The sequence below is a fragment of the Photorhabdus stackebrandtii genome, assembly GCF_011189495.1.
GTDB classification, from domain to species: domain Bacteria; phylum Pseudomonadota; class Gammaproteobacteria; order Enterobacterales; family Enterobacteriaceae; genus Photorhabdus; species Photorhabdus khanii.
The window spans coordinates 173,014-365,721 of record NZ_PUJV01000001.1; the positions used below are offsets into that span (position 1 = coordinate 173,014).

General features: G+C 43.2%; 147 protein-coding genes, 2 tRNA genes, 8 pseudogenes, 1 riboswitch and 1 other annotated feature (1 of these 159 only partly in view). Of the genes and pseudogenes, 100 read left to right on the top strand and 57 right to left on the bottom strand.

Features of this window, described 5'->3' with window-relative positions; all coding sequences use genetic code 11:
• Nucleotides 1-4, bottom strand: a pseudogene (locus C5470_RS00800) (hypothetical protein) (it extends 439 nt beyond the left edge of the window).
• 53 nt (nt 5-57) lie between these two features.
• Here C5470_RS00800 and C5470_RS22595 point away from each other — a divergent pair.
• Nucleotides 58-192: pseudogene (locus tag C5470_RS22595) on the top strand (integrase); the annotation flags it as partial.
• 2 nt (nt 193-194) lie between these two features.
• On the top strand, nt 195-344 hold the full coding sequence (locus tag C5470_RS00805; protein ID WP_036843963.1) for a transposase: 150 nt from the start codon (nt 195-197) through the stop codon (nt 342-344).
• A 30-nt stretch (nt 345-374) separates the two neighbouring features.
• On the opposite strand, the pseudogene C5470_RS00810 reads toward C5470_RS00805, so the two are convergent.
• Nucleotides 375-671: pseudogene (locus C5470_RS00810) on the bottom strand (phosphorothioated DNA-binding restriction endonuclease family protein); the annotation flags it as partial.
• 884 nt (nt 672-1,555) lie between these two features.
• On the opposite strand from C5470_RS00810, the gene C5470_RS00815 reads away from it, so the two are divergent.
• Together C5470_RS00815 and C5470_RS00820 are read left to right on the top strand one after the other, a co-directional pair.
• Nucleotides 1,556-1,978 carry a cupin domain-containing protein gene (locus tag C5470_RS00815; RefSeq protein ID WP_021324965.1) on the top strand — a complete coding sequence of 141 codons (423 nt, stop codon included), beginning with the start codon at nt 1,556-1,558 and terminating at the stop codon, nt 1,976-1,978.
• 966 nt (nt 1,979-2,944) lie between these two features.
• Nucleotides 2,945-3,244 carry a helix-turn-helix domain-containing protein gene (locus C5470_RS00820; RefSeq protein WP_166285172.1) on the top strand — a complete coding sequence of 100 codons (300 nt, stop codon included), beginning with the start codon at nt 2,945-2,947 and terminating at the stop codon, nt 3,242-3,244.
• 250 nt (nt 3,245-3,494) lie between these two features.
• Here C5470_RS00820 and C5470_RS00830 read toward each other — a convergent pair whose 3' ends face one another.
• The 11 genes from C5470_RS00830 to C5470_RS00875 form a co-directional block, all read right to left on the bottom strand.
• A complete protein-coding gene (locus tag C5470_RS00830) occupies nt 3,495-4,307 on the bottom strand; it encodes a nucleotidyltransferase domain-containing protein (protein ID WP_166285174.1) in 813 nt (270 codons plus the stop codon).
• A 5-nt stretch (nt 4,308-4,312) separates the two neighbouring features.
• On the bottom strand, nt 4,313-5,539 hold the full coding sequence (locus C5470_RS00835; RefSeq protein WP_339915801.1) for an RtcB family protein: 1,227 nt from the start codon (nt 5,537-5,539) through the stop codon (nt 4,313-4,315).
• Nucleotides 5,540-6,456: 917 nt separating this feature from the next.
• The gene (locus C5470_RS23515; RefSeq protein ID WP_422631040.1) at nt 6,457-6,801 is read right to left on the bottom strand and encodes a GNAT family N-acetyltransferase; all 345 of its coding nucleotides are present in this window, start codon (nt 6,799-6,801) and stop codon (nt 6,457-6,459) included.
• On the bottom strand, nt 6,780-6,983 hold the full coding sequence (locus C5470_RS22415) for a hypothetical protein (protein WP_207626841.1): 204 nt from the start codon (nt 6,981-6,983) through the stop codon (nt 6,780-6,782). The genes C5470_RS23515 and C5470_RS22415 overlap by 22 nt, the downstream gene beginning before the upstream one ends.
• Nucleotides 6,980-7,300 carry a type II toxin-antitoxin system TacA family antitoxin gene (locus C5470_RS00845; protein WP_339915804.1) on the bottom strand — a complete coding sequence of 107 codons (321 nt, stop codon included), beginning with the start codon at nt 7,298-7,300 and terminating at the stop codon, nt 6,980-6,982. Before C5470_RS00845 ends, C5470_RS22415 begins: the two co-directional genes overlap by 4 nt.
• Before the next feature lie 60 nt (nt 7,301-7,360).
• On the bottom strand, nt 7,361-9,115 hold the full coding sequence (locus tag C5470_RS00850) for an acetyl/propionyl/methylcrotonyl-CoA carboxylase subunit alpha (protein WP_166285176.1): 1,755 nt from the start codon (nt 9,113-9,115) through the stop codon (nt 7,361-7,363).
• A 35-nt stretch (nt 9,116-9,150) separates the two neighbouring features.
• Nucleotides 9,151-10,764, bottom strand: a complete 1,614-nt coding sequence (locus tag C5470_RS00855; protein WP_166285178.1) for a 5-oxoprolinase/urea amidolyase family protein — start codon at nt 10,762-10,764, stop codon at nt 9,151-9,153.
• Between the two features lie 55 nt (nt 10,765-10,819).
• The gene (locus C5470_RS00860; RefSeq protein WP_166285180.1) at nt 10,820-11,587 is read right to left on the bottom strand and encodes a LamB/YcsF family protein; all 768 of its coding nucleotides are present in this window, start codon (nt 11,585-11,587) and stop codon (nt 10,820-10,822) included.
• 104 nt (nt 11,588-11,691) lie between these two features.
• Nucleotides 11,692-12,339 (bottom strand): pyroglutamyl-peptidase I, encoded by a 648-nt coding sequence (gene pcp / locus C5470_RS00865; RefSeq protein WP_166285182.1) that lies wholly within the window; start codon nt 12,337-12,339, stop codon nt 11,692-11,694.
• Between the two features lie 9 nt (nt 12,340-12,348).
• Nucleotides 12,349-13,368, bottom strand: a complete 1,020-nt coding sequence (locus C5470_RS00870; protein WP_339915805.1) for a DUF979 domain-containing protein — start codon at nt 13,366-13,368, stop codon at nt 12,349-12,351.
• Nucleotides 13,365-14,093 (bottom strand): DUF969 domain-containing protein, encoded by a 729-nt coding sequence (locus tag C5470_RS00875; protein WP_166285186.1) that lies wholly within the window; start codon nt 14,091-14,093, stop codon nt 13,365-13,367. Before C5470_RS00875 ends, C5470_RS00870 begins: the two co-directional genes overlap by 4 nt.
• A 415-nt stretch (nt 14,094-14,508) precedes the next feature.
• On the opposite strand from C5470_RS00875, the gene def reads away from it, so the two are divergent.
• Together def and xreR1 are read left to right on the top strand one after the other, a co-directional pair.
• Nucleotides 14,509-15,015: a peptide deformylase gene (gene def, locus C5470_RS00880; RefSeq protein WP_036843948.1), complete on the top strand. Its 507-nt coding sequence runs from the start codon at nt 14,509-14,511 to the stop codon at nt 15,013-15,015.
• A gap of 253 nt (nt 15,016-15,268) precedes the next feature.
• Nucleotides 15,269-15,505: a cell morphology transcriptional regulator XreR1 gene (gene xreR1, locus C5470_RS00885; RefSeq protein ID WP_071992945.1), complete on the top strand. Its 237-nt coding sequence runs from the start codon at nt 15,269-15,271 to the stop codon at nt 15,503-15,505.
• Nucleotides 15,506-15,651: 146 nt separating this feature from the next.
• Here the strand turns inward: xreR1 and xreR2 are convergent, their stop codons facing one another.
• On the bottom strand, nt 15,652-15,861 hold the full coding sequence (gene xreR2, locus C5470_RS00890; protein WP_166285370.1) for a cell morphology transcriptional regulator XreR2: 210 nt from the start codon (nt 15,859-15,861) through the stop codon (nt 15,652-15,654).
• A 217-nt stretch (nt 15,862-16,078) separates the two neighbouring features.
• Here xreR2 and C5470_RS00895 point away from each other — a divergent pair, with 217 nt between their 5' ends.
• The 3 genes from C5470_RS00895 to C5470_RS22600 all read left to right on the top strand — a co-directional run bounded on the left by C5470_RS00895 (nt 16,079) and on the right by C5470_RS22600 (nt 16,897).
• Nucleotides 16,079-16,246, top strand: coding sequence for a helix-turn-helix domain-containing protein (locus tag C5470_RS00895; RefSeq protein WP_036843944.1), 168 nt, complete (start codon nt 16,079-16,081; stop codon nt 16,244-16,246).
• Between the two features lie 53 nt (nt 16,247-16,299).
• Complete coding sequence (locus C5470_RS23220) at nt 16,300-16,422, top strand: hypothetical protein (protein ID WP_278249173.1); 123 nt, start codon at nt 16,300-16,302, stop codon at nt 16,420-16,422.
• Nucleotides 16,423-16,546: 124 nt separating this feature from the next.
• A complete protein-coding gene (locus C5470_RS22600) occupies nt 16,547-16,897 on the top strand; it encodes a hypothetical protein (RefSeq protein ID WP_242687777.1) in 351 nt (116 codons plus the stop codon).
• Nucleotides 16,898-16,955: 58 nt separating this feature from the next.
• Here C5470_RS22600 and C5470_RS00905 read toward each other — a convergent pair whose 3' ends face one another.
• Both C5470_RS00905 and uriH read right to left on the bottom strand, forming a co-directional pair.
• Nucleotides 16,956-18,152, bottom strand: coding sequence for an aspartyl protease family protein (locus C5470_RS00905; protein WP_166285188.1), 1,197 nt, complete (start codon nt 18,150-18,152; stop codon nt 16,956-16,958).
• Nucleotides 18,153-18,454: 302 nt separating this feature from the next.
• Nucleotides 18,455-19,405 carry a uridine-preferring nucleoside hydrolase UriH gene (gene uriH / locus C5470_RS00910; RefSeq protein WP_036843940.1) on the bottom strand — a complete coding sequence of 317 codons (951 nt, stop codon included), beginning with the start codon at nt 19,403-19,405 and terminating at the stop codon, nt 18,455-18,457.
• A gap of 265 nt (nt 19,406-19,670) precedes the next feature.
• On the opposite strand from uriH, the gene C5470_RS00915 reads away from it, so the two are divergent.
• From C5470_RS00915 to C5470_RS00940, 6 genes are all read left to right on the top strand, one after another.
• On the top strand, nt 19,671-20,426 hold the full coding sequence (locus C5470_RS00915) for a response regulator transcription factor (protein ID WP_166285190.1): 756 nt from the start codon (nt 19,671-19,673) through the stop codon (nt 20,424-20,426).
• A 108-nt stretch (nt 20,427-20,534) separates the two neighbouring features.
• Entirely contained in the window at nt 20,535-21,836 is a 1,302-nt protein-coding gene (locus tag C5470_RS00920) for an NAD(P)/FAD-dependent oxidoreductase (protein WP_152963492.1), read from the top strand.
• Nucleotides 21,837-21,909: 73 nt separating this feature from the next.
• Nucleotides 21,910-22,278 (top strand): cupin domain-containing protein, encoded by a 369-nt coding sequence (locus tag C5470_RS00925; protein ID WP_036843937.1) that lies wholly within the window; start codon nt 21,910-21,912, stop codon nt 22,276-22,278.
• 33 nt (nt 22,279-22,311) lie between these two features.
• On the top strand, nt 22,312-23,805 hold the full coding sequence (locus C5470_RS00930) for an aldehyde dehydrogenase family protein (RefSeq protein WP_166285192.1): 1,494 nt from the start codon (nt 22,312-22,314) through the stop codon (nt 23,803-23,805).
• A 275-nt stretch (nt 23,806-24,080) separates the two neighbouring features.
• Nucleotides 24,081-24,854: a type IV toxin-antitoxin system AbiEi family antitoxin gene (locus C5470_RS00935; protein WP_036843934.1), complete on the top strand. Its 774-nt coding sequence runs from the start codon at nt 24,081-24,083 to the stop codon at nt 24,852-24,854.
• Nucleotides 24,855-24,863: 9 nt separating this feature from the next.
• Nucleotides 24,864-25,781: a nucleotidyl transferase AbiEii/AbiGii toxin family protein gene (locus tag C5470_RS00940; RefSeq protein WP_036843932.1), complete on the top strand. Its 918-nt coding sequence runs from the start codon at nt 24,864-24,866 to the stop codon at nt 25,779-25,781.
• Here C5470_RS00940 and C5470_RS22605 read toward each other — a convergent pair.
• The 4 genes and pseudogenes from C5470_RS22605 to C5470_RS00960 form a co-directional block, all read right to left on the bottom strand.
• Nucleotides 25,692-25,946, bottom strand: a pseudogene (locus tag C5470_RS22605) (DUF4172 domain-containing protein); the annotation flags it as partial. The gene C5470_RS00940 and the pseudogene C5470_RS22605 sit on opposite strands and share 90 nt — an antisense overlap.
• A 618-nt stretch (nt 25,947-26,564) precedes the next feature.
• Nucleotides 26,565-27,539 (bottom strand): hypothetical protein, encoded by a 975-nt coding sequence (locus C5470_RS00950; RefSeq protein ID WP_242687778.1) that lies wholly within the window; start codon nt 27,537-27,539, stop codon nt 26,565-26,567.
• A gap of 63 nt (nt 27,540-27,602) precedes the next feature.
• Nucleotides 27,603-29,204, bottom strand: coding sequence for a hypothetical protein (locus tag C5470_RS00955; RefSeq protein ID WP_166285196.1), 1,602 nt, complete (start codon nt 29,202-29,204; stop codon nt 27,603-27,605).
• 550 nt (nt 29,205-29,754) lie between these two features.
• The gene (locus tag C5470_RS00960) at nt 29,755-30,426 is read right to left on the bottom strand and encodes a response regulator transcription factor (protein WP_036843929.1); all 672 of its coding nucleotides are present in this window, start codon (nt 30,424-30,426) and stop codon (nt 29,755-29,757) included.
• A 446-nt stretch (nt 30,427-30,872) separates the two neighbouring features.
• Between C5470_RS00960 and C5470_RS00965 the strand changes: the two genes are divergently transcribed.
• The 13 genes from C5470_RS00965 (at nt 30,873) to C5470_RS01025 (ending at nt 46,697) form a co-directional block, all read left to right on the top strand.
• Nucleotides 30,873-32,366, top strand: coding sequence for an APC family permease (locus C5470_RS00965; RefSeq protein ID WP_036843926.1), 1,494 nt, complete (start codon nt 30,873-30,875; stop codon nt 32,364-32,366).
• Complete coding sequence (locus C5470_RS00970) at nt 32,341-32,937, top strand: DUF3156 family protein (protein ID WP_166285198.1); 597 nt, start codon at nt 32,341-32,343, stop codon at nt 32,935-32,937. Before C5470_RS00965 ends, C5470_RS00970 begins: the two co-directional genes overlap by 26 nt.
• A 506-nt stretch (nt 32,938-33,443) precedes the next feature.
• Nucleotides 33,444-35,012: an alpha/beta hydrolase-fold protein gene (locus tag C5470_RS00975; protein ID WP_242687779.1), complete on the top strand. Its 1,569-nt coding sequence runs from the start codon at nt 33,444-33,446 to the stop codon at nt 35,010-35,012.
• Nucleotides 35,013-35,115: 103 nt separating this feature from the next.
• Nucleotides 35,116-36,558: an alkaline phosphatase gene (phoA, locus tag C5470_RS00980; RefSeq protein ID WP_166285200.1), complete on the top strand. Its 1,443-nt coding sequence runs from the start codon at nt 35,116-35,118 to the stop codon at nt 36,556-36,558.
• An 856-nt stretch (nt 36,559-37,414) separates the two neighbouring features.
• Nucleotides 37,415-38,341, top strand: coding sequence for a tryptophan 7-halogenase (locus C5470_RS00985; RefSeq protein ID WP_166285202.1), 927 nt, complete (start codon nt 37,415-37,417; stop codon nt 38,339-38,341).
• A gap of 537 nt (nt 38,342-38,878) precedes the next feature.
• Nucleotides 38,879-39,634: a pentapeptide repeat-containing protein gene (locus C5470_RS00990; RefSeq protein WP_166285204.1), complete on the top strand. Its 756-nt coding sequence runs from the start codon at nt 38,879-38,881 to the stop codon at nt 39,632-39,634.
• 184 nt (nt 39,635-39,818) lie between these two features.
• On the top strand, nt 39,819-39,959 hold the full coding sequence (locus C5470_RS00995) for a hypothetical protein (RefSeq protein WP_166285206.1): 141 nt from the start codon (nt 39,819-39,821) through the stop codon (nt 39,957-39,959).
• A 26-nt stretch (nt 39,960-39,985) separates the two neighbouring features.
• Nucleotides 39,986-40,249 carry a hypothetical protein gene (locus tag C5470_RS01000; protein WP_166285208.1) on the top strand — a complete coding sequence of 88 codons (264 nt, stop codon included), beginning with the start codon at nt 39,986-39,988 and terminating at the stop codon, nt 40,247-40,249.
• A gap of 89 nt (nt 40,250-40,338) precedes the next feature.
• Nucleotides 40,339-41,766: a thioesterase domain-containing protein gene (locus C5470_RS01005; protein WP_166285210.1), complete on the top strand. Its 1,428-nt coding sequence runs from the start codon at nt 40,339-40,341 to the stop codon at nt 41,764-41,766.
• A gap of 191 nt (nt 41,767-41,957) precedes the next feature.
• A complete protein-coding gene (locus C5470_RS01010; protein ID WP_166285212.1) occupies nt 41,958-43,730 on the top strand; it encodes a carbamoyltransferase family protein in 1,773 nt (590 codons plus the stop codon).
• Between the two features lie 28 nt (nt 43,731-43,758).
• Nucleotides 43,759-45,888, top strand: a complete 2,130-nt coding sequence (locus C5470_RS01015; protein ID WP_166285214.1) for a hypothetical protein — start codon at nt 43,759-43,761, stop codon at nt 45,886-45,888.
• A gap of 274 nt (nt 45,889-46,162) precedes the next feature.
• Nucleotides 46,163-46,417, top strand: coding sequence for a hypothetical protein (locus C5470_RS01020; RefSeq protein ID WP_166285216.1), 255 nt, complete (start codon nt 46,163-46,165; stop codon nt 46,415-46,417).
• 13 nt (nt 46,418-46,430) lie between these two features.
• Nucleotides 46,431-46,697, top strand: a complete 267-nt coding sequence (locus C5470_RS01025) for a DUF1435 family protein (RefSeq protein WP_051477200.1) — start codon at nt 46,431-46,433, stop codon at nt 46,695-46,697.
• A gap of 57 nt (nt 46,698-46,754) precedes the next feature.
• Here C5470_RS01025 and C5470_RS01030 read toward each other — a convergent pair.
• The 3 genes from C5470_RS01030 to rsmC all read right to left on the bottom strand — a co-directional run bounded on the left by C5470_RS01030 (nt 46,755) and on the right by rsmC (nt 48,166).
• Nucleotides 46,755-46,841: transfer RNA gene (locus C5470_RS01030), tRNA-Leu, on the bottom strand.
• A gap of 48 nt (nt 46,842-46,889) precedes the next feature.
• Nucleotides 46,890-46,976, bottom strand: a tRNA-Leu gene (locus C5470_RS01035).
• A gap of 173 nt (nt 46,977-47,149) precedes the next feature.
• Complete coding sequence (gene rsmC / locus C5470_RS01040) at nt 47,150-48,166, bottom strand: 16S rRNA (guanine(1207)-N(2))-methyltransferase RsmC (protein WP_036843917.1); 1,017 nt, start codon at nt 48,164-48,166, stop codon at nt 47,150-47,152.
• 135 nt (nt 48,167-48,301) lie between these two features.
• Here rsmC and C5470_RS01045 point away from each other — a divergent pair, with 135 nt between their 5' ends.
• The 11 genes from C5470_RS01045 (at nt 48,302) to deoD (ending at nt 59,910) form a co-directional block, all read left to right on the top strand.
• Entirely contained in the window at nt 48,302-48,715 is a 414-nt protein-coding gene (locus C5470_RS01045) for a DNA polymerase III subunit psi (RefSeq protein WP_166285218.1), read from the top strand.
• Nucleotides 48,684-49,130 (top strand): ribosomal protein S18-alanine N-acetyltransferase, encoded by a 447-nt coding sequence (gene rimI / locus C5470_RS01050; protein WP_166285220.1) that lies wholly within the window; start codon nt 48,684-48,686, stop codon nt 49,128-49,130. The genes C5470_RS01045 and rimI overlap by 32 nt, the downstream gene beginning before the upstream one ends.
• 156 nt (nt 49,131-49,286) lie before the next feature.
• Nucleotides 49,287-50,876, top strand: coding sequence for a peptide chain release factor 3 (prfC, locus tag C5470_RS01055; RefSeq protein ID WP_166285222.1), 1,590 nt, complete (start codon nt 49,287-49,289; stop codon nt 50,874-50,876).
• A 307-nt stretch (nt 50,877-51,183) separates the two neighbouring features.
• Nucleotides 51,184-51,561, top strand: a complete 378-nt coding sequence (locus C5470_RS01060; protein WP_166285224.1) for a BON domain-containing protein — start codon at nt 51,184-51,186, stop codon at nt 51,559-51,561.
• A 143-nt stretch (nt 51,562-51,704) separates the two neighbouring features.
• The gene (locus C5470_RS01065) at nt 51,705-52,808 is read left to right on the top strand and encodes a patatin-like phospholipase family protein (protein ID WP_207626842.1); all 1,104 of its coding nucleotides are present in this window, start codon (nt 51,705-51,707) and stop codon (nt 52,806-52,808) included.
• Nucleotides 52,809-52,812: 4 nt separating this feature from the next.
• Nucleotides 52,813-53,586: a TatD family hydrolase gene (locus tag C5470_RS01070; RefSeq protein WP_166285228.1), complete on the top strand. Its 774-nt coding sequence runs from the start codon at nt 52,813-52,815 to the stop codon at nt 53,584-53,586.
• Nucleotides 53,587-53,887: 301 nt separating this feature from the next.
• On the top strand, nt 53,888-55,153 hold the full coding sequence (locus C5470_RS01075) for a NupC/NupG family nucleoside CNT transporter (RefSeq protein ID WP_207626852.1): 1,266 nt from the start codon (nt 53,888-53,890) through the stop codon (nt 55,151-55,153).
• 494 nt (nt 55,154-55,647) lie between these two features.
• Nucleotides 55,648-56,427: a deoxyribose-phosphate aldolase gene (gene deoC, locus C5470_RS01080; RefSeq protein WP_166285232.1), complete on the top strand. Its 780-nt coding sequence runs from the start codon at nt 55,648-55,650 to the stop codon at nt 56,425-56,427.
• Nucleotides 56,428-56,500: 73 nt separating this feature from the next.
• Complete coding sequence (gene deoA, locus C5470_RS01085) at nt 56,501-57,823, top strand: thymidine phosphorylase (protein WP_166285234.1); 1,323 nt, start codon at nt 56,501-56,503, stop codon at nt 57,821-57,823.
• Between the two features lie 70 nt (nt 57,824-57,893).
• Nucleotides 57,894-59,117 (top strand): phosphopentomutase, encoded by a 1,224-nt coding sequence (deoB, locus tag C5470_RS01090; RefSeq protein WP_166285236.1) that lies wholly within the window; start codon nt 57,894-57,896, stop codon nt 59,115-59,117.
• A 76-nt stretch (nt 59,118-59,193) separates the two neighbouring features.
• A complete protein-coding gene (gene deoD, locus C5470_RS01095; RefSeq protein ID WP_166285238.1) occupies nt 59,194-59,910 on the top strand; it encodes a purine-nucleoside phosphorylase in 717 nt (238 codons plus the stop codon).
• Between the two features lie 84 nt (nt 59,911-59,994).
• Here the strand turns inward: deoD and C5470_RS01100 are convergent, their stop codons facing one another.
• The 4 genes from C5470_RS01100 to C5470_RS01115 form a co-directional block, all read right to left on the bottom strand.
• Nucleotides 59,995-61,149, bottom strand: a complete 1,155-nt coding sequence (locus C5470_RS01100; protein WP_166285240.1) for a trans-sulfuration enzyme family protein — start codon at nt 61,147-61,149, stop codon at nt 59,995-59,997.
• 21 nt (nt 61,150-61,170) lie between these two features.
• On the bottom strand, nt 61,171-62,538 hold the full coding sequence (locus C5470_RS01105; protein ID WP_166285242.1) for a pyridoxal-phosphate dependent enzyme: 1,368 nt from the start codon (nt 62,536-62,538) through the stop codon (nt 61,171-61,173).
• A gap of 741 nt (nt 62,539-63,279) precedes the next feature.
• Nucleotides 63,280-63,573, bottom strand: coding sequence for a type II toxin-antitoxin system RelE/ParE family toxin (locus C5470_RS01110; RefSeq protein ID WP_166285244.1), 294 nt, complete (start codon nt 63,571-63,573; stop codon nt 63,280-63,282).
• The gene (locus tag C5470_RS01115; RefSeq protein WP_166285246.1) at nt 63,566-63,808 is read right to left on the bottom strand and encodes a type II toxin-antitoxin system ParD family antitoxin; all 243 of its coding nucleotides are present in this window, start codon (nt 63,806-63,808) and stop codon (nt 63,566-63,568) included. The genes C5470_RS01110 and C5470_RS01115 overlap by 8 nt, the downstream gene beginning before the upstream one ends.
• A gap of 345 nt (nt 63,809-64,153) precedes the next feature.
• On the opposite strand from C5470_RS01115, the pseudogene C5470_RS01120 reads away from it, so the two are divergent.
• Nucleotides 64,154-64,365 (top strand): annotated as a pseudogene (locus tag C5470_RS01120) (ISNCY family transposase); the annotation flags it as partial.
• 147 nt (nt 64,366-64,512) lie between these two features.
• On the opposite strand, the pseudogene C5470_RS01125 reads toward C5470_RS01120, so the two are convergent.
• Together C5470_RS01125 and C5470_RS01130 are read right to left on the bottom strand one after the other, a co-directional pair.
• A pseudogene (locus tag C5470_RS01125) lies at nt 64,513-64,707 on the bottom strand (transposase); the annotation flags it as partial.
• Between the two features lie 537 nt (nt 64,708-65,244).
• Nucleotides 65,245-65,883 carry a YtjB family periplasmic protein gene (locus tag C5470_RS01130; protein ID WP_166285248.1) on the bottom strand — a complete coding sequence of 213 codons (639 nt, stop codon included), beginning with the start codon at nt 65,881-65,883 and terminating at the stop codon, nt 65,245-65,247.
• 116 nt (nt 65,884-65,999) lie between these two features.
• Here C5470_RS01130 and serB point away from each other — a divergent pair, with 116 nt between their 5' ends.
• From serB to C5470_RS01150, 4 genes are all read left to right on the top strand, one after another.
• The gene (serB, locus tag C5470_RS01135) at nt 66,000-66,977 is read left to right on the top strand and encodes a phosphoserine phosphatase (protein WP_036843877.1); all 978 of its coding nucleotides are present in this window, start codon (nt 66,000-66,002) and stop codon (nt 66,975-66,977) included.
• A 24-nt stretch (nt 66,978-67,001) separates the two neighbouring features.
• Nucleotides 67,002-68,384, top strand: a complete 1,383-nt coding sequence (radA, locus tag C5470_RS01140) for a DNA repair protein RadA (RefSeq protein WP_166285250.1) — start codon at nt 67,002-67,004, stop codon at nt 68,382-68,384.
• Nucleotides 68,385-68,396: 12 nt separating this feature from the next.
• Nucleotides 68,397-69,644, top strand: a complete 1,248-nt coding sequence (gene nadR / locus C5470_RS01145) for a multifunctional transcriptional regulator/nicotinamide-nucleotide adenylyltransferase/ribosylnicotinamide kinase NadR (protein WP_166285252.1) — start codon at nt 68,397-68,399, stop codon at nt 69,642-69,644.
• A gap of 635 nt (nt 69,645-70,279) precedes the next feature.
• Nucleotides 70,280-71,059 carry an ABC transporter ATP-binding protein gene (locus tag C5470_RS01150; protein ID WP_241826102.1) on the top strand — a complete coding sequence of 260 codons (780 nt, stop codon included), beginning with the start codon at nt 70,280-70,282 and terminating at the stop codon, nt 71,057-71,059.
• A 38-nt stretch (nt 71,060-71,097) separates the two neighbouring features.
• On the opposite strand, the gene ettA is transcribed toward C5470_RS01150, so the two are convergent.
• The gene (gene ettA / locus C5470_RS01155; protein ID WP_166285254.1) at nt 71,098-72,765 is read right to left on the bottom strand and encodes an energy-dependent translational throttle protein EttA; all 1,668 of its coding nucleotides are present in this window, start codon (nt 72,763-72,765) and stop codon (nt 71,098-71,100) included.
• A 379-nt stretch (nt 72,766-73,144) separates the two neighbouring features.
• Here ettA and sltY point away from each other — a divergent pair, with 379 nt between their 5' ends.
• Together sltY and trpR are read left to right on the top strand one after the other, a co-directional pair.
• On the top strand, nt 73,145-75,061 hold the full coding sequence (sltY, locus tag C5470_RS01160; RefSeq protein WP_166285256.1) for a murein transglycosylase: 1,917 nt from the start codon (nt 73,145-73,147) through the stop codon (nt 75,059-75,061).
• A 59-nt stretch (nt 75,062-75,120) separates the two neighbouring features.
• Entirely contained in the window at nt 75,121-75,441 is a 321-nt protein-coding gene (gene trpR, locus C5470_RS01165; protein ID WP_166285258.1) for a trp operon repressor, read from the top strand.
• A gap of 34 nt (nt 75,442-75,475) precedes the next feature.
• On the opposite strand, the gene yjjX is transcribed toward trpR, so the two are convergent.
• Nucleotides 75,476-76,006: an inosine/xanthosine triphosphatase gene (yjjX, locus tag C5470_RS01170; protein ID WP_021326493.1), complete on the bottom strand. Its 531-nt coding sequence runs from the start codon at nt 76,004-76,006 to the stop codon at nt 75,476-75,478.
• Between the two features lie 54 nt (nt 76,007-76,060).
• On the opposite strand from yjjX, the gene gpmB reads away from it, so the two are divergent.
• Complete coding sequence (gpmB, locus tag C5470_RS01175; RefSeq protein ID WP_166285260.1) at nt 76,061-76,708, top strand: 2,3-diphosphoglycerate-dependent phosphoglycerate mutase GpmB; 648 nt, start codon at nt 76,061-76,063, stop codon at nt 76,706-76,708.
• Here the strand turns inward: gpmB and robA are convergent.
• Complete coding sequence (gene robA, locus C5470_RS01180; protein ID WP_133816354.1) at nt 76,705-77,580, bottom strand: MDR efflux pump AcrAB transcriptional activator RobA; 876 nt, start codon at nt 77,578-77,580, stop codon at nt 76,705-76,707. The two genes, gpmB and robA, sit on opposite strands and share 4 nt — an antisense overlap.
• A gap of 380 nt (nt 77,581-77,960) precedes the next feature.
• On the opposite strand from robA, the gene creA reads away from it, so the two are divergent.
• On the top strand, nt 77,961-78,446 hold the full coding sequence (gene creA, locus C5470_RS01185) for a protein CreA (protein WP_166285262.1): 486 nt from the start codon (nt 77,961-77,963) through the stop codon (nt 78,444-78,446).
• 68 nt (nt 78,447-78,514) lie between these two features.
• On the opposite strand, the gene arcA is transcribed toward creA, so the two are convergent.
• Nucleotides 78,515-79,231 carry a two-component system response regulator ArcA gene (gene arcA / locus C5470_RS01190; protein ID WP_166285264.1) on the bottom strand — a complete coding sequence of 239 codons (717 nt, stop codon included), beginning with the start codon at nt 79,229-79,231 and terminating at the stop codon, nt 78,515-78,517.
• A gap of 657 nt (nt 79,232-79,888) precedes the next feature.
• Here arcA and thrL point away from each other — a divergent pair.
• From thrL to thrC, 4 genes are all read left to right on the top strand, one after another.
• Nucleotides 79,889-79,957: a thr operon leader peptide gene (gene thrL, locus C5470_RS23520; RefSeq protein ID WP_146110721.1), complete on the top strand. Its 69-nt coding sequence runs from the start codon at nt 79,889-79,891 to the stop codon at nt 79,955-79,957.
• Nucleotides 79,896-80,017 (top strand) — a sequence feature (Thr leader region). Its footprint overlaps the gene before it by 62 nt.
• 25 nt (nt 80,018-80,042) lie before the next feature.
• Complete coding sequence (gene thrA, locus C5470_RS01200; RefSeq protein ID WP_166285266.1) at nt 80,043-82,502, top strand: bifunctional aspartate kinase/homoserine dehydrogenase I; 2,460 nt, start codon at nt 80,043-80,045, stop codon at nt 82,500-82,502.
• Nucleotides 82,484-83,434: a homoserine kinase gene (gene thrB / locus C5470_RS01205; protein ID WP_152963519.1), complete on the top strand. Its 951-nt coding sequence runs from the start codon at nt 82,484-82,486 to the stop codon at nt 83,432-83,434. Before thrA ends, thrB begins: the two co-directional genes overlap by 19 nt.
• Before the next feature lie 8 nt (nt 83,435-83,442).
• Nucleotides 83,443-84,735, top strand: a complete 1,293-nt coding sequence (gene thrC, locus C5470_RS01210; RefSeq protein WP_166285268.1) for a threonine synthase — start codon at nt 83,443-83,445, stop codon at nt 84,733-84,735.
• Between the two features lie 61 nt (nt 84,736-84,796).
• Here the strand turns inward: thrC and yaaA are convergent, their stop codons facing one another.
• Entirely contained in the window at nt 84,797-85,573 is a 777-nt protein-coding gene (gene yaaA / locus C5470_RS01215; protein ID WP_166285270.1) for a peroxide stress protein YaaA, read from the bottom strand.
• Nucleotides 85,574-85,811: 238 nt separating this feature from the next.
• Here yaaA and tal point away from each other — a divergent pair, with 238 nt between their 5' ends.
• Together tal and mog are read left to right on the top strand one after the other, a co-directional pair.
• Entirely contained in the window at nt 85,812-86,765 is a 954-nt protein-coding gene (tal, locus tag C5470_RS01220) for a transaldolase (RefSeq protein WP_166285272.1), read from the top strand.
• Nucleotides 86,766-86,855: 90 nt separating this feature from the next.
• Nucleotides 86,856-87,431 (top strand): molybdopterin adenylyltransferase, encoded by a 576-nt coding sequence (mog, locus tag C5470_RS01225; protein WP_132354594.1) that lies wholly within the window; start codon nt 86,856-86,858, stop codon nt 87,429-87,431.
• Nucleotides 87,432-87,520: 89 nt separating this feature from the next.
• Here mog and C5470_RS01230 read toward each other — a convergent pair whose 3' ends face one another.
• The gene (locus C5470_RS01230) at nt 87,521-88,546 is read right to left on the bottom strand and encodes a TauD/TfdA family dioxygenase (protein WP_166285274.1); all 1,026 of its coding nucleotides are present in this window, start codon (nt 88,544-88,546) and stop codon (nt 87,521-87,523) included.
• A gap of 385 nt (nt 88,547-88,931) precedes the next feature.
• Here C5470_RS01230 and C5470_RS01235 point away from each other — a divergent pair, with 385 nt between their 5' ends.
• From C5470_RS01235 to C5470_RS01250, 4 genes and pseudogenes are all read left to right on the top strand, one after another.
• Nucleotides 88,932-89,348 (top strand): hypothetical protein, encoded by a 417-nt coding sequence (locus tag C5470_RS01235; protein WP_166285276.1) that lies wholly within the window; start codon nt 88,932-88,934, stop codon nt 89,346-89,348.
• A 34-nt stretch (nt 89,349-89,382) separates the two neighbouring features.
• Entirely contained in the window at nt 89,383-90,468 is a 1,086-nt protein-coding gene (locus C5470_RS01240) for a PrpF domain-containing protein (protein WP_166285278.1), read from the top strand.
• A 316-nt stretch (nt 90,469-90,784) separates the two neighbouring features.
• Nucleotides 90,785-90,892 (top strand): annotated as a pseudogene (gene mogA, locus C5470_RS01245) (molybdopterin adenylyltransferase); the annotation flags it as partial.
• Nucleotides 90,893-91,029: 137 nt separating this feature from the next.
• Nucleotides 91,030-91,593, top strand: coding sequence for a chorismate mutase (locus tag C5470_RS01250; RefSeq protein WP_166285280.1), 564 nt, complete (start codon nt 91,030-91,032; stop codon nt 91,591-91,593).
• 154 nt (nt 91,594-91,747) lie between these two features.
• Here C5470_RS01250 and C5470_RS01255 read toward each other — a convergent pair whose 3' ends face one another.
• On the bottom strand, nt 91,748-91,981 hold the full coding sequence (locus C5470_RS01255) for a hypothetical protein (RefSeq protein ID WP_166285282.1): 234 nt from the start codon (nt 91,979-91,981) through the stop codon (nt 91,748-91,750).
• A gap of 407 nt (nt 91,982-92,388) precedes the next feature.
• On the opposite strand from C5470_RS01255, the gene C5470_RS01260 reads away from it, so the two are divergent.
• Nucleotides 92,389-93,444 (top strand): UDP-glucose--hexose-1-phosphate uridylyltransferase, encoded by a 1,056-nt coding sequence (locus C5470_RS01260; protein ID WP_166285284.1) that lies wholly within the window; start codon nt 92,389-92,391, stop codon nt 93,442-93,444.
• Nucleotides 93,445-93,510: 66 nt separating this feature from the next.
• Nucleotides 93,511-94,674: a galactokinase gene (gene galK / locus C5470_RS01265; protein ID WP_166285286.1), complete on the top strand. Its 1,164-nt coding sequence runs from the start codon at nt 93,511-93,513 to the stop codon at nt 94,672-94,674.
• Between the two features lie 75 nt (nt 94,675-94,749).
• Here the strand turns inward: galK and satP are convergent, their stop codons facing one another.
• Nucleotides 94,750-95,316: an acetate uptake transporter gene (gene satP, locus C5470_RS01270; RefSeq protein WP_166285288.1), complete on the bottom strand. Its 567-nt coding sequence runs from the start codon at nt 95,314-95,316 to the stop codon at nt 94,750-94,752.
• A 315-nt stretch (nt 95,317-95,631) separates the two neighbouring features.
• Here satP and dnaK point away from each other — a divergent pair, with 315 nt between their 5' ends.
• Complete coding sequence (gene dnaK / locus C5470_RS01275; protein ID WP_166285290.1) at nt 95,632-97,539, top strand: molecular chaperone DnaK; 1,908 nt, start codon at nt 95,632-95,634, stop codon at nt 97,537-97,539.
• Between the two features lie 109 nt (nt 97,540-97,648).
• A complete protein-coding gene (dnaJ, locus tag C5470_RS01280; RefSeq protein ID WP_166285292.1) occupies nt 97,649-98,773 on the top strand; it encodes a molecular chaperone DnaJ in 1,125 nt (374 codons plus the stop codon).
• Nucleotides 98,774-98,872: 99 nt separating this feature from the next.
• Here dnaJ and C5470_RS01285 read toward each other — a convergent pair whose 3' ends face one another.
• From C5470_RS01285 to C5470_RS01295, 3 genes are all read right to left on the bottom strand, one after another.
• Nucleotides 98,873-99,991 carry a carbohydrate porin gene (locus tag C5470_RS01285; protein ID WP_242687780.1) on the bottom strand — a complete coding sequence of 373 codons (1,119 nt, stop codon included), beginning with the start codon at nt 99,989-99,991 and terminating at the stop codon, nt 98,873-98,875.
• Nucleotides 99,992-100,160: 169 nt separating this feature from the next.
• Entirely contained in the window at nt 100,161-101,582 is a 1,422-nt protein-coding gene (locus tag C5470_RS01290) for a glycoside hydrolase family 1 protein (RefSeq protein WP_166285296.1), read from the bottom strand.
• A gap of 44 nt (nt 101,583-101,626) precedes the next feature.
• Complete coding sequence (locus C5470_RS01295; protein WP_166285298.1) at nt 101,627-103,102, bottom strand: PTS transporter subunit EIIC; 1,476 nt, start codon at nt 103,100-103,102, stop codon at nt 101,627-101,629.
• A 451-nt stretch (nt 103,103-103,553) separates the two neighbouring features.
• Between C5470_RS01295 and C5470_RS01300 the strand changes: the two genes are divergently transcribed.
• From C5470_RS01300 to nhaR, 5 genes are all read left to right on the top strand, one after another.
• Entirely contained in the window at nt 103,554-104,405 is an 852-nt protein-coding gene (locus tag C5470_RS01300) for a PRD domain-containing protein (RefSeq protein ID WP_166285300.1), read from the top strand.
• 115 nt (nt 104,406-104,520) lie between these two features.
• Nucleotides 104,521-106,368, top strand: coding sequence for a beta-glucoside-specific PTS transporter subunit IIABC (locus tag C5470_RS01305; RefSeq protein ID WP_166285302.1), 1,848 nt, complete (start codon nt 104,521-104,523; stop codon nt 106,366-106,368).
• Nucleotides 106,369-106,844: 476 nt separating this feature from the next.
• On the top strand, nt 106,845-107,051 hold the full coding sequence (locus tag C5470_RS01310) for an XRE family transcriptional regulator (protein ID WP_242687781.1): 207 nt from the start codon (nt 106,845-106,847) through the stop codon (nt 107,049-107,051).
• 220 nt (nt 107,052-107,271) lie between these two features.
• Nucleotides 107,272-108,438 (top strand): Na+/H+ antiporter NhaA, encoded by a 1,167-nt coding sequence (gene nhaA / locus C5470_RS01315; protein WP_166285304.1) that lies wholly within the window; start codon nt 107,272-107,274, stop codon nt 108,436-108,438.
• 214 nt (nt 108,439-108,652) lie between these two features.
• The gene (nhaR, locus tag C5470_RS01320) at nt 108,653-109,567 is read left to right on the top strand and encodes a transcriptional activator NhaR (RefSeq protein ID WP_166285374.1); all 915 of its coding nucleotides are present in this window, start codon (nt 108,653-108,655) and stop codon (nt 109,565-109,567) included.
• Between the two features lie 74 nt (nt 109,568-109,641).
• On the opposite strand, the gene rpsT is transcribed toward nhaR, so the two are convergent.
• Entirely contained in the window at nt 109,642-109,902 is a 261-nt protein-coding gene (gene rpsT / locus C5470_RS01325; RefSeq protein ID WP_036843848.1) for a 30S ribosomal protein S20, read from the bottom strand.
• A 350-nt stretch (nt 109,903-110,252) separates the two neighbouring features.
• On the opposite strand from rpsT, the gene ribF reads away from it, so the two are divergent.
• The 8 genes from ribF to carB all read left to right on the top strand — a co-directional run bounded on the left by ribF (nt 110,253) and on the right by carB (nt 121,850).
• Complete coding sequence (gene ribF, locus C5470_RS01330; RefSeq protein ID WP_166285306.1) at nt 110,253-111,197, top strand: bifunctional riboflavin kinase/FAD synthetase; 945 nt, start codon at nt 110,253-110,255, stop codon at nt 111,195-111,197.
• A 24-nt stretch (nt 111,198-111,221) separates the two neighbouring features.
• Nucleotides 111,222-114,035: an isoleucine--tRNA ligase gene (gene ileS / locus C5470_RS01335; protein ID WP_166285308.1), complete on the top strand. Its 2,814-nt coding sequence runs from the start codon at nt 111,222-111,224 to the stop codon at nt 114,033-114,035.
• Nucleotides 114,035-114,538 carry a signal peptidase II gene (lspA, locus tag C5470_RS01340; RefSeq protein WP_036843845.1) on the top strand — a complete coding sequence of 168 codons (504 nt, stop codon included), beginning with the start codon at nt 114,035-114,037 and terminating at the stop codon, nt 114,536-114,538. The genes ileS and lspA overlap by 1 nt, the downstream gene beginning before the upstream one ends.
• A gap of 132 nt (nt 114,539-114,670) precedes the next feature.
• On the top strand, nt 114,671-115,141 hold the full coding sequence (gene fkpB, locus C5470_RS01345; RefSeq protein WP_166285310.1) for an FKBP-type peptidyl-prolyl cis-trans isomerase: 471 nt from the start codon (nt 114,671-114,673) through the stop codon (nt 115,139-115,141).
• Nucleotides 115,122-116,075 (top strand): 4-hydroxy-3-methylbut-2-enyl diphosphate reductase, encoded by a 954-nt coding sequence (ispH, locus tag C5470_RS01350; protein WP_166285312.1) that lies wholly within the window; start codon nt 115,122-115,124, stop codon nt 116,073-116,075. The genes fkpB and ispH overlap by 20 nt, the downstream gene beginning before the upstream one ends.
• A 121-nt stretch (nt 116,076-116,196) precedes the next feature.
• A complete protein-coding gene (gene dapB, locus C5470_RS01355) occupies nt 116,197-117,018 on the top strand; it encodes a 4-hydroxy-tetrahydrodipicolinate reductase (protein ID WP_166285314.1) in 822 nt (273 codons plus the stop codon).
• A gap of 434 nt (nt 117,019-117,452) precedes the next feature.
• On the top strand, nt 117,453-118,610 hold the full coding sequence (gene carA / locus C5470_RS01360) for a glutamine-hydrolyzing carbamoyl-phosphate synthase small subunit (protein WP_166285316.1): 1,158 nt from the start codon (nt 117,453-117,455) through the stop codon (nt 118,608-118,610).
• Nucleotides 118,611-118,625: 15 nt separating this feature from the next.
• Nucleotides 118,626-121,850 carry a carbamoyl-phosphate synthase large subunit gene (carB, locus tag C5470_RS01365; protein WP_166285318.1) on the top strand — a complete coding sequence of 1,075 codons (3,225 nt, stop codon included), beginning with the start codon at nt 118,626-118,628 and terminating at the stop codon, nt 121,848-121,850.
• A gap of 99 nt (nt 121,851-121,949) precedes the next feature.
• Here the strand turns inward: carB and C5470_RS01370 are convergent, their stop codons facing one another.
• Nucleotides 121,950-122,564 carry a LysE family transporter gene (locus tag C5470_RS01370; protein ID WP_166285320.1) on the bottom strand — a complete coding sequence of 205 codons (615 nt, stop codon included), beginning with the start codon at nt 122,562-122,564 and terminating at the stop codon, nt 121,950-121,952.
• Between the two features lie 178 nt (nt 122,565-122,742).
• Between C5470_RS01370 and folA the strand changes: the two genes are divergently transcribed.
• The gene (gene folA, locus C5470_RS01375; RefSeq protein ID WP_036843837.1) at nt 122,743-123,228 is read left to right on the top strand and encodes a type 3 dihydrofolate reductase; all 486 of its coding nucleotides are present in this window, start codon (nt 122,743-122,745) and stop codon (nt 123,226-123,228) included.
• Nucleotides 123,229-123,272: 44 nt separating this feature from the next.
• Here the strand turns inward: folA and apaH are convergent, their stop codons facing one another.
• The 6 genes from apaH to lptD form a co-directional block, all read right to left on the bottom strand.
• Entirely contained in the window at nt 123,273-124,100 is an 828-nt protein-coding gene (gene apaH / locus C5470_RS01380; RefSeq protein ID WP_166285322.1) for a bis(5'-nucleosyl)-tetraphosphatase (symmetrical) ApaH, read from the bottom strand.
• A 2-nt stretch (nt 124,101-124,102) separates the two neighbouring features.
• Nucleotides 124,103-124,480 carry a Co2+/Mg2+ efflux protein ApaG gene (apaG, locus tag C5470_RS01385; protein WP_036843834.1) on the bottom strand — a complete coding sequence of 126 codons (378 nt, stop codon included), beginning with the start codon at nt 124,478-124,480 and terminating at the stop codon, nt 124,103-124,105.
• A 12-nt stretch (nt 124,481-124,492) separates the two neighbouring features.
• The gene (gene rsmA, locus C5470_RS01390) at nt 124,493-125,311 is read right to left on the bottom strand and encodes a 16S rRNA (adenine(1518)-N(6)/adenine(1519)-N(6))-dimethyltransferase RsmA (RefSeq protein ID WP_166285324.1); all 819 of its coding nucleotides are present in this window, start codon (nt 125,309-125,311) and stop codon (nt 124,493-124,495) included.
• A complete protein-coding gene (pdxA, locus tag C5470_RS01395; RefSeq protein WP_207626855.1) occupies nt 125,304-126,296 on the bottom strand; it encodes a 4-hydroxythreonine-4-phosphate dehydrogenase PdxA in 993 nt (330 codons plus the stop codon). The genes rsmA and pdxA overlap by 8 nt, the downstream gene beginning before the upstream one ends.
• Complete coding sequence (surA, locus tag C5470_RS01400; protein ID WP_166285328.1) at nt 126,283-127,584, bottom strand: peptidylprolyl isomerase SurA; 1,302 nt, start codon at nt 127,582-127,584, stop codon at nt 126,283-126,285. Before surA ends, pdxA begins: the two co-directional genes overlap by 14 nt.
• Before the next feature lie 69 nt (nt 127,585-127,653).
• Nucleotides 127,654-129,978 carry an LPS assembly protein LptD gene (gene lptD / locus C5470_RS01405; RefSeq protein ID WP_166285330.1) on the bottom strand — a complete coding sequence of 775 codons (2,325 nt, stop codon included), beginning with the start codon at nt 129,976-129,978 and terminating at the stop codon, nt 127,654-127,656.
• Between the two features lie 183 nt (nt 129,979-130,161).
• On the opposite strand from lptD, the gene djlA reads away from it, so the two are divergent.
• On the top strand, nt 130,162-130,983 hold the full coding sequence (gene djlA / locus C5470_RS01410) for a co-chaperone DjlA (RefSeq protein ID WP_166285332.1): 822 nt from the start codon (nt 130,162-130,164) through the stop codon (nt 130,981-130,983).
• A 232-nt stretch (nt 130,984-131,215) separates the two neighbouring features.
• Here djlA and rluA read toward each other — a convergent pair whose 3' ends face one another.
• The 7 genes and pseudogenes from rluA to thiB all read right to left on the bottom strand — a co-directional run bounded on the left by rluA (nt 131,216) and on the right by thiB (nt 141,741).
• Nucleotides 131,216-131,866, bottom strand: coding sequence for a bifunctional tRNA pseudouridine(32) synthase/23S rRNA pseudouridine(746) synthase RluA (gene rluA / locus C5470_RS01415; RefSeq protein WP_036843826.1), 651 nt, complete (start codon nt 131,864-131,866; stop codon nt 131,216-131,218).
• A gap of 97 nt (nt 131,867-131,963) precedes the next feature.
• Nucleotides 131,964-134,870: an RNA polymerase-associated protein RapA gene (rapA, locus tag C5470_RS01420; RefSeq protein ID WP_166285334.1), complete on the bottom strand. Its 2,907-nt coding sequence runs from the start codon at nt 134,868-134,870 to the stop codon at nt 131,964-131,966.
• A gap of 180 nt (nt 134,871-135,050) precedes the next feature.
• Nucleotides 135,051-137,399, bottom strand: a complete 2,349-nt coding sequence (locus tag C5470_RS01425) for a DNA polymerase II (RefSeq protein ID WP_166285336.1) — start codon at nt 137,397-137,399, stop codon at nt 135,051-135,053.
• A 426-nt stretch (nt 137,400-137,825) separates the two neighbouring features.
• Nucleotides 137,826-138,277: pseudogene (locus C5470_RS01430) on the bottom strand (Hcp family type VI secretion system effector).
• A 170-nt stretch (nt 138,278-138,447) separates the two neighbouring features.
• Nucleotides 138,448-139,155 carry a thiamine ABC transporter ATP-binding protein ThiQ gene (thiQ, locus tag C5470_RS01435; RefSeq protein ID WP_166285338.1) on the bottom strand — a complete coding sequence of 236 codons (708 nt, stop codon included), beginning with the start codon at nt 139,153-139,155 and terminating at the stop codon, nt 138,448-138,450.
• Entirely contained in the window at nt 139,148-140,752 is a 1,605-nt protein-coding gene (gene thiP / locus C5470_RS01440) for a thiamine/thiamine pyrophosphate ABC transporter permease ThiP (RefSeq protein WP_036843819.1), read from the bottom strand. Before thiP ends, thiQ begins: the two co-directional genes overlap by 8 nt.
• Entirely contained in the window at nt 140,728-141,741 is a 1,014-nt protein-coding gene (thiB, locus tag C5470_RS01445) for a thiamine ABC transporter substrate binding subunit (protein ID WP_166285340.1), read from the bottom strand. Before thiB ends, thiP begins: the two co-directional genes overlap by 25 nt.
• Nucleotides 141,742-141,812: 71 nt before the next feature.
• Nucleotides 141,813-141,917, bottom strand: a riboswitch (TPP riboswitch).
• Between the two features lie 113 nt (nt 141,918-142,030).
• Between thiB and rppH the strand changes: the two genes are divergently transcribed.
• The 23 genes from rppH (at nt 142,031) to C5470_RS01560 (ending at nt 188,822) form a co-directional block, all read left to right on the top strand.
• Nucleotides 142,031-142,561 carry an RNA pyrophosphohydrolase gene (gene rppH, locus C5470_RS01450; protein WP_036843817.1) on the top strand — a complete coding sequence of 177 codons (531 nt, stop codon included), beginning with the start codon at nt 142,031-142,033 and terminating at the stop codon, nt 142,559-142,561.
• 9 nt (nt 142,562-142,570) lie between these two features.
• Nucleotides 142,571-144,817 carry a phosphoenolpyruvate--protein phosphotransferase gene (gene ptsP, locus C5470_RS01455; protein WP_036843816.1) on the top strand — a complete coding sequence of 749 codons (2,247 nt, stop codon included), beginning with the start codon at nt 142,571-142,573 and terminating at the stop codon, nt 144,815-144,817.
• 73 nt (nt 144,818-144,890) lie between these two features.
• Nucleotides 144,891-145,766, top strand: coding sequence for a prolipoprotein diacylglyceryl transferase (gene lgt, locus C5470_RS01460; RefSeq protein WP_036844272.1), 876 nt, complete (start codon nt 144,891-144,893; stop codon nt 145,764-145,766).
• Nucleotides 145,763-146,557, top strand: coding sequence for a thymidylate synthase (gene thyA / locus C5470_RS01465; RefSeq protein WP_152963545.1), 795 nt, complete (start codon nt 145,763-145,765; stop codon nt 146,555-146,557). The genes lgt and thyA overlap by 4 nt, the downstream gene beginning before the upstream one ends.
• 126 nt (nt 146,558-146,683) lie before the next feature.
• Entirely contained in the window at nt 146,684-146,950 is a 267-nt protein-coding gene (locus C5470_RS01470) for a hypothetical protein (RefSeq protein ID WP_036843812.1), read from the top strand.
• Nucleotides 146,938-147,279, top strand: a complete 342-nt coding sequence (locus tag C5470_RS01475) for a hypothetical protein (RefSeq protein ID WP_152963546.1) — start codon at nt 146,938-146,940, stop codon at nt 147,277-147,279. The genes C5470_RS01470 and C5470_RS01475 overlap by 13 nt, the downstream gene beginning before the upstream one ends.
• A gap of 448 nt (nt 147,280-147,727) precedes the next feature.
• Nucleotides 147,728-148,243 carry a prepilin peptidase-dependent protein gene (locus C5470_RS01480; protein ID WP_051477181.1) on the top strand — a complete coding sequence of 172 codons (516 nt, stop codon included), beginning with the start codon at nt 147,728-147,730 and terminating at the stop codon, nt 148,241-148,243.
• A gap of 39 nt (nt 148,244-148,282) precedes the next feature.
• The gene (locus C5470_RS01485; RefSeq protein WP_036843809.1) at nt 148,283-148,873 is read left to right on the top strand and encodes a prepilin peptidase-dependent protein; all 591 of its coding nucleotides are present in this window, start codon (nt 148,283-148,285) and stop codon (nt 148,871-148,873) included.
• A gap of 5 nt (nt 148,874-148,878) precedes the next feature.
• On the top strand, nt 148,879-149,346 hold the full coding sequence (locus C5470_RS01490; RefSeq protein WP_051477179.1) for a YgdB family protein: 468 nt from the start codon (nt 148,879-148,881) through the stop codon (nt 149,344-149,346).
• Entirely contained in the window at nt 149,343-149,729 is a 387-nt protein-coding gene (locus tag C5470_RS01495; protein WP_036843807.1) for a prepilin-type N-terminal cleavage/methylation domain-containing protein, read from the top strand. The genes C5470_RS01490 and C5470_RS01495 overlap by 4 nt, the downstream gene beginning before the upstream one ends.
• Nucleotides 149,707-153,078, top strand: a complete 3,372-nt coding sequence (gene recC, locus C5470_RS01500) for an exodeoxyribonuclease V subunit gamma (protein ID WP_166285342.1) — start codon at nt 149,707-149,709, stop codon at nt 153,076-153,078. Before C5470_RS01495 ends, recC begins: the two co-directional genes overlap by 23 nt.
• A 15-nt stretch (nt 153,079-153,093) precedes the next feature.
• On the top strand, nt 153,094-155,982 hold the full coding sequence (ptrA, locus tag C5470_RS01505) for a pitrilysin (RefSeq protein ID WP_152963548.1): 2,889 nt from the start codon (nt 153,094-153,096) through the stop codon (nt 155,980-155,982).
• On the top strand, nt 155,979-159,587 hold the full coding sequence (recB, locus tag C5470_RS01510) for an exodeoxyribonuclease V subunit beta (protein WP_166285344.1): 3,609 nt from the start codon (nt 155,979-155,981) through the stop codon (nt 159,585-159,587). Before ptrA ends, recB begins: the two co-directional genes overlap by 4 nt.
• On the top strand, nt 159,587-161,431 hold the full coding sequence (gene recD / locus C5470_RS01515; protein ID WP_166285346.1) for an exodeoxyribonuclease V subunit alpha: 1,845 nt from the start codon (nt 159,587-159,589) through the stop codon (nt 161,429-161,431). The genes recB and recD overlap by 1 nt, the downstream gene beginning before the upstream one ends.
• Before the next feature lie 643 nt (nt 161,432-162,074).
• The gene (locus C5470_RS01520; RefSeq protein ID WP_152963550.1) at nt 162,075-164,156 is read left to right on the top strand and encodes a TonB-dependent receptor; all 2,082 of its coding nucleotides are present in this window, start codon (nt 162,075-162,077) and stop codon (nt 164,154-164,156) included.
• A gap of 174 nt (nt 164,157-164,330) precedes the next feature.
• A complete protein-coding gene (locus tag C5470_RS01525) occupies nt 164,331-175,619 on the top strand; it encodes a non-ribosomal peptide synthetase (protein WP_166285348.1) in 11,289 nt (3,762 codons plus the stop codon).
• On the top strand, nt 175,616-181,075 hold the full coding sequence (locus C5470_RS01530; protein ID WP_166285350.1) for a non-ribosomal peptide synthetase: 5,460 nt from the start codon (nt 175,616-175,618) through the stop codon (nt 181,073-181,075). Before C5470_RS01525 ends, C5470_RS01530 begins: the two co-directional genes overlap by 4 nt.
• Nucleotides 181,076-182,149 (top strand): NAD-dependent epimerase/dehydratase family protein, encoded by a 1,074-nt coding sequence (locus tag C5470_RS01535; protein WP_152963553.1) that lies wholly within the window; start codon nt 181,076-181,078, stop codon nt 182,147-182,149. It abuts the gene before it with no gap.
• On the top strand, nt 182,146-183,273 hold the full coding sequence (locus C5470_RS01540) for a Gfo/Idh/MocA family oxidoreductase (protein ID WP_036843797.1): 1,128 nt from the start codon (nt 182,146-182,148) through the stop codon (nt 183,271-183,273). The genes C5470_RS01535 and C5470_RS01540 overlap by 4 nt, the downstream gene beginning before the upstream one ends.
• The gene (locus C5470_RS01545) at nt 183,266-184,009 is read left to right on the top strand and encodes a thioesterase II family protein (RefSeq protein WP_166285352.1); all 744 of its coding nucleotides are present in this window, start codon (nt 183,266-183,268) and stop codon (nt 184,007-184,009) included. Before C5470_RS01540 ends, C5470_RS01545 begins: the two co-directional genes overlap by 8 nt.
• A 34-nt stretch (nt 184,010-184,043) precedes the next feature.
• On the top strand, nt 184,044-185,315 hold the full coding sequence (locus tag C5470_RS01550) for an MFS transporter (protein ID WP_070974998.1): 1,272 nt from the start codon (nt 184,044-184,046) through the stop codon (nt 185,313-185,315).
• Nucleotides 185,312-187,084 (top strand): ABC transporter ATP-binding protein, encoded by a 1,773-nt coding sequence (locus C5470_RS01555; RefSeq protein WP_166285354.1) that lies wholly within the window; start codon nt 185,312-185,314, stop codon nt 187,082-187,084. Before C5470_RS01550 ends, C5470_RS01555 begins: the two co-directional genes overlap by 4 nt.
• Nucleotides 187,077-188,822 carry an ABC transporter ATP-binding protein gene (locus tag C5470_RS01560; protein ID WP_242687782.1) on the top strand — a complete coding sequence of 582 codons (1,746 nt, stop codon included), beginning with the start codon at nt 187,077-187,079 and terminating at the stop codon, nt 188,820-188,822. The genes C5470_RS01555 and C5470_RS01560 overlap by 8 nt, the downstream gene beginning before the upstream one ends.
• Nucleotides 188,823-189,985: 1,163 nt before the next feature.
• Here C5470_RS01560 and C5470_RS01570 read toward each other — a convergent pair.
• Entirely contained in the window at nt 189,986-191,005 is a 1,020-nt protein-coding gene (locus tag C5470_RS01570; RefSeq protein WP_166285356.1) for a hypothetical protein, read from the bottom strand.
• A gap of 21 nt (nt 191,006-191,026) precedes the next feature.
• Nucleotides 191,027-192,637, bottom strand: coding sequence for a hypothetical protein (locus C5470_RS01575; RefSeq protein WP_166285358.1), 1,611 nt, complete (start codon nt 192,635-192,637; stop codon nt 191,027-191,029).
• Nucleotides 192,638-192,708 lie beyond the last annotated feature (71 nt).

Below are 192,708 nucleotides of genomic sequence, written 5' to 3' on the forward strand. Positions count from 1 at the left end.
ACAGGAACCAGTCTGGCGTCTAGGTTTGTTTTCCATATGATTAATTCTCAAAGGTTGGATGAGGCCAGCAGGAGAGATAAAGCTCGTAAACTTTTGGCAAACAGCGTCGATCTGGGGGATAAAAAGAAAAACGATAAGATTGAGCAGAGTGAAGCCCATACTTTCGAAGAGATTGCTATCGAGAGGCATGCAAGGTGTTCCCGACAGACGAAGCAGTGTGTAAGGTGATTTATCTGGCGATACAGGATGCCACGAAAAAATGGAGCATGCTGATCCACAACTGGCGGCTGGTAATGAGCCGTTTTATGATTGAGTTCGGTGATCGTCTGGATGGTCACCTTTAATAGGGGGCAATTACACAGAATGATTTACAAGGTCCCTTTTTGTGGCGTGCAATATTCTGTGTTTTGTAATTCCCAGAATCCATCACCCTGTAAACGCCAGAATGGCATAGTGGGGTAATGCTCTCGTCGCTTTGGTCCAAAGCAAGTCAGCAGATCAAGCAGCGGTTGATGAATTTCATTACCGTAATCGAAGAATCGGCCATGACCTTTTTTGTATTCAGACAATACATACAGTAACAACAATGGCTTATGCGGTGCGCGCTGATCACCTTTACGCCAGATGGTAAGGTTAGATATGGCAACTTGCAGTGTTTTACTGGTTGTCATGGGTTGTTTTGCTAATAGATTGAAGTTATTGCGATCATGCTCGCAAAGATGATGGTTTTCAAGGTACTTGTTACAACGCTGCGTCTGGATAGTACAAATTCATTAGTGGCTACGCATCTGCTGTCAGTTCCATCAATTATGAGTGGCATTCAGTCGAGAACTCAAACTTTTATATCGTTTACCCTGCGGGAAAATATATGTCAGGGAAAGTACGGAGTTTGATCGATTATCTGCAAGATAGTGTAAAATCTATCGTATAAATGTTTTCTGAAAAAGAGAGTTGAATTCAAATCGTTAGTGGGATTTAGCACAATTCGCCTTATGTCCCTGTTAGCATTGAACGAGGGGCTAAAGTTGGTTTTGCTAAGAAAATAGTATCTAAATGAAACGATGTTCGGGCAGTTAAAGAATATTTCTTAAATAGAGTATTTGAGGCACTGTTTTTCAATAAATTTTTTCCTGAGAGTGGCAGCAGGATTAATTGTATATATTTTTTAACTAAAAAAATAATAGCTGTTTTTAGGTGGAATTAAGGTTGATTTAATCAATGTTATGGTTGTCCTAACTTAATAATGTAATTAATCTAACTTTTGATTGAGATTATTTTATGGGGGAATTATCTGCTGCGATGATCTCTAAGATAAAAATTTTATAGTGACTTTTATCACAGTGTGAGTTTTTGTAAAATACTTCTATGGAATTACATATTTCTATTTGATATATTGTTAATAACCAGTTAATTTCTCTGTCGATATTTTTGTGGTGATTGAAATGTCACTATGAAATATTATTTTATTTGATAGATAGTGTTATTTCAATTAATAAATAGAGATGATAGTTACTTTAAAATAAAATTTTATTTGTAGAGATAAAAGGAAGGTAATATGGAATTTATTAAAAATAGATTTTGTCACTGGAACGGTGAGCATCTCGTTGTAGATACAATGGCGAGAAATCACAAAATGGTTAATAGTATGGGTACGGGCGAGGGATTAGTTTCGTTTGATGGTTTTGGTGCTGATCTAATTCGTTTCAGTAAAAATGAAGGGATGCAAAATCATACTCACTTAGGGCATCATATCTTATTTGTACTTGCAGGAACGGGTTATGTTATTTATGCCGGTGAAAAGCATGAAATAGAGCCTGGAGTTTGTTATTTTGTGAATGGGGAAATAGATCACGCGATTAAGGCAACCAGCGATTTGGTCATGGTTGTTGTTGGTAATAATCATTGCGCGGTTGATTCGCAAGATAGGACGACGCTGGTACCGTATAGAGATGGAACCCCAGAGGAATTAAAGGTTTAACTTGGGGTAAATTGAATGAAACATGCGCTAGTGCTTGGTGTGTTGCGAGAATGCCATGATATTCTGCCAGAAGTGGTTATAAATTACTTTAGGTAATAAAGAGAAATTAATTAGTTGAAGGTAACTGGCAGAGAAGAATATCTGATATTATATTTATGAAGATAACTATAACTCAGGAAAAGTAATTGGAATGATAAAAGGATAATGTGAAATTTTTTCAATTAATATAATATGGCATCTCATGAAGGGGAGCCGGTACTAGCCTATGAAATATTAGATTTACTAGTGAAAAATAGAAAGATATATTAGAAGTGATGTTTTTTTATAATAATAAAGGTGTAAGGTAACTATTTAGATTGCCTCTGTATAATGTTTAGTTTGGATAATGATTTCAATGGGTATTGGTTATTAACTCATGAATGAAAGTTAATTTAAAGAAGTAATAATTAAGTCAATATAATATTAGGGGCAGTGTTCCCTGTGAATATAATATGACTGTTGTTTGATTATGATTGCAGGGGCTGAATATATTATCGAGGTAACTTTTTGTTATTTGGAGTTAATAATGTAAATATATATAAGTAATGGGAATGATAGAATGTAAAATATAGTGCCGGGATAAATATATATAAGAAATATATTGATGTTGTTATAAACAGTTTAGCTAACTAACTTAATCCTAATACCTCTATACTTCTGTTATTCCATGTTGGCTTTCTGGGAAAGGGCTGACAGCTTCGACTACATAGCGATAGCTGACTTTTCTTGCGCGTTTGTGCAATGTGTCGTCTAGGTAATATTCTTCCATTGGGTAGGTTTACTGGTAGTAAAAACATCTCATTCTTTCCAGAAAAAGTGAATTTTTATCCTCTAAAGCTGATAGATTCTATAATATCCCCTTAAGGAGATAAAATTGACTTATCCTTTATTGGGGATAAAATATAAAAATCCGTTATGCAGGATAATATGAGTATCACATCTACAAAAATGTTAGCGCATGCTTTGCATAATGAGCGTAAGAAGCGCAAGTTAAGTCAGGATAAAGTTGCTGATAGCATCGGTATAAAACAGTCAACGGTTTCAGAGTTCGAGAATTATCCTGATGGAACCAGGCTTGAAACATTATTTAAGTTGCTTGCGGCTCTGGATTTGGAACTTCAAGTTACCAAACGAGGTGAGTTATCACGTATCTGGTCGTCTTCCTCTAATATTACTCAAGACCAAGAGGGTTTGCATGATCAGCAGGGTTGGGATCAGGAGTGGTAAGTAATGGATAAACTCATCGTTACTTTGAATGGGGTTATTGTCGGATTATTAGAAAAATCCACCAGTGGGGCTATGTCGTTTACTTCTTATGAATAGCAATGATATAAGCTATATGCTGACAGCCAGTAACTTATTCAAATTACTGGCTGTAGGTCAACAAGGGTGTAAAAATCTGTTTTACTGGTCCTTTGTAAACGTTCAACTTTGTCGTTGAGATCTTATGTCATTAGACAGCTTTTTCAGCCATTCTTCAACATACATGCTCTTTGTTATTACCAAGTACTGTACGCATCAGAAGCAAATCCAGTTTAGTATCCGGGAGAAGTTTTTCATCTTTTTTCAACTCGCGGCGGGTAAATGAGTCATCCAGCTCGCGGCGGATAAAGTCATGGATGTGCTTAAAACGTGGGCTATAATCCGTTTCGTCGGCGTTACGTTTGATAGTAAGCAGAGTCTGTATTTCTTGCATCAGAGTTGCATCCTTAACAGTTTCCGCCAGCAGAACGTCGAAACGCATTGGTGGTACGCCTTTACCTGCTTCTATCCAACGTACAGCCAGCAACGGGCGCAGTACATAAAGATATTTTTTCAGCCGTATTTTTTCGCCTTGCAGATAATCACGGAAGTTTTTCTTCGCCATTGACAGATAGTGATACCGCGCTTTGTTGTTGGAAAAGTAGTCTGGCAATAGGGCGCGCAATGCTGTCATAAACTCTGTATCCTCATGGTAGACCACCGGTGAATCAGTCCATTCCATCAGTGTCGGGTTGGCTCGTTTCAGCAGCCCCAGGGTTTTGCGCAGTTCCCAGCCACAAATATCCAGTTCGTCGCTGATCGGTAATTCGATCACATCTCTTGGTGGGTCAACGCGTAAGTACCATGATGGGGTATGAACATAGATAAAGCGCACATCGTAATCGCTGTTTGTCGAGGCAAATCCCCAACCGCGGCTACCGGATTCGCAGGCATAGAGTATTCGTATTTGCTGTTCCGTTTCAAGTTGCGCCAGTTTTTGGCATATGTGTTGTTTCATGGTGTCACTGACACTCAATTTTTCTTTCATAGTGATTATCCTTTTACGCAAACCACCTGACGCAGGGTGTGAACGATTTCTACCAGTGAAGACTGAGCTGCCATTACCGCTTCAATGTCTTTGTAGGCCATCGGAATTTCGTCAATGACGTCGCTATCCTTGCGGCATTCCACATGTGCTGTCGCGCGCTTCTGATCCTCTATCGTGAAGCGTTTTTTTGCTGCCGTACGGCTTAATACCCGTCCTGCACCGTGACTGCATGAGCAAAAACTCTCTTTATTCCCCAGGCCACGTACAATAAAGCTTTTCGCGCCCATAGAACCCGGAATGATGCCCATCACTCCTTTGTGTGCGGCCACAGCGCCTTTGCGTGTCACTAGCACGTTTTGGCCGAAGTGCTGCTCCTGTTGCACATAATTGTGGTGACAATTTACCGCTTCCATCATGGCACTGAATGGCTTTGTAATCACTGTCGCCAGTGCTGCTAGTGTATGTTGCATCATGATTTCACGATTATGGCGGGCGAAGTTTTGTGCCCAACAGACAGCTTCCATATAATCAGCAAAGTGACGGCTGCCCTCCTTGAAATAGGCCAGATTACGATCAGGCAGGTTAGTGATATGTTGTTTCATGTCCTGTTGGGCGAGGGTAATAAATAGGTTGCCAATGGCATTTCCTACGCCACGTGAACCGCTGTGCAGCATCACCCATACCTGGTCGGATTCATCCAGGCATAGTTCGATAAAGTGGTTACCGGTACCTAGCGTGCCTAGATGTTGATGGTTATTGGTTTTCAGTAATTGTGGGTATTTATCGGTCAAGCGCTTAAAGCCTGCCTGCAATATGCTCCAGTGGTGATCGACGGTTTCTGGCGGTTTTTGCCAAGAGCCTTTATCGTGGCCGGTATGGTTTACGGTCCGACCGTGTGGCACGGCGATTTCAATAGCGTGGCGGATAGCATACAGGTTGTCCGGTAAATCTTTGGCATTCAATGAGGTACGTACTGCCATCATTCCGCAGCCGATATCTACGCCTACTGCGGCTGGAATAATTGCCCCATGTGTCGGGATGACGCTGCCGATGGTTGAACCTTTACCAAGATGTACATCAGGCATAACTGCCAAGTGGCTGAATATGAAAGGCATTTTTGCTGTGTTCAATAGTTGCTCACGAGCATCTGCTTCTACTGGGACGCCATGAGTCCACATTTTTACGGGTGCGCTGTTTGGTGCAGTCATTAATTTGTAATCGTTTGTTCTCACATTGTTCTCCTGGTTATTTACCCATTTTATCCGTCACTACTACTATAATTTAAAGTAATAAATATTTTCCCCTTTTTAATCAATGCAGCTAAATTTACTTTCATATTAATTTCCTTATGAATCATTGAAAAATATTGTAAATAAAAACTTTATTCTACTATTAATATATTATTGCGCTTAATGAAAAATGCAATTATTTTATTGAATAATATTGAAATTGTGATGCCAATCGATATAAAAAGGTATTGTGAAAAATTATATGTGAATTTATTAATGATATTTAAATTGTCTATGGTTACGATTAAAGATAAAATATAAAACCATTAAGTGATTATATAATGTTGTTATTGGAATGTTATTTTATTTACTATTAAGTGAGATGTTGGTAAATATATGGCTAATTACTGTGTGGAATGATATGTTTAATTTTTGTCAAAATATGTTTAATATCTCTTTGTAAGTTGATTTTTATTGTGGTTAAATTGAAATTATAAATTTTATTTAATGTTTTCATTGAAAGTGTCAGGATGTACAATATATGGCTCCTAATGTTTTTATTAATTTATTTGTAGTTAATTTTCATTAATATCAGTATCTTATGATTTTTTTGATTGCGAAGTGACTTTTTGTGATTTGTTTTTATTTTTTTGTGAATAATATTACATATTCGGTAATTTATAACGCATTAATAATTTATTATTATTTAAATACACATTGGAATAATAACGAATTATATTCTGTTTTTCGATGATTATTTTATTTTTAATGTTCATAAAAATAAAATATATCCTCTTAATCATCATTTATGTAATTGTACATTATCTTTTTGTTATTTATAGTTCCCGGCATTTTTTAGCCTGTTTACCTATTTATTATTAAGTGTAATAGCCGCTTGATTTATAATTTAAGTATATAGTTTAAAAAATTTGAGAAATCGTTTTCATGGGTAAGAATAAACGAATTTTATTGTTTTGATTGCATAAAAGCTCAAAACCATATTGAGAATAAAATGTCTGAGCAGCATCATTTAGGCAGTCAACAATTACCGCATACGCAGGCATATGATGATTAATTTCCCAAAGGTATTCGAGTGATTTTATAAGAGTAATTTTCCCTAATCCCTGACCATGATAAGTTTTATGTACAGCTAATTGAGCTAATAAAAATACAGGTATGGGGTAGTGTGGTAGTTTCTTTGCTTGTTCCTTCGAAAGCGTATCTCTTTCAATAGAACTTGGCGCTACACAATAAAATGAACAAATGGATAAAGCTGATTTGGTAAAGTCGTCGTGGCAGGTAAAACCATTGTACGGCTGATACCTGCCTGCATGTGCTTTGCTGACTGAGTTTTAATGAAAGTGTTGAGTTCATACTCGCCACACTCAAAGGTTAAATGATCATGCGTTTTTTTATTTAGCTCAATGAATGACTTAGACCAGATCACTTGACTTCCTGCTCTTTAGTAAAGGCAACTGCGTTTAATAATGCTTTATTCGGTTTTTTAGCCTGTTCGCAGGCATTGACGAAATGATCAAAAATATCACCTTTAATAGTCATTCTTTCGTATTCAGACATGACTTGATTAGCATCTCTTTGCATCAGATGTACAACATACTCTGTCAGGCTTTTCATACCTAATAGTGCAGATGATTTCTCTGCTTCTGATTTAATCTCTTCATCCAGACGAAATCTAATCTTGCTGTAACCATAATTTTCTATTTTTTTAGATTGTACGGAGAGTTTCCGTACAATATGGATTATTGGGCAATGTGAGTGTAGTGTTAAGTTAGCTTCTTGGAAATTAACCTGACAGTGTCATGACTAACTTCCACCATTAATACTCGCCAGCACACTTCCCGACTGTTGATAAGAGTTTTCCTCCGCATGGATAACAATTTTCCCAGAACAATGTGCGGTCAGTTGTGTTTCCATCTTCATGGCTTCCATCACAGCGATGACATCACCTTGTTTGACTTCATCGCTTTCCTGCACATACCAGGATTGTAAAACCCCGGAGATGGGGGCTAATACATGATGAGGCGCTGTAATTATGCCCTCAGCTTCACTACCTTTATCCTTGGTAACAGAATTTTGCCCAAGATTAGATAATGAAAGCCCTTCTAATAATCCGGCAGGTAGCCCCAGTTCGTGCCGACGGCCATCAATTTCAATAAAAGTGCGTGTTATCTTTTCTTGAGAGTGATTTTCCTGGCGCGGAACCATTTTTACATCATTGATAAAGTCGGTTTCGATCCAACGTGTATGAACTTTGAATGTGTTATCAGAAATGAAATCGGGATGTTCTATTACTGCCCGATGAAAAGGCAGCACCGATGCAAGACCTTCAATATTGAACTCCTGTAATGCACGCCGCGCTCTGGCAATAGCTTGTTGGCGTGTTGCTCCGGTGACGATCAACTTAGCCATCAGCGAATCGAAGGTTCCGGGAACGATGGAACCGGCCACTACGCCGGAATCTAATCTTATTCCAGGGCCGGAAGGCGGCGAAAATAGTGTCACTGTTCCCGGTGCGGGCAAAAATCCTTTACTCACATCCTCTGCGTTAATACGAAATTCAAAGGCGTGCCCCGATGGAATTGGCGTTGCTGTCAATGATAAAGGTTTACCTTCAGCAATCCGGAACTGCTCTATCACAATGTCGATAGCTGTGGTTTCCTCGGTTACAGGATGTTCGACTTGCAAGCGAGTATTCACTTCCAGAAATGAAATAGTTCCGTCTGCACTGAGCAGAAACTCCACCGTACCTGCCCCGGTATAACGGGCTTCGGTACAAATATCCTGTGCTGCCTGATGAATACGCTGGCGCTGATTATCGGTCAGGAAAGGGGCTGGTGCCTCTTCCACCAGCTTTTGATTGCGCCGTTGCAGTGAACAATCACGTGTGCCAAGTACCACCACATTGCCGTGTTTATCAGCCAGGATTTGAGCTTCAATATGACGAGGTTTATCCAGAAACTGTTCGATGAAGCATTCTCCACGGCCAAAGGCTGCGGTTGCTTCACGAACTGCTGAATTATAGAGTTCGGTTACCTCATCCAAACGCCACGCGACTTTCATGCCACGTCCACCGCCGCCATAGGCCGCTTTGATTGCAATTGGCAGACCATGTTCTTCTGCGAATGTCAGCGCTTCCTCTGCGTTTTTCACCGGTTCTTCTGTCCCTGAGACCAGTGGCGCGCCTACGCGTTGGGCAATTTTACGTGCTTTAACTTTGTCACCCAGAATATCAATTGTCTCTGGTTCAGGACCAATCCAGATTAACCCGGCATCAATGGCCGCACGGGCGAATTCTGCCCGTTCGGACAGGAATCCATAACCTGGATGTATCATGCTGGCACCTGAACGTTTAGCAATATCCAGCAGGTGGGGAATATTAAGGTAAGTGTCAGCGGGGCTGTTTCCTCCTAAACTGTAAGCCTCATCAGCCAGTTGTACATGGTGCGCATTGATATCGGAATCAGCGTAAACGGCAATGGAGTGTAAACCATAATCCCGGCAGGCACGGATGATACGGACGGCAATTTCACCACGGTTAGCGATTAAAACTTTTTTCATATGGTTTTCTTTATTATTCAAAGTCATTGTAGTACTCATAAGTCGTAATCACTCCCTTTTATTTCGTGAAATTCACTGATTGGGTTGAAGCGGATACGGGCATTGACGGGAATTTGCCCGGCAAGATCAAGATGGTAACTGGCAACTGAACCAATGACTGGATAGCCACCGGTCAAAGGGTGATCTGCCAAAAACAGAACCGGTTGCCCACTGGCGGGAACTTGAATGGCGCCAGCGGAAGTTCCCTCACTGGGTAACTCTTCATGGTTAAAACGCGATAAGGGGATGTCTCCATTCAGGCGAATACCTACCCGGTTAGATTGTGGTGTGACCTGCCAGAGTTGGTTTTGTAACAGGGATAGCGCTTCTAAGGTGAACCAGTCGGTACGTGGCCCCAGAATAATATCCAGTGTGACGATATCGTCAGTGGCAGGCATATTGAAAGCCGGGCTTTCGTCCATTGATACAGCGGAACCCCGCGTGACAGTAAGAATATCCAGAATATCGCCTGTAGCGATGGGTTTGGGGCCAATATTTGCCAGCGTATCGTAAGAAAGGCTGGAGAGAATAGGCGTTTTGGCAAAACCGCCACGGACTGCCAAATAACAACGAACACCCGCTTTGGGCGTGCCCAGCATCACTTTATCACCATCATTCAGATCTACAGGTTGGTAGCCATCAATCTGAAACTTCCGGCCAGATGCCGTTTGGACCGTGATTGAGCCGTCAGCGCCTGTGACAGCGATAATAACGTTGCCATGAGTGATGAAGCTTAATCCGCCTTCTGTAATTTCCAGACAGGCGTTATCCGAAGGATTACCGACGATACGATTTGCACTTCGCAACGCTGTTTTATCCAGAGCGCCAGCAGTGGAAATGCCTAAACCCGCTTGCCCTGAACGCCCTAAATCCTGAAAAAGTGTTTGTATTCCGGTTGATAAGATTTCCAGTGATGAATGTTTATCAACCCGTGAAGATATGTCGCCTTCTGGGTGAACAACAGGATTTTCAGGTTGGGTGACGGTGATTGTTGCGCCTTTGCCTTTATCTCTGAAACGTACTCGAAAGCCCGGCTGCAACAGGGAAGGAGGATGACGCGAGAGATCCCACATGCGTTCTGGTGTGGTGCCGATGATTTGCCATCCTCCTGGGCTGGCTTGTGGGTATATTCCACTGAATTCTCCTGCCAGCCCTACCGATCCTGCTGGGATGCGGGTTCTTGGTGTCATCCGGCGGGGAACACGCAAAAGATCAGAATCTGCCACTAAATAAGCAAATCCAGGGGCAAATCCGGTAAAAGCAACGGTGTATTCACTTTCTGTATGTTGTTTGATGACTTCCTGTGTGGTGATACCAAGGGTTTCAGCCACTTCAACCAGATCTTCACCATTGTAATACATTGGGATTTCAACGAGTTTTCTGATTGTTTTATTCCGTATATTCAGATTGCGACCACTGATTTTCCTGGCAAGTTTGACTGCGGAAACGACATTGGGACGAAATCGAATCAGAAGTGTTCTGGCCGCTGGAATAATTTCTTCTATGCCTGGAATTGGGCTGGCGTTAAGTGAGTCAAATAACGCCAGGGTTTCATCCAGATCGCAAAGTTCGACAATAATGGCATTCAAATTAACAGGTAAAAAACGCACTAGGCACTCCTGAGCATGATAAGCGGCATAAGAAGGCACGTGATCTAATGATGACTTACTGGTTTTGAATAAAGGATTGTACGGTGATCCCGGCTTGTTGCAGGGTTATTTTCACCTGATGTGCCATTCCCACAGCTCCGGGGCTGTCACTATGAACACAAATGGAGTCTGCCTGAATGCGTGTAAAGCTGCCATCAATCGCATCAATGCCTCCTTCAGTAACCAGTTGCAACATGCGTCGGGCGATCTCGTTGGTATCATGCAGTACCGCCCCTTTTTCCCGCCGGGAAACCAGAGTGCCTTGTGGCGTGTAAGCTCTGTCGGCAAAGGCTTCAGCAACGGTACGTAAGCCTTTGTTTCTCGCCAAATCCAAAATTCTTGAACCGGCTAATCCAACCAGCGCCAAGTTGTCATCTACTTCACGAATCGCTGTAATAACAGCAAGTGCCTGGTACTCATCGTTGGCAATGGTGTTATACAGTGCGCCGTGCGGTTTAACATAACTCACAGTAGTTCCTGCTGCTGTTGCCAGACCTTGCAACGCACCAATCTGGTAAATAACATCAGCGATCAGCTCATTGCTGGAAATGTCCATATTACGGCGACCAAATCCAACAAGGTCGGGGTAGGAGACATGGGCGCCAATAACTACCTGATTTTCATGGGCAGCTTTCAGGGTTCGAAGAATCCCGGCGGGATCACCGGCATGAAATCCACATGCCACATTGGCACTGGTGACAATGTTCAACATGGCATTATCGTCACCCATTTTCCATTGACCAAAGTTTTCGCCAAGATCACTGTTTAAATCAATAAATTTCATAGTTTTAACTCCAATAAATTGATATTCAAAGAGATAATGAAAAACTCAGGAGGCTTATTTGCTCTGTATGATCACCTGTGATTTAGTGGTGGGAGCAAGTCATATTAGTGAGTTGTTCCGCCACTTATGACAATATCCTCACGGTTTTTTAGTGCCTGATTAATCGCAATTTTCAGTGACGTTGTTATCGTTTCCAGTGCCATGCTTGGTGCTCCAGGATGTTTTACCGCCTGTTCAGGCAGATAGGGAATATGGATAAATCCACCGCGAACTTTAGGATTAGTGAGTGCCAGATGGTGCAGTAAGCCATACATGACATGATTGCAAACATATGTACCGGCGCTTTGTGAAATCGAAGCAGGGATCCCTGCGACTTGCAGGCTATTGGCGATCGCCTTAATCGGTAGTGTAGAGAAATAGGCGGCAGGTCCTTCTGGCACAATGGGAGTATCAATGGGCTGATTGCCTTGATTATCAGGAATACGTGCATCATTGACGTTGATCGCTACACGTTCCACCGTGATATCTGGTCTGCCACCTGCTTGTCCCACAGCAATCACCAATTCAGGTTGTATTTCATCAATGGCAGCATACAGGCAAGTTAGGGAAGTGTTAAATACACACGGGAGCTGGCGAGTTTCAATATGTACTCCGGATAGCTGCTGATCCTGTAACCGTCTGACTGACTCCCACGATGGATTGGTGGTTTCACCGCCAAAAGGCTCAAAAGCGGTAATCAAAACTGTTTTCACGGGATCCTCCTATAAAAACATCAAAAAATAGAGCAGAAAAACGTTGGCAATTAACAGCGTCGTTCCGGTGGGGATTTGTGCCTTAATGACCGCATTGCGGTTTGGCAGTTCCAGCAGTGCGGCGGGAACGATATTGAAATTTGCCGCCATTGGGGTCATCAGTGTACCGCAATAGCCTGAGAACATGCCGATGGCTGCCATCACTGCCGGGTTACCGCCGTGCTGTAGTACCAGAATTGGAATACCGATCCCGGCGGTAACAATCGGGAAGGCGGCGAAGGCGTTGCCCATCACCATTGTCAGTAATGCCATGCCGATAACGTATGTCGTTACAGCGATAAATCTGTTATCGACTGCCAGGTAGTTTTCAGTTAGATGAGAAATGGCGGTACCTACGCCCGCTACGGTAAATAAGAGTCCCAGCGTAGCTAATATCTGTGGCAGGATAAACGCCCAGCCGATTGCATCCAGCAAGCGACGTGCTTCTTGGGCTGATTGAGAGATGTCTTCACGTGTCATTTTCAACGCAATGCCGTATCCGGTTAAACAACCCACAGTCATGGAAAACAGTGTCACCAGTGTGGAATGGTTACCGGTACCGAATAATGCCTGTTGTAGTCCAGGGACATGATTAAATAGTAGCACTCCCACTACAGTGACAATAGGAATCGCCAGTGCGGGAAGGAAGATACGATGGCCCAGGCGAGAGGCACTTTCCTGTCGTTGCTGAGGTGTACGCTGGTGGTAGCTGCCGAGTCGCACACCGCCAAGACCGGCTATCAGCGCCATCAACACGACGATCAGCCCTACACTGATATTCAGCATTTTTTGAGCCTCAGCTTCGCTGCTTGCCCATAACTCCATCAAACGGTAGGTCCAGTCACCAACTAGAAATACGATTCCGTATAGCGTCCAAAATAAGCTGGTGGTCAGGCGGCGGGGGTTGGTGTGATCACACAAGGACATCACGGCTACGGCCAACAGGATCACGCCAGCCAGCCAGTAAAGATACTGTTGCTGAAACATTATCTTGCCTTCCTGTTGTTTTGGTCCATGCCATTCAAGGCTGCCAGCTCGTTAGCGATGTGGTGGTCAAGTCGGGATAAACGGAAAGCGTGGATCAGGAAGGCGCAGATAGCCGTAGGGATCCCCCACATGGCGATATGCAGTGGCTCCGTTTGGATGCCGCCAGACTCCAGCATGAAGTTATGCATAAAGATAATTGCCCCAAAGGCGACGAAGATATCTTCACCGAAGAAAAGGCCAACATTGTCGGTTGCTGCTGACATAGCACGTAGACGATAGCGCACATTGTCAGGCAGATCGCTGTGGCGGTTTTCCGTTGCGCCTTCCACCATAGGAGCCAGCAATGGGCGCACCATTTGCGGATGTCCACCCAGGCTGGTCAGGCCAAGTGCCGCTGTTACCTCACGAATGAACAGATAGACAATCAGCAAACGTCCGGCGGTCGCTGTTTTGATATTCCTAATCCAGGTCTGAGCCTGCTCTTTTAAACCGTGTCGCTCCAAAAGGCCAATAGTTGCCAATGGCAGTAGCAGGATCAATGGCAGATTTCGGGTATTAAGGAAGCCGGAACCTAACTTTTCCAGAATATTTGTGATTGGCATATGTGCCGCCAGCCCGGTGATGATTCCGGCGACAATCACCACCAGTACGGGGTTAAACCTCAGTAAAAAGCCGACTACAATGACCGCGATTCCAATCAGCGGCCATAGATTCACTATTTGTTGCATGTTGTGTTACCTCTGCATATAAAAATATCTGTTGTTATGTAGATAGTTACGCTTTTAGGGAGAGGAGCAGTCAAATTCAAACAATGCCACACTAAAGGGATCACTCAGCCCGAAAGTAGGATCAAATTACATGCCCCATAAAAAAATGTGAGTCAATAGCTTCTTGGTAAATTCAAGTGATATGCCATTAGTGCTATTTAGCCGCTTCAAAGGTGTACTGGATGATATGATATCGATTAATTTCTATCATAGAAAACATATCGCTTAAGGCGTAGTTACTACCTAATTCAGTATGAGAAGCGTACTAACTATATAAATCTAAAAACAAAGCAGCTTGGGTAGAGTAGCTTGACTGTGCGGTTTAACGCCGATTGAAAGCAATGACAGGCTGCTCGAATAGAGAGAATTATTTATCATGGCAACATTAGAAATATTGACTATTCCAGATGAACGACTGAGACAAAAATGTGTTGAAGTTACAAATGTTGAAGATATCCAAGGTCTTATCGATGACATGCTTGACACCATGTATAGCACTGAGAATGGGATCGGTTTGGCTGCACCGCAAGTTGGACGAAAAGAAGCGGTGGTGGTCATTGATATTTCAGCGAATCGAGATCAGCCCTTGATTCTGGTCAATCCAAAGATCGTTGAGAAAGAACGCAGTGTTATGGGGCAAGAAGGGTGTTTATCTGTCCCAGGGTATTACGCTGATGTTGAGCGGTTCGAAAAGGTAAAAGTTGAAGCGTTAAACAGGCATGGTGAATCCATTACGGTAGAAAGTGAAGATTTCCTGGCTATTGTGATGCAACATGAAATTGATCACCTTCATGGCAAGATTTTTATTGATTACTTATCACCATTGAAAAGGCAAATGGCGCTGAAAAAAATTAAAAAATATCAAAATAGCAGAGCATCTTAACCGGGTTTAAACCTAAGTAATCAAGGGGCAAAACTGAAATACCAATGTAATGTAGATTAAGTTTAGACAAGCCCCTTGAAGCATTTGGCTTTGTTGATATAACGCTGGGGGGCACGATTTATCAAAAGGAGAATTAACCCGTCATTTCTTCTTTAAACATAACTGGCTGTAAATCATATTAGTGACACGACTTATAGGAAAGCGTGACTTATAGTCCGTGGTTAGATAAGTAACATCGTTCGATACTTATCGGATGAAAAAGCCTAATACAATAAAATCCCTTTTTGGACAAAGAGTGAGACATATCAGACTGATATCTGGTATGTCTCAGGAAGCGTTTGCTGATAAATGTGGGCTTGATCGTACTTATATCAGCGGTATTGAACGTGGAGTCAGGAATCCCACGCTTGAAGTTATCAATGTTATTGCAAATGGTTTGCAGATTGAGTTGAAAGATCTGTTCGATTTGAGTATGGAAAAAAAGAGTTAACCGGCTTTATTTGCGCATCATGTGATGACTTTATTTGTTCCGCTATTTCCCTTCAGAAGATTTTATCTCAACGAGTGGTATGAAAGTATGTTGGAGTAGCTCATCTTATTGATTGATGAACTACTCCATTTTCGATCTATAGCCACCTACCTCATGTACCTTGAAGGCCATATCTCGGCGGGATCGCAATCTAAAGCATCTGCAATGAGCCGCTGCCCTTTGGGCCAACGGCGTTGCAAGGTATTGGCAAGGGTTGATGAGGCTAACCCTGCCTTTCTTGAAACTGCTGCTAACGATGTTCCCCGTTTTTTCAGTGCTGCGATGATATCTGCTGGGTGCCAGTCCTGATTTTTCATCATTAATTCTCCACGTTACGGATAACTTTGATATGAAAAGATAAATCGTTACATAGTAGACTATAAGTCACATATGATAACATAACTTACCGTGAAAAGTGACTCATAGTCCGTGGTCTGATAAGTAACATAATTCGATACTTATTAGATGAAAAAGCCAAATGCTGTAAAATTCCTTTTTGGACAAAGAGTTAGGCATCTCAGACAGTCGTCTGGAATGTCTCAGGAAGCCTTTGCCGATAAATGTGGAATTGATCGTACCTATATCAGCGGCATTGAACGGGGGATCAGAAATCCTACGCTTGAAATTATCAATATCATTGCAAGTGGTTTGCAGATTGAGTTGACAGATCTGTTTGATTTCAGTACAAAACCAAAAAGCTAGCCGTACCTTTCCCCTTATTTCTTAGAGGTAAGTGTGATTGAGGAAATGTCAAGATGAGTAAATTGCATAAAGGCATGAGTCAAGAAGCGTTTGAGAATGGTTATTTTTACGCAGCTGAACTGCGACAATTTGCTAAATCTTTGGGAATTACCCCCGATAACTTGAAAAAAAAATGAGCTTGAGCTGCATATTCGGTCACGCTTGTTTGGTTATTCTGGTGATTTGCCGATTGCTATACCTAACAAAAGAGATCGGGTTGGTCGAGATTTACTCACCCTGAAAAGTTTGGTCATAAATTATGTGAGTGACAGACAAACGAAAAATTTCTTGCTAGAGCAGGTGAGCGGCCAATATGGGATATTACCGGATAAATCCGGCCAATGGTATTGGCTGAATCACTGGCGTAAGGCACAAATTGCTGATAATAACCAAATTACCTATGGCGATTTGATTGAACATTTGGCTTCTCTGAAAAGGCAAGCAGGGAGACTTCCACAGATCCCTTCCGCCCGTTTGAATAATTTTATTAGCGATTTCATTGCCGATCCGGAAAATGAAGGTAAAGGGAAAAAACAAGCGCTGGAAATATGGCAAGATCTGAAAGAGAAAAATTTACCTAAAACGTACCTTGCTTATAAACAGAATAAATAATCAACTGAGGAATAATTTATAAAGGGAGATTCAGGTTCTCCCTTTATAAATAGCATGATTAAATATTAATGACTTGTTGAGCGCCATTCCGTTCAATTTTTATTGTCAGTTTACCCGATGGTGTCTCTGACAACTGATTGCGAACATAGGTGATATTTTCAGGAAGGATTTTCTGGCCGTTGACTTCCAGCACAATATCACCATTTTCCAAGCCAAATTTCTTAATATCTTTTGGTTCGTTATAAAAGATTTCTACTTTGTTATCAAAATAGCGAACTGCGATAGTACGAAGGAATTTATTATCATAACGGGTAAAGTTTTTGGCGTTAAAACAGAGCAACATTTTATTGGGAATAAACAGATAGTCATCAAAACGTGAGAGGAAACTCATACCAAGATAGTATTGGTCATTTTTGTTTTCACTGATTCTCAGACGACCAACAGGCAGTTGTTGTAAATAAAAGCCGTCAATCAGGTACTCTTTCCCACTAGCAAGCCCACTGGCGGAGGCGTATTTAACATTGATTCCTTCAGAAATTTTATCTTTATGATTTTTTTTCAGATATTCAATAAGCTCTTGAGATGCATAGCTATAATCAGCTCCGGTATCTATGTTGAAAATGACATTAGAAACCTGGATTGCGGGAGATTTCCCATAGCTGTCACTGTAAGGTTCACATTGTTGATAATTGAGGATTGAAGGTGCATGGCGCCATACTGTCAGGGTATGGTTCAAGTTATTCACTTCCCAGTTTAATTGGCGGAAAGTATCAATTCCAAGGATACCATCCAGCTTCTGACCAATGGATTGATTGAAAAGATTTATATCAATGCCAATCCAGGGATCAGAAGCCGGCACGCTATAATTACCGATGGTAACAGCAAGAGGCTGCCATAATGTCAGCTCATCTCTGTGTAATCGCTTTTCACTGGTTGTAATTAATCCATTGGACAACATATGGTGAAATGTCACCGGTATTTTTGATTCTGGCGTGATTTGGGTCAGTGTCTTAGCCAGTTCATTATCAATGAAGGTATAACTGGCTCCGGTATCCAGCAGAAATTGATATTTTTTACCGGAGAGAGTGACAGGAATAATGAGTGCTGTAGGCTGATAGATGTTCAGCTTAGTGGAGAGTACAGGCTTGTTTTCTTCTGAAATAGGTTTTTTTTCCGTATGGCTACAGCCGGTTATCAGTGTCAGCAAACTCGCGATAATAATTGCCTTGGAGGTTATTTTCTCCTGCTTTCTCATAAGATTGGATTCCTTTTCTGTGGTGTGGAAGATAAAAGTCTATATTCCTGTGAAAACTTAACCTGGGCACTGGCAGCAACAAGATTGGGGTAATACACGTTACCAGTACAGGTTAACCTTAATTGTGAATATTATTATCTGCTTCTTTACTACAATCAAAGGTAAACAATCACATTATTATACCTGATTGAGATGAAATTCAGTCAGTTACTGTGTAGTCACGAATAAGGTAGCACTGAAAGCCGTTTAGTCTTAACTAACGGCTTTAATTATGATTTTCATTCCTGTGGTAATTTTCCACCTTAATCGCAGGTATCACCAATGTTGCTCAACGCATCAATGATCAATTGCCAGAATCGCTGTTGATCCAATTTGACTGCAACTTGGGTGTGGCAATCTTCTGGTCGTGGAAAACGGAAATCCACCACGGTCATACCGACGGTTAAGGTGCCGTTCAGTTCAATATTGACCGGCACTTTTTGTGTCGTCATCAACGTAGGGTCAATCACATAGGCGACAGCACAAGGATCATGTATTGGAGGGCAATTGAAGCCGTGTCTCTCCTCGTAACTTTTGCCGTAGAACTCCAGCATGTCCACGACAAACCGGGAAGCTTTGGTATTGATACGTGAAATTGCTTCCGTCACTTCTTGTGTGGCTCGTGCCTGATGTGTGAGATCCAGTCCGACCATCGTCAGCGGCCATTTTTCATTGAAAACAATATGTGCTGCTTCCGGATCAACTTTGATATTGAATTCTGCAACTGCACTTCTGTTAGCCGTGTGATATCCCCCTCCCATTAAAACAACTTCTTTTACCCGTTCAACGATCTGTGGTGCTTTACGGACAGCGAGAGCAATATTGGTCAGACTGCCGACAGGAACTAGTGTTACTGTTTTGGGGGGATGAGACATGATGGTATCAATGATCAGATCCGTCGCGTGACGGGGATCAAGCGTCCGTGAATGTTTCGGGAGTTTCACGCCTCCCAGACCCGATTCGCCGTGAATATCCGGTGCAGTTTCGAGATCACGGACCAATGGACGATGACAGCCTGCGGCAAAGGGCACTCCATTAATACCGCCAATATGCGCTATCGCCAGCGCGTTGCGAGTGACTTTATCCAGTGTCTGATTACCGGCAACCGTGGTGACGGCTAATAGCTCAATATCAGGATTACCCTGTGCCAGTAACATCGCAATGGCATCATCATGTCCCGGATCGCAATCAAGAATAATTTTCTTGGTGGTCATTTTTACTCCTTATCAGAGAAAGTGATATAAAAAATGAGAATAATCCAGTTAAAAAATCTATTCCGTGATGAGGTCTTAGGTCTATGTGAGGGTTCTCATAAATAATTAATAAAATGTTTCATAATTGTGATTTTATTAGCATATAAACAACAATTGAGTTGTATAACCAGTTTGAGTGTGATTTTTATATAGTTTCGCTATGGAATTGGCGGGCAATATCTACTTCGGATTTATTGTTAATTTCTTAATAATTGCGAGGGCTGGAATGGATATTCATGTGGATAGATTGTCAGCAGTGATTGAATCTGTGGCAACCAGTGAATTTTATCCTAATCTACTTAACTGGTTGGAACAATTTATTACCTTTGATAACGCCATTGTCTATGCCTTCGAGCAAGGCGCTCCTCCACGTTGTTTAAGCAAAGCAGAGAAGAAAAACAGCGATGCGGTAAACCAGATTTATCAACAGGGTGCTTATCTGCAAGATCCTTTCTATCAGGCTTTGATAAAGGGGGCTGAGACTGATCTACTTACCTTACGGGAACTCGTTCCTACAGGATTTTATCATACTGACTACTATCTGAATTTTTATCGTAAAACCGGCTGGCGGGATGAAGCGGGCGTTTTGCTGAAACTCTCTCCTCAAAGGCAGCTTGGCCTGTTTTTTGGTAATGAAAATCAGCCATTTTTCATACAAAAACAGCACCAGAAAAGCCTGCGAACAGCGCTGGAAATTATTCGCAGTGTCGCCCGATTACACGGTGAAATGGTGCAGCAAGCCTCTTCTGCTGACATGGTTTATCTGGATACCCAGGCCCGTTATGCTTTAACACCAAGAGAATGTGAGATTGTTGAATTGATATTGCAAGGTAAAGGATCTCCACAGATTGCTGAGAAACTGTTTATCAGTACTGGAACAGTGAAAAACCACCGGAAAAATATTTATCAAAAACTGCAAATCAGATCACAAGCAGAGCTGTTTAGCCTGTTTTTGACGTCTCCTGTGCGTTATTTCGCTTGAGTCACAATTGTTAATACAGTGTTGCAAATATCCCTAAAGGGACATGGTGATGTGACTCCGCACTACAGATAATCCGGTGATTATGTCAGATGCTAATTGGGGTATCACATGAACAATAATGTTGATTCATTAACTTATTATGCAACGACCAAGAAATATGATCTTCGTTTTCCGATATTAAAAGAAGATCTGGATGTGGATGTTGTCATTATCGGCGGTGGATTTTCCGGTATTAATACCGCGCTTGAACTGGCGGAAAAAGGCATCACCAATATTGCGATTCTGGAAGGGCGTCATCTTGGCTATGGTGGTACTGGCCGTAATGGTGGTCAGGTTATGGCGGGTATTGGTCATGATCTGGAAGTGATCAAGCGGCATGTTGGTGAAAAAGGGCTGGAGACGATCTTTAAGATCAGTAACCTCGGTGCCGGCATCATTCGTGATCGTATTGCGAAATATAACATTGACGCCGATCTTTGCCGTGGTTATGGCTATCTTGGCTTTAATCAGCGGCAGGAAAAAACGTTACGTGGCTGGCTGAAAGAGTTTCAGGCGGTTTCTCCTGATGAAGAGATTGAGCTGTATACCGGCTCTGATGTGAAAAAGGTTGTGGGTTCTGATGTCTATACCTGTGCGTTGAAGCATATGGGGGGCGGGCATGTTCACTCCCTGAACCTGTTATTGGGTGAAGCTAAAGCCGCGACAGAACTTGGCGTAAAAATCTTTGAGAACAGTCAGGTGTTGAATGTTGAATATGGTTCCAGGGTGACGGTTCGGACCTCGATGGGATCTGTTCGCGCTAATAAAATGCTGTGGGCTTGTAACGGTTTCCTCAATGGCCTTGAGCCTTACATCTACAAGAAGACAATTAACACTTATGCCTTCCAGCTAATGACGGAAGAATTATCGGATGATTTGATCAAGAAAATCAGTCCGATCCGTGGTGCATACAGTGATATTCGTCCGGTTATTGATTACTACCGGGTGACTAACGAAAATCGTCTGTTGTTCGGCAGTACAACACCTTTAATTGAACACATTCCAGCGGATTTGAAGGCCTGGAACCGCCATTTGATGCTGAAAGTTTTCCCCTATCTGAAAGATGTGAAAATTGAATTGGCATGGGGAGGACCATTGTGTTGCAGCGCCAACCTGTTCCCGCAAATCGGCTCTTTGCCGCAGCATAATAATGTGTTCTACGTGCAGGGATATTCCGGCTTTGGGGTAACGCCAAGCCATATCGTTTGTAAGGTTTTGGCTGAGGGGATAAGTGAAGGATCTGAGCGTTATGACCTGATGAGTTCAATTCCTCATGCGAACATTGTTGGCAAAGATACATTGCGGCATCTGATGGTGTCGGCGGGCAAGATTTGGCATCAAACGTCAGGATACTGGAAAGGCCGCCGTTAATTTATTGAGATTTTAGGTATCAATAGCGTTCACTGAACGATTTATAAATTCTTTTATTTAAAGCGAGAACATCATGATTAAATCACTTTTACTGAACAAATCACTGCCTGAACTGTTGGACATTGGTAGCGTAAGCAATCTGGGTGCTACCGTGGTGGAAGGTGATCCGCAGGCAAGTATTGCAATGATATTTGGTGAACCGGCTGATAATCTGACTTGCGGTATTTTCGCCTGTACCCGTGGCAAATTCAGTATGGTGTATCCGTTTGATGAGCATGCAACCGTCTCGGAAGGCTCGGTAAAACTGACCGATGTGAAAACCGGTGAGACAGTTGAATATCATCCGGGGGATTCCTGGTTTGCCGCGAAAGGAACTGAAGTGTTGTGGGAAGTGACCGCAGACCGTTTTGTGAAGCATTATTTTTCTTGTATTAAAGGTTAAAAAGCACCTGTTTGATCAGAGGTAAGTTAAGTAATGAGTGATATAACCCTGTTACAGCAAGTTACGGCCTTTCTGCAACGCAATCATGGTCATTATATTCATGGTCAGTTAGTTGGTGGTCAGGGGAATGAAACATTTTCCGTGGTGAACCCTGCGACTGATGAAGTGATTGCGACAGTGAATCAAGGCGGTGAAGCGGAAGTCAATGCGGCTATGCAAGCGGCACATGCTGCATTTCACGGTGTGTGGGCGCAAACTTCACCTATGGAGCGTGGTAACTGTCTGAATCGTCTGGCAGATTTATTACTGACACATCGGGAAGAACTGGCGCAATTGGAAAGTATTTGCTCTGGTAAAACTATCCAATTGTCCCGCATGTTGGAAATTGATTCTTCTGTTCAGTTCCTGCGTTATTTTGCCGGATGGTCAAGTAAGATCAGCGGTGAAACGCTGAATGTTTCTTTGCCCTCTTTTAAAGGTGAACAATACACGGCGTTTACCCGTCGTGAGCCGATTGGTGTTGTGGCGGGGATCATTCCGTGGAATTTCTCCATCATCGTTGCCATCTGGAAAATGGCGGCTGCACTGACCTGTGGTTGTACCATTGTGTTGAAACCAAGCGAATACACACCGCTGACAATGCTCAGGGTGGCTGAATTGGCAAAAGAAGCGGGTATTCCTGATGGTGTCATCAATGTGGTTAATGGTTCAGGTTCAGTATTAGGCCCTGCACTGATAGGTCATCCATTATGTGCCAAAGTAACTTTTACTGGCTCTGTGTCAACCGGTATTGCTGTGGGCCAATCAGCGATGGAACAGGGATTGACTCGCGTTACGTTGGAGCTTGGTGGTAAAAACGGTGCGGCATTTTTGTCAGATATGTCTGCTGAAAAGATTGTTGATGGTGTTCTGGAAGCGGGTTATCTCAATCAAGGGCAAATTTGTGCTGCGGCTGAACGTTTCTATATTCCTGCCAGCCGCATGGATGAAGTGTTGAAATTGTTGTCTGAAAGACTTGCTGCAATGAACATTGGTTCCCCGCTGGATGAATCAACGGAAATGGGACCGCTGGCGAACAAAGAGCACTATAACAAGATACTGTCCCTGTTTGACAAAGCCCGTCAGGAAGGCAGTGAAGTTGTTTATGGCGGTTATGCTCTGGAAGGACCTGGTTGCTTTGTGGCGCCAACCGTTATTCGTGCTAACAGCCCAGAAGATTCGTTGATGAAGGAAGAGACATTTGGTCCTGTAGGGACTTTCCTTAGCTATGACGACGAGGAAGAGCTGATTGGGTTGATGAACAGCACGCCATTTGGTTTAGCGGCGAGTTTGTGGACTAATGATCTGAGCAAAGCTATGCGTATGATCCCGCGTATTGAAGCTGGGACTGTTTGGGTCAATATGCATACATTCCTTGATCCGGCATTACCATTCGGCGGTACGAAATCTTCAGGTATTGGCCGTGAATTCGGCAGTGCCTTTATTGAGTACTATACTGAATTGAAATCAGTTATGGTTCGTTATTAGATTTGGTGTTCGAATCAAAATAGAGAAGGCCCCTTGAAAGGGGCCATTGTCAACGCAAAATCGTCTTCGAACCAAATTGAAAACGTTATGATTACTTTGATAAGACGAATGGTCATATTCAACCCTTCAAAGGCAACGCAATAGTTTATAAAAATAGAAATATACGGCAATAACCGCCGCAAAAAATAAATATTCTAAACCATAAAAGAATCTGCTAGTTTATAAATTATGAAATATACGGCAATAACTGCCGCAAATTATGGATTTTATAAACTATGCTAAACATTGAAGCACGTCGACAGCTAAAAGAACTACTTCCTGTTGGTATGCTGGCTACTAAGCAATGGCTCGTTGCTCAAGGGCTTAACCTTCATTTTGTGGATAATGCTGTGCGTAGTAAAACACTTCTCCCTCTTGTTACAGGTGTGTTTAGTCAATTCAGCTGCCAGCTAAATTGGCAAGGTGTTGTTGCTTCATTGCAGCGTATGTCTAAAACACCTGTTCACCTTGGAGGGTTAACTGCGCTGGAAATAGCTGGGTTAGCTCACTACATCACCCGCTCCCATATCCGAACGGTTCACTTATATTCCAGTGGGCCGCTACCCCGCTGGCTGACCAGAGTGCCTTTAGATGTGTATTTTAAGGGACACCGGACTCAGGTGTTATGGCCGGAAAGTCTGATAGTTGATCCAACTTGGTTTAAGCAGGAACAATGGCTGGCGGGAATGCCTGCTCTCCAGTTCTCCTGTCCGGAGAGGGCTATCTTCGAAGTTTTGGTGGATGTGCCCAAAGCTGTCAGCTTTGAGCATGCTGAGCAACTAATGCAGGGATTATACAATTTGTCACCACGCAAACTTGATGCTTTGTTGCTGACTTGCTCCAGTATCAAGGTAAAGCGACTCTTCCTCTGGCTGGCAGAAAAGCATCAGCACACTTGGTTTAAGAAGTTGGAGCCCAAAAAGTACAACTTGGGGTCTGGCAAACGCGTCATTGCTAGCGAAGGGCGGTTGGATAACACTTGGTTTATCACTGTGCCTAAGGGGATGTAGGGAGAAACTATGGATCGCAACAGCATTTATTACCGACAAGTTCAGTTGTTATTGCAACTGTTGCCTTTTGTCGCCGAACAGGATTGCTTTGCCTTGAAAGGAGGTACCGCTATCAATTTGTTCGTTCGCAACTTGCCTCGGTTGTCGGTCGATATCGATCTGGTATTTCTGCCGATATTGCAACGTACAGAAGCCTTAACGGCGATCAAAATTGCTCTGAATAAGATTGCGGTTGCCATCCGGGCTGCTATGACAGACGCGGAAATTATCGAATCTTTCCGGGATAAAGACGATGCCTTGCGGTTGATTATAGGAAGATCAGGTGTTCAAATAAAAATTGAGTTGTCACCGGTTTTGCGTGGTACTGTGTTTGAACCAAAGGTAATGACAGTCTGTGAGGCTATGGAAGATGAGTTTGGTTATGCCGAAATTCAAATCATTTCCCACGCTGATCTCTACGCTGGGAAAATCTGCGCTGCGCTGGACAGGCAACATCCTAGGGATTTGTTCGATGTGAAATGGTTGCTGGATAACGAAGGCTTTACCGATGATCTTCGCAAGGCTCTGATCGTCTATATGGTGAGTCATAACCGTCCTATTGCCGAACTGCTCAGGCCCAGTTTCAAGGATATTACTGGTATCTATCGTGGTGAGTTTCTGAATATGGCGGAGCAGCACGTCGAACTGGCCGAATTGGAAGCTACACGAGAACGCTTGGTTGAGTTGATCAACGACTCTTTAACCGAACAGGAGCGTACTTTTCTGCTATCCTTCAAAAACCGGGTGCCAGACTGGTTATTGCTGGGGCTAGAAAATGTTGAACAACTGCCAGCCATCCTATGGAAACAGAGGAATCTGGCGAGGATGGGTACGGATAAACATGCTAAGGCGTACCAAAATCTGAGTCATGTACTTGGCGTCGATTGAGTTGACACTGTTGTTGGAAGCTACCTCTTTACCTGAATAGATTATGTTAGATAGAAGGTTATTAAGCGTTGCCTGTTTGGTGTCTTCATAATCAGATTTACCTAATAACAATCCTTGATTGAAATGTATGTCTCGCAGTAATGGTGCAATAGTGCTGGCATTCCAATGAAATTTAGGTCAGTTCGGTTGTTCCTATATCCACATTGGTTTCTCTTGTGAGGAAAATAAGCCTTTTATTCTACTCAATATATGGATCGATCCATGGGGATTAACCGGAAAACCACTAAATTCTCCTGATATCGTTAAGTGGAGTAATAAAGGTGGTATAGTTTGGCAAGAAATAGATACCTAAACTTGGGCTTATAAATTTACCGATGCATCCTTAATTTTCTAGGCTTTCACGTCATTCACCGCACAGGCACGTATCCTTATCAGATTAATAATTTCTTGTTCTTTCTCGATCAGAATGGCCAGTGTTTCAGTCAGTAAATCAATTCAATTAATGGCAAGATAGTACAGAGATGGTTAAAGTTTTTTGGGGTAAATGGTGTATTCCGTAATAGAGAAATGCTAGAAATAATCTGGCTATGTTGGCGGATAAATATTTCTACAATGTCCTGTATGTTATTTTTTAGCATAAATTCATGGTGATATTTATTCTTCTTCGTTGGTGTCTGTTGAACCATGTTAATAGCATTTTTCTGATTTTGTACCGATATTACTGATTTTTACTGTCTTTCTCATCAAGAAAGAATATCGGGCTAAATAACCCGATACTATTAATTAAATTACCTGGACAAAACGGCCGTTAATTAATGAAAAAATTGGTGAGATAGTCGCTAGATCAGTATCGCCGTCCTCATCATTAACATAATAGGATATTGGCGAATTCCCTGGATCTGATTTATTCACCAGTCTGACCATTCTGCCTTGGTTCATGATCTTAACCCGGTAGTCATTCCAGTTAATCGGTTTCATTTTGAAGCTTTTTTCTTTGAAATCATGATGAAAAAATTTGTCAGCGAAGATACTCTCTTCATTTTCACCCGTTGCCCAAGCCCAGGCTTTGAGTGCAACTTTTTGTTGATCACGGATAGTATTTACATTTTTTGCATTATAGGCTTGCCAGACCGTCATATAAGCCTGTTGCAGTTGCCGGCGTTGCTCAGACGTATCCGTATAGGGGGTTGCTTTCACCCATTCCCAGTCAGGCAAGCCACTAATTTTTACTATCCGGCTAAACTGGTATAAAGTCATATTGGATGGAAATTCTTTGGGATCAAAATATTTTTTATCTATATGTCCAGCTTCTACATTGTCTGCTTGTATCATTTGTCGTACAACTTGGGTACTAATAACAGCGTATTTAGATTCATCCGCAGATACCGTTGCAATGGGTTGACCGTTTTTATCTGTTGCCACTTCAATCGCCGTCAACACCTCACTGTTTTTACCGCGCATGGCTGTTAACTCCAGCTTACATTTCGCTTCAGGATTGAAGTGGTTACGGGAGTTATCTGACATTTCATCCTTGGAAAACCAGCCTAACGCCCCAAATTCCAGGCTGATTTTGTTTTCACCGTTTGCCATTAACAACATGGAAGCTGTGCTGGCCGAACCAAATCCCCGGCCTTCCCGAGCTGAATTACGGTTACTGAACCCTGTTACATCATTGGTTTTAATATCACAGAAGGCATATTGAATATCAAATAAGCTGCGAATATACAGCCTCGGTTCATTTGCGTTAGCTGCGGACATAATAATCACTCCTAGTAATAACAATAATAGTTTTAATTTCATGTTTTACCCTTTCATTCTTGCTTACATTCTTGGGAATCCAGTGATAAACGGGATATTATCCAACTTAGGCTTAGGATTATAGCCTCTTTCCCATGGTGCTGTTTCAGCGCCAAGGGTAATCTCTGGCCGGGTAATAGGCCGTTCTTGTCCTATTAGATTAACTCTTAATGGAGATTCGTTGGCTCTTAACGGGTCTGCAATAACCCATTTCCACTTCTTTTTGACTTTAGCTACAGATTGTTTTTTCCCATCTGCTCCTATATCAGCAGCTACCTCAATCTCAGCAACAATCCCATCATGGTACCCGGCGAGATCAATCCCCCCATCATGTTGATCGAGTTTAAAACCGGCTGCCGTTTTTATAACCCCGCCAGCACTCATCGCAATTTCCATGATCATAATATGGGTTTTAAAGGCCGCGTTTATTTTCCCTGCCAGACTCAATTTCAGATCATTCTTATCACCGGCATCGAACGTCCATTGTTTTTGTTTATAGGCCGCGCCGAGCTGAAAGGACAGGTTACAGGTCAAAATAATGCAACATTCAAGCTCTAAATAGTTTTCATCCTTCGCATTTCTGCGTGCCAGCGCTTCCCTGAATTTGGCGGCAATACTCTCTATCTTGCAATAAGCCGCACCCAGTTGAATGAGATCCAGTTTTGCGCTCATGCCCATAAAGGGGGCAGCACTGAAACCCAAAAAATGGCTACTGTCATCGACTGAGGTGGTGCGGTCATAAGCATAAGCCAGCCCGATATTGATGGGGGTTATATTCAGGTCAAACAGCGGGTAGTTACGGGTCCCTTTACCGTTTGAGTCAGGATCAGGCACCAGGTATTTCTGGGTATAGCCTAACAGTTTTTCCACCCGCTTGATGGCGTCTAAACTCTGCCGGGTTTTCCTGACTTTGTTAACTTCGGCAAATTTGGCCGAATAATCTATATCCTGAACCGTTAACGCATACTCAACATGAAGTGCCGTCTCTCTGGAAATATAAAATTCATCCGTATTGACGGTCCACCCTGCACGCAGTTTATTGCCATTTTTAGGTTTAACATTTTCCATGGTATTACGCGCTTTTGCCTGTTCATCACGCCGTTCCTTCATTGACCGTTGACCATGAGAAAAATCAAAGCTGAATCCGACGGAAACCATAAAACTGACTGAGGGGTAAACTGCCATCGTCGCGTATTTTTGAGCACTGATACATCCCTGCGCTATTAACTGATAATAACGGGGATCGCTGTACATATCAGTCGGGTTGGCAAGATTAGACAGATACGACCAGACACTTTGCAAACCATTTTCAATCTCCGTGTCTTCTGACTTATCTTGGTAGAATAACGTGACCTCTTGAGGCGTATTAAACTCTATGGTTGCCTCTTTTTGTCCTCCGGTCAGCACAGCATGATGTTTAGGGGCGTTATGACATTTATCTTCAATGTGTATTGTGCCTTTTTGTCCTTTCCCATGATCAATCAGATCCATTTTAATCGCCGGCTTTTCAGGCCAGACCTGAGTATGTTGACCAAAAGTGATGCTTATTTTATAGATGCAGGGATCCGGGTTGTTACAGGTCATGCAGGCAACGCCGGCACGGGGTGAAATAGTTTGTTCAGTCATCTCAGTTACCTTATTGGCCGTTTAGTTGGGAATAAAACCTAATTCATCTTCTAATAATGTCTCCATCCGATAATACTTTTACTGTTATTGGCAATTGCTAGTTCGTCACTTAATCCAGCCGGCCATGTTTTGCGGTGTTATTCCATTAGCTGCCTCAGTGATAATAAAGACAAATAATCAGAGTCTTTATCCGTCTAATATACGACCAAGAAATTATAATAAAAAATTCAATGTGTCTTGTTTGTTTGCTTGATTAATATCCATTTGTGTTAAGAAGTGTGATTTAAATCACAAAGAATCTCAATGAGTTTATCTTTCAACCAAATTCTATGCTTATAACTCGGAGAAATTGCATGATTTGAAATTTTTCTATGAATATATCCTCGTGTGACAACGAATTTAAAGTTCATTATTAGAAAGGAGAAAGAATAGATAGTAAGATGAATCGCTATCACCAGGAGAGATAAAGAAATTTAAAAAAGCAGCGACGCAGTATATGGCATGTGAATTAAATGTCTGGAATAAACTTCTTTTAGGATATCCTCTTAGTTTAATCGATATTCAGGTTCAGCCGGGTAATAAACCCACTGGAAACCAGTTCAGTGCGGTTGGTGACTTTAGTTTTGGCAAAGATATTACGTAGGTGGGTTTTTACCGTAGACAGGGAAATATCAAGTACTTGTGCAATACGTTTGTTACTTGAACCTTCTCTTACCAGATTAATAATTTCCTGCTCTTTAGCCGTCAGAATAGCCGGTGTTTCAGGCAGTAAATCTCTGGCGGCTAATTCAATTAATGGCAAGATAGTACTGAGGCGGTTAAAGTCTTGTGGGGTAAATGGTGTATCCCGTAATAGAGAAATGCCGGCAATAATCCGGTTATGCTGACGGATAAATATTTCCGCAATGTCCTGTATGTTATTCGGCAGCATAAATTCATGGTAATACTTATTATTCTTCGTAAGTGTCTGTTGATCCATGCCAACCATATTTATCTCATTTTGCTGATAATTGGCAGGTCTCAGTGGATCTAATTGCTGGAAATTCGCCAGATAATTTTTATGTATTTCGTCTGAAATACCGTACAGAATGTAATTCTCCGGGTGTAACTCATTGTTCACCAGATAGAATGCTGCTGCTGAGATAGGAACCAGATGGGCAATGGTATTCAGGCAGCTATTGATTAAGGCATTTTCACGGCTGGCAGGGAGTACGGTAGACAAGAAAGTTCTCTCTTTAGAGTAGTACCTAACTGAATAAATCAATCATCGACGATTAATCAAATGCTAATTAAAATGCAGAATTAACACAAAACAAACATATTAATAACGTGATGTAGGTTGCAATAAACGAAATTTCCTAAGGTGATGATAACTCACTCATCACACTCTGTTGGTACATATCTGAAATAATTTCTTTATGTATTAATAAACGGGTTTGTTCCTTATTGATTGATATTTAACTGGTTATTTTTATTTTCCGCTATTTGTTTGTATTTTTCGTCATGCTCATTCAGTGATTCATCCCCCTTTGGATATCGTTCTTTAGGACGATGGTCGGTATTCCTGTTCACTTTCTATAGTGTATTTATCCTCGATAAAGTTTACAAAAAATTCACATATGAATCGTTGTGAGCGTTATTTTTACGACCGGAATAAAAGGGAACATGATGAATATGTCAACGCGGCTTACTTCGCACATTGAAAAGGGAGTGGTGGGGTTTCCTACCACACTGGCAAGTTCTGTCGGCGTTATCATGGCAAGCCCAGTTATTCTGACCGTGACAAGTGGTTTTGGCATTGGTGGTGATACTTTCGCCTTGGCAATGTTGATCAGTTTTATCATGATGCAGGCTCAGGTGACGACGTTTGCTGAGGCGGCAGCTATTTTGCCTACATCCGGCTCTGTCTATGATTATATCTCTTGTGGGATGGGACGGTTCTGGGCGATTACCGGCGCGCTTTCAGCTTACTTAATTGTCCATATTTTTGCGGGTACGGCAGAAACGATTCTGTCCGGCGTTATGGCGTTAGTTAATTTTGAGAACCTGAATACGGTGATAGAAAGCCATAACGCTTCGTGGATGGTGGGTGTTGGGCTGGTTATTACATTTGGATTACTGAATGCGCTGGGTATTGAAGCGTTCAGTAAAGTCGAAATTGTGCTGACATTCTGCATGTGGAGCACGTTGGTTATTTTCAGTATTTGTGGGTTATTGATACCGTTTGCTGTGCCGCTGGAGAGTTGGTTTGGTGAAGGGCTGAATCTGGGCGATCCATTGGCGGTACTGAGTCTGGTGGGTATGGCGATGTTTATGTTTGTCGGCTGTGAGCTGGTGACGCCGATGGCGCCTGAAATTAAAAACTCTGCAAGAGTGATTCCGCGGGCAATGATGACTGGCTTGTGTGGCGTGGCTTTTTGTATGTGTATATATGGGGTGTCAATCAGTCATCAGGTGGAAAATGTGCTGGTGGATGCAGAAAATAATGTTCGTTTACTTGAAACGCCAATGGCGATCCCTGCTTTTGCCGGTCAGGTGATGGGTGATTTTGGTAAGTATTGGATTGGTATCGGATTATTACTGGCGGGAGCGGCAACGATTAATACCCTGATGGCGGCGGTACCTCGTATTCTCTACGGTATGGCATTGGATGGCGCATTGCCGCGTATTTTCGCTTACCTGCATCCACGTTTTAAGACGCCAATATTTGGGATTCTGGTTGCAGTGATGATCCCTTGCTTACATGCCTTTATTATTCAGGGTGATTTGAACCGGATTATGCCGTTGGTACTGGCTGCTGTATGTGCTTGGTGTGTGGCTTATCTGCTGGTGACATGTTCGGTGATATTATTGCGTATCCGCAGGCCTGATTTGCATCGTGCCTATAAATCACCGTTTTTCCCGTTACCTCAGATTATCTCCAGTGTGGGGATTATCCTGGCGATTATTCATATCACTCCGTCGGGAATGAATCCAAGTGAAGTATATATTCCATTCGCCATCATATTGGGTCTGACGGCCAGCTATGCTCTGTTCTGGACGTTATGTGTACAACGGGTGAATCCGTTTAAACCTGTACCCGTTGAGCAGGTGCTTTCGCATACTTTTGCTAAAGGTGAATTGCCGGGGGTGAAACTTGAGCCGCTTCGTTCCCTTGTTTGATCGTGTGTGGCGGCGGCTGAATAAGCCCCGCTATCCTGCCGGCTATCAGGCCGGTGTGACCCTGAGCCGGCTGAAACAGAACCTGTCACCTTATTGTTGTGAGCGTTTATCAGCAAAAAGTATGCAAATCATTTTGCCTGATGGATTGCCGGTTGAAGTTTATGAAAAGCCGAAGGCGTTGTTTCTGGCCTACATTGTAAGTTGTTGTTTTCGTTTGCACGGAATAACTTCACTTAAGGAAAAAATAGTTATTAAAGCCAACGTTAAAGGGATATTTCGGCGGAAGTTGGTGACTTATTATTGTTGTCAGGGGGCAGAATCTGGACAGCAGGTTATTGATTTATTTAATCAGTATCCGTTAATTGGTGAAACGTTGGCGGAATTGGATTTTCGGCATCTCACATTGAATATTCATCAGGGGCAATGGCAGTTTGAGGTGGAGCATTTTGCTGCTTCTGAGATTGTCAGCCGATTGCCAGCCAGTCGCCGTTATTTACGCCTGACGACGGAACAACGTCATCTGTTGCTCAGTACCTTGTTGATGTTTAGTCAGTTAATGGGGAAACTTTAATTTAGGCAATTTCTCTGCGTTTAAACCATCAAGTAGGATTTAGCCCATACTCGTATGGGATAAATCCAGTGAGTTTATATTAATTATCATGGTGAAAAAATATATCCGCAATAAATCGTATTTCTATATATAAACTAAGATAGAGATCATGAGTACCCAGAAAATTTTATTGGAGTTTTTTATCAAATAATTGTTATTCCATCTAAACTTCTATGTATTAAATAAAAATACAGAATTGCAAATGAATTTTTTAATGTACAACGATTCATAAGGTTATATCAACGCGTTGAGTCCTTTCTATTTTCGACCGTAAATTATTTTATCTTGTTAGAGAATGATTTCTCTGAAATGTTTTTGCACATTTATCTCTGTATGGGAAAATTATCACACAATTTATTCTATTGATAATAGTAATTGTTATTATTATTAAATAACAATTTGATGCATGATTTGTCGCGGGAAAAGGGTTGAATATTTTTAACTGAAAATCAATAAAAGAGAAAAGAATGAAAATAAAGATAATGATATGTGCTCTTATGGCTTCTTTCAATGTATTTGCCTCTCAGTGTCACCAAATAAAATTCCAGCAAGATCAACAAGCAATAACGGGGAGTTTTGATTCTCAGGGAATGGCTTGTATTGAATTTAAGATTCGGGCTGGACATTATGTGCGCGGATCGGGACTGGGTATAGAAAAATGGGTGGTTCAGAAGGGTAATCAACAACATATTCGCACGCTTTTTACCGATAATCCGGCGGATGCCTGGCAGTCAATTGGATTTACCGTTCCTCAGGCAGGAAAATACCGATTGGTGGCTAGAGGGAAGGCAGGTGCGCCGTGGCAACTCACATTGTCATTTCCACGCTATATTCCCTGGGATAATGATTACGGACAGCAACCAGAAAGCCCGCGCCTGAAACAACTCCAGGCTGAAATAGTAAAAGGGAAAGGAACCTATGCTTTCTGGCGGGAAATGTCCCGTCATGGTACGCCACTGATTGAGGATTATGACGGTAAAAACAAGCGGGTAACTTTCCTATGGCGTGGGGCGAAAGCGAATGTTTTTATTCTTGGCGCGCCGAGTAACGATCATGATCCTATGTCACATTTGGCAGGAACTGATGTCTGGTTTCGTAGCTATATCGTTCCGTCAGATACCTTGATGCAATATAAATTGGCACCGGATTTGCCTCAGCTAGAAGGCACGGCTGATGAGCAGCGCAGAGCGATTTTGGTGACTGCTCAGGCTGATCCGTTGAATAAAAATGTAGTGCCGGCGGTGTCAGAAGATGTGTTCAATCATGATTCATTGTTGGCGTTAAGGCCAACTCTGTGTGATGTAGAGCGATTCAAGAAATTACCTTTTCATGGTGGTGTCAAGGTTCATCAGTTTCAGAGTAGAATTCTGGGAAATAGTCGGGAAATTGCGATCTATCAACCGGTTATCCCGATGAAACAACCTGCCATGTTGGTGTTGTTTGACGGGAAGATTTACCGTAAGCAGTATCATATCGATAGATTTTTTGATTCCCTGATTGAAGAAGGCAAAATTCCACGAATGTATGTGGTGTTTGTCGATAGCCTGGATAGTGCACGCCGGGGCCAGGAGTTGCCTCCCAATCCTGATTTTGCTGAATTTATGGCTAGTGAACTGGTGCCGTGGCTGGCTGCTCAGGGTATTGAAGCGTCGGCAGAACGTACCATCATTTCAGGCTCCAGCTATGGTGGGCTGGCATCTTCATGGGTTGCATTTAACCACCCTGAATTGTTCGGTAATGTCCTTAGTATGTCGGGTTCATATTGGTGGGCTCCTCAGGGAGAAGAACCTGAATGGCTGATCCGTGAGTTTGCTAAAGCAGAGAAAAAACCGCTTCGTTTCTATCTACAGGCGGGCTTGTTTGAAGTCAACCGGGGTGAACTGGAAGGTATTTTGCATAATAACCGTCGCATGAAAGAAACGTTATTGCAGAAGGGTTATCCGGTTGAATCCAGTGAAATTTCCAGTGGTCACAATTATGTTTCATGGTGTGAGACGTTGTATCACGGAACACAGTCGTTGATAACAAAATGGTAAATTGGATCTATTTTCTTCACATAATTGTCACATAGTTTATTTAGTATCTTTTTATCTGATAATGATGATTTTTACTCCGATTGTTTTCTAATAAGGAAATCCTATGTCTCAAAAATATACGAAAAGTTTGGTTGCAGCGATGATATCGGCCTTAATTTCTGGTGTCAGTTTGCCCGTGTTGGCGGAGGGTGGGCTGGGGGCTAATCAAATTATGGCGGAAGGTCGGGCGGTAAACGGTAATATTACGGAATTTGGTGGTGCTCGCCGTATGACGCAAAATCAAACTGAGGCATTAAGAGTGGCAATTAATAACAATAAAGCCAAGAATGTTATTTTGTTTATTGGTGATGGTATGGGGGATTCTGAAATTACTATCGCCCGTAACTATGCAGAAGGTGCAGGTGGATTTTTCAAAGGAATTGATGCCTTACCATTCACAGGCCAATACACACACTATTCTCTTGATAAAAAGACTCGGAAACCCAACTATGTGACTGACTCAGCCGCTTCTGCCACAGCTTGGGCTTCCGGTATAAAAACCTATAATGGCGCGTTAGGTGTTGATGTATTTGATCAAGATCACCAAACCTTACTTGAGCTGGCGAAAGCGAATGGCAAAGCGACAGGTAACGTCACAACAGCGGCAATTCAGGATGCGACGCCAGCGGCACTTTATGCACATGTGACCAGCCGTAAGTGCTATGGTCCAGAAGAGACAACTAAAGAATGTCCGACTAATGCGCTGGAAAATGGTGGACGTGGTTCGATCACCGAACAATTGTTGGTGGCTCGTGCTGATGTAACATTGGGCGGAGGTGCCAAGATTTTCGCTCAGAAATCGGTTGTCGGCGCTGGAAAGGGTAAAACGTTGGGAGAACAGGCGCAAGAACAAGGTTATCAGTTGGTAAGAGATGTTAACTCCCTGAATTCAATTACTGAAGCAAACCAGAAAAAACCGCTGTTGGGCCTGTTCCATGAAAAAAATATGGATATTGCTTGGGAAGGACCTAAAGCGGTTTATCACGGTAATATTGATAACCCGCCAGTGAGCTGTAAAGTGAACTCCAAACGGAATCCTGATGCGCCAACGTTGGCACAGATGACGCAGAAGGCGATTGATCTGTTGAAAGTGAATGAGAATGGTTTTTTCCTGCAAGTAGAGAGTGCTTCTATCGATAAACAGGATCACAAAGCTAACCCTTGTGGGCAGATTGGTGAAACCGTTGTATTAGATCAGGCGGTTCAAGTTGGCTTGAAATATGCGCGTGAACATGGTGATACGTTGGTTATCGTCACGGCTGATCATGCTCACTCTAGTCAGATTATTGAAGAGGGGGGAAAATCTCCAGGGTTGACTCAGGCATTATTGACCAAAGATGGTTCAGTGATGGTAGTGAGCTACAGTAATTCTGAGGGGAAAGAGCAAGAACATACGGGAACTCAGCTTCGTGTTGCTGCTTATGGACCTCAAGCAGCAAATGTTGTTGGTTTGACTGACCAGACAGACCTGCATTTCACCATACGTGATGCGATGGAGTTGAAGTAATTTTTGCCAGATGATGTTTTGAGTAGTTGAGAAGAATTAAGGCCGGATTTTTCCCGGCCTTAACTTTGTTTACATTGAGAGTACGATTTTTTCCTAATTCAGTGTTTTCCCTTTTTTAATAATTACGGCTAACGACTAAATAACGTTTCATAATTCTGCTACACACATCCATATTCAACCTATTGTTATATATAGAATTATGAGTGGTATAAGATGTATACCCGTTATCTTTCAAGTTGCCTCTTTGTTGGCTGCACTCGCTCACCCCGGTCACATAGTTCGCTATGCTCCCGGGGATTCGCTCCCTTGCCGTCTCGATGCATCTTGAAATCTATAGGGTATAGCACTATTTTGGAATCTTATTTAGAAAATTAAATATAGTTATGGAATAATAAGTTAGCGTAACAACTTATGACAAGTTTTTTTGAAAAATCGGATAATTAGAACCAATAAGGAATAGAAAATATGATATTTGCGACGATTTCATATGGGATATGGGTAAATAATATATTAATTATGTGTTTTCATAATAATTTACGTTTGATTTTAATGTAAAAAAAGAGAAGTAATGATGACTTCTAATATTTTGTTATAATAATGATCACAAAATCAGTTTAACAAGGTTTACAGCTTTGGGATAAGGCTGGTATTGTCCAAGAAAAGGAAATAAACGTGTAAAAAGGATTTGTCATATCTAAATAATAAAAAATTATGTAATGTAATAAATATATATTTATTACATTTATAAATCAATTATGGAAATGAGTTCAGATAACCGAATTTATTATTCATCCGTATACTTTTATTTCAGTGTCTTGAATCTTAATCGTCTTAAGATCTTAATAGTAGAGGTAATATGGTAAAGTCAGTATTAATTATAGGCGGTGGTACTGCTGGTTGGATGACGGCTGCTTACTTCTCGAAAGCATTTTCTCAAAATGTCAATATTACAGTTTTAGAATCGAAGAAAGTAAAAAAAATAGGTGTAGGAGAAGCGACATTCAGTACTGTCCGTCATTATTTTGATTATCTTGGCTTAGATGAAAGTGAATGGTTAGCCAAGTGTATGGGAAGTTATAAATTAGGGATTAGGTTCGAGAATTGGGATGGTCAAGATAGTCATTTCTATCACCCTTTTGAACGTTGGGAAACGGTTAAGGGTTTTCCCATTTCAGAATGGTGGTTAAGGAAAGGGATTACAAACCAAAGTCTTGATTATGCGACTTTCCTGACACCTCATCTTTGTGAGGCTAAGCGGTCTCCCAGAAGGTTAAATGGCTCGCTATTTGCTGAACCTTCTGATAGATCGCTTGGGCAATCAACATTAGCAGATCAGCGGGATCAATTCCCATATGCTTATCATTTTGATGCGGACGCAGTGGCGAATTTCCTTAAAGGTTATGCAATGAAGCGAGGTGTGAGCCATATAGAAGATGATGTGACCCGTGTAGAAATTGATGAGAGTGGAAATATTGGATATCTGGAAACAGTGATACATAGAAAACTTAAATCTGATCTCTATATTGATTGTACCGGATTCAAAGGATTATTAATTAACCAAGCATTGAAAGAGCCATTTGTCAGTTTTTCTGATGTACTGAAAAACAATCGCGCAGTCGCATTAGGTGTACCAAGAGAGGATACTCGTGATATTGAGCCGTATACAACAGCCCGTACTATATCTAGTGGGTGGCGTTGGACAATTCCTCTATATAAAAGAAATGGGTATGTCTATTGCGATGAATATTTGCAATATCTACATAACTTAGAAAGTAAAAACTGATATAGATAAAAAACTGACGCCTAATTGCATTAAGCAAACGTAAGACCTTGCTTAAAAATTTTCTTATTCGGATTAGGAACCATTATCCATATAAGCTATATAATTCTGAAAAGTAATAAGTAAAGTATTTATGCGGCATTTAGAGCGTCGGTAATCTAAGGGCGGTAGCTTGTCAGGAGATAAGTTAAGGAACTAAGTGAATTTTCATTCAGGTTATGCCACTTACTGCTTCATGGATAAGTCTTTAATCGCGAGGACCAATATTAACAGTGACATAAAGTTTTCGTCAGAGCTTACATCTTCCTTTACTGTGTATTTTAACCTCCCATTCGTCTTTTTCAAAGTTTCTGCGATTTATTCAACAAATCCTATCTAAATTGATGTATATATATGCAAACTGAGACGAGGATAAGGTAATGGATACAGAGTCGAAGGCTTCATTGGAAAATCATTTGTCAAAACGTGCTTCTGCTTCACAAATGATGGGCTGGAGTGAGTGTTAACCAATATGAATCATTGCATTTGAGACGTTTTAATATGTTTGAATATAAGTTGGATATTTCAGAAGAAACCGGTGTTATTGAAGGTAGAAAATTTAATAATTTGGATTGGAGTAATATGTATCAACCAGACCTGGTATTTAAAGACTGTGTTATCATTGACTCTAAATTCTTAGGTGCGGATTTAAATGGCTTGCGTTTAGAAAATTGTCAAGTGTTTAATTGTGACTTTAGTGAAGCAAAAATGCCAAATGGTGTATTTGAAAATACATTATTTTATAATAAAGAGAACCAAAAAGGTTGTGATTTCTATAGTGCAGATTTACGTGGTTCAACATTTGTTTGCTGTGATATTTCAACAAGTAACTTTTATCGTGCCGAACTATTCGATATAACAATTGATAGGTGTCAGGCTCAAGGATGTCATTTCGAACTGGCTGATTTTACAAAAGTAGTCAGTCGAAAAGTGATATTTAGTTCAGCAACATTAATAAAATCAAATTTTCAGTATTCAGACTTTGAGGGAGTCTATCTTGAAAAATGCGATTTGTCAGAAAGCAAGTTAGTTTCAGTTGTATTGACAAGAGCAAATCTTGATGGAGCGAACTTAACCAATACTATTTTTTCTCCGTCACAGTATGATGGGCTATCAATATTTAAAGCTGATCTGCGAAATGCGGAGATTGATAATATAGATGTGAGAGCATTAGATTTTTCTGGTGTAGAAATATTTGAATGGCAAATGATTTCTTTGATGGAAGAGATGGGGTTTATCATTCATCCAAATAATTAAAAAAACAATACGATATAAAATAATCAAGATAATACTGGTCGGGATAAAGGAGAGTAGACTCCTTCCCAGCCTATTGTGCTGGAGATTCCTTTGATTATTTAACTGTTAACACCTTTTGATAATTTACCGATTTTGCTGTTATCAACATTTCAGGCACAAAGTATTAATAGGAGTTAGGTAAAAAATGAAAATAAGAGAAGATATTATTGAATTGAGATCTAAAAAAGAAAATTCGGTAGGAAAATATATCAATAAAAAATACCAAGGTAATAATGAAATCTCCAGTACTCATGTAGCCACTCAATATTCAAACATGCCAGCTTAGAGATAAAGCAGGAATATTTGCCGAAAATGTCGACTGGTGAGATGATTGGATGTTTTGCATTGAGTGAACCTGCTGCGGGTTCGAATCCGCGAGGGATGGAATCAACCCTGACAAAGCATGATAATAATTCGGTGCCAATTGGCAGGCCGATTACAAATACGCAGTTTTATGTCTTGAATAGTGAGCAAAAGGTTCTCCAATTGACGCCAAAGGTGAGCTATATATTGGTGGCGTTGGCGTATCAAAAGGCTACAGAAAGAATCCAGAACTCACTGAACGACATTTCCTAAAAAACAGGTTAGGTTCTGATATAAGGTTTGACTCACTTTACCGTACCGGAGACGTCGTTAGATATTTATCTGATGGTAATTTAGAGTTCATGGGTAGAACTGATCATCAAGTTAAGATTCGTGGGTTTAGAATAGAAATTGGAGAGATAGAAAATACATTAAGAAAACATCCATTAATAAAGACCGCCATTATTTTAGTTCAGGAAGAATTACTTGGAAATAAACGCTTAATAGCATTTATTGAATTTCACCAAGAACACTATAGCACACCAATAAGTATCATAAGAAAATATCTGATTGAAAATCTTCCAGCTTATATGGTGCCTTCGGTAATCAAGGCATTAAATTTTTTACCATTGAATAACAATGGTAAAGTAGACATGAATAAGCTTAAGCAGATTGAAATAGAACTGGATAGGGAGGATAGCCGTTTGCGTTATCCGCGAGATCCTGTAGAACTGTCACTTTTCCTTATTTTGGAAAAGATTGTCGGATTTAAGAACCCAATGTTAGATATGAACTTCTTTGAAAGTGGCGGTGATTCTCTTCGCGCGGTTCGTTTGATTTCTGAGATTAATAAAGTTTTCGGCAAGCATTTATCTCTGGATACGCTATATGATGGAAGAAGTATTGAATCTCTGGCATTAAAAATAAAGGGAAATGATACAGACAATACGGGCCGTATTCTAATCCCTTTTGCAAGAGATAAGTCTAATAATAAACCTGTATTTATTGTTCATCCTCTCAGTGGTAGTGCAATGTGCTATATCCCATTAGCCACAACGTTAGCTTTCCCGCTTTATGCTTTTCAATCACCGTTACTTAATAAGCAATCGATGTATAAACCAATAGATACAGTTGAAACACTCGCTGCAATGTATATTAAGGAAATGCTAAAAGTTCAGGAGCAAGGTCCTTTTGTACTTGGAGGGTGGTCTTTCGGGGGAATTGTTGCTTTTGAGATGGCGAGACAGCTTGAATCAAATGGTCATGAAGTGTCTAAGTTATTTTTGTTTGATAGTGCGGCCCCCGGTAAAGCCTATAAAGAGTTGAACATGGTAAAAATTCTTAATCTTTGTCTCGAAGAAATTGTTGAGCAATTTGGTACTCGTATTGATATTGATTTAAAGAGTATGAGTGAGCTGACAAATAACGAGATACTTGATGTTGTATTGAATACAATTAAGGCACCGGGTGGATTTGCCCCAGATGCTGATGTTGCTATGCTTGAACGCATGATTGATACTTGTCTGGTTAATTCCAGAGTGTCATCAGAGTACACCGCTGGTACTGTAAACACTGATGCTATTCTCTTCCGAGCTAAGGATAGTTCACATATGGAAGAGATGCTGGTATCCCCTAATGAGGTTAAAGAAAGAGGTTTGGGTTGGAGTCAATATATTTCTGGTGATCTGATCGTTGAGGATATTGATGGCCATCATATGTCAATAATGTTCCAACCTAATGTTAACGCCATTTCTACGGTAATAAATAAGTGGATGGATAATAATCATTAATTGGATAGCTAGTTTTCATAATGATTGAAATAAGATGTTTCTACATACTTTTATTAATAAGAGTATGTGTCGGGTATTTCATTAATCTTTTAAATTGATAAATGAAAGAAGAGATATAACTTCACTTAAAATGATAAGTGGTGATTCGAGCCGTATTTATTTTTAAACCTGAAAAAGTAGGGTGTGACACTATGAATATAATAGGTATCTCTGCAAATTTCCATGATTCTTCCTGTGCGCTAATCAGTGATGGTCAATTGATAGCTGCTGTTTCAGAAGAGCGATTTTCCAGATTCAAAAATGATTCTAGATTGCCGGTTAGAGCTTTTAGGTATTGTTTAGAAGAGGGCGGGATTGATATTACTGATGTTGACTGTGTTGCTTATTATGAGAATCCTTATAAAAAGTTATCCAGGCAACTCGCCTCCAGCTTTAATTTTTCTGCCGCCAACGGTCTTCATTGGTTGGATTGTCACAAGCCATTTCGTGATATTACTGAAGTATTAGGGTATGAGAAAGAGATTAAATTCTACGATCATCATATGGCTCATGCCGCCGGGAGTTATCTATTTTCTGGTTTTACCGACGCAGCTATATTAACTTCCGACGGTGTAGGTGAATGGGAAACATCTACTTTTGGCTATGCGCAAGGCGATAATATTAATTTGTTCGAAAAAATCGAATATCCAAGTTCAGTCGGCCTCTTTTATAGCACCATGACTAACTACCTGGGATTTAAAGTACTCAGTGGTGAATATAAAGTTATGGGATTAGCGCCTTATGGTAAGCCAATCTATGCCGATAAGTTACGAGAAATGTTCATTATGGAGAAAAAGTTCAGTTTTAAGCTGAATATGAAATTCTTTGATTTTAGCCAGATGAACAGAATGTACACGGATACTTTTATCGAATTAATTGGGTTTCCGCCAAGAGAGCAAGAATCTGTGATGTTGCAACATCACATGGATTTAGCGAAAAGTTTGCAGGTTGTTCTGGAAGAGATTCTCATCAAGCAAGTTCAAGATCTGCGTGAAAAAGTTGATTCAACAAACCTATGCCTATCAGGAGGTGTAGCCCTAAACTGTGTTGCTACTCATGCCATCCGTAAAACTCACCTGTTTCATCATATTTTTATTCCTCCCGCCGCTGGAGATTCCGGCTCTGCCTTAGGAGCAGCAGCATTGGCTCATATTGAGATGACTGGGAAACGACACAGTTATGAGCCATTTACCAATCCTTATCTCGGTCCGAAGTTTGGCAATGAAAAAGTATTGGAGATGCTAACTTCAATGGAGATTGAGGCTTTGGATTTCCGGGAAGATAGAGAAGGTTTTGAGCAGACTATTGTGGAAATGCTGATAAATGGCAAAGTCATTGGCTGGTTTCAAGGCCGGATGGAGTTCGGTCCGCGTGCTTTAGGTGCACGAAGCATCATTGCTGATCCCAGAGATCCTTCTATGAGAGATCGACTAAATGCATTGGTTAAAAAGAGAGAGGGCTTTAGGCCATTTGCGCCAGCCATTCTGGAAGAGGAAGCGGCAAACCATATTGAATTATCAATCCCAACTCCATTCATGCTTGAAACTTGTCAGGTAACGTCAAATCTCAGTTTACCCGCAGTCACGCATGTTGATGGTTCTTGTCGACCACAAACCGTCACTGCTGATACGAATCCAAAGTTTCATTCTCTACTGAAGGCGTTTTATAACGCAACGAATTGCCCAATATTGGTGAATACCTCATTCAATGTTAGGGGGGAGCCAATCGTTTGTATTCCACTTGATGCGATAAGATGTTTCGGTAATTCAGGCATTGATGTTTTGGTATTGGAAGATTTCATTATTGATCGTTCTATGCTTTCTGACGCATTTTCTAAGATGGCAGAAAGAGAGTTTAATCTTATTAAGCCATCACAGGATTTCTTTACTGGACAATCTATAGAAGCTATCTATACCTTTATCTAGAATAAACTTAAGTGCTTAGGGAAATAATATGAATCAATCTAACGTCAATACTGATAAATTAGCAACATTTCTTTCTGATAATAAAGAAAATGCCTTGGAAGTTATGCGATTGGCTCAAATTTATTTGATGAATGAAGATCAAAATAATAATGATGTGGCATTTTTCAATAATATTCCTTCATGTAGTGAAAATGTTGATGGATATACTACTATCGGTACATGGTATCCAGTGAAAGTTGATGATGAAATTACTTTTGTAAGACGCGATCAATCTGATTCTATCTTTTGGGAAAGCTCACAGCAGCAGCTGACGGTGAATAAGGAAAAAGGCGTGAAAAGAATATGTCTTATCGGCGAATCTGCCGCGCTTGGCATGTTTTTCTCTCCTCATAGTACGCCGGCTAAAACATTAACTTATTTACTTAACCAGCATTCCAATATCGAATGGGAAGTCATCGATCTTGCAAGAAGTTGCATGAATGCCGGTGGGTTATTGGAGACTTGTAAGGCGAGCTTACAATTACAACCAGACTATGTGGTTATCCTTGCGGGTAATAACTGGTTTTCAGATGTATTGTTTGAGCATAACGCACCTTTGGAAAGACGAAAAAATTATGCCAATGTGCTTGCAAACTCAGGTCCCAATGGCATTGCGGTTGAATATAGGGAAAAATTAGAAAAGAATGCAGAAATATTAATAAATAGAATAGAGGCGATATCCAGAGAAAGCAGTGCTGAATTTATTTTTGCTTTACCCGCATCCAATTATGCAGACTGGGAGCGCAAAACACCACTTCATTGGTTGGGTAATGGTAAAACCGCTGAGTGGTATGAATTATACCGAAATGCTTCACAAGCAATTATGAGTGGGCAGCATGTTGAGGCTTTAGAATTGGGCCTAAACATGATCGATATTGATGGCGGTACTTCCGCCACGTCTAACCGTATTGTGGCTAATAGCTTGGTTGCGTTAAATCGTGCTGAAGAAGCTAAGCCATACTTGGATGCAGAATGCAGTTATTCGTTGATGTATGATCTTGTGACATCATTTCCAGGTACTCCATCATTTGTTAAGGAGCGTATTATTCAACAAAGCGTAGGTATTAAAATTATCGATCTAGAATATTACTTCTCTCAGTATTTAGGCACGAGTGTGCTGGATGATTCACTTTTTGTTGATTACTGCCATATGACACCAGAAGGTTTCAAAGTTGCGGTGGCTCCTATAGCAGAATGGCTGATGAATTATGGAAAAGATAAGCCAGATGCAAACTGGGAGGTCATGGTAAGAAAAACGATTGAATTGGACGCATCTTCATATGATTTAGCGGTTTCTTATTTTTACACCGCTTTATATAACAGCCATATAAATCGACCACTTAATGAAGTGGCTGAAAGAGAGCGAGTCGTTAAATTATTTGAAAAAGCAGTTCAATACTCAGCGGAAATATTGGATGTTATGGAGCTTTATGTTAAAGCCAGAAGTTGTGAGAAAGGTGCGGGATTTAGCCTGAGTCGGGCAGGACAAAAGCTACTTGAACTTGTCAATTCTCCCCTGGATTTTCCAGTGGCTCAATCGTCACCAGGTGCAGATGCGCAAACTATTGACGCAATTTGTGAAGTATTTAATAAGTATGGCCGTAATGGTAAGGCTTTGAAAGAATTTTATCAAAAGAGCTATATTGACCAACTTAGATACGGCGTAGATCTGACAGAACCTCAATATATTGAGCGAGTGAGTGCAGTTATTAGAGTTTCCGCCGATCCTGAGGTCAATACACGAAGAAGCATTCCATATTTTAAATCATGGTGGCCAACATCATCGTTTACGCTGATCACCTGTGGTAATTATGATCTAAATATGGAGATTACGAGCAGGGTTAAGACATATATAAAGAAAAGTAAAGTCAGGATTTCAATTAACGGTGAGTTGCTTGCTGAAATGGAGCCATCATCGGTATGGTCTCATCACAAGCTAATCATTCCAAGTTCTCTGACTAAGCCGGGATTTAATATCATCACCCTGGAGTGGCCTAAATTGGCACAGGATGAAGAAGAGGAAGTGTTGAACATATCTTCTCGATACAATAAAGGTTTAAAGACTGAGATATTTCCGGTTTTTGGTGAATTATTCTCATTGAAAATGTCTTATTTATAATATCGTCATGATCTGCCATCTATTCAATAAATCTGATTTATAGATGTTGTTTGATGGCAGCTCTTTGTGTTTATATTACATAGGATTGATTAATAATGAATGAGCAGAGGTAAATTGATTCTAAGGCTATTACCGATAATACTTATCGTTGGAATGGTTTCATCATTTATAGAAGTTGATGTCACTTTGCCAGCATTTCCTCAAATGTTGGAGTGCTTTTCCGCCATTGAATTAGAAGTGCAATTTACGTTAATCGTAAATTTCTTAGGATGAGATGTATTCAACTCCTGAGATTGTCAGCAAAATCGTCGAGTCTGAAGAGGAAGGGTATAATGGCGTCTTCGTAAGCTGTGCCAGTGATCCGGCTATTTCTGTTGCGAGAGAACTGGTTGATATTCCTATTGTCGGTGGGTTTGAGCCTGCTGCGTTGAGTGTTGGGATGATCTCGAAGCGTTGGCGGGTATTCACCAGCAACTGGCTTGTACTTCACACTTTTTCGTATATGATATTGGTAATCATTATCATTTAAGTTGGTGCAAGTTATGATCAGGGTTAAAGATAGAGAAAGATCGTTTTTCTGGCAGGGTATCACCAGTTTGTGGGGAATGGGGTTATCCAGTTTGGCCGGAATGCTATTCGTCATCGTCAATCCTGGGGCTGAGCAGCTTAAAATTGGGGTTGTCGTTGCGATGCTGTTGACTTTATTCATGTTGCTGAACCAGAAGTCACGCCATTTTCTGCTAATACCATCGGGGTTTGCTGTGTTGTGTGTCTTATTAGCGGGAGCACACCGGTTTAGCTGTTTTTGATGTTTTGTTGAAGAAAAAACAGGTGCGAAGGAAGATTGATGCGGAAAATGAACAGATTGGTGCGAAAGGAGGGACTTGAACCCTCACGTCCGTAAGGACACTAACACCTGAAGCTAGCGCGTCTACCAATTCCGCCACCCTCGCAAGTACTGCCATTTTTTGTTGCCGAATTTAATCAGCGATTGTCTGATTTGGTGCGAAGGGGGGGACTTGAACCCCCACGTCCGAAAGGACACTAACACCTGAAGCTAGCGCGTCTACCAATTCCGCCACCCTCGCAAATTCAGACACTATCAGCGAGTCAGCTTGATAGCATGGGGGCGAATTCTAGAGGTTTTGCAGCCTGCGTCAATCATTATTTATTACGGCGTTGTATGATTGCCGTAAAAATCATCATTTTTTACGATTTTGTTAAAACAGCCTGTCCGTGGGCTAGGGACAGGCTGAATAAATCAGAACCTTTTCGTTGCCTGATAAACTTTAAATTTACCCGTTTGAGCAATAACTTCATGATTGCCAAAAGTTTTATCCAGTAAATCGGGATAAGGCAGGAAAGCGTTGGCAACAATCCGCAGTTTGCCGCCGGGTTTAAGGTAGTTAGGCGCTTGGCGGATCAGGTCATCCGCTGCTTGTAAATTGGTTTTTAGCCCGTCATGGAAGGGGGGATTAGAGATAATCCAGTTGAATTTATCTTCAATGTTGGAATAGACGTTACTGACGACAACATGACCTTCCAGTTTATTAGCTTTTAACGTCGCTTTACTGGAAGCGATAGCCGCTGCATTGACATCACTGAGAGTAAGCGCTAACTCAGGGTTTTTCTTACCCAGCACGGCGGCCAGAACACCAGCACCACATGCGATATCCAGTAAGCTGCCGGAGAGAGGTTTGTCAAAAGTGGAAAGGAGTAACCGGCTACCAACATCCAATTCATCCTGGCTGAATACACCCGGTAAAGTATTCACGGTCACGTTTTCTACCTGATAACTATTCCACCAGTTTTCCTGATCAAACAGCACTTCATGTTCCAGCTGGCCGTAGAACAGGCTGCAACGGCGGGCACTGTCGATTTTATGGAAAGTTGCCATGCTTTCCATCAGTTTGTCTACACTGCGTACTCCACTACGGTTTTCGCCGACAACGAAAATATCAATACCTTTTGGCAGAACAGAAAACAGGCTGCGTAACTGAAAGCGAGCTTCCTGCTTACTTTTAGGCCAATAGTAGATTAGGGTGTCACAACTCTGGGTAAATCCTTTTTCTGCTGCCAGGCCGAATAAGGCATTATCGCCCAGGGTGCGGATCAGTGATTGCCAGTGATGATACTGGCTAGTGTGTACTTGCACACTGGCAGCATCAATTTGGGTTGCCAGTGTGTCCTGGATATCACCGGCGAAGAGCAGGTGATGAGAGCTAAATTGCTCACGGTGACGCAAAATAACTTCACTGGCGGGGGTTAACGCAGACATTTGTCTATAGCTCCTTTATGTTCTTCATGTTCTGTGCCAAGTATCAGGGACGGGTAAATCTAAAGCCCAATATTGGCGCGGATAGTGGCCTCTGATAACATGTTACTGATTATTTTTTACAGCAGGTGAATAAATATGGTAACCCGGCGCGACAGGTTATTAGCTCTATTGGGGATTACCCAATGGGGCTTGCGTAACCCGGCGGTTTTGCAAGGTGAGTTAGCTGTTCACTTACCCGATACCACCCGTCTGCTGATTATTACTAATGACCAAATTGATTTAACTAATTCATTATTAATAGATATTTTCACAGCTATGGGGCTGGATAAATCTTCTGTTTACTGCATTACATCGGATAATGTTGCGATGTTACCGGAACAGGTTAATTGTCCATGTTGGCTGTTGGGGGTGGATATTACACTATCATGGCAGGGAATTTCTTTGAGAAGCCCTGCATTAAATGATTTATATTGTGACGGGAAGGCAAAACGTTCCCTTTGGCAGCAGATTTCGCAACATGAACAACATTTCTCGATTAACTCCCGCTGATCTCCCGTCTGCTTTTCTGGTTGAAAAGGCCAGTCATGCGTTCCCGTGGAGTGAAAAAACATTTTTCAGTAATCAGGGCGAACGGTATTTAAATTATAAGATAGCCATTAATGAACAGCTTATTGGCTTTGCTGTAACCCAATTGATATTAGATGAAGCAACCCTGTTTAATATTGCTATTCATCCCGACTATCAAGGTCAAGGCTACGGTAAAGCGCTACTGGAGTATTTAATAGCAATTTTGCCTGGGAAGGGGATTAATACTTTATGGCTTGAAGTAAGACAATCGAATTGCTCTGCTATTAGGTTGTATGAACAGTCAGGATTTAATCAAGTGACTGTCCGTAAGCATTACTATCCTGCTGCGACAGGTAAAGAAGATGCCATCATCATGGCGTTGCCGTTATTTGCGTAATAAGTGCGATAAAATTGATTGATTGTTTATAGCACCAATTTCAGCGAAAATGAGCGCCAATTTTTCATTCACCCACGGGTTTGGCAGCTGTTTTCCTTGCGGGGAAGCGTCTAATGTTGAGTACAAGCCCGTTTACAAAGCAGAAGATTGTTATTGATGTCAAATTCCCCTTTTCAGCATGAAGTCGCTAAACGGCGAACTTTTGCTATCATTTCTCACCCTGACGCAGGGAAAACGACTATTACTGAAAAAGTGTTGCTGTTCGGACAGGCGATTCAGAAAGCCGGTACGGTAAAAGGCCGTGGTTCAAATCAGCACGCCAAATCTGACTGGATGGAAATGGAAAAGCAACGTGGTATCTCCATTACCACGTCTGTGATGCAGTTTCCTTACAGCGATTGTCTGGTTAATCTGCTTGATACGCCGGGGCATGAAGACTTCTCCGAAGATACTTACCGTACCTTGACGGCTGTTGACTGTTGTTTGATGGTCATTGATGCGGCTAAAGGGGTTGAAGATCGTACACGTAAACTGATGGAAGTGACCCGTCTGCGCGATACTCCAATTCTGACGTTCATGAACAAGCTTGATCGTGATATCCGTGATCCAATGGAACTGATGGATGAAGTGGAAAATGAGTTGAATATCGCTTGTTCCCCAATCACCTGGCCGATTGGCTGTGGTAAATATTTCAAAGGGGTTTATCACCTCTATCTTGATGAAACTTATCTGTATCAGACCGGAAAGGGTCATACTATTCAGGAAGTTCGCGCTATCAAAGGGCTGAATAACCCTGAACTGGATGCGGCGATTGGTGAAAATCTGGCTGAACAATTGCGTCAGGAACTGGAATTGGTCCAGGGGGCTTCCCATGAATTTGATCATCAGGCATTTTTGCAAGGTGAACTGACACCGGTATTTTTCGGTACCGCGTTGGGTAACTTCGGTGTTAACCATATGCTGGATGGTTTGGTTAAATGGGCGCCAGCGCCGACGCCTCGTCAGACTGATGCGCGCGAAGTCTCCGCTCAGGAAGATAAATTTACCGGATTCATCTTTAAGATCCAGGCCAATATGGACCCTAAACACCGTGACCGCGTGGCTTTCATGCGTGTGGTATCAGGTAAATATGAAAAAGGCATGAAGTTGCGTCAGGTAAGAATTAAGAAAGATGTGGTGATTTCTGATGCACTGACATTTATGGCGGGTGATCGTTCTCATGTGGATCATGCCTACCCGGGAGATATTATCGGTCTGCATAACCATGGCACAATCCAGATTGGTGATACCTTCACTCAAGGGGAAGATCTGAAATTTACCGGTATTCCTAACTTTGCGCCGGAATTATTTCGTCGTATCCGTCTGCGTGATCCTCTGAAACAGAAACAGCTATTGAAAGGATTGGTTCAATTATCTGAGGAAGGTGCTGTCCAGGTATTCCGTCCACTGGCAAATAACGATTTGATTGTGGGGGCGGTAGGTATCCTACAGTTTGATGTGGTTGTTGCCCGTTTGAAAAGTGAATACAACGTTGAAGCCTTATATGAACCGGTAAACGTTTCAACAGCTCGCTGGGTTGAGTGTCATGACGCTAAGAAACTGGAAGAGTTTAAGCGTAAGAATGAGCAAAACCTGGCGCTCGATGGGGGTGATAATCTGACTTATATTGCACCCACGATGGTTAACCTGAATCTTACCCGTGAACGTTATCCTGACGTCAATTTCCGGAAGACACGGGAACATTAATATTTTATAAGGCTAACAATAGGTTAGCCTTTTTCTTTACAAAAATATATGTAACACAAGAATAATTTATAATTTTAGTCGGTAAGATTGGTTTTATTTTATAGCTCTTTGCTTAATTTTCCTGTTATTATTTCGTTGTCTTTCGCCGTATTGGTGTTTTTATTTTCCAATTTAACTTAGCTATTGGAGGTAATAACCCATTTTTAATTCTAATGCGGATTGTGATTCTGTTTAGATTACTTTGTACAAAGACAGTTTGCATGGCTTTATAGATTCAGAAATCTAACCGACAAAAGGAAGGTATAAGATGAAGAATGTTAAATTGACTCGCTCATTGATGGCTGTTGTCTTGAGTACAGCTTTAGTCAGCAGTAGTGTGCTGGCGGAAGAGTCTTTTAAAAATAAAGCGACACAAGCACTCGACAGTGCTGGTCAGAAAATTGATGACTCCATGAAAAGTGTTGATGGTTACATGGATGATAGTGCTATCACAGCGAAAATTAAAAGCGAGTTGTTGGCGGAAAAAGGTATCAACAGCACCGGCATCGCGGTAAAAACAGAAAAAGGAGTTGTTTATATTTCTGGTTTTGTGAAAAGCGAGCAGCAATCCAGAAAAGTGTTGGATGTTATCTCTAAAGTGAAAGGGGTCAAATCTATTCAAAACGGTCTGACCATAAAAAAATAATATGTTTTTCTAATTGTATGGTTGTTTTCCATGCAAATAATTTTGTTTTGTACTAATCGGATATGCGCCCTCACCAGGGGTTTTTATCAAAATATTGACTACGTAGCACCATAATATAATGACGGATAATAACTTCCCAAGTTATGCTCTCTATCCGTCATTTATTTTTTTGGGGGGACTGTGTGGGGAAACGTATACCGATAACTTTGGGAAATATTGATCTATTATCCCACAGATATAAATCGCATATTAAATCTGGGAAAGTTGCACTTGTTTGTGAGGGTGGGGGGCAGCGCGGCATTTTTACCGCCGGTGTGCTGGATGAATTTATGCGTGTTGAGTTTAACCCGTTTGATCTATTGCTTGGTACTTCGGCGGGTGCCCAGAACCTTTCGGCCTATATTTGTGGGCAGCGTGGATATGCCCGTCGGGCCATCACCCGTTATACGACCAGACCTGATTTCTTTAACCCTCTGCGTTTTGTTCGTGGTGGTCATTTAGTTGATTTAGACTGGTTTTTGCAGACCGTTTCTCAGGAACTTCCATTGGACATCCCCGCCGCTTTACGCAAATTTGAGGCTGGATGTGAATTTTATATGTGTGCGTGTCGTTCAGATAATTTTGAACCAACCTATTTTCATCCTGATGGAAAGAATTGGCTGGAAGTGATTAAGGCATCGAGTGCTATTCCTGGGCTTTATCGCAATGGTGTGACGATTGATGATGTTGTTTATTATGATGGTGGTATCAGTGACGCCATTCCAGTGGAAGAGGCGTATCGCCGTGGTGCTGATACGATAGTGGTGATCCGCACTGTTCCTTCGCAGCTCTATTACACGCCTGATTGGATGAAACGGATGGAACGTTGGTTGGGGGATGGCAGCCTGCAAAAGATGGTACGGATGTTACAGCAACATGCGAAAAGTTATTACTGCACACAGAAATTTATTGAAAATCCACCTGATGATGTACAGATCTTTGAAATCTATCCGCCTGCGCCATTAACTGCCAGTGCATTAGGTAGCCGTTTGACAGCACTGAATAAGGATTATCATCTTGGGCGTCGTTGCGGTCGCTATTTCCTGGCGACAGTTGGTCATGCATTTATTGATGATAAATTTGGTATAGCGGAGCGTAAAAATTATTGTTTGAGTCGTAATGTCTTGCGCCAGAGTGAAGAAAATAGCGTTTTGATTAAACCATTAACTACATTGGCAGAATCGCCGGAACAGATGAATAACGGATAGTTTCATGTTTATTGATACCCACTGCCATTTTGATTTTCCCCCGTTTCGTGATGACGAACGGCGGAGCCTGCAACGGGCGGCACAGGATGGTGTGGATAAAATTATTGTTCCCGCTGTGAGTGGGAAAAATCTGCAACGGATATCTGAACTGGCTCGCGTTTATCCGGGGATTTATGCGGCATTGGGCTTGCATCCTCTTTATATCAATGAACATCAGAAATCGCATCTTGCCGATCTGGAGCGATTACTGAAACAGAAAAATGAAAAGCAGGTGGCCGTTGGAGAGATTGGTCTTGATCTCTATATGGCTGAACCCCAGTTTGAAAAACAGAAAGAATTGCTGCATGCTCAATTACGGCTGGCAAAACAGTGTGAATTACCCGTCATACTTCATTCCAGAAAAAGCCATGATCAACTGGCCGCGATCCTGAGAAGAATCGACCTTCCCCGTACCGGCGTGGTACATGGATTCGCCGGTAGTTTATCTCAGGCAGAGGCTTTTATCCGGTTGGGATATTACATCGGGGTAGGAGGAACCATTACTTATGAAAGAGCACAGAAAACCCGTCGCGCAGTTGCTGAACTTCCTTTAACTTCTCTTGTGCTGGAAACAGACGCACCGGATATGCCACTTTTCGGGTTTCAGGGAGAGCCTAACCGACCGGAAAGAATTGCCGGGGTTTTTGCTTCGTTATGTGAGCTTCGCCGTGAATCTCCTGACGAAATCGCTATTCAGCTTTATAGTAACAGCGTTGAATTATTTGGGTTGAATAGTTAAGTGGTATATCATAAAACTTTAACTGCGCTTACCTGATAATCATCTCTTAATTGTTTGTTATTTTGCCATCCCGACGGTCAGATTATCTTATTGCAGATTATTTCTGCAATTTTGTGTGATTTGCATCACATTTATCGTTTTTCCATTGCTTTTTTCGGTGGGTATTTGTGATGTAGATAGCTTGTTCATTCCGATGACTGAGTATAATCAGCGCCGAAACAGTGTCAGTGAACATTTACATTCTCACTGGCATATTTAATTTATTATTAAGTGAACAGGGATTCTTCCAATGCAACTCTTTATGAGCCTGGTCGGGATGGTAGTGCTGATCTTGATCGCAGTACTTTTTTCCAGTAACTATCGCGCTATTAAACTTCGTACCGTCCTTGGTGCTTTTTTGATTCAGGTCGCTATCGGCGCTTTTGTACTTTATGTTCCCGCAGGCAAGATAATATTAATGGGTATGTCTGAGGGAGTTTCCAGTGTTATCCAGTATGGTCAGCAAGGAATGGATTTTATTTTTGGTGGATTAGTTTCCCCCAAAATGTTTGAACTGTTTGGTGGTGGTGGTTTTGTTTTCGCCTTGCGTGTACTGCCTATTATCGTTTTCTTCTCTTCACTGATTGCTGTTTTGTACTACATCGGTGTTATGCAGCTCGTTATCAAAATATTGGGTGGTGGTCTGCAAAAAGTTCTCGGAACTTCACGTACCGAATCTTTGTCTGCAACAGCGAATATTTTTGTGGGTCAAACTGAGGCGCCATTGGTTGTTCGCCCTTATATTGCCACTATGACCCAGTCTGAACTGTTTGCGGTTATGTGTGGTGGTCTGGCATCTGTCGCCGGTTCTGTACTGGCCGGTTATGCATCAATGGGCGTACCGTTGGAATATCTGATTGCGGCTTCCTTTATGGCAGCTCCAGGTGGTCTGTTATTCGCTAAACTGATAGTACCTGAAACTGAAAAGTCGCAAGACACTGTTGATGCGATGTCACTCGTTGCGGAAGAAGATCGCCCTGCTAACATCATTGATGCAGCCGCTTCTGGTGCGGCTTCTGGTATGCAATTAGCGCTGAACGTCGGTGCAATGTTACTGGCGTTTGTTGCCTTGATTGCGTTAGTGAACGGTATTCTTGGTGGTATCGGTGGCTGGTTTCATTACCCGCAACTTTCTCTTGAATTGGTGCTGGGCTGGGTTTGTGCGCCTATTGCTTACCTGATTGGTGTTCCATGGCATGAAGCAACAGTTGCCGGTTCCTTTATCGGCCAAAAACTGGTTGTGAACGAATTCGTTGCCTTTATGAACTTCGGCCCATATTTGCAATCGGATGATGTGGTTGCGGCTGCGGGTTTACAGGTTCTGTCAGGTCACACCAAAGCAATCATCTCCTTTGCACTGTGTGGCTTTGCTAACCTTTCTTCTGTCGCTATCCTGCTGGGTGGTTTGGGCGGTATGGCGCCAAGTCGTCGTGGGGATGTCGCTCGCCTGGGGATGAAAGCCGTAATGGCAGGTACATTATCCAACCTGATGAGTGCAACCATTGCCGGTTTCTTCCTGGCACTGTAACTTTATTGCAATATGCAGGTGGGATAATCCCGCCTGCAATCCATTTTCCTTCCAATTAATCTATTGATGAAGAATAGTGCCTGCCATACCCTTTGTTTGGCAGTGAGTTATATTTTTTATCGTGTACTATTTGATGGCAGGAAGGTTCGATTGGCAGATAAACCGGATAATACACCGATTTGATGTGATTTACATCACATATAAAATTATTATCTTGCAAGTTACATTGTATTAATGTGATGTGTGGCACGATTTTTTGAGCGTTTAAATGTTCAAATAATATTATGCCGATATTTTATGGATACAGGCGAAGCTCGCATTAAGGACCATAAACCGAAGAGAGCATAGTGCGGTGAAAAGGAGTTCAACTGTCGCTGTGGGTATACCATGGTTACATCTTCAAGGAACCAAGTCCGCTCGCCAACAAACAATCGCTTAAAAAAATGTGTGGTTTCGGCGTAAAGCCGGCCGCGATAATAACGTTGGAGAGTTTTATGACCGATTTAACCGCAGCAGCGCAGCGTGCGCTGAGTTTAATGGATTTAACGACACTGAATGATGATGATACAGATGAAAAAGTGACGGCACTTTGTCATCAGGCAAAAAGCCCGGCGGGTAACACGGCGGCTATCTGTATCTACCCGCGTTTTATTCCTCTGGCGCGTAAGGCATTGCGTGAACAAGGTACTCCTGAAATTCGTATTGCAACAGTGACAAACTTCCCGCACGGTAATGACGATATTGAGATCGCTGTAGCTGAAACCCGTGCGGCGATTGCTTATGGCGCTGATGATGTTGACGTGGTTTTCCCATACCGCGCATTGATAGGTGGTAATGAACAAATTGGCTTTGATATGGTTAAAGCGTGTAAAGAAGCCTGTGCGGAAGCGGGGGTTTTGCTAAAAGTCATTATCGAAACAGGTGAACTGAAAGAAGAATCTCTGATCCGTAAAGCGGCTGAAATTTCAATTAAAGCAGGTGCCGATTTTATCAAAACTTCCACCGGCAAAGTACCGATTAACGCCACACTGGCAAGCGCTGAAATCATGATTAAGGTTATTCATGATATGGGGGTTGGTGAAACCGTTGGCTTCAAACCTGCTGGTGGTGTGCGTACCGCTGAAGAAGCAGCACAATATCTGGCATTGGCTGATCGCATTATGGGTGACAAATGGGCTGATGCTCGTCATTTCCGTTTTGGTGCTTCCAGCTTGTTGGGAAGTTTGCTGAGTACTTTGGGTCATCAGGGGCAAAAACAAAGCAGCACTTACTGATAATCATGCACCGTACCCGTTAGTGCGTAATGGCTGAATCTTTCCCGATTTTAATCATGATGAGGAGAATGCTTTGTTTCTGGCACAGGAAATTATCCGTAAAAAGCGTGATGGGTATCCATTGAGTGAAGAAGAGATCCGCTTCTTCATCAATGGCGTGCGTGATAATACGGTTTCTGAAGGGCAGATTGCTGCGCTGGCGATGGCTATCTACTTCCACGATATGATGATGGGAGAACGGGTGGCTCTGACTCTGGCTATGCGTGATTCCGGTACGGTGTTGAACTGGCAAAGCTTGAATCTGCATGGCCCGGTTGTGGATAAACATTCAACCGGCGGTGTTGGTGATGTCACATCCCTGATGCTTGGCCCAATGGTGGCGGCTTGTGGTGGTTATATCCCGATGATCTCTGGCCGTGGTCTGGGTCATACCGGTGGTACGCTGGACAAACTGGAAGCGATCCCAGGGTTTGATATTTTTCCTGATGACCGGCGCTTTCGTAATATTATTCAGGAAGTTGGTGTAGCGATTATCGGCCAGACCAATTCACTGGCGCCGGCAGACAAACGCTTCTATGCAACTCGGGATATTACTGCAACGGTGGATTCTATCCCCTTGATCACCGCGTCTATCCTCGGCAAAAAACTGGCTGAAGGTTTGGATGCATTGGTAATGGATGTCAAAGTTGGCTCTGGTGCATTTATGCCGACTTATAAAGAATCGGAACAACTGGCGGAATCCATTGTTAGCGTAGCTAACGGCGCGGGGTGTAAAACAACTGCGCTGTTGACGGATATGAATCAAGTTCTGGCATCCAGTGCGGGTAACGCACTTGAAGTTCGTGAAGCCGTTCGCTTTCTGACAGGTGAATATCGAAATCCACGTTTATTCGAAGTTACAATGGCATTGGGTGTTGAAATGCTGGTATCTGCTAATCTGGCAACAAACCGTGAAGATGCCCGCAATAAACTCCAATCTGTATTAGATAACGGTAAAGCAGTAGAAATCTTTAGTCGCATGGTTGCGGCACAAAAAGGCCCGGTTGATTTTGTTGAGCGTTATGACCGTTATTTGCCAACCGCTGTTTTCAGCCAACCTGTATTGGCTGAACAGCATGGATTTATCACAGATATGGATACCCGTGCTTTGGGCATGTCTGTGGTTTCCCTTGGTGGGGGACGCCGTAAGGCAGCAGATCTTATAGATTACAGTGTAGGGCTGAGTAATATCGTTGCTCTGGGTTCAGAAGTGAATACAGATACCCCTTTAGCTATCATTCATGCCAACAATGAAAACGAATGGCAGGAAGCGGCGGAGGCAGTACGTAAAGCTATCATTCTGGACATAGAAGCCAAACCAGCCACACCAATGGTTTATCGCCAAATCAGCGAATAATAACCATACTTATTATTAAATAACGGTGGCATTTCCGCATTGTTAGCGTGACTTGACGCAGGAGAAAATTATGAAACGTACATTCATCATGGTATTGGATTCTTTTGGCATTGGCGCCAGTGAAGATGCCGAAAAATTTGGTGATAAAGGATCTAACACCTTGGGACACATTGCAGAAGTCTGTGCCCGTGGTGATGCTGATGTTGGCCGTAAAGGGTCTCTGAACTTGCCGAACTTAAGCCGTTTAGGTTTGGGTAAAGCGGCGGAGGAGTCTTGTGGAACTTTCCCTGTAGGTCTGGATAAAGACGCGGACATTATCGGTGCTCACGCTTATGCCAGTGAACTCTCTTCCGGTAAAGACACACCGTCAGGTCACTGGGAAATTGCTGGTGTACCGGTTCTGTTTGACTGGGGTTACTTCAAAGATGAAGAAAACAGCTTCCCACAGGAATTGCTGGATAAACTGGTAGCGCGCGCAAATCTGCCGGGTTATCTGGGTAACTGCCACTCTTCTGGTACCGTCATTTTGGATAAACTGGGTGAAGAGCATATGAAAACCGGTAAACCGATTTTCTATACCTCGGCTGATTCGGTATTCCAGATTGCGTGTCACGAAGAGACTTTCGGTTTGGATCGCCTGTATGAACTGTGCGAAATCGCCCGTGAAGAGCTGACTGACGGTGATTATAATATCGGTCGCGTTATTGCCCGCCCATTTGTGGGTGAGAAAGCGGGTCATTTCCAGCGTACCGGTAATCGTCATGATCTGGCTGTGGAACCACCGGCTCCGACAATATTGAAAAAATTGGTTGATGAGAAAAATGGCGAAGTTGTTTCTATCGGCAAAATTGCAGATATTTATGCAAACGTCGGTATCACGCAAAAAGTGAAAGCGACCGGTATTGACGCACTGTTTGACGCAACTCTGGTTGAGATGGAAAAAGCGGGTGACAACACCATCGTCTTCACTAACTTTGTCGATTTCGACTCTGCTTACGGTCATCGTCGTGACGTTCCGGGTTATGCCGCTGCATTGGAGCTGTTTGACCGCCGTTTGCCTGAGATGCTGAAACGGGTGAAAGAGGATGACATTCTGATCCTGACAGCAGACCACGGTTGTGACCCAACATGGCCTGGTACTGACCATACTCGTGAGCACATTCCGGTTCTGATTTATGGGCCAAAAGTGAAACCTGGTTCACTGGGGCACCGTGAAACTTTTGCTGATATTGGGCAGACAGTGGCTAAATATTTTGATCTGTCGCCAATGGAATACGGCAAACCAATGTTCTAATCCTGATGACTGGCTGCTTGCGGGCAGCCATATACCACTAAAATAACCAGTAAATAAGAAGACAAGGAATTTAATTATGGCCACTCCCCATATTAATGCCGAGATGGGCGATTTTGCAGATGTTGTTCTGATGCCTGGCGATCCATTACGTGCAAAATACATTGCTGAAACTTTTCTGGAAAATGTTCGGCAAGTGAATAATGTTCGCGGTATGCTGGGTTTCACCGGGACTTATAAAGGCCGTCCGATTTCCGTGATGGGGCACGGTATGGGTATCCCATCCTGTTCTATCTATGCGAAAGAATTGATCGCCGATTTTGGCGTTAAAGCCCTTATCCGTGTGGGTTCCTGTGGTTCGGTACGTCACGACATTAAATTGCGTGATGTGGTGATTGGGATGGGTGCATGTACAGACTCCAAAGTTAACCGCATACGTTTTAAAGATCATGACTTTGCCGCGATTGCTGATTTCGATCTGGTCCGTAATGCCGTTGATGCCGCTAAAGCAAAAAACATTAAAGCGCATGTAGGCAACATTTTCTCTATTGAACTGTTCTATACACCCGATACACAAATGTACGATGTAATGGAAAAGTACGGTATTTTGGGTGTAGAAATGGAAGCGGCGGGTATCTACAGTGTAGCTGCTGAATATGGCGCAAAAGCGCTGACTATCTGTACCGTTTCTGATCATATTCGTACAGGTGAACACGTTATTGCAGAAGAACGTCAGACGACATTCAACGAAATGATTGAAATCGCGCTGGAATCTGTGTTGTTGGGTGATAAATAATATTTGCAACTGCGTAATAAAGAACGGTTTTTAGCTAATACCAGTCAGTTAATTGACTGACTGGTATTTCTTTTTTTCCCTCTTTTATTGCGCTGCTTTTTCTAACGCCTGAGCCAAATCTGCGATGAGATCCTCCGCATCCTCAATACCCACTGAAATCCGCACTAACTGTGGAGTGATCCCGGAAGCAAGGCGCTTTTCTAACGGAATAGAAGCGTGAGTCATACTAAATGGTTGACCTATCAAGCTTTCCACTCCGCCCAGACTTTCTGCCAGTGTAAATAATTTCAGCTCCTGAATCAGCCGGCGGGCGTAATCGTCATCACCTTTTAAATGAACAGAAATCATACCGCCAAAGCCCTTCATCTGGCGTTTTGCCAGCTCATGTTGCGGATGGGAAGGGAGACCGGGATAAAAAACAGTTTCGATCTGCGGTTGTTGCGCCAGCCAGCGCGCTATCTTTTCCGCACTGTCGATGTGGCGCTGCATCCGCAGAGCAAGCGTACGCATTCCGCGTAGTACCAGGAAACTGCTAAATGGATCGAGCACGCCACCCACCGAGTTTTGCAGAAAACCGAGTTTTTCGGCCAGGTTTGCATCTTTGCCTACGACTGCTAGCCCTGCGATGACATCGGAATGACCATTAAGATACTTAGTCGCTGAATGCACCACGATATCAAATCCCAGATCAAGCGGGCGTTGGATATACGGGGAGGCGAAAGTATTATCTGCCACGCTGATGATACCGTGCCGTTGTGCTATTTGCGCGATAGCAGCCAGATCGGCCAGTTTCAGTAGTGGATTAGTGGGCGTTTCCACCCAGATCATTTTTGTATCGGGACGAATTGCGGCTTCAAGGCCAGCAATGTCATGCGCTTCAACATAAGTGACACGCAAACCGGCGCTGCGGCTACGTACTTTTTCTAGCAGCCGATAGGTACCACCGTATAGATCATCTATTGCCACCAAATGGCTGTCTTTATCCAGCAGCTCCAGCACCGTGGAACTGGCCGCCAGACCTGAACTGAACGCATATCCCCGGCTGCCGTTTTCCAGTTCGGCTATCGCGCTTTCCAGCGCATCACGCGTCGGATTGCCACTGCGGGAATATTCATAACCAGTATGCTGACCGGGAGCTGACTGGGCATAAGTTGAAGTTGCATAAATCGCTGGCATTACCGCGCCGGTATGATCGGGTGTATAGCCGGCGTGAACAGTTTTGGTATCAAACTTGGTCATAGAATTATTCCTGCAAAAAAATCAATTAAGTTGCTGACGCCATGCGTTCAGCACATCTGTGCGAGTCACCAGCCCGAGGAAACAGCCATTATCGACGATCAGAGCCACATGCCCGGCATCGAAAGTGGCCATCAATTGTTGCAAAGAAGCGTTTTTATCCAGCGTCTTCACTTGATGAGTCATCGCGTGGCTAACGGGCAGGGTAAAATTGAGAGGATTAGCCTGTACCGTGTGCATCAAATCCCACTCATCAATAATGCCTGCCACCTGTTCATCTTTCAGTACTGGCAACTGAGAAATCTCATACAGGCGCATTCGGGTATGAGCGGTTTTCAATGTATCTTCCGGCGACACAAAAACCGTAGCGCCATCCTGATAGCGGTAGGTGATATAATCGCTCAGATCGTGCTGTAGCACACGTGACTGGAACCCTTGTTCCAGCATCCAGTAATTGTTAAACATCTTTGACAGATACTTATTTCCGCTGTCACAGGCCAGTGTAACCACGCGTTTCGGTGTGGTTTGAGAGCGGCAGTAGCGCAGTGCGGCAGCCAGTAGAGTGCCACTAGAAGATCCGGCCAGTACACCTTCTTTTAGCAGTAGATCGCGCGCACTGGAGAAGGCTTCTGCATCATTGACACGATATGCGTGGTGCACCCGGCTGAAATCGCCGAGAGGAGGAACAAAATCTTCGCCGATACCTTCCACCTGCCAGCTCCCGGCTTTGCCGTATTTACCGTGTTCGATATAGTCCACCAGGATAGAACCGTTTGGATCGGCCAGTACAAACTCGGTTTCTGGTGAGACTTGAGCAAAATAATTGCTCAGACCGCCCAGCGTACCGCCGGAACCGACACCGATCACCACTGCATCAACGCTGTGATCCATTTGTTGCCAAATTTCCGGGCCGGTAGTGGCGGTGTGAGCTGCTGAGTTAGCCGGATTATTGAACTGATCGATATAATAAGCGCCGGGAATTTCTTGAGCTAGGCGCAGGGCATAATCCTGATAATATTCTGGATGGCCTTTGCTGACATCGGAACGGGTCAGACGCACATCGGTACCTAATGCACGCAGGTGAAACACCTTCTCCCGGCTCATCTTATCTGGAACGACCAGAATCAGCTTATAACCTTTCAGGGAAGCGACGAGGGCTAACCCGATACCGGTATTGCCGGCAGTGGCTTCGATAATCGTCCCTCCGGGTTGAAGTAGCCCCTGTTTTTCCGCCTGCTCGATCATTGAAAGAGCGACGCGATCTTTAATAGAGCCACCGGGGTTTTGATTTTCCAACTTAATAAATAATCGACACGGACCGGTATTCAGATGCGTTAATTCCAGTAATGGGGTATTGCCAATCATATCGAGAACAGAGCGTGACGTGGTCATATCATCTCCAGATAATCCGTTATATTCAGATAGTTATAAAGGATAACTCTGTAGATATGTTTCTTTGAAAGAATGAATAGCAACCATATATAGCCAAATGGCATATGTTAATTTTATTTTGGATGTAAAGAGGTGTAGACGTTTAGAAGTGTAGATTTACCTAACCTGCCATATTTATTTAAAAACGTGAATACAGAAGTGTTAAGGCTTTTATATTAAAGGCGGATTTAACTCAATAAATGCAAATTTTTAGAAAGCGAGTTAATTGTATTTAATTGGAAATCATTAACCATTAATAGCGAGTTGAAAAGAAATCCGCATGTAAAATAATATTATCCGAACTGATGAGGATTTAAGCTTTGAAAAAAAGGGGGGGGTATCCGAAAAAGATAGAAAAATAGAGTCAGTAAAGATAAAAAACAGGTATAATTAACGTTACGTTAAACTTAAAACACAATGTCCGATGATGATTAAAGTTAACAAAAAGCAGGCGTTAAAAGGGGTAAAGCAACGGTTAAAATTTTATACCGATTAAAAATATAAATTTAAAAATGACTTTTAATAACAGTTTAAAGCCAGCCCATCAGATAAATACAACTTTTCAAAAGGAGCGTCCATCACATCACTACAACCCGGAAAACTGGATGCTGGATTGTGCCAACAAACGGTTGTACGGACACCGCTGGTGAGTTCAAAACTGAAAAGAGAACGTATCTTCCTCTTTTCATGCTAAACGCATACTCATTCAGGAAAGTCGAGTATATCGATGTCCATCAATTGGTGAATAACGCGTGAAATAAATATGCCGTCCCCCTGCAACATATAGTAAATGGAATGTCTTTTGAATTCGAAGCGGCGTATTCCTGTGCATATCCAGTCACATTCCCTGCCAATCCAGGGAGATGTTGCCAGTAGTTCAAACGTTTTTTTCGTCTCATTGTGATAATGACTGGCCTGGTTTTGTCCAAACTGCTGTATTGTATAACGAGCAATCTGAAAAATATCTTCTTCGGCCAGTTCGGAAAACTTATACATTTGAGACCGTTGCAGCCCTTGCAAAAATGTCATCCATACTGTTTTTGCTGACTGGTGAGTTCAGACCTGCTACTACCATTTCACGGACATTCTGAATACGTTGTTCACGAACTTCCATCAGGCGTAAAGCGTCACGGATAACTTCAGATGTGTTTCCATAACGGCCTGACTGAAGCATGTCCCCAACGAATCCATTAAAGTGCTCACCGAGGGTCACACTTGTTACACGAGCCATAAATCCACTCCTTTCTGCATTACTGAGTAATACTCATGATAGCAAAAAAGCCTTCCTCCAGACAGGACAGATATCTTTTTGAGTGCCACTTCTATCTTGCAGAATGGGGTGACACTTTAAAACTGCATTGACAGGGGTTGTAGAGGCAAAGTTCACATGTCCGCATTATCATTCCCAACGATGTGGTGCTTTTCTATCAACTCAGGGGGAAATGTAATGAGGACCCTGCTGCATGACAGCTCAGGGATCAGGATTCTTTATGTTGAAAGAAATCAACTGCCTCAAAATCATCTAGGATATTATGATCATCGCCTGACAACTAAGTCACTCGGGGCTATCTGGAAAATGGAAAAGCACGATAAGCCGCTGGCGTTAGCGGCAAAGCGAGTGTGTTCTGGGTCGATAACAAACAGGCCGCTGGTGGCGACAGTTATACACAGTTTGTCAGAGCAATGTATGAGCTGAATATACAGACTGTCTGTACGGAAACTAGTTCAGTTATAGGTCGTGTTGAACGCGCTCATTTGACGCTTCAGGATCGCTTGGTCAAGGAACTCGTTATTCCTCCCTACTCCAAGTATGACCGGCTGTCTGAAATTGATCAGGGTGAATCGTGGATAATAAACGGGCTGGAATTCATCATTTATTCAGCCCACATTGGCAACCAGACAATAATAAATGCCAGTGCCAACATGCTGGCGTAATTTTGACCAAGCGTTAAGACGTTGAAAGACGCTATTCCATTTTCCGAATTCGGAAGGCAGGTCGTGCCACGGAATGCTTGTTCTCATACGATAAAGAATGCCTTCAAGCGCCTGACGATGTTTTGTTTTGTGGTAAATAAATCCAGTATGGTGCAGCTTATTCCATTGTGTATCTGTTAACATAGTTTGTAGCATGATGGTGAGGTCTGGTTATTTTTTGGCGAAAACGATTATACCCAATCATCATGCTGTTCAATAATTCTTCTCAAAACGTCAACAGCCCCTAGTAAAAACAATAACCTTTTTTTGCATTATTCTTCAGCATCCCGCACACGTCATATGATTTTTGGGATGTCATTAATCATTAATTTAAATTAACAATCAATGTGTGAGAATTACTTAATTGATATGGGGTGGATGTATGGCGTTGTTTAAATTTTAAATAAAAACAATGTATCATATTTAATTAAAAAATAAGGGGGAGTGTGAAATATGATATCAATCAATGAATTATATGAATAATATAGATTTTTATGATTTTATGTTATTTATTGATAGTTATGTGATATGTATCACTAGGAATATTATTATATAATTATTGGAATTATTGTTTTTGGTATTAAATGGTGAGGGGTTTTATTTTTCTTATCATAAATAGGATGCTTATTCTTCAGTATATTTACCAAAAAATAAGCTCTTACTGGTTGAGAGATGGCAGTCAGATATTTTAATTTATTCTTTTTCTTTCTTGTTTGATTTGCTGTTGGCTGTCAACAAATAAGGCGACTGCTGCCAGCGGCTGGGTGTTAATTGCAACAGGTTATGCGCCATAATAAAACCAATTGCTAAAGCCAGTAAGATCATGATCCTGAGTAGGTTGGTGGTGTTGTCCACCTGTTTGGATTCTGTCGCCAGTTTGTGTGTATCCAGTGTCAGGCGCAGAAAACCTTTTGGTTCCTCTTTTCCTGGAATGGGAACGACTATCTGGTGGTTAAAATAGCTGCCGGCTTTTTTACCATCCAGAGATAAGCGATCCCGCACCGATACATTTTCTCCGCTGTGGGCAACCTGCGTCCCATTGTTAAGATAGACACTGGCGTCAAGTATGCGGCTGTTTTTGGTCAGGTAGTGCAAATTAGCCAGTATCTGTTCATTATTAAGATCTTTGCTGCCACTCTCCATATAATCGGATAAGCTGAATGCGACTTGTTTTGCCAGGGTTTTCGCCAATTCCTCAAATTGATCCATCTGGGCCTGTTGGTGAGAACGGCTAAAATAAGAAACGCCCTGCATTAGAAATACTAATAAAGCAATACAAATCAATATAATAGCTGTTTTATGCAGTCGAAATTTTAATTTAGCTTTGGTCATGGTTATTTCTTCCAGGCGTTGGTCAACTCAATGTTGCCAGATGCAATATAGGGAGGATAGTTTGAAATGCAATTTTTTGCTGCCAGAGTCATGTGGGATTACAGGAGTAGGGATTAATGTCTAATAACCTGGCTTATCGCTATTTGCCGGAAGAGGTCCATAAGTGGCCGGGATTACCACTTTCGTTAAGTGGGGAGGAGGTGATGCCATTGGATTACCGGGCGGGTGACAGTGGCTGGTTGATATACGGCCGTGGCCTGGATAAACAACGCATCAGTAATTTTCAGCACCGGCTTGGTGCTGCTATTGTCATCGTCTCTTCATGGCGTATTGATGATTATCAGGTGGTACGTATTGCCGGAAGTTTGACTTCGCGTATTAAGAGGCTGGCTGATGAGTGCCGGTTGGATGTGGTTCCTTTGGGGCAGATCCCTCGGTTGCGCTCACCCGGTTTGCTGGTGATGGATATGGATTCAACGGCAATTCAAATTGAATGTATTGATGAAATTGCCCGTTTGGCCGGCGTAGGTGACCAAGTAGCCGAAATTACCGAGCGGGCAATGCAAGGAGAACTGGATTTTTCTGATAGCCTGCGGGAGCGGGTTGCTCAACTTGCAGGGGCTGATGCTGATATTTTGCGGCAGGTTGTTCAAGATTTGCCGCTTATGCCGGGGCTGACCAGTTTGGTACGTAAGTTACAATCTTTTGATTGGCATGTGGCAATCGCATCGGGGGGGTTTACCTATTTTGCCGACCATTTGCGCCAGAATTTACGTTTAGTTGCTGCGGTAGCAAACCAGTTAGAAGTCAAAAACAGCAAGTTAACAGGTAAGGTTATCGGGCCAATTGTTGATGCTAAATATAAGGCTGCCACATTGATGAAGCTGGCGAAAAAATGGGATATCCCGTTGGAACAAACAATCGCTATTGGGGATGGTGCCAATGATCTGAAAATGATTCGCAAAGCGGGGCTGGGTGTTGCTTATCATGCTAAACCGAAAGTTTATGCACAGTCGAAAGTGACAATTCGTCATGCTGATCTAATGGGAGTACTGTGTGTGTTAAGTGGCGGTCTTAAACACGAAGAACGTTAATAAAGTCGTTTTAGGGAGTACAGAGTGGCGAAAGCAGCAAAACGGGCGTTTGTCTGTAATGAGTGTGGGGCGGATTATCCGCGCTGGCAGGGGCAATGTAGTGCATGTCATGCCTGGAATACCATTACTGAGGTGCGTTTAGCCGCAGCACCTTCCTCTCGTAATGACAGGTTTAGTGGTTATGCGGGAGATGTTGGTGTCAGCAGGGTTCAGAAATTATCAGAGATTAGTCTGGAAGAACTTCCCCGTTTTTCCACTGGATTCAAAGAGTTCGATCGGGTTCTTGGCGGTGGTGTTGTGCCCGGTAGCGCGATTCTGATTGGAGGGAATCCCGGCGCAGGGAAAAGTACCTTATTGTTGCAGACGATGTGCCAGCTGTCTGCACAGATGAAAACCTTATATGTCACCGGAGAGGAGTCATTACAGCAGGTTGCGATGCGTGCGCACCGGTTGGGGTTGCCGGTTGATAATCTGAATATGCTGTCAGAAACAAGTATTGAACAGATTTGTCTGATTGCGGAGCAGGAGCAGCCAAAACTGATGGTGATTGACTCCATCCAGGTGATGCATATGGCGGATATTCAATCTTCTCCGGGGAGTGTCGCTCAGGTCAGGGAAACAGCCGCTTATCTTACCCGATTTGCCAAAACCCGCGGTGTGGCCATTGTTATGGTAGGTCATGTCACCAAGGATGGCTCGCTGGCGGGGCCGAAAGTGTTGGAACACTGTATTGACTGTTCAGTGATGCTTGATGGTGAAGCGGATTCCCGCTTTCGTACTTTACGCAGTCATAAAAACCGTTTTGGTGCTGTCAATGAGCTTGGGGTGTTTGCCATGACAGAGCAGGGATTGCGCGAAGTCAGTAACCCATCAGCGATTTTCCTTAGCCGTGGCGATGAAATTACGGCGGGTAGTTCCGTCATGGTGGTGTGGGAGGGAACTCGTCCTCTGTTGGTGGAGATTCAAGCGCTGGTGGATCATTCGATGATGACCAACCCACGCCGGGTGGCTGTGGGTTTGGAGCAAAACCGGTTGGCTATTTTGTTGGCGGTTCTTCATCGTCACGGTGGCTTGCAAATGTCCGATCAGGATGTGTTTGTCAATGTGGTTGGTGGGGTTAAGGTCGCGGAAACCAGTGTAGATCTCGCTTTACTTCTCTCTTTAGTCTCCAGTTTTCGCGATCGGCCTCTGCCGCGCGATTTGGTTGTCTTTGGTGAAGTGGGGCTGGCCGGTGAAATCCGTCCTGTACCCAGTGGGCAGGAAAGGATATCAGAAGCGGCTAAACATGGTTTCAAACGGGCGATAGTGCCTTATGCCAATATGCCGAAAAAAGAGCTGCCAGGGATGAAAGTTTTTGGTGTGAAAAAGTTGTCAGATGCGTTATCTGTTATGGAAGATCTTGATTAAACGGGAGGAGATATGGGTCAATTTGACTACCTTAGAGAAGCGATTAAACAAACGGGTTGTACGTTGCAACAAGTTGCTGATGCAAGCGGTATGACCAAAGGTTATCTCAGCCAGTTAATTAATGACAAAATCAAAAGTCCCAGCGCGCAAAAACTGGCATCTCTCCATAACTATTTGGGGGTGCAATATCCTGTGCAGAATAAAACGGTTGGGGTGATATTCGGTAAGTTCTATCCATTGCATACCGGGCATATCTATCTGATCCAACGGGCTTGTAGTCAGGTGGATGAGTTGCATATCATCCTTTGCCATGATGAGCCCAGAGATAGAGCGTTGTTTATGAGCAGCTCTATGTCGCAGCAACCGACGGTCAGTGATCGTCTGCGCTGGTTACTTCAGACGTTTAAGTATCAGAAAAATATTCATATTCATTCTTTCGATGAACAGGGAATTGAACCATATCCACATGGTTGGGATGTGTGGAGTAGAGGGATGAAAGCCTTTATGTCAAAAAAAGGGATTAATCCAAGTTATATTTATTCCAGTGAAGCTCAGGATGCTCCCCGTTATAAAGAGCAATTGGGAATTGAGACTATTCTTATCGATCCACAGCGCTCATTTATGAAGATCAGTGGTCGGCATATTCGTCAAGATCCATTCCGCCATTGGGAATATATCCCTACGGAAGTAAAGCCTTTCTTTGTGCGTACTGTAGCGATTCTCGGTGGGGAATCCAGTGGTAAATCCACATTGGTTAACAAATTGGCAAATATTTTTAATACTACCAGTGCCTGGGAATATGGTCGTGATTATGTTTTTTCTCATTTGGGAGGCGATGAGATGGCGCTGCAATATTCGGACTATGACAAAATTGCGTTGGGGCAGGCTCAATATATTGATTTCGCAGTAAAATATGCGAATAAAGTCGCATTTGTCGATACTGATTTCGTGACTACTCAGGCATTCTGTAAGCGGTATGAAGGACGTGAGCACCCATTTGTTCAGGCATTAATTGATGAATACCGATTTGATTTGGTTATTTTATTGGAAAACAACACACCTTGGGTTTCTGATGGTTTGCGTAGCCTTGGCAGCGAGCAGGATCGTAAAGCGTTCCAGCAATTGTTGGAAAATATGCTGAAAGATAACAATATTGAATATATAAATGTGAATTCACCAGATTATGATCAGCGTTTTCTGCATTGTATAGAGCTAATTCAGCAACTTTTAGCTGTGAATCCTAAGCAACACGTTAGTTGAATCATTTATAATTAGATTCATATATAATATTTTATATGATAAATTAATAAATATATTCGATGTATATCTAACCACAATATGAATTGTGGTTGGATGTTTTTATTACTTATAAGTAATAAAATATATAATGGCTATTAACATTTTTGATACTTCTATTGATTATTTATTTCTTGAATAAAAACAAAATTAATAATTAAATACTTCCATGTTGATTTATAAATAAAAATTTTTATGTTTGTGATTTATTTTCGAATAAGATAAGGTTGGTTTTTTTATTAAAAATTTAGATTTTCTATATATCGTTGTTATATGGGAATTAAATATTAATTTTAACTTGTTGTTATGATATTAAGGTGTTTTTATATATAAAAAATTATTTTTCTGATGTTATTTTTGTATTTGAACTAACAAGATAATGGCCTGTTGTTAATGAGTGGTTGATAGGAATGGGTTGATCTTGTTTAGTAAAATTTTAATTTTAGCATACAGATAGCCATTTGAAATAGTCACTGGTAGAAATATTGATATACTTTTAGTTGAAATATTTCTTATATGATTTCCCCTCGTTTGTGTAATCTTATAATGATGAATATCTGTATTTTTACGGATTGCTCTGGCTGCAAGTGTTACTGATAATGCCAGATTTCTTACACTATTATGCTGAGATAATGAATTTGAATCAAATTGCTACGATTGAAGCCATTGATATTTCATGTGGTTTTTCTAACAGTAAAGTTAACCAGAAAATGATTTCAGACATCACTCTTTCTATTTTTCCAGGTGAATTTACTTTAGTTACTGGGGATCTCCGTTCGGGAAAAAGTACTTTCCTGGCAACGATTTCTGGGTTATTGCGTCTTGATAGAGGAAAAATATTAATTGCTAACAAAGAATTGGGTAAACTGAATAACAGCGAATTAGATAGATTTCATTTGATGAATTGTGGTTTTATCTTTCAAAGAATTAATTTATCTAATGAACTTACGGTCCTGGATAATTTGCTATTATCTCTGTCCTGTGGAATCACAGCTTCTCATCGGGAAGCCATGATCAGGGCAACTAAGGCACTCAATATTGTTGGTCTGAAACACAAGAAAGATATATATCCCAATGAATTACATGATAATGAAAAACAACGGGTAGCAATAGCCAGAGCTATTGTGAAAAGCCCCTTGTATTTGTTTGCTGACGAGCCAACCAGTTATCTTGATAATTATGACTGTCAGGTAGCTATTGATATCTTAAGTTTTATTGCTCATAACCAAAGAGGAACGGTTATTGTGGCTTCACAGGATAATAGGCTTATTAGGCATGCAGATCGTATTATTACGTTGAAAGAAGGAAAAATTATTCATGATACTTATCTAACACATAGCATAATGAATAAAACTACGAGCTTATATGCAAATAATTGAGAGAAAAATGGCCTGTTATCAGGCCATTTTCAATATGATTATTTGCTGATTCTCTTATATTTAATGCGATGCGGTTCTAGCGCTTCGGCACCAAGAGTCCGCTTTTTATAGTCTTCGTATTCACTAAAGTTACCTTCAAAGAAAGTCACTTTACCCTCATCCTGATAATCAATGATGTGGGTTGCGATACGGTCAAGGAACCAACGATCATGGGAAATAACCATTGCACAACCTGGGAACTCCAATAGGGCGTTTTCCAGTGCACGCAGGGTTTCAATGTCCAGGTCGTTGGTTGGTTCGTCGAGTAGCAGCATGTTACCGCCAACTTGCAGCAGTTTAGCCAAATGTAGCCGGCCTCTTTCACCACCAGACAGTTCACCGACACGTTTACCCTGATCAACACCTTTGAAGTTGAAACGACCAACATAAGCCCGGCTTGGCAGCTCGAAGTTGCCGATACGCATGATATCCTGACCGCCGGAAATCTCTTCCCAGACGGTTTTCTTATCATCCATATTGTCACGGAACTGATCTACAGAGGCCAGTTTGACAGTTTCACCTAATGTGATAGTACCAGAATCGGGTTGTTCTTGGTTGGAAAGCATACGGAACAGGGTGGATTTACCTGCACCGTTAGGCCCGATAATCCCGACAATGGCCCCTTTTGGCAGAGAGAAGTTCAGATTGTCGATAAGCACCCGGTCGCCATAGGATTTGGTCAGATTTTCCACTTCCAGAACTTTGTCGCCCAGGCGTGGCCCAGGTGGGATAAACAGTTCACTGGTTTCGTTGCGTTTCTGGTATTCAACGTTGTTTAATTCTTCAAACCGGGCCAGACGTGCTTTACCTTTTGCCTGACGGCCTTTTGGATTTTGGCGAACCCATTCTAACTCTTTCTCAATAGATTTACGGCGGGCGGCTTCTGTTGATGCTTCCTGAGCCAGGCGGGCGTCTTTCTGCTCCAGCCATGAAGAGTAGTTACCTTCCCATGGAATACCTTCACCACGGTCAAGTTCCAAAATCCAGCCGGCAACGTTATCAAGGAAGTAACGGTCATGCGTAATTGCAACAACAGTACCTTCGTAATTGTGCAGGAAGCGCTCCAGCCAGGCGACGGATTCGGCGTCAAGGTGGTTCGTCGGTTCATCCAGCAGCAGCATATCTGGTTTTTCCAGCAGTAAACGGCAGAGTGCTACACGGCGGCGTTCACCCCCGGATAAATGCTCAATTTTTGCATCCCACGGCGGCAGACGCAGCGCGTCAGCTGCACGCTCAAGCTGGTTATCTAGATTATGACCATCGTGGGACTGAATAATTGCTTCCAGCTCACCTTGCTCTTTCGCCAGTTTGTCAAAATCAGCGTCAGGATCAGCATAGGCTGCGTAGACTTCATCCAGACGGGTCAGCGCGTGTTTCACCTCGCTAACCGCTTCCTCCACTGCTTCGCGGACAGTGTGCTCAAGGTTTAACTTTGGCTCCTGTGGTAGATAGCCAATTTTAATTCCCGGCTGTGGGCGGGCTTCGCCTTCGATATCTTTATCAATACCGGCCATAATCCGCAGTAAGGTTGATTTGCCCGCGCCGTTAAGGCCAAGAACACCAATTTTGGCTCCCGGAAAGAAACTCAGGGAGATATTTTTTAGAATATGACGCTTCGGGGGGACAATTTTGCCGACCCGATGCATGCTGTAAACATATTGAGCCACGTTGCTATAAGCCTCGCTATCTCTGATTGTTGTGATGATAATGCCTGTTTTGCGAAGTCAATCGCATGAACAGGGCGTGTTGGTATCTGATTATATCCAGTTAGGTTATTTATGTTCATCTGAACACGATTTATCACAGTTTACCCGATTTAAGTTAATAAACTCTATAATCCAATTGCCGGGATAAGATGACTCTGGGGTGAGTTTGTTAGGATGGATCAATTTATTGGATAAAAAACTTACCTGTTTAGTATATACGGTTAAATATTTCATCATGGTATGAATTAATGTGGTAAGTGGCGGTGATTATATTATTATGATGTGTATACATTTGTAATATTAATCTATTCAATTTGATCTCCGTGGGGAGTGTGTGGTAATGGCTAAATGGCAACACTTTGCGATGGCTATAGGATTGGTTTTTGTGCCTGTCGCAGCAAACGCTGATTCTCTGGATGATCAGCGACAGAGATATCAGCAAATTAAGCAAGCGTGGGATGCCAGTGATATGGCAGAAGTGGCGAGATTGATGCCAACATTGAAAGACTATCCTCTTTACCCTTATCTGAAATACCGGGAACTGACTCAGGATCTGGCGCTGGTGACACCAGAACAGATCCGTGGCTTTATTGATAGCTACCCTGATCTACCACCAGCACGCTCTTTATCATCCCGTTTTATCAGTGAACTTGCACATCGTGAAGACTGGCGCGGGCTGCTGGCATTTAGCCCTACAGCACCGAAATCGATTACAACCCGTTGTAATTACTATTTTGCCAAATGGGCTACAGGTGAAGAGCAGGTTGCCTGGCAGGGAGCGAAAGACATTTGGCTGAATGGGCGCTCTTTACCTGCTAGTTGCGATAAATTGTTTGATGTCTGGCAGCAAGCGGGTTACTTATCGGCGGAACTGATATTACAGCGTATTAGTCTCGCATTAAAAGCGGGGAATACTTCGCTGGTCAGTTACCTCGCTAAACGATTGCCACTGGGATACAAAAGTATTAGTGACGGCCTGATTAAGTTGCAGGATGATCCTGTTACCGTATCTGTTTTTGCTGATAATACCGGGCCAACTGATTTTACCCGTGCAGCTACCATAGCGGCTTTCTCGCGCTTTGCCCGTCAAGATACGGAGCAGGCAAGAGCTATCATTCCATCAATTGCCAGAGCGCAAAAGATGAATGATGGCGAGCGCCAGCGGTTAAAAGATATTGTTGCTTGGCAGTTAATGGGTGATGTGAACTATGAGCAAGAGAAGTGGCGCGATGATGTGATCCGCGATAGTCAATCTGTTTCACTGCTTGAGCGTCGTGTTCGTCTGGCGTTGGGTCATGCTGATGAACGTGGTTTGGTTCAATGGATCAAGTTGCTACCATTAGAGAACCAAAACAAAGAGGAATGGCGTTATTGGCGGGCTAATATTTTATTGGCGCAGGGTAAGAAAAGAGAAGGCGAGACGATACTGCGTAAGTTGACAGAAGGTCGCGGTTTTTACCCAATGGTTGCTGCGCAAAGACTGAATATCCGTTATCCACTGACGATTAACACCGCAGAAAAGCCAGATGGGACTATTGCTTCAATGTCCGAAGTGAGGAGAGTCAGGGAGCTAATATATTGGCAAATGGATAATCTTGCCCGCATAGAGTGGAGTTATTTGGTTGCTAACCAGGATAAATCAAAACAACAGCAGTTGGCACGTTATGCTTTTAACCAAAAATGGGCGGCTCTTAGTGTACAGGCGACAATAACCGGGAAAATGTGGGACCATCTTGAAGAGCGTTTTCCGTTGGCATGGCAGCAAGATTTCAGTCGTTTCACGTCAGATAAGGGGATTTCTCAAAGTTATGCAATGGCGATAGCCCGTCAGGAAAGCGCCTGGAATCCGCAAGCCAGTTCTCCAGTCGGTGCAATGGGTTTGATGCAGGTGATGCCGGGAACGGCGGTGGATACGGTTAAGCAAAATGGTATTCAGGGATATGTAAACAGTAGCCAGTTGATGAACCCGCTGACGAATATCGAAATTGGTACGGCTTATCTCGAATCGGTCTATCAGCGTTTTGGTCATAACCGAATACTTGCCAGTGCTGCTTATAATGCGGGTCCGGCCCGTGTGGATCGTTGGTTATCTGACAGTGGTGGGCGGTTGGATGCGATAGCCTTTATTGAAAGCATTCCGTTTTCTGAAACTCGCAGTTATGTCAAAAATGTTTTGGCTTATGATGTTTTTTACAGTAACTTCATGGGAAAGTCATTAAATGTGTTGACTAACGCAGAGTGGCAAAGGCAATACTGATTTATGGCAAACTGTGCTATGCTTCCGTACTAGTTAAATAGTATGACAACTGATTAATTATGACCCCAAATCATCTGATAGACCCGGCACTTTCGCCACAAGATAATGAAGACTGGCAACGCTTCGTGACGTTACTCCAACAGGCTTTTGCGCAAAATCTACAGCATCCGGTTTTGCAGTTATTATTGACGCCTGATGAGCGGACAGCTCTGGCTACAAGAGTACGAATTATTAAAGAATTGATGAGTGGGCAAATGAGCCAACGTGAGCTGAAAAATGAACTTGGGGTTGGAATTGCGACTATCACACGTGGTTCTAATAGCTTAAAGTTTGCTTCAAACGATGTGAAGGCGTGGTTAGAAGAGCAATTGCTGAAATAACAGGCCGCCGATGCGGCCTAGGGCGAATGCCTGTTTAACGGGCATTCAGTTCTTTATAAATTTCATGATGGACAGGCACTAAAGCGAGTATTAGGGCTTGATGGTACACACTGGTACGAGTCAGGATGCCATCAGTGAAAAAGCCAATAGCACCGCCTTTCTGTTTGATGTTATCAACACCAGTGAGGTAAGCCATTTCATGGCCTAATTCACGTCCTTCGCGGATACCATCAAGAATTTTCTCTGGCAGCATCAGGCTGGCAGAGCGAGATTCTCCGCGAATTTGCTGATATTCCACTACCATCCAGGCAAATGTCATATCATCTTCAATACCTGCTTCCACACCTACCCAAAAGTCTGCTTCGGGGCGGACCTGCCTGGCGGCCATCACGCGCTGACGGGCGCCGGTACGGGTTTCTGTGTTACCAATGGGTTGTTGTGGGACACTGCTGTCTACATTGATATCTTCGATCCGGTAAGCACCTGGTCCAAAAACGTCATCAAATGCTAGGCTGATGGCTTTAATTTTGGCGGGGTTGGTGGTTGCAGCAATAACGTGATACATAATAGATAAGTTATCCTTTGAACTAATATTTACGCAGTATAACGGAAAATGAAAATGTTACAGGTATATCTTGTTCGTCATGGGGAGTCCGAATGGAATGCGGCACGTCGTATCCAGGGACAATCTGACAGCCCTTTAACCGAAACAGGCGAATATCAGGCCAGATTAGTGGCGCAAAGAGTAAAGTCTGAAAATATTACCCATATTATTACTAGTGACCTCGGGCGTACACGCCGTACCGCGGAAATCATTGCTGAAGTTTGCGGTTGTGAAGTCGTTTTGGAGCCACGTTTGCGTGAATTGCACATGGGAGTGCTTGAGCGCAGAAATATTGATTCACTGACTTCAGAGGAAGAAAGGTGGCGTAAGAAAGTCCTTGATGGTACACCGGGCGGGCGCATCCCTGAAGGTGAATCTATGGAGGAACTCTCCGTGCGAATGAGGGCCGCGCTGGAGACTTGCCGTCATTTGCCTAGTGGTAGCCGGCCGTTACTGGTCAGTCATGGAATCGCTTTGGGATGTTTAGTTAGCACGATATTGGGATTACCCGCACATGCTGAACGTCGTCTTCGTTTGCGTAATTGCTCTCTGTCTAGAGTGGATTATCAGCACAGCCCGTGGCTAGCATCAGGCTGGATTGTGGAAACGGCAGGCGATATCACACATCTTGATATGCCCGCACTGGATGAATTACAGCGTTAGTGCTGGATAGGAATGAGATACTGAAATTCGATGATATGATTCGCTGCTTCCTTTTCCCGGTCATTGGTATTGGTGAGATAATAGCGTTCGATATCGTATCCTTTTCGGCGTGTCAGATTTAACATTGGCAAGCAAATACCATAGACGGTGAACAGGAAATCCTGTAAGCCATCTTTGGTGCCATAGTAACTGAATGAGACATACTCCCCAGCTGGCAATGTAACAGGTTGGCTACCTGCCACATCAAACTGTGCATATTTGGGTTCTACCGCTGTAGTGTAGAACACCGTTTGCTCATCTTCTTTTTCTGGGTTGAGAATCGCGTGGTGAAGGCCATAAAGCACAGGCGGTAACACTTCTGCATTTTGCAGATAATATGTCCAGAAATTATGGCGCATTTCAGTACAAGAACTAGACCATTGTTCCAGCGTATAGGAACAGGTCTGTTCTATACCAACCAGTGGTTGTTCCTCCAGCGTGATATATGTTGCTTCGGGAATATGTCTCTTATCCAGCAAGATGGGGGGACAAATACCGGCGGCACACCATTCCTCACTGAGCCGATAAAGTGCCGGAGTTTTATTGAACTGTTTTTTAAATGCACGAGTGAAAGTTTGTTGGGAGTCAAACCTGTACTGTAAAGCAATATCCAGAATAGGACGACTGGTTAAACGCAAAGCAACGGCTGCCCGCGATAACCTTCTGGCACGGATATAGGAGCCAATAGCCTGGCCGGTAACATCTTTAAACATACGTTGCAGGTGCCATTTAGAATAACCGGCTTTGGCTGCAACATTGTTGAGTGATAACGGTTGATCCAGATGATTATCTAGCCAACGTAATAAATCACGAATGATGCTGGTTTGATCCATACATCTCCTTAGTCATTAAGACCAGAAAGAATAATATAAGAGCCTATACCATTAGGCTATTTTATTTGCTATTTGAACAGGCCCGCAGACTAGGTGAAACGAATCATTCATATATATTGTGTACCTTCTGGTTTCTGCGTGTTGTTCGTGTTCATAATTTATGACAAAAGTAGCATTCAACAATAATTCTACTGGATATAAACACTAAGTGTAAGACAAGTCTTCTATTTACAATAGGATACTTATTCGTATTATTATTTCACTCATTACTTTATGAAATTATATTAATGAGTAACTATTATTGTTGGTGGTATTACCACACTGTTTGGTATTACTGTGGTGAAATTTTAGGCTTAATTAATTAAGGTGTGAGATTATATATGTTAAAAATCATAAAGATATTAGTAGCAACTACATTGTTGTTCGTACCTTTGGCTACTCAGGCTGAAGAAATTGGCTCGGTGGACACTGTTTTTAAATTTATAGGGCCAGATCACAAAATTGTAGTGGAAGCGTTTGATGATCCAGATGTTAAAAATGTGACATGCTACCTGAGTAGAGCAAAAACAGGTGGAATAAAAGGGGGATTGGGGCTTGCGGAAGATACCGCGGATGCGGCTATTTCCTGCCAGCAGGTCGGATCGATTGAGCTGACGGATAAGATTAAAAAGGGTAGTAAGAAAGGTCAGATTGTTTTCCAGAAACGCACTTCACTGGTGTTTAAAAAACTTCAGGTTGTTCGTTTCTACGATGTCAACCGTAATGCATTAGTCTATCTGACTTATTCTGACAAAATGATTGATGGTTCACCGAAGAATGCGATCAGCGCTGTACCTATCATGCCGTGGAAAGTTGTGGAAAATTGAGAGGCAGGATGGGGTTCCTCATGGATATCCCATCCTGTCATTTATTTTAGATTTATCGATAAGTCACATTACGCTTCTAAATCACCGCAGAAACGATAACCTTCACCGTGAATGGTGGCGATAATTTCCATCGTATCTGGGTTAGATTCGAAATGTTTACGGATACGCCGGATAGTCACATCAACAGTACGGTCATGGGGTTTCAGTTCACGGCCTGTCATCTTTTTCAGTAATTCTGCGCGAGTCTGGATCTTGCCCGGATTTTCACAGAAATGAAGCATGGCGCGGAACTCACTGCGCGGCAATTTGTATTGCTCACCAGCAGGGCTGATCAGAGAACGGCTATTGATATCCAATTCCCAGCCATTGAATTTGTAGCTCTCAACCTGGCGGCGTTCCTCGCTGAGATTACTCAGATTCATGGTACGGGAAAGCAGGTTGCGGGCCCGAATAGTTAATTCACGTGGGTTAAAGGGTTTGGTGATGTAATCATCCGCACCAATTTCTAACCCAAGGATCTTGTCTACCTCATTATCACGGCCGGTCAGGAACATCAAAGCAACATTCGCTTGCTCACGCAATTCGCGGGCAAGTAACAAGCCATTTTTGCCTGGAAGATTAATATCCATAATCACCAGGTTAATGTCATTGTCTGACAGAATATGGTGCATTTCTGAACCATCGGTGGCTTCATAAACGATATACCCTTCAGCTTCGAAAATGCTTTTTAGGGTATTGCGAGTGACAATCTCGTCTTCAACAATCAAAATGTGCGGGGTTTGCATGGTTGCTACCTAGAATCGCTTAAAATAAAATCAGAATGACTCAAACTACTCTTATCTCAGGATATTTACTGGTTATTGTTTGTCATCACTGAAATTATAGCTTAAGTCAGTAATAACATTTATTGATATGTTTTACACTGAAAGTAAAAGTTGTTTTTCCTTTGTGGGCATATACCCGAAAAAACTAGCTAAACAGTGTTATGTTAGTCTATTAACAGCAATATAACAGCTTGCAATGTATTTACCATCTAAAAAAACGACCTTTTATTGACGTACATCAAAATTGATTGTAGCACGTTAATATTATTTATATTTGTTATTTTATACTTTGTACTATGTCAGGGAAATGACAAATTCCTGTTAACGCACCGAGTGTTGTTGGGCAAAAAATAATCCGCAATAAGCTTGTTGGCGAACAAAAATAACTGATTTTTACTAAAAGATAAAACATATTGTTAATTTTGTTAAAAATAGATTTAACAACTAAAATATTACGTTCAGTAAGATATATTTGTTGGTATTGATGACTATGAAATGAATTATTCCAATGGGAAAAATATCAAAAACATAAGATTATTTAGATAAAATGTTTGACTTTTTGAGCGAATTCATTTAACCAGTATAGGGTCGAACCAATTAAATGACAGACAGGAACCTATGCAAACTATCAGCCTGAAAACAACAATTATTATCACCACCGGAACCACAGGTTACGGGGCGGGCTGACGCATATATTAAAGATAGAGAGAAAAGCCCGCATCCAAATCAGATGCGGGCTTTTTTTTGGCGCAAAATCAGGAGAAAAATGTTAATGCGAGTGCTTAAATTTGGAGGAACTTCGGTCGCTAATTGCCAGCGTGTGCAGAGCGTCGCCGATATTGCAGAGAAAAAACTTTCTCAGGGAGGGGTTGCGTTAGTGCTTTCTGCCCCGGCAAAAATTACCAACCATCTAGTGGCGATGATCGAAAAAACGGTGGCTGGGCAAGATGTTATTACCCATATGCACGATGCAGAGCGGATCTTTGCTGATTTATTGCAAGGGTTGGCGCAAGCACAACTCGGTTTTAATTATGAGCGGTTAAAAATGGTGGTGGAGCAAGAATTTGCTCAATTGAAACAGGTTTTGCATGGTATTTCATTATTGGGTCAATGCCCGGACAGTATTAACGCTTCACTGATTTGTCGTGGTGAAAAACTCTCTATCGCAATCATGGAGTCTGTATTGCAGGCACGTGGTCACAAAGTCACGGTGATTGATCCGGTAAAAAATCTATTGGCACAAGGTCATTACCTTGAATCTACAGTAGATATTAATGAGTCTACCAAGCGTATTTCTTCTCTGAATATTCCTGATGACCATATTGTCCTGATGGCTGGATTTACTGCCGGCAATGATAAAGGGGAGTTGGTTGTTCTGGGTCGGAATGGTTCTGACTATTCTGCTGCTGTTTTGGCTGCTTGTTTGCGGACTGAATGCTGCGAAATCTGGACAGATGTGGATGGCGTTTATACCTGTGATCCCAGAGTTGTACCGGATGCTCGGCTATTAAAAGGCATGTCCTATCAGGAAGCGATGGAACTCTCTTATTTCGGTGCTAAAGTGCTTCATCCACGGACTATTGCCCCGATTGCCCAATTCCAGATCCCTTGTTTGATTAAAAATACAGCCAATCCAGAGGCACCGGGAACACTTATTGGTGACGGACAGAAAGATGAAAGTACGCCGGTGAAAGGGATTACCAACCTGAGCAATATGGCAATGATCAACGTATCAGGCCCCGGTATGAAAGGGATGGTTGGTATGGCCGCAAGGGTATTTGCTGTTATGTCCCGCAAAGGGATTTCTGTCGTGCTGATTACTCAGTCATCTTCAGAATACAGCATCAGCTTCTGTGTCCCTCAACGTGAATTGGAACGTGCTCGTCAGGCGTTGAGTGAGGAATTCTATCTCGAGCTGAAAGAGGGTGTTCTTGATCCTCTGGATGTGATGGAAAATCTTTCCATTATCTCTGTTGTGGGTGATGGTATGCGTACCTTACGTGGCATCTCTGCCCGTTTCTTCTCCGCACTGGCTCGCGGTAATATCAATATCGTCGCCATCGCACAGGGATCGTCTGAACGTTCTATCTCTGCGGTTATCGACAATGAAATGGCAACGACAGCGGTTCGTCTGTGTCATCAGATGTTATTTAATACCGATCAGGTGATCGAGCTCTTTGTTGTTGGTGTTGGTGGTGTTGGCAGTGTTTTACTTGAGCAGATCCGTCGTCAGCAAACCTGGCTGAAACAAAAGCACATTGATTTACGGGTATGTGGTATCGCCAATTCACGAGCTATGCTGACGGATATGAGAGGTATTTGTCTTGATAACTGGCAGCAATGTTTATCTGAGGCCAAAGAGCCATTTAGCCTAAGCCGTCTAATTCGCCTGGAGAAAGAGTACCATTTGCTTAATCCGGTGATAGTCGATTGTACCTCCAGTCAGCAAATTGCTGACCAATATGCCAGTTTCCTGAGTGATGGTTTCAACGTGGTAACGCCGAATAAAAAAGCCAATACTTCGTCAATGGCTTATTATCGTCAGATCCGTAAGGCAGCAGAGAAATCTAAACGTAAATTTTTGTATGACACCAATGTGGGTGCGGGTTTGCCGGTTATTGAGAACTTACAAAACCTGCTTAACGCGGGTGATGAACTGGTGCAGTTCAATGGTATTCTTTCCGGTTCTCTCTCTTTCATTTTTGGTATGTTGGATGAAGGGATGTCATTATCTCAGGCGACTTTACTGGCGAAAGAGAAAGGCTATACCGAACCGGATCCTCGTGATGATCTCTCCGGTATGGATGTTGCCCGTAAGCTATTGATCCTTGCTCGTGAATCAGGTTATGAACTTGAACTGGGGGATATTGATGTGGAGCCTGTGCTGCCAGCCTCTTTTGATAGTAGCGGTAGTGTGGATACTTTCCTTGAACATTTGCCCTTTCTTGATCAAGTTTTCAGCCAGCGTGTGGCAGAAGCGAAGGAACAAGGAAAAGTGTTGCGCTATGTTGGTATGATTGAAAATGGCCGGTGCAGAGTGAAAATCTCCGCGGTGGATGGTAATGATCCGCTTTATAAAGTTAAAAATGGCGAAAATGCGCTGGCATTCTATACGCGTTACTACCAACCAATACCGTTGGTACTGCGGGGTTACGGGGCAGGTAATGATGTCACTGCCGCAGGTGTTTTCGCAGATATGTTGCGTACTTTATCTTGGAAACAGGGAGTTTAATTGTGGTTAAAGTCTATGCGCCCGCATCTATCGGGAATGTCAGTGTTGGGTTTGATGTGCTGGGAGCAGCGGTCTCTCCTGTTGATGGTACTTTATTAGGTGACTGTGTTACTGTCCGGGCTGCGGAGAGTTTTAGCTTGCGTAATGAAGGACGGTTTGTCGGAAAGTTACCTGCGGAGCCGGAGTACAATATCGTGTATCAGTGCTGGCAGCTGTTTTGCCAGCATTTAGGTAAACAATTACCCGTGGAAATGACGCTGGAAAAGAATATGCCAATTGGTTCTGGTCTTGGCTCCAGCGCGTGTTCGGTTGTGGCGGGCTTGATGGCGCTGAACGAATTTACGGGGCACCCATTCAGTGAACACCAATTACTGGAAATGATGGGGCAACTGGAAGGGCGTATTTCCGGCAGCATTCACTATGATAATGTCGCTCCATGCTACCTTGGTGGTTTGCAATTGATTATGGAACAGGAGGACATTATCTGTCAGCCGGTACCGTCATTTGATGAGTGGCTATGGGTGATGGTCTATCCGGGAATCAACGTTTCCACTGCGGAAGCCAGAGCCATTTTACCGGCAAAATATTCGAAACAGGATGTTATCGACCACGGACGTTTTCTGGCTGGTTTTATTCATGCTTGCCATACACGGCAGCCAGAATTGGCAGCCAGATTGATGAAAGATGTGGTTGCTGAACCGTATCGGACGCAACTGCTCCCGGGTTTTACCGAGGCCCGTGAGGCAGCAAAAGCGATAGGTGCGTTGACCTGTGGTATTTCTGGTTCCGGCCCGACGTTGTTTTCCATTTGTAATGATATGACTACCGCAGAGAAAATGGCGCAGTGGCTGCAACAGCATTATGTTCAGAATGATGAAGGTTTTGTACACATTTGCCGTCTGGATCTTGCAGGCGCACGACAGATAGGGTAACGGAACGGATGAAACTGTATAACTTAAAAGACAATCGCGAGCAGGTGAGTTTTGCGCAGGCGGTAAAGCAGGGATTAGGCAAACAGCAAGGGCTTTTTTTCCCGCAAGATTTGCCAGAATTTAACCGTGAAGAAATTGATCAGCTACTGAAATTGGATTTTGTCACCCGCAGTGGCCATATTCTTTCGGCGTTTATTGGTGATGAGATTCCGCCAGAACAACTGGCGGCACGGGTTAAGAGCGCTTTTACTTTCCCGGCGCCTGTGGCAAAAGTGGAAAATGATGTTGCAACACTGGAATTGTTCCACGGCCCGACTCTGGCATTTAAAGATTTTGGTGGTCGTTTTATGGCGCAAATGCTGGCACAGGTTGCTGGTGAGCAGCCTGTGACTATCCTGACCGCGACTTCCGGTGATACTGGTGCAGCGGTAGCACACGCCTTTTATGGGTTGAACAATGTACAGGTGGTGATCCTGTATCCGCAGGGAAAAATCAGCCCGTTACAGGAAAAACTGTTCTGTACATTGGGCGGTAATATTCATACGGTAGCGATTGATGGTGATTTTGATGATTGCCAGGCGCTGGTTAAGCAGGCGTTTGATGATAATGAATTAAAACAGGCTCTGTATCTCAATTCAGCTAACTCAATTAACATCAGCCGCTTGTTGGCGCAAATTTGCTATTACTTTGAGGCGGTTGCTCAATTACCAGAAGATAAACGTGGACAACTGGTTATCTCTGTACCCAGTGGGAATTTTGGTGATTTGACCGCGGGTTTATTGGCGAAATCAATGGGGTTGCCGGTAAAACGCTTTATTGCGGCGACTAATGTTAACGATACCGTTCCACGTTACCTGACCGATGGAAAATGGGTGCCTCATCAGACAGTTGCCACGCTTTCCAATGCAATGGATGTTAGTCAGCCAAACAACTGGCCGCGTATTGAAGAATTGTTTTATCGTAAATCCTGGCCGCTAAGTGAATTGAGCCATGGTGTAGTCAGTGATGAAGTGACTAAAGAGACGATTAAGGCGCTGGCTAAACTGGGTTATATCTCTGAGCCTCATGCTGCTATTGCTTACCGTGTTCTGCGTGATCAGTTACAGGAAGGTGAGTATGGGCTGTTTCTCGGTACGGCTCATCCGGCGAAATTTAAAGAGAGTGTGGAGCAAATTTTGGGAGAGGAATTACCCTTGCCTGAAGCTTTGGCAGAACGGGCTGATTTAGCGTTATTGTCCCATTGCTTACCCGCAAATTTTGCTGAATTGCGGGCTTTCCTGCTGGAAAGAGCACCTGAGTAATTAAGAAAATAAGCGCCGCACAGATCATGCGGCGTTTATTTTCTTATCAATGATAAAAGTTTTAGTGTTGTTCCGGGCGTTTGAATACCAGCTCGTTCCCTTTGGATAACGACTCATCAAAGGTATAGCCATCCAGATTAAACTCCACCAGATGGTCAGATTGGGTTAGCTGATTTTGAATAATAAACCGGCTCATCAGTCCACGAGCTTTTTTCGCATAAAAACTGATGATTTTATATTTACCGTTTTTCTCATCAAGGAATACGGGTTTGATAATTTTACCGGCTAACTTTTTCGTATTAACGGATTTGAAGTATTCATCGGAAGCCAGATTAACCAATATATTATCGCCTTGCTGCGCCAGGGCTTCATTAAGCTTTTCCGTGATCAGATCTCCCCAGAAAGAGTAGAGATCTCTACCGCGTTTATTTTCCAGTTTGATCCCCATTTCCAGTCGGTAAGGTTGCATCAGATCCAAAGGACGAAGCACGCCGTAAAGGCCGGACAAGATCCGCAGATGATCCTGAGCAAAATCAAAATCCCTATCGGAAAAAACTTCAGCTTGCATACCGGTATAAACATCACCTTTAAATGCCAGAATAGCCTGACGTGCATTTTCTGGTGTGAAATCAGCATGCCACTCGCCAAAACGAGCTGCATTCAGACCAGCAAGTTTATCGCTGATACCCATCAGGCTGGCAATTTGAGCAGGCGTCAGTTCTCGACAGATACTGATTAACTGCTTTGATTGGTCGAGTAATTCTGGCTGACTGTATTTTTCCGTGGCAAACGGACTTTCATAATCAAGGGTTTTTGCTGGTGAAATAGTAATAAGCATAATATCGTCCCGGTTGTTCAGATTGAGCTACTTTAATAAAAACTCAGGTGAAAAGAATAATAACAACGATAACGGAAACTGTGAGGCATTTTATTTACACTGTTTGAAAACATTTGCGAACCAACTAACTGTTAGTGATCGTTTTTACCGCCTTGCAGCAAGGCCTTGCCGTGTTATCATCAATGGATGGCTCAGTAACAATGCCTTAATTTCACGCATAACGATGAGATATGACAAAATGACCGATAAACTAACTTCCCTGCGTAAACTGACAACAGTAGTAGCAGATACCGGGGATATTGCGGCGATGAAACTTTATCAGCCACAAGATGCTACAACTAACCCATCTCTGATCCTTAACGCTGCACAGATCCCTGAATACCGCAAACTCATTGATGAAGCCATTGCGTGGGCGCGTGAACAAAGTGATTCCCGTGAGCAGCAGATTGTGGATGCCAGCGATAAACTGGCTGTGAATATTGGTCTGGAAATTCTGAAACTGATCCCTGGCCGTATCTCTACAGAAGTTGATGCCCGTCTGTCTTATGACACCGAAGGTAGCGTAGCTAAAGCTAAGCGCCTGATTAAGCTGTATAACGAGGCGGGTATCAGCAATGATCGTATTTTGATCAAACTCGCTTCAACCTGGCAAGGTATCCGTGCGGCTGAACAGTTAGAAAAACAAGGTATTAACTGTAACCTGACTCTGCTGTTCTCTTTCGCTCAGGCCCGCGCTTGTGCAGAAGCGGGTGTTTACCTGATTTCTCCATTCGTTGGTCGTATCCTCGATTGGTATAAAGCGAACAGTGATCAGAAAGAGTACGCTCCACACGAAGATCCGGGCGTAGTTTCTGTGACGGAAATCTATCAATATTATAAAGAACATGGCTATGACACTGTTGTGATGGGCGCAAGTTTCCGTAACTCCGGTGAGATCTTGGAATTAGCGGGTTGTGACCGTTTAACTATTGCACCTGCGCTGCTGAAAGAGCTGTCTGAAACTCAGGGTGAGGTTGAATGTAAGCTGGGTTATAGCGGTGAAATTAAAGCGCGCCCGGTGCCACTGAATGAAGCTCAGTTCTATTGGGAACATCATCAGGATGCAATGGCTACAGAAAAACTGGCGGATGGCATCCGTAAATTTGCTGTAGATCAGGGAAAACTTGAGAAGATGATCGCTGAGCTGCTGTAATTACAGGTTATAAACTATTCTTTTTGCTTTAAAGGCGGCATAATTAGCCGCCTTTTTGCTGTTAGTTAATTATGTATTATTGAGGTTTGTATGAATGAATTGCGCATTGGCCTGGTATCCGTCTCTGATCGTGCATCAAGCGGTGTTTATCAGGACAAAGGGATTCCGGCACTGGAAAAGTGGTTAAAAAGTGCTATTACAACACCTTTCAGTATAGAAACGCGTCTAATCCCTGATGAGCAGATTATCATTGAACAAACCCTGTGCGAGCTGGTGGATGAAATCGGCTGTCATCTGGTTTTGACTACCGGTGGAACTGGCCCTGCACGCCGTGATGTGACTCCTGATGCAACATTAGCGGTTGCAGATCGTGAAATGCCAGGCTATGGCGAACAGATGCGCCAGATCAGCCTGAAATTTGTTCCAACCGCAATCCTATCCCGCCAAGTTGGCGTTATTCGCAAACAGGCGCTTATTTTGAACTTACCAGGGCAACCAAAAGCAATAGCAGAAACGTTGGAAGGTTTGAAAGACGAAAATGGCAATGTTCTGGTATCCGGCATTTTTGCCAGCGTGCCGTATTGTATCCAATTGCTGGATGGCCCATATATCGAAACCGATGATAAGGTAGTTGCTGCTTTTAGACCGAAAAGTGCTCGTCGCTGAATGAACTTATCGAGTCAAATATCGCAGTGAGACGCTGGAATAGAAAAAAATCATTCCAGCTACCAATTTGTTTTTGTAAACAATGTTTCCTATACATTGGTTTTTAATTTTAGATTCAAAGCTTCTCGTGCAGCAGCTATATCGTATGGAAATTCATCCCAATTATGTTTTTCTGGCCAAACACCTCCCCTATATATACCTGGTTCTGTACGACGATAGGTATCTTTATAACTTAATGGTAGAGGTGGGCTTCCATCCCACGCAAGCCAAAGACGAAGTAGTAAACGTTTATTCTCTAACAAATTATCGCCATCATCAAACTTAGTACGAGCGTGGTAAAGTCGATGATTATCTAAAATTAAGAGATCTCCTGCTTCCATTTGTAAGTCTAACGACATGCTTGGCAACTCCAGAATAGAATCTAAAGTATTAAGAGCATCAATCTGCCTATCGGTCAGTCGTGGTGCGTCAGAAAACCTCTGTGAACTTTCAATAAAGCGCCGTACATAACGAGATATAAATACATCATTTTCAAAGGAGAATGGAGGAATGCTGGTCCATCCTAGTTGACCTTCGACTTGAGCATCCCGTCGATCAAACGGTATAGGTTGAGTTAATTCCCATGCATAAGAAGAATTGATTTCTTTTAAATTTTGGAAAGCCCGATAGGAATTAATTAGTCGAGTCTTTCCTCCGTGGAGGGCAGGTCGTATGCAGAGAAGGCATAAAAGGTCACATCTGTCAGTATGGAAAGGCAAAGCAGCCGAGCTTTCATATCCTCTATTTGTTGGATTAAGAATGTCACTATCACGGTTTGTGACTTTACCCAAGAAATCAAGTTTACGACTTTGAGAAACAGGACTACCTAGTTGTAGGCCAAAATTAAAAAATTGATTACAACAGATATCGTCAGTAATGTGAGATATTGGTAAACCACGAATTAGAGCTAAGCCGTATTTTTTTAGTCTAGAAAGAATTTTATTTAGATTGTTACATAGGCCTTCAAAGTCTCCTCCGTAGGATCTAGATTGCATTATCCAGTCTGTTTGTTGAGATAGTTGGAGGCCGTCCCAATCCAAATTATTATATTTTGGTAACTCATTATTTATATTCATTTTTATCTACTCTATATTTGGTTTCTGCTGCCAAAGAGCCTTATTTACGAGCTTTAATTGGAGCTGAAAAGCTTAAGGATATGCAAGATCTATTAGCTGTAGGGTTCATTGATCTTACAATGTTAAGTTGTGGTGTTTTATTTGTATTAGCTGCCTTTATAACGTATTTAAGTTTTCCTAAACAGATTAAAGACCAAGTATCCTATGTTGTTAGTAAAAGTAGGTTTGGTTTTCTTAAAAGTCTCAGGATAGTTTTGGCTTCTAAGCCATTATTGCGCTTAACAGGGATTACTATGGGTACAAATTTCATTGAAGGAGTTATGGTCGTGGAGAGGAGGTTGTAGGGTATCTAAATGGAGTCAGTGCACTATTAGTGATCATATTTATGACTGTTACCTCTGGATATGTGAAGCGTTGGAATCTTGCAGTGGTAGCCCTGTGGGCGATTGGTCTTTCAGCAGGGGCTGTATTGTTAATGGCTCAGAGTCAAAGTTTTGTTCTTTTTGGCATTCTTTACGTATTTTTCATTCTTATGCGTTCACTTTTTGTATTATATTTACGAACTGAACGCGTGAAATACATTCCTGTGGCGAACTTTGGTCAAGTCCTTGGAGTTATGATAGCGATGATTTTATCTACTTTTCCTCTATCAGGGGCTTTTGTTGTATTGACCTCTGATTGGTTAGAAAATAATACTATTCTCATTTGCTCTGTTTTTGTAGCTAGTATTATTTATTTGAATTCATATCTATTGACCTTATATCCACAGAAAGAAGACGTAAAAATAGGAAAAATTGACTAACAACCTAAGTTTAATTGAGATGTTGAGGATTAATATGGATACGATTAATACTGATATTATTAGAGGAGGCTCCTCTAAAGGATTATTTTTGAGTGTAAACGATTTGCCCTCTGCTGGTGAAGAACGAAATGCTATTATTCTCCGTCTTATGGGCTCACCTGATCTACGACAAATTGATGGGTTAGGAGGAGCTGATAAATTGACAAGCAAAGTCGCATTAATAGGGCCTCCAAGTAGGAGTGATTGTGATATTTCATATCATTTTGGACAGGTTGGTACAGATAAACCAACTATTGATTGGAGTTCTAATTGCGGAAATATCAGTGCTGGAGCTGCCTTATATGCAGCATATAAAGGTGTTGGAAAATATCATGACAGTGATCGCTTAATTAACATTGAGCAAGTCAATACGGGTCGTATATTAAAGGCAAGAGTTCCAATGAATGGGACTATTCCAGCGAAGAATGGTGACTATGTAATAGGAGGAGCTCCTGGATCGGGTCCTCGAATAGATTTGGATTTTTGTGACTTCGCAGGATCCTGCTTCGGCGGTGGGTTATTTCCAACTGGTTGTAGCCGAGATTATTTTTATATACCAAGTCTTGGTAACATTGAGATTACTATTTTAGATATGGCTAATTTTCATATTTTTGTAAGAGCAAAGGATTTAAAATTAATAAATATAAACTCAGTATTGGAACTTCAGAATGATAAAAAATTAATATCTGTTCTAGAAGATATACGTAAAACAGTGTCCATAGAATTAGGTTTTGTAGATCTAGAACATGCTGAACGATACTTACAGATTTCCATGAACCCTTTGGTTCATATCATAGATCTTCCTTCAAAAATTCAATTGTTGAATGGTAAGTTTTTGTACCCAGAGAATATGGATCTAATAGGTCTTTCTTTTTCTAGAGGTATATTTTCAAAAGCTTTTCCTGGCACAGGTGCAGTTGGTACAGCAGTAGCCTGTAGTATTATAGGTACTATTCCAAGCGAATTGCAGCAATCCAAAAATTTCGGGAGTGGAATTATGGATTGGGTAATATGTCATCCAGGTGGCCTACTCACTGTTACTACTGAGTTGGTTAATAATGGTGGTGTTATCGCTATATGAAAGGCTTTATTGGGAAGGACGGCTCGTTTATTAATGTCAGGAACAGCTTTCTTATAAAAATATTTGATGATAAATTTATTATAATATTGGCAGGTAAATAAGATTCCAAAATAGTGCTACATCTTATATCACTAATAATCCTATGTATAACAATGGGTTGAAGATGGATATGTATAGCGGAATTATGAAACGTTATTTACTTCTAGATTGGATTCTTAATGAAAAACGAGAATTGGGAAGAAAGTAAAAAACTCTTTTTCCTCAACTCATAATTTACAGTTATTTCATTTCTCTTTGATGAGAACTTTAACGATTTGGCATTTTTGCCAGAGTGCCGTATTGTATTCAATTGCTGGATGGCCCATATATCGAAACCGATGATAAGGTAGTTGCTGTTTTTAGACCGAAAAGTGCTCGTCGCTGAACAATGAACTCACTGTGGAAGGAATCAAAAAAATCGAGCTTTTATCTGATACTTATCGAAAGCAACTTCAACATTATAAGTCTATAATTCATTTAGCATGTTGATTAGTTGTTTGGAATAAATTCCGAGGTGAAAAAATGAAACGGTCAAAAAAAGCAAAGGTAATTGGCTTTATTTCTGGTTTAGCATTGATTGTGAGCATAATGGCCTCAATGGCGGTGCAAGCAACGGAAACAAAGACGACGGTAGCCCAGTTAATTAATCAGCGTCTTTCTTACATGAAAGATGTGGCAGGATACAAGGCCGAAAACCATTTACCTATTGAGGTTATGGCTCAGGAAGATAAGGTGCTTACCAAATCAATAAGTGAAGCCGAGTCTTTTGGATTAAGCGGGGAGTCAGTCAGGCCATTTATTGTAATCCAGATGGATGCTGCGAAGGCGATTCAATATCGTTATCGGGCCGATTGGTTGTCAGTTCCTGAAAATGGCTGGCAACCAAAACCGCTGGATGATGTTCGTATTAAAATTAGTGGGTTAAGTACTGAAATTCTCCAACAAATTGCGGTTCTGCTAAAAGACGGAGAAAAGATAAACGTTTCTGACAAGGAAATGTTTATGGCAAATATTCAACAACATAACTTAAAGGATTCGGATAAACAGCAAATTTTTGCTGCGCTTGAAAAAGTGAAATTGAAATAATAGTTGCGTTTTACTCTTCAAAGTCAGTTAGTTTCAGTGCCACAACAAGGATGGAATACCCGAACGCCAGACCGATTAGTCTAGTGATACTGGCGATAACTGAGTGGATAGCCAGAATTTGCGCACTGAATCTAACATGTATTATATATTTTTCTTAAATGGAGTTTACCAGGTAAGTGTATATATCTCTTTGTGGCAGAGTGCTTCCATTAAAACGTTCACCGTCATAAAAAATACATGAAGCCGCAGGGCCTTGTCCACCATAGGGAAGAAAACCACGTTCTTCTTTATGGAGATCCGTATTATGGAGGATGCTTTCTTTGTGGTGTAATTTCTCATCCAGTTGATGAGAAATATAACCACTGGTTCCAAATAAGGAAATGTACATATATCTATAAAGCTTAAATTGTGTTTTATAATCGACATGTTCTGTTTTCCTGGTGAGTTTATTTGTTATCGGATTGTAAACGTTACCATTTGGTCGGGATGTAATTAGAATCACAAAATTATTATTAAATACAATGCTAGATACTTGCCTTTATTCATAATAATTTCAGGTAAATAACGCATTAAGTCATTTTACTGCCACTTTTAGTTAATATTTTTACAAGATATCAATATCATTGTTTTATCTATATGTTTGATTCATTTTCGCACTTTGTGTGAAATCGTTTACATTTGCGTGATTGATATCTCAGATTAGTGTTGATGCCCGTTGTTACACTGCGGTTAGTTCAAGTATTAACAAATATTTTCACAAATGATGTTGAAAAATATAAAAAAGTAGAGACTGTTATGTCTAAGATTGCATTTAACCCTATTGAACATCCCCATCGTCGTTATAATCCTCTAACCGGGCAATGGGTTTTGGTTTCTCCCCATCGAGTGAAGCGGCCGTGGAATGGGAAAGATGAGCAGTCATTAATTGACGATATGCCAAACTATGATGAGCAATGTTTCCTTTGTCCATCAAACGTGCGTATTTCCGGCGAGCAAAATCCTGTTTATCAAGGAACATTTGTTTTCAATAATGATTTTTCGGCTTTAATGCCAGATTCGCCTGATATACCACAATCGCATCACCCGTTATTTAAAATGCAAGGGGTACGAGGATTAAGCCGTGTGATCTGTTTTTCTCCTGATCACAGTAAAACATTACCTGAATTGTCTGTTGAACAAATTCGTCAATTAGTTGATACCTGGAATGAACAAATTGAAATGCTGGGTAAAGAGTATCTCTGGGTGCAATTATTTGAGAATAAAGGAGCAACAATGGGGTGTTCTCAGCCCCATCCACATGGGCAAATCTGGGCAAATAGTTTTTTGCCAAATGAAATTGAGCGTAAAGATAAACAGTTGCAAGCCTATTACCAGGAACATAATTCTAACTTACTGGTGGATTATGTTCAGGCTGAATTAGCTGATGGTGAGCGAGTCGTGGTTAATACCATGCATTGGTTGGCGGTTGTACCTTATTGGGCAGTATGGCCCTATGAAACAATGTTGTTACCTAAAGTTCATGTTCGTCGTATGAGTGAATTAACAGATGAACAACGTGATGATTTAGCGGTCGCACTTAAAAAACTCACTAGCCGTTATGATAATTTATTTCAAAGTTCTTTTCCTTATTCGATGGGCTGGCATTTTGCCCCGTTTTTTGAACAAGATACAGATATTGAGCATTGGCAATTACACGCACTTTTCTATCCGCCGTTATTGCGGTCTGCTACCGTGCGAAAATTCATGGTGGGCTATGAAATGTTTGCTGAAACGCAACGTGATTTAACGGCAGAGCAAGCAGCTCAAATTTTGCGTGCTTTGAGTGATGTGCATTATAAAGAGCAAAAGTGATTATGCCCGGTAGCGATATTTCATTGAAAGTATCGTGCGGTTAACGCTATATTTGAGAATAAAGTGATGAAAACTTTAATTAATTGTGCTAAAGATATTTTTAATTCAGTATTCCATTATACACCGACACATATTATTCAAGCGCCAGGTCGGGTTAATTTGATTGGAGAGCATACTGATTATAATGACGGCTTTGTATTGCCATGTGCCATTAATTACCAAGTTGTGGTTGCTGCGGCGAAGCGACAGGACAATATTATTCGTGTTGTTTCAGTTGATTATGGTAATCAATTAGATGCATTTGATATGAGTCAACCGATTATATTTCACGAAAGTAAAATGTGGGCCAATTATATTCGAGGGGTTGTGAAGTATTTGCTCTGTCGTGGATATACATTTAAAGGGGCAGATATTGTCGTGACTGGCAATGTGCCGCAGGGAGCAGGATTAAGCTCATCGGCCGCATTGGAAACGGCTATTGGTCAAACATTTAAAACCCTTTATCACTTAGCGATTAGCCAAACGGAAATCGCGCTAAATGGACAGCAAGCGGAAAATGAGTTTGTGGGCTGTCATTGTGGCATTATGGATCAATTAATTTCAGTAGAAGGGAAAAATAATTATGCGTTATTAATTGATTGCCGGCATTTAACCACTCAGGCTGTATCTATGCCTAAAGATATGGCGGTTATTATTATTAATTCAAATAAGAAACGAGAATTGGTTGGCAGTGAATACAATATTCGCCGGACTCAATGTGAGCAAGCGGCGGCATTATTTGGTGTTAAAGCTTTACGGGATGTGACGATAGATGAGTTTGAAAAGCGTATCTCTGAGCTTGATGGAGTAGTTGCTAAACGTGCACGCCATGTGATCACCGAAAATGAGCGTACACTTTTGGTAGCCAAAACATTAATGGCAGGTGGTGATATATCGCTAATTGCGGAACTCATGGCACAATCACATCAGTCAATGCGTGATGACTTTGAAATTACTGTACCTGAAATCAATACATTGGTTGATATTGTGAAGCAAGTCATTGGCAAACAGGGTGGAGTGAGAATGACAGGGGGGGGATTTGGCGGTTGTGTGGTTGCTTTAGTGCCACAAGTGCAGGTTGATGCTGTTAAGGCCGCAGTAGCACAACACTATTTTGCATCGACAGGTTTGAAAGAAACCATTTATGTGTGTCAGGTTACGGATGGTGCAAGTCTGGTTGAAACATTGTAAGCGATGGTAAGACGCTTTTACTGGACTGAAAGCGGGAATGGAAGAACTTTCCCTCTTCCAACCCGCGGTTTATGACTATTTTATCTCGCCAATAGGCAGGATAGTGCGGCCATACTGTTCATTCAGTACTTCCGCCATTGCCAGATAAAACGCACTGGCACCACAGATTATCCCTTCATAACCGGCAATCGTCAGAAGGGCAGTGTTTCCGGTAAAGTTGCCAATGGCTAACAAAGCGAATAACAGTGTCAGGCCACCAAAGATAAACTGGAGTATGCGGTTAGTCTTGAAGGTGCCAAAGAACATAAACAGAGTAAAAACACCCCACAAGCCAAGGTATACCGCCAAATACTGACTGCTGGTGGCTTCTGCCAGTCCCATTTTCGGCAGAAACAGTAACCCGACTAGACTGAGCCAAAACAGCCCATAAGAGGTGAAAGCCGTTGCGGCAAAAGTATTGCCTTTCTTATATTCAAAAAGTCCCGCCAGTATTTGGGCCAGACCGCCATAAAAAATGCCCATGCTCAGGACAACTGATGCCAGTGGAAAGAAACCTGCGTTGTGCAGATTAAGCAGAATGGTTGTCATGCCGAACCCCATCAAACCTAAAGGGCCGGGGTTTGCCAACTGATTAGTACTCATAAGTCCTCTGAAAAAAAATCGTATAAAAGTAATAAATAGCAAAGGTGGCGAATCATAATGATCTGTCAGCAAGGAAACAATGACCTGTGAAATAATAAAAAGGTTTTTTTTTCACTCCCCCCTTGATGATGGTTTTAACGGCCCCATCTTATAATCAACCGCAGTTGCTAGTCGTTGTCTTATACAACCGATGTATATAAGCAAAGGTGAGGAATCGCATAGAGGCATAAAAACAGGTGCCGTTGAAAAGCAGATAACCATCCTCATATTGATTAGCAACTTGACTGATTACGAATTTCTTGTGGAGGCGTTTAGATGGGTAAAATTATTGGTATCGACCTGGGAACTACCAACTCTTGTGTAGCTATTATGGATGGCACGACAGCTCGTGTACTGGAAAACAGCGAAGGTGATCGTACAACTCCTTCCATTATTGCATATACCCAGGATGGTGAGACTCTGGTTGGTCAACCGGCTAAACGTCAGGCTGTTACTAACCCGCAAAATACGCTGTTTGCTATTAAGCGTCTGATTGGTCGTCGTTTCCAGGACGAAGAAGCACAACGTGACGTAGCTATCATGCCATACAAAATCATTGCGGCAGATAACGGTGACGCATGGCTGGAAGTGAAAGACCAGAAAATGGCTCCTCCTCAGGTTTCTGCTGAAGTTCTGAAGAAAATGAAGAAAACAGCTGAAGACTACCTGGGTGAGCCGGTAACAGAAGCAGTCATCACTGTACCTGCCTATTTTAACGATGCTCAGCGTCAGGCAACAAAAGACGCGGGTCGTATCGCAGGTCTGGAAGTAAAACGTATTATCAACGAACCAACCGCGGCTGCACTGGCTTACGGCCTGGACAGAGAAGTGGGTAACCGTACTATCGCGGTTTATGACCTTGGTGGTGGTACTTTCGATATCTCTATTATCGAAATTGATGAAGTTGACGGCGAAAAAACCTATGAAGTTCTTGCAACCAACGGTGATACTCACTTGGGTGGTGAAGACTTCGACAGCCGTATGATTAACTATCTGGTTGACGAATTTAAGAAAGATCAGGGCATTGATTTGCGTAATGATCCACTGGCAATGCAACGTCTGAAAGAAGCGGCGGAAAAAGCAAAAATTGAGCTTTCTTCTGCACAGCAGACCGATGTTAACCTGCCGTACATCACTGCGGATGCAACGGGTCCTAAGCACATGAACATCAAAGTAACCCGTGCGAAACTGGAATCATTGGTAGAAGACCTGGTTAAACGTTCTATGGAGCCGGTACGGGTTGCATTGCAAGATGCTGGCCTGTCAGTTTCTGATGTGCAAGATGTGATTCTGGTGGGTGGTCAGACTCGTATGCCAATGGTGCAGAAAGTGGTTGCTGACTTCTTCGGTAAAGAACCACGTAAAGACGTGAACCCTGACGAAGCGGTAGCGATGGGTGCTGCGGTACAGGGCGGTGTTCTGGCTGGTGATGTGAAAGACGTATTGCTTCTGGACGTAACGCCTCTGTCTCTGGGTATCGAAACGATGGGCGGCGTGATGACTTCCCTCATTACGAAAAACACCACTATCCCAACTAAACATAGCCAGGTGTTCTCTACGGCAGAAGATAACCAATCTGCGGTAACTATCCATGTATTGCAGGGTGAGCGTAAACGTTCCGGCGATAACAAATCTCTGGGTCAGTTTAATCTGGATGGTATTCAGCCGGCACCTCGTGGTATGCCTCAGATCGAAGTCACTTTTGACATTGATGCCGACGGCATTCTGCACGTATCTGCTAAAGATAAAAACAGTGGCCGCGAACAGCAGATCACCATTAAGGCTTCTTCTGGTCTGAATGAGGAAGAGATCCAACAGATGGTTCGTGATGCAGAAGCTAACGCTGAATCTGATCGTAAGTTTGAAGAGTTGGTACAGACGCGTAACCAGGCAGATCAACTTGTTCACGGTACTCGTAAACAAGTAGAAGAAGCGGGTGACAAACTGCCAGCAGAAGATAAAACAGCTATTGAAAGCGCGGTAACTGCATTGGAAACTGTCGCTAAAGGCGAAGATAAAGCTGATATCGAAGCGAAAATTCAGGCTCTGGTTCAGGCTTCCGCTAAACTATTAGAAATTGCTCAGCAGCAGGCTCAGGCTGGTGCAGCAGACGCGGGTGACAGCGCGAAAAAAGATGACAACGTTGTAGACGCTGAATTCGAAGAAGTTAAAGACAAAAAATAATTGCCCTTAGCGGGCGCAGTGACAGTGGATAGCAACTGTTGCTGATTAACCGGCACGGGCGTTGAGGGAACTCTGCGCCCGTGCGCGCATGTTAAGGGTAAAATAAGAGATGGCAAAAAGAGATTGTTACGAAGTTTTGGGGGTCTCCAAAACAGCCGACGAAAAAGAGATTAAAAAAGCCTATAAACGGCTGGCAATGAAATATCATCCTGATCGTAATCAGGGCGATAAAGATGCGGAAGGCAAATTCAAAGAAGTTAAAGAAGCCTATGAAATTCTGACTGACGATCAGAAACGAGCTGCTTATGACCAATATGGTCATGCTGCTTTTGAGCAAGGTGGCATGGGCGGCGGTGGCGGCGGTGCTGATTTCAGTGATATCTTTGGTGACGTTTTCGGTGATATCTTCGGTGGTGGTCGTCGTCAGCAGCGTCCAAGCCGCGGTGCAGATTTGCGTTACAGCATGGAACTGACACTGGAAGAAGCGGTTCGTGGTGTGACCAAAGAGATCCGTATCCCGACATTGGAAACCTGTGATGCCTGTCATGGCAGTGGTGCTAAAGCAGGTACCAGCCCTGTCACCTGTTCAACCTGTCAGGGTTCTGGTCAGGTTCATATGCGTCAGGGTTTCTTCACCGTTCAGCAACCTTGCCCACATTGTCATGGTCGTGGTCAGATCATTAAAGATTCTTGTAACAAGTGTCACGGTCATGGTCGTGTCGAAAAATATAAAACACTGTCTGTTAAGATCCCGGCTGGTGTAGACACCGGTGACCGCATTCGCCTGAGTGGTGAGGGTGAAGCGGGTGGTAAGGGCGCACCGGCAGGTGATTTGTATGTTCAGGTACAGGTGAAAAAGCACCATATTTTCGAACGTGAAGAAAATAATCTCTATTGTGAAGTGCCGGTTAACTTTGCAATGGCGGCATTGGGTGGAGAAATCGAAGTTCCAACCCTTGATGGCCGTGTGAAACTGAAAATACCTGCTGAAACCCAGACAGGTAAGATGTTCCGCATGAAAGGTAAAGGCGTTAAATCTGTCCGTGGTGGCGTTCAGGGTGATTTGCTGTGCCGGGTGGTAGTGGAAACTCCGGTTAAATTGAACGAAAGACAGAAAGAATTACTGCGTGAATTGGGAGAGTCTTTAGGTGGCACTGGTGGCGAAGCCAACAGCCCGCGTTCTAAAAGTTTCTTCGATGGTGTAAAGAAATTTTTTGATGATTTAACCAAATAACCGCGCATATCTTCATAATAGAGCTGTGTTTATAAACAAAGCTCAGATTACTGATAAAGTCCTCGTTTTCACGCGAGGACTTTTTGTTTTGGCTGAGAATTATAAGCTAACGGTAATTTGTGTGAGTAAATTATAAGCATCGTCCTCTCTCGGTGTTACTGAGGGGTGATGAGTATAGGATAAGCTGTTGGTCCAATAGACTCCGTTGGAAATACGATACGAATATGACGCGGAAGCAGTTGCACTATAACTTTCAGCAAATTGACCATTGCGGGCGAAGTAATCTTTTGCGTCATCACTAAACTTATTATATGACAAACCAAAAGTAAGCATATCGGTCGGACGTGAATCGAATGGACCAATGCTGAACAACGATAACGAAACATCGGTATTAAACAGGTTACGATCCTTTGGTGCATAGTTGGCTTTACCATCAACATACCAGCCACGGAAAGGCATTGACGCATCCGGTTTGGTTATCTGGCGGGTAACCGCGATATAATGAGAGTAGGTATGATCTTCATATTCTGAGTTGTTATAGTTAAAATAAGGTGTTTTATTAAACACCGATCCGCCTCGAACCCAAATCATGTTTTCCGTTTCATTGGCATTGACACGATAACCGACTTCATTGATGACCAACGTACCTGCACTGGGAACTTTCCAGCGCAGACCGTAAGTATTATATTTTGAGTCTGCTCTTAAACCTTCTGAACTTTGACTTCTAGCAACCCCAATGTGGTCATACCAACGTTTGTTTTTTGACAAAAACCGAACGTCTATAGATGGGCTTGGTTTTGTACTGGTTAGGCCAGCCTGGGACAACATCACGCTAGTCGGCCCCAGAGCTGATGATGCGGTACTGCTACCTAAAAACAACCCATAGAAATGAGATAACAGTGTCGTATAACCGTAATTCAATATCACCTGATCATTAAACAAAGGTTGGTTAATAGAAAAAGCGGAAATAAAAGGATGCCCATCTTGACCGTTATCTTTAAAATTATTGTAGGCATAGTTTAGACTTGCGCGTAGTTGTGCTTTATCGGTAAAACCAATCCGCGATAAATCATAGGTAAGTTCTGTAATAACCATATTACCGGTGGTTAAGCGTTGACCCATATAGTTAGGATTAGGCGTATTTTTCCAGCTTCTTGCAACGTCGTAGGTCAGATTGGTTAGCATTTGAACATTGGCGTAAAAGCCACGATCTGCCATCTCTTTTCTGAGACCGCCCCATGCAGGAAATGCAGTGTCGCAGGCAGATGCAACAGAAGGTGTCTCCGGTCCTCTTGGTAAAAGGGCATCATATGAGTGACAATCACTTTCTGACGCCGCAACTATATTGCTATAAAGTAGAATAAGTGGAAGTATTGATAAAAGAAACTTATTGGCTATTTTCATTTTTTACCTCTGGGGCTTTAAGAATATTTCCGTGACTGCTGATAACATCTTGATACCAGTTAAAACTTTTCTTACGCCGCCGTTCCAGCGTGCCATTGCCTTGATCATCACGATCAACATAAATAAACCCGTATCGTTTTGACATTTCCGCGGTAGAAGCGCTGACCAAATCTATTGGCCCCCATGAGGTATATCCTAATAACTGAACACCATCTTCAATGGCTTCCCGTACCTGGAATAAATGATCGTTGAGATATTGAATACGATAATCATCAATAATAGTGCCATCGTCTTGAATAACATCTCTGGCGCCCAAACCATTTTCTACAATAAACAGTGGCTTCTGATAACGGTCGTATAACATATTAAGCAGATAACGAATGCCCTTGGGATCTATTTGCCACCCCCATTCTGAACTAGACAAATAAGGGTTTTTCACCGGATTAATCAGATTCCCTGCGCTTTTGGTTATCTCCGGATCTGTCGTTGCACAACAGCTCATGTAGTAACTAAAAGAAAGGAAATCGACGGTTTCTTTGAGCATTTGTGTATCTTCATCTGTTATATCGAGCGTAATATTCTGCTCTTTAAACAGGCGTGTCATATAGGATGGATAATACCCACGCGCCTGTACATCAAAAAAGAACAGCCATTCTCTATTCTTTTTCAATGATTCTAATACATCATCAGGATGACAAGTTAATGGGTAGTGAGATGTTGCTGCTACCATATTACCAATTTTTGCATCGGGAATAATTTCATGGCAGGCTTTGACGGCTTTAGCGCTGGCAACGAGCTGATGGTGTAGTGCCTGATAAATATCCTGAATTTTGCTGTTTTCCGGTAAGCCTGCGCCGGTAAAGCAAGAAAATAAGGACATGTTAATTTCATTGAATGTCAGCCAGTATTTTACTTTATGTTTGTAACGTTCGAAGACAGTTCTGGCATAACGGTCAAAAAACTCAATTGTCTTACGATTTCCCCAACCACCATATTTTTTTACTAAGCCATAAGGCATTTCAAAATGAGAAAGTGTAATCAATGGTTGAATATGATATTTACCCATTTCATCAAAAAGGCGATCATAAAAAGCCAGACCATTTTCATTCGGTGTTTCTTCATCACCTTCAGGAAATATACGCGTCCAGGCGATAGATGTTCTCAGGCATTTAAATCCCATTTCAGCAAACAGTGCAATATCGTCAGGATAACGATGGTAAAAATCAATACCAATATCTTTGATATGAAAATCACCCAAATTGCGTTCTATACTGTGGTCAATAACGCCGTGAGGTTGCATATCTGAGGTTGATAGCCCTTTTCCATCTGTTTGATAAGCGCCTTCGGCCTGATTTGCAGCTAATGCTCCTCCCCAAAGGAAGTCTGCTGGAAATTGTTTTTTCATAGTTTTCCTCTCTTGGTTGCTCGTTAAACTTAGAAGGTATTGTCTTAATATGACGTTTTTGATTGGCGTTTAAATTGATTTGTTGTGCAGGATATGCTTTGTGAAGCTTTAGCCTCTGACGGTACACCGAATAAATAGGTTGCGATACAAGAGAAAATAAATGAACCCAGTGAACCTAAGATGACACTCCAGAAAGCGCGGTCTATTCCTGCCGGCGAAATAAATGAGGTAAATGCAAAGATACCCATACCACCGAAGTTATGTGCTGTTCCTGAATAGAAACCGACAACCGCACCACCAAGTGCACCACCAATACAACCGATAATAAATGGACGTTTCAGTGGTAATGTCACACCATAAATAGATGGTTCAGTAATGCCAAAGAGACTGGATATGAATGCAGTTCCTGATAATGTTTTCATATTCTTATCGCGTGTACGTAGAAATACACCTAATGTTGCACCTGCCTGACCAAATATTGCCGGCTGGAGCAATGGGGAGAGCATATCTTTTCCTTGAGTCATCATATTATTGATTATTATTGGGATGAGTCCCCAGTGCAGACCGAAAATGACACAAACTTGCCATATTGCTCCCATCAGGATCCCTGCAATGACCGGGTTTAAGTGATAGAAAAAGAGATATCCCGCCGCCAGACCATTACTGAGTTCCGTTGCCACAGGGCCAATGACCAGAAAAGTTAGGGGAACGGTAATTAACAGGCACAGAAAAGGCGTGATAAATATTTTGAAAGAAGAATGAAACCAACTATTAAGCTTCTTCTCCAGAAAGCAGCTAAACCACGCTGATAAAATAATAGGGACAACTGTCGAACTGTAATTAATGAAAGTAATGGGAATACCCAGGAAATCTAAGTGAATGTCTTGCGTCGTTTGAGAAAGTTTAAATGCTTCGGTCATGGTTGGATAAGTTAATACCGCCCCAATAACCATAGTAATAAAAGGGTTTCCACCGAACCGCTTACCGGCGGTATACCCTAATAAAATAGGCATGAAATACAGCATTGCATCGCCGGTAGCGAATAAAATTTTATAGGTGCCACTGTCTATACTCATCCAATTAAACACGTTGGATAAAGCGATTATTCCTTTAATCAATCCGGCAGCAACCAGTACACCTAATAGTGGTGTAAAAATACTGGAAATAATATCAATTGCGCCATCAAAAATACGTTTTAAACCTTTTGTATTCTCTTTTTTTATCCCTTGTTGTAAGGTTACATCTTGTTTATTCTCGTTTTTTTCCGCATTACCCTGTAAGTATTTATTATTAATATTATCGTAGACATCGCCTACATGGCTACCAATAACCACCTGATATTGCCCACCACTCTCTACTACGGTGATAATTCCTGTTGTCTGTTTAAGTAATTCGCTGTTAGCTAAACTCCTATCTTTAAGTTTAAATCGTAAACGTGTAGCACAATGGACAAGGCTGGATATGTTTTCTTTTCCACCTATTGTGCTGACTATCTTATCAGCCAGACTTTCGTACCTCATTAGACTTCCCCTTCTTTGAATTAAGTTTAAAACAGCGAAAGGCTGAATTTAAGTCAAAAAAAAACCTAACCCACCATCTAATAGCCCTGGAATAGGGGCACAGTAGATAATGGATTAGGTTTTGCCCGACATCAGTCGCAACTAAGTCGGTAACAAGCCTAGATCAATATTTAGAAACTAGTTATTCCTTATGATACTTGCAAGTCATTAAGAATAATTTTGGCAAAAATGTGATACTTATCATAAATGCGTTAAGTAAACTGAGTCTGTCGCTGTGTCATTGACTTTATAAAAATTATACCTTAGCCTGAAAGATGGAATATCTATATGAATTAGTGTACAGGAGTGTCAATGACTAGGACTGGCTAGATCAGGCACAACCGGGTCACGGATATATTTTACCTATTCTATAGGTTAGGGCTGATAATGGTTTATCCTTAAGGTATATCTTTTGTTAACGATAATAAAACTCATAAATAATAATGTCGTTCTTGCTATTGATGAGAATAATAATGAAATGATTCTTATGGATAAGGGCATAGGATTTAATCGGAAAAAAGGGGACAAGCTGCATATTCAAGATGTTGCAAAAGTTTTTACTGTCGAAAAACACTATAAGATAAATCAGATCCTTTCTACTATCCCTGTTTCAGTTATAGAACTAACTGAGAAAATTATCACATTAGGTAAAGATTTTCTTGCTAAGCCTCTTAACGATTCATTACTCATTACTTTGTCAGAACATTTAAACTTCGCATTTGAACGTGTGAGCAAAGGGTATCAGATTGGTAATGTTTTGCAGTGGGAGATTCCTCATCTTTATCCGTTAGAATATGAAATTGGTAAACAGGCGCTTATTCATATTAATAACCAGATTGAAATGCCATTACCGCCGATAGAAGCTTCATTGATTGCCTTGCATTTTGTTAATGCTCAATATGAAGGGCAAACGATGGGAGATACGTTAAAATTAACGAATTTAATTAATAAAACCGTTAAACTCATTCACTACTATTTTCATGTTAATCTTGACTCAACGTCAGTGAACTACTCTCGTTTTATTACTCATCTGCGTTATTTTTTAATCAGACAAAATAAAAATGAGCATTCGTCTGCTATTGAAATGGACTTTTCATTGCAAGAATTGATAGAAGAAAAATATTTCAAAAGTTATAACTGTGCAGTGAAGTTAATTAAATATCTGCGAGAAAAATATCAGTGGAAAGTTCCTGATGATGAATTGATTTATTTGGTTATTCATATAGAACGGGTGGTCAATGATAGTTATAAGGCCAGAGATTAATAGCAAGTGAATCGTCAAACAGGCTTGTAGACAGGTATTAATTTAAACAATATGAGATAAATATATTTATGTTGTTTGATTCTTTTTGACAATAAATTAGATGTAGGTGGTAAAAATGAATTATGAAGACTTTGCGAAAGATATTATTATATTTCTTGGAGGAGGAGGGAATGTAAATAAAAGTTGGCATTGTGTTACTCGATTGCGTTTTAATGTTATAGATGATAGTAAAGTAGATATTGATGCGATAAAGAGAATGCAGGGGGTTATGGGGGCGCGTTTCCACAGTGGACAGTTGCAAATAATTATTGGTAATAGAGTTGTTGAAATATTTAGTGAAATAATTAAGCAATTAAAAGAAAGTGAAAGCGGCTGTAATGACCAAAATAAAAGTCGGGTAAGTCATGTTCTTGATATAATTTCAGGTATATTTGTTCCCATATTGCCGGTGATAGTCGGCGCTGGATTATTGAAAGGCGGATTGATTTTCTTCTATATGATGAATTGGGTTTCAGTGGAGAGTAATGAGTATAAATTATTATATATTCTTTCTGATGCACCTCTGTATTTTTTGCCTGTCCTTCTTGCCTTTTCGGCGGCAAGAAAATTTAAAACTAATGAATTTATTGCGGCAACGTTAGCATGCATTTTAATTTATCCAACATTATCTGATCTTATAGGCGCATCCGGCAGTGGATATCTCAATGTATTTGGTATCTCTGTTCCAGCTATTCATTATAGCTACACTGCCATTCCAATTATTTTAGGTGTTTGGTTGCTTAGTTATATTCATCGCTGGGTAGACAGGTTGATTCCGGCAGTATTAAAGGTAATATTTACGCCATTATTTGTCTTATTGATTTCCGTGCCAATTTTATTAATTATTGCTGCACCGTTAGGAAATGCAATTGGTCTGTATCTTGAGAAGGTAATTTTAGAATTATTTTCTGTAGTTGGACCATTTGCGGGATTACTATTGGGAGGGTTGATACCTGTTTTGGTAATTACTGGGATGCATTATGCTTTTTTACCGAGTGTTTTTGCTAATTTTAAATCTCTTGGATATGATTTTATGTTATTACCAATCAGCTTTGTCAGTAATATTGCACAAGCTGGAGCTACATTGGCCGTTGCAATTAAAATAAAAGATAGACAGATGAAGTCATTAGCTTATTCAGCTTCATTCTCTGCTTTTTTAGGGATCACTGAGCCTGCAATGTATGGTGTTACCCTTAAATTAAGAAAATCTTTTTATGCTTCATTAATTGGTGGAGCAGTTGGTGGGGCTATTGTGGGTATTTTCTCTGTAAAAATATTTACTTTTAGTATGCCAGGATTGGTGTCACTCCCTTTTTATATGCAAAAAGATAGCAATAATTTTCTTTTTATTTTATTTGGGATTTGCAGTAGTTTCTTAGTTGCGTTTATACTCACGTTATTAATGAAGTTAGAATCTAATGCTGAGTCTATGGTATTAACAAAAGCACACTCTTCGAAAATGAAAAAATTTATATTACTTTCTCCTATGACAGGTGAAATTAAACCTCTCTCAAGCGTACCTGATGACACTTTTTCTGAAAAAATTATTGGTGATGGTGTTGCTATTATTCCTACCGAAGGTGTGGTGAAAGCGCCTTTTAATGGTAAGGTTTCAATGATTACTCCAACTGGACATGCTATTGGTTTGATTTCCGAACAAGGAGTTGAATTATTGATTCATATTGGTATTGAAACTGTAGATTTACAAGGAAAGGGATTTAATTTGCAGGTTATGGAAGGCCAGACAGTAGTTGCCGGTGATATATTAGTTAATTTTGATATATCTTTTCTTCAAGAGAATCAGATTCAACTGATATCACCGATTATTATCACTAATAGCGAAGAATATTGTGGAATAGTTCTTGATAAGAAAAAATTGGTTATAGCAGGTAAGGATTCTTTTCTGACCATTAATAAATATTAATTTTCCCTTGGTGGTTTATATATATTAATAATTTTCTTAATTTATTTTTTTTGTATTAAGATCTGGCAATATAATCAATTTTAATATTCGTGTGTTCACTATATTTCTTTTCTGTTCTTATCGTTTTTTATCTTATCTATCGAATTATTAAAAATATTTAAGTACATAAGCTATGAATGGAAAGTAATATATTTTGCATAATATGAATTCATGTCGAATACAAATACTTTGCGATGAAAAAATTAAATAATTTATATTGACAACTAACCTTAAAGGGAAATAATTTTTATTATGTAAATATATAAGGTAGCGGAATGGCCGCAGCCTGGCATCCCTAAAAAAAGGAAGAACGATGAGCACTAATGAAATGATTACTGCTGAACTCGAAAAAATCCATGCTGAAATAGCAGAATTAATGGCGGAAACGACAAAGATAAATAGTGAGGCCCCGTGAGGGGCTTTGTTCTGGAATACCTATGCGACTTATTGACAATTATTCTCTTCCTACTACTGAGGATCTCATTAAGCTTAAGGAAGAATTAGGCTTCACAGGAGAACAAATGGCCGATTTAGCGGGAGTTTCCGGCAACAACCAATGGAGAAAATACACGGGTGGGAAAATGCCGCGTGTTATGTCTCCACATATTCTATATAGCAGTACAGCTTACACTATCAGAAAGTGATCTAAACCGTATTTTGACTAAAATGCGGGAAATTGGTGCTAATGTAAGGTAATCGAGCCTTCATTCAACGACCCTCCTCTGGTTGATAATCTACTTTTATTGAGATGTAGATCATCAATAGATCGGTTATAGCGAATCATTCTGGCTATAAAATCGATTTTTTTCGAAATTATAGTTGGAGTACTATTTATAACCCGATCAATTTCAGAGGTTAATCATCGTGACAGCAATTATTCGTCAATTCCTGAAATTAGAAGCGGCTGGCGGGCTTCTTCTTATCATTGCAGCCATTATTGCGCTGATAATGGCGAACTCGCCATTACAGGGTATTTATCAGCAATTTCTTAACATTCCGGTAGCAGTAAAATTTTCTGCATTGGAGATAAATAAGCCTTTATTATTGTGGATTAATGACGGCTTGATGGCTGTCTTTTTTTTGATTGTTGGTTTGGAAGTTAAGCGTGAACTGCTGGAAGGTTCTTTGGCGGGGAGTGATAAAGCTGTATTTCCAGTGATAGCGGCTATGGGTGGTATGGTCGCACCGGCATTGATCTATCTGCTATTTAATGGCAGTGATGAGTTTACCCGTCAGGGATGGGCTATTCCTGCGGCAACAGATATCGCATTTGCCCTGGGTGTGATGGCGCTATTGGCTAAACGGGTACCAACAGAACTCAAGGTTTTTCTACTGGCATTAGCGATTATTGATGATCTGGGCGTTATTGTGATCATTGCTCTGTTTTATACCAAAACAGTCTCCCTTGTCGCGCTTGGATTATCGGCAGCAATGATTGCTTTGCTGATTTGGATGAATTGGCGTGGCGTCGAAAAAACATCGGTTTATCTGGTTATTGGCACAATTCTTTGGGTCTGCATCTTGAAATCGGGTGTTCATGCAACGCTGGCCGGCGTCATCGTTGGTTTTCTTATTCCTCTGCGTTGCCGGAATGGTCATTCACCCTCTGAATCACTTGAACATGGATTACATCCTTGGGTGGCGTATCTTATTTTGCCGTTATTTGCATTTGCCAATGCAGGTGTGATCCTGAGTGGCGTTACGTTGAATGGTTTGACTGATATGTTACCGTTGGGTATTGCGGCGGCTTTGTTTCTTGGTAAGCCACTGGGAATTTTCCTGTTCAGCTATATTTCCATCAAGATGGGATTGGCTAAATTGCCACAACGGATTAGTCTTAAACAGATATTTGCTGTTTCGGTTCTTTGTGGGATTGGCTTTACCATGTCCATCTTTATTTCAGGGTTGGCTTTTGAAGGTGCAGGTGAATCTTTCAGTACCTATTCTCGCCTGGGAATTCTGATTGGTTCAACAACTGCTGCGCTAATTGGTTATAGCTTGTTACGAATGGTCTTACCAAAGAAAAAGTGATGGCAGAACCGTGATAAATTAATTAATTTATCCTGATAGTCTCAGAAAGAATTTCCGAACTGACTCTCATTTTTGTACTTGCGGTACAACAATAAAGTTGTATCGCGGATATTTTATGTAGCGAAAAAACAGGAAATCGCCGTACAACGGTAAAAATTAGGAATGTATGGCTGGCGTTGGTTATCAAACGAAAGCGATACATAAGGAAAAACATATGCGGGTGTCACATCTGAATTTTAATCATCTCTATTATTTCTGGCATGTTTGCAAGGAAGGATCTGTGGTTGGAGCGGCAGAAGCGCTTTATCTGACGCCTCAGACGATTACAGGGCAAATAAAGGCACTGGAGGAACGTTTAGGCGGAAAGTTGTTCAAACGTCAAGGTCGGGGGCTGGTGCCATCAGAACTGGGACAGCTTATCTTCCGCTATGCGGATAAGATGTTTATGCTGAGTCAGGAGATGCTGGATATTGTTAACTACAGCCGTGAATCCAACCTGTTGTTTGATGTTGGTGTTGCTGATGCATTATCCAAGCGTCTGGTTAGCCAGGTATTGGAAACGGCGGTGGTGGAACATGAACAGATCCATCTGCGCTGTTTTGAATCAACCCATGAATTGCTGCTTGAGCAACTTAGTCAGCACAAACTCGATATGATACTGTCTGATTGCCCGGTGGATTCTTCCCAGCAGGAAGGGTTGTTCTCGGTAAAACTGGGTGAATGCAATGTCAGTTTCTTCTGCCGGCAACCTGTTCCGGAAAAGCCCTTCCCAGAATGTTTAGAGGAACGTCGCCTGTTGGTTCCAGGACGTCGCTCTATGTTAGGGCGTAAGCTGTTGACCTGGATCCGTAATAAAAACCTTCAGGTTGAAGTTTTGGGTGAATTTGATGATGCCGCATTAATGAAAGCGTTTGGTATGTATCATAATGCGATTTTCGTTGCGCCGTCTTTGTATACCAATGATATTTTTGCTGACAATGATATTGCTGAAATTGGCCGGCTGGATGCAGTGCAGGAAGAATATTATGTGATTTTTGCTGAACGAATGATTCAACATCCGGCTGTTCAGCGCGTGTGTAATAAAGATTTTTCCGCTTTGTTTAATGTGCCATCGAAGAAGCGGATTTAAAAAGTAGTTGATAATAATTACAAACACAAAAAAACCGGCGAGAGCCGGTTTTTCAGTAATCTAAACGCAAACTATTACATTGCGTTGATTTGAGCTGCCAGATTAGATTTATGACGTGCTGCTTTATTTTTGTGGATCAGACCCTTACAGGCGTGACGATCGACAATAGGTTGCATGTCATTAAATGCTTTCTGTGCAGCTTCTTTATCGCCAGTGGCGATAGCAGCATAGACCTTCTTAATGAAGGTACGCACCATAGAACGACGGCTAGCGTTGTGCTGACGACGTTTTTCAGACTGAATGGCGCGTTTCTTAGCTGATTTGATATTAGCCAAGGTCCAACTCCCAAATATATTCTATCGAGGACAATTCAAAGGCCGAGGAATATGCCTGTTCAGCCTTCTTTTGTCAATGGATTTGTGCAAATAAGCGCCGTTGTACCGCGGCACTTGTTACGTTGTGATGGCGCAGGATTTTATCAGCTTACTTAGCTGGAATACAGTCTTTCACAATAAAAATCTCATTGAATAGTCCAGATGAGAAATAAAATGAATATTTTTCGGGATTCCTGTTCGTTTTTGTTGTATGAATCAGGGTTATTAATTTTAGCCATCTTATGATGGTGGGTTAACCTTACGCTTTGTACAAGGTATAATTTGGCAATTTCCAGGGTATTGAGCCAGCTATGGAGCTAATTCGCGGTATACGTAATATTCGGGCGCGTCACCATGGTTGCGTGCTGACGATTGGTAATTTTGATGGCGTTCATAGAGGCCATCAGGCACTGCTGAGGCACTTAAAACGCGAAGGGCAGCGTCTGGGTTTACCGGTAACGGTTATGATTTTTGAACCACAACCTTTGGAAGTTTTTGCCAGGGATAATGCCCCTGCCCGTCTGACGAGATTGAGGGATAAAGCTAAATATCTCGCCCAGTATGGAGTGGATTATTTATTATGTGTGAAATTTGACAGAAATTTTGCGGCAAATACGCCAGAAGCCTTTGTTTCGCGGTTGCTCGTGGAAAAATTGGGTGTTAAGTTTCTGGCGGTAGGAGATGACTTTCGTTTTGGTAAATCTCGCAATGGTGACTTTGCCTTTCTACAGCAAGCCGGTGAAACATACGGTTTTGACGTGACCAACAGCGAAAGTTTTTGTGACAGTGGCTTGCGGATCAGCAGCACTGTTATCCGTCAGGCACTGCAAGATGATGATTTGGTATTAGCTGAAACATTATTAGGACATCCATATAGTATTTGTGGCCGGGTTGTTCATGGTAGACGGCTGGGGAGTACTATTGGCTTTCCAACAGCTAATTTACCATTAAAACGTTTAGTGGCTCCTGTACAAGGCGTTTATGTCGTTGAAGTCTATGGCTTGGGAGATAAGCCTTTACCGGGGGTTGCCAATATTGGTACACGTCCAACCGTCTCTGGTCAGGGCCAACAACTTGAAGTACATCTGATTGATACCCAAATGGATCTGTATGGGCGTCATATTGATGTGGTGTTACGCAAAAAACTGCGTAATGAGCAGCGGTTTGCTTCCCTTGATGCACTCAAGCAGCAAATTGCTAATGATTTGGTCGCTGCGAAGGAATTTTTTAAACAGCTGCCAGTGTCATGTATCTAGCGGAAAATTGGAATTGAGAATCGAATGAGTGACTATAAAAATACCCTGAACTTACCAGAAACAGGGTTTCCAATGCGCGGAGACTTAGCAAAGCGCGAACCAGACATGCTAAAACGTTGGTACAAAGATGAGTTGTATCAGGTAATTCGTAAAGCAAAAGCCGGTAAAAAAACATTTATTCTGCATGACGGCCCTCCTTATGCGAATGGCAGCATTCATATTGGTCACTCAGTCAATAAGATTCTCAAAGATATTATTATTAAATCCAAAGGGATGGCGGGATATGATTCGCCATATGTACCCGGTTGGGATTGCCATGGTTTACCCATTGAGCTTAAGGTTGAGCAGATTATTGGTAAGCCGGGAGAAAAATTTTCCGCTGCTGAATTCCGTGCCGAGTGCCGCAAATATGCCAAAGAGCAGATAGATGGTCAGAAGGAAGACTTTATCCGTCTGGGCGTATTAGGTGACTGGGATCGTCCATACCTGACGATGGACTTTAAGACCGAAGCCAACGTTATTCGTGCATTAAGCCGTATTGTTGCCAATGGACATTTGTTGAAAGGGGCAAAACCTGTTCACTGGTGTACGGATTGTGGTTCATCATTGGCTGAGGCGGAAGTTGAGTATTATGACAAAACTTCGCCATCGATTGACGTGCGTTTTGGTGCTGTTGATACGGTAGCTGTTTACGAGAAATTTGGCGTGCAGGCATCAGATCAACCCGTTTCTTTGGTGATCTGGACAACCACGCCGTGGACGTTACCGGCTAACCGGGCGATCGCTTTGCATGCTGAATTTGACTATCAATTAGTACAGATTGAGGGTGAATGTCTGATCCTGGCTGCTGATTTGGTTGAAAGTGTGATGAAGCGTGCGGGTGTGACTGCGTGGACAGTGCTGGGGAATTGTGCGGGTGCTGCACTGGAACGGTTATGCTTCAAACATCCATTTATGGGCTTTGATTCACCGGTTGTACTCGGTGATCACGTGACTCTGGATGCAGGTACTGGTGCTGTTCATACCGCGCCAGGTCATGGCCCGGACGATTTTGTTATTGGTCAGAAATATGATTTAGAAGTCGCAAACCCGGTTGGCCCGAATGGCTGCTATCTGCCGGGGACTCATCCTTCTCTGGATGGCATGTTTGTCTTTAAGGCGAACGACATCATTACGGATATCCTGCGTGAAAACCATGCGTTGTTACATCTGGAAAAATTACAGCACAGCTACCCTTGCTGCTGGCGTCACAAGGCACCCATCATTTTCCGTGCTACGCCGCAGTGGTTTGTCAGCATGGATCAAAATGGTCTGCGCAAACAATCTCTGAAAGAGATCAAAGGTGTTCAGTGGATCCCAGGTTGGGGGCAGGCCCGTATTGAGGCAATGGTAGAGAACCGCCCTGACTGGTGTATTTCACGTCAACGTACCTGGGGCACCCCTATGTCCTTGTTTGTCCATAAAGAGACGGAAGAACTTCATCCACGCACTGTCGAACTGATGGAAGAAGTTGCCAAACGTGTTGAAGTGGATGGTATTCAGGCGTGGTGGGATCTGGATCCAGCTGAACTGCTGGGTGATGATGCGGCTAACTATGTCAAAATCTTTGATACTCTGGATGTATGGTTCGATTCTGGATCAACCCATTCATCGGTTGTTGATGCTCGTTCTGAATTTCAGGGTAATTCTGCGGATATCTATCTGGAAGGTTCAGATCAGCATCGTGGCTGGTTTATGTCTTCCCTGATGATCTCCACCGCAATGAAAGGCAAAGCGCCTTACCGTCAGGTACTGACACACGGTTTCACGGTGGATGGTCAGGGCCGTAAGATGTCCAAGTCTATCGGCAACACTATCAGTCCACAGGATGTGATGAATAAATTAGGGGCGGATATTTTGCGTCTGTGGGTTGCCTCTACTGATTACACCGGTGAAATTGCGGTATCGGATGAGATCCTGAAACGTTCTGCTGATGCATATCGTCGTATCCGTAACACAGCGCGTTTCCTGCTGGCAAACCTGAATGGTTTTGACCCTGAACAACATAGGGTTAAACCGGAAGAGATGGCTGTGTTGGATCGCTGGGCTGTAGGCCGTGCTCAGGCTGCTCAGGCAGACATTATAAAATGTTACGATGAGTATGATTTCCACTCTGTTGTTCAGCGTTTAATGCAGTTCTGTTCTGTGGAAATGGGGTCGTTCTATCTCGATATTATTAAAGACCGTCAGTATACCGCGAAGGGCGATAGTCTGGCTCGCCGCAGTTGTCAGACTGCGCTGTATCATATTGCAGAAGCACTGGTTCGCTGGATGGCGCCTATTCTCTCCTTCACAGCGGATGAAGTCTGGAATGAATTGCCTGGTAAACGCGCTCAGTATGTCTTTACCGAAGAGTGGTATGACAGCTTGTTTGGTCTGGCCGCCGGCGAACAAATGAATGATGCTTTCTGGGCTGATTTACTGGCTGTTCGTGGTGAAGTCAACAAAGTGCTGGAGCAGGCACGTGCTGATAAACACATCCGCAGCTCTTTGGAAGCCGCCGTCACTCTGTATGCAAATAATGAACTGGCTGATAAATTGAACAACCTGGGAGATGAATTGCGTTTTGTTCTGCTGACATCTCAGGTTTCTGTTGCGGCTTATGAACAGGCGGGTGACGATGCGCAGCAAAGCGAAATCGACAGCCTGAAAGTTGCTTTCCGTAAAGCGGATGGTGAAAAATGTCCTCGTTGCTGGCATTACGCTAAAGATGTGGGATTGGTGGCGGAGCACGCAGAACTTTGTGGCCGCTGTGTAACTAATGTTGCCGGTAACGGTGAAGAGCGTAAATTTGCCTGATGAATAGACCCATTTGTTCCACTGGCCTTCGCTGGCTTTGGTTAGTTGTCGTGGTATTGATTCTGGATCTGGGTAGTAAACAGTTAGTGCTGAAGCACTTTTATCTGTATGAATCCGTTCCATTAATACCTTATTTCAACCTGACTTATGCCCAGAATCTGGGGGCGGCTTTCAGTTTCCTTGCGGATAAAGACGGCTGGCAGCGTTGGTTGTTTGCATTAATTGCCGTTGCTATTTCAGTCGTATTGATGGTGATGATGTATCGTTCCAGTGCAAAGAAGAAACTGAGTAATATCGCTTATGCCCTGATTATTGGTGGAGCATTGGGTAATCTATTTGACCGGTTGGTCCATGGTTTTGTCATCGATTTTATTGATTTTTATGTCGGTGACTGGCACTTTCCAACCTTTAATATCGCCGATATGGCGATATGCATCGGGGCCGCATTGGTTATCATTGATAGCTTTTTAAGCCCGGATGAAAAGACAATTAAAGCGGGATAAAAGCCTATTTTACTAGGCGTTATTGTCCAAGTCGTTCTTGTGAATGAATAGTGAACTTGACAGTGCTCAGGTTCACTTTTTACGACAAAAAACGGCAAATAAAATAGGCAAATAAAATAGGTTCTAAGCAATATGTCAAAGCAGGTGCATGCAGATAGTGCGGTTTTACTGCATTTCACATTAAAACTGCAAGATGGTTCTACTGCCGATTCCTCCCACCATCAGGGTAAACCTGCATTATTCCGTTTAGGTGATGGAACCCTTTCTGCTCCTTTGGAACAGCAGCTTACTGGTCTGAAAGAGGGAGATAAACGCACATTTACTCTGGCTGGTGGGGCGGTATTTGGTAAACCGAATCCTGATCTGATTCAATATTTTACTCCGCGTGATTTTGCTGAAACGGGTATTCCTGAAATTGGAACTATAATGTTATTTACGGCAATGAATGGCAGTGAAATGCCAGGCATCGTAAAAGAAGTGGCAGAGGAGTCCGTCACTGTTGATTTTAATCACCCGTTAGCCGATCAGAACATCACATTTGAGATTGAAGTGTTGAAAATTGATCCTCAGTTGGAGAAAAATCATGCAGATATTGCTGGCTAACCCTCGTGGTTTTTGTGCCGGCGTTGACCGGGCCATCAGTATTGTAGAACGTGCTCTGGAATTATATGGTGCACCGATCTATGTTCGCCATGAGGTTGTACATAACCGCTATGTTGTGGATAACCTGCGTAAGCGGGGCGCTATCTTTATTGAAGAAATCGCAGAAGTACCCGATGATGCGATTCTGATTTTTTCTGCTCATGGTGTTTCACAGGCGATCCGTGCAGAAGCACGTTCTCGCAATTTGACGATGCTGTTCGATGCGACTTGTCCTTTGGTAACTAAAGTCCATATGGAAGTAGCCAGAGCCAGTCGCAAAGGCAAAGAAGCTATTCTTATTGGTCACGCTGGGCATCCGGAAGTTGAAGGGACAATGGGTCAGTACAATAATGCTGATGGTGGAATGTATCTGGTTGAATCACCCCAAGATGTATGGAATCTGAAAGTCAAAGATGAAGATAACTTGTGTTTTATGACTCAAACAACGTTATCTGTTGATGATACCTCAGAAGTGATTGATGCGCTTAATGAGCGATTCCCCAACATTGTCGGTCCCCGTAAAGATGATATCTGCTATGCGACGACTAACCGTCAGGAAGCGGTACGGGATCTGGCATCTGATGCTGATGTTGTATTGGTTGTTGGTTCGAAGAATTCATCTAACTCTAACCGCCTTGCAGAGTTAGCCCAACGTGTTGGTAAACCTGCTTATTTGATAGATTCTGCTGATGATATTAAAAAAGAGTGGATAACGGGTGTTTCTCTGGTTGGCGTGACTGCGGGAGCTTCGGCGCCGGATATCTTAGTTCAGCAAGTCATTGAACGCCTGAAAAATCTTGGTGCTGATTCTGTCGAGGAATTACATGGCAGGGAAGAGAATATTGTTTTCGAAGTGCCGAAAGAGTTACGTGTTGAAGTTAAACAGATTAGTTAAGTAATTTAAAGTACTGCGCCAGATTAAGAGTGAGATTGCTCATAATCTATTGATTTAAGATACTTATCTGACTGATCGCTTGTGCTAAATCAGGAAAGGGATTAATTCACAGTGAGGGTTTATGGCTGATACAGAAATTCGTGTTGCGATTGTTGGTGCTGGTGGGCGTATGGGGCGTCAGTTAATACAGGCTATCCATCAATTGAGTGGCGTCGCTCTTGGTGCAGCTTTAGAACGCTCAGGCTCTTCTCTGATTGGCGTGGATGCCGGAGAATTGGCGGGTATCGGTAATACAGGCGTTACTGTTTGTGATGACCTGAAAAATGTTGTTGATAATTTTGATGTCATTATCGATTTTACCCGCCCAGAAGGAACGCTTGCCCATCTTGAAATCTGTCGTCAGAACGGTAAAGCGATGGTTATCGGTACCACAGGCTTTGATGATGAAGGTAAGCAGGCGATTAAAGATGCTTCCGTGGATATCCCGATAGTATTTGCTGCAAATTTCAGTGTTGGTGTGAATCTGGTGCTTAAGTTACTGGAAAAAGCGGCGAAAGTAATGGGTGAGTATACTGATATCGAGATTATCGAAGCACATCACCGCCATAAAGTGGATGCACCATCAGGAACGGCGTTAGCGATGGGAGAATCTATTGCCCATGCTTTAGGACGGAATCTTAAAGAGTGTGCTGTTTATGCCCGTGAAGGCTATACCGGTGAACGTGATCCGAAAAGTATTGGTTTTGCGACTATCCGTGCCGGAGATATCGTGGGTGAACATACCGCTATATTTGCAGATATTGGTGAGAGAGTTGAGATAACTCATAAGGCTTCCAGCCGGATGACATTTGCAAATGGGGCGGTAAGGGCGGCATTGTGGCTAAGTGGTAAAAACAGTGGTCTTTTTGATATGAAAGATGTTTTGAATCTTGATTTTCTTTGATATTCTATTTTTATAACTAACTGATATCGCATAATTAAATTTTATATTATGCGATTTTTGGTTATTTTATGTGATTTAATTAATTTTTCGTTGATTTTGTTTGTTTTTATCTCTTTTTCACCCTTGCTTTTCGGTTTTTTTCTCTTTTTTATGGTTATTTTCAATTCTTCATTTGAAAATTAAATCTTCTATGCTGGTAAACGTTTTCTAAACTAACTTTGTTTCTGTTTTTGGTCTTGTTTTATCAATTTATCCAGTTAAGTACGCAAAAAAATAATAAAAGTAACATTTTTTGTAGACAACTATTCCTCTCATCATTAGAATGCGCGCAATTTGCCAAAATTTTGCCTAAAAAGCAGCTTTGGCATTGATTTTGACGAACAAATCTGAATTAATATGCACTAATTGTGATTTATTATTCTCTGGAGGGTGTTTTGATTAAGTCAGCTATATTGGTTCTGGAAGACGGAACCCAATTCCACGGTCGCGCCATAGGTGCTGAAGGGGCGGCAGTTGGGGAAGTGGTTTTCAATACCTCAATGACCGGATATCAAGAAATTCTCACAGACCCTTCCTATTCCCGCCAAATTGTCACTCTTACTTATCCCCATATTGGTAATGTCGGTGTTAACTCAGCCGATAAAGAATCACTAAAAGTTCAGGCCCAGGGGCTGGTAATTCGTGATCTGCCGTTATTGACCAGTAACTTCCGTAGCGAAGAAACGCTTTCTGATTACCTTAAACGCCATAATATTGTTGCGATAGTGGATATCGATACCCGTAAACTGACCCGCTTGTTAAGGGAAAAAGGTTCACAGAATGGTTGTATTATAGCAGGTAAGCAGATTAACGCTCAGGTTGCACTAGAAAAAGCACAAGCGTTCCCAGGGCTGGAAGGGATGGATTTAGCAAAAGAGGTGACAACGGAGCAGGTTTATCCGTGGTTACAGGGAAGTTGGACTCTGGCAGATGGATTACCGGAAGAGAAGCAAGAGCTGCCTTATCATGTTGTTGCTTACGATTTTGGTGCAAAACGCAATATTTTGCGGATGCTGGTAGATCGTGGCTGTCGCCTGACAGTGGTTCCCGCTCAGACACCGGCTGAGGATGTATTGAAGCTGAATCCAGATGGTATTTTCTTGTCCAATGGCCCGGGCGATCCGGCACCTTGTGGCTATGCGATTGAAACAATTAAAACTCTCCTTGAGACAAATATTCCAATCTTTGGTATTTGCCTTGGGCACCAATTGCTGGCATTGGCGAGTGGTGCCGAAACAATGAAAATGAAATTTGGCCATCACGGAGCTAACCATCCGGTAAAAGATCTTGATCGTAATATTGTGATGATTACCGCACAGAACCACGGTTTTGCTGTAGATGAAAAGTCATTGCCGGCCAATCTGCGTGTGACCCATAAATCCCTGTTTGATGGTACGTTGCAAGGAATTCATCGCACAGATAAACCGGCATTCAGCTTTCAGGGGCATCCGGAAGCTAGCCCTGGCCCACATGAAACGTCGTCATTGTTCGATCACTTTATCGAGCTGATTAAACAGCACTGTCAGCAAAATAATCGTCATAACACCAAGTAATCGGGAGAGAATAAAATGGCAAAACGTACTGATATTAAAAGTATCCTGATCTTGGGTGCTGGTCCAATTGTTATCGGCCAGGCGTGTGAATTCGATTACTCAGGTGCACAGGCTTGCAAAGCGTTACGGGAAGAAGGTTATCGTGTTGTGTTGGTGAACTCAAACCCTGCCACCATCATGACTGATCCAGAAATGGCGGATGCTACTTATATTGAGCCGATCCACTGGGAAGTGGTACGTAAAATTATTGAAAAAGAGCGTCCTGATGCAGTTTTGCCAACCATGGGTGGACAAACTGCGCTGAACTGTGCGTTGGAACTGGAACGCCAGGGGGTTTTGAAAGAATTTGGCGTGACTATGATTGGTGCTACCGCAGATGCGATTGACAAAGCGGAAGATCGTCGTCGTTTCGATATGGCAATGAAAAAGATAGGCTTGGAAACCCCGCGTTCAGGTATCGCCCATTCAATGGAAGAAGCGCTGGCCGTTGCAGATAAAGTTGGTTTTCCTTGTATTATCCGTCCTTCCTTTACTATGGGAGGAAGTGGGGGGGGGATTGCCTATAACCGCGAAGAATTTGAAGAAATTTGTGAGCGTGGTTTGGATCTTTCGCCGACCAATGAGCTATTGATTGATGAATCGCTGATTGGCTGGAAAGAGTATGAAATGGAGGTGGTGCGTGATAAAAATGATAACTGCATCATCGTCTGTTCGATTGAAAACTTCGATGCCATGGGGATTCACACTGGCGATTCCATCACTGTTGCACCGGCCCAAACCCTGACAGATAAAGAATACCAAATCATGCGTAACGCTTCGATGGCGGTACTGCGTGAAATCGGTGTGGAAACCGGCGGCTCTAACGTTCAGTTTGCGGTGAACCCGAAAAATGGCCGTTTAGTTATCATCGAAATGAACCCGCGCGTTTCCCGCTCTTCGGCATTGGCTTCGAAAGCGACAGGTTTCCCGATTGCTAAAATTGCCGCCAAGCTGGCGGTAGGTTATACCCTTGATGAACTGATGAATGATATCACTGGTGGTCGCACGCCAGCTTCCTTTGAACCTTCTATTGATTACGTAGTGACTAAAATTCCTCGTTTCAATTTCGAGAAATTTGCCGGCGCCAATGATCGCCTGACGACTCAGATGAAATCTGTTGGTGAGGTGATGGCGATTGGCCGTACTCAGCAAGAATCCATGCAAAAAGCGTTGCGTGGTTTGGAAGTGGGAGCAACTGGCTTTGATCCGAAAGTTAGTCTGGATGATCCACAAGCATTGACCAAAATACGCCGTGAATTGAAAGATGCTGGTGCGGAGCGTATTTGGTATATCGCCGATGCTTTCCGCGCCGGTATGTCGGTTGACGGTGTTTTCAATCTGACTGATATTGACCGCTGGTTCTTGGTGCAAATTGAAGAATTGGTGCGACTGGAAGAGCAAGTAGCTGAACAGGGAATTAACAGCCTGACTGTCGATTTCCTGCGTCATTTGAAACGCAAAGGTTTTGCTGACGCACGTCTGGCGCAACTGGTCGGTGTGGCGGAAAAAGAGATCCGCAAACTGCGTCACAAATATAATCTGTATCCGGTTTACAAACGGGTTGATACCTGTGCGGCAGAATTTGCGACTGATACCGCGTACATGTATTCCACTTATGAAGATGAGTGTGAAGCCAATCCGAATAGTGACAAGCCGAAAATCATGGTGTTGGGCGGTGGTCCTAATCGTATTGGACAAGGGATCGAGTTTGACTACTGCTGTGTTCATGCATCACTGGCACTGCGTGAAGATGGTTATGAAACCATTATGGTGAACTGTAACCCGGAAACAGTTTCAACAGATTACGATACTTCGGATCGCCTCTATTTCGAACCGGTTACTTTGGAAGATGTGCTTGAAATTGTGCGTGTTGAGCAGCCAAAAGGGGTGATTGTTCAATATGGCGGGCAGACTCCGTTGAAATTGGCCCGTGAGCTGGAAACCGCAGGTGTGCCTATTATTGGTACCAGCCCGGATGCGATTGATCGTGCAGAAGATCGTGAGCGTTTCAAACAGGCGGTCAATCGTCTCGGCCTGAAACAACCAGAAAATGCCACTGTGGCGACGATTGAACGAGCGGTTGAGAAAGGGAATGCGTTGGGTTATCCGCTGGTGGTTCGCCCATCATATGTTCTGGGTGGCCGTGCGATGGAAATTGTATATGACGAAGCTGACTTGCGCCGTTATTTCCAGACGGCGGTCAGTGTATCTAATGATGCCCCGGTACTGCTTGATTGTTTCCTTGATGATGCCATAGAAGTGGATGTTGATGCTATCTGTGACGGTGAACGGGTGCTGATTGGTGGCATTATGGAACATATTGAGCAGGCAGGTGTTCACTCCGGTGATTCAGCCTGTTCACTGCCGGCTTACACATTGAGTCAGGAAATTCAGGATGTCATGCGCCAGCAGGTAGAAAAACTGGCGTTTGAGTTGTGTGTCTGTGGCTTGATGAATGTCCAGTTTGCTGTCAAGAATGACGAGGTTTACCTGATTGAAGTCAACCCTCGTGCGGCCCGTACTGTGCCATTTGTTTCTAAAGCTACAGGTTTGCCACTGGCGAAAGTTGCAGCTCGTGTGATGGTGGGTCAGTCTCTGGCTGAACAGGGCACAACTCAGGAGATCATCCCGCCATACTACTCGGTGAAAGAGGTTGTACTGCCTTTCAACAAATTCCCTGGTGTGGATCCGATTCTTGGGCCTGAAATGCGCTCAACCGGGGAAGTGATGGGTGTTGGCCGTACTTTTGCAGAAGCTTTCTCAAAAGCCCTGTTGGGATGTGACTCCAGAATGCAACAGAGTGGCAGAGCCCTTTTGTCGGTGCGTGATGGTGATAAAGGCCGAGTCGTAGATTTAGCGGCGAAGTTGTTGAAGCAGGGCTTTGAATTGGATGCGACTCACGGTACGGCAGTTGTGCTGGGTGAAGCGGGAATCAATCCTCGCTTGGTGAACAAAGTTCACGAAGGGCGTCCGCATATTCAGGATAGAATCAAAAATGGTGAGTATAGCTATATAGTGAACACCACCGCTGGTCGTCAGGCGATTGAGGATTCCAAGCTTATTCGCCGTAGTGCACTGCAATATAAAGTGCATTATGACACTACATTGAATGGCGGTTTTGCTACAACAATGGCATTGAGCGCAGATCCAACCGAGCAGGTGATTTCTGTACAGGAAATGCATGCGGAGATTAATAGCTAGCCTGTATTCTGATTAATTGAAGTAATAAAAAGGTGCGCTCTAATTAAGCGCACTTTTTTTATATTCATTGAAAACTTAAAGGGAGGGAATGAATTTCTGTTATCCCAGTGCCACCTTGACACCTAAGCCAATCAAAACAACGCCAAGCAGTTTATCAATAATCTTTTGAGTTTTAACTAATCCACGGCGTACTGGCGCACTCTGGATCAATATTACCAGTAATGGCCAATAGATGGTCGCCAGGCTCCAGATAATAAAGGCATACCATAATTTCTCATCAACACCAGAATTGACATTTAGTACCTGGGTAAATATTGCCAGAAAGAATAAGGTTGCTTTTGGATTTAGCAGATTACATAGAAATCCCTGCATAAACGCTTTTTTAAAAGTGACAATTTGTCGTGCCTGGTCATCAAGAGTGACGGTATTTCCTCCGCGGGAAAGCAGGCTATTGATCCCGATCCAAATAAGATAAGCAGCTCCGGCGTATTTCATCAGATTAAACAACCACGGAGTGGTGGTAATAAGAATAGCCAGTCCAGCGACACAATAAGTCATATGACAGGCGATAGCGGCAATTAATCCCATCACCGTCATCATTGCGGCAGGACGTTGATAACGTATGGCATTTTTGACTACCAGAAAGAAATCGGGACCGGGAGAGAGCATGCCCAAAGTTGATATGGTGATGACGAACAGTGATGTTTCCAGCATAATGTACCCTATAGTTAATATTAGATTTGTTATTATTTTGATCAATAAATATCTTAATCGACAAATCAAGTATAAATGAATTTTTTGTACTTAAGAAAGTGTTGATCCTATCGACTGGGTACATCCCTTTCCGTATAGTGTCACCAATTTTTATACTATTTGCCTATAAGGTGACTCAATGAATATCAGCTTGATCGCTGCTTTAGCTATGGATCGGATTATCGGCATGGAGAATACAATGCCGTGGCATCTGCCGGGGGATCTGGCTTGGTTTAAACGTAATACATTGAATAAACCAGTCATTATGGGACGAGTAACTTATGAATCCATAGGTCGCCCATTGCCAGGGCGGCTCAATATTGTATTGAGTAGTCAACCGGGTAACGATGAACGTGTAACCTGGGTAAGTTCAGTTGATGAAGCACTGGCAGTAGCCGGTGATGCAGAAGAGATTATGGTGATGGGGGGCGGTAAAATTTATGACCAGTTCATCTCGCTGGCTAGCCGTATGTATCTGACTCATATTGATGCAGAAGTGATAGGTGATACTCATTTTCCTGATTATGAGCCAGATGAGTGGGATTCTGAATTTACTGAATACCATGATGCAGATGGATTAAATTCTCACAGCTACTGTTTTGAGATTTTACAACGCCGTATCTAATTGATAAAACACGCCGATGAACTTTCTTCACGGCGTGTCTGGTTTTAGTGCTGTTTTACGGCTGACAGCGATGGTTGCGTAAAATATTGTTTATCTTCCCAACGCAGCATGGTTAGCTCGCCTCCCCAGCAGCAACCTGTATCCAATGCATAAAATCTTTCTGGTACTCCCTGACCTTCCAGTGAGGCCCAGTGGCCGAAAACGATGGAATACTCTTCAGGGATTGGCAATGGCAGTTCAAACCAAGGTTTCAGCGGTGCGGGAGCACTTTCGGGTTTATCTTTGCAAAGCATATCTAGCTGACCATTTGGAAAACAGTAACGCATACGTGTCAATGCATTGGTACTGAAACGTAAGCGTGCCAGTCCAGAAAGTTCCGGTGACCAGTTATTCGGCATATCCCCATACATTGAATTGAGAAACAGAGGATAGCTGCTACTATTGAGCATGACTTCAACTTCGCCAGCGCATATTTTAGCTGTTTCCAGATCCCATTGGGGCGTAATACCCGCATGTGTCATGACCAGTTTCAGATCATCGTCGCACTGTAATAGCGGTTGTTTGCGTAGCCAATTAATTAATTCGTCTGCATCTGGAGCGGACAGTAATTCATTAATTTTGTCTTTAGGTTTATTACGGCTGATCCCGGCATAAACGCCTAATAAATGAAGATCATGATTGCCTAATACTATTTTTGCGGCTGAACCTAACTGTTTAACATACCGCAGAACTTCAAGAGAATCTGGGCCACGGGCAACTAAGTCTCCTGTCAGCCATAATGTATCCTTTTTGGGATCAAAATTGGCTTTAGTTAATAAAACTCGTAATTCATGATAGCAGCCATGAATATCACCGATCAGATAGGTAGACATAATTAATTAATCAGAGTTGGGATAGCCAAACGGAAAACCGGAATGGCAACGCGGAATGGATCACCATTGTGATCGACCATTTCATAATGGCCTTGCATCGTGCCTAAAGGCGTTTCTAATATAGCGCCACTGGTGTAACGGTATTCTGTACCAGGCAGGATTATGGGTTGTTCACCAACAACACCTTCCCCCTGAACTTCAGTCTGGTGACCGTCACTATTGGTAATTAGCCAATAACGGTTGATTAACTGAACCGGTTCGCGCCCAAGATTACGGATAGTGATTGTATAGGCAAAAACGAAACGCTGTTGCTCGGGATACGATTGGCTCTCGACATAAACACTTTGTACCTGAATAGAAACTCTGGGCGCATTAATCATGGTTGACTCCTGTTATGACTGTATTTCAGGTTGTTCCGATAACCAGTTTGCCATTTTGCAGTATTGCTCAACAGAAATATTCTCTGCGCGTGTACCTGGATTGATACCCAGTTCTGTGAGCTGTTCTACAGTGAAAAGATCACCGAGGCTGTTACGGATAGTTTTACGCCGTTGGTTGAAAGCCTGAGTAGTGATCCGGCTTAGCATACGAATATTTTTGACCGGGTGAGGTATGCTTTTGTGCGGTATCAGACGTACAACTGCTGAATCGACTTTAGGTGCGGGAGTAAACGCGGTTGGCGGTACTTCCAGCACTGGGATAACCTGACAATAATATTGGGCCATGACACTTAACCGCCCGAAAGCTTTGCTGCCGGGGCCTGCTACCAGTCGGTTTACTACCTCTTTTTGCAACATAAAATGCATATCAGCAATAGCATTAGTATAACTGAAAAGGTGAAACATCAACGGCGTGGAAATATTGTAAGGTAAATTACCAAAGACCCGCAGCGGCAACTCTCTTTGTTGAGACAATTCGCTAAAATTAACGGTCATTGCATCTTGCTGGATAATGGTCAGCTTATCTTTTAATTGCGGATGAACTTGCAGACGTGCAGCTAAATCGCGGTCGAGTTCAACCACGGTCATTTTATCCATGCGCTCCCCAACCGGTTCTGTCAATGCGCCAAGACCGGGGCCAATTTCCAGCACTGCCTGGCCTGGTTGTGGATTGATAGCGGTAACAATACTATCAATGACAAACTGATCGGTTAAAAAGTTTTGCCCGAAGCGTTTACGGGCGAAGTGCCCTTGGTGGACTCTATTATTCATTACTGTTTTGTATCATTTTAATTGCTAAATTCAATGCGGTGATAAAGCTTCCCACATCAGCTTGACCTGTACCAGCCAGTTCCAATGCTGTGCCATGATCGACAGAAGTACGGATAAACGGCAGGCCTAACGTAATATTCACAGCTCTGCCAAAACCCTGGTATTTTAACACGGGTAATCCCTGATCGTGATACATCGAGAGAACGGCGTCTGCATGTTGAAGATATTTTGGCTGGAACAGGGTATCTGCCGGCAAAGGCCCCTCTAATACCAAGCCTTCTGCTCTTAGGCTTTCTAACACGGGAATAATGACATCAATCTCTTCCCGCCCCATATGGCCGCCTTCTCCTGCATGGGGATTCAGGCCACAAACATAAATACAGGGTTTTGCCAGGCCAAACTTTGTTTTTAAGTCATGGTTAAGGATCGTGATAACTTCCCGCAGACTATCGGAAGTGATGGATTTTGGCACATCAACAATGGGCAGATGCGTTGTTGCCAGAGCAACCCGAAGTTCCTCTGTCGCAAGCATCATGACAACCCGCTGACATCCACTGCGATCAGCAAAGAATTCGGTATGGCCGATAAAAGGCACGCCGGCGTCATTGATATTCCCTTTATGAACTGGTCCTGTGACTAACGCCGAAAACTCTCCATTCAGGCAACCGTCGCAGGCTCTTGCCAAGGTTTCAGTCACATATCTGCCGTTTTCCTGCTTCAACTCGCCGGCGATTGCAGGTACATGAAGAGGAACTGGCAGTATAGTCAACGTTCCGGCAGCCTGGGGTTCGGGTATTTTATCAGGCGAATATTCTAATAATTGCAAAGGCAAATTGAGTTGTCTGGCCCTGTCCAGGAGTAAATTGGGGTCTGCACAGGCGACCAGCTGTATTGGCCAGCTTTGTTGAGCAAGAGCGACGGTTAAATCGGGTCCAACCCCGGCTGGTTCGCCGGGGGTAATCACAATAGGTTTATTGTTGTGCATCGCTGCCATCTAAAATTTTCACATAAGCTGAGGCGCGTTGTTCTTGCATCCAGCTTTGTGCTTCTTCGGTAAATTTACGGTTGAATAACATACGGTAAGCACGATCTTTCTGAGCGACGTCTGTTCTATCAACTTTGCGGGTGTCCAGCAATTGAATCAGATGCCAGCCAAAAGAGGAATGAACCGGTTGGCTGATTTCACCTTTATTCAGTCGCATTAACGCGTCACGGAAGGCGGGATCATAGATATCTGGTGTGGTCCAGCCGAGATCGCCACCACGCAGGGCTGAGCCGGGATCATCTGAAAACTCTTTCGCGGCGTCAGCGAAGTCCGTTTTTCCGCTGCGAATATTACCGGCGATTTGCTGCAACTTGGTACGCGCCTGATCATCGGTCATGACGGGTGAAGTTTTCAGTAGAATATGACGGGCATGAACTTCAGTGACTGCGATTGTTGCGTTACCGCCACGGATATCATTGACTTTGAGAATATGGAAACCAACACCAGAACGGATGGGGCCAACGACCGCGCCTTTCGGGGCTGATTGCAGTTGCTCGGCAAACAGGGTTGGCAGTTCCTGAAGCTTACTCCAACCCATATTACCGCCTTTCAGGGCTTGTGGATCAGCGGAATAGGCGATAGCCAGTTTACCAAAGTCAACGCCATGCTTAAGTTCAGACATAATTTTCTGTACTACAGCTGTGGCTTTTTCCATTTGTGCCTGGTCAGGGTTTTCTGGTAGTGGGATCAGAATGTGGCTGATATTCAGTTCAGTATCATAAGCATTCTGGTTGCCAATTTGTTTCGCTAAGGCGTCAATTTCCTGAGGCAGAATGGTGACACGACGGCGAACTTCATTGTTGCGCACTTCTGCAATGATCATCTCTTTACGGATCTGATTACGATAAGTATCGAAATTCATCCCGTCAGCAGCGATACGGAGTTTCATCTGATCCACAGTTATATGGTTCTGGGCTGCAATATTTGCAATGGTGGAATCCAGAGCCTGATCAGGAATGGCGATCCCCATCTGTTTTGCCATTTGTAGCAGGATATTATCCATAATCAGACGCTCAAGGATCTGATTATGTAGCATTTTCTCGTCCGGTATCTGCTGGCCTGCACGTTGCGCATCCAGTTTAACGGACTGTAAGAGGTTGCTGATGTCGCTTTCCAGTACTACCCCGTTATTGACAACCGCAGCGATCTTATCCATTTGCTGAGGTGCAGCGAAGGCGGTACTCACTGAAAACATCAATCCGAGAATGAGCGTTCTCCAGTTCTTCATACTTTTCCCATCATATGTAGGTTCCGCAATAGCGGACTTATATTGTTTAATATCAAAGCGTTATTAACATCAGAATGCACGCTGGTATGGCATGATGCCAGACTCCAACATTTTCTGGCTACCCAGACTATGATTGTTACTTAAGCCTCGGAGTTCAAAGTTAAATGACCATTTATTGTCATATTCACTATTGTTGTCTTTCCAACCAACGATTTTACGCTCATAACCGACGTTAACCGCCCAGCAGCAAGTGTTGTATTGCAAGCCCACTAACTGACTCGCAGGTTGCTTCTCTTTGGTGTCATAGTAGTAAGCGCCAACCAAAGCCCAGCGGTCACTTAACGGCCAGCTTGCAACCAGACCAAGTTGAGAAATCCCTTGCTGGAAAGCTGGGGCATTTTTAGCTGTAGCCTGGATATAATCTCTGTCAACAAAACGATAGTTTAACTGTACAAGCCGGTCTGCATCACGGCGATATTCCAGTACGGTATTCCCCATCGTTACGCTGCCCAAGCGGGTATCGTACTGCATACCGCCTTTCAAACCCCAGGAATCACTAATTTTCCAGTAAGTATCACCAGCCCAGGTCATCATACCTGTTCTGTCTTTACTGTTAATGATATTTTCCTCACCGGTGCGCGGACGTTCAAAGTAATAGATTTGACCTAACGACAGGTTAAAACGCTCAACTAAACTCTCATCATAAATGCGGGTAGTGAGGCCGGTAGTGACTTGATTAGCGGATGAAATGCGGTCCAGGCCACCATAAAAGCGTTCACGGAACAGGCCGGTATAGTCAGTTTGCAGTAAAGATGAATCGAAGTTATTGATATTATCCTGGTTTTTATATGGCACATACAGATACTGAACTTGTGGTTCCAGCGTTTGGGTGTAATTGCTGTTCAAGTACGTTGAACGCTCAAACACCATTTTGGCCTCACTTTTGAACTGCGGCAGAACCCGGTTAACCGATTCTTTATATTCAGTATTTTCAAGAGATTTGGGAATATCCTGCTGATAGTGAGTCGACATCAGCTTAACTTCATTATTCATACTGGCCCAGCCATTGGAAAGTGGCAGGTTAATGGAGGGTTCCAAATGCCAGCGGGTTGCTTCCGGATTATCTTTACCTACACTGGTAAATTTTACCGCCTGACCATAGACCTTAAGATCAAATGGCCCCAGATCGTTTTTGTAATAGTTCAGGTCTAACTGTGGTTCAGCTCTGTAGGCTTTTCTATTGGTATCTTTAGAAAAAATCTGGAATTGCTTAGTGGATAAAGTGGCATTCCAGTTTTGTTGGGCATATCCCAGGCTGAATTTTTGTGTGGCATAGCCGTCAGTGGTAGAACCATATTGAGAACTAAAGTCAGAAAAATATTCAGGATCACTGACTTTGGTATAGTCGATATTAAAGCGCCATACCTGATCCATCACACCACTGTGTCCCCAGTAAAATAACCAGCGATTATCACTCTCTCTGGCGGTACGTGTTCCTGCATTTTTATCTTTAACATACAGATCGTCATTATTCAGCCAGTCGAACGCAAGTGTACCTGCACCTGCTTTAGTTAAATAACGGAATTCATTATCCAGTTTTAAACCACGTCTACTGATATAATGCGGCGTAATCGTGGCATCATAATTTGGTGCGATATTCCAGTAATAGGGCAGAATAAATTCAACGCCGTTATTTTTGGAATAGCTGGCGTTAGGAATAAGGAAACCAGAGCGGCGTTTAGTGCCGATCGGTAATTGAAGATAGGGACTATAAAATACCGGAACATTCGCCACTCTGAAACGGGCATTCCATATTTCAGCGACTTCTTCTTCGCGGTCGAGAATGACTTCGGAGCCAACAACGCTCCAGCTATCATTACCAGGCAGGCAGGAAGTAAAAGAACCATTATCCAGAATGGCATAACGGTTTTCACCACGCAGTTTCATTTTATCTGCGATGCCGCGTCCCTGACGCCCGACCATCTGATAATCGGCTTGATCCATATCTGTGTCTTTATTATTTAAATTAGACCAAGCGCGTGGACCTTTCAGAATAATTTGGGGGTCGTCATAATGAACATTGCCCGTAGCAGTAGCAGTCCTTAATGGAACTTCATCCTCAGTTTGATCAAGTTGTACCTTATCGGCGGTCAGCGTTTTATTACCCTGTGTAATATTGACATTACCGCTGAACTTAGCAGAACGTGGATAATCTGCGTGTGAGTCATCTGCCAGGATATTGATAGGAAGTTGATTTAGATCGCCATTAATTATTGGCTGATCGTAAACAGGTATACCCAGCATACATTGTGCTGCGAGATCAGCATGTGCATGCTGACTATAAAGTGCGGCCCATACCATTGTGACCAGCAAAGTTGGATAACATTTCTTCATAGATATTTATGCGGTTCCGTCATCAGTGGCGTTATGCCGGCAAACCTCAAGAGACTAACGCACTCAATGAATATGCGCCAGTGTAAAGTCATACCTTTACTTATCTTGCCGTTAGGCACGGAGCTGAATGAATAGTATGATAATGCAAAACTACACTCAGAGCATTGATGAATTGAGGAGTATATGCATTATTGGGGAAAATTGCTTGGTCTGATCTTTGGTGTCATGTCTGGAGCAGGCTTCTGGGGTATTGTCATTGGCCTGTTTATTGGTCATCTGTTTGATAGGGCCAGTGTACGGAGAAGCCAGGGTTTTTTTGCAAATAATCAGTCCCGCCAGATGCTGTTTTTCAGTAGTACCTTTCAGGTGATGGGGCATATTACTAAATCAAAAGGACGGGTGACTGAAACAGATATCCAGCTTGCCAGCCAGTTAATGGACCGGATGCAACTTCATGGGCAAGCTAGGACTGCGGCCCAGCACGCTTTTCGTGAGGGTAAAGAGCTGAATTTTCCTTTGCGTGAGACATTGAGACAATTACGTCGTGCCTGTTTCGGTCGGTCTGACTTAATTCGGATGTTTTTGGAGATTCAGTTGCAGGCTGCATTTTCTGATGGTCAGTTGCATCCGAATGAAAGGAAAGTGTTGTTTATCATTGCTGATGAACTTGGGATCTCCCGTAACCAGTTTGAACAATTCCTTGCCATGATGGAAGGTGGCCGTCATTTCAGTGGTGGTGGAGAGTGGCGGCAGCATCAGTATGGTAGCTACCAGAGCACTGTTCAGGGGCCAACCCTGGCGGACGCCTGTAAGGTGCTAGGTGTGCGTGAAAGTGATGACGTGACAACAATTAAACGTGCCTATCGTAAGCTGATGAGTGAGCACCATCCTGATAAGTTAGTGGCAAAAGGTTTACCACCGGAAATGATGGAGATTGCTAAACAAAAAGCTCAGTCAATTCAGGCTGCTTATGATCTGATTAAAAAAGAGAAAAGTTTTAAGTGAGCTATTTTTTCTTTTTAAAAACATTCTATTAACATATAGGGGAATAAAATCCCCTACTATTGTTGAGTTTATCTTTTATTTCTTTAAAATATTAGAGAATTTTATATATTTTTACTTTAAATACATGAGGAATGAAAAAATGGCAAGTATCCGTATTCTTTCGGGTTATTTTGGCTTGGCCTTGTGCCTGATATTGGCTTCATTGGATTCGGTTACCGTATTTGTCTATTAATCAAAAATCGGCTTTACACTGAAAATGCATTGGGGTTCCATAGGCCGGATGAGCGATATGTAGTTCCTGTGCATGTAATTGCAGGCGAGGCGCCATTGCTCTTGCCTGCTGATGAGCGTAAAACCGATCTCCCAGAATAGGGTGCTCAAGTGCCAGCATGTGTACCCTGAGCTGATGTGAACGACCTGTTATTGGTGAGAGTTTTACCCGGGTCGCTTCATCTTCGTAAGCGAGTACTTCGTATTCAGTTTGAGCTGATTTTCCGGTTTCAAAACAAACTTTCTGCTTTGGTCGGTTCGGCCAGTCACAAATCAGCGGTAGATCGACCATGCCGGTTTCTGGTTCCAGACGTCCCCAAATCCGTGCAATATAGGTTTTTTTCGGTTCCCGTTCACGGAACTGGCGTTTCAATTCACGCTCTGCATCTTTAGTCAATGCAACCACCATTACGCCGCTGGTTGCCATATCCAGCCGGTGAACAGATTCTGCTGTCGAAAACTGCTGTTGTATCCGCGTCATAATGCTGTCTTTATGTTCTTCTGCCCGGCCAGGAACAGAGAGTAGCCCACTGGGTTTGTTGACCACAATGATGTGTTGATCCTGATAGAGCACATGTAGCCAGGGATCGGTGGGAGGGTTATAAGCTTCCATTGAGGCTCCGGTAGCAGAATATCATAAGGAGGCGTGGGAATAGGGGTCTTGGTGAGAGACACCCCATCCCGGTCCCGCCTCCGGGTATTTCTAATACTTACTGATGCGTAACAACAACAAGGCGAATAGCATCCAGACGCCAGCTTGCCTGATTCAGGTTAAGCAATAACTGTTGGCGATTGGATTCAATCGCTTCCAACTCATCATCACGAATATTCGGATTGACGGCTTTGAGTGCTTCCAAGCGGCAAAGTTCAGCCGTGAGTTTTTCATCAGCTTCCTGTTTCGCTTGTTCAATCAATGATTGAGCCTGTGTTTCTATCAAACCTTCTGCTTGCTGTAGAATAGCGTGAACTTCTTTTTGTACCGCATTAACCAGCTTACTCGCAGTATGACGATTGACGGCGTTAAGTTGGCGGTTAAAGCTTTCAAATTCCACCTGACCAGCCAGATTGTTGCCTTTCAAGTCCATCAGTATCCGCAATGGTGTTGGTGGCAGGAAACGGGTCAATTGCAGATGTTTTGGCGCTTGTGCTTCAACCACATAAATCAGCTCTACCAGCAGGGTTCCAACGGGTAATGCTTTATTTTTCAAAAGAGAGACAGCACAGCTGCCGGTATCACCGGAAAGGATCAGGTCCAACCCATTACGGATAATCGGGTGTTCCCAACTGATAAACTGGGCATCTTCACGGGACAGCGCTTGTTCACGATCGAATGTGATAGTACAGCCATCTTGTGGCAGCCCTGGGAAATCCGGAACCAGCATATGATCGGATGGTGTCAGCACAATCATGTTGTCGCTGCGATCTTCCTGATTGATACCAACGATATCAAACAAGTTGAGAGAGAAATTCACCAGTTCAGTATCACAATCATACTTTGCAATTTTTTCTGCTAACTGTAAGCCATGTTCTCCGCCATTGGAGTTCATTTCCAGCAGCCGGTCGCGGCCTTGCTCCAGTTGTAATTTGAGCTGCTCATGTTGTTGGCGGCATTGCTCAATAAACTCACCAAATTTTTCCTGTTCATTTGGTTTGGCAAGATAGCTCAGCAGAGTTTCATAATAGTTATCGTAGATAGTACGGCCTGTTGGGCAGGTGTGTTCGAATGCATCCAGACCTTCGTGATACCACCGGATCAGAACGGCCTGTGCGGTATTTTCCAGATAGGGCACACTGATTTGGATATCACGGCTTTGGCCGATACGATCCAGACGTCCGATACGTTGTTCCAGTAAATCCGGGTTGAATGGCAAATCGAACATGACTAACTGGTTGGCGAACTGGAAGTTACGGCCTTCTGAGCCAATTTCAGAGCACAGCAACACCTGTGCCCCCTCTTCTTCAGAAGCAAAGTAGGCTGCGGCGCGGTCACGTTCAACCAGTGATAATCCTTCATGGAAAACAGCACCGCGAATGCCTTCGCGTTCACGCAGTATCTGCTCCAGGTGTAGAGCTGTGGTTGCTTTAGCACAAATGACCAGCACTTTTTCATCGCGGTTTGCGGTCAGGAAACCCAGTAACCATTCTACGCGGGGATCAAAATTCCACCAGGTGGCGTTTTCGCCTTCAAATTCTTGATAAATCTGCTCTGGGTAAAGCATATCCCTTGCGCGTGATTCCAGCGATTTTTTAGCACCCATAATATCGGAGACTTTAATGGCCGTCTGATATTGGGTTGGCAGAGGTAATTTAATCTGGTGCAGTTCCCGATGAGGAAAACCTTTCACACCATTACGGGTATTACGGAACAGAATACGGCTAGTACCATGGCGATCCATCAGCATGGAAATCAGTTCGCGGCGTGCGGTTTCACTTTCATCACTATTACTGTTGGCTGCTTTCAGCAGAGGCTCAATATCCTGCTCACTAATAAGCTCACCCATCAGATTTAATTGATTATTGTTAAGTTGTTCACCAGATAACAGCAGAGTTACGGCATCAGCAACCGGTCGGTAGTTTTGTTGTTCGTCAATAAAAGCCTGATAATCATGAAAACGGCTTGGATCGAGCAGGCGCAGGCGGGCAAAATGGCTTTCCTGTCCTAACTGCTCTGGTGTGGCGGTCAGCAGCAGTACACCGGGGATCTGTTCAGCTAATTCTTCAATAGCCTGATATTCACGACTTGGCGCATCTTCACTCCAGGCCAGGTGGTGAGCTTCATCCACCACCATCAGATCCCAATTGGCTTCAAGCATATGCTCAAAACGTTGTTTATTACGGCGGACAAAATCCAGCGAGCAAAGTATCAGTTGTTCTGTTTCAAATGGATTATCGCTGTCATGTCGGGCTTCGGTATAGCGGCTGTCATCAAACAGGGCAAAACGCAGATTGAAACGGCGCAGCATCTCTACCAGCCATTGGTGCTGAAGACTGTCTGGCACAATAACCAGAACACGTTCAGCGCGACCTGCCAGCAGTTGCTGGTGGATGATCATCCCGGCTTCAATGGTTTTACCCAAGCCGACTTCATCAGCCAACAATACCCTTGGCGCGTGGCGTTTGCCTACTTCATTAGCGATATGAAGCTGATGGGGGATCAAGCTTGCGCGGATACCCCGCAGACCACTTTCAGCCAGTTTAAATTGTTCGCTTTGATATTTACGGGCACGAAAGCGCAAGGCAAAACGATCCATACGGTCAATCTGACCGGCAAACAGGCGATCCTGTGGCTTGTTGAAGGTGAGTTTACTGTCGAGGAATACTTCGCGCAGACTGACATTTTCTTCCAGAGTATCAAGACGTGTGCCTGTATAAATAATCAGGCCATTTTCTTGTTGGATTTCATCCACTTTGAGTTGCCAGCCTTCATGGCTGGTGACAACATCCCCCGAGTTAAACATAACGCGGGTAATAGGAGAATCATTGCGTGCGTAAAGGCGGTTTTCACCGCTGGCAGGAAAAAGCAAAGTGACCATTCGTGCGTCCAATGCAACAACGGTTCCTAATCCAAGTTCGCTTTCTGTATCGCTGATCCAGCGTTGACCGAGGGTAAATGGCATAAATTTTGACTCAGTTTCTGTTAGATAAATGTTATTTATAGGTGAAGGACGACAGCTTTTATTTGATCTAACGAAGATAATGGGCAGATAGCAAGATGCTCCATAAATCCCCTAATCATTCGTTAAAGGGGCGATATGTTAATGGAAGCAAAGCCGATCGTCACCTGCAAAAAATAGTAATTAGCCAAAAGGCATTACTATTTGCCCGGTGAGCAAAGTTATAAAATCATCCTGTAAAAATGGCAGAATAGCATCAGCGATAGGCTGAAGTTGTTTGTTGATATAGTGATCATAGTCCGGTGGTGAATGCAGATTTTCCAGTGGTTCCGGCCCGGATTGTGTCATGACATAGCTTATCCAACCCCCATTTTGGTACTGCAAGGGCCGGTTATGTTGCAGATTGTATTCATCTGCCAGCCTTGCCGCTCTTACATGTGGTGGAACATTGCGCTGATAGTCAGACAACTTACGGCCCAACCTTTTACGGTAGGTTAGTTTATCATCAAATTTTCCTTTTAGGGTACTGGTAACATAACCATGGATAAACTCCTGATAAGGCTGTTCATGAAAAATCAGTGAATACAGTTGCTTCTGAAAATCTTGCGCCAGAGGTGTCCAGTCAGTGCGTACCGTTTCCAGACCTTTATAGACCATGCGGTCACCACTCAGACCGGCATAACGTTTTTTACTGCCTTGTTCAGCCCCACGGATGGTTGGCATCAGGAAGCGGCGATAGTGAGTTTCAAATTCCAACTCAAGGGTGCTTTTAAGCCCAAAATGTTCTTGCAGGTACTTTTGCCACCATTGATTAACGAATCGTGCAAGTTCTTTACCGATGCTGAAAGCCAGTTCTTCTTCATGTGCCTGTTTCAGCCATATAAAGATAGAATCTGTATCACCGTAGATAACTTGATAGCCTTGAGATTCAATCAGCTTTCTGGTCTGGAGCATAATTTCGTGGCCGCGCATAGTAATGGAAGAAGTCAAGCGTGGGTCGAAGAAACGACAGCCTTCCGCCCCAAGAACACCGTAGAAAGCGTTCATAATGATCTTCAATGCTTGTGACAATGGGGCATTATGCTGTTTTTTGGCTGCATCACGTTCATGCCAGATTTGTGCCACGATATCAGGCAGACAGTGTTGAGTACGGGAAAAGAAGGCATTGCGAAAACCGGGAACCGTATGCTTACTGTCCGGCTGTGCCAGACCTTCCACCATACCGACAGGATCGATAAGAAAAGTGCGAATAATAGCGGGGTACAGACTTTTATAATCCAGCACCAACACTGAATCGTACAGACCGGGGCGAGAATCCATCACGAAACCACCAGGGCTGTTATCTTCGGGCTTCTCGCCTGTATTAGGGGCAACATAACCGATGCGATGCATTCTTGGCATGTAAAGATGAGTAAAAGCTGTAACTGAACCGCCACTACGATCTACGGCGAGACCGGTAACTGTTGCCCTTTCCAATAGGAACTTCATTAAGTGGGTTTTATCGAAAATCCGGTTTACCAGAATACAGTCTTGCAGATTATATTGTGCCAGTGCAGGCTTATCTTGCTGGAATCGGCGGTCAATCTCATCCATACGCTGATAGGGTGTATCAATAGCTTTACCTTCACCTAATAGTTCCTGTGCTACATATTCCAGACTAAAAGAAGGAAAATTCCAGGTAGCGGTTTTTAGTGCCTCAATACCATCAATAATCAACCGACCAGCAGTGGAAGCGAAAAAGTGCCCCGATTTAAAGCCGTGCTCCCGCCACTCCAATAATCCTCCGGCCCGTCCAAATTTCAGTGGAACACCGTAACGTTCAGCATGTTTTTGTAAAATCCGTAGATCGAACTGAATCAGGTTCCAGCCAATAATGGCGTCAGGATCATATTTTTCCAGCCACTCGTTGAGTCTTTTCAGCATTTGCGGACGACTTGCTACATATTCCAAATCGAAATTTACAGGTTGCTCATTACCGTTAGTAGGGCCAAGCATAAATACTTTTTGCTGATCACATCCTGCCAATCCAATGGAATAAAGTTCCCCATGCTGGCTGGTTTCAATATCCAGGGATACCCATTTCAATGTTGGGCGATAAGCGGGGTTGGGTTTCATTTGATAGCCGCCATTAGGTGCCTGACTGAACCAGAGGGGAGCAGTGATAAAACGCTCCATCATAAATCTGTCTGGTGGACGGATATCTGCTTCATAAACCTGAATTTCTTGTTGCTGTAGTATTTTCTCAATCCGTTGTAATTGGCGATATTGCTGGCAATAAAGCGCGGCAACAGGCTGGCGATTGAAATCTTTTAATGAAAGTGGGCGGAGATGGTAGTTGCGCTCTTGCGCCAGAATTTTTTCCACCTGCGGCATATTGGCTTGCGGGATAAAAGCAACAGCTTGTTGGTGAAGAATTTTTATATGACGTGGCCCCTGATCTGTCACCAGCCAGTATTCCACCTCAATACCCGAGGGCGTGTCCCGCCAGTGGCGTGTCAGTATAAAACCTTGTTCAGCATGATTCTGTTGCATATAGAGGCTGGCGCTTATATTTGTTGAAAATAACCACAATTATAGCATTGGGTAATGGTTATTTGTACAGTTGTTTGAACTCGCTATATTGTGATGTATACCTTTCATCTTTCCAAGTTGCTGCTTTGTTGGCTGCTTTCACATATCCCAGTCACAGAGTTATTTATGCTCCTGGGGAGGCGTTCATTTGCCGCCGCGCTGCAACTTGAAATCTATTGGGTATAGGCATATTTTAAAATTAGGTTCCTGTTATATTTCACATATGCATCTTTATAACCATCCAGATAATTCACTGAGCCTGGAACAAATCGGTTAAGAAAATAAATTGAAGCATCTATCTTATCCCATCTCCTGAAGGATGGTCTGGAACTTGGGTCATATGTAAGCAGTTATTATTTAATACCCTGTCACGTAATTTATTCATTTTTAATAAACCTCATCATCTCTGGTACTATAAGCAGAAGTACCAGTAATGTGATGATTCCAAGTTATATTTTGATAAATGACAGAGATACTCTCTTCTGGTTGATTCTCTGCATGAGTTAAAGAGTGAGGGTAATTAATATTAAAAGCATTTATTTTTGCTTTTGTTAATTCTATTGAATAAAACTTTTCTTGAGCACCTTCTGATGAAGTTCTTCGTTGTTTGAAATTGCTAGTCCAAGTAAAGGAGAGGATTTATCGATGGGTTTTATGATATTAAAAGGATGATGGCTTACATGTTGTACGCGAGTTAAAGAATGTGTAGCGGAGTAAACTAATATTTGATCCCTGTGGTTCTCTTGATATTTATTACCAATAGAATCAAAAGTAGAACAGCCTGCTGAGATTAACCCTTGGTTCTTTCCTTTTATGGTCGCATAAATCAAATTAGACATTATTAAATCCTTTATGAAAAATTAATACATAAAAAATACTTATAACGAAAAAGATTTACACCATCCAATTTTATTTTTAAAATATAGACCTTAGTCACAGAAGAAAATAATCGAAATACCAAGCCATATCCTATTCCCATTTATTCTGATAGCGATGGAATTAATAACGCCTAATTAGAGTCTACCTTCCTTCCCAAAATAGCCGCTTCAGGAACAATACCGGCAACCAGTGCATTTGTTGAACCGTCATAATGAATATTGCCATCAACAACTAATAAAGCGCGGTCAGCTATACGGGCGGCATCATCCAGATTATGCGAAACCATCAGCAAAGTGAGCTGGCGTTCATTGCAAACTTGCTCCAGTAATATCAACATTTCATTACGCAGTGCTGGATCAAGAGCAGAAAAAGGCTCATCAAGTAACAGAATTGGCTGCTGGCGCACTAAACAACGCGCTAATGCTGCTCGTTGTCGTTGTCCACCAGAAAGTTGAGCAGGCAGGCGGGTAAGGCAATCTTCCAACGAAACTTGGGAGACTATTTGCTGTAATGTCTGTTGCTGTTTGCTATTAAGGCGTAATCCGGGATGTAATCCCAACCCAATATTCTGTTCAATCGTCAGATGAGAGAAGAGGTTATTTTCTTGAAATAACATGGATACGGGGCGCTGAGAAGGTGGCGTATTGGTGTGATTTTCTCCATTCAGCCATACGGAACCTTTTTCTGCTGTTTGAAAACCGGCGATCAGGTTCAGTAATGTACTTTTACCTGCTCCACTAGGGCCAAGAATAGCGATACGCTCCCCAGCCTGAATCTGCAAGTCAAAGAACATCACCAGATGTTCATAGGTGTAAGTCAGATTCTCAAGTTTAAGCATTATGTCGCCCCGGTAAGCGTTCAAGTAAACTAAACAGCATAAAACATAATAATAACAGCAATAAGGCGGTGACTGCGCCATCTTGACTACGGTAAGCCCCTATTTGCTGGTACAGATAGAAAGGAAGTGTACGGAAATCTTCATTACCAAACAGCGCGACCACACCAAAATCCCCAATCGAAAGGACACAAGCAAAAGCCAAAGCTTGCGCCAGCGGGATTTTCAGTGCTTTTAGCTCAATCCAACACAGTCGGTTAATACCTTGAATATTCAGGGATCGGCACAACGGATTATAGCGGGCTGCCAGATCTTTCATCGGATTATCCAGAACTTTCAATGCATAAGGAATTGCCATCAGTGCGTTGGTTAAAATCACCAGACCATAGGGTGAGCGGGGCAGGCCGATGGTGTCGTTAAGGAGGAGAAAAAAACCGGTTGCCAGCACGATGCCGGGCATCGCCAGGATCAACAAACCGCTTATTTCCATCGCTTGTCCCCAGCGGGGTGAATAACGCAGGTACAACTCGCGGCTGCTCCACAGCAGCATCATTGTGAATAAAACACACAGTAATCCGGCACCTAAAGCAATCACAACGGATGTGATAAATGCCTGCCACAATGCAGGCTGGCGTAATACGTTGAATAACCCGCTGTTCAGACCATCCACCACAACAGCTAACAATGGAGGCACCAGCAGTAACAGTGCTGCGGTAATTAACACGCTGTCACAGATTTTTCTCAGTAAAGTATCCTGTGGATTACGCCACTGCTGTTGATTGCTATAGCCGATGGATAGAGCACTGTTAAGTTTCTGACTAAGAAGAACCAGGCCAAGACAGCAAGTCAGCTGAATCAAAGCCAGTAACGCGGCACGGCCGAGATCGTAGTCATAGCTTAACGCCTGATAGATTGCCAGCTCGACAGTCGTTGCCGCAGGCCCGCCACCTAAAGCCAGCACGGTGGCAAAACTGGCAAAACAGAGCATAAAAATCAGCGCGCCGGTTGGCAGGATTTGGCGGCGCAGGTAAGGCCATTCAACGAAACGAAAATGTTGCCATTCATTCATACCCAACTGTGAGGCTAATTGCCGTTGTTCCACCGCAATGTTTTCCAGTGATTGCAGTAACAGCCGTGTTGCCAGTGGCATATTAAAGAAGATATGCGCCAGCAAAATGCCCTGTAAACCATAAGGGGTGAAAGGGTAATTGATACCGGCCCATTCACAGAACTGTGCCAGCCAGCCGACTCTGCCATAGACAGTTAGAATGCCGAACAGAGCGACCAGTACCGGCAAAACCAGCGTCATAGCACACAGGCGCAGAAACAAGGTTCGGCCGGGAAAATGGCGGCGGTAGAGTGCCCGGGAAAGAAAAATAGCGGGCATAACAGAAAACAGAGCCGATAAAAAAGCTTGCCAGAATGTAAAACGCACCACATGCCACAAATAGCGATCTTCTGTCAGTAAGTACCAGTCGTCTTCAGGCGCGTTAAACCAAAGTGTACCGAATGCCAGTAAAGCGACCAATAGCAAAAGACCGGCGGCAATCGCCCCCGGCAGCAGCCATCCGGCTATTAGCGGCTGACAGCGTTTTGCCATGTGCGAATCCATTGGTTACGGTGTTTTGCGACTTCTTCTGCGTTGTACTGTAATGATTTCTCTGGTATTGAAAGCTGTGAATAAACTTCTGGTAGTTGGATATCAATAACCGGATACATCCAGTTAGTGGTTGGAATTTCCTGTTGGAAAGCCGGAGTCAGCATAAAGCGCATAAATTTCTGGGCAAGTTCCGGTTGCTTGCTGGAGGCCAGTTGGGCGGCAACTTCGACTTGCAGGTAATGACCTTCACTAAACGTTGCCGCAGCATAATAGTCTTTCTTCTCAGACAAAATGTGATAGCCCGGTGAGGAGGTATAGCTCAGGACCAAATCGCCTTCGCCTTTCAGGAACAGACCATAAGCTTCACTCCAGCCTTTGGTGACCGTGAGTGTTTTCTTTGCCAGTTTTTGCCAGGCTTGTGGGGCATCATCACCATAAATTTTCTGCATCCACAACAGCAAACCTTGCCCAGGTGTGCTGGTGCGGGGATCTTGATAGATCACTTTCCAGTTATTGTGACTGTTGATCAGTTCATCCATGCTCTTTGGTGGATTTGGCAACGTATTTTTGTTGTAAATGAAGGCAAAGTAACCATAGTCATAAGGAATAAATACGGTGTTATTCCATTGTATCGGCAGCTTCAGTTTACGGGTATCCACTTGGCTTTCAGTGAACCGACCTGTCTGTTGGGCCGCTTGAATCAAGTTGTTATCCAGACCAAGGATAATATCGGCAGCCGTGCGCTTTCCTTCCATTCTGAGGCGGTTGAGCAGGGACACACCATCTTCCAGTGCAACAAATTTCAGCTCACAGTCACATTCAGCTTCAAACGCTTTTTTAATCGCGGGCCCTGGTCCCCATTCGGTGGCAAAAGAATCATAGGTGTAGACGGTTAATACCGGCTTTGCCTGTACAACCTGACTCAATAACAAAGCAGCGGCTGACAGTACCGTCAGTACGGTTAATTTGGAAAATAACGTCTTAAACACTTTGCTCTCCTTAATTAAGAGGATTGGCAAAGGATCTGAGGGCGCGCTAAACGGAAAGATAATTTCTGTGAAACAATTAGCAGCTCAAATCCCTACGCCGGTATTAGCCGGATCAGGTTCGGCGGGTTTACTCTCAGCAAGACCGTTTTAAACAGCCAGCACCCCGTTGAGATGGTGCTATTGTAGAGATTTAGCTAGCGACTGCAAAGTCCAATGATAGAGGTTTACCACTTGAGGGTAGTGTGAAACAATTAGTCATCTTTCAAATTTAGTTTATTGAGGTAGTCTGGTGATCGATGATGATGGCTACCGCCCGAATGTAGGAATTGTAATTTGTAATCGACAAGGCCAGGTTTTGTGGGCCCGGCGTTATGGGCAACATTCCTGGCAATTCCCTCAGGGGGGGATTAATCCGGGGGAATCACCAGAGCAGGCAATGTACCGGGAACTGTATGAAGAAGTGGGTTTAGGCCGGAAAGATGTACGCGTTTTGGCCTCTACCCGTAATTGGTTACGTTACAAATTACCTAAGCGTTTGGTGCGTTGGGATACAAGACCTGTCTGTATTGGCCAAAAACAGCGTTGGTTTTTATTACAACTGCTTTGTAATGAAGAAGATATTAATGTGCAGCACAGTAATACCCCAGAGTTTGACGGTTGGCGCTGGGTCAGCTATTGGTATCCTGTCCGGCAGGTTGTCTCTTTTAAACGTGATGTTTACCGGCGCGTGATGAAAGAATTTGCTTCGGTTGTGATGCCAATGCAGGAAAACGTATCATTATTACGTTCTTCATATTCTTATCGTCGCAAAAGAAGTTAGGTTAGCTCCATGCTTATGCGCTTACGGGAAATTGTTGAAAAAGTTGCGATGGCAACCAATTTGGCCGAGGCGCTTGAGCTATTGGTGAATGAGACCTGCCTGGCGATGAGCACAGATGTGTGTTCTATCTATCTTGCTGATCATCAACGGCAGTGTTATTACCTGATGGCAACCCGAGGATTGAGGAAACCCCGTGGAAGAATTATCAGCCTGGCATTTGGTGAGGGGGTGGTTGGACAAGTTGGTCAATTATCTGAACTGATTAATTTAGCGGATGTACGCAGTCATCCAAGTTTTAAATATCTGCCTCAGGTTAAGGAAGATAACTTCCGCGCTTTTTTAGGGGTTCCGGTTATTTATCGCCGTCAGTTGCAAGGCGTTCTGGTTGTCCAGCAGCAGGAACAACGCTTGTTTAATGAAACCGAAGAATCCTTTATGGTGACGCTGGCGACACAGTTGGCTGTGATTCTTGCTCAGGCTCAGACCAAGGGCTTGTTTGGGCACTACCGGCAGACCCGAATTAAAGCGTTGGCAATTTCCAATGGCATCGTCATGGCCCAGGGGTGGCAGGATTGTTCCCAGCCCTCATTTGAACAAATTTTTGAAGCATCAACCCTTGATCATGCAGCAGAACGTTCTCGTTTGATTCAGGCACTTGAAGATGCGACGGCGGAATGCCGGCGGCTCAGTAAGCGTTTTACTACCGGCTCTCAAAAAGAGAGTGCCGCGATTTTTGATCTCTATTCCTACCTTTTGAATGATCCTCAACTGAAACAAGATCTGTTTTCTTGTATTGAGCAGGGATCTGTTGCGCAATGGGCGGTTAAACAAGTTATTGAGAAATACGCAGAGCAATTCGCCAGCTTACAGGATGCCTATATGCGGGAAAGGGCATCGGATCTGCGGGCACTTGGGCAACGATTACTGTTTCATCTGGATGATTCACCGACTGTCAGTCATCTGTGGCCTGAATGGTTTATTCTGGTTGCTGATGAACTGAGTGCTAACCTATTGGCAGAAATGCCGCAGGAAAGATTAGCAGGGGTTATTGTTCGTGATGGCGCGACGCATTCACACTCTGCCATATTGGTTCGGGCGATGGGCATCCCGGCTATTATGGGAGCTGATATCCTGCCGGAACTCCTGCACAATCGTATGCTGATTCTTGATGGTTTCCGCGGAGAAGTTTTTATTGAACCTGAGCCGCTGATTTCTCAGGAATATAAACAGATCATCGAAGAAGAAAAAGCGCTGAGTAAACTGGCTGAAGGGGATGTTGATCAGGAAGCGCGGCTCAAAAGTGGTGAGCGTGTTCTTGTTCAACTTAATGCGGGTTTGAGTCTGAAATATGAGTTACATATAGGCAATAATATTGATGGTGTTGGTCTCTATCGAACTGAAATACCCTTTATGTTGCACTGTGGTTTCCCTTCAGAAGATGAACAAAAAGCCCGTTATCAGGAGATGCTGCAATTATTTCCTGATAAACCGGTGGTATTGCGTACACTTGATATCGGTGCGGATAAACAACTGCCTTATATGCCCATCAGCGAAGAAAACCCTTGTTTGGGGTGGCGCGGTATACGGGTGACATTGGACCAACCGGAAATTTTTCTTATTCAGCTTAGGGCTATGCTCAGAGCGAATGTTAATAGCGGTAATTTGAAAATCCTTCTGCCAATGGTTACTAGCGTGGAAGAGATTGATGAAGCTAAGAGATTGATAGACAGAGCGAAAGAGGAAGTTGAGCAAATTCTGGCGCATCAGATACCCATGCCGCAGCTCGGCGTGATGATTGAAGTTCCTTCGACCATTTTTCTCTTGCCACAACTCAAGTGCAGAGTCGATTTTGTTTCTATTGGCACCAATGATTTGACACAGTATCTGTTGGCAGTGGATAGAAACAACACCCAGGTCGCTTCCCTTTATGATTGTCTACATCCGGCTGTGATTCGGGCATTAAAACTGGTATTTGAAAATAGCCGGCAAGCGGGTCTTGCTATCAGTATTTGTGGTGAAATGGCGGGTTCTCCGATGGGTGCTCTGTTATTGATTGGTCTTGGCTATCGCAGCCTGAGTATGAGTGGTTGTAGTGTGCCAAGGATTAAATATTTATTACGTCATTTGGAGAGGGTTCAGGTTGAGCAGTTGATGACTGAAGTACTACAGGCTGAAACCAGCGTAAGAGTAAAGGAGCTGTCAGCAACGTTTATGGAGCGGCATGGGATTGGCGGTTTGGTCAGAGGCGGAATTTAATCCGTTTAACGGCCTGTGCTATGATCCGCAATCATTTGCCTTAGGATTCATTTTAAATATTAAGTGGGGAACGATGAGTAACAGCTACCTGGCATTTCCTAATATTGACCCGGTTATTTTTTCAATAGGCCCCATATCCCTTCATTGGTATGGTTTTATGTACCTGGTGGGGTTTGTATTCGCCATGTGGCTGGCGACACGCAGAGCCGCGAAACCTAATAGTGGTTGGGCAAAAAACGAAGTAGAGAACTTGCTCTATGCAGGTTTTGTTGGCGTCTTTGTTGGTGGCCGTCTTGGCTACGTACTGTTTTATAATCTTCCCGCCTTTCTCGATAATCCGCTTTATTTGTTTAAAGTTTGGGATGGAGGAATGTCTTTCCACGGTGGCTTGGTGGGTGTTATCTGCGCAATGTGGTTATTTGGTCGCAGAACTAAACGTCATTTCTTACAAGTTGCTGATTTCATTGCACCGTTAGTCCCTTTTGGCTTAGGAATGGGGAGAATTGGTAACTTTATTAACGGTGAATTGTGGGGGCGTGTCACATTGGATACACCGTGGGCTATGCTGTTTCCAAGCTCCCGTAGTGAGGATATTGCACTGGCAGCAACTGACCCTTCACTGTTATCAATACTTGAACAATATGGTGTTCTTCCCCGTCACCCTTCACAACTCTACGAAATGGCGTTAGAGGGGATCGTCCTGTTTATTATTTTAAATTTATATATCCGTAAACCTCGTCCAATGGGCAGTGTTTCCGGCCTGTTTTTAATTGGCTACGGTGTTTTCAGGATAATAGTGGAATTCTTCCGTCAACCAGATGCACAACTGGGTTTATTCGATGGAATCAGCATGGGACAGATTCTTTCTGTTCCAATGATCCTGGCGGGAGTTTTAATGATGATATGGGCATACAAACACCAAGGTAATAAGGTACAAGAGGTAAAATGAAACAGTATCTGGACTTAATGAAAAGAGTGCTAGAAGAAGGTACTCCAAAAGCAGACCGCACCGGGACGGGGACGGTCTCCACTTTCGGGCATCAGATGCGTTTCAATTTGCAGGATGGTTTCCCACTGGTGACAACTAAACGTTGCCATATCCGCTCAATTATTCATGAGCTTCTCTGGTTTCTGAATGGTGATACGAATATCAAATACCTGCATGAAAATAGTGTCACTATTTGGGATGAATGGGCGGATGAAAACGGCGATTTGGGGCCTGTGTATGGTAAACAATGGCGCGCATGGGGAGCGGCAGATGGCCGCCAGATTGACCAGCTGAAAACGGTGTTGGAACAGCTTAAAAGCGATCCGGATTCACGCCGGATCATTGTATCGGCCTGGAACGTCGGTGAACTGGATAAAATGGCATTAGCGCCATGTCATGCTTTCTTCCAGTTTTATGTTGCGGATGGCAAACTTTCCTGCCAGCTTTACCAGCGTTCCTGTGATGTATTCCTTGGCTTGCCGTTCAATATTGCTAGCTATGCATTGTTGGTTCATATGATGGCACAGCAGTGTGATCTGGCAGTGGGCGATTTTGTCTGGACGGGTGGTGACACGCATCTTTATAACAACCATATGGAACAGACACAATTACAGCTCAGTCGTGAGCCGCGTTCACTGCCAAAACTGGTTATAAAGCGTAAACCGGAATCACTTTTTGATTATAAATTTGATGATTTTGAAATTGTCGATTATGACCCGTATCCAGGAATAAAGGCACCGGTTGCTATTTAGAGGTTATGGCTGAAACAGTTCTTCTGTGTTTGTCAATAATCTGGGGGAACAATTTATTATAAATTGTTCCCCTTTTCATTTTGGTGGTATAATATACAGATACACAGAAGTAGGAGGAAAAAGACCATGAATACCATTTCTCAAAAAAAAGCTAGGGATCTACTCAGTAACCCAGAGAACTTCGAGGGCGGCTTGTTTATTACCAAAAACGGAATATCTGAATTGTTTATTCAACCGGTAGCAGAACGTGAGAGGGAGCAAGCCGATAGAAACGCAGAAAGACAGGCGATGGCGTTGCTTAAAATCGCTATGCTGTCTAAGAAAGATATCATGGATGGTAGAAAAATGACCCCTGAAGAAGCACTTCGTAGACGCAGGGAATGTCGGACGTGATATATAAAGTTCAAGTTGCTGAAACAGCCTACCAGACACTTTCTATTATTGAAGACTACAAGGTTTACACAATAGGGTTGGAAGCGGCTCAAAATTTGGTAGATGATTTACTGATTGAATCATCGAGATTGATTGGGGAAAACCCGTTAGCATACGGCTATTCCTCAATGTTACTGGATAAAGGAATTCAATTTCACCAGTGGTTTTCCAAAGATCGGCAATTCCGTGCCATTTATGATGTAGTCGGGGGTGAAATTCAGATATTGGCATACGCAAGCACAAACCAAGATTTAATTACCCTCTTGTATCAACTACTGATCATACACTGATAACGAAAAGATTTTGTTGAAAGGACAAGTATCATTGCAGGAATTAGCGGGAATCCGACACAAAGCCGATGTAGGTCAGCCAAGGGATCTCTGAAAACAGAGCGTTAGCCCGTTCCTGAACGACTGCAAGATTGATCATGCTTTGTTTCTCCAGTAAGTCGTCGGTTAGTCTGTCGTATTCTGCGTGGGATACGATATATGAAGAGTTTTTTTTGATTATATTTATGAAACTTCTTCCTTATAGCCATATAAGCTTACAATGCATGATAATAATAAGAAACAAAAACGTCTATCCTTATTGATTTTTGCGAGGCTCTACGCAATTTAAATGTAACAATAATATGTTGTTATTTTTTTATTGATGCACTCTCGCATAAAATTCAATTATGTGTTTATTCTGTTTTTAAAACAAATAGAATGTTTTGCGAAAGGATGTAAGGAATTGTTAATGGAAGATAACATTAATATAATTGGTAGTGATAATATTGATAATCAATTAGGTTTTTCCTTATTGGAATTGATGATTGTTATTGTTCTGGTTTCAATATTTTCTTTATGGGGGATACAAGAATGGGGTGATCATCAGGAAAGAGTCAGGTTACAGGAATCAGTACAGAAAGTATTGACATTTATCGCCAGGCAGCAATCTATGGCGAATTATCTGAATAAAGAGGTGATATTGTGGCTGAAAACGGGAAAAGAGTGGTGTATAGCGCTTTCTAGATCTGCACTTGCTGATTGTGATTTAGAGAATGTTGAGGGTATAAAATCATCCTATCAGGATGTTGTTATAAGCTCAGCAACTAAGGAGCAGATAGAGTTTCATGGAATAAGAAATACGATGATGCCCGCGAGTTTTATCTTGGCTAATTCCGCAGGTGAAATATCAGTTATTTTTTCTTCACGAGGAAGAGTAAGATCATGTAGTAATAATAAGTTTAATAGTATTCCGGCTTGTGGTTAATTATGCTTTTTCTTATAAAATAAGTGATACTCTATTGTAATGATAAAACATAAAAACCAATCTGGAATGACATTGTTAGAAGTGATTGTAGCAATGGCTATTGGTACTATTATTTTACTGGCGATTGCCAAAAGTTACCCGGTTTTAACCAGACAAGTAATGGAGTTATATCAGCGATATCGTTTAGGATATTTTGTTAAACAAACATTGTATATTATAGAAAAAGACATTCGTCGTGCAGGATATTGCCAGCATTATTGCGATGGAAAGCCAATATTAATCAATAATAGAAATGATGAAAGTGAGGGTTCATGCCTGATTATTGCATACGATCTTAATATAAATAACCAATGGGAGCCACCAGAACACAGTGAATCAGAATTCTTTGGCTATCGTCTTAGTAATAAATCAGTGGAATGGAAAAGAGGTGCGGGTAACTGTCAGGAAAATGGCTGGGAAAGGCTATTTGACCCAAATGAGATAGTGGTAGATTCATTTAAAGCAGAAAAATTACCAACAAAAGATGGTTTAGTTTTTATCAAATTGACGCTTATTGCACATTGGTTTAAACATCCATCAATAAACTACCAATATCAGGCAGTAATACGTTTGCGCAATATCAGGGGATAAGTACCGTGACTGAGCATTCTCCAAATGTTTGCCTGCAATTTCAGCAAGGAAATGTATTGTTAATTTCAGTGCTGATGTTGCTGGCTGTGAGCCTTATGATGCTGAAAGCTTTACATCATCATCTGGATAACGCATTAATCATGATGGTTGATGAACGCAGATATTTAAAAGCTTTTCAGCAAGCAGAATCTGCATTGTCATGGGGAATGGCTCAGTCATGGCTACTTTATCGTGATAAAACAGAAGAGTGGTATTGCCTGCAACAGCAGGAGTTCCATTTAACAAGCTGTTTAAAAAGGTACTCAAGTAATTTTTTTCTGCTGAAAGGTGTGGCAGAAGTGGCATCCGGGCAATCTGTCGGATTGTATCAATGGATGAAATTAATCTCTTCTGGTGGAAGTGATTCTCTTATTCCGGTAGAAAGCGGTTGGCTGGATTTCTGTCCCGAGGCAGATACGGGGTTTTGTTTATGAAACCAAATCTTTTTCATGCTCATCAATTAGGGATGAGTTTGCCCGAAGTTATGGTTGCCGTTATGGTCTTTTCTGTCTCTTTACTGGGATTAATGCGTTATCATCAGGCACTATTATTTGGATTTCAGCAACATTGGCAACAATCAAAGGCGGATAAATTATCTTATGGATACCTGGAACAATATGAATTAATTGCAGGTCAAAGTGCTTTATCAGAATTAACACCGCCACCGGGATGGCATGCTGAATTTCAGACGACATATCAGTTATCTGATTGCTATCAGCTTACAGTTATAGTAACAACGTCTTATAATCAGCAAAGTAAAGCAAGCCGGTGGATTTGTTCAAACGGGAGTCCTGATGTTCAAGGTTTATCATTCTAATCAGTTGGATCTTCTTAAAGAGCTGATAACCATACTTATCGGAGATAACCCACTGACTGATCCGTTTGAGCAGGAAGTCATTCTGGTACAAAGCCCAGGAATGTCACAGTGGCTGCAAATCCAACTGGCTGAAAGAATAGGGATATCAGCCAATATTTCGTTTCCACTTCCGGCTACTTTTATCTGGGATATGTTTACCAAAGTATTGCCTGATATCCCGAAAGAAAGCGCTTTTAGTAAAGATGCCATGACATGGAAACTGATGGCGTTATTGCCTCAATTATTGCCAGAAGCAGAATTTGTCCCACTTAGGCACTATCTTGATCAGGATTTTGATAAACGGAAAATTCATCAATTGGCCGGGCGGGTTGCTGACCTGTTTGACCAATATCTTGTTTATCGCCCGCAATGGCTGGAAAGCTGGCAGCAAGGGCAGCTTATTGATGGTTTGAGTGATAATCAGTTATGGCAGAAAAGATTGTGGCTAGAATTAACGGAATATACCCACCAGCTACAACAACCTCAATGGCATCGTGCTAACTTGTATCGCCGTTTTATTTCGATATTGGAAAACAGTGCTGAACTTTCAGCTTGCTTACCGAAACGGGTATTTATCTGTGGTATTTCGGCTTTGCCGCCTGTGTATTTACAAGCCTTACAGGCATTGGGACAGCATATTGATATTCACCTGATGTTTACCAACCCATGTAAATACTATTGGGGAGATATTCAGAATTATGCTTTTCTGGCAAAACTGAGCAGCCGTAAACCGCGTCACTATAAAAATAAGCAGGAATTGGAATATTTTAAAGATCCTGGCAATGCTCAATCACTGTTTAACGATGAAGGTGAACAGGATATCAGTAACCCCTTGTTGGCGTCATGGGGGCGATTAGGGCGTGATAATCTTTATTTACTGTCGCAGCTTGAGCAAAGTTCGGATGTTCACGCTTTTGTCGAATTAGAACAAGATAACGTGTTACATCAGCTCCAAAGGGATATTCTCTATCTGGAGGATCATGCCCAGATTGGTTCAACAAAAGAAACATTTGAAAATAGCCTGCAAAAACGGCTGCTTGCTCCTTCGGATCGTTCTTTGTCTTTCCATGTTTGCCATAGCCCTCAACGGGAAGTGGAAATTTTACAGGATCAGCTTTTAAGGTTACTGGAAGATAATCCATCACTGACGCCAAGGGATATTATTGTGATGGTCGCGGATATCGACAATTATACGCCCTATGTTCAGGCGGTATTTGGTAATGTCTCTGCTGAACGTTATATTCCATTCGCAATTTCTGATCGCAAAGCCCGTCAAGCGCATTCAATTTTACAGGTATTTATTACACTGCTTGATTTACCTCAAAGCCGTTTTACCACTGAGCAGGTTTTAGCATTGCTGGAAGTTCCGGCGTTGGCGAATAAATTTGAAATTCATGAAGAGGGTTTACGTTTATTAAGGCGTTGGGTTGAAGAATCTGGTGTTCGCTGGGGGCTGGATGACGACAATGTGGAAGAGCTGTCCTTGCCGGTGACAGGCCAGCATACATGGCGTTTTGGGCTGACCAGAATGTTGTTGGGTTATGCCATGGATAGCCGGTCAGGTCCTTGGAAAGAGGTATTGCCTTATGATGAATCCAGCGGTTTAGCAGCGGAGCTTGCCGGCCAATTAGCTGAGTTTTTAATGCAATTGAGCTACTGGCGCAAAATTTTGGGTGAGAATCAGACGCTAATGGGTTGGTTACCTGTCTGTCAGCAATTGCTGGAAACATTTTTCGTCGCAGACAGTGAAACTGAATTAGTACTGGCAATGATAGAGCAGCAGTGGCAGAAAGTGATAGGTAATGGCTTGAATGCCCGCTATCAGGAAATCGTGCCACTGGTTCTGTTGCGGGATGAATTGGCTCTCCGGTTTGATGATGAAAAAATAAGTCAGCGTTTTCTCGCAGGGTCTGTCAACTTTTGCACCCTAATGCCAATGCGTTCTATCCCCTTTAAGGTTGTCTGTTTATTGGGAATGAATGACGGTATTTATCCCCGTTCAATTCCACCGCTTGGGTTTGACCTGATGGCAGAAAAAAGTCAAAGGGGAGACAGAAAACGGCGGGATGATGATCGTTATTTATTCCTTGAAGCGCTGATATCCGCTGAACAGTTTCTTTATATTAGTTACATCGGTAAATCCATTCGTGATGATACGGAATGCAACCCTTCAGTGCTGGTTAATGAATTGCTGGATTATGTTTGCCAGAGTTTCTGCTTGCCAGGCAATGAAAAACTGAACGTTGATGAAAGCGCCGCTAATATCAGAAAACATCTGTTGTCTCTTCATACCCGGGTTCCATTTGCGCCGGCAAACTTTATACCGGGCAGTTATCAGCAAAGTTATGCCGGAGAGTGGCTACCGGCAGCGACTGAGCAAGGTGCTGCATATTCTGAATTTTGTCAGCCTGTCGAAACGGAACACATTCGGGAAATTACACTTGATGATTTAATCCGCTTTTACCGTCATCCCGTTCGGTTTTTTTTCCAGCGTTGTCTGAAAATAAACTTTGTCATTGAAGAAACGGAGTTACCTGAGGAAGAACCTTTTGTTTTGGATAATCTTCAACGTTATCAATTTAATCAGCTATTGTTGAATACACTCATTGAACAACAATCGTCTGAGCCGCTCTTCAACCGACTTCGTGCGGCTGGAGGGCTGCCTTTTGGTGCTTTTGGTGAAGTTTATTGGTTGAAGCAGCAAAAAGAGATGCAACCGCTGGCGGATAAAATTCGTGAACAACAAATAGAGACTTTCTCTGTCGATTTACATCATGATTTAGGGCAAGTCATTCTGACAGGACGAATTAATAAGGTGCAGCCGGATGGTTTACTACGTTGGCGGCCGGCTAGTCTGACAGCAAATGATGGTATGCAGCTGTGGATTGAACATCTGGCTTACTGTCTTGCTGGTGGTCAGGGGGAAAGCCGCAGTTATGGGCGAGATAACAGTGAATGGCGCTTTGACCCTGTGCCGTCAGAACAAGCGAAAGATTATTTGAATCAATTGGTTGAAGGTTATCAACGCGGAAGAACAATTCCTTTGCCCTTATTTTGTAAAAGTGGTTGGGTGTGGCTTTCAACATGCATGAATAAAGAAACGGGTGAGATTGACAGCAGTGATGAAATCCAATCAAAAGCTGAAAGCCAGCTACTGAAAGCCTGGCTTGGGGAGCAAGGGCGCAGAGGGGAAGGTGATGATCCTTATGTTCAGCGGGCTTTCAGGCAAGCTGATAAATTATTTTTAGCAAAACTTAAACAAGAAGCGCTCAGTTATTTGTTACCGATAGCGCGATATCAGAATACATAGGGAGAATATCCGATAATGCATAAACATCTTGTCCGCATGATTGCTGTGATGTTCCTGTTTTTCTGGGGAACGGCAGGTTATGCGCAAACACAACAGTGGCAGCCACTGCAAGAGACAATTTATAAAAGCGAAAATGATCACCGTCAGTATCAGGGAATCAAATTGGCAAATAATATGACGGTTTTGCTGGTGTCTGATGAGAAGGCGACAAAATCACTGGCAGCGGTATCGATTCCGGTTGGGAGTATGGAAAACCCTGACAGCCAGCTTGGGCTTGCACATTATCTGGAACATATGGTTCTGATGGGATCTGCGCGCTACCCACAGTCGGGTAGTTTATCTGAGTTTTTGCAAAAACACGGCGGTAGTTATAATGCCAGCACCGCCTCTTACCGTACTGCTTTCTACCTTGAAGTAGAAAATGAAGCGTTAGCTGATGCCACAGATCGTCTGGCTGATGCACTGGCTGAACCTCTGCTTGACCCGGTAAACGCAGATCGGGAGCGAAACGCAGTCAATGCGGAACTGACAATGGCGCGTTCTCGCGATGGGATGCGGGTTGCCCAAATACGATCAGAAACCCTGAACCCTAAACATCCCAATGCCCGTTTTTCTGGTGGTAATCTGGAAACGCTGAAAGATAAACCGGGGAGTCAATTACAAACAGAACTGGTGGATTTCTATCAGCACTATTATTCAGCCAATCTGATGAAAGGTGTCATTTACGGTAATCAGCCTATTGATAAACTGGCTCAAATTGCTGTTGATACTTTTGGCCGGATACCGGACAGAAAAGCGAGCGTGCCGGCGATTACCGTCCCGGCAGTAACGGAAAAAGAGAAAGGAATTATTATCCATTATGTTCCTGCTCAACCGCAAAAAGCGTTGCAACTGGAGTTCAGTATTGACAATAACAGTGCTGATTTTCGCAGTAAAACGGATGAATATCTCGGTTATATGATAGGTAACCGCAGTTTGAATACGTTATCAGACTGGCTGCAATCTCAAGGGTTGGCTGAAAGTATCAACGCAGGTGCGGCACCGATGATTGACCGCAATAAAGGCATCTTTTTTATCTATGTGACGTTGACAGACAAAGGGCTTGAACAGCGGGATCAGGTTGTTGCGGCTATTTTTGCCTATATTAATTTGTTAAAACAAAAAGGCATTCAGAAAAGCTATTTTGATGAGATCGCTAAGGTTTTGAAGCTCTCTTTCCAATATGCTTCTATCGTTCGTGATATGCATTATATCGAATGGTTATCGGATGCAATGCTGCGAGTTCCTGTTTCCAATGTATTGAATTCCGGCTATGTGGCTGATGATTATAATCCGAAAGCAATTGCCAGTCGGCTTGCTGAATTGACGCCTGAAAACGCCCGTATCTGGTATATCAGCCCAAAAGAGCCGCACAATAAACAGGCTTATTTTGTCCAGGCACCTTATCAGGTTGATCGAATCACATCGCAGCAGCGGACAAAATGGCAGCAGTTAGAGGAACAAATGAACTTTTCTCTGCCGGTGCCAAATCCTTATATTCCTGACGACTTGAAACTGATAAAAGCAGGTAAAAGTCAGAAGCATCCTGAGATGATTCTTGAACAGCAGAATCTCCGTTTGTTCTATATGCCGAGCCAATATTTTGCTAATGAGCCTAAAGCCAGCATCGTTCTTGATTTGCGCCATGCGGAAAGTCTGAATAGTGCCCGTAAGCAGGTAACTTCCTCTTTGCTTGATTATTTGGCAGGGCTTTCCCTTGACCAGTTGGGTTATCAGGCTTCCGTTGCAGGAATGAATATCTCCAGTGGCGCATCGCAGGGACTGCAATTAGGCGTCAGTGGCTACACTCAGAATTTGCCGCAACTCTTAACCTCTTTAATCAGTAATTATATGGCGTTTACACCAACTGAGAGTCAACTGGAACAAGCTAAATCCTGGTATCGTGAACAGATCGAGGTTTCTCATAACGGTAAAGCTTATGAAATGGCTATGCAGCCATTGAAGCGCCTTTCTGGGGTACCTTACACTGAACAATCTGTTCGATTGAAAGAGCTGGAAACCATCACCGTTCAGGATATTGTTGAGTATCGTCATGAGATGATTAAAAACGCTGCTTTGCAGATGATGATCATTGGAAACCTGACCGAACAGCAGAGCAAAGTTATTGCTGAATCTGCCCATCATCAACTGGCGAATCAAGGAAGTCACTGGTGGAGTGGGAACAAGGTGGTGATTGATAAAAATTACCCGGTTAATTTCCAGCGTGCTGGCAGCAGCACCGACGGTGCTTTAGCTGAAGTTTATATCCCGACGGGGTATGACCGCATAGAAGGTTATGTTTATTCCAGTTTGTTGAGCAATATGCTTCAGCCTTGGTTCTATGAGCAGCTAAGAACGACGGAACAATTGGGGTATGCGGTGTTTGCTTTCAATACCAGTGTCGGGGAACAGTGGGGGTTGGGTTTCCTGCTGCAAAGTAACAGTAAACAACCAAAATACTTGAATCAGCGTTATCTGGATTTCTATCAGAAAGCCGCGGGTAAACTGGAAGCGATGTCTCAAACTGATTTTGAGCAGTACAAAAATGCGCTGATTAATGAAAGGCAGCAGCCGCCACAAACTTTCTATTCCGAAGTTGCCCGTTTCTCCGGTGATTTTAGTCGCAATAACTTTAGTTTTGATAGCCGAGATAAGATGCTGGAGGCACTAAAGAAAACCACACAGAAGCAACTGATTCATTTCTATCAGGATGCGGTAGTCAAACATCGCGGACTGTCATTTATTTCCCAAGTGATTGGCAAATCAGCAAACCCGGATGGATATGCGAAATTGAAAGGTTGGAAAACTTATCATAATGTCACTGAACTTCAGAAACAGTTACCTGTTGAGGTAAGAACTCAGTGAGTACAGAGATATCTGTCCATAGGCTTAATGCATTAACTCTGCCGCTGAATGGTCAGCGGCTGATCGAAGCTTCTGCTGGGACGGGTAAAACCTACACCATTGGCATTTTATATCTCCGTTTGCTACTTGGATTGGGGAAAGATGCCGCTTTTCCACGGCCTTTAAGCGTGGAAGAAATTCTGGTGGTGACGTTTACTGAAGCCGCAACAGATGAGCTGCGTGGCCGAATCCGTGAAAATATTCATAAACTTCGCCTGGCTTGTATTCGAAGCGAAGTAGAAAGTGCAGGATCCGACTATCAACAGCTATTGGATGAAATCCCGGATAAAGAACAAGCGGCTATCTGGTTGCTGGCAGCCGAGCGGCAGATGGATGAAGCCGCGATTTATACCATTCATGGTTTTTGTCAGAGAATGTTGGCGCATAATGCTTTTGAATCTGGGATTTTGTTTGAACAGACATTAATTCAGGATCAACATCCATTGGAAAAACAAGGGTGTGCTGATTTCTGGCGCCGTTACTGCTATCCATTGCCGTTGTCAATGGCAATGGTCATCAGTCAGGAATGGAGTGGGCCGGAAGCACTGTTAGCTGAATTACACCCTTATTTACAAGGGGATATGCCACATATTGTTGATGCGCCAGACAGTGATGAAACGCTGTTAAGCCGTCATGAGAAAATTATCCAGTTGATCAGCGGTGTTAAATGCCAATGGAATGAAGTGGCTGGAAAATTGCATGATTTAATTGCGGGTTCCGGTGTAGACAAGAGAAGTTATAGTAGTAAGCACTTACCAAATTGGCTGAACAGAGTCACTGATTGGGTTCAGGAACCTACAGAGGATTATCAGTTGCCAAAAGAGCTGGAGAAATTCCGGCAGTCGGTATTAGCAGAAAAGACAAAGAAAGGTGATGTACCTAAGCATTCACTTTTTGTTGCTATCGATGATTTATATCAGCAACCACTGACCTTACGTGATTTGATTATCTCCAGAGCGATTGTTGAAATTCGCCAATCAATCCGCCGGGAAAAATTGATACGTGGCCAGATGGGGTTTGATGATTTATTAACCCGTCTTGATGATGCTTTGAAAGGCCCGGGCAGTGATTTGCTTGCTCAAACTATCCGTCAGCGCTATCCGGTTGCGTTGATTGATGAGTTTCAGGATACCGATCCACAGCAATACCGAATTTTCCATACCATCTATGGCGATCAGCCTGAAAATGGGTTGCTATTTATCGGCGACCCTAAGCAGGCTATTTATGCATTTCGTGGTGCAGATATTTTCACTTATATTCGTGCCCGCTCTCAGGTAAGTGCTCACTATACTCTGGAGACAAACTGGCGTTCTGCCTGCTCAATGGTACAGGCAATAAACAAGTTGTTTATGCGTTCAGAAAATCCATTTTTGTTTGAACAGATCCCCTTTATTGAAGTTTCTGCGGCAGAGAAAAACCGGGGACTCTCTTTTAGCTATGATGGTCAAGAGCAGGCAGCGTTGAATTTCTGGTTACAGCCAGGAGAAGGGATTTCTACCGGAGATTATGAACAAACAATGTCACGGCTTTGTGCCGCGCAAATTCGTGATTGGTTGCAGGCTGGCAGTGAAGGACGTGCGCTGTTACATAAAGGAGATGATCCCCGGCCTGTGACGGCTGCCGACATGACTGTTTTGGTGCGTAGCAGAAAGGAAGCCATACTGATCCGTAATGCACTTAACTTGTTATCTATTCCTTCCGTATTTCTTTCTAACCGGGAAAGCGTATTTGAGACCGCGGAAGCAAAGGATGTTCTTTGGTTACTGCAAGCGGTATTGTCGCCAGAGAAGGAACGTGTTCTGAGAAGTGCACTTGCCAGTGGTTTGTTTGGTTTGACTGCTCGTCAGATAGACAAGCTGAATCATGATGAAAAGGCGTGGGATCAGTTAGTTGATGAGTTTGATGGTTATTTCCGCCTGTGGCAACGCCGTGGTGTATTACCGATGTTACGGGCAGTAATAACAAACCATCATATTGCCGAAAATTTGCTGGTGAGTTATGAGGGTGAACGGCGTTTGATGGATGTGATGCATATTGGTGAGTTGTTGCAGGAGATATCTTTACAACTCGACAGTGAACATGCGGTTATTCGTTGGCTGGCTCAACAAATATCTCATCCTGATCCGCAGTCGGAAAGCCAGCAAATGCGGCTGGAAAGTGATCGCCATTTGGTACAAATCTGTACTATCCATAAATCTAAAGGATTGGAATATCCGCTGGTATGGTTGCCATTTGTTTGTAATTTCAGGGCGCAGAAACGGGCGATATATCATGATCGTACAAGTTTTGCTACTTGCCTTGATATTTTTCCTGATGAGGAAACGATCAAACTGGCGGAACAAGAGCGGCTGGCAGAAGATTTGCGTTTGCTTTATGTCGCATTGACGCGCTCTGTTTACCATTGCAGTGTCGGTGTGGCTCCGCTGATAAAAGGTAATAAGAAAAAGGCCGGAGATACCGATCTGCATCAGTGTGCTCTGGGTTACCTGCTCCAAAAAGGAGTTAAAGGTGATGCTGATTTTCTGGCGAAATGTCTTAAAGAATTAAGTGGGGATGGAATTGTTGTCTCCTCAATCGGTGATACTGATGATCGTCCATGGCAATCACAAAGCCAAAATGATTTATTGCTGTCGGCAAGGCAGTTTAATCGCAGGATTCAGGATGATTGGCGGATCACCAGTTATTCTGGTTTACAAAACTCTGCTGTTCATTATGGTAATACTTCCCCCCGTATTGTTGGAGAAGAGTCTATTGAGGTTATTGTTCAGTCTATCGCGCCAAAGTTGGATGTTGATGCCAGTGGTGAAAAACAAATAGCAGAACAACCTGAAATGACACCACATACGTTTCCACGGGGAGCCTCTGCGGGGACTTTTTTGCACTCTATTCTGGAAGAGCTTGATTTCAGCCAATTGCCTGATGAGAAATGGTTGGCAGAACAACTGAAATCGGCCGGGTTTGATGAACACTGGAGTGGGGTATTACAACAGTGGATGGCAGATATTTTTACGACTCCATTGAGTGATGACGGTATACAGCTTGCAGAAATTCCGCTTCATCACCAACAGGATGAAATGCAGTTTTATCTGCCGGTCGAACAACTTTTGCGATCTCAGGAGCTGGATGCGGTGATGCGTCGTTACGACCCTGTTTCTGTCCGCTGCCCTCAACTGGAGTTTCAGCAGGTGAAAGGGATGCTGAAAGGGTTTATTGATTTGGTCTTCTGTTGGCAAGGCCGGTTTTATGTATTGGATTACAAATCAAACTGGTTGGGCGAGGGGAGTCAGGCTTATACCCGAGAAGCGATGGAAACAGCCATGATTGAGCATCGTTATGATCTGCAATACCAGCTTTATACACTGGCATTGCATCGTTACTTGCGTCACAGACTGGTTAATTATGATTACCAACAACATTTTGGCGGTGTGATTTATCTGTTCCTGAGGGGAATCGATAAACAACAGCCGGGAAATGGTATTTTCAGTTGTCGCGCTGCGGCTGAATTTGTCGATGCTTTGGATCTGCTTTTCCGTGGTAATGAACAGCCTGATAAAGAGAAAAATTGATGATTTCGTTATTACGACAGGCCGTAGACCTCAGGCTCCTGCGTTCATTGGATTTACAGTTTGCTCATACGTTGATTGAGGATGAAGATCCTGTTCTGTTGCTGGTAATGGCGTTGTTGAGTGCTGAAACCGGTACCGGCCACGTTTGCCTGCCGGTTAACCGGATAACACCTGAACATTTTTTTGATGGGCGACATCGTGAATTTGCGGAGCAACTATGGCAAATTGCGGGAAAACCTGATGAGCAGAGTTTACTGGCGGCACTGGAAAACTGTGCCGCCGTCAGTGATGGTTTTCAACCAACGCCTGTTGTGCTCTCGTATGGCCGACTTTATTTACAGAGGATGTGGCAAAGTGAATGCCAGGTGGCTGCTTTTTTCTCTGCTAATCAATCAGCCGATAGTATTCAGGAAGAGCAGCTGAGAACTATTCTGGATGAATTATTCATTCTGTCTGATGAAACCGCGGACTGGCAAAGGGTGGCTGCCGCTGTAGCAGTGACTAGCAGAGTTTCGGTTATCTCTGGCGGGCCGGGAACCGGTAAAACGACAACGGTTGCTAAGTTGTTGGCTGCCTTAATCAAACTTAGTCCGGATAAAAAGCAGGTTATCCAACTGGCGGCTCCGACAGGAAAAGCGGCCGCCAGATTGACCGAATCTCTTAACAGCGTAGTTAGAAAATTGCCTCTGACAGAGAAACAGTTTGAATCTATGCCAGATCAGGCACAGACGATTCATCGATTGTTGGGCGCTCAACCTGATAGCCAGCGGTTGCGTTATGACCGGGATAACCCACTGAATCTGGATGTGCTGGTGGTGGATGAAGCTTCAATGGTGGATTTACCCATGATAGCCAGGTTGATTGATGCATTGCCACCCAAGGCGAAAATCGTTCTGCTCGGTGACCGTGATCAATTGGCGTCAGTGGAAGCTGGAGCAGTGTTGGGGGATATTTGCCGTTTTGCTGAGTTGGGATACAGCGCTGTAAGAGCGGAACAACTAAGTTGGTTGACGGGATGCCATTTGGTTGCAGGCGATCAGGAAAACGCTCCAGAGGTTCGTGATCGTCTGTGTCTGTTGCGCAAAAGCTACCGCTTTGATGCAAATTCAGGAATTGGGCAACTTGCTGCGGCAGTTAATCAGGGAAAGAGCCGGGAAGCTCTGGCTATTCTGCAACAGCCATTGAATGATATCTGTTTCTACCCGTTGTTTGGGGACGAAGATTATCAGCGGTTGCTGACAGAAACGGTATCGGGTTATCACTCTTATTTGCAACGGGTGGCAAAGCAGGTGCCTGCAAAAGAAATTCTGGCTGAATTTAACCGCTATCGCTTGTTGTGTGCACTCAGAGAGGGGCCATTTGGTGTTAGTGGGCTTAACGAGCGAATAGAACAGCTATTGCATCTTCAGGGGCTGATCCGTCGCCCCGCTGGGATTTTCAGCCGTGGTTATGCTGGCCGGCCAGTCATGATTGCCCGTAATGACAGTACACTCGGCCTGTTTAATGGCGATATCGGTATTATGCTCAGGGACGAAAATAATGAGCTGCGTGCGTATTTTCAACTGTCCGATGGACAGATTAAAGGGATTCAGCCGAGTCGTTTGCCACAGCATGAAACCGCGTATGTGATGACAGTACATAAATCCCAGGGTTCAGAATTTGAGCATACGGCTCTGGTATTGCCAACACAGTTTGTACCGGTTGTCAGCCGCGAACTGGTCTATACAGCGATGACCCGTGCCAGAGAAAAGTTGACTCTTTATGCACATGAGGCGGTATTGCGTCAGGCTATTCAGACGCCGACACAAAGGCGAAGCGGGCTGGCTGAACGGCTGAGTCAGTAGGTGGATTAGTAAGAAACGCCGGTCTTTGTTGACAGCCTCGGATCAGAGGGAGGGCAGTCAATGTTTCCTATTGTTAGAAAAAATGAGTCGAGGTGATAGCGGTAAATTTATTATCAGTAAATTTGAGTTTGGTTTATTGGATATAATAGCGTCAGGCTGATGATATTAATAATACACTGTATCTATATATTTAAATTTTTTCATCATTTCGGCATATTTATATTAGATAATAATGAAATATTTAAAATGCATTGAGTGGATAAATAATTATTTTGTACTGCTTGGGCTTACTCTTTACTATAAAAACAGTAAATAAAATAGCTTAATGAAATAGGGATTGAAGTATTTGAGGTACGTTCTGTGTTTTGGCAAGGACTCAGTTTGTGTCTCAGATATGGATAATTTAACCTCTTTAACGAATTTTGGATAATAATTAATCTTAATTAAAACAATAAGTTGAATTAAAAATTGAGGTGTGTTACTTTCTTCACAATGATAATAATGCAAGTGGTTATCATTTGCATTTGCATTTTTTTTTAGTTGTTTATATAATTCCTCAAGTTTTTTACTAATGGATGGTAAAAGCGTTTTTGCCGGTATTATTGAATGCCTATACCCGCTTCTTCTTGGAGATTAGCTATCTATGTTAAAGCATAGCGTAACCACTATTGCTGTGTTATCTGTTTTTTATTCTCATCAGAGTTTGGCAAATAAAAATAGCAAAACAGATTCGTTGGATACCATTGTTGTAACTGCGGAGAAAGTTTCTGCGGATCAGCAAAAAACAGCAATAAGTATGACGGCATTATCTGATTTTGATATTGAACGGAAAGGGATTGAAAACTTTTACGAAGTCGTTTCAGAAGTTCCCAATTTATATATGATAAAAGCAGGTAACCCATCTGATGCTGGGTTTATTTCATTACGTGGTGTGACGCCCGGAATGGAAGGGGAACAAGCGGTCGGTTTCTTTACCGATGGTGTATATAGCCATTCATTTGATACCGAATTACTGGATATTGAACGTATTGAAGTATTACGTGGCCCACAGGCAACATTATATGGCCGCAATACTGAAGCGGGGGTCATTAATATCATTACCAAAGATCCCGATCCGGTAACCGAACGGAAACTTGGCTTTTCATATGGTAATTATAATCGTTTGCAGACTACAGCTATTTTAGGTGGTGGCATTGATGAATATGGCGATTGGTCTTACCGTACAGCATTACGTTATTTGAATAGCGACGGTTATTTTAAACGGGATTATGATAATAAAAAGAATATAAATGATATTAATGATTTTAACGGCAGATTTAAGCTGCGCTGGCAGCCATCAGATGGGCCGTGGGATATTATTACTACGTTTGATGCACAAAACCGCAGAAATGGAAACGCTTCATTTGCACCGCTCGATAAAATAAAGAGAGGGACAAAATCGATAGATTCTGATTATGCAGGTAAATCAGATGCTAATATTTATAAAGGATCTATTAAAGCGGTTTATCAATGGGATCGCATGGATCTGACTTCAATTAGTGCATATACTTCAGAAGATAAAAAAGATTACCAGGATCTCGATTTTACCCGTAAATCACATTCAAAATTGCTAATTGACCGTAAACAAGATTACTTCTCTCAGGAATTACGTCTTAATTCTAAAAATACCGGGCCATTTAACTGGTTGATTGGTATGTATTATTTCAATCAGGATGATAAATTAGATATTGATTACAGGATGTTACAGTTCGGATATCAGGTTAAGAATACCAACGTTAAGACCAATAATTATGCTCTGTTTGGTAATACCAGTTATTATCTTATGGATAATGTAGAGCTGGTTGCTGGGCTGCGTTATGACTATGAGAAAAAGAATCTGAAATTCGGCAAGACAGAAAATTTCTCAGGAATAACCAGAGAAAATTTGACGGATAAACTCTCTTTTGATGCCTGGTTACCGAAAGCTGGGGTCAATTATTATGCTACGGATAACGCTATGTTATATGCCAGTATTGCCCGTGGTTATAAAAGTGGAGGGTTTAACAGTTTGGCACCTAAGGATCAGCGCCGTTTTGATGCTGAATACACAACCAACTATGAAATTGGTCTGAAATCAGAATGGTTGGATAAGACAGTGCGCTGGAATACCGCATTATTTTGGATTGACTTTACCGATCAGCAGGTTGAAAAGCAGTTTTATCCAGAATCCGTTACCCAGAATGCAGGGAAATCAATCAGTAGAGGGCTTGAATCGGAAATTTCCTGGAGAGTGATTAAGGGGCTGACATTATCTGCTAATGCAGGTTTCAATGATGCTCACTTTACTGAGTTTAAAGACAATATTTATGACAAAAGTGGAAAAATTGTAGGTGTTACTGATTATAAAGATAAACGCCCGGCAAATACACCAAACTACACCTATGGTGTCGGTGTCGATTATAGTTTCTTGAACGGATACTTTATCCGTGCGGATTATAATGTTGCTGGTAAAGTTTATTTTGATAATGCTAATTCTCAGAAGCAGTCTAATTATGGCTTGTTGAATCTTCGGGCTGGATATGAAACACCAGATTACGATATTACATTCTGGGCGAAGAATTTGTTAAATAAGACTTATGTTACTCGTGCATTCCCAATGGCTGACCCAATGACTGGAGAGAACGGTTGGTATGGTCGTGCAGGAGAACCTCTAACTTATGGTGCGACAGTCAATATTAAGTTCTGATAAATAGTAAACTGAATGATTACACAAACCACAACAACAATCCCTGTTGTGGTGGTGTATAAGAGTAGTTAAATTTATTAACTGCTCTTATATGCTATGCATTATTTATAAATTTTTCACTGCCTGCTATTACGACCATTTTAAATGCTAGTAATAATTGTAAGGAATTAAGGTATGAATGATAAAAATAATTTATCAGGGTGGGTAAGAGATACTCTTTATTTATATGCAAATAAACAACCTGACGAAACGGTTTTAAGATATTGCCTTAAGGATAATACACAAGAATTTAACTATAAAGATATTATCTGTCTCAGTAGCTATATTGCACGCCATATAAGTTACCGCGAAAATGCTAAAGCGATTATTCTGATACCGGGTAATACTCAGTTTATTTTGGGATTTTTAGCTTGTATCATCCGTGGTGTTACGGCTGTTCCGGTTAACTTACCTGCCAGCCATCGTCTTGGACGAGTAGCGGATATAGTTAATCATATCTTTGAAGATTGTCAGCCAGAATATATTATTACTTTAAAAAATTCTGTTGATGAAATTGAGAAGCGACAATGGCACTTAGGTCGTCAGGTTATTGTGCTAGATGATCTTCTTACGGAGAATGATATATCAGAAATACCATCAGCTAATGAATATAAAGAGCTAATGTGTCCGAATGATGGTCCGGTATTTCTTCAATATTCTTCTGGTTCTACCGGTAAGCCGAAAGCTGTCTGTAATTTTGATGCAAATATGCAGGCCCAACATGAGATATTGCTTGAACTACATCGCGATTGCCAGCCACGCATTATTACCGCCAATTGGATACCGTTTTATCATGATATGGGCATGTTTTGCGGGCTATTGACGCCACTATTATCTGGCGGTTGTTGCAACTTTATTTCTCCCAGCCATTTTGCGGCTGATCCTGCCCGTTGGTTAAAACTGATTACTGATTATTCTGCAAATTCCACAGCCGCACCAGATTTCGCTTGGCAACTGTGCATTGATAGTATCACTCAAGAGCAGGCAGCAGAATTCGATCTCTCTTCGCTTAAAATGGTACTGAATGCCGCAGAACCTATCCGGGCTGAAACTATGCCGCGGTTTGCCCGCCACTTTTCTGTCTCAGGTTTTACCCCTTTGAGCTTTGTGCCCGCCTATGGCATGGCGGAGGCAACACTCGTCATCAGCCGCAAACCCGCCGGGATGCCATTCATTAGCCAGCGTTTTGATGCAGATAGACTTGTTTCTGGTTACGCTGTTCCTGCTGAAAATGGCCGTGAATTGGTGAGTTCAGGGCAGGTTGTCAGTGGATGGAAACTGCGGATTGTTGATCCTGAAACCGGTGAAATATTACCGGAAGGGCGGGTTGGTGAGATTTGGGTTGATGGTGATTCCAAAGCGTCTGGTTATTGGCAGAAACCCGAACTTAGCCGACAGACTTTTATGGCTTGCCTTAATCAGTCTATAGATAAAAGCTATTATTTGCGGACGGGTGATTTAGCCTTTATCTGGCAGGGAGAACTTTATATCTGTGGGCGACATAAAGATCTTATTATTGTCGCCGGCGAAAATTACATGCCAAATGATATTGAAGCCAGTATTGAAATGGGATGTGAAGACGTAAAAATCGGTGGAGCTTGTGCTTGCCAGCAGGTAGAAAGCGGTGAGTTGTTTGTCTTTGCCGAAGTTTATCGCCACCTTGAAGGGACTAAATTACAGGCCATTGCCCGGCAGATTGCTGCCAGAGTCGCATCGGATTTTCAGCTTTCGCTGGCGAATGTGGTGTTATTGCCCCATGGAACATTGAAGAAAACTTCCAGTGGAAAAATCCGGCGCAAACAAATGTTGGCTGATTTTGAGAATAACCAACTCAAAGTGCTCTTTGCTTTGCCGTGTGATATTGACAAAAAAGAATCTTCTTCCCTGCCCGGTTGGCTTTATCAGCTTCTTTGCGGTTTGCTTCATGTAGATAATCCAGATCCTGCCTGTGGTTTTGCTGAATTGGGGTTAACCAGTCTGTTAGCTGTCCGCTATTGCCAGCAAATAAATAAAATCTGGCGTTGTAATCTAACCCCTGCTGATTTATTTGCTTACCCAACTATTACTCAGTTGGCTAAATATATTGATAAATTATCAGATGAAAAAATCACGGTATCTGCTACAAAATCTGAATCAACCAAAAATGAACAGATTGCAATTATTGCGATAAGTTGTCGCTTGCCGGGGCAAACAAGTAACACATGGCAACAATATGGGCAATGGTTGGCAAAAGGATCACTAGCTGTCAGGCCCAGCAATTCGGAACTTCGCCAGTTTGCGCTTCCTATTGGCGCTCTGGAAGATATTGATCAATTTGATGCCCGTTTCTTCAACATTTCAGGCCGGGAAGCCGTATTACTTGATCCTCAGCAGAGGCTATTGCTTGAATTAAGCTGGCATCTGTTCGAACAGGCAGGATGGTTGCCGGAGCAACTGAAACAATCAGATACGGGTTTCTTTATCGGTCAGAGCGGTAGTGAGTTTGGTCAGCAATTATTGAAACTGAATAATCCTGAATATGCCAAAAGTTATTTGGCTACTGGGATTAATACGAGTGCAAGTTCTGGCCGATTAGCGAAGTTCTATGGAACAACAGGCCCTGCACTCACTATTGATACGGCTTGTTCTTCTTCTCTGGTGGCATTGGATACGGCGATACGCAGTTTACAGCAAGGGCAATGCCATGCGGCTATTGTGGGTGGAGTGAATATTTTACTGTCACCGCAGATTGAACAGACATTGATAAACGCGGGCATGTTATCGCCTAAGGGTCGGTGCGCTACACTGAGTGAAGATGCGGATGGCTATGTCAGAGGTGAAGGTGCGGCATTACTATTACTAAAACCTTACCAACAGGCTTTGGATGATGGTGATCCGGTGTTGGCCGTGATTGAATCCAGTTGTGTCGCTCAGGATGGTGAAAGTAGCAGCTTGACGGCTCCGAATCCACAAGCCCAGTCAGCCATGCTTAAGCGATTGTTGGAACAGGCTGATATTGCGCCTGATGATATTGATTTGCTGGAGATGCATGGCACAGGTACAGCTTTAGGTGATCCGATTGAGTTACAAGCTATTGACCGTGTTTATGGTAAACGACACCAGCCATTGCCGTTAGCCGCCTGTAAAGCCCAGATTGGTCATCTAGAAGCTGCCGCGGGTGTGGCCTCTGTGGTTCGGGCTGTGGCACAGATACAACAGCAACAACGGTTTGGTCATCCAACTCTGGCCTCGTTCAGCACTAAATTGTCAGCGTTAATGCCACGTTATCGTTACAGTAAACAGACTGAATCTCACCGAATAGAACGAGTTGCAATCAGTTCATTCAGTTTTACCGGCACGATGGCGGGTTTAGTGCTGAGTAAAGCAAACTTATCTGACCCCACTATTCCTGCGCCATGTGTTGAAAATGGTTTATTACCGCTTTCAGCCTGTAGTGCATCAGCATTGCAACAGATGGCTAATCAACTGGCGGATTTGCTGGAAAATCATCAGCAACAAGCTGGTGAACTGCTCAATGGTTGGTTGAAGAAACGTCATCATCATTTTGGTTGGCGGGTGCTAATCAGCTATCAGAATTTAGCCACTTTGATTGCGTATTTACGCCATGTTGAGCCAATTCAAGTTGATCGTATAAAAATGCTAGAAAAGGGCAGTGATCCTTACGATTGGCTACAAGGGCAATCCTATAACTGGGTTAAATATGCTGGGAACATGCCAGTTAGCCGATTTGCACTAGCACAACTTCCTCTCTATCCATTTAATCGTCAGAGTTACTGGCCAGAAGAACTTCGCTTAGTTGAACAGGGAACACAGGATCAATCCGAGACTTTCTCAGGTCATACTGGCTTTGATTTCGTTATCAATTGGGTAGCAGACGTGCTGGGAACTGAGTCTAAGGCATTAGCAATGGATGATAATTTGCTCAATTTGGGCATTGATTCATTGCAGATGTTGGATCTGGTGGATGAGTGCAAAAAACAGCATGTCATGCTGTCATTATCTTCTTTATTCGAACAGCCAACATTAGCCGCATGGCAACAGTGTTGGTTTTCTGCTGCTCAACCTGAAAATGTCTCAAAAGCGTCAGCACAGCCGGTTATAAAATGGGATGGCGAACCTTTTGAACTCACTTCAGTTCAGCAAGCCTACTGGACGGGGCGGCAAAAAGAGCAGACGCTGGGCGGAATCGCTTGTCAGGTCTATCTGGAACTGGATTGTCCGCTATTGAAGAACCGTGATATTGAATGGGCAGTTAATCAATTACATCAACGCCATGATATGTTGCGGATGCGTATTACCGGTGATGGTAAAGGGGAAATTACCGCTTACCAGCCGGTATCCATTGAATCTTATGACTGGCAACAACTTTCACTGAATTTATTGGAAGAGAAGCGATTCGCTCTCAGGAAACATCTGGAAACTAAAGTTGCAGATCTGACAATTGAAAGCGGATTTGGCGTGGTGGTAAGCCATACCGTCAATAGCAGTCGCTTACATATTAATATCGATATGGTGATGGCGGATGCGATGAGCCTTCAGATTTTGTTGAAAGAGCTAAGCCAGTTTATTTTGATGCCGGGTGTGCTTCTTCCTCAATTAAATTACAGCTTCCCGCAATATTTGTGTGAACAGGCCGCTGATAGTCAGCTAATCGACAGTCGTCAATACTGGCAAAAAAGATTGGCTGAGCAATTGCCTTTTGCGCCTCAGTTACCACTGGCAGTTAAACCGGAACATATTGATAAGCCTGATTTCCATCATCGTCAGTGGAGTCTGGAGCAACAGCGTTGGTTATCATTGAAGGAAATTGCCCGCAGCAATGGTATAACCCCTTCCATGTTGCTGGCGAATTGCTTTGCTGAAACATTGCGTGGCTGGACTGAATCGCCGGATTTCACGTTGAATCTGACGATTTTCAACCGCCGCGGAGAACATCCTCAACTGCCTGATTTAGTCGCAGATTTCACAACATTACTGTTACTGGCTTGTCATTCGCAGGCAGGGAACAGCATTTTAGAAAACTGCCGGGCTCTCAATCGCCAGTTTATGTCAGATCTGGATCATGTGGATTACAGCGCAATACAGGTTATGCGGGACTGGTCGCAGATATGCGGGAATCAAGTTCTCATGCCGGTGGTATTCACCAGTAATCTTGGCCGTGATCTGCTTAGTGGTAATGAACTGGGAGAGCTGAATTATCTGGTATCCCAGACGCCACAAGTCTGGATTGACTGCCAGGTAATGGAACATCAAGGGGAATTATTAGTTAGCTGGGATTGCGTAGATGGGTTATTCCCTCAAGGCATGCTTGATCAAATGTTTAGTTTTATGACGCATCTGATCAGCGCAATTACAGATAATCCTCAACTCCTCTTAAAGCCGGTTTCGCATTATGTCACGCCGGAACTTATTGAACAGCGCACAGAGCCTAAAGATCGTGATGGTATGCTTTTTACGCCACGTTTACTGCATCGTCGTTTTTATGAGATTGCGGCATTGTGGGCAGATTCACCCGCAGTTATCACGCCTCATCAACGACTCAGTTATGGTGAACTTGAACAAGGTGTACTGGAACTGGCTTACAGGCTGAAAGAGCAAAAAGTAAAAGCTGGAGATAACCTAGCATTACTGTTGCCAAAAGGTACAGAGCAAGTTGTTGCTGTTTTGGCTTGCTTGAGTGTTGGTGCTATATATGTTCCGCTGGATGTCGCGCAGCAATCAGCCCGTTTACAGACCATCATCAGTCAGGCGGATATTTCGTTGATTATTACAAACAATGAATATCAGGAGCCGGTTAGTCGTTGGTTTGATGCGGTTCTGAATATTGAGCAGACCGGTGACTCACAACTGCCATTATCGCAGGTGGTTTATGGGGAACCGGAACTTTCTGCTTATATCATCTTCACTTCTGGCTCTACCGGTACACCTAAAGGTGTTGTGGTATCTCATCAGGCCGCCGCTAATACAATTGATGATATTAATCGCCGTTATGGTCAGCGGGAAAAAACACGGGTATATGCCCTGTCGGCACTGAATTTTGATTTGTCGGTGTATGACATTTTTGGCCCTCTTGCGTCAGGGGGTTCCTTGGTTATGCCTGAGGTGGGCCATGAGCGGGAAGCAAAGCAATGGCTGGAACAGCTGCATCAGGAACAGGTGACAGTCTGGAACAGTGTCCCGGCGCTGTTTGATATGTTGCTGGTGGCGGCTGAAAGTGATCCCCGTGGTTTGCCTGAGTCATTGCAACAGGTGTTGTTATCCGGTGACTGGGTTGGTCTGGATCTGCTTCCCCGTTTGCGTGAAGTTGGAAGTCAGGCTCAATTAACGGCAATGGGGGGAGCAACGGAAGCAGCAATTTGGTCTAACGCGATTGATATCGATGTTATCCCGTCAGAATGGCGCTCAATTCCTTACGGTTATCCGCTCTCTAATCAGCATTACCGAGTCATGGATTCACAACAACGGGATTGCCCTGATTGGGTCGCCGGAGAGTTGTGGATTGGCGGGAAAGGCGTAGCGCTGGGCTATTACGGCGACCGGGAAAAAACAGACACTCAGTTTGTTCTGTATCAAGGGCAGCGTTATTACCGGACGGGAGATTATGGGCGCTTTTGGCAGGGGGGATGCCTTGAGTTTCTTGGCCGCAAAGATAGCCAGATTAAACTGAATGGTTACAGGATTGAACTGGGTGAAATTGAAACGGTGGTTTTACGTCACCCTGCAATCAGCAAAGCCGTTGCATTGTGTTTATCTGAACCACAGAAACATCTGAGATTGTTTGTTGAAGGTCAGGTGACAGCGGGTGATTCTTCAACATTAGCCGATAATGTATTACCTGAAATGCCATCATTTATTCAGGCGGAAAGCAGTCAGGATGATGAACAGCGTATCGCGTTATCGCTGTTGCAAAAGATATTGATTGATTCTTTGCAACTGACACTTACTCAGCCACAGAGTGCAGAAATACTTTATCAACAGGCAGGGGTGATACCCCGTTATCAACCACTGTTTATTCAGTGGTTGGAGTGGTTGACTCATCAGGGATGGTTATCTGAAAGTGAAAAAGGCTGGCAATTGAATCAAGGGTGGCAACCAGATAACAAGCCGGTTCTGGCATCACGAATGGGCGGAATTTATCGGGCGCTTGATGGGTGTTGTGACTGGATTGCTCAGGTGATTCAGGGGAAACAGAACCCACTAATGCTTATCGACGATCCTGTATTGTCACCGGAAGTTCTGGTTGTTGGTTCACCGGAAACTGAAGTGTTCATTACCCTTATTGCGGATCAAATCCGCCGGTTATCCACGATATTGCAGCGGCCTGTCAGAGTTGCAGAGCTGAATGGCCGCAGTGGTCTGTTTGCAGGCAAGTTACTCGGTCTATTATCTGATTTGGAGATTGAATATTGCTTAGTTGAGCAGGCCGGTTCATTGCGTGAATTGGCGAAATATCGTCTGTCAGGTTATCCGCATCAGAGCCAGGTTTGCACAGTGCAGGAAGCGGTAGATTATAGTGCCGATCTGGTCATCAGTAATAATGCACTGCATCGTTATGCCGATATCCGTCGGGGAATCTCTGATCTGCAAGTATTGGCATCTTCCGGCAGTGGCGTATTGGTGTTTGAAAGCCAATATCTCAGCCCGCTGGCACAATTAACGGTGTTACTGCTGCAAGATGAAAATGGTTTTACTGATCTGCGACAAGGCCAGCGAGATCCGTTACTGGATAAGAAACGTTGGCAACAGCAGTTGTTGCAAAGTGATTTACCCGTGCAGTCTGTCACTGTAATGGGGGAAAACTCCGTACTGTTGATGTGCAAAAACCGTAGTAGCAACGTTATGGTTAATCGCCACGAATTGACGCAGCATCTGACAAATTATCTTCCAGCTTATATGTTGCCGCAGTATTTGCATGTTTTAGATAAACTCCCATTGAGTGCTAATGGAAAAATAGATCGCAAAGCACTTGAACAATTAGCTGTAGACGGGGCAGAGCAGGAAATTCTGCAATCTGCACAGGGCGTCGAATTGTCAGGAAAAGCCGAATATCTGGTGGCTAAAGTCTGGCAACAGGTATTGGGTACAGAGCCAATGGCTGACAGCAATTTCTTCCTGCTTGGTGGTGATAGTTTACATGCCACCCGGATTGTTGTGGCGTTGGAATCAGAAGGGGCTGTAGATGTCTCACTGGCTCAGGTGTTCTCCTCCCCGGTATTGCGTGACTTTGCTCGATTGATGACTTTTACTGAACTGCCAACAACAAAAGTGATGCAACTGCAACATCAGGAAAGTGAACGTTATCAGCCATTCCCGCCTACAGATGTACAACGCGCCTATCTGATGGGGCGTCAGGCTGGTTTCCGTCTCGGTGGGGTTGCCACTCATTATTATAACGAATACGAAGGCCAGCCTTTTGATGCAACGCGGTTAGAACAGGTTTTATCCGCATTGATTGCCCGTCATGATGCATTGAGAATTGTATTCGATGAGCAAGGAATGCAACGGGTGTTGCCACAGCAGCCAAAACCTGCGCTAGACGTGATCCACTGTTCTGAGCAGCAATGGTCAGAAGAAACCAGTAAATTGCGGGAAAGCTTATCCCACCGGGTACTTGATCCGACACAATGGCCACTGTTCCATGTGACGCTGATGCAATCAGATGATGGGCGCAATCGCCTGTATATCGGGTTGGATAATTTGATCCTTGACGGCTTGAGTATGCGCATTTTCTTCACCGAACTTGAGCAGCTTTATCAGCAACCGGAAGGGGGATTGCCATCCGTTGGGATTGGTTTCCGAGATTATCTCACCACGGTGATTTCTGATGAAGAGAAGAGCCGTAAATCGGCAAATTACTGGCAGGAGCGGCTGGCAGAATTACCTGAAGCGCCAAAGCTGCCACTGATTTGTGATCCGCAGTCATTGGGGACTCCCCGGTTTAAACGTTGGCAATCTGTTTTGCCACGGCAGCAGTGGCAAACTTTGACAGAAAAAGCCCGGCATTATCAAGTAACGCCTTCTTGTTTGTTGCTGACTTGTTATGCACAGGTGCTGGCGAAATGGTCAGAATCGGCTTCATTGAGTATCAATGTGACGTTGTTTGATCGTCAGCCATTACATCCTGATATCAACCATATTCTGGGGGATTTCACTTCGCTTCTGTTACTGGAATGTCACCATTTAGCCGATGAAAACTGGCTCAATAGAGCACAGCGATTACAGCAACAGCTTTGGCAAGATCTGGCTCATACTGATGTTTCGGCGGTATGGGTTATCCGTGAATTGAATAAACAACGGCAAGTTACCGATTTGGCTATGCCCGTCGTGTTTACCAGTGCGTTAGGGGCAGAAGTCATGCCTTATCAAGAGAGTGCACAACCGTTCCCGCCGGCTATCTGGGGAATTTCTCAGACTCCTCAGGTTTGGATCGATCATCAAGTCTATGAGCAGGATGGAGAATTACATTTCAACTGGGATGTGGTTGATGGTCTGTTCCCACAAGGCATGATCGATGCGATGTTCAGTGCATATTGTGATTTGCTGACACAGTTAAGTGTGATTCCGGACTGGCATACCCAGGTGAATGTAGCACTGCCGATACAACAGCAGCAGTGTCGTCAACGGGTTAATGATACGCATCAGGAACTGCGTTTTACACCAATGCATCAGCGTGTTGGACAAGCGATGACACAGTTTGCGGATCGAACAGCGATTATTGATGGTGGGCAGCAGGTCAGTTATCAACAGTTAGAACAACATGTGCAACGATTGGCTCAGGTTTTGGTTGAACAAGGCGTTTGTGCAGGTGATTGTGTTGGTGTTGCGTTACCAAGGGGTTATCAACAAATCGTCGCGGTACTGGCTGTTCAGTGGTTGGGAGCGGCTTATGTTCCCATCTCTGTCGAGTGGCCTGTGCTGCGCCGGGAACAGGTTGCCCAGCAGGCGGGGTTGATTCGTGTTGTGGCAGATAGCCACTTGCAATGGACGGGATCGGTCGCAATTGTTGATATTAACCAGTCACCGCTGACAACAACGGCGATTCAACCCTGGCATTCACAAGCTCAGGATCTGGCTTACATTATTTTCACTTCTGGTAGCACAGGCGTACCTAAAGGCGTAGCGATAAGTCACGGTGCTGCGATTAATACTATTGAAGCGATCAATCGGCAGCATTGTGTTGATAAACAGGACAAAGTTCTGACGCTGTCTGCGCTGCATTTCGACCTTTCTGTGTGGGATATTTTTGGTGTGCTGTCAGCGGGCGGGACTTTGGTCACGGTACCTGAAACCCATTCTAAGGACGCTGCACATTGGTTGACTCTGATAAAACAGCACCAGATAACGTTATGGAACAGCGTACCAGCCCTACTGGAAATGGCCCTGTTACTGAGTGAAAACGGTGAACAGACCGATGCGCTTACCAGTTTGCGTCTGGTCATGCTCTCCGGTGACTGGATTAACCTTGCATTGCCTGAGCGTTTAAAGCGCTGGATACCACAGGTACAACTGGTTTCTATGGGGGGCGCGACCGAAGCGGCCATTTGGTCGAATTACTGGTTAGTGGACGAGCTTGATCCTGAATGGAAATCTATTCCTTATGGATTACCGTTGCCGAACCAGCAGTTCCGTGTAGTCAGTGAACTAAAAGAGGATTGCCCTGATTGGGTTGCCGGTGAGCTGTGGATTGGTGGTCATGGTGTGGCGCTGGGTTACTTCGGTGATGATGAGCGTACTGCCAATCAGTTTATTTCCTGGCAAGGGGAGCGTTGGTATCGCACTGGCGATATGGGGCGTTATCACCCAACAGGCGTACTGGAATTCCTGGGACGGCGTGATCAGCAGGTTAAAATTTCCGGCTACCGTATTGAGCTGGGTGAGATCGTACAGGCTTTGAAAGGTTGTGACGGTATTGAAGACGCGTTGGTATTTGTTAATCAACGTGGCAAGCGTCCATCCCTCTCAGCTTGCGTCTTGGCATCGCAAGAGCCGGATTGGTCGCTGTTGCGGCAACAACTGTCAGCACAATTACCAGAATATGCGGTTCCGGTTGAGTTTGGTTGGCTGTCTTGCTGGCCGTTGACAGACAACGGCAAGCTGGATCGCAAAATAATTGAGCAACAACCACGGAATGTTGTCAGTCAGGCTATGGACACGTTGCCGGAAAGCCCATTGGAAAAACAACTGGCAGATGTGCTGTTGCCATTGCTTAATCTGACGCAACTCAGCGTTCATGACAATTTCTTTGCCCTCGGCGGCGACTCCTTTATTGCAACCCGTTTCACTTCTGAACTGAGGCGGTGTCATAACATTGATTTGCCACTCTGGCAGGTTTTCAACCTGCAAACCATTGCACGTATGGCGCAACAACTACAATCCGCCCCCGCAGAGGAAGCGGAAATGATTTTTGAGGAAGGTTCTCTATGAATAGCCAGGAAACTATACAGAAAAAAACAGTACAGCTATCAGCTTCACAACAAGCGGTTCAGCTTTTACTGCAACTTGAACAACAACAGGCTAAATTCTGGCTGGAAGGTGAGGCGTTGAAGTTTCGTGCGCCTGAGGGAGTGATGAGTCATCACGTTATTACTCAGTTGAAGAATTTGAAACCACAAATTGTTGCGTTAATACAGGAGTGGCAGGAACCACAGAATTTTGTGGTAAACCCGGCACAGAAGCATTTGCCTTTTGCTTTAAGTGATGTGCAGTCAGCTTATTTTGTCGGGCGTCATTCAATGTTCGATTATGGTGGTGTGGGTTGTCATGGTTATTTTGAAATTCTGACTGAACATTGGGATGTTAAACGTCTTGAGCAGGTATGGAATCAACTGATCCAACGCCATGATATGTTGCGGGCGGTATTTACTGTTCAGGGGCAGCAACAGATTTTGCCGGAAGTGCATCATTTCACCATTGATTGCCACTCTTCTTCGCCGGAAGAACTTCGGCAAACCCTGTCTCACCGGGTTTATCAGACAGATTGTTGGCCGCTGTTTGATCTGAAAGTCAGCCAGGCAGCAGGGAAATCTTGCCTTCATTTCAGTATTGATTTGCTGATTGCCGATTTTCTCAGTGTACAAATTTTGCTGGCAGAACTATTAAAAGGTTATCAACAGCCGCAGACAGAATTTGCGCCATTACAGGCCAGTTTCCGTGATGTGATGGAGTTTGAGCAACACCGCCACCGTCAGCGCAGCTATGCCAGCGCGCGTGAATATTGGTTGCAACGTCTGCCTGAGTTGCCTGCAAGCCCACAATTACCTCACCTTCCGGTACAAAGTGGCGTTGTTCCCCGTTTCAGCCGTTACGATTTGCAACTCACTGCTAAACAGTGGGAGCAATTGCAGCAACATTGTCGTTTACAAGGCGTCTCTCCTTCTGCACTGCTTTTGGCGCTCTTTAGTGAAACACTGGTCCGCTGGTCAGAAACGAAATCTTTTTGTCTCAATCTGACAGTAATGAACCGCCGTGATCTTCATGAAGATATTCACCGGATGGTTGGGGATTTTACCAGCGTTAGCCTATTGCAGGCGGATATCAGTCAGCCCCTCTCATTGCTGGAGCGGGTGAAAAATCTACAGGCGCAACTGTGGCAGGATTTGGAGCATAACGCATTCAGTGGTATTGAGGTGATGCGTGAGCTGGCACGACAGAGGGGAGCAGAAGCTGCGAGAATGCCGATAGTATTTACCAGTGCATTAGTTGGCGAGGGTAAAGAGCAGGCGCAGGACATTATCAGCCAATTACCGATGGATATTGAGATTGGCTATGGTATCAGTCAGACTCCACAGGTATGGATTGATTGCCAGGTGATGGCCCGTAATGGAGGGTTATTGATCAACTGGGATATCATGGAGGGTGTATTCCCAGTAGATCTGATCCGCGATATGTTCAGTTGCTTTACTGGCGCGATATATCAGGTATTGGAACAGGTTGATGTGTGGGATCAGGTACTCGTCATTAATCTGCCGGAATACCAGCAAAAAACACGGCAACAGGTTAATGCGACTGAGGAAATGATTAAATCGGCGCTATTACATCAGGGTGTTTTGGAACAGGCCGGTAAAACGCCTGATGCATTGGCGCTGATTGATGCATGTGGGCAGATGACCTATCAACAAATGGTAACACGTGCAACAAAACTGGCCGCGTTTTTACCCCAAGGTGGACATAGCGCGATATTGATGGAAAAAAGTGCGGAGCAGGTTATTACAGCCCTGGCGATTTTAATCGCTGGTGGTGCTTATCTGCCACTTGATATTTCACAGCCGTTGCCACGGATATTGCAAATTCTTACTGATGCACAGGTTAGTGCAGTATTGACAGATAATGAGGTTTTGGCTCAACAGTTACGGGAACAGGGGTTTAATGCTGCCAGCACCGAGAATGTGTCAGAACTGGCAATTACTTCCGCTGTGTCAGTGAAGCAAAATGACCCGCATAATCTGGCTTATATTATCTATACCTCCGGCAGTACCGGGCAACCGAAAGGCGTGATGATAAGCCATGATGCGGCGCTGAATACCATCAGCGATATCAATCGCCGTATGAATGTCACATCGACTGACCGTATGCTGGCACTGGCGAGGCTGAGTTTTGACCTTTCTGTCTATGATATTTTTGGTGTACTTAGCGCAGGTGGCGCGTTGATATTGCCGCAGGAACAGGATTTACAAAACCCTGCACAATGGGCGCGGCTAATTGATAAGCATCAGGTTACGTTGTGGAACTCTGTCCCGGCGCAAATGACGATGCTGACCCGCTACCTGTCTGAAGGAGGGCAGGAATCCATTGGTCGCTTGCGCTGTGTGATGATGTCTGGTGACTGGATCCCGCTTAATTTGCCAACCGCTATTTATCAACATGCGCCAGATGCTTATCAATTCAGCCTGGGTGGGGCGACGGAAGCGGCTATTTGGTCAAATATCTGGCCGATAGAACCGGCAAAAACCTATCACAACAGCATTCCTTATGGCACGCCATTGGCTAATCAGCAGTTCCGTATTTTGGATCTCCGTGGAGAACCTTGCCCTGATTGGGTTGCGGGAGAACTTTGGATTGGCGGCCGTGGTGTTGCTCAGGGCTATTGGCAGGATGAAGAAAAAACTCGCCATCACTTTATCACTGACAGCCAGGGACAACGCTGGTATCGCACGGGAGACCGGGGGCGTTATACCCTCAATGGGGTGATTGAGTTTCTTGGGCGCTGTGATAATCAGGTAAAAATTCGTGGTTATCGGGTGGAAACAGGTGAGATAGAAGCCGTGTTGGAGCGACATAATAGTGTGGCTCAGGCTGCGGTTGTCGTAAAAGGGGATAAACACAATCAAGGATTACACGCTTTTGTTGAAGCGGCGACAGAAAATTCTTTGGAACGGGCAGAAAAGCTGTATCAGCGCTATGAGATTGCATTACAAAAAGTACGCTCAGTTGCCAGCGATATTGAAGCAACGATAGATAAGCAAAAGGTAGAAAAGCTGGTTTGGTTCCTTGATCGTGTGGCCCTGTTGCATATGGTTGGTGCGTTGGTGGATGTCGGCGCTTTACAGGCAGGAAAGCCCGCTACCCTCGCTTCTGTGATGGAAAACGGCAGTATTGCGGCAGAAAACCGGCAATTAACACGCCGGTGGTTGAGAGCGTTGGTTCAGCATCAGTTAATTCAGCAACAAGGAGAGTATTACCAGCTCAATGCTGATGTTTCAGAGTATGAAATCAAGCAGTGTTGGCAACAATGTTATGACTTGATGTCAGCATTGGATGATGACCAAGGCTTGCTTACCTATCTGGAACGCAGTAGCCAGTGTCTGCCGGAATTGTTGCAGGGCAAAGAAGATCCGCTGAATTTGCTGTTCCCTGATGGCAAGCTGAATGTGGCGATCAAAACTTACCAAAACAATCTGATCAGTAAAATGATGAATCGCTTGTTGCTGGCTGCGGCTGAACAAAAAGCGGCTCAGATTAACCATGAAGAAGGGCGTTGCCTGCGGGTATTGGAAATTGGGGCTGGTGTGGGCGGCACCAGTAACGTGTTGATCCCGAAACTGGCAGACTGGAACGTCGAATATACCTTTACCGATATTTCACCCTTCTTCCTGAATGAGGCCAGATTACGTTATCAGCAGTTTGATTTTGTTCGTTACCGGTTGTTTGATTTCAATCGTACACCGGTAGAACAAGGGTTGGATTGTGGGCAGTTTGACATGATTGTCTCTTCTAATGTTTTGCACAATGCGATTATTGCCCGTCAGGGATTAGAACATCTGCGCCAGTTACTGGCACCGGATGGATGGCTGCTGGTGATTGAAGCAACACGGGATAATTACCAGTTGATGACTTCGATGGAATTTAAGCATGGCCTGAGTGATTTTGCCGATGAACGGCTGGAACTGGATTCGCCGTTTATGCCGCAGAAAAACTGGCTTAATGCCATGAACGATGTGGGTGCGGAGACGTTATGGGCTTATCCGCCAGCAGAAGATGCGCTTTATCAACTGGGGCAGAGTTTTATTTTGGCGCAATTTAATCTCAACCGTAGACCATGCAACAGCACAGAATTGTTGGCGTCATTAAAACAACAACTGCCTGCTTATATGGTGCCTGCTCGCCTTACCGTACTTGATCGTTTGCCTGTGACAGCTAATGGCAAAGTTGATCGTAAAGGTATGCCGGATTTACCGGAGCATAGCGGGAATGAGCCAGTAGCAGAAAGCAACAGCAGTGACGAACTGGAACAGACCTTACTGACGCTGTGCTGGGAACTGCTTGGGCATAATAATATTGGTCTTGATGATGATTTCTTCGCCAGCGGTGGTGACTCATTATTAATAACGCAGTGGGTAAGCCGGATTCGTCAGGAGCTTGGGGAGGATAACGTTCCATGGGAAGGCAGCTTGCGTCAGGTGCTACAGCAGCCAACTGTTCGTGCACTGGCGGCATTTTTGCGTACGCAGTCCGAGCAGGATAAGAGAGCATCAGATAACCATGCTTGTCTGACGTTGTTGAAGGACGGTCATGGTGATCCGGTCGTTATTCTGCATGAAGGCAGTGGTACGGTATTGCCTTGCCTGCCTTTGACTGAAAAACTTTCTGGCCCGGTTTATGCGCTGAGTGTGGTCGATACAGACGCTTTCCTGCAAATTCCGTCTGAGCAATTAATCTCTCAATTGGCACGACATTATCTGCGTGACATTCAATCTTTGCCTGGCAATTGCCATTTATTTGGTTACTGCATGGGTGGGCTATTGGCCTTTGAAATGGCGCGTCAGGCGATGGAAAATCAGACACCTGTTGCTTCAGTAACGATTGCCAGCAGTTATCAGATCCCTTACCTGATTGATGATCCGTTGATGATAGATATGGCGATTATCTGGGGATTGTCAGTGGAATGTCCGTGGTCGTTGCCTCAGGAACAACTGGAAACCGTTTATGAAGCTTTGCTGGCGGAAAAGCCAGAGGTCATTGATCGCCATTCCGTCGCTGAATATGCCCGTGCCCGCGGAATGGATGCCTTTGCCGATGCTTATATGGCGGTGGTGGATATCCCGGAAGATCAGCGTTTACAGCAATTGGTTAGCGCTATCCGTAAAAATGAGATTGCGGAGAAAGAGTGGATCCGGATGTGTTCTGTTTTCCGTCACAGCATTCGGGGTGTTTGCCGTTATCAGCCAGATTATTTTGCCGGTGATCTGACGTTTGCCTGCCAAAATAGTGATACTTATTTGCTGCCTGCGCTCCAGCAGGACATGAAAGAATTTTGGCAGCAATATTGTCTTGGAAACATAAATTATCTTTCACTGAATGGCGACCATTTTGACTGTATTAAATCAGATAATGTGATGCCACTGGTAAACCATCTTGAACAGTGCAAAGCACAGGTGAACTAAATGAATCGGGATAGAAAAATTCTGGTAATAGGCGCTACGGGAGCAGTTGGAGGCTCTGTTGTTGCCGCATTGAATCAATTGGGTTATCAGGTGTCAGGTGCAGGGCGGCGTCCCTGTGCTGAATTAGCTGATTATCATCAGATAGATTTATTTGATGAAAAAGCACTGGCTGAACTTTGTCAGCCGTTTTCTTTGATCATTAATGCCGCAGGCCCTGCTTCGCAAATTCAGGACAGAATTGCCAGAGCAGCATTGGCTTCGGCAACGCACTATTTGGATGTTGCAGGAGAGCCTGTTGTCTGGCAGCAATTAGCCGCAGATGAAAAATTAGCCCCTTTATTACAGAAATCCGCTTGTGTCTTGGGCGCGGGATATGTGCCGGGATTTGCCTCGATCTTACCTTTTTTAGCCGCGAACCGGCTGAAAACAATGGGTAAAGTGCGGTCATATCTTGGCGGAATAGAACCTTTTACGGTGACTTCCGCCATTGACTTTATTGATAGCTTGAATGAGCAGAATGGTAAAGCAGGTCATATCTTATCTGGAGGAGCGTTACAACGGGCAGCCATAGAAAAAAATGTTCAGCCTGAAACTGCTAACAGGGCATTTGATGCCCTGCCATATCTCAGTTTTGAGTTGGAAAGAGTTGCCCGGCAACTCAATCTGGTTGATTTCGCTGCATTTAATTTACTTGCAGATCGTCAGCTATTGCTGACGGATCAATTTAATGGTGAGCAGGGAATTAAACAGCTGATCAGCCAGAGTGAAGAACTAACGCATCATTATGGTCAACAGCAACATATTTTGCTGGAAGCAGAAGGTGTATTGGTGGGGCAACCCGTGACTCTCATTGCCAGAGGGCGTTTTACTGATAGTTACCGTTTTACCGGGATCGTTGCTGCATTGGCGGCGGATATGATGCTCAAAACACCACAATCAGGGTTGAAATGGCTGTCTGATTTAGCTGATGCAGAGCAGTTATTGTCAGGGCTTGAGCACATGGGGGCCTTTGAATACTGGCAGATAGAAATAAAACCGCGTCAAAGTGCAGATTATGTTGAGGGGGAACTATGAGTCGTCCATTACGTGTCGTCGTCTGTGGTACGTTGTTCGGTCAGGTTTATTTGTCAGCGTTTAAAACCCATTTTCCTGGTTTTGAATTGGCGGGCATTATTGCCCGTGGCAGTGAGCGCTCGCAGCGGCTGGCGGCTGAATATCAGGTACCTTTGTATGAACACGTTTCCCAGTTGCCGGATGATATTGATATTGCCTGTGTCGTGGTACGTTCTGCCATTGTCGGTGGCGCGGGCAGTGAACTGACAAAACAATTGTTGAGCAGAGGAATTCATGTTTTACAGGAACATCCGGTTTATCAGCGTGATGTGGCGGAATGTTTGAAACTGGCTCGCCAGAATAATTGCTGTTACTCCGTCAATACGCACTATCCGAATGTTCCGGCAGTACGGCAATTTACTGATTATTTGCAACAGGCTATGCAGCATCAGCAACCTTTATTTATTGAAGCTACCTGTGGCGTTCAAGTGATTTGCGGTTTACTGGATATTCTGGGACGTGCATTAGGAAAATTCACCCCTTTTGCTTTTGGCGACGCACATCACTGGGATAAACAATTGCTGACTCAGGCCACCAGTTATCCGCCTTATACCACTATTCAAGGGGTTATTATGGGGATCCCATTAATCCTGAATTTGCAGAATCAGCTTGATCCCGGCGATCCTGATAACCATTTCCACATTATGCAACGTATTTGCGTCGGTCTGCCCAGTGGTAATTTGCTGTTGGTGAATACACATGGTCCGGTGTTGTGGAATTCACGCTTCCATATACCACGTCAGCGTACAACCAGTGGGGTAAGGGAGCCTCTATTACCACAACAGGCTGCCCATTACTTTAAACCGCCAACTTCTGTTTCGTTGTATGACTGTTGTCCAAGTCTGGAACAGATCACGAATCAGCACTGGCCCGAGGCTATTCGTCATGCTTTGCGGCAATTTGCCATACAGATTGAACGGCCTGATCCCCGCATGGCGCAATATTTACTGACAATGGCCTCTGTTTGGAAAACCTTAATGAGTAAGGTTGGTAACCCAGAAAGTTTGCATGTGCCTGATCCTGTTCCACCTCAACCGGAGATCAGCGAATTTCTGCAACAACAGGGGGATGTTCACTATGTTTGATAACGTATCGCTTGATAGAGCAGTGCGACTGATAAAACCGGGAACCGGTAGCCAACTGATCTGTTTTCATTATGCCGGGGGCAGAGCAGAATACTTTATCCCCTGGCGTGACGGAATTTCAAAAGATACTGCGGTTTATGCCGTTCAATTACCAGGACATGGCTCGCGGATTAGCGAGCCGTTGCAAACTTGTATTCATCAGTTAGCAGACAACTTGGTCGAGGCCTTGAATATTTTGCCTTTACGTCCGACTTATTTTTTCGGGCACAGCATGGGCGCTGCGCTGGCGTTTGAGGTGGCATTGCGTATGCAACAGCAGGGTAGAAAAATTCGCGCATTATTTGTTTCTGCCCGTCTGCCGCCACACAAAAATAGTGGTAATGATTATCACCGTCGGGATGAGCAGCAACTGCTGAACAAAATTACTTCTCTGGGTGGCTCTGCGATTGATTATCAGACCATGCCTGAATTAAAGGCATTGTTAATGCCCATTTTCCGTGCGGATTTTCAGGCTATTGAAACATATCAACGCCGTTGCCAACAACAACTTGATTGCCCGGTATTTGCTTGCGCTGGGGAACGTGATACGGAAGTTTCTCCGGAAGAGATGGCGCAGTGGCAGTGGATAACTAACGATAAATTTGAACTGAAAGTATTTGATGGCGGGCATTTTTACCTCAATGATCAATCTTCAGTTTTATTTGACTATATCAATAGTAATATTGCTGCTTCATAGTATCATTGCGCAATCAATAAATTTAGGAAATATCATGAAATATAATTATAACCTTGTTGGTTTATTTGGCCTTTATTGCGCGCAAGGTGCTCCTCTGGGGTTGGCAATTTTTGCTTTGCCGGGGATTTTACGGCAGCAAGGGGCTGATATGCAGTTTATCGGTCTTATTGGTTTATGCATGTTACCTTGGGCATTCAAATTTATCTGGGCTTCTTTCATTGAAAACCATAAACCGTGGGGATTTGGCAAACTTTCTGCCGGATTAGCCTGGATTCAACTATTTAAAATACTTTCATTGCTTGCTGTCGCTTCTCTGTGGTTTTTCAGCCCACAAACTGATGTCATCGGTTTGCTGATCATACTCACATTCATTAATCTTCTTTATGCCAGCCAGGATGTTGCGGTTGATGCTCTGGCAGTACGCACTTTTGCCGGCAGCCGTCATGTTAAAGTGAATGTCGGTCAAGTTGCTGGGTTTAGTTTGGGAATGCTGGTTGGTGGTATTCTCAGCCTTTATGTTTTCAGCTCTGTGGGTTGGCACAACATGGTGCTGTTCTTTTTACTGGTTCAGATTGTTTGCCATATTCCATTTATGCTTAATAAGGACAAATTCAATATCGATCAGCAGCTTCCCGTTAAACCGGGTAGTGCTTCCGTTTGGAAAATATTCCGCCGTCAGGGAAGTTTGCCGGTTATTTTGATGGCATTGTTGTTTAAGTTCGCTAGCACACTTGGTGCTGGGTTGATATCACCTCTCCTCGTAGATATGGGCGTTAATCTGGAATTTATTGCTCTGATTTCCGGCAGTGTGTTAATTATCAGTTATATCACTGGCGCGTTGGCGGCGGGTTTTCTTCATCGCTGGTTTTCCAGCCCGACTTTGGCATTAAGTGGGCTGATTGCCAGTGCGTTATGTTGGTTAGGGCTGGCGATTTCACTCACTGTCTCATCAACAGATCCCACTATGGTCTTTATCTTCTTTATGTTGGAAGGTTTCTTTTTCAATCTGAGCTGCGTCTCTTTCTTCTCTTGTTTCATGTGCTGGAGTGAAGGTGATAGCAAACAGGATGTTATTCAGCCAGGAACCAATTTTACCTTGCTGCAATGTTGTGAAGTGCTTGGTAGTAGTGCGGCAATGGTCATTGCCGGAACGTTGGCACACTATTGGGGATTCACCCATGCTTTCTATGCGGCGGTGGTAGGAAGTGTGACCACAATTGTTATTGTGGCAGTTTGTTTCCGTCTGGTTTCGTCGATCATTAACCGCCCGTCGGTTCAACCTCAGCGAGTTGAGGTACCACAATGAAATCAGATGACAGCGCTTTTTCTTGGTTGATGAAACTGATCGGGACTCAAAAGAAAAGCGTGATCGCTTCCATGACCTTAGCCGTTATCTACTCTTTGTTGGCGTTGGTGCCTTATGTGTTGATCTATCGCCTGATAGATACTTTTCTGCATCAGCCGGATGCGGCTGCATCACAGGTATGGTGGTTGGTCGGTCTGGCAGTCATGGCGTTGGCGGGTAAGATCATATTGCAACTATTTTCCGGTTTGTTATCGCATAAAGCGGCTTTCCAGCTTCTGTTTGAATTACGCCGTAAAGTGATTGCACGAGTGGGTGATTTACCGTTGGGGACATCTAATCGTCATACCTCTGCAACAATGAAGAAAATCATCTCAGACGATATTGGTAGAATCGAAACATTCATTGCTCACCACTTACCGGATATTGCTGCTGCTATTGTCTCACCGCTGGCAGCGGCCACATTGCTGTTTTTCTTTGACTGGAGGTTGGCGTTATTGGCGTTGATCCCTTTGCCGGTAGCCATTGCCATGCAGTGCTGGATTTTCAAGGGGTTTGATTCGCGTATCAGAGCTTATCATCAGGTTGTAGCAGATTTGCATACCAGCGTGGTGGATTTTGTGAAAAGTATGCCACTGGTCAAAGCTTTCAATATGACAGTCGACTCCCATCAGCGGTATGCCAATGCCGTGGAACAACATCATCGATTAGTCACAGGATGGCTTGTCGATACCCGAACGCCTGCGGCATTGTTTAAGCTGGCGTTGGATTTGGGATTGTTATGTATTATGCCCGTTGGTATCTGGCTGTATGCCCAAGGGGATGTGGCGCTGGCGACATTATTTATCTTCATGCTGTTGGGAATTGGCTTGATGGAGCCACTCTACAACCTGCTGCAATTTGCGGGTATGTTCAGCCAAATGCTAAAAGGTGTGGAAAATATCCGTGATTTTTCTGAGCAGCCCCGGCAACGGGAGGGCGGTGCTCCACAGCCAATTGATGGTAGTGACATCTGTTTTGAACATGTCACATTCAGCCATAATAATGCGGTTATTCCTACGGTAGATGCTCTCTCTTTCACCGCGCGGCAAGGGGAAATTACCGCGATTGTCGGCCCTTCTGGGGCCGGGAAAACAACCGCGGCTCAACTTATTCCCCGGTTATATGAGTATCAGCAAGGCTGTATTTTGATTGGGGGAAGCGATATTACCGCGATGCCTTTGGATCAATTAATGTCGCTGGTTAGTTTTGTCTTTCAGGATGTATTTATCTTTGAAGACACCATTATGAATAACATCAGGATGGGGAATCAGGATATTACGGAATCGCAGATTATTGCTGCGGCTAAAGCGGCTTGCGTTGATGAATTTGTTCGTGAATTACCGCAAGGATATCAAACCGTGGTTCAGCAAGGCTCGCTCAGTGGCGGGCAGGCTCAACGGATCTCTATTGCCAGAGCGATAGCAAAAGATTCTCCGGTTTTAATTTTGGATGAAGCCACCGCTTATGCGGATGCGAAAAATGAAGTGAAAATCCAGCAGGCACTGTCCCATTTGATGAAAGGGCGCACGGTGCTGGTGATTGCTCATCGGCTGAATACTTTGGTCAATGTTAATAAAATCATTGTGATGGATAATGGAGGTAAAGTGGCTGAAGGAACGCATCAGCAACTTTTGCAGGAGTGCCGACTTTATCAAAATATGTGGGATGCTCATCAGGCGGCAAAAAGCTGGCATGTGGCTATGCGTAACCAGGAGGTTTCACATGTTTAAGGCGTTTAATCTTTCCCGTCTGGTTGGAAAACCACTGAAAGGGCTTTCAGGTATGGTGGCCCTCTCCATATTGGATGCTTTTCTGGCATCAGCGCCTTACGCATTTCTTTACTACATCATTCTCGACATGCTCTCTGATATGCCCGATATGATGTATCAGTTTAAACTGGTAGGCGGTTGTGCGGCTCTGATGTTGGTTCGGGTATTACTGGCTCGTACACTTTATTTCAATATTGCACAGATTGGTTTCGATGCCGGGCGTACATTACGTAAAAATCTGGGAGAACATTTACGCCGTATGCCGATGGGGTTTTTTCAGCGGACGGATATGAGTGGCGTTAATAATACATTGCTGAAAGATATCGATATGATCGAACATATCTTCACGCACTTGTATGCACCAATAATTGCAACGGCTTCCGTACTCTGTTTTTTTTCTATCGGATTATTATTAAAAGATTGGCGTATGGCACTGGCTATGCTTTCAACTTTACCTTTGGCGGTGTGTGCTTATTTACTGATGCGACAATATGCGCGCCGTTGGCAAAGTCGGATGCAGCAATTACTGTTCAAACTTAATGATGCTTTGATGGAGTATATTGATGGCCTGAAGGTATTGAAATCTTATCGGATGCTTGGTCAGGCTTTTGGCCGTTTGAATAATGTACTTACGACGACTTATCAGCAATCGCTAACGGCTGAAAAAGCGGGCGTCTGGCCGATATACAGTTTTAATTTGTTGGTGGAATGCGGATTTATCGTATTATTGATCGCACTGACTTGGGGGTGGTTGGGGCACACCTTGTCATTAGCGGAGGTACTGGTATTTCTTATTGCGGCGGTACGTTTTTTCCGGCCATTATTGAATATGTCAATGTTTCTGGCTGAATTGAATTATTTTAGTCTGGCAACAGAACGGGTTAAAAAAGTATTTGAATTGCCTGAATTATCGCAGGGAAATACCCGGCCGCAGCTCAATAATATGACGCTTGAATTAGATAATGTGTATTTTGCTTATCCCGATAAACCAGAAATTTTTCGAGGAATAAATCTAACTATTGAGGCGAATAAAGTGACCGCTTTGGTTGGGGCATCTGGTTCAGGAAAATCAACGCTGGCTGCACTAATAGCCCGTTTTTGGCAACTTTCTGAAGGACGTATTTGGGTAGGCGGCGACAACCAGAAAGTCGATATTGCTTCGATGGAGGTGGAATATTGGCAGCAATATATCAGTGTGGTATTCCAGAGTCATTACATGCTAAATGATACGATTGGTAATAACCTGCGAATTGCTTGCCCTGATGCCAGTGATGAAGAATTATTGCATGTCTGCTGTTTGGCAAGATTGGATAGTTTACTGAATAAATTGCCTGATGGATTGAATACGGAAATCGGTGCCGATGGGATACGCCTTTCTGGTGGAGAATTGCAACGGCTTTCTATCGCAAGGGCATTACTCAAAAATGCGCCTCTGGTTATTTTGGATGAAGCAACGGCTTCGCTCGATCCAGAAAATGAAAGAGATATCCAATTAGCGATGCAGTCATTGATAGCCAATAAAACCGTGTTGGTTATTGCACATAAATTGTCATCCATTGAATATGCAGACAAAATTGTGGTGATGAATAATGGTGAAATTGCAGAGCAAGGACAACACCAGCAATTATTGGCAAATCGAGGGATTTACCATGATCTTTGGACATTACAGCAATCTGCGCAAAACTGGCGGTTAGCTTGAAATAGTGAATAGTTAATATTTCCTGTGGGCTGATAATAAATGGCCCACAGAATATTGTTCTTGTCGGTGTACTGTTATTTTCGAGAGATAAATCAGTAATTCCACGGAATAAAAATTACAAATAAATACATACCTTTCATATCTGTGAAAATCTCATATGATGGTAGCTAACCACCATAATTACTATGATACAAGCGCAACATCCTTAATTATTTCACTATAAGCTCGAATCAGATAATCAAAGATTATATCGGTATATAAATGCTGATCTACCTTTTACATTTAATCAATGTTAATCATATTCGATTTTATCTTTACTGGCGTTGTTTTACTGGCAATTATGAACAGTTTTTATAAGTCTTTTATCTTCATAAATCAATCCGTAAATAGCTTGGTGATATAAAGATACCCCGTTATATTTTTTCGGATAATATTCTTTTTCTCGCTGATTTATTTTAAGTTTTCTGTTCATGGTTAGTGTCATTTAAAAAACTGCACTTATAGTTAAATCCGTCTTTTATATAAAAGCTTTAATACATCTGTTTTCATACTTTTAAATGGTTATGGCAGGACAGGTAAATGTAAAATAAGCGAAGGATAACGTCGTTTATAAATACATTAAACATGATAGGGAATCAGCCGTTTTTAGTTACTCTGTACCTTTTCAAAATCTGGCATTAATGGATATCTGTTTTTTATCCTCAGTTGTTAACGAATCACCGAAAAAAACAGTTTACCGATCGACATCTATTCAAATGGTGTTTAAATAAATCAGTAAACTCATTTAATAACCCCCTGAAAAACACGGGGAGGGAAAACACCGAATGAATTATTTAAAGGAATACGAACATGTTTATTTCCAGATTAACGATGTTGCATTTATTATGTGAATTCACCTATTACTAATAGTTGGTTCATGTGAGTTATCGCCGGACATAATAATTAATCCTAATAATAGTAATAACAATTTTAATCGCATTTTTTATTCTTACATTCCTGGGGGAGGGTGATAAATGGGATATTATCCAACTTTAATACTGTAAAAATCCACAATCATCGGTGTCGCCTCACTTTCGCTATATACGCTGTGCCGATGTTACCAATTTTTACTGCATTATCCATTAAGAAAGAATATCGGGCTAAATAACCCGATATTACATCCATTAAATCACCTGGACAAAACGACCGTTAATTAATGAGAAGATTGGTGTGGTAGTAGCCAGAACTGTTTCCCCATCTTCATCATCAATGTAATAATAAGATATTGGGGAACTCTCAGGATCTGATTTATTCACCAATTTAACCATCCTGCCCTGATTCATTATTTTAACTCGGTAGTCATCCCAATTAATCGGTATCATTTTGAAGTTTTTTGCTTTGATATTACTGTAAATTGGTTTACTAGTGAAAATACTCTCTTCACTTTCACCAGTGGCCCAAGCCCAGGCTTTGAGCGCCGTTTTTTGTTGTTCCCGGATGGTATTTATATCTTTGGTATTATAGGTTTTCCAGACCGCCATATAAGCCCGTTGCAGTTGCTGACGTTGTTCAGACGTATCCGTGTAGGGCGTTGCCTTCACCCATTCCCAATCAGGCAAGCCGCTGATTTTTACGCTACGGCTAAACCGGTATAAAGTCATATTGGGTGGAAATTCTTTGGGATCAAAGTATTTTTTCTCTATATGCCCAGCTTCTACATTGTCTGCCTGTATCACATGGCGCACAACCGGCGTGCTGATAGCGGCATATTTAGTTTCATTCATTGGTGTGGTTGCCACCGGTTGGCCGTTTTTATCCATTGCCACTTCAATTGCCGTCAGCACTTCACTCTTTTTACCTCGCATAGCGGTCAGTTCCAGCTTGCATTTCGCTTCAGGATTAAAGTGAGCGCGGGCTTTATCTGACACTTCATCTGATGCAAACCAGTCCAATGCCCCGAATTCCAAACTGATTTCGTTTTCGCCATTAGCCATTAACAACATGGAAGCTGTGCTGGCGCTACCAAATCCCCGACCTTCCCGGGCCGAATCTCGATTATCCATTCCCAGTACATCATTAGTTTTAATGGCACAAAAGGCATACTGAATATCGAATAAACTACGAATGTATAGCCTCGGTTCATTTGCTTGAGCACTTAACATAAAAATCACTCCTGATAACAGTAATAACAGTTTTAATTTCATTTTTTATCCTTTTACTCTTGCTTACATTCTTGGGAATCCCGCATTGATAAATGGGATTTTATCCAGCTTAGGTTTAGAGTTAGGGTCATAATTCATTTCCCACGATGCAGTTTCAGCACCCGGGACTATTTCCGGCTGAACAACAGGCCGTTTTTCTCCTATCAAATTAATTCTTAATGGGGATTCACTGACTTTTAACGGATCGGCAATAATCCATTTCCACTTCTTTTTGATTTTAACCATGGATTTTTTCTGTCTATCTGCCTTCATATCCGCAGCTACCTCAATCTCAGCAACAATCCCGTCATGATACCCGGCGAGATCAATCCCCCCATCATGTTGATCGAGTTTAAAACCCGCCGCCGTTTTTATAACCCCGCCAGCACTCATCGCAATTTCCATGATCATAATATGGGTTTTAAAGGCCGCGTTTATTTTCCCTGCCAGACCCAATTTCAGATCATTCTTATCACCGGCATCGAATGTCCATTGTTTTTGTTTATAGGCCGCCCCGAGCTGAAAGGACAGGTTACAGGTCAAAATAATGCAACATTCAAGCTCTAAATAGTTTTCATCCTTCGCATTTCTGCGTGCCAGCGCTTCCCTGAATTTGGCGACAATACTGTCTATTTTGCAATACGCGGCACCCAGTTGAATGAGATCCAGTTTTGCGCTCATGCCCATAAAAGGGGCGGCACTGAAACCCAAAAAATGGCTACTGTCATCGACTGAGGTGGTGCGGTCATAAGCATAAGCCAGTCCGATATTGATGGGGGTTATATTCAGGTCAAACAGCAGGTAATTACGGGTCCCTTTACCGTTTGAGTCAGGAGCAGGCACCAGGTATTTTTTTGTATAACCTAACAGTTTTTCCACCCGCTTGATGGCGTCTAAACTCTGCCGGGTTTTCCTGACCTTGTTAACTTCGGCAAATTTGGCTGAATAATCTATATCCTGAACCGTTAACGCATACTCAACATGAAGCGCCGTCTCTCTGGAAATATAAAATTCATCCGTATTGACGGTCCACCCTGCACGCAGTTTATTGCCATTTTTAGGTTTAACATTTTCCATGGTATTACGCGCTTTTGCCTGTTCATCACGCCGTTCCTTCATTGACCGTTGACCATGAGAAAAATCAAAGCTGAATCCGACAGAAACCATAAAACTGACTGAGGGGTAAACTGCCATCGTCGCGTATTTTTGCGCACTGATACATCCCTGCGCTATTAACTGATAATAACGGGGATCGCTGTACATATCCGTCGGGTTGGCAAGATTAGACAGATACGACCAGACACTTTGCAAACCATTTTCAATCTCCGTGTCTTCTGACTTATCTTTATAGAATAACGTGACCGCTTGAGGCGTATTAAACGCTATGGTTGCCTCTTTTTGTCCCCCGGTCAGCACAGCATGATGTTTAGGGGCGTTATGACATTTATCTTCAATGTGTATTGTGCCTTTTTGTCCTTTCCCATGATCAATCAGGTCCATTTTAATTGCCGGCTTTTCAGGCCAGACTTGAGTATGTTGACCAAAAGTGACGCTTATTTTATAGATGCAGGGATCCGGATTGTTACAGGTCATGCAGGCAACGCCGGCACGGGGTGAAATAGTGTGTTCAGTCATATTAATTATCTTATTGGCCGTTTAGTTGGGGATAAAACCTAATTCGCTTTTTAATAATGTTTCCATCCGAT

Bases quoted from the DNA above. Each gene is read 5' to 3' on its own strand.
- C5470_RS00815 (WP_021324965.1), top strand. From the start codon at position 1,556: ATGGAATTTATTAAAAATAGATTTTGTCACTGGAACGGTGAGCATCTC.
- C5470_RS00820 (WP_166285172.1), top strand. From the start codon at position 2,945: ATGAGTATCACATCTACAAAAATGTTAGCGCATGCTTTGCATAATGAG.
- C5470_RS00830 (WP_166285174.1), bottom strand. From the start codon at position 4,307: ATGAAAGAAAAATTGAGTGTCAGTGACACCATGAAACAACACATATGC.
- C5470_RS00850 (WP_166285176.1), bottom strand. From the start codon at position 9,115: ATGAAAAAAGTTTTAATCGCTAACCGTGGTGAAATTGCCGTCCGTATC.
- C5470_RS00860 (WP_166285180.1), bottom strand. From the start codon at position 11,587: ATGAAATTTATTGATTTAAACAGTGATCTTGGCGAAAACTTTGGTCAA.
- C5470_RS00875 (WP_166285186.1), bottom strand. From the start codon at position 14,093: ATGCAACAAATAGTGAATCTATGGCCGCTGATTGGAATCGCGGTCATT.
- def (WP_036843948.1), top strand. From the start codon at position 14,509: ATGGCAACATTAGAAATATTGACTATTCCAGATGAACGACTGAGACAA.
- xreR1 (WP_071992945.1), top strand. From the start codon at position 15,269: ATGAAAAAGCCTAATACAATAAAATCCCTTTTTGGACAAAGAGTGAGA.
- xreR2 (WP_166285370.1), bottom strand. From the start codon at position 15,861: ATGAAAAATCAGGACTGGCACCCAGCAGATATCATCGCAGCACTGAAA.
- C5470_RS00895 (WP_036843944.1), top strand. From the start codon at position 16,079: ATGTCTCAGGAAGCCTTTGCCGATAAATGTGGAATTGATCGTACCTAT.
- C5470_RS23220 (WP_278249173.1), top strand. From the start codon at position 16,300: ATGAGTAAATTGCATAAAGGCATGAGTCAAGAAGCGTTTGAGAATGGT.
- C5470_RS00905 (WP_166285188.1), bottom strand. From the start codon at position 18,152: ATGAGAAAGCAGGAGAAAATAACCTCCAAGGCAATTATTATCGCGAGT.
- uriH (WP_036843940.1), bottom strand. From the start codon at position 19,405: ATGACCACCAAGAAAATTATTCTTGATTGCGATCCGGGACATGATGAT.
- C5470_RS00915 (WP_166285190.1), top strand. From the start codon at position 19,671: ATGGATATTCATGTGGATAGATTGTCAGCAGTGATTGAATCTGTGGCA.
- C5470_RS00920 (WP_152963492.1), top strand. From the start codon at position 20,535: ATGAACAATAATGTTGATTCATTAACTTATTATGCAACGACCAAGAAA.
- C5470_RS00925 (WP_036843937.1), top strand. From the start codon at position 21,910: ATGATTAAATCACTTTTACTGAACAAATCACTGCCTGAACTGTTGGAC.
- C5470_RS00930 (WP_166285192.1), top strand. From the start codon at position 22,312: ATGAGTGATATAACCCTGTTACAGCAAGTTACGGCCTTTCTGCAACGC.
- C5470_RS00935 (WP_036843934.1), top strand. From the start codon at position 24,081: ATGCTAAACATTGAAGCACGTCGACAGCTAAAAGAACTACTTCCTGTT.
- C5470_RS00940 (WP_036843932.1), top strand. From the start codon at position 24,864: ATGGATCGCAACAGCATTTATTACCGACAAGTTCAGTTGTTATTGCAA.
- C5470_RS00950 (WP_242687778.1), bottom strand. From the start codon at position 27,539: ATGTCCGCAGCTAACGCAAATGAACCGAGGCTGTATATTCGCAGCTTA.
- C5470_RS00955 (WP_166285196.1), bottom strand. From the start codon at position 29,204: ATGACTGAACAAACTATTTCACCCCGTGCCGGCGTTGCCTGCATGACC.
- C5470_RS00965 (WP_036843926.1), top strand. From the start codon at position 30,873: ATGAATATGTCAACGCGGCTTACTTCGCACATTGAAAAGGGAGTGGTG.
- C5470_RS00975 (WP_242687779.1), top strand. From the start codon at position 33,444: ATGAAAATAAAGATAATGATATGTGCTCTTATGGCTTCTTTCAATGTA.
- phoA (WP_166285200.1), top strand. From the start codon at position 35,116: ATGTCTCAAAAATATACGAAAAGTTTGGTTGCAGCGATGATATCGGCC.
- C5470_RS00985 (WP_166285202.1), top strand. From the start codon at position 37,415: ATGGTAAAGTCAGTATTAATTATAGGCGGTGGTACTGCTGGTTGGATG.
- C5470_RS00990 (WP_166285204.1), top strand. From the start codon at position 38,879: ATGTTTGAATATAAGTTGGATATTTCAGAAGAAACCGGTGTTATTGAA.
- C5470_RS00995 (WP_166285206.1), top strand. From the start codon at position 39,819: ATGAAAATAAGAGAAGATATTATTGAATTGAGATCTAAAAAAGAAAAT.
- C5470_RS01000 (WP_166285208.1), top strand. From the start codon at position 39,986: ATGTCGACTGGTGAGATGATTGGATGTTTTGCATTGAGTGAACCTGCT.
- C5470_RS01005 (WP_166285210.1), top strand. From the start codon at position 40,339: ATGGGTAGAACTGATCATCAAGTTAAGATTCGTGGGTTTAGAATAGAA.
- C5470_RS01010 (WP_166285212.1), top strand. From the start codon at position 41,958: ATGAATATAATAGGTATCTCTGCAAATTTCCATGATTCTTCCTGTGCG.
- C5470_RS01015 (WP_166285214.1), top strand. From the start codon at position 43,759: ATGAATCAATCTAACGTCAATACTGATAAATTAGCAACATTTCTTTCT.
- C5470_RS01020 (WP_166285216.1), top strand. From the start codon at position 46,163: ATGTATTCAACTCCTGAGATTGTCAGCAAAATCGTCGAGTCTGAAGAG.
- C5470_RS01025 (WP_051477200.1), top strand. From the start codon at position 46,431: ATGATCAGGGTTAAAGATAGAGAAAGATCGTTTTTCTGGCAGGGTATC.
- rsmC (WP_036843917.1), bottom strand. From the start codon at position 48,166: ATGTCTGCGTTAACCCCCGCCAGTGAAGTTATTTTGCGTCACCGTGAG.
- C5470_RS01045 (WP_166285218.1), top strand. From the start codon at position 48,302: ATGGTAACCCGGCGCGACAGGTTATTAGCTCTATTGGGGATTACCCAA.
- rimI (WP_166285220.1), top strand. From the start codon at position 48,684: ATGAACAACATTTCTCGATTAACTCCCGCTGATCTCCCGTCTGCTTTT.
- prfC (WP_166285222.1), top strand. From the start codon at position 49,287: ATGTCAAATTCCCCTTTTCAGCATGAAGTCGCTAAACGGCGAACTTTT.
- C5470_RS01060 (WP_166285224.1), top strand. From the start codon at position 51,184: ATGAAGAATGTTAAATTGACTCGCTCATTGATGGCTGTTGTCTTGAGT.
- C5470_RS01065 (WP_207626842.1), top strand. From the start codon at position 51,705: ATGCTCTCTATCCGTCATTTATTTTTTTGGGGGGACTGTGTGGGGAAA.
- C5470_RS01070 (WP_166285228.1), top strand. From the start codon at position 52,813: ATGTTTATTGATACCCACTGCCATTTTGATTTTCCCCCGTTTCGTGAT.
- C5470_RS01075 (WP_207626852.1), top strand. From the start codon at position 53,888: ATGAGCCTGGTCGGGATGGTAGTGCTGATCTTGATCGCAGTACTTTTT.
- deoC (WP_166285232.1), top strand. From the start codon at position 55,648: ATGACCGATTTAACCGCAGCAGCGCAGCGTGCGCTGAGTTTAATGGAT.
- deoB (WP_166285236.1), top strand. From the start codon at position 57,894: ATGAAACGTACATTCATCATGGTATTGGATTCTTTTGGCATTGGCGCC.
- deoD (WP_166285238.1), top strand. From the start codon at position 59,194: ATGGCCACTCCCCATATTAATGCCGAGATGGGCGATTTTGCAGATGTT.
- C5470_RS01100 (WP_166285240.1), bottom strand. From the start codon at position 61,149: ATGACCAAGTTTGATACCAAAACTGTTCACGCCGGCTATACACCCGAT.
- C5470_RS01105 (WP_166285242.1), bottom strand. From the start codon at position 62,538: ATGACCACGTCACGCTCTGTTCTCGATATGATTGGCAATACCCCATTA.
- C5470_RS01110 (WP_166285244.1), bottom strand. From the start codon at position 63,573: ATGTATAAGTTTTCCGAACTGGCCGAAGAAGATATTTTTCAGATTGCT.
- C5470_RS01115 (WP_166285246.1), bottom strand. From the start codon at position 63,808: ATGGCTCGTGTAACAAGTGTGACCCTCGGTGAGCACTTTAATGGATTC.
- C5470_RS01130 (WP_166285248.1), bottom strand. From the start codon at position 65,883: ATGACCAAAGCTAAATTAAAATTTCGACTGCATAAAACAGCTATTATA.
- serB (WP_036843877.1), top strand. From the start codon at position 66,000: ATGTCTAATAACCTGGCTTATCGCTATTTGCCGGAAGAGGTCCATAAG.
- nadR (WP_166285252.1), top strand. From the start codon at position 68,397: ATGGGTCAATTTGACTACCTTAGAGAAGCGATTAAACAAACGGGTTGT.
- C5470_RS01150 (WP_241826102.1), top strand. From the start codon at position 70,280: ATGCCAGATTTCTTACACTATTATGCTGAGATAATGAATTTGAATCAA.
- sltY (WP_166285256.1), top strand. From the start codon at position 73,145: ATGGCTAAATGGCAACACTTTGCGATGGCTATAGGATTGGTTTTTGTG.
- trpR (WP_166285258.1), top strand. From the start codon at position 75,121: ATGACCCCAAATCATCTGATAGACCCGGCACTTTCGCCACAAGATAAT.
- yjjX (WP_021326493.1), bottom strand. From the start codon at position 76,006: ATGTATCACGTTATTGCTGCAACCACCAACCCCGCCAAAATTAAAGCC.
- gpmB (WP_166285260.1), top strand. From the start codon at position 76,061: ATGTTACAGGTATATCTTGTTCGTCATGGGGAGTCCGAATGGAATGCG.
- robA (WP_133816354.1), bottom strand. From the start codon at position 77,580: ATGGATCAAACCAGCATCATTCGTGATTTATTACGTTGGCTAGATAAT.
- creA (WP_166285262.1), top strand. From the start codon at position 77,961: ATGTTAAAAATCATAAAGATATTAGTAGCAACTACATTGTTGTTCGTA.
- arcA (WP_166285264.1), bottom strand. From the start codon at position 79,231: ATGCAAACCCCGCACATTTTGATTGTTGAAGACGAGATTGTCACTCGC.
- thrA (WP_166285266.1), top strand. From the start codon at position 80,043: ATGCGAGTGCTTAAATTTGGAGGAACTTCGGTCGCTAATTGCCAGCGT.
- thrC (WP_166285268.1), top strand. From the start codon at position 83,443: ATGAAACTGTATAACTTAAAAGACAATCGCGAGCAGGTGAGTTTTGCG.
- yaaA (WP_166285270.1), bottom strand. From the start codon at position 85,573: ATGCTTATTACTATTTCACCAGCAAAAACCCTTGATTATGAAAGTCCG.
- tal (WP_166285272.1), top strand. From the start codon at position 85,812: ATGACCGATAAACTAACTTCCCTGCGTAAACTGACAACAGTAGTAGCA.
- mog (WP_132354594.1), top strand. From the start codon at position 86,856: ATGAATGAATTGCGCATTGGCCTGGTATCCGTCTCTGATCGTGCATCA.
- C5470_RS01230 (WP_166285274.1), bottom strand. From the start codon at position 88,546: ATGAATATAAATAATGAGTTACCAAAATATAATAATTTGGATTGGGAC.
- C5470_RS01235 (WP_166285276.1), top strand. From the start codon at position 88,932: ATGACTGTTACCTCTGGATATGTGAAGCGTTGGAATCTTGCAGTGGTA.
- C5470_RS01240 (WP_166285278.1), top strand. From the start codon at position 89,383: ATGGATACGATTAATACTGATATTATTAGAGGAGGCTCCTCTAAAGGA.
- C5470_RS01250 (WP_166285280.1), top strand. From the start codon at position 91,030: ATGAAACGGTCAAAAAAAGCAAAGGTAATTGGCTTTATTTCTGGTTTA.
- C5470_RS01255 (WP_166285282.1), bottom strand. From the start codon at position 91,981: ATGTACATTTCCTTATTTGGAACCAGTGGTTATATTTCTCATCAACTG.
- C5470_RS01260 (WP_166285284.1), top strand. From the start codon at position 92,389: ATGTCTAAGATTGCATTTAACCCTATTGAACATCCCCATCGTCGTTAT.
- galK (WP_166285286.1), top strand. From the start codon at position 93,511: ATGAAAACTTTAATTAATTGTGCTAAAGATATTTTTAATTCAGTATTC.
- satP (WP_166285288.1), bottom strand. From the start codon at position 95,316: ATGAGTACTAATCAGTTGGCAAACCCCGGCCCTTTAGGTTTGATGGGG.
- dnaK (WP_166285290.1), top strand. From the start codon at position 95,632: ATGGGTAAAATTATTGGTATCGACCTGGGAACTACCAACTCTTGTGTA.
- dnaJ (WP_166285292.1), top strand. From the start codon at position 97,649: ATGGCAAAAAGAGATTGTTACGAAGTTTTGGGGGTCTCCAAAACAGCC.
- C5470_RS01285 (WP_242687780.1), bottom strand. From the start codon at position 99,991: ATGGCAGATCGTGGCTTTTACGCCAATGTTCAAATGCTAACCAATCTG.
- C5470_RS01290 (WP_166285296.1), bottom strand. From the start codon at position 101,582: ATGAAAAAACAATTTCCAGCAGACTTCCTTTGGGGAGGAGCATTAGCT.
- C5470_RS01295 (WP_166285298.1), bottom strand. From the start codon at position 103,102: ATGAGGTACGAAAGTCTGGCTGATAAGATAGTCAGCACAATAGGTGGA.
- C5470_RS01305 (WP_166285302.1), top strand. From the start codon at position 104,521: ATGAATTATGAAGACTTTGCGAAAGATATTATTATATTTCTTGGAGGA.
- C5470_RS01310 (WP_242687781.1), top strand. From the start codon at position 106,845: ATGCGACTTATTGACAATTATTCTCTTCCTACTACTGAGGATCTCATT.
- nhaR (WP_166285374.1), top strand. From the start codon at position 108,653: ATGCGGGTGTCACATCTGAATTTTAATCATCTCTATTATTTCTGGCAT.
- ribF (WP_166285306.1), top strand. From the start codon at position 110,253: ATGGAGCTAATTCGCGGTATACGTAATATTCGGGCGCGTCACCATGGT.
- ileS (WP_166285308.1), top strand. From the start codon at position 111,222: ATGAGTGACTATAAAAATACCCTGAACTTACCAGAAACAGGGTTTCCA.
- lspA (WP_036843845.1), top strand. From the start codon at position 114,035: ATGAATAGACCCATTTGTTCCACTGGCCTTCGCTGGCTTTGGTTAGTT.
- fkpB (WP_166285310.1), top strand. From the start codon at position 114,671: ATGTCAAAGCAGGTGCATGCAGATAGTGCGGTTTTACTGCATTTCACA.
- ispH (WP_166285312.1), top strand. From the start codon at position 115,122: ATGCAGATATTGCTGGCTAACCCTCGTGGTTTTTGTGCCGGCGTTGAC.
- dapB (WP_166285314.1), top strand. From the start codon at position 116,197: ATGGCTGATACAGAAATTCGTGTTGCGATTGTTGGTGCTGGTGGGCGT.
- carB (WP_166285318.1), top strand. From the start codon at position 118,626: ATGGCAAAACGTACTGATATTAAAAGTATCCTGATCTTGGGTGCTGGT.
- C5470_RS01370 (WP_166285320.1), bottom strand. From the start codon at position 122,564: ATGCTGGAAACATCACTGTTCGTCATCACCATATCAACTTTGGGCATG.
- folA (WP_036843837.1), top strand. From the start codon at position 122,743: ATGAATATCAGCTTGATCGCTGCTTTAGCTATGGATCGGATTATCGGC.
- apaH (WP_166285322.1), bottom strand. From the start codon at position 124,100: ATGTCTACCTATCTGATCGGTGATATTCATGGCTGCTATCATGAATTA.
- apaG (WP_036843834.1), bottom strand. From the start codon at position 124,480: ATGATTAATGCGCCCAGAGTTTCTATTCAGGTACAAAGTGTTTATGTC.
- rsmA (WP_166285324.1), bottom strand. From the start codon at position 125,311: ATGAATAATAGAGTCCACCAAGGGCACTTCGCCCGTAAACGCTTCGGG.
- pdxA (WP_207626855.1), bottom strand. From the start codon at position 126,296: ATGCACAACAATAAACCTATTGTGATTACCCCCGGCGAACCAGCCGGG.
- surA (WP_166285328.1), bottom strand. From the start codon at position 127,584: ATGAAGAACTGGAGAACGCTCATTCTCGGATTGATGTTTTCAGTGAGT.
- lptD (WP_166285330.1), bottom strand. From the start codon at position 129,978: ATGAAGAAATGTTATCCAACTTTGCTGGTCACAATGGTATGGGCCGCA.
- djlA (WP_166285332.1), top strand. From the start codon at position 130,162: ATGCATTATTGGGGAAAATTGCTTGGTCTGATCTTTGGTGTCATGTCT.
- rluA (WP_036843826.1), bottom strand. From the start codon at position 131,866: ATGGAAGCTTATAACCCTCCCACCGATCCCTGGCTACATGTGCTCTAT.
- rapA (WP_166285334.1), bottom strand. From the start codon at position 134,870: ATGCCATTTACCCTCGGTCAACGCTGGATCAGCGATACAGAAAGCGAA.
- C5470_RS01425 (WP_166285336.1), bottom strand. From the start codon at position 137,399: ATGCAACAGAATCATGCTGAACAAGGTTTTATACTGACACGCCACTGG.
- thiQ (WP_166285338.1), bottom strand. From the start codon at position 139,155: ATGCTTAAACTTGAGAATCTGACTTACACCTATGAACATCTGGTGATG.
- thiP (WP_036843819.1), bottom strand. From the start codon at position 140,752: ATGGCAAAACGCTGTCAGCCGCTAATAGCCGGATGGCTGCTGCCGGGG.
- ptsP (WP_036843816.1), top strand. From the start codon at position 142,571: ATGCTTATGCGCTTACGGGAAATTGTTGAAAAAGTTGCGATGGCAACC.
- lgt (WP_036844272.1), top strand. From the start codon at position 144,891: ATGAGTAACAGCTACCTGGCATTTCCTAATATTGACCCGGTTATTTTT.
- thyA (WP_152963545.1), top strand. From the start codon at position 145,763: ATGAAACAGTATCTGGACTTAATGAAAAGAGTGCTAGAAGAAGGTACT.
- C5470_RS01470 (WP_036843812.1), top strand. From the start codon at position 146,684: ATGAATACCATTTCTCAAAAAAAAGCTAGGGATCTACTCAGTAACCCA.
- C5470_RS01475 (WP_152963546.1), top strand. From the start codon at position 146,938: ATGTCGGACGTGATATATAAAGTTCAAGTTGCTGAAACAGCCTACCAG.
- C5470_RS01480 (WP_051477181.1), top strand. From the start codon at position 147,728: ATGGAAGATAACATTAATATAATTGGTAGTGATAATATTGATAATCAA.
- C5470_RS01485 (WP_036843809.1), top strand. From the start codon at position 148,283: ATGATAAAACATAAAAACCAATCTGGAATGACATTGTTAGAAGTGATT.
- C5470_RS01495 (WP_036843807.1), top strand. From the start codon at position 149,343: ATGAAACCAAATCTTTTTCATGCTCATCAATTAGGGATGAGTTTGCCC.
- recC (WP_166285342.1), top strand. From the start codon at position 149,707: ATGTTCAAGGTTTATCATTCTAATCAGTTGGATCTTCTTAAAGAGCTG.
- ptrA (WP_152963548.1), top strand. From the start codon at position 153,094: ATGCATAAACATCTTGTCCGCATGATTGCTGTGATGTTCCTGTTTTTC.
- recD (WP_166285346.1), top strand. From the start codon at position 159,587: ATGATTTCGTTATTACGACAGGCCGTAGACCTCAGGCTCCTGCGTTCA.
- C5470_RS01520 (WP_152963550.1), top strand. From the start codon at position 162,075: ATGTTAAAGCATAGCGTAACCACTATTGCTGTGTTATCTGTTTTTTAT.
- C5470_RS01525 (WP_166285348.1), top strand. From the start codon at position 164,331: ATGAATGATAAAAATAATTTATCAGGGTGGGTAAGAGATACTCTTTAT.
- C5470_RS01530 (WP_166285350.1), top strand. From the start codon at position 175,616: ATGAATAGCCAGGAAACTATACAGAAAAAAACAGTACAGCTATCAGCT.
- C5470_RS01535 (WP_152963553.1), top strand. From the start codon at position 181,076: ATGAATCGGGATAGAAAAATTCTGGTAATAGGCGCTACGGGAGCAGTT.
- C5470_RS01540 (WP_036843797.1), top strand. From the start codon at position 182,146: ATGAGTCGTCCATTACGTGTCGTCGTCTGTGGTACGTTGTTCGGTCAG.
- C5470_RS01545 (WP_166285352.1), top strand. From the start codon at position 183,266: ATGTTTGATAACGTATCGCTTGATAGAGCAGTGCGACTGATAAAACCG.
- C5470_RS01550 (WP_070974998.1), top strand. From the start codon at position 184,044: ATGAAATATAATTATAACCTTGTTGGTTTATTTGGCCTTTATTGCGCG.
- C5470_RS01555 (WP_166285354.1), top strand. From the start codon at position 185,312: ATGAAATCAGATGACAGCGCTTTTTCTTGGTTGATGAAACTGATCGGG.
- C5470_RS01560 (WP_242687782.1), top strand. From the start codon at position 187,077: ATGTTTAAGGCGTTTAATCTTTCCCGTCTGGTTGGAAAACCACTGAAA.
- C5470_RS01570 (WP_166285356.1), bottom strand. From the start codon at position 191,005: ATGAAATTAAAACTGTTATTACTGTTATCAGGAGTGATTTTTATGTTA.
- C5470_RS01575 (WP_166285358.1), bottom strand. From the start codon at position 192,637: ATGACTGAACACACTATTTCACCCCGTGCCGGCGTTGCCTGCATGACC.